Below are 230,686 nucleotides of genomic sequence, written 5' to 3'. Positions count from 1 at the left end.
ATGAAGGTTTTCGGATCGTAAAGCTCTGTTGTTAGGGAAGAACAAGTACCGTTCGAATAGGGCGGTACCTTGACGGTACCTAACCAGAAAGCCACGGCTAACTACGTGCCAGCAGCCGCGGTAATACGTAGGTGGCAAGCGTTGTCCGGAATTATTGGGCGTAAAGGGCTCGCAGGCGGTTTCTTAAGTCTGATGTGAAAGCCCCCGGCTCAACCGGGGAGGGTCATTGGAAACTGGGGGACTTGAGTGCAGAAGAGGAGAGTGGAATTCCACGTGTAGCGGTGAAATGCGTAGAGATGTGGAGGAACACCAGTGGCGAAGGCGACTCTCTGGTCTGTAACTGACGCTGAGGAGCGAAAGCGTGGGGAGCGAACAGGATTAGATACCCTGGTAGTCCACGCCGTAAACGATGAGTGCTAAGTGTTAGGGGGTTTCCGCCCCTTAGTGCTGCAGCTAACGCATTAAGCACTCCGCCTGGGGAGTACGGTCGCAAGACTGAAACTCAAAGGAATTGACGGGGGCCCGCACAAGCGGTGGAGCATGTGGTTTAATTCGAAGCAACGCGAAGAACCTTACCAGGTCTTGACATCCTCTGACAATCCTAGAGATAGGACGTCCCCTTCGGGGGCAGAGTGACAGGTGGTGCATGGTTGTCGTCAGCTCGTGTCGTGAGATGTTGGGTTAAGTCCCGCAACGAGCGCAACCCTTGATCTTAGTTGCCAGCATTCAGTTGGGCACTCTAAGGTGACTGCCGGTGACAAACCGGAGGAAGGTGGGGATGACGTCAAATCATCATGCCCCTTATGACCTGGGCTACACACGTGCTACAATGGACAGAACAAAGGGCAGCGAAACCGCGAGGTTAAGCCAATCCCACAAATCTGTTCTCAGTTCGGATCGCAGTCTGCAACTCGACTGCGTGAAGCTGGAATCGCTAGTAATCGCGGATCAGCATGCCGCGGTGAATACGTTCCCGGGCCTTGTACACACCGCCCGTCACACCACGAGAGTTTGTAACACCCGAAGTCGGTGAGGTAACCTTTTAGGAGCCAGCCGCCGAAGGTGGGACAGATGATTGGGGTGAAGTCGTAACAAGGTAGCCGTATCGGAAGGTGCGGCTGGATCACCTCCTTTCTAAGGATATTATACGGAATATAAGACCTTGGGTCTTATAAACAGAACGTTCCCTGTCTTGTTTAGTTTTGAAGGATCATTCCTTCGAAACGTGTTCTTTGAAAACTAGATAACAGTAGACATCACATTCAATTAGTAATACAAGATATCACATAGTGATTCTTTTTAACGGTTAAGTTAGAAAGGGCGCACGGTGGATGCCTTGGCACTAGGAGCCGATGAAGGACGGGACGAACACCGATATGCTTCGGGGAGCTGTAAGCAAGCTTTGATCCGGAGATTTCCGAATGGGGAAACCCACCACTCGTAATGGAGTGGTATCCATATCTGAATTCATAGGATATGAGAAGGCAGACCCGGGGAACTGAAACATCTAAGTACCCGGAGGAAGAGAAAGCAAATGCGATTCCCTGAGTAGCGGCGAGCGAAACGGGATTAGCCCAAACCAAGAGGCTTGCCTCTTGGGGTTGTAGGACACTCTGTACGGAGTTACAAAAGAACGAGGTAGATGAAGAGGTCTGGAAAGGCCCGCCATAGGAGGTAACAGCCCTGTAGTCAAAACTTCGTTCTCTCCTGAGTGGATCCTGAGTACGGCGGAACACGTGAAATTCCGTCGGAATCCGGGAGGACCATCTCCCAAGGCTAAATACTCCCTAGTGACCGATAGTGAACCAGTACCGTGAGGGAAAGGTGAAAAGCACCCCGGAAGGGGAGTGAAAGAGATCCTGAAACCGTGTGCCTACAAGTAGTCAGAGCCCGTTAACGGGTGATGGCGTGCCTTTTGTAGAATGAACCGGCGAGTTACGATCCCGTGCAAGGTTAAGCAGAAGATGCGGAGCCGCAGCGAAAGCGAGTCTGAATAGGGCGCATGAGTACGTGGTCGTAGACCCGAAACCAGGTGATCTACCCATGTCCAGGGTGAAGTTCAGGTAACACTGAATGGAGGCCCGAACCCACGCACGTTGAAAAGTGCGGGGATGAGGTGTGGGTAGGGGTGAAATGCCAATCGAACCTGGAGATAGCTGGTTCTCTCCGAAATAGCTTTAGGGCTAGCCTCAAGGTAAGAGTCTTGGAGGTAGAGCACTGATTGGACTAGGGGCCCCTACCGGGTTACCGAATTCAGTCAAACTCCGAATGCCAATGACTTATCCTTGGGAGTCAGACTGCGAGTGATAAGATCCGTAGTCGAAAGGGAAACAGCCCAGACCGCCAGCTAAGGTCCCAAAGTATACGTTAAGTGGAAAAGGATGTGGAGTTGCTTAGACAACCAGGATGTTGGCTTAGAAGCAGCCACCATTTAAAGAGTGCGTAATAGCTCACTGGTCGAGTGACTCTGCGCCGAAAATGTACCGGGGCTAAACGTATCACCGAAGCTGCGGACTGTTCTTCGAACAGTGGTAGGAGAGCGTTCTAAGGGCTGTGAAGCCAGACCGGAAGGACTGGTGGAGCGCTTAGAAGTGAGAATGCCAGTATGAGTAGCGAAAGAGGGGTGAGAATCCCCTCCACCGAATGCCTAAGGTTTCCTGAGGAAGGCTCGTCCGCTCAGGGTTAGTCGGGACCTAAGCCGAGGCCGAAAGGCGTAGGCGATGGACAACAGGTTGATATTCCTGTACCACCTCCTCACCATTTGAGCAATGGGGGGACGCAGGAGGATAGGGTAAGCGCGGTATTGGATATCCGCGTCCAAGCAGTTAGGCTGGGAAATAGGCAAATCCGTTTCCCATAAGGCTGAGCTGTGATGGCGAGCGAAATATAGTAGCGAAGTTCCTGATTCCACACTGCCAAGAAAAGCCTCTAGCGAGGTGAGAGGTGCCCGTACCGCAAACCGACACAGGTAGGCGAGGAGAGAATCCTAAGGTGATCGAGAGAACTCTCGTTAAGGAACTCGGCAAAATGACCCCGTAACTTCGGGAGAAGGGGTGCTCTGTTAGGGTGAAAGCCCGAGAGAGCCGCAGTGAATAGGCCCAGGCGACTGTTTAGCAAAAACACAGGTCTCTGCGAAGCCGTAAGGCGAAGTATAGGGGCTGACGCCTGCCCGGTGCTGGAAGGTTAAGAGGAGCGCTTAGCGTAAGCGAAGGTGCGAATTGAAGCCCCAGTAAACGGCGGCCGTAACTATAACGGTCCTAAGGTAGCGAAATTCCTTGTCGGGTAAGTTCCGACCCGCACGAAAGGCGCAACGATCTGGGCACTGTCTCAACGAGAGACTCGGTGAAATTATAGTACCTGTGAAGATGCAGGTTACCCGCGACAGGACGGAAAGACCCCGTGGAGCTTTACTGCAGCCTGATATTGAATGTTGGTACAGCTTGTACAGGATAGGTAGGAGCCTTGGAAGCCGGAGCGCCAGCTTCGGTGGAGGCATCGGTGGGATACTACCCTGGCTGTATTGACCTTCTAACCCGCCGCCCTTATCGGGCGGGGAGACAGTGTCAGGTGGGCAGTTTGACTGGGGCGGTCGCCTCCTAAAAGGTAACGGAGGCGCCCAAAGGTTCCCTCAGAATGGTTGGAAATCATTCGCAGAGTGTAAAGGCACAAGGGAGCTTGACTGCGAGACCTACAAGTCGAGCAGGGACGAAAGTCGGGCTTAGTGATCCGGTGGTTCCGCATGGAAGGGCCATCGCTCAACGGATAAAAGCTACCCCGGGGATAACAGGCTTATCTCCCCCAAGAGTCCACATCGACGGGGAGGTTTGGCACCTCGATGTCGGCTCATCGCATCCTGGGGCTGTAGTCGGTCCCAAGGGTTGGGCTGTTCGCCCATTAAAGCGGTACGCGAGCTGGGTTCAGAACGTCGTGAGACAGTTCGGTCCCTATCCGTCGCGGGCGCAGGAAATTTGAGAGGAGCTGTCCTTAGTACGAGAGGACCGGGATGGACGCACCGCTGGTGTACCAGTTGTTCTGCCAAGGGCATCGCTGGGTAGCTATGTGCGGACGGGATAAGTGCTGAAAGCATCTAAGCATGAAGCCCCCCTCAAGATGAGATTTCCCATTCCGCAAGGAAGTAAGATCCCTGAAAGATGATCAGGTTGATAGGTCTGAGGTGGAAGTGTGGCGACACATGGAGCTGACAGATACTAATCGATCGAGGACTTAACCACATTTTGAATGATGTCACACCTGTTATCTAGTTTTGAGAGAACACTCTCAATTTGTTTGGTGGCGATAGCGAAGAGGTCACACCCGTTCCCATACCGAACACGGAAGTTAAGCTCTTCAGCGCCGATGGTAGTCGGGGGTTTCCCCCTGTGAGAGTAGGACGCCGCCAAGCTTTTATCTTAATTATATCATCGCGGGGTGGAGCAGTTCGGTAGCTCGTCGGGCTCATAACCCGAAGGTCGCAGGTTCAAATCCTGCCCCCGCAACCAAATTATTTTGAATGAAAAAAGGAGTGCCCAAAGGGTGCAACCGAAATAATACACTATATAAATATGGTCCGGTAGTTCAGTTGGTTAGAATGCCTGCCTGTCACGCAGGAGGTCGCGGGTTCGAGTCCCGTCCGGACCGCCATTAATGTAAACGAAACGATCATGTTTTCGTTTTTTTTGTGTTTTCTTTTACTGTATCTTCTGCTTGGTGTCTTAGCCAAGCTTTCTTTATATCGGCAACTTCTTGGATATTCTAGCAAAATTCGATAAACTAGGGAGAGCACATATAGGCATAACCAGGGTTGAAAGGAGGTTTTGCTTCATGGATGAATTTGATTTGATACATAGCATTACTCCACGGACCATTCACCATTCTTCCGTTGATGTAGGAATTGGTGATGATGCAGCGCTCTACACTGCGAAACACGGCGTTCAGGAAATTGTTTGTGTTGATACTATGGTAGAAGACGTGCACTTCAAATTACACTATTCCTCACCTGAAGATATCGGGTATAAGGCGTTAGCCGTTAATATAAGTGATATTGCCGCGATGGGCGGCATTCCTAAATATTATTTGGTATCAATTGCGGTACCTTCAAAATGGACTAAAGCTGAAATCAAGGCGATGTATGAAGGAATGAATGAACTGGGGAAACTATATCATATGGATCTGATTGGCGGTGATACAGTCTCTATCTCTGACAAATTAGTCGTAACTGTCACTGTGATCGGTGAAGTAGAAAAGGGAAGGGCCTGTTTACGCAGCTTGGCTAGACCGAATGATATAGTGTTTGTAACGGGTGAAATCGGTTCTTCTGCAGCAGGACTTTCTTTATTGCTGGAAGAGACTAATCTTCAAAACTCATCTGTGGAAACGGATTACTTTATCCACAGGCATAAACGGCCTCAGCCAAGAGTAAGTGTCGGCAGATTGTGCTCAAGTATGAATCGGGCGGCTTTAAATGATATTAGTGACGGATTGGCTAGTGAACTGAACGAGATTGCAGAAGCCAGCTGTGTTTCAATTGAAATTGATGAAAGCATGCTTCCAATTCATTCTGATCTGCCTAAGCTTCATCGTAATTGGAAAGAATGGGCTTTGTTTGGCGGTGAGGATTTTGAGCTGACAGGGACGGTTTCAAATGACGAGTGGGAAGTGTTGAAGCAGAAGTGTGAAACGCATCAACTGCCCATTACAAAGATTGGCCATGTCAGAGAAAAAACAGAATCCAACGTGATCCTAAAAACTGATAACGGATTAAGGATCTTAGAGAAAAAAGGATATAATCATTTTAAATAAGACAGGTGACTCGTGTGAAGCAATTAAAGTGGAGAACCGTAAATCCTGAAGAAACAAAAGCAATTGCCAAGCTGGCTGCATCGTTTGCTAAACCGGGAGACGTCCTGACATTAGAGGGCGATTTAGGTGCAGGTAAAACGACTTTTACGAAAGGTTTTGCGGAAGGGCTGGGAATTACACGTGTTGTAAACAGTCCGACTTTTACAATTATAAAAGAATATAACGATGGCTCGCTTCCTCTTTATCATATGGATGTATATAGAATGGAGGATGAAAGTGAAGAGTTGGGACTCGATGAATATTTTCACGGACAAGGTGTCTGTCTCGTTGAATGGGCTCATTTAATTGAAGAACAGCTGCCGCAGGAGCGTCTGCAAATTGTCATTAACAGAGCTGGTGATAATGAGCGGGAAATCACCTTTACTGCTGTCGGGAATCGGTACGAAATGCTTTGTGAGGAGATAAGTAGACATGACAATATTAGCAATTGATACATCAAATTATACATTGGGCATTGCGCTGCTTCGAGGAGACACCGTTATAGCAGAATACATTACATACTTGAAAAAAAACCATTCTGTAAGAGCGATGCCTGCTGTTCATTCATTGCTGAGTGATTGTGATATGGCACCGCAGGATCTTTCTAAAATTGTCGTTGCAAAAGGCCCTGGTTCATACACAGGAGTAAGAATAGGTGTGACGCTGGCCAAAACACTTGCCTGGTCTTTAGACATTCCAATTGCTGCTGTATCAAGTCTTGAGACGCTTGCGGCAAATGGCCGGCATTTTGACGGTCTGATCTGCCCAATCTTTGATGCTAGACGGGGACAGGTGTACACAGGTCTGTATGAGTACAAAAATGGGCTTTTAGAGCAAGTCGTTCCAGATCAAAATGTGATGCTGGCAGATTGGCTGAAGATGCTAAAAGAAAAGGACCGCCCAGTTTTGTTTTTAGGTCATGATACTTCTATTCACAAGCAGATGATCGAGGAAGTGCTTGGAACAAAAGGGTTCATTGGAACTGCCGCCCAGCATAACCCGCGTCCTTCAGAATTGGCTTTTCTCGGGAAGGAAAAGGAAGCAGCTGATGTTCATAGGCTTGTCCCTGATTACTTGCGGCTGGCAGAAGCTGAAGCGAAATGGATTGAAAGTCAAAAGTAGGGTGATAGGATGAAAACAAAAGCAGCGGTCAGAAATATGCGGCTTGAGGATATAGATCACGTATACGAAATCGAAGCATCCTCCTTTACGTCTCCTTGGACGAAGGATTCGTTTTATCATGAGCTGCTGGAAAACCCGTATGCTCATTATCTCGTGATTGAAAAGGACGGCCATCTAGCTGGGTATTGCGGGATTTGGATTGTGATGGACGATGCCCAAATTACAAATATAGCGATAAAACCAGAGTATCGCGGCCAGTCTTTAGGAGAAACGCTTTTTCGCTCAGCTGTTGAACTGTGCAAAGAAAAAGATGCAAGACGGCTTTCGCTTGAAGTGAGGGTTTCGAATCATCCTGCTCAAGGCTTATATAAGAAATTCGGGATGCAGCCCGGCGGAATAAGAAAGAACTATTATACTGATAACGGGGAAGATGCGTTAATTATGTGGGTGACGATAAATGAGTGAGCAAAAAGACATGTACGTATTAGGAATTGAAACAAGCTGTGACGAGACTGCGGCAGCTATTGTGAAAAATGGAAAAGAGATCATTTCAAACGTAGTAGCCTCTCAAATTGAAAGCCATAAGCGTTTTGGAGGCGTCGTTCCGGAAATAGCTTCAAGACATCATGTTGAACAAATCACTTTGGTTATAGAAGAGGCATTTCGCAAAGCTGGCATGACGTATAGGGATATTGATGCGATTGCAGTCACGGAAGGTCCGGGACTGGTGGGAGCGCTTCTTATTGGAGTGAATGCCGCTAAAGCATTGAGCTTTGCACATAACATTCCGTTAGTAGGCGTTCATCATATAGCCGGTCATATATACGCGAACCGTCTTGTAGAAGACATCGTGTTCCCGGCACTGGCATTGGTCGTTTCTGGAGGCCATACAGAACTGGTTTATATGAAGGAACATGGATCATTTGAAGTCATTGGGGAAACCCTTGATGATGCGGCAGGAGAAGCTTACGATAAAGTGGCGCGGACGATGGGTCTGCCATATCCAGGTGGACCGCAAATTGACAAGCTAGCTGAAAAAGGGAATGACAATATTCCACTTCCTCGCGCATGGCTTGAAGAAGGCTCTTACAACTTCAGCTTTAGCGGATTGAAGTCTGCAGTGATCAATACGCTTCATAATGCGTCTCAAAAAGGGCAAGAGATTGCTCCGGAAGATTTGTCTGCCAGCTTCCAAAATAGTGTGATCGATGTCTTGGTGACCAAAACGGCACGCGCGGCAAAGGAATATGATGTCAAACAGGTTCTTTTAGCCGGCGGAGTAGCTGCAAATAGAGGTCTCAGAGCTGCATTAGAAAAGGAATTTGCCCAGCATGAAGGGGTTTCGCTTGTCATTCCTCCGTTAGCGTTATGCACAGATAATGCTGCGATGATTGCTGCCGCTGGCACAATTGCTTTTGAAAAGGGTATTCGCGGTGCATACGATATGAATGGGCAGCCTGGCCTTGAATTGACTTCTTATCAAAGTCTCACGAGATAATAGCGTGAGACTTTTTATTGGTTATTAACAGACAATTCACAATTTATCCACATATCTGTGAGCGATTATAGAGATATAGATGGATAAAGGGCTGAAGTCACTGTTAATCAAGTGGATAAATTCAGAATATTTTGTGGATAATGTGTATAAAGCGCTTACTTCACCTGTTTATAAGGTTATTTTCTGTGGATAAAAAGCACCCCTGAAAAGAGGTGCTTGACTTTTTTAATCTTCTTCTGTGGATAGTTCTTCCCATTCGGACAAAAGGGATTCCAGCTCCTGATTGAGTTTCTCATTGTCTGCATGGATAGCTTGGACTTTTTCATGATCCTGATAGACTTCAGGATCACATAGCAATTCATCATTGCGGCTGATGTTTTCTTCAATGCTCTGAACATTGGCTTCAATTTCTTCAATTCGACGAAGTCGTTGGCGCTCTTTCTTTTTCCATTCTTTTTCTTCCTCGTAGGAACGTTTGGAGTCAGACTTCACTGTAGCTGGCGTTGTTTCAGTTTCCTCTTGCTGATTCATTTTCTCCAATTCAAGCTGCTCTGTTTTCTTCTCTGTATAATAATCGTAATCTCCCAGATACTCCTCTATATGGCTTGAAGAAAGCTCCAGCACTCTTGTGGCGATTCTGTTAATAAAATATCTGTCATGTGAGACAAATAACAGTGTACCTGGATAATCAATCAGCGCGTTTTCGAGAACTTCTTTGCTGTCTAAGTCCAGATGGTTTGTCGGTTCATCAAGGATGAGAAAGTTGGCTTTTTGAAGCATCAGCTTAGCTAGAGCCAATCTTGCTTTTTCGCCCCCGCTCAGTGAATGGACGGGTTTCAGCACGTCATCTCCGGAGAATAAGAAATTTCCGAGACACGTTCTGATTTCTTTTTCTGGGAGCCCGGGGTACTCGTCCCACAGCTCATCAAGAACACGTTTAGAGGAAGTCAGTTCAGCCTGTTCCTGATCATAGTAGCCGACACTGACATTTGAGCCATATGAGATCGTTCCTTGATCTGGTTTTAGGGTGTCTATTAATGTTTTCAGCAATGTTGATTTACCAATTCCGTTAGGGCCGACAAGCGCGGCGCTTTCTCCTCTTGTCAGCATGAATGACACTTCTGTTAAAAGCGGCGGCTGGTTTTCATAGCTGATTGTGAGATCCTGAACACGGAGGACTTCATTTCCGCTCTGTTTTGTAATATCAAAATGAAAGTTTGCGGATTTTTCATCGCCAAGCGGTTTTGACATGACTTCCATTCGATCAAGCTGCTTTCTGCGGCTTTGCGCCCTTTTGGTGGTAGAGGCTCTCGCCAGATTTCTGTCTACGAAGTCTTGCAGCTTTGCGATTTCGTCCTGCTGCTTTTCGTACAGTTTAAGATCCTTTTCATACTGCGCGGCTTTTTGGTCGAGATAAGCGCTGTAGTTGCCGTGATACTTTTTGCTTTCGGCTCTTGATACCTCGTATACCTGGTTTACCACTTTGTCCAAAAAGTAGCGGTCATGCGAAACGATGAGAATGGCGCCTGAATAGCCTTGTAAATAATGCTCAAGCCAGGTAAGCGTATCAATATCCAGATGGTTTGTCGGCTCATCGAGAATGAGTAAATCAGGCTGTGTTAACAGAAGCTTACCTAAAGCCAGTCTTGTTTTTTGGCCTCCGCTGAGGCTTTGAACCTGTGTAGAATCGTCAAAATGGCTGAAGCCGAGGCCATGCAGCACAGATCTGACATCCGCTTCATATTGATAGCCGCCTTTATCTTTGAATTCCTGCTGAAGGCGGTCGTAGGTTTTCATGATGCTTTCTAATTCACCCGGGTCAGCTGCCGCCATTTTTTCTTCTATAGCCCGCATTTCCTTTTCCATTGCTTTTAAGTGGTCAAAAACAGTCAGCAGCTCTTCTTTTATGGTAAGCTTAGAATCCAAGCCAGTATGCTGGGCGAGATATCCCATTGTAGTATCTTTCGGTTTAATAATTTCGCCCTTTTCATACGAAAGCTGGCCTGCGATAATTTTAAGGAGCGTAGATTTTCCGGCGCCATTTCTTCCTACAATGGCGATGCGATCACGATTTCTGACTTCCAGCTTTATATTGTTTAAAATAGTATCAGCACCAAACGATTTGGACAGCTGATTAACTTGTAAGATCATCATATTATTTCACCTCTGTTATAATAAGTTAAGTGTAGCTTATGAACCAGAAGTCAGCAAACAATACATTGGCCATATAAGACATAGAGAAGAAAATAGTGTATGATCTGTTTAAGGAGCGTTTTAATATGAATGGATTTTCTCATTTTAATGAACAGGGCAGAGCCCAGATGGTGGATATCAGCGAAAAATCTTCGACTGTCCGTACTGCGGCGGCTGTTTCAAGCGTACACATGAAGAATGAGGTGTACGAGAAAATACAGAGTCACGATATTGGCAAAGGAGATGTACTGGCTGTCGCACAGGTGGCAGGCATTATGGCCGCAAAGCAAACGTCGAATATCATTCCAATGTGCCATCCGCTTTCATTGAGCGGGGTAGATATATCGTTTGACTGGAAAATAAAAGAAGCAGAAGTTATACTTCATATAAAAGCACAGGTCAAAACGAAAGGGAGTACAGGTGTGGAAATGGAAGCGCTCACTTCTGCATCGGTGTGCGCTCTTACCGTTTACGATATGTGCAAGGCCCTTGATAAGGGAATGGTCATCGGTCCTACTTTCTTGCTTGAGAAGACAGGCGGGAAAAACGGTGACTTTAAAAGAGAACTATCCGAGTATAATTTGGAGGACCAAAAATGAATAAGGATCAATCAAAAATTCCGCAGGCGACGGCGAAACGGCTGCCGCTTTACTATCGCTTTTTAAAGAATCTGCATGCGTCAGGAAAACAGCGTGTATCATCCGCTGAACTCAGTGATGCCGTAAAGGTTGATTCTGCCACGATTCGGAGGGATTTTTCCTATTTTGGAGCTCTTGGCAAAAAAGGATACGGATATAATGTGGATTATTTGCTGTCTTTTTTCCGAAAAACGCTTGATCAGGATGAGATGACTGATGTCATTTTGATTGGTGTCGGGAACTTGGGAACGGCATTTCTTCACTATAATTTCACAAAAAATAATAACACAAAAATTTCTATGGCTTTTGATATAAATGAGAGTAAAATAGGAACTGAGGTAGGCGGCGTGCCCGTCTATAACCTTGATGACCTTGAACAACACGTAAAAGATGAATCAGTTGCCATTCTTACAGTGCCAGCAGTTGCCGCTCAATCCATTACAGACAGATTGGTTGCGTTAGGAATCAAGGGAATCCTTAATTTTACGCCGGCCCGTTTGAATGTGCCGGAACACATTCGAATTCATCATATAGATTTAGCAGTTGAGCTTCAGTCACTGGTTTATTTCTTGAAGCATTATTCAGTTTTAGAGGAAATCGAATAGAGGGAAAGGAGGAGCCCAAATATGCCGATCGGTCCTGGAAGCCTTGCTGTTATCGCAATCGTTGCTCTGATTATCTTCGGTCCCAAAAAGCTGCCTGAATTGGGCAAAGCAGCCGGAGACACACTTCGTGAATTCAAAAACGCTACTAAAGGATTAACAAGTGATGAAGAGGAAAAAAAGAAAGAAGATCAGTAAGTTAGGATGACACGAATGAAAGTGAATCAAATGTCGCTGCTGGAGCATATTGCTGAGCTTCGAAAACGGTTGCTGATTGTAGCGCTGGCGTTTGTCGTTTTCTTTATTGCTGGATTTTTTTTAGCGAAGCCGATTATTGTGTATCTGCAAGAAACAGATGAAGCGAAGCAGCTTACGCTTAACGCGTTTAACCTGACAGACCCGCTTTATGTGTTTATGCAGTTTGCGTTTATCATCGGCATCGTCCTGACCTCGCCGGTTATTCTTTATCAGCTTTGGGCATTTGTGAGCCCGGGCCTCTATGAGAAGGAGCGCAAAGTAACGCTCAGCTACATTCCGATCTCTATTTTGCTGTTTTTAGCGGGCTTATCTTTTTCATATTATATTTTATTTCCTTTTGTTGTTGATTTTATGAAGCGGATCTCTCAGGACTTGAATGTCAATCAGGTGATCGGAATTAATGAATATTTTCATTTTCTTCTGCAGCTGACGATTCCGTTTGGACTGCTGTTCCAAATGCCGGTCATTCTCATGTTTTTGACCAGGCTCGGAATTGTGACACCGATGTTCTTAGCGAAAATCAGAAAGTATGCGTATTTTACGCTGCTGGTGATAGCTGCCCTGATTACACCGCCTGAGCTTCTGTCCCATATGATGGTCACTGTCCCGCTTTTGATTTTATATGAAATCAGTATTCTTATATCGAAGGCCGCTTATCGGAAAGCGCAGAAAAGCAGTGCTGCCGATCAGGACGTGTCTTCCGGGCAATAATAAAAAATCCATTTCTCATACGAGAAATGGATTTTCTTTATTTCTGGTTCTTTTTGATTTTAAATGAAAAGGCGAACATCTTAAAAGAAATGCTGATGTTGTAAGCGGCGAACACCATCAGCAGGATGGAGTAAAATGACCACATGCTGCCTGGCGAGCTTGCGGCAAGATAAGTAAAGATGCACCCTACGGCAAAGTAGATCATTCCCCAAACTACCGGGTTTCTCATAAAAATAATCCTCCAATAATCAGTTGCATTTGTGTACTCTGCTGTTCAAGGTATTTCTGAACAGGCTCAAGCTGCATGATGACAACGAATGTATTCATCATTAAATGGGCGAAAATCGGCACCCATATCCGTTTTGTTCTCGCATATAAAAAGGCAAAGGTAAAGCCCATTGCTGTATATAGAAGAAGATGCTTCAAATCAGCGTGAACAATACCGAAAATAACCGAGCTAATCAGTCCGGCGAAGAAGAAATTCGTTTTTTCGTACAGCGCCCCGAAAATGATTTTTCTGAAGATGATTTCTTCCAATATAGGCCCGATGATTGAAGAAACGATAATCATGAGCGGGACTGCCTGAATGACATCCAGAATCGCTTGTGTATTTTCTGATTCTCTTCCGATGCCAAATACATAGTATTCAATAGAGCCTGCAATTCCTTGAGAGAAAAGGGCAATGAAAAAACCGGCTATCGCCCAAAGGATAGAAAGTCCGATTGAGTCCTTCTGTCCGTTTCGCAGCGTTTCTTTCGGAACGGTTCTCAGAATGAGCAGAACAACAACGAGACAGGCGATAAAGCTGATAACGGACCATAATCCTTGTGCATGCAGCATATTTTCATCTGTAGGCTGTCCTCCGGCATAACCGAATTTAAATAACAAGGGAATCGCGATTAATGCGGAAAACTGCATGATGATATATGTCAAAATGATAAACCAATACTGTTTTCTCAAATGGTATGTACTCCTTTGTTAAGTGGGTTTCGTTCATCTACAGCTATTGTAACATAATCGGTACGGGGGTGAAAAAAGCTAACGGAAAAGGGAGCTGAAAAGAATGATGTAAGCGTGAAAAATTTTTTATCTTATCACTTGAAATTGGAAGGGAGATTCTTTATTATAAGAATTGTGTTAGCACTCTTTAGTGCTGAGTGCTAAAATTACATATTCATACTATTGAGGAGGTTATTACATTGTTAAAGCCATTAGGTGATCGCGTTGTCATTGAACTCGTAGAATCTGAAGAAAAAACTGCCAGCGGAATTGTGTTGCCGGATTCTGCAAAAGAAAAACCGCAAGAAGGCAAAATCGTGGCAGCTGGTTCAGGTCGCGTGTTAGAAAGCGGAGAGCGCGTTGCTTTAGAAGTAAAAGAGGGCGACCGCATTATCTTCTCAAAATACGCAGGTACTGAAGTGAAATACGAAGGTACTGAATACTTAATCTTACGTGAAAGCGACATTTTAGCTGTTATTGGCTAATTCTTAAATAAAAACATTTAAAAATTCAAGGAGGTCTTGTAAACATGGCAAAAGATATTAAGTTTAGTGAAGAAGCCCGCCGCGCAATGCTTCGCGGTGTCGATGCACTTGCTGATGCTGTAAAAGTAACTTTAGGACCAAAAGGACGCAACGTGGTTCTAGAGAAAAAATTCGGTTCTCCATTAATCACAAATGACGGTGTAACAATCGCTAAAGAAATCGAGCTTGAAGACGCGTTTGAAAACATGGGTGCGAAGCTTGTTGCTGAAGTAGCCAGCAAAACAAACGACGTTGCCGGTGACGGTACAACAACTGCGACAGTTCTTGCGCAAGCAATGATCCGTGAAGGCCTTAAAAACGTAACAGCAGGCGCTAATCCTGTAGGCGTTCGTAAAGGGATGGAAAAAGCTGTAGCGGTTGCGATCGAAAACCTAAAAGAAATTTCTAAGCCAATCGAAGGCAAAGAGTCTATCGCTCAGGTTGCTGCGATCTCTGCTGCTGATGAGGAAGTCGGAAGCCTTATCGCTGAAGCAATGGAGCGCGTAGGAAACGACGGCGTTATCACAATCGAAGAGTCTAAAGGCTTCACAACTGAGCTTGAAGTTGTGGAAGGTATGCAATTCGACCGCGGATATGCGTCTCCTTACATGGTAACTGACTCTGATAAGATGGAAGCGGTTCTTGACAATCCTTACATCTTAATCACAGACAAAAAAATCACAAACATTCAAGAAATCCTTCCTGTGCTTGAGCAGGTTGTTCAGCAAGGCAAACCATTGCTTCTGATCGCAGAAGACGTTGAAGGCGAAGCACTTGCAACACTTGTTGTGAACAAACTTCGCGGCACATTCAACGCAGTGGCTGTTAAAGCTCCTGGCTTCGGTGACCGTCGTAAAGCAATGCTTGAAGACATCGCTGTCCTTACTGGCGGAGAAGTCATCACAGAAGATCTTGGCCTTGACCTGAAATCTACTCAAATCACACAATTGGGACGCGCTTCTAAAGTTGTCGTTACAAAAGAAAACACAACAATCGTTGAAGGCGCTGGCGAAACAGACAAAATTTCTGCCCGCGTGACTCAAATCCGCGCTCAAGTGGAAGAAACAACTTCTGAATTCGACAAAGAAAAATTACAAGAGCGTCTTGCTAAACTTGCTGGCGGCGTAGCTGTCATCAAAGTCGGCGCTGCGACAGAAACTGAGCTGAAAGAGCGTAAACTTCGCATTGAAGACGCCCTGAACTCAACTCGCGCGGCTGTTGAAGAAGGCATCGTATCCGGTGGTGGTACAGCGCTTGTAAACGTATATAACAAAGTCGCTGCAGTTGAAGCTGAAGGCGATGCTCAAACAGGTATCAACATCGTGCTTCGCGCGCTTGAAGAGCCAATCCGTCAAATCGCACACAACGCTGGTCTTGAAGGATCTGTCATCGTTGAGCGCCTCAAAAACGAAGAAATCGGCGTAGGCTTCAACGCTGCAACTGGCGAATGGGTAAACATGATCGACAAAGGTATCGTTGACCCAACAAAAGTGACACGTTCTGCACTGCAAAACGCTGCGTCTGTAGCGGCTATGTTGTTAACAACTGAAGCCGTTGTCGCTGACAAGCCAGAAGAAAACGCTGGCGGCGCAGGAATGCCTGATATGGGCGGCATGGGCGGTATGGGCGGCATGATGTAATCAAACGGCGAAAACCTTTGATATACCAAGGGTTTGACCGTTTTTCATCACCCGTGCAGCTGAAAAAATAACAAAAAGATAACATTCATTGAGGATGCTTCCAAAAGTCTACTGGACTTTAGAAGAAGCATCCTTTTTCATTTATAAGTTTTTTAATGCATAAAAAGCCTATTGATGAAGTTTGCCATATTATGATGAAACCCTTCTCAACTGAGAAGGGTTTTCTTGTCATACGCTTGCCACCTAGACATGAATACTATAAAAGAGGTGACTATAATGGATGAAATGATTCAGAAAGTACAACTATGGGTAAATGCTGCTTACTCTGGAAAGCCTGGCTTCGTTCCAGCCCCTGAAAATGGGAAAACTGGTTGGTCCACGATGTATGCTTTAACTAGGGCTTTGCAAATTGAACTTGGAATCTCTACACCTGCTGATAATTTTGGACCAGGAACTGAAGTAGCGTACAAATCATGGGGAGAAATGGAAATTGGGCGTATTCCTACTGATGACAAAGGAAAAAGAATTGTACTAATTCTTCAAGGAGCAATGTATTGTAAAGGTTACAATCCAACTGGATTTACAGGAACTTTTGGAGAAGGGACTAAAGCTGCAGTAATTAAATTGCAAACTGATGCGGGACTGCCTATTCGTGACGGGAAAGTTTATTCCTATATATTTAAAGCATTTTTAACTATGGATGCTTATGTGCTCACATCTGGTGGTAATTCTAGAATTAGAGAGATGCAAAGAGATCTTAATTCAAAATATTACAAAACATCTGGAGTCCAACCATGTGATGGTTACTACCAAAGAGGGACTAATAAAGCTTTAATTTACGGTATTCAAACAGAAGAGGGAATTGCTCCCTCTCTACAAACGGGATCAATAGGGCCTTCTACGACCAACCTTTTACCAACTCTGAGCATAGGAAGTACTAATGCAAACTTTGTTAAGCTCCTTCAATATGCATTATATGTAAATGATTTCAATCCAGGAGAATTCAATGGACAGTACAGTACACTATTAAAAAATGCAGTTGCTGAATTCCAAAAATTTGTTAAGTTGCCAGCTGATGGAGTTACAGGAAAACAAACTTGGCTTTCTTTGTTGCAGAGTAAAGGAGATCCTAATCGTAAAGGAAAAGCTTGTGATTGTATAACAGAAGTTACGTCTGCTAGAGCTAAAGCTTTAAAAAATGCAGGCTATGAAACTATTGGTCGTTATCTTGTAGATATTCCAGGAGGATTGGAGAAAAAAATAAAACCTGGCGAATTAAAAACTATTTTTAATGCTGGTTTAACTGTTTTTCCTATATATCAAACTTATGGGAATAATTCAAGACATTTCAGTGAGGCTCAAGGAAAAAGAGATGCTCAAGATGCTTTTACAGCTGCCAAAAATTATGGATTTAAAAATGGAACAACAATATATTTTGCCGTGGATTTTGACGCTTTAGGAGATGATATAACTAACAAAATTCTTCCACACTTTAAGGGCATTAATGAACAAATGAAATATCTGGGGAATCGTTATAAAGTTGGAATATATGGTGCCCGGAATGTTTGCAGTCAAGTATCGCAGAAAGGCTGGGCAACAACCAGTTTTGTAAGTGATATGTCCACGGGATTTAGTGCAAATTTAGGCTATCCATTGCCAAAAAATTGGGCATTCGATCAAATTTCAACTATTAGTGTTGGTTCAGGAGACAGTAAAATTGAAATAGACAATAATATTAAGTCGGGACTTGATAACGGGGCTTCAGGTCTTGATTTCTCAACTGATCTCAATCAAGAGCTATACAAGCAATTATATGAAATTCAACTTTTAGGCCTTCAATATACAAACAATGATATCAATGAAGCGAATAAGCTTACAACCAACTATTATCGTCGCAAAAGATATGAATCATTAATATGGACATTAACTTCTGGACAATTTGATAAAGGGTTTGAGGAATATGTTATTAGTGCTGTAGGAGAAAATAGTTTTGTCTATGCAACTGATCCCGTTTCAAAAACTGAAGTTATTGATTTTCCTCATCTTATGGCTACATTATCTGCTCTATTGTATGCGAATCTTCCGTTAGTTGGAACTACACAGCAAGATTTAGCAGGGTGGGGTGGTGATTTATTTACTGTGGCTGCAGATGTATATAAAAATAGAGATAAGTATAGTGGCGACAATGAAACAAGAACATATAAAGCTGCTTACGACTTGATCGGTACAAAAACATCGGCTGGCAACTTTGATAATTCGGATTTCCTTGGAGATATCGATGCTATTAACATCGCACAGATCTTATTAAATAATAAAACTAAGCCAATTTTAAATGCAGTTCAAGAGTATTATAATAGTCTTGTTTTCTCAAGATATAAGCTATTTTATAAAAATAAATTTAATAGTAATGAAAATAATTTGAGACTGAATGCGAGTAATATTATGATTGGAGATAATCCTGATATTACAGCGGCAAGGGTAGCCCTAAGGGGTTCAATGCAAATGGAAGTCCCTTATTATACGGAAGAAGAGGGAGAAATTATTGCAAATGCTTTTGCTGATAAAATACTAGACCTTGTAGCAAGTGAATAGATAATTTAGAGTGGAGTACCATACATTTCGAAAAATATGGTACTCTATATTTTAAGATCTTAAGAATATACAACAAATTATAAGTTCAATTTTCTTTTTGATTTAATGGAAAGAAAGAAAGGGGAAGACATGAGGAAATATTTAGGGATAGTGTCACTTATCATGCTGTTATTCACATTGTGTTTTCTACCCTATATCCATTGGGCGCTTGGAATTCTAGGGATAGTTTTGGGGGGGATTATAGCATTTAAAGCACCTAAAGGGATTGCTAAGTATCTTTCTATTTTTATCCTAGCACTCTGTATTCTTTTACTCTTATTATTGATCGTAGCAGGCCTTTTGATGGCGGGTTTAGTCGGGAAGTAACGATTATGTATAACCATACTACATTTGGTCAAAACTAAAATTTAAGAAGTATGCTATAAAAGATTACTAAAAGTAAGACTAAGCTTTCAAAAATTCAAAAGCCCTTTTATTTCTCAATGGAATATCCATTTTGAAAATAGTAGACTTCAAAGGCCGGTTTCTTTTTTACAAGAAATTCTTTTCGGCATAAGCAGAATTTGATTTGCCTAAGCGAATCGTACAAAGAAGTTCACTGTTTTAAAAAATTGATTAATACATAAATCTTTTTCATCATAAATAAGTTAAACCCTAATATGGTGAAATGAAGGAATCTGCTGATTTCATTAAATGATATTCACGGATATCTTCATGGTATCCGTTTAGATAGACAGTTCTAAAGATAAATTTATTATAATAGGGCGTAACAGATGGTTTCTTGGATTGAATATCAACGATAAAATATTCTGCATCACTCACTATAAACTGGAAGAAATGCACTAGCTTTATGAAAATACAACCAACTTACAAATTCTCCTCACATCCGCCTACTAGAATGTAAAGAAGATTACTCACATTCCCTAAACAAGCAGAGCTAGGTATATGGGAGCTCTTTTCTGTTTCTAAAAGCTGAATATAATAATTAAAGGAATCTTAATAAAACAAAAAGGCTTGTGGAGAAATTGTTCTATACAAGTTGGGTTTACTAAAGATGGGATTTTATTGTTTTAAGTTCCATTTAATTGAATGACTCTAGATATATCGAAAGTATGGCTGTTGATTTCCTCCGAATGCTAAGAGACATTTATGCATGATATTTTGATACGTTCCGGGAATTCTTCGCAACTATTTTTTAACAGGTATTTGCAATTTTATTTTGAAAGCAGGTATAAATATATTATTACAACTCAGAAAACACTCTATATTAGGTTCATGTAATATAAGAACTTATAAATTTTAATTTTTTCAATAGAGACTTGGGGAGTAATGAGAGAAAATTAAAATTTTTTTAAAATTGTATTTGTCTAGCACTTTGTAATCTTTTATTCGTGTATATGGTTTTATTAGACACCTTGGCAGAGGTTTTATAGATGATACTTCAAATTTTAAGCTTCATTACAAATAGATTAAAACAAGAAATTTTTCAAAAGAATCTTAATTTGCATTAATATTATTAAATTTCTATCATACTTATTCATTTTTTAGAAGGAAGATATGGAAAAATCCCTATTTTTTAGGCAAATATGTTATTATAATTGAGGATTTAAAATATTAAAAAGAAAAGAGGAATTCTAAAGATGAAAAAGTTAGTAATGACCATGTTTACAGCAGTACTTTTGGGAGTTGCCATTTTCGCAGGCGGGTCAGAAGCATTAGCTATGGATTCGAAAGGTACAATCAAATTTAAAACAGATGCTAATACATATACGAAAAGAGCTACTTCCATTGTGGTTACGGGTACTTTGGCTAGGGATTTAGATAATGGCTTTTCAGTAATTCTATTAAATAACAAAGGTAAAGTAATTGCCAGAAAAGATATTTTGCATAGTATTGGTTCACGTAATTTTCGTGTGAGTTTTTCAACGAAAAATCTTCCTGCAGGTAAGTATGATGTGCAAGTTGGACAGGATTGGGGAGGAAGATATTGGTCAGGTGAACTAAAACATTATATTACAGTACAGCATTAATACGGCTGTATAAGTATTAACCTCTTGTTGTTAAAAGTTTAACTTTAGAAATTTGTCATTCTGTGAGATATTAATTTTTAAATAAAGGTATCTTAATCAATTTACTGTACTGATAAAGATACCTTTTTATCTTTAAAAACAACAAGGTCATGAGTGTTTTTCAAAGCTCGTACCGCTAGCCGCAATGTAGTTGTCTTTTAAATGAGAATATCCATTTGCTCCACCTCACTCCGAATCCCAATCCCAGGCTCCCAAGAATCAATCAAACGAATCGCTCTCTGATTAGATTCCATCGCTTTCGTTTTCTCTCCTTTACGGTTCAACAGCTGCGCCATCCCGTAAAAATAATAGATCAACTCAACCTGATTGGCGTTATGTTTGTCATAGAGCATTTGCTCAAAGGCTTCTTCCGCTTTTTCAAATTGACCACATTTCACGTAAGCGACACCCAGATTGAAATAGGCTTCTATCGTTTTTTCGCCGCCGTACGTGGAGCTGATTTCATTTGCTGCTTCGTATAATTGAATGGCTTCTTCATGATGACCTCTCGCAAAGCTTAAGTCACCGCGAACAAGCAGGACCCTATGTTGAATGGTGGGGGAAATTGGTTGATCTTCGATTTCGTTTAAAATGGTCTTTGCTTTTTCCTGTTGCCCGGTTTTTAAAAACAGCCTTGCTTTGAGTGCGTGTCCCCAAACCTTTAAATCATGGGCATCGTGAGCGTCTGATTGTTCCAGAGTCTTCAGTCCGGCCTCTATTTGCTGTAAGGCCCCGTCTAAATCATTGACTTCCATCAGGGCCCAGCCTGCTGTGTCGATTCGGAAGAACGCTTCTCGCGTGTGTTGGCCTATTTGATGGGCGACGTCGGCGGCTTTGCGTCCGTATTCGATTCGCAAGGGCAGGTTGATTCTGCTTAGAAAATGGCTGAAGCGGGTGATGAGTTCGATTAGGATTTCTTTTTGATCGGTTTCGCTTGCCCATTTGATGACCTTTAAGATGTTTGGCCACTCTTGTTTCATATGATCTAAGTTCCGTCCCAGCAGGTAGCTCCAATAGATAGAGTTGGGCTGTTCACGCTTTAAATGGGTTTCGGCATAATCAATATAATAGTGCGCCCAGCGATTGCGGGCTTCTTTTTCATATTCGTGCTGTTCGGACAAATGCTGTTCTCCGTAGGCGACAACGGTTTGGTGCGCCAAGTATTGCGTCCTGCCTTGGCGTCGTTCCGGCTGAATCAGCGCATATGACCGCATTTGTTCCATAGCGTAATGAAAACGGCGGGCGTCTAATCCGGCTGCTGCTGCCAGGCTTTTTTCATCAGGCGGCTTGCTGAAAAAGCAAAGCGTCTGCCATAGCTTTCGCGTATCTTCATTGCATCTATCCCAGGTGCGCCCGAAGAGGAACTCAAACAATTCCAGCAGTGAGTAGCCCGCTTTTCCAAGTTCATGAATCAGTTGCTGAGCGGGTATGTCATCATCTGACATATAGGCGATGCTGAGTGCCATGGCTTTCGGGTTTCCGGCAGTCGCTGAAATGAATTCGTTTTTCAGGCCAGCCGATAGCTGTAACAGCTGCTCCAGCTTTTCCCGTTTATGTGGGAGGTTGCATGTTTGTAAGCATCGGTGCACTTCTTGCTGAAAAAAATCCAAGGCATCTGTTTGGTCAAGGCCGCTCAGCTGAATAGCTGTCATTTCTCCGAAGCTTTCCCGATAGGTTTGTTTTACGTTTTCCCGTGCAGTGAGGAGAACTTTTACGCCTTGCGGAAGGCTTGTGATAAATTCGTGAATGTCACGTTCTGCAGTATCAATGCTGTCAACGATCAGGAGGATCGGTTTTTCTCTAGTGTAATTGGCTAACGCATTGCGGACGACAAACCGTTTTTCATTGATTGATTTATCGATTTGTTCTGTGCGCCCGAGCTGATAGGCGATCGTATTTAAAAAATCGCTAAAGCTCAATCCTTTCCAATCAGCGCTGACCCAAATGATGCTGTTGAATGAGGGCCAATCTGAAGTATCGTCGACACAGGAATAGGCGGCTTCAAGAGCGACTGTGGTTTTACCCATGCCGGCCCAGCCGGTGATTAAACAGGCTGGTGACGGAGAAAGCATCCATTGCCGTATCGCTTCCATATCAAAGCTGCGTCCGATAAAGTGTGCTGACCAGCGTGACGGTAGGTTATGCGTGATTGGCTGCTCTGTAAGCGCATTCGTTTCTTGGTTAGGTCTATGATGAAAAAGCCGCTTTACTGCTTTTTCTATATCGTCATCATGGGGAGCTCCGAATGACCCGTCCTTTCGCAGTGTTTTCGCTTTTTTCAAACAAGACGCTGCCCATACAGGCAATGCGGGTTTGATGACTGGGATGGTGGTGGTTTCCAACAGGTTGGTCAACCACTCGATATCGAAGTCGGTCTTTTCGAGAATGATCCAGATCATCCCGAACAGTTTTCCGTCGTCAATTCTCCCGGGAATGTAGTTTACCCCCATCTGTCCGATCCAGCTTTTGATCGTGTTTGAGGAGACTCCCAGCTGGAGTGCAATTTTATCTATGTAAGACTGTCCTGTTTTTTCGTTCTTTTTCCTTCTGACTTTATAATCAGGATGAAGTTTTAGCGTTTTGACGCCAGGTGCCAGCAGTTGTGCAAATTGTTTTCGGTTTTCAAGTTCAGCCATAAGCCTGCACCTCCTATTAGTACTATTTTATCAATTCAGCGTTTTTTGTATATGAAAAAATAAAAGTACAGTGCCGCTGTCCTTTTATACAGCAGGAAAGGCTGTTGAACGTCTTGAAAAGCAGATAAAATGGGGGCAGTAACAGAGAAAACAAAAATGTATGCACTTACATTTTATTTTCTAAAGAAAGGAATTTGCCAAATGACTCACACAGTACCTCAGAACATGAAAGCGGCTGTTATGCACAACACAAGAGAAATCAAAATCGAAACAGTACCTGTGCCTGACATCAATCATGATGAAGTGTTGATTCAGGTGATGGCTGTCGGAATTTGCGGATCAGATCTGCATTACTATACAAATGGCCGAATCGGCAACTATGTAGTGGAAAAACCATTTATCCTAGGCCATGAATGTGCAGGTGAAATTGCCGCTGTCGGATCATCTGTCGATCAATTCAAGGTGGGAGACCGCGTCGCTGTAGAGCCGGGTGTTACGTGCGGACGCTGTGAGGCGTGCAAGGAAGGGCGCTATAATCTTTGCCCGGATGTACAGTTTTTGGCTACACCGCCGGTAGACGGCGCGTTTGTTCAATATATCAAAATGCGTCAGGACTTTGTTTTCTCTATCCCAGACTCACTTTCTTATGAAGATGCTGCTTTGATCGAGCCGTTTTCTGTCGGCATTCATGCGGCGGCAAGAACGAAGCTTCAGCCCGGATCAACAATTGCGATTATGGGGATGGGCCCTGTTGGGTTAATGGCCGTTGCCGCAGCTAAAGCATTTGGGGCAGGCAGAATTATCGTCACTGACTTAGAGCCGCTGCGGTTAGAGGCTGCGAAAAAAATGGGAGCGACTCATGTCATTAATATCCGTGAACAGGATGCGCTTGAAGAGATTAAGACGATCACGCATGAAAAAGGCGTTGATGTTGCTTGGGAAACAGCGGGGAATCCAGCGGCACTGCAAACTGCACTGGCTTCTGTGCGCCGGGGCGGAAAATTGGCGATTGTCGGTTTGCCTTCTCAGAATGAGATTCCGCTCAATGTGCCGTTTATTGCAGATAACGAGATTGATATATACGGAATCTTCCGTTATGCGAATACGTATCCAAAGGGAATCGAATTTCTCGCTTCCGGCATTGTGAACACGAAGCATCTTATAACGGACCAATATTCACTGGAGCAGACACAAGAGGCGATGGAACGGGCGCTTCAATTTAAGAATGAATGTTTAAAAGTGATGGTGTATCCAAATCGCTGAGTGAACAGGGAGGATCTTTGTATTCTCCCTCTTGTGTACTGGAAATGAAAACGGATTCTTGGGGTGGGAAATGATGATTGAAACAGAAAAAGTAACGGCAATGAAAGTGAAGCATCAGTCAAAATCCAGCACCGGACTGTCCTGGTTTGAACGAATCGGCTATGGATTCGGCGATATGTCGTATAATATTATCTTTCAGTTTGTAAACGCATACTTATTATTCTATTATACAGACGTCGGCGGCATTCAGCCTGCGGTGATCGCAACTTTGTTTCTTGTTGTGCGTGTGCTGGATGCTATTTTTGACCCGATCATGGGATTGATTTTAGATAAAACGAATACAAGGTGGGGAAAAGCAAGGCCATATTTGCTGTGGGTGGCATTTCCTTTTGCGCTATTCACATTCTTATGTTTCACGACGCCTCATTTCGGTGAGACCGGGAATATGGTATATGCGTACGTCACCTATATTCTGCTTGGGATGTCCTTTAGTATGCAAACAATCCCGGTGAACAGCCTAACGGGACGGATGACGAATTCTGTGGAGGAACGGACGGTTCTGACCACAACCCGGATGATTTTGGTGTATATCGGAATTCTTTTATCCATTTCCTGTGCGACACCGCTTGCAACTGCTATTGGGGGAGAGGATCAGGCGTTTGGATTTCAAATGACTGCGCTCATCTACGCGGCGGTCAGCATTGTTTTGAATCTATTCAGTTTCTTTACTGTACGGGAGCGGATTCAGCCTAAAAAGAGAAAAAAACAAGGGATCAAAAAGACGTTATCCGTTTTATTCCGAAACAAACCTTTGCTTATGCTAATTTCATCATTTTTAGCTTTTGCGATCGGGTTTAATATTAAGCTCAGCACGATGGTGTATTATTTTACGTATAACGTAAACCATAAAGAGTTCGTGTTTATGGGAACCGTTTTATTTTTCGGGGCAGCGCTGATCAGCAATTTGTTTATTCCTTTCTTTTCTGAGAAGTGGGGCAGAAAACAAGTCATGATCATCACGGCGGCTCTATCGCTTATTTCTTATGCCGGCCTGCATTTTACGCCGTATTCTTCCATTACACTCATTTTCATTTGGCTTTTTGCATCGGGATTTTTCACGACGCCTTTAAATACGCTTGCTTGGGGAATGGTTGCGGATTGTGTCGATTATGCGGAATGGAAAACCGGAATTCGCGCGGATGGTGTGGTGATTTCGAGCATGAGCTTTATTAATAAGCTGGGTGTGGCGTTAGCCGGATCATTTTCGGCCATTTATTTAGGAATCGCCGGGTATGTGGCGAATGCAGACCAGACAGTTGCGTCATTGAATGCGATTAAAAATATGAATGCTTTGATCCCTGGATTTTTCATTTTGCTTTCTATTATTCTCATCGCCTTCTATCCTTTAACGGAAAAAAGATATAAGCATATCATCTCTGAGCTGGAGCAAAGGTCTGCGAAATAAATATATGTAAAATTTTCAATATTCAATGTTGTATTTATAGCAGAAAGTAATATACTGAGACTATAATCTAGACTTTATAAATGAGTGTGATAATATGCGTAGTCAATCTGTTGTTTGTATTGGAGAATTGTTAATTGATTTCTTTTGTACCGATGTTGACGTTGATTTAATGGACGGGCGCCAATTCTTGAAAAGTGCCGGCGGTGCACCGGCGAATGTGTCAGCAGCGATTGCCAAGCTGGGCGGAGACGCCGCTTTCAGCGGAAAAGTAGGCAAGGATCCGTTTGGGTATTTTCTGAAGCGCACATTGGACGCTGTACATGTCGATACCTCTATGCTGGTGATGGATGAGAAAGCGCCTACAACACTTGCTTTTGTTTCATTAAAACAAAATGGGGAGCGTGACTTTGTTTTTAATAGAGGCGCGGACGCTTTGTTTACGCTGGAGGATATTGACCAGGAAAAAGTAAATGAAGCGAAAATCCTTCATTTCGGCTCTGCAACGGCGCTGTTATCAGATCCATTTTGCTCAGCTTATTTACGGCTGATGTCGATTGCGAAGGATAATAGACAGTTTATCTCGTTTGACCCTAACTATCGTGAAGATTTATGGAAGGGAAGAGTCTCAGAGTTTGTAAGTGTCGCGAAAAAAGCGATCGCTGTAAGTGATTTTGTGAAAGTCAGTGACGAGGAGCTTGAGATTATCAGCGGTGTGAAGGATCATGAAAAGGGAGTTGCGATCCTTCATGAGATCGGAGCCAAGATTGTTGCTGTGACCCTTGGGAAAAGCGGAACGCTTCTTTCCAATGGAAAAGACCGTGAAATCATTCCAAGCATTCCGGTGACATCAATCGACTCAACAGGAGCGGGAGATGCTTTTGTCGGTGCGGCTTTATATCAATTGGCAAACACGGGCCATATTCAATCTGTAGAAACAGATTTTGCGAAGCTGCGTGAGATTGTAGCGTTTGCCAATAAGGTCGGAGCTCTTGTGTGCACTAAAATTGGAGCGATTGATGCACTGCCAAGCATGGATGAGATTGAAGTTTCTTTGTAATCATTAAAGGTGTTTCTTGAAAGTCTTTGGACTTTTGGGGGCACCTTTTTTTATTGCTTACATTTTTGTTCAGGTAAAAAGTTGTATATTTTCCGTTTGAAATGTCATTTTTTATTAAAAAAGTGAAACTTTTAACGATAATAAATAGTATATGTAACAAGGGTTATCGAATAGCTTTAGGAGGAACGATATGATGAGTATAATTGGAAGATTTAAAGATATTATGTCTGCGAATATCAATGCTTTATTGGACAAGGCTGAAAATCCGGAGAAAATGGTAGATCAATATTTAAGAAACATGAATAACGATTTGGCTAAGGTTAAGGCAGAAACGGCAGCTGTTATGGCTGAGGAGCAGAGAGCAAAAAGAGAATATCACGAGTGCCAGGCGGATATGGAAAAGATGGAAAGCTATGCAATGAAGGCGCTGCAAGCTGGGAATGAGGGCGATGCGAGAAAGTTCCTTGAAAGAAAAACATCTTTGGAATCAAAGCTTTCTGAGCTGCAGACGGCGAATCAAATTGCTGCAACCAATGCCGCACAGATGAGAAAGATGCATGACAAACTGGTATCTGACATTGGAGAGCTGGAAGCACGCAAAAATATGATCAAGGCGAAGTGGGCAGTAGCGAAAACGCAAGAAAGAATGAACAAACTGGGCGCTTCTGTTTCGAGTACAAGCCAATCAATGTCTGCATTCGGCCGAATGGAGGACAAAGTAAATAAGGCGCTTGATCAGGCCAATGCAATGGCTGAACTGAACAGCGCTCCGCAGGATGATATGGCTGATCTGACTGCAAAGTATGACACTGGCGGTTCAAGCCAGGTTGATGATGAGCTTGCTGCGTTAAAAGCGAAAATGATGCTCGATAAGTAATACATAGGAGGCCGCAGCTTTCGGCTGCGGCGCTATTTTATCATAAGATGTGAGAGGGAACGGTAATGATAATATCTTATAAGTGTCCGAACTGCGGCAGTGATATGGCATTTGACAGTGAAACCGGCTCGTTATCCTGCGGCAGCTGCGGAAGACAGGACAATATTGAAAGCCTTCCGAAAGAAAACATTGCGGCGCGGTTTTCTGAAGACGAGGCAAAAGAATATCAATGTGAAAACTGCGGCGCCGTTTTGATCACGGAAGCTGAAACGACAGCAACGACGTGCAGCTTCTGCGGGGGTGCTGCAATACTTGCCGATCGTTTATCAGGACATTTGGCACCGGCGAAAGTCATCCCATTTACAATCAGCAAGCAAGAAGCCGAGCAGGCATTTCGAAAGTGGTGCAAAAAAGGCCTTCTGACACCAAGAGGTTTCATGTCTGCTGATCGAATTAAAAGCATCACCGGCATGTATATTCCGTTTTGGATGTTTGATTTAAATAGTGAAGTACAGGTAAGAGCAAACTGTACCAGAGTCCACCAGTATGAAGAAGGGGATTATATATGCACAGAAACAGAGCATTTTGAAGCGTTTCGTGATATCAATCTCGATTATTTGAAAATTCCTGTTGATGCCTCAGAAAAAATGAATGATGAGTTAATGGATAAGTTGGAGCCATATTCATACGATCAGCTGAAGGACTTTCAAACGGCATATTTGGCCGGCTATATTGCGGAAAAGTACAATTATACCGATGAGGAGCTTTTTCCAAGGGCAAAAGAGAAAATAAGCAGTTATATAGATTCATACATCCATTCTACTTTTTCTGGATATACGTCAGTCAATGTGAGGGACAAACATATTCACACGAAAAATGTGAACAGCTTTTACGTTTTGCTTCCCGTTTGGATGGTCAGTTACGATTATGAAAGAGCGGAGCATATCTTTGCGATGAACGGGCAAACAGGTAAGGTCGTCGGAAAGCCGCCGATCAGTTCAGGAAAAGTAGCGGCATGGTTTAGCGGAATAGCAGGCGGGACATTTCTTGCATTGAAGCTCGTCTCATTGATGATGGGAGGCGGATTTTGATGCGGGGATTTTTCGGGAAAGCGATCTTTGTTGTGCTGGCGGTTTTCATCATGATGCCTTTACTGGGGATCGAAGCGGCAAGAGCTTCTGAATCACAGCAGCATGTATATGACCATGCCCATCTATTATCAAAAACAGAAATCGAAAAACTTGAATCTCTCTCGGTAGAGCTGGGTGCAAAGAGAGACACTGATTTCATTATTATTACGACTAAAAGCACAAATGGTGAAGATATTGCCGATTATGCCGGCGATTTTTATGATCGTTACGGAAAAGGCAGTACAGCTATTTTAACGATTGATATGGCGGATAGAGAAGTATTCATCTCGGGCTACAAAAAAGCTGAAAAGTATTTGGACAACAACAGGCTCAACAGCATCAGAAATACGATTTCATCTGATTTATCAAATGAAGATTATTTCAAAGCTTTTGAGACATATATTAAGCTTTCCTATAAAGATATGGGCATAAAACCCGGAATAAACCCCGACAACATATTCTTCACATGGTGGTTTCAGCTGATTGCTGCCATCGCAGTCGGGGGAATTGCGGTTTCAATTATGCTTTATCAGGCGGGCGGCAAAGTAACGGTTAATGGGAATACATATATGGATCAGCGTACGTCTGATGTGATTGATCAATATGACACTTATATCAGAACGACTGTAACAAGAGAAAGAAAACCATCAAATGATAAAGACAGCGGCAGCGATGGCGGTGTGACGAAAGGCGGCACGTCATACAGTGGAAGCCGGGGCAGTTTCTAGTAGTAGAAAATAGAGAAGGGAAGAGGTAACATGTCGTTTTTCAGAAACCAATTAGCAAATGTAATAGAGTGGGAAGAATTTAGAGATGATATGATTTTTTATAAATGGAACAATCGTGAAATCAAAAAAGGGAGCCGTTTGATCATTCGTCCCGGACAGGATGCTGTCTTTTTGAACAATGGGCGGGTTGAAGGGGTTTTTCAAGATGATGGCGATTATGATATTGAATCAGAAATTATTCCATTCCTTTCAACGTTAAAGGGCTTTAAGTTTGGTTTTAACAGCGGCATGCGTGCCGAGGTGCTGTTTGTCAATACGAAGGAATTTACCGTAAGATGGGGAACAAAACAGGCGATAAATATTCCGGTAGCGGGAATGCCAGGCGGGATGCCGATTCGCGCAAACGGCACATTTAATTTTAAAGTGCAGGACTATATCAGCCTGATTGATAAAATCGCTGGCGTGAAGGATCAATATTATGTAGAGGATATTAAAACCCGTATCACTTCTATTCTGGACCAGCTTCTCATGAAGTGGATCACAAGAGAAGGGAAAGATATGTTTAATCTTCAAGCAAACGCTTTTGATATTGCTAAGGGAATTCAAGAGGACTTAGATATGCAATTAATAAGTGACGGGATGACGGTCACTGGTTTTCAAATCATGAGCTTTAATTATCCTCAAGAGGTTCAGGATATGATAACAAAGAACGCTTCCTACGGTATGGTTGGGGATGTGAACAGATACCAGCAAATATCGATGACGGATGGAATGGCATCCGGTAAGATGAACGGAGGCGGAGCGGCTTCGGATATGGCAGGAATGATGATGGGAATGAATATGGCCAATCAGATGATGAATCAAATGAATCAGAGTCAGCAGGCACAGTCATCAGGTCCACAGTCAACTGGTAGCGGAAGCAAACCGAATTTCTGTCCAAACTGCGGAACAAAAACGGGCGAAGCCAATTTTTGTCCGAATTGCGGCCAGAAGCTTGTATAAGAATCATACAGTGAAAAGTCCCGAGTGATCAGCACTCTGGACTTTTTTATTTAGGAGATTATGCGTTATCTATTGCTTGCTCCTGAACAGGCCACTTTCGAGCACCCGCTTGGACAATTCCCAGCAGCAATTGACGACGTTCCTTTATTGAATTGACGGCAATTTGAAATGTTTGCTTAGATAAAGCCGGTATGCCTGATTGGTGAAGCTTTGAGATGTCTGGTTCCGGCGGCGCTTGTTCTGCAGGATGGATATAGGCAGTATGAACGGTGTCCAGGTAGTTTTTGATACTCGAGCGCGCTTCTTTAATATGAAGCTGATTTGGCTGATATTGTTCAGGAATGCCGTATTTGAAAATGGTTAGAGCCTCATCCAATACAGCAACAGCTATAATGGATGATTCCTGATGCTGCGTGCTGTGGTAAAAATGAAGGATGGGGAAGGCGTTATGCTGAGCGGTCAGCTTTCCCAGCTCTGATGAGGCAGTGGCAAGAAGGAAATCAATGTCGTGAAAATCCTTGCCGTTCCATGCATTCTGGACGATTTCTGTTCCGTCATGCCCTAGACTTAATACACTTTGGGCAAAGGAGCGCTTTTGATTAACTGCACTCAAGACCGAAATCAAATACGTGACAGAAAACGTGATGGTAAGCAATCCTTGAGCTGTTTCAATCACCGTGACAAGCCTCCATAGGCCTCCGTTTGGAGCGAGGTCGCCATTTCCTAATGTAAACATGACATAGCCGGAAAAATAAATTCGGTCTGACCAGGAAGCCGGTTCTTTCGATTGAGTTTCCATCAGTGAGTGAGGGTCACTCGAGTAAATCAAAACCCACCCGCTCCAAAATAGACTGATCCATATCACTAACGTCAGGCATAGCAGCAGTGGGCCTGCCATACTTAGCACCTTTGCGTGGTCTCCGCTGATTTTGCGACAGCCTTTCCACAGCCAAGCAGACAGACATCTTGTGATCGGGCCTGCACCGCTCTCTAACCATAACGTGGTCCATAAAAAATCAATCATCCCCGCTGTCAATAATAAAAGGCCTGCAATGATATAACCCTCATTCATTTTGGTTGCCTCCCTTAAGCCAGCCTTCTTTTATTTTCTTTTCTATTTCCTTTTATCTTGAGTCTGAAACAATTGACCGAATGTTTGATTTTAGATGAAGTTAACCAACACTTACTCATTTATCGATATGAACAGAAAATCACAGGGGTTTTGACTTAATTCACATATTTTCCGTTCGTTTTCCCCTTGAATTAGTGATTTTCCTTTTGTTGAATAAAAAATTTTCAGAAATTTATATTGACTGAAAACGTTTTTATAATTATGATAATATCAGATATAACAAAAAAATCACTATAATATTACTACAATAGGACTATTAAGTGACTATAAGATAACAAAACGACAAGATTATGCTCAAAGAAATACTCATTGTTTTTTTAGCTAGAAATGAAATCGCTTCCAAGGAGGCTGGAATGCTAATAAGAAGGGAAGGTTATAAGGTTATTGGATAAAAACATGAAGAACTTTTTTCTGAAGCCTGATGACGAAATGTGAGGAAGGCAGCAGCCCTGGAATAGGTTTTTGAAATACGCATTGATCGATTTTGAAAAAGACTGGGGGAAACAGTATGAATAAACAAGGCAATCAAATGTCATTTTTACGCACGATTATTTTAGTCTCTACTTTCGGCGGGCTTCTTTTTGGCTATGATACCGGTGTGCTCAATGGAGCTTTGCCGTATATGGGAGAGCCGGATCAGCTTAATCTCAATGCCTTCACAGAGGGCCTTGTCACCAGTTCACTTCTTTTTGGAGCCGCGCTGGGTGCTGTGTTTGGCGGCAGGATGTCTGATTTTAACGGCCGCCGCAAAAATATTTTATTCCTCGCTGTTATATTTTTTATTTCGACGATCGGGTGTACGTTTGCTCCGAATGTTACGGTCATGATCATTTCCCGTTTTGTGCTTGGTATTGCGGTAGGGGGTGCATCAGTAACGGTGCCTGCCTATTTAGCAGAGATGTCTCCTGTGGAAAGCAGGGGACGGATGGTGACGCAGAACGAATTGATGATTGTATCAGGACAGCTTTTGGCCTTTGTTTTTAATGCAATCCTTGGAACAACAATGGGAGACAACTCCCATGTGTGGAGGTTCATGCTGGTCATTGCGTCGCTTCCAGCCGTGTTCCTGTTTTTCGGGATGATCAGAATGCCCGAGAGTCCCCGCTGGCTTGTTTCGAAAGGGAGAAAAGAAGATGCTTTGCGTGTATTGAAAAAAATCAGGGATGAAAAGCGGGCAGCAGCTGAGCTGCAAGAAATTGAATCCGCTTTCAAAAGAGAAGATCAGCTTGAAAAAGCAACGTTTAAAGATCTTTCAGTCCCATGGGTGCGCCGTATTGTGTTTATTGGATTAGGGATTGCGATTGTACAGCAAATTACAGGTGTTAATTCGATTATGTATTATGGGACTGAAATTCTAAGAAACTCTGGTTTCCAAACGGAAGCCGCTTTAATCGGAAACATTGCGAATGGCGTGATTTCAGTATTGGCAACATTCGTCGGAATCTGGCTGTTGGGAAGAGTGGGGCGCCGGCCGATGCTGATGACGGGCTTGATCGGTACGACAACAGCATTATTGCTGATCGGGATATTTTCACTTGTACTTCAAGGGTCACCGGCACTTCCGTATGTGGTTCTGTCACTAACAGTTACATTCCTTGCTTTTCAGCAGGGGGCCATTTCACCAGTGACGTGGCTGATGCTTTCTGAGATTTTCCCGCTTCGCCTTCGCGGACTGGGAATGGGTGTCACGGTATTCTGTCTGTGGATGGTGAATTTTGCAGTCAGTTTCACTTTCCCGATATTGCTGGCCGCCATTGGGCTATCCACAACGTTCTTTATCTTCGTTGGATTAGGCATTTGCTCTGTCCTGTTTGTGAAGAAGTTTTTACCGGAAACGAAAGGACTTTCGCTTGAGCAGCTGGAGGAAAACTTCCGCGCTTATGATCACGGCGGGGCCAAGACAGATTCTGGCGCTGAAGTGATTGGATAAAATAAAAAAAGAATCCGCATACGAGCGCGGATTCTTTTTTATGCTGATTAGTTAGGTCTGACAAGGATTTTGACTTGGCTTTTCTCTTTAATAAGAGCCCCGAAGCCTTCCTCAATCAAATCATCTAGCACGATTTTTTTCGTTACAAGTTTGTCGGCTGAGAAATAGCCTTCTTTCATTAATGACAATACAGCCGGGAAGATGTCGCGGTATCCGATAATTCCTTTTACTGTACGTTCCTTGATGACGATATCGTTCGGATGGATTTCAGCACCTTTTTCCCAAATGCTGACGATGACTGTTTCACCGGCAATTGTAGTGGACTGGATGGCTTGTCGCAACACCACTGGAACACCAGTGACTTCAAATGCTACGTCAACTCCGCCTCCTGTACGTTCTGCAATCTCAGCGACTACATCGTCTGTTTTAGACGGATCAACGATGATCGCGCCAAGCTCCTCAGCCTTTTGCTGGCGTTCAGGTGAAAGCTCAACAGCGTAAATATCAGTTGCACCGGCAGCCTTCAGCGCTTCAATGACAAGAAGTCCGATCGGGCCGCAGCCGAATACAGCCGCTTTGTCGCCGGCTTTGAGTTTGCTTGAGCGGACAGCATATAGAGCGACTGCTGAAGGCTCAACGAGCGCACCTTGTTCGTATGATAATTCATCAGGGAGTTTGAACAAAAGCTCTTCATCTACAGAGACGTATTCAGAGAAACCGCCGCCTCCGCCGGCTAAGCCGAGGAATCCCATTTGTTCATCAAGGTTGTAAGCGCCCTGGTGGCCGTGTGTAGCAAAAATCGGTTCTACTACGACACGGTCTCCAACTTTATAATTTTCAACGCCTTCTCCGACTTCGACAACTTCACCGGAGAATTCATGCCCCATTGTGACAGGTGCTGTTTCATTTGTTAATGGGTGCGGTTTGTCAACCGGAATAAAGATCGGGCCGCCGAGATATTCGTGTAAATCACTCCCGCAGATGCCGCACCATTTGACTTTGATCTTTACTTTTCCCGGCTCCGTTTTTGGCTCCTCAATATGTTCAATACGGATATCCTTTTGGTTATGCCATCTTGCTGCCTTCATGGATTACCACTCCTATAACTTTTGATGTGAGTAATTCCGCACCGGTCAATATGAACTGTTCACAAAATCGCCATTTTTAAAACCAAAAAAGAAATGAAATTTTTATATAATATAATCTACGTTTTTTGAAAAAAGAAACTTTGAAGAAAAAAGAGTCTCGCACACTCTTTTTTCTTTATATGAGAGTATCAATCGTTTACATAGCTATGAATTTGGTTTGAACAAATACGGTAATGGTTCGTTCATATTGAATGCGACAACTACTCTATTAATAATTATAACGCTAATACCGCTATTATAATAGGATAATCTTCCATGGTTTATTTTAGCAGAGGTAACTTTTTTGACTTTGTAACATTACTGTAAGGATATTGAAATAAAAAATAGCTGGTTGATCGTGTATAATCTTCCTAGATGTTAACAAACAGGGGGACGAAATGTTGAAGAAAGTCATTTTAGCCGCTTTTATCTTAGTAGGAAGTACTTTGGGAGCTTTGAGTTTTTCATCAGATGCCAGTGCGAAACATGTGAACGGAAATATTACTTGGTATAATGGAGTCGGGAAAAAAGGCTCTTCAGGTAAGAAACTTGGACATTGGGATTGTGCGACCAAGATCGGATTTGATGTTCCTAGAAACGGAACAAAAATCAGAGCTTATGCAAAAGCGAAGCCTAAAAAGGTGATTACGGTTTATAAAAATGATGTTGGCAGAATGCCTAATGCGGTGCTGGATGTAAGTCCTAAAGCGTTTAAAGCGCTTGGATATCCATTAAGCAAAGGTAAGGTAGCGGGGCATTACAGCTATTAATTTACATATATAATCTGTAAAGCAAGAAGTCACATTCTTGCTTTTTCTATTGGTGGAGATAAAAGATGAAAAAAAGAATCATATTATTGTTAGCAGTGATAATAGCGGCAGCTGCCGCGGGGGTTGTGTTTTATGTTGCAAAGGATAAAGGCCATCAGAAGGCTGCTGATGTGACAGTCAATACCGAAAGCGGTGATGAGCTGCTGGTTTCCATTACAGATACGGATCTGCTGACAAAGTATTATGAAAATGACAAGGTGATCCATGAGGAAAAGCTGACCAGCTATCCGGCATTTGCCTTGGATCAAAAACAGCAGGTGCTCTATTATACGGGCAATAATGATCAGAATGAAATGAGGCTTTTTAGGCTGGATCTAAAGTCTAATAAAAAGACGATGCTTTATAAAGGCGCGGAGAGTGCGGACAGTTTGTTTTTATCAAAGGACCGTTCAACCATCTATTTCCGTTTAGGAAAAGCGGACGAAAGCAATTTCCGGATCGCCGCTTTTGATCTGAAAGCGAAGAAGTACAAAAACATTTATCCTGACGCTAATGATCAGGATGACACCGTCAGCAGCTTCTTTTATAACCCAAAAAACGATTCATTTGCATTGCTTCATTATTCTGTAGAAGAAGACTACAAGAAAACAGATGAAGCAAATGAAAAGGGCATCGACCCTGAACCAACAACGATTCATTTTGCGGAAGGCCGTCAAAATAAATTTAATGAGCTTAAAAGCTTAAACCAATTTATCAGCGATATTGCTGTTTCTGATGATGATAAACGTATTTTATTTACATCATATACGCAGAGAGAGACGAAGCAAACCGCTGCTATTCAGATGCTTAATGCGGATACGAAAAAGTATGAAAACATCATCTCAAATCAAAAATCATTTAAGCTGTTAATTGACGCACAGCCTCAGTTCTCTAAGGATGGAAAGAACATTTATTTTCTTGCCGAAGCCAAAGGGGCTAAAAAGCTGAAGGACGAAACAGGGCGTGAAGCTAAGGTGCGGACGATTTATTCCTATAACCTTGAAAATAAGACCTTCAAAAAAGTATGGGAAAATCCGAACGGCATTATTAATAGCTTTTCTGTGATCAACTAATAAAAACCACTCGGCTTAGGCTGAGTGGTTTTTTAATGGACAAGGTGCCGGGCTAATGATCCGAGCCATTTTAAAAAATGGATTAGTGGTATCGACAAAAACAGAAGTTCAACATAAGAGTTCATTGCAAGGTTCAGCTTTTTGAACGCAGCTCTTTTTTGCAGGTCTTTTTGCTGCTGGTTTGAGATCACGTTATCACTCCTTTTGTATCCATATTATACCATCAAGGCAAACAAAAAAGCCCTAAACGTTTACAGTTTTGGGCTTCTTTCATTTTGGCCTCTTGCCATGAGAGGCTTTATTCTGAAATATAGAATTTTGTCTCCGTTCGAGGTTTGTTTGCTTGCAGGAGACTGCGTTTGTTATAGGGAAGAACTAGCTTGTTTTTGTTTGGCTGTTGTTTTGGAGATTCACTAATGAACGGATGCCGTCGACCATTTTACTTCCGCACAAAGGGCACAATGGCGTATCACTGCTGGCGAAGTTCTTTCTGGTCCAGCCGTTACAGTCTTCTTTTGTGCATTCCCAAGTACTCACATCTTCTTTTGGCAGCGGTTCTTGATTACGTTTGTTATAGTAAGACATAAAGTCACTTCTTCCCTCATGTATTTTACTGCACATTTCTTATTGTCTCATACTTTTCCCTAATCTCCTAATTCCTTTTTCTTTATGACTTTCCAGTCAGCCCATCTAAAAAGGAGAGGAGTGTGCTGTTAAAAGCGCCGGGCTCTTCTAAAAACGGGCAATGGCTGCTTTTAGAAAAGGTGACGAGTGTCGAGTTTGGAATGTGGCTGTGCAAGTGTTCCCCAGCTGCGGTAGAGAAAAATTTCCGGTCTTCCCCGAAGCACAGCAATGTCGGCACACTAATGTTTTGAAGAGTGCCGCGGTAATCAGCAGCCGTTTGGTTAAATAAAATCGTGCTTGAAATGGCGGCAGGCTGTTTGAGGATTTCTGCCAGCATCCATTCTGTTTCTGTTTCGACAGGCGGTTCTGCGAACATATTCTGGATGAAGCTTTCGTAGAATGGCAGCGGGTCAGCCTGAATGGCGTGCATCGCTGTTTTTAAACCGTCAAAATCAAATGGGCCGTGTTCCCAGCCCTCCCATTGATAGTCGGAAGCAGATTGATCAATGATGACAGCAGCTTGTATGTTATCATTCCCAAATTGATGAAGATAATCCCATACGACAAAGGCCCCCATTGACCAGCCGGCAAGAACGACATGATCAAGCTCCATTGCGTTTAGAAATTCCCTTACGTCACGGGCGTATTGGGAAATGGTGTGTCCATGAAGCACTTTGTCAGATTCGCCGTGTCCTCTAAGATCAAGACGAATACATTGATAATTGGCAGAAAGCGCCGAAAATTGTTTGTGGAAAAATTGTCCGCTCATCAGCACCCCATGTATAAACAGGATCGGTGTCCCGCTCCCATGTGTTTCATAGTAAAGGCGTGTCTGATCTTCTAATGTGATATATGGCATATTTCTCCTCCCTTAGTTTCCGTCATGAGTATGACTGGCTGCACCATTTCATTGTATACATCAATGAAAGTATGACATGTTTGTTTTGCCTCATGCTGAAAATGAATGTCCAGAATAGAAGCAACAGTAAAACGGTGTGTGTATTGAGTGTTGTGAAGCTGCCGGTGTTTGATTTAATATCGCTGCTCAAATCATAAAAAGCGCTGAAAATCAAACTCTTCTTTATTCACAATATATGCAGAAGAAATGAGTATTAATATCTGATCGTGTGAAACTTTTCATTTTCATTTTGATTTTCATTCAGCATAAATGGAAATGTTTTGTGTAGATGATGTTCAGAAAAAAGCAGCTCCTTTTGCTGTTTTTACGTAATACGATAAATTGAGGAAAAGGTTTCATAAAGAAAAAACTTGCCTGCTAGAGGCAAGTTTGTCGGGTTATTTGTTGGGATCAGTTATATCCATCGGTCTCATCATGTCATAGTCCTCATGCTCAAGAATATGGCAGTGCCATACGTATCGTCCGCTGTACGGCCCGAATGTCGCCGCGATTCTCAGGACTTCACCCGCATGCGCTTGAATGGTGTCTTTCCATCCCTTTTCACTTGGCGGCGGCGGGATAGCCGGACCCGTATAGGACAATTCCCCGCTTTCTTGATAACGGGCGATATCAAACGGACGCCGGTCTAATACACGGAAGGAGACCAGATGCAGGTGAATCGGATGTGTTCCGCGTGTCGGGTTGATAATGGACCATATTTCAGTTGTGCCGGCTTTTGGTGCTTCTGTGACAGGATCGTGCCAGCGTTTGTTATTAAGCAGAAGGACGGGTCTGCCGTATTCGTCCTGGGTTCCTGCCAGTTTTAGTGTTCTGATGTTTTGTATTCTTTCATGCTGTACGGAAGGGTATGAGGCGAGGTACTTCGGCTTTCTGCTTTCGTCTTGTTGCGCTAATGGTTTTGTGACTCTGAATTGCATGATATTTGCATCTGTTTCAGGATTGACGTCACCGCCGCAGCCCGCGCTGTTTGCCAAAATGATCGATTTTCCTTCATACGCTGTGAAGTCAATGATGATATCGTAACGTTCAGCAGGCGCAAGACTGAAAGAATTCAATTTAACAGATCGCGGCAGGAGCCCTCCATCTGAACCGACCTGAATAAACTCTCCGCCATTATCGAGTGACAGATTATAGGTTCTTGTATTGGAGGCGTTGATGACACGGAATCGGTATTTCCTCGGCTCGACTTCCAAGTATGGCCATACCTTCCCGTTGACGAGTATGGTTTCTCCGCAAAAAGCCGGAACGATTGAAGGATTAGGCAGTGACGGAGAAGGGTTTTCCGGTGCGCTCGGATAAAACAAAGAACCGTCCTCATTGATCGTGCGGTCTGTGATAAGAAGCGGCACATCGTATTCGCCTGAAGGCAGTTTTAAGCGTTTTTCCTTTGGATCATGAATGATATAAGCGCCGACAAGTCCGGCATAGACATTTAGCCTGGTGAGCGCCATGGCGTGATCGTGATACCACAATATAGCCCCGCGCTGCTGATTAGGATAATGATAAACCTCTCTTTTGAAATAAGGTCCTGTTTGTTCAAAGTCTTTGGAAAACCAAGCCTCCGGATACCCGTCGCTGTCATCTGGCGTGACGCCGCCGTGTAAATGAACAACAGTCTTTACTTCGGGTTCTTCCTGCTGGCTGTCACTGTGATGAATGGTGTGATCAACCGGAAGGAAATGCGTGGAAGGAAGATTATTCATCCATTTCACATATACATTTTCATTTCTTTTAACCTCAATGGTAGGGCCCGGAAATAAGCCGTTGTAGCCCCACAGGCGGGTCGGAGGGAGATCGCGGTGAAGCTGATGAGTGCATTCCTCCATGGTGACTTCGTAGTATGTTTTTTCTTTTGATTGCTGCACTGGCTTTAGTGTATCTGGGATTGGGAGAGCATCCACAAATTTTTCAAGTGTCATTTTCATCTGTCCTTATTTAAATTTTCCAAATTGGTATTATAGTTAATGACAATAAGGACGTGATGGTTACAAAAAATCTTCGTGCTGAAGACTGCCTAATGAAGAAAATAACAAAATCCTAAACGGCAGGCCGTTTAGGATTTGATCAGCGTTAAGGCAGGATATCGGGCTGCTGCTGTGTGACTGGCTTTGCAGCTACTTTCTCGCCCACCTTGCGTTTTCTGAATACAAGGTAAGAAATCAGAACGATTCCCGTGATGACACCTGTCAGCAGAAGCTCATCTCGCATGGAATCAATAAATGCCATAGACACTAAAATCCCGCAGATGGCGATGATGGTCAAGTAAGTGAGGAAAGGGAAAAGCCACATTTTGATTTTCAAAGCTTCCGGGTTTGTTTTTTCGAGTTTTTTCCGCATTCTCAGCTGGGAAACAGCGATGACAAGGTAGACGAGCAAAGCGATTGCGCCTGATGAGTTGACTAAAAATAGAAAGACAGTATCCGGTGAGAAATAGTTCATTACGACCGCGATATAAGAGAAAAATGTTCCGGCTACAATAGCTTGTACGGGAACGCCTTTTTTGCTCAATTTCATAAAACGGCGCGGCGCCTCGTTTCTTTCTGCAAGTGAATATAGCATTCTGGATGTGGTGTACAAACCTGAATTCAGGCAAGAGAGTACGGCTGTGAGGACGATAAAGTTCATGATCTGTGCGGCTGCCGGCACTCCTATATGCTCAAGTACAGCGACGAAAGGGCTTTCTAAAATATTTGCTGAATTCCATGGCAAGAGCGCCACAACAACGGCGATTGAGCCCACGTAAAAGACGATGATACGCCATACAACGGATCTGGTTGCTTTTGTCACAGATTCGATCGGGTTGGATGTTTCTCCTGCTGCAATGGCAACGATTTCAGTTCCCATAAAAGAGAAGATGACAACGACAATGCCGAGCAGTACAGTGCTGATGCCTTCCGGGAAAAACCCGCCTTTGCCTGTAATATTCGAAAAACCGACTGGCTCACTGCCCGGTGCAAAGCCAAAAATAAAGGCAAAACCAACGATTAGAAAAGCAATGATGGTCACAACTTTAATGAGGGAGAACCAATACTCAAACTCACCGAAAGACTTAACGGAGTAGACGTTTGTCAGGGTGAGCACAATCGTCAAAATCAAACTTGTCAGCCAGAGCGGAATATCATGGAACCAGTATTGAATAATGCCAGCACCGGCAATGGCTTCGATCGCGATAACGATCACCCAGAAAAACCAGTACAGCCAGCCGATTGTAAATCCTGCCCACGGTCCGATGGCGTCGTGAGCGTATTGAGAAAACGATCCGCTCGTCGGGTTTACGGCAGACATCTCACCGAGCATTCTCATAATAAAAATCACCAATAATCCGGCCAACGCGTAAGAAACAATCGCACCGGGACCGGTCGAGTGAATCACTGAACCGCTGCCTACAAATAGCCCGGCACCGATGACGCCGGCGATCGAAATCATTGTCATATGGCGCGTCTTTAATTCTTTTTTTAATCCTGGTTGAGACTGGTTCATAAGTTACCTCCTTTAAGAATGAAATCATTACTGAATATTATGATAATTGAAACTCTATCATAAATATACAGTTTGTCGAAAATTCATGTGAGAAAATATAACGTTTTATTTCAAATTTGTAGTGATTTGTTTGCGCTTTCTTAAAATATAGGAATGAATATTTCGTTTATAATTCACTTTTGCAAGTTTGTTTGATATTTCCAATTCTAAGGATCGCTAATGTGTAGATTTTCATTAGGTTTAAAGGGCTTTTTAGAGTCACAATAAATTGGATTAGAGAAAAAGTGTTCCATCATCACTATTTTTCTGTGGCAGGTGAATCATGTTTCTGTAGACCCACTGCGGTTCAGCTTTGTATGATAATCATAGGAAAACGTGAGCGGAGAGGAGGTTTTTGTATGGAGAGGTATGATGAATTGAAAAAAGGCGAATCCGGGGCGCTGGTCAGTATTGCTGCGTATCTTGTCCTTTCCGCGATTAAACTGATCATCGGTTATTTTTTTCACTCGGAAGCACTTACGGCAGACGGGTTAAATAACACAACGGACATTATTGCTTCTGTTGCTGTTCTGATCGGCCTGCGCATCTCTCAAAAACCTCCTGACGAAGATCATCCATACGGCCACTTTCGGGCGGAAACGATTGCATCGCTTATCGCATCCTTTATTATGATGGTTGTCGGTTTGCAAGTGCTGTTCAATGCCGGCGAATCTATTTTTTCTGCTAAGCAAGAGACGCCGGATATGATCGCGGCTTGGACGGCAGCAGGCGGGGCAGCACTGATGCTGATCGTTTACCAGTACAATAAAAGGCTGGCCAAGAAGGTAAAGAGCCAGGCGCTCCTTGCTGCGGCTGCTGATAATAAATCAGATGCGTTCGTCAGTATCGGCACGTTTATCGGCATTGTGGCTGCTCAATTCCATCTGGCTTGGATCGATACGGTCACTGCGTTTGTGATAGGTCTTCTCATTTGCAAGACCGCATGGGATATTTTTAAAGAGTCATCTCACTCTTTGACTGATGGATTCGATACAAAGGACATTTCAGCTTATAAACAGACGATTGAAAAAATCTCGGGTGTGAGCCGTTTAAAAGACATTAAAGCAAGATACTTGGGCAGTACGGTTCATGTTGATGTGGTGGTTGAGGTATCGGCAGATTTAAATATTACGGAAAGCCACGATATAGCCAATGAAATTGAGCGGAGGATGAAGGAGGAGCATGCGATTGACTATTCACATGTTCATATGGAGCCTTTGGAACAAAAATAATGGAGCTTCCTGTCACAGGAAGCTTTTTTGCGTGATTTCTTCTGCTTGGGTTGGAAACAATTTGCTAGAATCGTTTTTTTATACAAATCTCTTTTTGTGGTAAAGTTAGGTTACGATATGATGAATTTTGTAGATAAATAGGAGGAAAAGAATGGCATATCAAGAAGACCTGCATCCTTTGCTGGGGAAAGCAGTTGAACATATTAATAGAGTAATGGTTGGAAAACGAGACATCGCCATACTCAGCTTAGCAGCCCTTCTTGCCAAAGGGCATGTGCTGCTTGAGGATGTACCCGGAGTCGGAAAAACGATGATGGTCCGCGCGCTGGCGAAGTCAATCAGCGCCGATTTCAAAAGAATCCAATTCACTCCGGATTTGCTGCCATCTGATGTAACAGGGGTATCTATCTATAATGCAAAAACGATGGAATTTGAATATCGTCCCGGTCCGATTATGGGAAATATCGTGCTGGCCGATGAAATCAACCGTACTTCTCCGAAGACACAGTCGGCTTTGCTTGAAGCGATGGAAGAGGGAAGCGTAACGGTAGATGGCCATACGATGCCGCTTGTCGCTCCGTTTTTTGTGATGGCAACGCAAAACCCGGTCGAATATGAAGGGACCTATCCTTTGCCGGAAGCCCAGCTTGACCGTTTTTTATTCAAACTTCGGATGGGTTATCCGTCCTTTAATGAAGAGCTTGATGTCTTATCTCTTCAGGAAAAAAGCCATCCGATTGAGACGCTTGAGCCGGTTATTACTAGAGAAGATTTCATCCGTTTGCAGCGGGAAGTGCAAAATGTCCGTGCCGATGACAGTATTAAAGAATATATCGTTGAAATCGTGCAGAAAACGAGACAGCATCCCTCTGTTCAATTAGGTGTCAGTCCGCGCGGCTCAATCGCTCTCATGAAAGCGGCACAGGCCTACGCGCTGCTGCATCATCGCGACTATGTCATCCCGGATGATATTCAATATTTAGCTCCTTTCACGCTGCCGCACCGGATGATGCTTCATCCTGAGGCAAAATTTGAAGGGATTCAGGCAGAAGCGATCGTAGGGGAGATCATGTCAGCTGTGAAGGTGCCGGTTCAAAGGTCGTCGGTCCGCTGATGAATAAGAAATGGCAATGGCTTGTATATGGTTGGAAGCTGATAATATTAACTTTATTGACGGCTGCTGTTTTTTCTTATGCGATGTTTCAGGGCGGCTTTGTCAGCTGGTTTTTGTTTTACGCGTTTTTCCCTTTTGTCTTGTATGCCGGGCTGCTGGCATTGTATCCGCTCCGCTCATTTCAGGCTTCACGGCAGATGGATAAAACACAATTGCATGCGGGGGACAGGCTGGGCGTGACGATTACGCTGAGACGGAAGCTGCCGTTTCCCCTGATGTATATGGTGATTGAAGATTGCCTGCCAGAAGGAATTGAGTCCTTGAAGCGAGACGAAGCTGCGGCCAAACGGCTCGTTTTTCCTTGGTTTAAACGGAGTATGACGATGTCGTATGAATTAGCTCGGGTACCGCGCGGAGAGCATCACTTTCATGCTGTCAGGGTGCGAACCGGAGATGTTCTTGGCTTGATTGAAAAAACAGCATTTTTTGAGCTGGGAGATATCCTGTTTGTTTATCCAACCTTTCAGCGTTTTTCCTATCAGGTGAATGAGAGGCATCAGGAAGACGGTGTAAGCGGTTCTTCTCCTATTCATCAGCACCATTCCTCAGTCGCAGCAAGTGTGCGGAATTATCAGCCGGGAGACCGGTTTGCTGCATTAGATTGGAAGACTTCTGCACGGCGGAGCCAGCTGATGACGAAGGAATTTGAACCTTCCCGAAGCAAAAATCTGTTTCTTCTGATGGACCGTTTTCCCTCTGAAGCATTCGAAGAGGTCGTTTCAGCGACTGCTTCGATCCTTTATTCTGTTTTAAAAAACGGAGCGGGCGCAGGATTGGCTTCCGTCGGAAAGGAAAAAAACATTTTCCCCATTCAGGAAGGGGATCAGCATTTTAAGCACATGCTTCGGCATTTAGCAGTGGTTCATTGTAATGCGGCTGACCCGATAAGCCGATATGTACGGGAGGAGCTGGGAAAGCCATCTGTTCGCCAAGCCGATCAAGTGGTCGTCACGGGACAGGTAACGGAAGATCTGCTGCACCTCGCAGAAATCGGAGGCGGCCGGGTTACGGTGATACTGGCAAAAGAGAAAGATGCTGAGCTTTCTCAAGCTGAAAATATCGTGATTGAACGCATGATGAAACGCCAAATCAGAGTTCAGGTCATGAGGGGCGGACAAGTTTCGCGTGTTGTTTAGAAAGAGAGGTGACGGGTTCACATGCCGCACGATGATCAGAAGGGAAGCCGTTTGAGCTTGCTGTTATTTTATTTTCTGGCTTTTTTATTGCTGTGGGAGTGGCTCAGGCCGCTCAACAGTTTTACTGAAACGAAACATACGGGCTTTTTTATTGTCTTTATCGGCTTGACGTTTCTGCTGACTTTTTTCCGGATGAGGTGGTTTGTCACCGTTCCTTTTTGTATCTTATTTACATTGCTCTCGATACACATCCTGTTTTATCAAGGATCTATATTCGACTTGAGCTGGATCAGCTCTTTTTTGCAGGATGTCTATCTGAATATCACGCTGATTCAATCAGGGCAATGGAATGACATGATTCCTTCTTTTCGGACCCTGCTGTTTTTTGTGCTGCTGTGGCTGCTGGTCTATCTCCTGCATTATTGGGTGATTTACCAGAGAAGAATTTTGTTTTTCTTTATGATGACAGTAGCGTATATTACGATTCTTGATACCTTTACGCCATATGATGCCACTTTTGCCGTCATCCGTATCGTGCTGATCGGCTTCTTTATGCTGGGCCTTTTATACTTAGAACGCATTAAGCTAATGGAAAGAATCACACTGCCAAAAACATCTGTCCTGAAGTGGTTTCTTCCTTTATCTGTATTGGTTTTGGCTGCAGTGGGATTCGGACTCGCCGCTCCAAAATCAGATCCGGCCTGGCCTGATCCGGTGCCTTTTCTTAAAAAAATCACTCATCAAGACCGCGTGTCTGCAGGAGAAAGCAAAATCGGATACGGGAATCATGATGAATCACTCGGCGGCCCGTTCCAGCAGGATGCTACACCCGTTTTTACATGGCAGGGAAAAGAGCGGACGTATTTCCGTGTGGAAACGAAGGATACGTATACCGGGAAAGGCTGGGTTGAAACAGACACAGGCATGTCATATCAGCTTAGCGGAGGAAAAGTGGAAAATCTGTGGTTTGACCATAAAGTGGCAACAGAGCGCCGCACAGTCCGTGTAAAGGTTGATAAGCACTATGGGTACAACCATTTGATGTATCCGATTGGTGCGGTCACCATTCAGCCAAAGCAGGCTGTCTCACTTGAAATGAACGGCAACACGGAGCAAATTTCTCCGATCAGTGAACAAGCCGGTGAAATCAGAAATATGGGGAATTATAAAGTAGCGTACAATTCCCCGGTCTATAAGCTGGATGAACTGAGAAAGGTAAAAGTGAGAAAAAACAGTGAGGAGTACACATTCAGCGATCGCTACATGCAGCTTCCAGATTCACTGCCAGAGCGGGTGAGAACCCTTGCGATCAAACTGACTCAGGATCACGACAATATGTTTGATAAGGTGAAAGCGGTTGAGGACTATTTAGGGTCAAATGCGTTCACATATGAAACAGAAAAAGTGCCCATTCCTAAGAATGATGAGGATTATGTCGATCAATTTCTGTTTGAAACGAAAATGGGTTATTGTGATAACTTTTCTTCCGCCATGGTGGTGCTCTTGCGCTCGGCCGGCATTCCGGCCCGCTGGGTAAAGGGTTATACGTCCGGCGAATACAAAGAAGCAGGAAACAAAAATGGCAGCATCTACGAAGTGACAAATAACAATGCCCATTCCTGGGTAGAGGTGTACTTCCCGGAACAGGGCTGGGTTACATTTGAGCCGACTAAAGGGTTTACTAATCCGGCTCAATTTACTTCTTCTGAAACAAAGGACTCTGGCAGCGATAACAGCAGCTCGCCGAAGAAAACAAAAGAGAAACAGAAAGAAGAGAAAAAACAGCCGCAAAAAGAGGTAAAGCCAAAGGAAAAACGGGAGCCAGCTGTTTCTAAAAAGCCGTCCGCTTCGCATACAAATCGGTGCAGGCTGGTATGCAGCGCTTATGGTTCTTGCAGTCCTCCTGGTGGCAGCGGTATTGCTGTATGCTTTCCGTTCGTTATGGATTCCTGTTTTCGCTGTGAGGAAATTGAAGCGGCGCAGCGATCAGCACGCGTTTTTTGAGGCATATGGCGCACTGCTGAAACAACTGAAGAGAAAAGGACTGCCGAAACGAGACAGTGAAACGCTGCGTGATTATGCGAAACGAATCGATGAAAAATACGACATAGAAGACATGTCAAAGCTGACATTAAGCTATGAAAGGGCGCTTTACAGAAATGAAGATTCTTCGGCGCTATGGAATGATTCGAGAGAGTTATGGGAAAATTTAATTAAAAGAAGATGGTCTTGACCACTTATCGACGTGTTGTTAGAATTAGTGAATATTATCGGAGTCTGGGAGCGAGTTGGCCTGACTCCGGCAAACGGCCTTGCCAAAGAGGGCGGAGCGAGCTTCATATCTGTCCTCGTTTTTTTCTGTGTCAAAAAACTTAGAGGAGATTAGGTGACAACCATGACAAAGTTAGTGAATGAAATGATTCTTGTCCTTGATTTCGGCAGTCAATATAACCAGCTGATTACACGCCGTATCCGTGAATTCGGTGTATACAGCGAGCTGCATCCACATACATTGACGGCTGAAGAAATTAAAAAAATGAATCCAAAAGGAATTATTTTATCCGGCGGTCCAAACAGTGTGTATGATGAAAACTCTTTCCGCTGTGACGAGAAAATCTTCGAGCTTGATATTCCTGTATTGGGAATTTGCTACGGCATGCAGCTGATGACTCATTACCTTGGCGGTAAAGTTGAAGCGGCAAGCCAGCGTGAATACGGAAAAGCAAACATCCACATCGAAGGCACACCTGATTTGTTCAGAGATCTTCCGAATGAACAAGTGGTTTGGATGAGCCACGGCGATTTGGTTGTAGAAGTTCCTGAAGGCTTCACTGTTGACGCGACAAGCCATCACTGCCCGAACTCAGCAATGAGCAAAGCAGACAAAAAATGGTACGGCGTTCAGTTCCACCCGGAAGTGCGCCACTCTGAATACGGCAATGATCTTCTGAAAAACTTTGTATTCGGTGTTTGCGAATGCGAAGGCGAATGGTCAATGGAGAACTTTATCGAAATCGAAATGCAAAAAATCCGTGAAACGGTCGGAGACAAACAGGTTCTTTGCGCGCTAAGCGGCGGCGTTGATTCTTCTGTTGTTGCTGTTTTGATTCATAAAGCGATCGGCGACCAGCTGACTTGTATCTTTGTAGACCATGGTCTTCTCCGTAAAGGCGAAGCTGAGGGTGTTATGAAAACATTCAGCGAAGGCTTTAACATGAACGTGATTAAAGTAGACGCACAAGATCGATTCTTAAATAAACTAAAAGGCGTTTCTGACCCTGAGCAAAAACGCAAAATCATCGGTAATGAATTCATTTACGTATTCGATGATGAAGCGGACAAGCTCAAAGGCATCGACTACCTTGCACAAGGTACGCTTTACACAGATATCATCGAGAGCGGTACAGCAACGGCGCAAACGATCAAATCTCACCACAATGTCGGCGGGCTTCCTGAAGACATGCAGTTTGAGCTGATCGAGCCGTTAAACACGCTCTTCAAAGACGAAGTGCGCGCGCTTGGCACAGAGCTCGGCATTCCGGATGAAATCGTGTGGCGCCAGCCGTTCCCAGGACCGGGACTCGGAATCCGCGTTCTTGGCGAAGTAACAGAAGAAAAACTAGAAATCGTTCGTGAATCAGATGCAATCTTGCGTGAAGAAATTGCAAATCACGGCTTAGAGCGTGATATCTGGCAATACTTCACGGTTCTTCCTGACATCCGCAGCGTTGGTGTTATGGGTGACGCAAGAACATATGATTACACAATCGGAATCCGCGCCGTTACATCAATCGACGGCATGACATCTGACTGGGCGCGTATCCCGTGGGATGTGCTTGAAGTCATTTCGACACGTATCGTAAACGAAGTGAAGCACATTAACCGCGTGGTGTACGATATTACAAGCAAGCCGCCTGCGACGATTGAGTGGGAATAAGTAAATAACAATGAGATAAACGTCCCTTTTTCAAAAGGGGCGTTTTTTTGTTAACTTTTTGAAACCGTTTCGGCAGTTTTCGTATCTAACAACATAGGAGGTGGATAAGGTGAAGGAAGAAAGATTGATTACAAAGGCGAGAAAAGGAAATGCTCGGGCCTTTGAAAAGCTTATGCTGGCACATCAGGAAACTTTATATAAAACCGCTTATCTTTATTTAAGAAATAAAGAAGATGCACTTGATGCTGTACAGGAAACAGCTTATAAAGCTTTTATCAGTATAGAAAAACTAAAAGAGCCAAAGTATTTTTTAACGTGGCTTACTCGAATATTGATTCATACCATTTTTGCCATGAATAAAAAGAAAGGAGATTTGGTTCCGTTTGAGAAACATCATGATGCTGGAACCAATCAAGCAAATATTGAGGAATACATAGACTTGCGAAATGCGATTGATTTACTTGATGAACATGTTCAGCTCACGATACAGCTCTATTATTTTCAAGATTATTCGATTTCAATGATAGCTGAACAAACAGGAATGGCAGAAGGCACAATTAAAACCCATTTACATAGAGCGAGAAAAGCATTGAAACAGGAGCTGGAAAAGGAGGATCAAAACAAATGGACAAACACCAAATGAAGCAGATATTTGATGACATTGAAGTGCCTAAGACAGCGCTAAAAAAAGCAATACATCAAGCTGTTGTTCGTGCTGAAAATGAGAGTAACACAAGGCGCCGTTTTAAATGGGCACGAACTATTACAAATGGAATGGCTGTTGCTGTTGTGGTAGGTATACTGTATTTAACGTCCGGTCTTTTCCTCCCTTCTGTAAACAAAGCGATGGGGAGCATACCCATTGTCGGCCAAATTTATAAAGATTTTCAAGATAAAGTTGGCCTATCATTGTTTGAAAGCAATTTGGTCACTGCTTTGAATGAAAAAGCTGAGTCAAGGGGAATCACTGTATCTGTAAACAGCTCCTATTACGATGCCGGGCAGCTTGTGTATAACTTTACCGTTGATAACCTCCAGTCTGATAAAAAAGAGCTAAGTTATAATGTGAGCAAAGCGAGTTTTAATAATAATTTTTCAATCAACTACGATTCCTTAATGCTCAAAAAATTAAATAACAAACAATATGCTGGTCAATTAAGGCTTTATACAAAAGGGACAGAAATAAAGAATGGGGATACCGTGCCCTTTGTGATGACTCATATCAATGAAATACCGGGAAATTGGAGATTCAAACTGCCTATTACCAAAAAGAATGCGAGTTATTTAGAAAGCTCGAAAGTGGTATCAGTGCATCACAATCGTTATCAATTTTCCAATATTCAAGTGGAGAACGGAAAGCTCGGATCTGTCCTTCAATTTACAATCGATTATCAAGGCGTAGCAAAGCATGATACGGTTGAAATTAACGAAGTCAAAGATGATTTAGGAAACACATATGAGATGACAGCGTCAAACATCAAACTTGGAGACCGCAAAAAAGTAAACGAGAGATCGGTAAGAGCAAAAGGACAAACACAGTTAGAATCACCAATTAATCCAAAGGCAAAAAAGCTAACATTAATAGCAAATATTAAATCTGAGGCAGAGGGCAGTGAAATTGTCCCGCTAAATGCAGAGATGCCGTTTCATATTTCAGAAACAAACCATCAAAACATAGGGATTGAAATCAATAACATTAACCAAAAAGGGAGGAAAGTATTGGTTCATTATCGCTTCACTGGAATTGATACCTCAAGCATGAATGAAAATGACTTAGTGAATATCGGTGAAACGATTGGCCTTGGTGATACGAAAAAAATGCAATCTTGGCTTGATCCAGTGGGTGATTATGAAGAAGGTTATTATTTGAAAGCAAATACAGCTAAAGTGAAAAATATGAACACAGCCGAAATGGTATCTACTTTTGAACTGGATGATGCCTACCTTGATAAGCTGTCTTTAAAGCATTTTGAGTTTAATGAGTACGGCCTGTATATTGATAAAGGCGTTTTAAATCACCTGATTCAACAAAAGCCAATCTCGTTTACTGTACCAGTGCATCAGGTGAGTCAACCTACCGAAAAAAAATAATCATAAGTCGAAAAGCCGTATGTTGCCATACATACGGTTTTTATCATTGTTGCTCATTTAGTCAATAGACGAATAAACCAATTTTTTTAATAAGTAATGTTCGTTGTTTATATTGTCAATTCAAATTGAACTTGGTACAATAGACACAGAAATCAAATAAGGTGAATTCGTATAATCGCGGGAATATGGCTCGCAAGTTTCTACCAAGCTACCGTAAATGGCTTGACTACGTAAACATTTCTTTCGTTTGATATAAATAAAACACGTTTATTTATTCGAACTGAAATCCGTCTGTAGTCAAGCGTCCCAAAATGATTGGGGCGTTTTTTATTTGGCGATTTCAGGGCAGGATAAATAGCAAAGAGTGAAGGGAGTCAAATAGCTTGAAAAAGTATTTTCAGTTTGATGAGCTGGGCACCAGCTATCGCAATGAAATCATTGGCGGATTAACGACTTTTTTGTCTATGGCATATATTTTGTTCGTCAATCCGATTACGCTTGCTTTGGACAGCGTGAAAGATTTTCCGGAGGCGCTGAGAATTGACCAGGGTGCGGTCTTTACGGCGACAGCGCTGGCGTCTGCAGCAGGCTGTATCTTAATGGGATTAATAGCGAGATATCCGATCGCCATCGCGCCCGGTATGGGGCTGAACGCGTTTTTTGCGTTTTCTGTTGTCCTTGGTATGGGCATTTCATGGCAGGCAGCTTTGTCTGGTGTTTTTATTTCAGGTCTTATTTTCGTTGCTCTTTCTTTAACAGGTTTTCGTGAAAAAATCATCAACGCCATTCCGCCTGAGCTGAAATTAGCAGTCGGTGCGGGGATCGGCTTGTTTATTACATTCGTTGGCTTACAAGGATCAGGAATCATTACTGCAAATCCTTCTACGCTCGTCACGATCGGAAACATTCACAGCGGTCCTGTGCTGTTAACCATTTTCGGTGTGATTGTAACAGTTATTTTAATGGTGCTTCGCGTGAACGCAGGTGTGTTTATCGGGATGCTGTTAACAGCGGTTGCCGGCATGATTTTCGGTTTGGTCCCGGTTCCGACTCAAATCATCGGCAGTGTGCCGAGCCTTGCGCCGACTTTCGGACAAGCGTGGATTCACCTTCCTGATATTTTCTCCGTACAAATGCTGATCGTTATTTTAACATTCTTGTTTGTCGGATTTTTTGATACAGCTGGTACACTTGTTGCTGTGGCAACACAAGCTGGTTTAATGAAGGAAAACAAATTGCCGCGAGCGGGCCGTGCGCTTTTAGCTGATTCATCTTCGATTGTGATCGGTGCTGTGCTTGGTACGTCTACAACAACTTCTTACGTGGAATCAAGCTCAGGTGTCGCTGCGGGTGCCCGTTCAGGATTTGCCGCAATTGTAACAGGGATTCTCTTTTTACTGGCTACGTTTTTCTCGCCGCTCCTATCGGTCGTCACGTCAAATGTAACAGCGCCGGCGCTTATTATTGTTGGTGCATTGATGGTGGCGCCGCTTGGCAAAATCGCTTGGGATAAGTTCGAGGTGGCCGTTCCTGCTTTCCTTACCATGATCATGATGCCGTTAACGTACAGCATTGCAACTGGTATTGCCATCGGATTTATTTTCTATCCGATTACGATGGTGTGCAAAGGAAAAGCCAAAGAGGTTCATCCAATCATGTACGGGCTGTTTGTTGTATTTGTCCTGTACTTTATCTTCTTAAAATAAGGAATGAAAAACCAGCTGCCGGTGCAGCTGGTTTTTTTGTTGCAAAAGATAAAACCATTTCATACGATATACCGTCATGTAGATGTGAAGCCATGCTTTACTTAAATGGAAATGACTTGACTGTTCAGGAAGGCTTCGGTACCTTATATAAGTGTTTTATTTTCTTGCTGAATGGTATTCCGCCGTATTTTTTTGATAGGAGTTGCTGACATGACGGAAGAAAGAAAAGAAACGTTTGAAGAAGAAATTAACCAGAGTGAAAGAATAGATGCAGATGAAGAACCGCTATCGAGAATGTCCAGAAAGGCAAGCCGCCAAAGCAAGCAGAAGCAAAAACAAAAGCAGAAACCGCGCCAGGAACGCGGTGAATCGGCTGTTAAAGACAAGCTTGCGTCTGTATGGGCAGCCATCAACAGATACTGCGGTTTTGCATTCTCGATTTTAAAATCACCGGCGAAAACCGTCATAGCGGATGGTTTTTCTCATTATAAGTACGGTCTGATTTCAATGCTTATATTCAGTGTGATCTTTTCAATTGGGAACTGGTTTCAGTTAAAGGCGAGCTGGAACCGGCCGCTCGGTTTCGGAGAACGCCATCATGCTTTCTATGACGGGTTTTTAGTTGTTCTAGTGTATTTGCTGATCTTTTTCGCGGTAATGGTCTTTGCTATATGGGCTGTCTCCCGCTACATGATGAAGCAGAAGGTGACGTTCAGAGAAGCGGCTGCCGTATTGGGTTCATTGCTTGTACCGGTGATAGCTGTTTCAATTATATGGCTGATCTTTGCGATCGTGAATATCCCAATGCTGACAGTTCTGTTTACGGTGCTGATCCTGTTTTCCATCTTTTTTATCATCGCGCTGTATGTACAGCGGGTGTACCAGGCGGCAGAAGATGCACCGATTGATTATATCTATTGTGTATTGGCTGTGGTGGGGATAGCGCTGCTGTTTACGGCAGTGACTTGGCCATTTATTTCTGAATATTTCACGGCATCGCTGATTCCGCTTTAATGAAAAAACCGGCTCAAAGCAGCCGGTTTTTTCATGTCACACTTTTTACAAATATATCTAAAAAACATAGTTGATTTGTAGGATTAACCCGTGTATGATGGGGAAAATGCTGTAAACGTCCAGCGCAAAAACCTTTATATTGAAGGAGGATGATGGACATGGCTGAAGTACTTCGCCGCGCAATTAATCAAAAGAAGCAATTTTTAAAAACCAAATTACTGCTCTCGGAATTTTATCAGGGAAGAGGGGAACAGCTGGCCCACTACACGCTTAGTGAGCTTGAGAAAGAATACAAGTCCCTTCTGAAAATGAAAAAAGAGATCTGACAATAGATGAGAAGAGGTGAGTCTGCTGAAAAGCGGGCTTTTTTTGATTTTGAAAAGGTGAGAAAGCGGGTAAACTACTACTGTTTAACCTCATAAAGCGTGTCGAAATATTTTCCTTAGGCTTTGGGCCTCGGCTCATTGTAAACGACTCATTTCTCTAGTAGAATATGAATGCTTTATGCAAGCTGAAGAGTAGGGGGATGAAATAAAATGATGCAAACCATCTTATCAAATGGGATAGCCATGGTTCTCATAATTCTCATTATTAATATTGTCTATGTGTCATTTTTTACGATAAGAATGATATTAACGCTGAAAGGACAGCGTTATTTAGCGGCCGGCATCAGCACGATTGAAATACTGGTTTATGTGACAGGGCTGAGTCTTGTGCTTGACAACCTAGACCAGATTCAAAACGTGATCGCGTACGCGCTCGGTTACGGTCTTGGCGTGATTGTCGGCATGAAAATAGAAGAAAAATTGGCGCTTGGCTATATTATGGTCAACGTCATTACGAAGAAGCTCGATCTTGATCTTCCGAAGCAGCTCCGTGAAAAAGGCTACGGCGTGACAAATTGGGTGGCCGGCGGACTTGAAGGTGACCGTACAGCCCTTCAGATTCTGACGCCGAGAAGATATGAACTCCAGCTATATGATACGATTAAAACACTTGATTCAAAGGCCTTTATTATTGCGTACGAACCAAAAACAATCCACGGGGGCTTCTGGGTCAAAGCGGTGAAGAAGAGGAGAATTAAAGAATAATGGCAAAGCCGAAGAAGAAAAAGTTTGAAGTGACAGAGCAGCAAACGATTGATGCGGTGCTTCAGCAAATGAAAGAAGAAGGTTATCTGCCTGTAAGGCGAATGGAAGAGCCTATTTTTATGGAAAAAAAGGAAAATGGGTCAATTCAGATCGTTCCGTGCGGGAAAAAAATCGTATTTGAAGGGAAATTGATCTAAAACACGAACATTAGTAGAATGAATTTTTGTATCGTTCGATAATATCGTTGACATTATCCATGTCCGTTGTTAAGATAAACATGAAATCAAAACACGACCTCATATAATCTTGGGAATATGGCCCATAAGTTTCTACCCGGCAACCGTAAATTGCCGGACTATGCAGGAAAGTGATCGATAAAACTGACATGGATATATCGCAGAAGCGAACGACTGACGATACATGTACCATGCCCGGTTTGTATTGCTTCCTCATAAGTGCAATGCAAATTCGGGTATTTTTTATTTTCTGAAAACTAAAGCATTAGAAGGTGGGAACAGAATGCAGCCGCTAGTAGGAATCATCATGGGAAGCACTTCCGATTGGGAGACAATGAAACACGCATGCGACATACTTGACGAACTTAATGTTCCGTACGAAAAAAAGGTCGTTTCCGCTCACCGGACGCCTGATTTCATGTTTGAATACGCTGAAACTGCCAGAGAAAGAGGCATCAAGGTGATTATCGCCGGTGCCGGAGGAGCGGCGCATCTGCCGGGGATGACGGCGGCGAAAACAACGCTTCCGGTCATTGGAGTGCCGGTTCAGTCCAAGGCGCTGAACGGCATGGATTCACTGCTATCCATCGTCCAAATGCCTGGAGGCGTACCTGTTGCGACGACAGCCATAGGCAAAGCCGGCGCAGTGAACGCAGGCCTGTTAGCGGCGCAAATTTTGTCAGCTTTTGACGAAGATCTTGCCCGTAAGCTGGATGAGAGAAGAGAAAATACAAAACAGACGGTGTTAGAAAGCAGTGATCAGCTTGTCTAAACAAATCATCTATCCGGGAGCTGTAATCGGCATAATTGGCGGCGGCCAGCTTGGGAAAATGATGGCTGTATCCGCCAAACAAATGGGGTATAAAGTCGCGGTCGTTGATCCTGTGAAAGATTCGCCGTGCGGGCAGGTTGCGGATGTCGAAATTACCGCTCATTATAATGACCGTGAAGCGATTCGACAATTGGCTGAAATCAGCGATATCATCACATATGAGTTTGAAAACATTGACTATGATGCGCTGCATTGGCTGAAAGACCATGCGTATCTCCCGCAAGGAAGTGAGCTGCTGCTCATTACCCAAAACCGTGAAACAGAGAAAAAAGCAATTCAAGCCGCGGGCTGTGAAGTCGCCCCGTACAGCATCGTCAAAACACAGAAGGAATTGAAACAGGCGGTACAGGAGCTCGGGTTACCCGCAGTGCTGAAAACATGCCGCGGCGGGTACGACGGCAAAGGCCAAATTGTGATAAAAAAAGAGGCGCAAATGGAGCAGGCAGCCGCTCTTTTAGAACACGGAACCTGTATTCTTGAAAGCTGGGTTTCTTTTAAAATGGAATTGTCAGTGATTGTCGTCAGATCGGTAAACGGAGAAGTTTCAACATTTCCGGCAGCTGAAAACATTCACCACAACAATATTCTTTTCCAAAGCATTGTGCCTGCACGGGCCGGGGAAGGGATTCAGCAGAAGGCTGCTGAGCTGGCCGTTAAGCTTGCTGATGAGCTCAATCTTGTCGGGCCGCTTGCTGTTGAGATGTTCCTGACAGAGGACGGAGAGCTTTTGGTTAATGAACTGGCGCCAAGACCGCACAATTCTGGGCATTATACGCTGGACCTTTGCGAGACGAGCCAGTTTGAACAGCATATCAGAGCGGTATGCGGGCTCCCGCTTGGCAAGACAGATTTGCTGAAGCCGGGCATGATGGTGAATCTTCTCGGCAATGAAGTAAAGCTTGTTGAGGAAGACCCGGATCTTTTAAAAGAGGCAAAGCTATATATATATGGAAAACATGAAATCAAAAAAGGCCGCAAAATGGGGCATATTACATTTATGAAGCAGCCTGAAGACGAATGGATTCAGGAGATCACAAATAAATGGATGAATAGAGACGGAGGACAAGCAGAATGATCGAACGTTATTCAAGACCTGAAATGTCTGCGATTTGGACGGACGAAAACAGATTTCAAGCATGGCTGGAGGTAGAGATTCTTGCCTGCGAAGCGTGGGCGGAGCTTGGCGTCATTCCGAAAGAAGATGTAAAAGTTATGCGTGAGAACGCGTCATTTGACATCAACCGCATTTTAGAAATCGAAAAGGACACGCGCCATGACGTTGTCGCTTTTACACGCGCCGTTTCCGAATCACTGGGCGAAGAAAGAAAATGGGTGCACTACGGCTTAACGTCAACTGATGTTGTTGATACGGCTCTTTCCTACTTATTAAAACAGGCAAACGATATTCTGCTCAAGGATCTTGAGAGATTTGTTGACATTATTAAAGAAAAAGCAAAAGAACATAAATACACAGTCATGATGGGGCGCACACACGGCGTACACGCTGAGCCTACAACATTCGGCTTAAAACTTGCGCTTTGGCATGAAGAAATGAAACGTAATCTTGAGCGTTTTAAACAAGCCAAAGCAGGCATCGAGGTTGGAAAGATTTCCGGCGCTGTCGGCACATATGCGAACATTGATCCATTTGTTGAACAATATGTCTGTGAGAAGCTCGGATTGAAAGCAGCACCGATTTCAACTCAAACCCTTCAGCGTGACCGTCATGCTGACTACATGGCAACACTTGCTTTGATCGCGACAAGCATCGAGAAATTCGCTGTGGAAATCCGCGGATTGCAAAAGAGTGAAACACGTGAAGTTGAGGAATTTTTCGCGAAAGGGCAAAAGGGTTCATCTGCAATGCCGCATAAACGAAATCCGATCGGCTCTGAAAACATGACAGGCATGGCGCGCGTGATCCGCGGCTACATGATGACAGCTTACGAAAATGTTCCATTATGGCATGAGCGCGATATTTCTCATTCTTCAGCAGAACGGATTATTCTTCCGGATGCGACAATTGCGCTGAACTATATGCTGAACCGCTTCTCCAACATCGTGAAAAACTTAACGGTCTTCCCGGAAAACATGAAGCGCAACATGGACCGCACTCTAGGCCTTATCTATTCTCAGCGTGTGCTGCTTGCTTTGATCGACACAGGCCTGACACGTGAAGAAGCCTATGATACTGTTCAGCCGAAAGCAATGGAAGCGTGGGAAAAACAAGTGCCGTTCCGTGAGCTTGTGGAAGCGGAAGAGAAAATCACGTCACGTCTTTCTCCGGAAAAAATTGCTGACTGTTTTGATTACAACTACCATCTGAAAAATGTTGATCTGATCTTTGAACGTTTAGGTTTAGCATAGAAGAAGCTTTTAGCGGCTTCTTCTAAGCCGCCGCAGTTTGAAAATTCCCAACATTCGGGTTAGGAGGCCTTCCGTGAATATTGTGAAGAATGAACTTTTATATGAAGGAAAAGCAAAAAAGATCTACAAAACCGATGACGAAAACACGCTGTATGTTGTGTATAAAGACTCCGCCACTGCCTTTAACGGCGAGAAAAAAGCAGAAATCAGCGGAAAAGGACGCTTAAATAACGAGATTTCAAGCTTGATTTTCAAACATCTTCATACAAAGGGCATTAACAATCACTTTATCGAGCGCATTTCGGAAACGGAGCAGCTCATTCAAAAGGTAACGATCGTGCCGCTTGAAGTCGTCGTCAGAAATGTTGTGGCAGGAAGCATGTCCAAACGTCTCGGCATTCCAGAAGGCACGGAACTTGAACAGCCGATTATCGAGTTTTACTACAAGGATGACGCCCTGGGTGATCCGCTCATCACCGAAGATCATATTTGGCTTTTGAAGGCGGCGACTCCTGAGCAGGTAGAGACCATTAAGTCCATTACAAAAACAGTAAATGAAGAGCTTCAAAGCATTTTCGACGATTGTCATGTCAGATTAATAGATTTCAAGCTTGAATTCGGTTTAGATGCAGAAGGGCAAGTGCTTTTGGCGGATGAAATTTCTCCTGACACATGCCGCTTGTGGGATAAAGAAACGAACGAAAAGCTGGACAAAGATTTATTCAGACGCAATCTGGGAAGCTTAACCGACGCATACGAAGAGATTTTCAAAAGACTGGGAGGCATTCATCATGTATAAAGTAAAAGTTTATGTCAGCTTAAAAGAAAGTGTACTAGATCCACAAGGGAGCGCTGTCCAGCATGCCTTGCACAGTATGACTTACAACGAAGTTCAAGATGTGCGCATCGGGAAATACATGGAGCTTACCATTGAAAAATCTGACCGTGATCTTGACGTGCTAGTGAAAGAAATGTGCGAAAAACTTCTTGCAAATACAGTGATTGAAGATTACAGATATGAAGTTGAGGAGGTAGTCGCACAGTGAAATTTGCGGTGATTGTGTTACCCGGCTCCAACTGTGATATCGATATGTATCATGCTGTAAAGGATGAGCTCGGCCATGAAGTGGAATACGTCTGGCATGAGGAAACAAGTCTTGACGGCTTCGACGGCGTGTTAATTCCGGGAGGATTTTCTTATGGCGATTACTTAAGATGCGGCGCCATCGCCCGATTTGCGAATATTATGCCAGCTGTCAAACAGGCGGCGGCTGAAGGAAAACCTGTTCTTGGCGTCTGCAACGGATTCCAGATTTTACAGGAGCTTGGGCTTCTGCCAGGCGCAATGAGACGCAACAAAGATTTGAAGTTCATTTGCCGTCCGGTTGAATTGATTGTGCAGAACGACGAAACATTATTCACAGCTTCCTACGAAAAGGGACAATCGATTACAATCCCGGTTGCCCATGGTGAAGGGAATTTCTACTGTAATGACGAGACGCTTGCTTCATTAAAGGAAAACAATCAAATTGCTTTCACATACGGCTCTAATATTAATGGAAGTGTCAGCGACATTGCCGGTGTCGTGAATGAGAAAGGCAATGTATTAGGCATGATGCCTCACCCTGAACGCGCGGTCGATGAACTGCTTGGAAGCGCCGACGGTCTTAAATTGTTCCAGTCTATCGTGAAAAATTGGAGGGAAACTCATGTCACTACTGCTTGAACCAAGTAAAGAACAAATAAAAGAAGAGAAACTGTATCAGCAAATGGGTGTCAGTGATGATGAGTTTGCATTGATAGAATCCATTCTTGGAAGATTGCCGAACTACACTGAAATCGGAATTTTTTCTGTCATGTGGTCTGAGCATTGCAGCTACAAAAACTCAAAGCCGATTTTGCGTAAATTCCCGACAAGCGGCGAGCGTGTGCTGCAGGGGCCGGGGGAAGGCGCCGGAATCGTTGATATCGGTGATAACCAAGCGGTTGTCTTCAAAATTGAATCACATAACCACCCATCAGCTCTAGAGCCTTACCAAGGCGCTGCCACTGGCGTAGGCGGAATCATCCGTGACGTATTCTCGATGGGTGCCCGTCCAATCGCTGTATTGAACTCTCTTCGATTTGGTGAACTGACTTCACCGCGAGTGAAGTACTTGTTTGAAGAAGTAGTAGCGGGTATCGCCGGATACGGCAACTGTATCGGCATCCCGACAGTCGGCGGAGAGGTGCAATTTGACAGCAGCTATGAAGGAAATCCGCTTGTCAATGCCATGTGCGTCGGTTTAATCAATCATGAAGACATCAAAAAAGGCCAGGCGAAGGGTGTCGGCAATACCGTAATGTACGTAGGAGCGAAAACCGGGCGTGACGGAATCCACGGCGCTACGTTTGCTTCTGAAGAGATGTCAGACTCATCTGAAGAAAAGCGTTCTGCTGTCCAAGTCGGCGATCCGTTTATGGAGAAGCTTTTGCTTGAAGCGTGTCTGGAAGTCATCCAATGCGACGCCTTAGTCGGCATTCAGGATATGGGAGCTGCCGGTTTAACAAGCTCAAGTGCAGAAATGGCAAGTAAAGCCGGCTCTGGTATTGAAATGAACCTTGACCTGATTCCTCAGCGCGAAACAGGCATGAGCGCGTATGAAATGATGCTTTCTGAATCACAGGAACGGATGCTTTTGGTTATTGAGTGCGGACGTGAGCAGGAAATCATCGATATTTTTGACAAGTACGATCTTGAAGCGGTTTCTGTCGGACGTGTGACAGATGATAAAATGCTTCGCCTGACACACAAAGGAGAGGTTGTGTGCGAGCTGCCTGTTGATGCCTTGGCAGAAGAAGCACCGGTTTACCATAAGCCTTCTCAAGAGCCTGCTTACTATCGCGAGTTTTTGGAAACGGACGTTCCCGCCCCGCAAATTGAAGATGCGAATGAAACGCTGAAGGCGCTTCTTCAGCAGCCAACGATTGCGAGCAAAGAGTGGGTTTACGACCAGTATGACTACATGGTGCGCACGAATACAGTTGTCGCTCCCGGGTCTGATGCTGGTGTTCTCAGAATCCGCGGAACGAAAAAAGCGCTGGCGATGACGACAGACTGTAACGCGCGTTATCTCTATCTTGATCCTGAAGTCGGCGGGAAAATTGCTGTTGCTGAAGCGGCGCGCAATATCATTTGCTCAGGCGCAGAACCGCTTGCAGTCACGGATAACCTTAACTTCGGAAACCCTGAGAAGCCGGAAATCTTCTGGCAGATCGAAAAAGCGGCTGACGGCATCAGCGAGGCGTGCAATGTTCTCAGCACACCGGTTATTGGCGGAAACGTATCACTTTATAACGAATCAAACGGTACAGCGATCTACCCGACACCTGTTATCGGCATGGTCGGCTTAATTGAAGATACAGCACACATTACAACACAGCATTTCAAACAAGCGGGCGATCTTGTGTACGTAATCGGCGAAACAAAACCAGAGTTTGCCGGAAGCGAGCTGCAAAAAATGACAGAAGGCCGCATTTACGGCAAAGCGCCGCAAATCAATCTTGATGTCGAACTGTCACGCCAAAGAGCACTGCTTGAAGCGATTAAAAAAGGCTTCGTTCAATCTGCGCATGATGTGTCTGAAGGCGGCCTAGGCGTAGCGATTGCGGAAAGTGTCATGACGACGGAAAACCTTGGCGCTAACGTAACTGTTGCAGGGGAAGCAGCGTTATTATTCTCTGAATCTCAATCCCGCTTCGTTGTTTCAGTGAAAAAAGAACACCAAGCAGCGTTTGAAGCAGCTGTAAAAGATGCGGTTCATATTGGTGAGGTAACGGCTGACGGAATTCTGGCGATTCAAAACCAAGACGGACAACAAATGATTCATGCGCAAACGAAAGAGCTTGAACGCGCATGGAAAGGAGCTATCCCATGCTTGCTGAAATCAAAGGCTTAAATGAAGAATGCGGCGTATTTGGGATTTGGGGGCATGAAGAAGCCCCGCAGATCACATATTACGGTCTCCATAGCCTTCAGCACCGAGGACAGGAAGGTGCGGGCATCGTAGCGACTGATGGTGAAAAACTGACGGCGCACAAAGGCCAAGGGCTGATCACTGAAGTATTTCAAAATGGCGAACTCAGCAAAGTAAAGGGAAAAGGCGCTATCGGGCACGTTCGGTACGCAACGGCTGGAGGCGGCGGATACGAAAATGTTCAGCCGCTCCTCTTCCGTTCCCAAAACAACGGCAGCCTGGCGCTTGCTCATAACGGAAACCTTGTCAACGCCACTCAGCTGAAGCAGCAACTCGAAAATCAAGGGAGCATTTTTCAAACCTCTTCGGATACAGAGGTTTTGGCCCATCTGATCAAAAGAAGCGGCCACTTCACACTGAAGGATCAAATTAAAAACTCGCTTTCCATGCTGAAAGGCGCCTACGCGTTTCTGATAATGACAGAGACCGAAATGATTGTCGCGCTTGACCCGAACGGGCTTAGACCGCTGTCGATCGGCATGATGGGCGACGCTTATGTGGTCGCATCGGAAACATGCGCATTTGATGTTGTCGGCGCAACGTACCTTCGTGAGGTAGAACCGGGTGAGATGCTGATCATCAATGATGAAGGCATGAAATCAGAGCGTTTTTCCATGAATATCAACCGTTCTATTTGCAGCATGGAGTACATTTATTTCTCCAGACCAGACAGCAATATTGACGGTATTAATGTGCACAGTGCCCGTAAAAACCTTGGAAAAATGCTGGCTCAGGAATCCGCAGTTGAAGCTGACGTCGTAACCGGGGTTCCAGATTCCAGTATTTCAGCGGCAATCGGCTATGCAGAGGCAACAGGCATTCCGTATGAGCTCGGCTTAATCAAAAACCGGTATGTTGGCAGAACGTTTATTCAGCCGTCCCAGGCTCTGCGTGAGCAAGGCGTCAGAATGAAGCTGTCTGCGGTGCGCGGGGTTGTAGAAGGCAAACGCGTCGTGATGGTGGATGATTCGATCGTACGCGGAACAACTAGCCGCCGGATTGTCACGATGCTGAGAGAAGCGGGTGCGACAGAGGTGCATGTGAAAATCAGTTCACCGCCGATCGCCCATCCGTGCTTTTATGGCATTGACACTTCCACACATGAAGAACTGATCGCGTCTTCGCATTCTGTTGAAGAAATCCGTCAGGAAATCGGAGCTGATACCCTCTCATTTTTGAGTGTGGAAGGACTGCTGAAAGGCATCGGCAGAAAATACGATGACTCGAATTGCGGACAGTGTCTCGCTTGCTTTACAGGAAAATATCCGACTGAAATTTACCAGGATACAGTGCTTCCTCATGTAAAAGAAGCAGTATTAACCAAATAAAACTTGAAAATGACATAAAGGCAGCGCAGTTCGGCTGCCTTTCTCTTTCTGCCCTCTTTAGGGGAGATATTTTGAAAAGCGCCTTAAAGGAGTGAATAGGATGTCTGAAGCATATAAAAACGCAGGAGTTGACATCGAAGCCGGATATGAAGCTGTAAAACGAATGAAAAAACACGTGGAGCGCACGAAACGGCTTGGCGTTATGGGCAGCCTTGGCGGTTTTGGCGGCATGTTTGACCTGTCTGAGCTTTCTTATCAAAAGCCAGTTCTCATTTCGGGAACGGACGGTGTCGGCACAAAATTAAAGCTCGCTTTTTCCATGGATAAGCATGACACGATTGGCGTGGACGCTGTTGCGATGTGTGTCAATGACGTGCTGGCACAAGGTGCAGAGCCGTTGTTTTTCCTCGATTATTTAGCGGTTGGCAAAGCGGACCCTGTGAAAATTGAACAGATCGTACAAGGTGTGGCGGACGGCTGTGAGCAGTCAGGTTCAGCCTTAGTCGGCGGCGAGACGGCTGAAATGCCGGGGCTCTATACAGCTGATGAATACGATATTGCCGGTTTCTCAGTCGGAGTGGCAGAAAAGGACGAAATCGTGACTGGAGAAAACATCCAAGAGGGCCATCTCTTGATCGGCCTCAGCTCCAGCGGCCTTCACAGCAACGGATTTTCCCTTGTCAGAAAAGTGCTTCTGGATGATGCGGAGCTGGATCTTGATACAACATATGAGCCGTTTGAACGCCCGCTTGGCGAGGAGTTGCTTGAACCGACAAGAATTTACGTGAAGCCTGTGCTTGCCGCAGTCAAAAGCGGAAAAATTGACGGCATGGCGCACGTCACAGGCGGAGGATTTATCGAAAATATCCCGCGCATGCTTCCAGAAGGCTTAAGTGCGGAAATCGATCACGGTTCATGGCCGATCCCGCCGATTTTCTCTTTCCTGCAAGAGTACGGCAAGCTGAAGGAAGAAGACATGTTCAACGTCTTTAATATGGGTATCGGCTTTGTTTTGGCTGTCAAAGAAGAGCATTTGACAGATGTGATCGGAACGCTTGAAAGCCATGGCGAAAAAGCCTATTTGATCGGGCGTGTGAAAAAAGGCCAAGGCGTCACATTCGGCGGTGCGGCACTTTCATGAAAAAGTTTGCGGTATTTGCATCAGGAAACGGTTCAAACTTCGAAGCCATCGTCACGCGTTTGAAGGAGGAGAACTGGGATGCGTCAGTAGCACTCCTCGTTTGCGACAAACCTCAGGCGAAAGTCATCGAACGGGCGGAAGCATTCCACATTCCATCCTTTGCATTTGAGCCGAAGTCTTATGAAAACAAGGCTGCATTTGAAAAAGCCATTATTGAACAGCTTCGTCTTCACGAGGTTGAATTGATTGTTCTTGCCGGCTATATGAGGCTGATCGGTGATACGCTCCTTCAAGCATATGGAGGAAAAATCATTAACATTCACCCGTCGCTTCTTCCCGCGTTTCCTGGAATCGACGCAGTCGGACAGGCGTTCCGAGCGGGTGTGAAGGTGGCCGGAATCACCGTGCATTATGTCGATGAAGGAATGGATACAGGTCCGATCATCGCTCAAAAGGCAATCGAAATTGATGAACATGATACATTGGAAACAATCGAACAGCGAATTCACAAGCTTGAGCATAAATGGTATCCGAGTGTGATTAAACAGCTATTAGGATTAAATAACAGAGGTGAAAAGGCATGACCATTAAACGTGCATTAATCAGTGTTTCAGATAAAACAAATCTCGTTCCTTTCGTAAAAGAACTGACAGAGCTTGGCGTTGAAGTCATCTCCACAGGCGGAACGAAAAAGCTTCTTCAAGAAAACGGCGTGGATGTGATCGGAATTTCTGAAGTGACAGGATTTCCTGAAATTATGGACGGCCGGTTAAAAACCCTTCACCCGAATATTCACGGCGGTCTTCTGGCGGTTCGCGGCAATGAAGAGCATATGGCGCAGATCAATGAACACGGGATACAGCCGATTGACCTCGTTGTCGTCAACCTCTATCCATTTAAAGAAACGATTTCTAAAGAAGACGTCACGTATGAAGAAGCGATCGAAAATATCGACATCGGCGGACCTGGCATGCTGCGTGCGGCATCAAAAAACCATCAGGATGTGACGGTTATCGTCGATCCGGCCGATTACAGCCCAGTGCTGAAGCAAATCAAAGAAGAAGGCAGCGTATCTCTTCAGAAAAAACGCGAGCTCGCGGCAAAAGTATTCCGTCATACTGCGGCATATGATGCACTGATCGCTGACTATCTGACAGACGTTGTCGGTGAAAAAGAACCAGAGCAATTCACTGTAACATTTGAGAAAAAACAATCGCTTCGCTACGGAGAAAACCCGCATCAGGAAGCAACATTCTATCAAACAGCACTTCCTGTTAAAGGCTCCATTGCGCAAGCAGAACAGCTCCACGGCAAAGAGCTTTCTTACAACAATATTAAAGACGCGGACGCGGCAGTTCAAATCGTTCGTGAATTCACTGAGCCGGCTGCGGTTGCCGTGAAGCATATGAATCCGTGCGGTGTTGGGACCGGGGAAACAATCTCAGAAGCGTTTGACAGAGCGTTTGAAGCGGATAAAACATCTATCTTCGGCGGCATTATCGCGCTGAACCGTGAAGTGGACAAGGCAACTGCCGAAGCGCTTCACAACATTTTCTTAGAAATCATCATTGCGCCTTCATTCAGCCAAGAAGCGCTTGACGTCCTGACTGCGAAGAAAAATCTTCGTCTGCTGACGCTTGACGTATCTGCTGCTGTTCAAAAGGAAAAACAGCTGACATCCGTTCAAGGCGGGCTGCTGATTCAAGATTTAGATATGCACGGCTTCGATGATGCGGAGATCAGCATTCCGACAAAAAGAGAGCCGAACGAGCAAGAGTGGGAGGACTTGAAGCTTGCTTGGAAAGTCGTGAAGCATGTGAAATCAAATGCGATCGTTCTCGCGAAGGACAACATGACAGTCGGCGTGGGAGCAGGCCAAATGAACCGCGTCGGATCAGCGAAAATCGCAATCGAGCAAGCAGGAGAAAAAGCGAAGGGCAGCGCGCTCGGCTCTGATGCATATTTCCCAATGCCGGATACTGTCGAAGAAGCGGCAAAAGCGGGCGTTACAGCCATCATTCAGCCAGGCGGATCAATCCGTGATGAGGATTCCATCAAAAAAGCGGATGAATACGGCATTGCCATGGTCTTCACCTAAGATCAGACACTTCAAACATTAAGGGGATGAAAACGACGTGAATGTATTAATTATCGGTAAAGGCGGAAGAGAGCATACGCTGGCATGGAAGGCAGCGCAAAGCAGCCTCGTCGAGAATGTATTTGCCGCTCCCGGAAATGACGGCATGGCAGCTTCCGCACAGCTTGTAAACATTGAGGAAAGCGACCACGCAGGGCTTGTCTCATTTGCAAAAGAAAATCAGATCGCCCTGACCATTGTCGGCCCTGAGGTTCCTTTAATTGAAGGTCTGGTGGATGAATTCGAAAAAGCGGGCTTGCGTGTGTTCGGCCCGTCAAAAGCCGCGGCGATCATCGAAGGAAGCAAACAGTTCGCTAAGGATTTAATGAAGAAATACGACATTCCGACCGCAGAATACGACACGTTTACTTCCTTTGAAGAGGCGAAGGCATATGTGAAGGAAAAAGGCGCTCCAATTGTCATAAAAGCAGATGGGCTTGCAGCTGGAAAAGGCGTTACTGTTGCTATGACAGAGGAAGAAGCAATCGCATGCCTGCATGATTTTCTTGAGGATGAAAAGTTCGGTGATGCGAGCGCGTCTGTTGTCATTGAAGAATATCTTTCTGGTGAAGAATTTTCTCTGATGGCCTTTGTCAAAGGAGAAAAGGTGTATCCGATGGTGATTGCCCAGGATCACAAGCGTGCGTTTGACGGAGACAAAGGCCCGAACACGGGCGGAATGGGGGCTTACTCTCCAGTTCCGCAAATTTCGGAAGAAACGGTCCGCCATGCGGTAGAAACCATCGTGAAGCCGGCCGCCAAAGCAATGGTACAAGAAGGCCGTTCCTTCACTGGCGTTTTGTACGCTGGATTGATGCTCACTGAAAACGGCTCGAAGGTTATCGAATTTAATGCCCGCTTCGGCGATCCGGAAACACAGGTCGTGCTTCCGCGCATGGAATCTGATCTGGTACAGGTGCTTCTTGATCTTTTAGATGATAAGGAAGTTGACTTAAGATGGAAGGATACCGCGGCTGTTAGTGTGGTGCTTGCTTCAGAAGGGTATCCGGAAAGCTATGCAAAAGGCACGCCGATCGGCAGCCTTGCAGCGGAAACCGAGCAGGTCGTGGTCTTCCATGCCGGAACGAAAGCAGAGGGCGGAGAGTTCGTTACAAACGGTGGGCGCGTCGCCAATGTGACGGCTTTTGATGAAACGTTTGAAGCGGCTAGAGACCGAGTGTACAAAGCGGTTGATGAAATATTCAAACCGGGACTCTTTTTCAGAAAAGATATTGGGGCACGCGCTTTAAAGGCTGCCCAAAAATAAGTGAGGAAAACCCGCAGATTAATCTGCGGGTTTTTTGTTACATAAAAGCGGGATGGTGAGCGGAAGAAGAAAGCACAACGAGTGTGGTCGGTTTTCCATGGGCCATCGAGGCGTCAATAAAATCTTCAAGCGTATGTACCGATTCTGTCACGATCTTTGTCACATAGCTGTACATACCCGTGATACGGTGGTTTTCTGCTACATCAGGATGCGATGTTGCAAAGGCGGCGTAGTGTTTGCAGCTTTTCGGCTCCATGAGAATAAAAGCGGTGACATGTTTGTTTAGTTTTTCGTAACAGATATTCGCGCTGTAGCCGGTAATCACTCCTTTGTCTTCAAGCTTCCTGACACGCTCCGCCGCGCTTGGCGAGCTGAGTCCAACAAGCTTTCCCAGCTCAACCATCGTTAATCTGCCATTTCGCTGCAAATGCGAGAGAATCTGAAGGTCTGTATTGTCCATTTGTCTGGCTCCTTTACATATTTAGGCGAATGAATGAAAATTCCTTTGATCATAAGGTAATGCTGTTGATTTAGCTTCATTGTAGCATATGGATGCCGACTTATTTTTTCTATAATAAAGCCATCAATCAGAGAGGAGGCATCATGTTGCCAAAATTACAGCGTTCTATTACTTGGATACAAGGGACGGCGTTAACGATTGGGGCCGTTTTAGGCTGCGGGATATTAATTCTGCCGTCTGTAACAGCTGACGCAGCCGGTCCCGCTTCTTTATTTGTTTGGGTGTTCATGTCCTTCTTATCTTTTCTTCTTGTCGGCACGCTGGCCCGGCTTGTGAAAATAGCGCCCAGCGCGGGAGGAATCACGGCTTATGTACAGCTGGCCTTTCCAAAAAAAGCCGGGGCTATTTTGGGCTGGATCATGTTAGGGTCCGTTCCGATCGGCGTTCCCATCATCGCTTTGACTGGCGCGCATTACGTCAGTTACGTCACAGAGGCGGCGGATTGGCAGATTACATCGATTGCTGGTTGCATGCTGGCTATCTCTATTTTGCTTCATATGAGAGGGATTCAACTATCCGCAAACATCAGTACACTCGTTATATGTGTCATCGTATTTCTGCTTGTCACTTCTATTGCTGTGTCATTGCCACACGTCACGATAGCACAATTCAAGCCGTTTCTTCCACATGGCTGGTCTGCCGCGGGATCTGTTTCAGTTATGATTTTTTTCTCCTTTGTAGGCTGGGAAATGATTACCCCGTTGGCTGAGGAATTTCATCGCCCTGAAAAAGATGTCCCGCTTAGCTTGTTTTTGGCAGCGTCTTGTGTGGCAGGGCTGTATATCATGCTGTCATTTGTGACGGTGGGGACTCATTCATATGGACAGAATGGAGAAATTGCATCGCTTGCCATGCTCATCTCAAAAGGAGCAGGAGAAAGCGGTGTATATGTCACGGTATGTTTAGCGCTCTTTATTACATTCGCCACCATACACGCAAATATTGCTGGTTTTTCAAGAATGGTGTACGCATTGGCGAGAGAGGGGCACATCCCCGTATTTTTTGGAAAACTAAGTGCGACAAAACGTACGCCTATCCGTGTTTTGACCGCGATGGCCGCGGTGTTTGGCTTAGTGCTTGCAGCGCATGGCCTGTTTCAAATCGATTTGACGACTCTGTTGAAAGGGCCGAGCGCGGCTTTCATCGCATCTTACCTATGTACATTGGCGGCAGCACTGAAACTCCTGAGCTGGAGAGATTCGGGCTGGTGGATGGCGCTCGGGGCGTTTGTGGCGTGCGCGGTGATCTACTCATTCAGCGGCTGGGCGCTTCTTTATCCGGCAGTGCTGGCAGCTGCAGGATATTTCTATATGAAAACAAAGGGTGGGCATAAAAAAAAGCTCGATCACGTTTCGTGATCAAGCTTTTTCTTTATCCGTTTTGCTGGCCGTTATTTCCAGAATCGCTGTTTTGAAACATGTAGGTCACAGGACAGAATCGCAGGATTCCCGAACCCGCTTTCATGGCCCCCATAAAGATGTAAAAGAGATGCATTCTGCACCAAGGTTTTTTCGTAAACTTTGCGCTCGCGGCTGACATAATCGTCAATCCGCAGGCGATTCTGAAGACGGCATTGATGAGACTGATGTTTGGCTTCAAGGAAATCCGCTCCTTTTACTTAAAAAAGTTTTTTAACCGAACCTTCAAAAATTTGTAACGTTTTTATCGTGCGTGATGAGGAAGGATGTGATACCATGAGTCTAATACATGTAAAGGAGAGTATGTGAATGTCCGAACGCACCTTTAACTGGAAAAACAAAGACATCAGGGCACAGGTTGATGTTGTAGACTCAAAGCTGCTTCCAACGCTCCTTTTACGGAATGCTCTCGTCTTAAATCCATATGTAAAACAATGGCTGAAAAAAAACATTTGGATTTATCAGGACCGCATTGTTTATGTGGGTCATGAACTTCCGAATAGAGCCGAAGAAATTCCTACGATTGATTGTGAAGGAAAATACATTGTGCCAGGTTATATTGAACCGCACGCACATCCTTTTCAAATATATAATCCCCAAACACTGGCGGAATATGTGTCTCAATACGGAACAACGACATTCGTGAATGATAACTTATTTTTGCTTTTGCAAAGCGGAAAAAAGAAAGCGCTTACGATTTTGAATGAACTCAAAAAGCAGCCTGTCCAGTATTTTTGGTGGTCACGCTATGATCTCCAGACCGAGGTTCTGAACGAGGACCACGTCCTTCCATTTGACGTCAGAAAACAGTGGATTGAACATCCGGATGTGATTCAAGGCGGAGAAATGACCGGATGGCCTCGCTTGGTAGATGGTGATGATTTAATGCTCCACTGCATGCAAGCTACAAAGAAACAGCGAAAACGCATTGAAGGGCATTTTCCCGGCGCATCTGATAAAACGCTTACAAAAATGAAGCTGTTCGGTGCGGATTGTGATCATGAAGCGATGACAGGTGATGAAGTGATGAGAAGGCTGGAACTGGGCTATTATGTTTCCCTTCGGAACTCTTCCATTCGCCCCGATGTAAGAAAAATCTTGCAAGAGCTGCATGAGAAGGGCTTCCGCTATTATGACCACTTCTTTTACACGACAGATGGCGCAACCCCGAATTTCTATAAAGGCGGCATGACAAACGAGCTGATTCGCATTGCGTTAGAAGAAGGCGTACCTGCAATTGACGCCTACAATATGGCATCATTTAATATTGCGAAGTATTACCAAATGGATGATTATTTAGGAGTTGTCGGGCCTGGCAGACTGGCTTCGCTGAACATACTGGAAGACCCGCAAAATCCAAATCCCGTGACTGTTCTGTCAAAAGGGACCATCCTGCGAGAAGACGGCTGTGATTTGAAGGCGTTTACAAATATGGACTGGAACAAAGGCGGTCTTGTCCCGCTTGAGCTTTCATATGATATGACGATGGATGACTTGCAGTTTTCTATGCCGATGGGCGTGAAAATGCGGAATGCGGTCATTATGGAGCCGTATATGATTGAGATCGACAATTCGATGGAACAGCTCTCGTTTGACCATGATGAAAGTTATTTGACGATGCTCGACAGACACGGGAAATGGCGCGTCAATACGATGATAAAAGGCTTTGCCTCAAACGTGCAGGGATTTGTTAGCTCCTTTACGACGACTGGCGATATTGTCGCGATTGGTAAAAATAAAGCGGATATGCTGCTCGCTTTCGCCCGCATGAAAGAGATCGGGGGAGGAATCGTTCTGGCGGAAAACGGGAACATTCTGTATGAAATTCCGCTTGCGCTGTGCGGCTGCGCCTCTTCAGAAGCATATGAAGTCGTGCTTGAGAAGGAACAGAAGCTGAGAGATCTTTTGACAGAAAGAGGCTACAAATTTAGTGATCCCGTCTATACGCTGCTCTTTTTGCAAAGTACGCACCTTCCGTATATACGCATTACGCCGAGAGGAATCTTCGACGTCATGAAAAAAACTGTACTCTTTCCATCGATAATGCGTTAAAATATAAAAGAGCGGGGAGCCGACATATGAAAAAATGGATGACAGTTTGCGTGCTGTGTTTCGTGTTTTTTCTGCTTGTATCCTGCCAGCAGAAGGACGCTGTCCCGGATTCCGCAAAGAAGCCGAAAGCTCCTTTGACTGGACTGGAGATTGAACAGAAGGTGACTGAACGCCGGCCTGTTGCTGTTGTGGTGAACAATCATCCGAAGGCGAGGCCGCAGTCTGGACTGTCTAAAGCCGACATTGTCATAGAAGCGCTTGCAGAAGGGCAGATCACACGATTTCTGGCTATTTTCCAAAGCCAGATGCCTGAAACTGTCGGACCTGTGCGGAGCGCTCGGGAATATTTCGTCACTCTCAGCAATGGCTTTGACAGCATATTTGTCCATCACGGCTGGAGTCCCGGCGCCAAAGAGCAGCTAGAATCCGGAGCTGCCGATTATATAAACGGATTGGATTTTGACGGAAGCTTATTTTGGAGAGCTGATTTCAGCAAACCGCCCCATAATTCCTACACGTCTTATGATTACATAAAAAAGGCGGCGGAACAAAAGGGATATGAGCTGAAGCGGGAAACAAATCCGCTGCTGTTTCAAACATCAGAAGCAAAACCTGCAAATGAATCTTACAATGTTCGGGTAGATTATGGAACAAAAAACGTTACAAATCTTGTCGAATACAACTATGATAAAAAAGCTGAATCTTATACAAGAAGCTCTGATGGTGTCATAACGACAGACCGGGAAACCGGAAAGCCGGTTGCAATGCAAAATATTTTCATTGTTGAAGCCAGCCATCATATTATTGATCAAGATGGAAGGCGGGACATCGACTTGGAATCAGGGGGGAAAGGTCTGTTGTTTCAGCACGGAAACGTCATTGAAACAGACTGGAAACAAGTGAATGGCAGAATTGTGCCGATAAAAGCCGGCAAGTGGCTTCCGTTTGTGCCAGGAAAGACTTGGATCAATATCGTACCTGATCTTGATGCGGCTTCCATTAGTAAAGGAGAAGGTGTGTAACGATGCAAATCGATAAATTACGCGGCAAAGAGCTGGACCAGTTATTTAACTCGATCTTATCGCTGAAAGACCTGGAGGAATGTTACCGATTCTTCGATGATCTATGCACAATTAACGAAATTCAATCGCTGGCTCAGCGCCTTGAAGTGGCGCGCATGCTTCGCGAAGGAAACACGTATCATAAGATTGAAACAGAAACAGGCGCTTCCACGGCTACGATTTCCCGTGTGAAACGCTGCTTAAATTACGGAAATGACGCTTATGAAATGGCGCTTGACCGTGTGAAGGAGACGGAAACTGAGTCTTCTTCTAAATAACAAAGAAACCGCCCTGCCGTTTGGCAAGGGCGGTTTCTTTATGAAACAAATTGATGGATCAGGTTGTCGATATCGACAATGCTGCCATCCTCTTTTCGATAGACAACATGCTCCTTGGAAAAGTGAACCGGCGAATTGATTCCTGCTGCGGCTGCAAGGTTAAACAGCCCCTCGCGCAGTGAAATAACATAGTTGCAGACACGGTGCTGTTTTTCCTCAATGATCAATGCTTTTTGCAATTTTGGATCTGTCGTCGCCACGCCTGCTGGACAGGTGTTGTTGTGGCAGACGAGAGCACGGATGCAGCCAACCGAAAACATCATGCCGCGTGCGATGTTGACAAAGTCAGCGCCGAGAGCTAAGGCGACCGCGATTTTATCAGGAGTCAGGAGCTTTCCGGAAGCAAAGATTTTCAGCTGTCTGCGCAACCCGTACTGTCTAAGAAGCGTGTCAACAATAGGCAGTGCTGTCATAATCGGAAGGCCGACTGTATCCGCGAGCTCGTAAAAGGAAGCTCCGGTACCGCCTTCACTTCCGTCGATCGTGATAAAATCCGGATGCTTTCCGCTTTTCTGCATATAGGAGAAAAGCTCATGCAATTCTTCAGGATGCCCTGCGACCAGTTTGATGCCGACTGGCTTTTGCCCGACATCCCTAAGTTTTTCAATAAAGTCGAGCATTTCAGGAGGGTTTGAGAATTCATAAAAGCGGTTCGGGCTGTCAATCGACTTTCCTGGTTCGACATTCCGAATGTCTGCCACTTCCTCTGATACTTTGGCGCCGTCCACGTGGCCGCCCCGGGTTTTTGCTCCTTGTGCCAGCTTTAGCTCAAACGCTTTAATCTGGTCAATTCTGCTTTTTCTTTTAAATTCCTCCCACGAAAATTCCCCATTTCTTTTGCGCACACCGAATAGGCCCGGTCCGATTTGGCAAATGATATCGGCGCCGCCCTTTAAGTGATACTCAGACAATCCTCCCTCACCTGTATTCATCCAAGTGCCGCCTGCCTGATGGAGCCCTTTTGAGAGCGCCGTAATTGCCCGTTCTCCGAGGGAGCCGTAGCTCATTGCAGACTGGCCGACTAATCCCTTGACGTGAAATGGCTTCTCGCATGTATGCTCGCCAATCACCTGCACATCATCAGGATGAAGAAAATACGGATCTGCCTTGATGCGTTCGGCGTGTTCCTTGCGTTTGAAGAGATTGTTTGCATCCATTTTATAGATTTGGGTTTCAATTTTTGGCGTTTGATTTACGTGCATTTCTTCCCTTTGTTTTGGAAACATAGCGTTACGGATATAATAGCCGGGTTTATCAAAATCTCTTACAGATCCAAAGCCCATCATTCTGCTTTTGTATTTGCCAGAGATAACCGTTTGCTCATATTCCTTTCGTGAAAAAGGCTGCTCTTCATTGTCATTGCTATATAAATACTGTCTGAGCTCCGGCCCGATTTTTTCAAGGATATACCGAAACCTTCCGATGACGGGGTAGTTGCGAAGAATTGAGTGCTCCTGCTGTTTTTCATCCTTTATGTAGATCCAGGCAAACAAGACGATCGGGATAGCGATGATCCCAATGATAAATGCGATGAGTGCAATAATAATGGTTTCCATCTCTCAGCCTCCCTTTTTTATGTAACCATTTCCACAGTTGAACACTTTCCAAACAATAGGAGAGGGAATCTGGTGAAAAATGTGCGCTTTTGCAGAAATAAGACTCACTGCGCAGGTACGTCCGCCTGCTCTCTTTTTTATGAAAAAAGAATCAAAACACCTTTTTCAGTGAATAACGAGATTAACGGCTTTTTCCGTTTTTCCGCGCTATGTGAATTTGTTATAATGTTTAAATGGTAACAAACGAATGGAGGAACATATGACGTGTACGATGTAACAGAGTGGAAGCATGTCTTTAAACTCGATCCAAATAAAGATTTGCCTGACGAACAGCTGGAGATCCTTTGCGAATCAGGAACGGATGCGGTCATTATCGGAGGAAGCGATGGTGTGACAGAGGATAATGTCCTGCGGATGATGTCTAAGGTCAGACGGTTTTTGGTGCCGTGTGTTCTTGAGGTGTCGGCAATTGAAGCGATCGTTCCAGGCTTTGACTTATATTTTATTCCGAGTGTATTAAACAGCAAAAACACGGATTGGATTGTCGGAATGCACCAGAAAGCCATGAAGGAATATGGAGAACTGATGTCTATGGAAGAAATCGTGGCGGAAGGCTACTGCATCGCAAATCCAGATTGCAAAGCGGCGGCACTGACTGAAGCGGATGCCGAAATGAGTACTGAAGATATTGTCGCTTATGCGCGTGTGTCAGAGCTGCTGCAGCTGCCGATTTTTTATTTAGAATACAGCGGCATGCTTGGAGACATAGAAGCTGTCAAGAAAACGAAGGCTGTATTGGAAACGTCCACCTTGTTTTATGGCGGCGGCATCAAGGATGCAGAAACGGCCAAACAGTATGCAGAGCATGCGGACGTGATCGTTGTAGGCAATGCGGTGTATGAAGATTTCGACAAGGCTTTGAAAACAGTAGCGGCTGTGAAAGGCGAGTAGTAAATTGTACGGATTTGGTTTATGATAGAACATATGTTTTGTATAGGCGGGTGAACAAATTTTGAATTATATTAGCAATCAATTACTAAGCGGTTTAAATCCCGTTCAGCAGGAAGCAGTCAAAACAACGGACGGGCCTCTTTTGCTGATGGCGGGAGCGGGAAGCGGAAAGACGCGTGTCCTGACACACAGAATTGCTTATTTAATGGCAGAAAAACATGTGGCGCCGTGGAACATTCTGGCGATCACATTTACCAATAAAGCGGCACGCGAAATGAAAGAACGTGTGGAAAGCATCCTCGGGCCCGGAGCGGACGATATCTGGATTTCCACATTCCACAGCATGTGCGTGCGGATCTTGCGCAGAGATATCGACCGGATTGGGATTAACCGAAATTTCTCCATCCTTGATACGGCGGACCAGCTTTCAGTAATCAAAGGGATTTTGAAGGAGCGCAATCTTGATCCGAAGAAGTTTGACCCGAGAAGCATCCTTGGCACGATCAGCAGTGCGAAAAACGAATTAACCGAACCGGAGGAATTCTCTAAGGTTGCCGGCGGCTACTACGATCAGGTGGTCAGCGACGTATATGCTGATTATCAGAAGAAGCTTTTGAAAAACCAGTCGCTCGATTTCGACGATTTAATTATGACGACGATTAAACTGTTTGACAGAGTGCCTGAAGTGCTTGAATTTTATCAGCGCAAATTCCAGTACATCCACGTTGATGAGTATCAGGATACGAACAGGGCGCAATACATGCTCGTTAAGCAGCTTGCCGAGCGTTTCCAGAACCTTTGCGTTGTCGGGGACTCTGATCAGTCGATCTACAGGTGGCGCGGCGCGGATATCACCAACATTCTTTCATTTGAAAAAGATTATCCGAATGCAAGCGTGATTTTGCTAGAACAAAACTATCGTTCAACGAAACGGATTTTGCGCGCGGCTAACGAGGTCATCAAAAATAACTCTAACCGCAAACCGAAAAATTTGTGGACGGAAAACGATGAAGGCATCAAGATTTCTTATTATCGCGGTGATAATGAGTTCGGTGAAGGACAGTTTGTGGCCGGCAAAATTCATCAGCTTCACAGTTCAGGCAAGCGGAAGCTGTCGGATATCGCCATTTTATACCGGACAAACGCGCAGTCCCGTGTGATTGAGGAAACGCTTCTCAAAGCGGGCTTGAACTATAACATTGTCGGCGGCACAAAGTTCTATGACAGAAAAGAAATTAAAGACATTCTTGCGTACCTGCGCCTCGTATCCAATCCGGATGACGATATCAGTTTCACGCGCATTGTCAATGTGCCAAAGCGCGGAGTTGGCGCGACATCACTTGAGAAAATCGCTTCGTATGCGGCCATAAACGGTTTGTCATTTTTCCAAGCGATTCAGCAGGTTGATTTTATCGGCGTCAGTGCCAAAGCAGCCAACGCGCTTGACGGCTTCAGACAGATGATTGAGAACCTGACCAATATGCAGGATTACTTATCCATTACAGAGCTGACAGAAGAAATTCTTGATAAGACCGAATACAGAGAAATGCTGAAGGCTGAGAAATCGATCGAAGCCCAAAGCCGTTTAGAAAACATCGACGAGTTCCTGTCTGTTACGAAAAACTTTGAACAGAAAAGTGAGGACAAGACACTCGTTGCGTTCCTGACAGACTTGGCGCTGATTGCAGATATCGATCAGCTCGACCAGAAGGAGGAAGAGTCAGGCGGCAAGGATGCAATCACCTTGATGACACTGCACGCCGCAAAAGGGCTGGAGTTCCCGGTTGTTTTCTTGATGGGGCTTGAAGAAGGCGTCTTCCCGCACAGCCGTTCATTAATGGAGGAAGTGGAAATGGAAGAAGAACGCCGCCTTGCTTACGTTGGGATTACAAGGGCGGAGCAGGAGCTCTATCTGACCAACGCCAAAATGCGCACCTTGTTTGGCCGAACGAATATGAACCCGGAATCTCGCTTTATTGCTGAAATACCGGATGATTTATTGGAAAACCTAAATGAGAAAAAAGAAACGAGAGCGCCGTCTGCGAGAAAAATGCAGCCGAGACGCGGCCCTGTTTCACGTCCGGTATCCTACGCCAGCAAAACAGGCGGCGACACCTTGAACTGGGCAGTCGGAGATAAGGCGGGCCATAAAAAATGGGGAACAGGAACTGTCGTCAGTGTGAAAGGCGAAGGAGAAGGGACGGAGCTCGATATTGCCTTCCCGAGTCCTGTCGGCGTGAAACGCCTGTTAGCAGCATTTGCTCCTATTGAAAAGCAGTAATTGAAGAGGAAAGGAAGAAGCAGATGGACAAAGAAACAGCCAAGCAGCGGGCAGACGAACTGCGCCGCACCATCAACAAGTATAGCTATGAATATTACACCCTAGATGAACCGAGCGTCCCTGATGCCGAATACGACAGATTGATGCAGGAGCTGATTGCGATCGAGGAGGAGCATCCAGACCTCAGAACGCCTGACTCTCCTACGCAGCGCGTCGGCGGAGCCGTGCTTGAAGCGTTTCAAAAGGTCACCCACGGCACACCGATGCTCAGTCTGGGCAACGCCTTTAATGCTGATGATCTCCGTGATTTCGACCGCCGTGTGCGCCAAGCCGTCGGTGACGATGTGGCGTATAATGTGGAGCTGAAAATAGACGGTCTTGCTGTTTCTCTCCGTTATGAAGACGGCTATTTTGTCAGAGGAGCCACACGAGGTGACGGAACGACGGGAGAGGATATTACTGAGAATCTGAAGACGATTCGCAATATCCCACTCAAAATGAACCGTGAGCTGTCGATCGAAGTGCGCGGCGAGGCGTATATGCCGAAGCGTTCGTTTGAAGCACTCAATGAAGAACGAATTAAAAATGAAGAAGAACCGTTCGCTAATCCGCGAAATGCCGCGGCAGGATCACTTAGACAGCTCGATCCGAAAATTGCAGCGAAACGAAACCTTGATATCTTCGTCTACAGTATAGCGGAGCTTGACGAGATGGGTGTGGAGACGCAAAGCCAAGGGCTTGATTTTCTCGACGAACTCGGATTTAAAACGAATCAGGAACGAAAAAAATGCGGCGACATAGAAGAAGTCATTACGCTGATCGATGAGCTTCAGGCGAAGCGCGCTGACCTGCCGTACGAAATAGACGGCATTGTCATTAAAGTCGATTCTCTCGATCAGCAGGAGGAGCTCGGTTTTACGGCGAAAAGCCCGCGCTGGGCCATCGCGTATAAGTTTCCTGCTGAAGAGGTCGTGACGAAGCTTCTCGATATCGAATTAAATGTCGGCAGAACGGGTGTGATCACGCCGACCGCGATTCTTGAGCCGGTAAAAGTTGCCGGCACAACGGTCTCAAGAGCATCCCTTCATAACGAAGATTTAATTAAAGAGAAGGACATTCGGATTTTGGATAAGGTTGTTGTCAAAAAAGCGGGCGATATCATCCCGGAAGTCGTGAATGTCCTCGTTGAACAGCGCACAGGAGAAGAAAAGGAATTCAGCATGCCGACGGAATGTCCTGAATGCGGCAGTGAGCTCGTCCGGATCGAAGGAGAAGTGGCGCTTCGCTGCATTAACCCTGAATGTCCGGCGCAAATCCGGGAAGGGCTGATCCATTTCGTTTCCCGCAATGCCATGAACATTGACGGGCTCGGCGAACGAGTGATCACACAGCTGTTTGAGGAAAACCTTGTCCGCAATGTGGCAGATTTATATAAGCTGACGAAGGAACAAGTCATCCAGCTCGAACGCATGGGTGAAAAGTCCACTGAAAACCTGATCAGCTCCATCCAAAAATCAAAAGAAAATTCGTTAGAGCGCCTGCTGTTTGGGCTTGGCATCCGCTTTATCGGATCAAAGGCTGCAAAGACGCTCGCCATGCAGTTTGAAAGCTTGGAGAACCTGAAAAAAGCCTCTAAAGACGAACTTCTCGCGGTTGATGAAATCGGTGAAAAAATGGCTGACGCGGTCATCACCTATTTTCATAAAGAAGAAATGCTTGAACTCTTGAATGAACTTCAGGAGCTGGGCGTAAACACGCTTTACAAAGGCCCGAAAAAAGTAAAGGCAGAGGACAGTGATTCTTACTTTGCCGGTAAAACAATTGTTCTGACAGGAAAGCTGGAAGAACTGTCAAGAAACGAAGCCAAAGCGCAAATCGAAGCGCTGGGCGGAAAACTGACGGGAAGCGTCAGCAAAAACACAGACTTGGTCATCGCCGGAGAAGCGGCGGGAAGCAAGCTGACAAAAGCACAAGAGCTGAACATTGAAGTGTGGAATGAAGAACAGTTAATGGAAGAGCTAAAGAAATAAGAGGAGTGTTTTCTATTGAAAAAGACGTTGGCATTGGCGGCAACGGCGGCAGTATTAATGCTGTCTGCCTGCTCGTCAGGTTTTGGGGGGGAGAAGGAGGAAGAGATTACGCAAAAGACGGCGAAATCGTCAGAAAAAGCGATTGTCCCGAAATATAATATCTCTGACTCCTATTACAAAATGGTGCTGCCGTTTAAGGCAGGCAAAGCGCGCGGCTTAACAACGGAACAGCTGAACACGAGACTGGACATTGACGAGTTTGAAACAGGGCTGATGCGTCTTGCCCAAGATTCTTTCTCGACTGACGATTATCTGTTCCAGGAAGGACAATATTTAGATGAGGATACAGTATTAAGCTGGCTGGCCCGGAAAAAAACGGGCTCTGATTTGAAAAAAGCCGAAAAAGAAGATAAGAACTTCAAAAATGAAGGCTTGAACCCGGCGCTCCCGAGTTCTGGTTCAACAGAAGAAAAGAACGAAAGCAGCCCGATTTATTTAGCATCCATGCTTGAGCACGATTATTTAGTCAGAAAAGACAAGAATTCTATCCAGCTTGGCGGCGTCATGATCGGACTGGCGTTAAACTCAGTGTATTACTATCGTGAAAAAACGGGCGACCCGCAAAAAGAAGTGGAGATTAAGGACAGCACGCTCCGCCAGCAAGGAGAAAAAATCGCACAGGAGGTTATTAACCGCCTCCGTAAAAAAGATAACTTGAAGAATGTGCCAATTACAGTCGCACTCTACAAGCAGGCGTCGAAAACATCGATTGTGCCGGGGAACTTCATCGCCAAAACAGAGGTCAAAGCAGGCTCTACTGATATCTCAAATTGGGATGACATCAATGAAAAATACGTATTCTATCCAGCGGATACAACCACAGCAGAAAAGTACCCGGATGACACCGAGGTCTTTAAGCGGTTCAAAAATTCAATTGAAGAATATTTCCCGAACTATACAGGCGTTGTCGGTACAGCGCTGTATGATAATGATGAAATGAAGAAAATAAAGATTGACATACCAATGCAATTCTACGGAAAAAGTGAAGTTGTCGCGTTTACCCAGTTCCTAACGGGTGAAGTGATGGACTACTACTCTAAAGGCTCAATTGATGTCGAAGTCAATATCACGTCCTCAGACGGACAAGAAGCGGTCATTATCCGCAATGCCGGAGATAAAGAGCCGACTGTTCACATTTATGACTAATATTGGATGACCCCTTGTGCCGCTGCGGCGCAGGGGTTTTTTGCGTTTTTTTTGAAGGCTAAGTAGCATTGGAGAGGGTGTTTATTTATGTTATGATGTTCTAAAAATAGAAAAGGGTTGAAATTATGAAAAATAAATCCTTTTATTTTATATGGGCGGGCCAGTCAATTGCCAATTTAGGAGATTCTTTATACGTGCTGGTACTGACTCTATTTACGTATCAAGTCACAGACTCGGCCTTCTTGGCATCGCTGGTAGCCATGATGCAGTTCGTGGGTCAGTCATTAAGCGCAGTATTTATACCGGTTTTCATTCATAAATACAGACTAAAGCACATTTTGATTTTTTTACAGTTAACGCAAACCATTCTGTTATCTTTGTTGCTTCTTATATTTATGATAGATTTTAAATCTATTTTTATTTTTTTCTTTATCGTATTTTTAATGTCGCTGTTAGACGGAGGAACGATTCCAGTCAGAAATTCAATGATTCCCCGCTTTGTTCCAAAATCCATGTTGTTGAAAGCAAACAGCTTGGTGCTGACCTCTGACCAAATCGTGCTCCTGCTTGGATGGATGCTCGGCGGTATTTTGATCAAATGGCTCGGGCCGCAATTGCTGCTATTGTTGACTTTTGCACTTTATGGCACCTCTACAGTCTCTTTATTTTTTGTCAAGGATGCGGGAAAAGGAGATGCAGAAAAGGAAGAAACCGAGTCCTTTATGGATAAAATTTCTTCCGGGTGGAAAGCAATTTATCGCATGCCTGTTATCAGAATGCTGACTGTTCTTGAGCTATTATCCATGTTCGGCAGAAGTATTTGGACAGGAGCCATTATCCTTGTTTATGTCGATGAAGTGCTGCATAAAAGCGAAACATGGTGGGGGTTTATTAACGCAAGCTATTTCGCCGGCACCATTACAGGCGGTTTAATCGTTTGGAAACTTTCAAAAATAATGAATGGAAAACTGTTCTCGATGATTTTATGGACATCACTTGCCATCGGCGCTTGCACACTATGCCTTGCGCTTAATAAGTATGCGTTGGTATCGCTGCTTTTTGTCTTTATTTTAGGACCTTCATTTCAGCTCCGGGGAATTGCGATCAGAACCTATGTGCAGGAGAGCATAAATGAAACTTTGCTTCCGAAAATACTGTCGGCTCAGCATACAATAAGTACATTTGTATACGGTGCATCGATCTTAATTATGAGCAGTCTTACTGATTGGCTGGGTGTCCAATATGTATTTTTCTTAAATTTTATTATTTTTACTGTTTCAGCGCTTTTATCTTTAAAACTAAAAAATGAACAAATATAGACAATCTTTTATAAATATTTACAAATTATTTGTTATGTGATTAAATTGGTGATGTAAAATACTATTTGTAAAGAGGTGGAAATGTTGAGTGGTAACTTGAATTTATTTCCTCTTTCTCATCATCAAAAAAGAGTTTTAAATATCGAAAATTTATACCCCGAAACAGCTATTAATCATATTGGCGGCCTTATCCAAATCAATGGAAAACTTCATCTTGAGACATTAAAAAAAGCCATTCAGCATTGCATCAGACAGACAGAATCCCTCAGAATACGGCTCGTAAAGCAGGAAGGATCAGTTCTTCAATACATAGACGAAAAAGTGCAGGCCCATGTGCCATCAGTCGATTTCACTTCAACCGACCATCCATATGAAAGAATGCTAGATTGGGCCGAACGGGAATTTAAAATCCCTTTCTCTTTGTTTGATGGCGCGCTTGTTCAATTTTATGTTTTCCAAACAGATGAAGCAACATGCGGGTATTTAATAAAATGCCATCACATTGTTGCTGACGGCTGGTCTATGAAAATCATCATTGATAAGATTAAGGATCTGTACATTCTTCTGGCAAAAGGAGAACTGCCTGAAGAAGCCGCTGATGACTATTCAATTCTCATAGAAAAAGAGAAAAAATACCTTTCTTCGCCACGATATCAAAAAGATGCCGCATTTTGGAAAGAAGAATTTTCTCATTTGCCGGACAGCTTCTTGTCAAAAAGTTCAGCGAACATTGCTGGTAAACGCAAACGATTTAAACTAGACCAAGAACATTCTGCTGCTGTTTATGAATTTATTCAAAAGCAAGGCTCTTCGTTAAACGCATTGTTTACCGCATCGCTGTTTTGGTATGTAAGCAAAGCAACGGGAGAGACTGATTTGATAATCGGCACGCCGGTGCTAAACAGGTCTGGAAAGAAGGAAAAAAGCACGGCGGGGATGACTGTCAGTACGATGCCGTTCAGAAAGAAAACAGACCTTGACCAGCGTTTCTCAGATTTTTTACAAGAAGTCAATTCAGACTATATGAAATACTTTCTCCACCAACGGTACCCCTATGACGAACTGATAAAGGAATTACAGCTGGCAAAACAGGGATATGACCAGCTCTTCCAAATGTATATCAATTCATACAACACCGACCTTGCTTCTGATATAGATGGATGCCATGTCGAATATGATGAATTATATAACGGATCACAGCCTTATTCCCTTCAAATTGCAGTTAAAGAATGGGACGAAGGCGGGGCAATCGAATTGCAGTTCGACTACAAGGTAGCGGATTACAGCGAAACGGAAATTCAGCAATTGAAAGACCGTTTACTTCGCCTGATTTTATTGCTTATCGAGGACCCAGCCGTTCAATTCAGACATTTGTCTATATTAACTAAACAAGAAAAAAGGGACGAGATATTTAAGTGGAATCAGACGCAGGCCGACTATTCGAAAGAACAGACAATCAATCAATTAATTCAAGCAACAGTCTCACAGCATCCGTTTCGGACAGCGATAGAGGATGGGGGCAGACATGTTACTTATCAGGAACTGGATGAACGCTCCAACCAAATTGCCCGCTGCCTAATACATAAAGGAATAAGCCGCGGTGATTTTGTTGCCGTGAGCATGAAACACTCACCGGAGTTGATTGCTGTTTTACTGGGCATTTTAAAAGCAGGCGGCGCTTATGTGCCGATCGACCCCGAATATCCCGCGGAACGAATCAAGTATATTTTAGAAAATAGTGAAGCGGCGTTTTTGATTACAGACCCTCTTTTTAAAATAGACTGCCGTTTGCCAAGGCACGTGAAAAAAATCAGTATTGACTGCACCATGTTCAACGATTTAGATACGGGACAGTTAGACATCAGGAACGATCCTTCCGACATCGCATACATGATTTACACTTCTGGATCAACAGGGCAGCCGAAAGGCGTGATGATCGAACATCAAAGCCTTGTGAACTACATAACATCAGCCTCTCAGAATTATACTTCTTCCCAAGAGGACAGCTTTGCGCTGTACTCATCCATAGCTTTCGATTTAACCGTTACATCCATTTACACCCCATTAGTGACAGGAAATAAGATTGTCATTTACAGACAAGAAGATATCCCGGAATTTATACTTCATCAAATCGTAAAAGAAAAGAAAACAGCTGTCATCAAGCTGACACCAGCGCATTTAGCGTTGCTAAAAGATGCAAACTTAAAAGATTCCTCTATTAAAAGAATGATTGTTGGCGGTGAGCAGCTGTCTGTTTCTTTAGCACGCCAAATAACAGAAGCATCGGATCACCGCATCGAGATCTTTAATGAATACGGGCCGACAGAAGCGACCGTTGGGTGTATGATCCACAAGTATGACCGAGAACAGGATCAGCAAGCCTCGGTTCCAATTGGGGTTCCGCTGCAGAATACTGAAATTTATTTATTAGATGAACAGCTACAGCCGGTATTGCCGGGAACTCAAGGCGAAATGTATATATCAGGCGATAATGTCGCCAGAGGATATTGGAAGCGTCCGGATTTGCAAACCGAGCGTTTTCTGGATAACCCTTTCATAAAGGGCAGAAAAATGTATAAGACAGGAGATCTGGCGAAAAGAACGAATAGTGGATTGCTTGAATATGCAGGGCGTAAAGACCATCAAATCAAATTAAGAGGCTACCGTATAGAACTGGGAGAAATTGAATTAGCCCTGCTTTCTCTCGCGGAAATAGAAGAAGCGGTTGTCATTGATTTTGATGATTCACAGGGCGGAAAGCAATTGGCGGCATATGTAGTGAGCTCTGCACCTGTGCCAGTGCTGGAGCTTAGGAAAAAGCTTTCTGGCAAACTGCCCGTTTTTATGGTCCCGGCCTACTTTATCAAGATGGATCATATTCCGCTTACGCAAAATGGAAAAACAGACAAAGAAGCGCTCCCTGATCCTTTACTTTATCAAGAGCAGACAGATTACGGATTGTTAAATGAAGAGCAGAAAGAAGCTGAGGCGGTTCTTTTAGAAACCGCGAAGGAGATTCTCGGCCAGACAGACATTTGCCCAGAGGACCATTTTTATCAGCTTGGCGGAGATTCTATCAAAGCCATTCAATTCGTTTCGAAAATGAAAGAAAAAGGTCTTTTTATCAAGACTCAGGATATTATGACATATCCCGTATTTAGAGAACTTGTCAGTGCTGTGACCAGCAAACAATCGCCTGCAATTTCTCAACAACAGGCTGAAGGCAGAGTGATGGGCACACCGATTACCCAATGGTTCTGGTCCTTGGATTTAAAGTGCGCTCATTTCTGGCATCAATCGGTAATGCTAACTGCTGAAAAAGAGATTCACCTTGAAGACGTTAAGACGGTTCTGTCTCTTTTAATCAATCATCATGACAGCTTGCGAATGAATGTAGAAAAAGAGACGAATACCTTGGTCTATCATAATACAGATATCGAACCTTATATTGAATACTGGGATCTGTCTACTTTTTCCGAGGAAGAGCAAACCAAACAAATAGCGGTAATCGGGCAGGAAATGAGAAAAAGCACGGACTTATACAATGGAGTGCTTTTTAAAACCGGCATGATCAAAGCAAACGAAAAAACGCATTTATTATTCACAGCCCACCACTTAATCGCGGACGGTGTATCATGGCAAATCCTGATTGATGATTTTCTTGCTCTTTTAGATTCATTAGATAAGAAGGAAGAGAAGAGACTCCCTTTAAAGACACATTCTTATCAGGAATATTCACATTCGATCCATGAATACGCTTATTCACGTGAAGCGGAGGAAGAATGCAGTTATTGGAATGAAAAAGTGAAAAAAATTGAGCCGCTCTATGGGATTTGTTCGGAAAATTCCAAAGTTGAAAATAGCATAAAACTGAAACGGGTTTTGACAAGCCAGATGACCCAAAAACTGCTCAGTGAAGCAAATGAGGCATATCAAACCCAAACAAATGATTTGATTATCACTGCGTTAATCCGGGCTTGCCATCATTGCACAGGCAAAGAGGTTATTTCTTTGGAGTTAGAAGGTCATGGAAGAGAGCCATTAAAGGAAGACTTAGATTTTTCAAGGACGTTCGGGTGGTTTACAGCAATGTATCCCGCAGTATTTCAGGCAGAGGCTGATCTGCCAGCGCAAATCCGTTCAGTGAAAGAAAACCTGCGCAATATCCCCAATAAGGGGATTGGCTACGGCGCTCTCACCTATTTGAATAAACGAATGCCGGATCACAAGAAGCCTGAGCTGCGCTTTAATTATCTAGGAGAAGTTGACCGTTTTTTAGCAGATAAATCAGAATACCGCATGACTTATTTAAATTCAGGCGCTGAGTCATCGCCTGAAAATGATCTGACGGTCAGTCTTGATTTGACAGCGGGAATCTATGGCGGACAGCTAACGTTGGATTTAATCTGCAGCAATCTTTATCAGACAGAGGATATGGAACAGCTTTTAGATGAATTTTCTGTACAGCTGGAAGAGCTGACTGAACATTGCTGTAAACAAGAGTCTGTCGAATATACGCCATCAGATTTCGAAACCGCCTCATTATCTATTGAAGAATTGGATTCCTTGTTCAAATGATGAGAAACGTATGGCTGGTTTTCTGTCTTTGTATCTTGTCGGTTCAAATCTGGAGCGGCGGACACGCAAGCGCTCAGACGCCAGTTGATAAGCGCATTGACGCTCTGATCGAAAAGCAAATGAAGGAAAGCGGAATACCGGGGATCTCAGTGACAGTGGTAAAAGGAAATGCTGCGGTTTACGAAAAGGGGTTTGGTTATGCCGGCGACAGGCATAGCCGCCCTGTAACCGCCTCGACATTGTTTGAGTTGGGCTCAACCTCTAAAGCATTTACTGCACTGGGGGTACTTAAGCTTGTCCATTCGGGGGCAATCAGTCTAAATGACCCTGTCAGCCGGTATATCAGCGGATTTTATGCAGTTTACAACGGAAAGAAAACAGATATCACAGTTCATCAGCTGCTGCATCATACAAGCGGAATTCCATTTTTATCAATAGCGGATATCAAGATTGATTCTAAGGAAGATGCTTTGGAAAAAACGGCGAAGGGGCTAAAGGGAGTTGAACTTAGTCATAAGCCGGGAAGCACATTTGAATATGCCACAATCAATTATGATGTACTGGGATATATCATTGAACAGGCATCAGGCCAGCCGTACGAGCAATATATGGCTGAGCACGTTTTTAAGCAGTTAGATATGTCAAACACGTATGCTGGGCGGCACGCTGGTGATGACGGCGATGTATCATCAGGTTTTAAAATTGGATTTTTAAAGGCGAGAGCCTATGACGCGCCTGAGTATCGGGGAAACACGCCTGCCGGATATATTATCACGAACGCAGAGGATGTATCCAAATGGCTTCGATCTCAGCTGAATCACAGTGACGGTGATATAAGCCGTTTGATTGAGCAAAGCCACCTGCCTGATAAAAGCGTAAAAACGGACGAGCCTGGCGTGTATTACGGTGCGGGATGGTCAATTTTTGAAAAAAAGGGCAGGGTCAAAGAATTGTTCCATGCCGGCTCCAACCCGAACTTTTCTTCGTTTATTATCATCAGCCCTGACGATAATGCGGCTGTAGGGGTTTTGGCCAATATGAACAGCGCGTACCCTGAGAAAATTGCTCGTTCTGTTTTACAAGTGATTGCCGATCAAAACCAAAAGCAGGACGGTTCTGTCACTGATCCGTTTCAGGTCATTGATAAAGCTGCGGCTGCCTTGCTGGTTTTATTCAGTTTATTGCTTATTGTTCTGGTGTGGAGGGTTTATATTTTTCTAAAAAACGTTAAATCGAAAAATGTTCCCGTTCAGCAGCGAACAAGAATAAAGGCGCTGCTTTGGGGAGGGTTGCTGGCAGCCGGAATAGTGGTGCCGAAGCTTATTTCAGTCTTTGCCTTTAATGGCTTGCCTTGGAGCATGATATTTATTTGGGGGCCCGGATCTCTTCGTTATTTGGCGGCGGTTTATGGTTTGCTGCTCCTTGCCTCCTGTCTATTCGGTTTAACCGCTTGTTTTTTCAATCACCGTGCCGCAAGAAGGAGTGAGACGCATGAAATGTGAAACATCCATCCTTGGTATTCAGCCGTTTAACGACCTATTTTATCGCAGCTGTTTTTTTAACTGTTATTTTTCCGTGGTTCGCTCGTTTCAGCAAGAAATCTATCCTTATCTTTTAAATGACATGTATTCGTATCAATTGGATGAGGATGGTTATCCAATGGTTGATCGGACAGAAGTTTATGATCCTGAGTATGTCATGAATCAGCAGGGAATCATCGCGGATAAGCAATCGGTCAGCAGCAGTCTCATAGCTGATGTGAAACGCGATGTTCTTAAACATAAACCCGTCATCATTTGGTTGGATACATATGCGCAGCCTTATAGACAGGAATATATGTCTAAGCATAACCGGAACAGCATACTGATTTATGGCTTTCATGACGTAGATCAGTCTGTTCTTGCCATTGAAAACCGTTATCCCGATAACTTGTCATATGAAGCCAGAAATATTTCATATCAGCATTTGGCCAAAGCCTATCAAGGATTTCACAGTTATTTTCAGCCTCCTGCCGCTTTTCATTCATATGCCTCCTTTTCTTATGATCCGGGCAGGGACCGCTCAGGGCAAAGCATTTTCAAGGATGCGGCTGCCTTCTTTGCTCATAACATCACCGGGCATGTAGATCGGATGTTATCCGGTTTGGCGTCCTTCAGCCGGTTTACTGAGCAATTTCACAGCATAAGAGACAGCGAAAAGCTCCTTCATTCATTTAATGGGATTTTAAATGTGAAAAAAACAGAGCAATACCGCCTCGCATTTCTTCCGGATTTTCAACAGCTTGCCGCTGTGACATCTGACATTATTGATGAGTGGGAAGCAGCGCGGCATCTTGCGGCTAAGCTTTATTTTTCGGGGGGATCTTCTTCTGGTTATGAAGAGCGGATCAAAGATTCACTGAAAAAAGTGCTGGAGCTTGAAGCAGCCCATATTGAATGCCTGAAGGATATAGGAAAAGAGGAGAGGGTCAAATGATCAAATTATTCTGTCTGCCGTATGCCGGGGGTTCGAGCACCATCTTCAGCGGATGGAAAAGGTTTCTTGATGCGTCAGTTGAACTGGTGGCCCTAGAGCTTCCGGGACATGGAACGAGAATGTCTGAGCCATTGCTCAATCGTGCAGAATCCGTGACGGAAGATCTGTTTATGCAAGCAAAATCTCATTTGGGTGATTCGGATTATGCCATTTTTGGGCACAGCATGGGATCGCTGCTTGCATACGAATTGCAAAGGAAATTAACCATGGAAAATAAACAGCCGATCCATATGTTTTTTTCCGGGCGTTTCCCGCCTCATATCCCGGAAAAGAAAGTGCTTCATCAGCTTTCAAATTCCGCTTTAAAACAAGCGATTATTGAGATGGGGGGTGTACCGGAAGAATTCAGCAAAAATGAGCAGGTGCTTGACTTTTTCCTTCCTATTTTAAGAGCTGACTTTGAGTTGCTGGAAACATACAGGAATACAGCAGTTGCTCCATTATCCTGCGATATTTCGGTTTTTTACGGCAAACGTGATCTGCCGTCAGTGCTGTTTGATTTATCTGATTGGAGTCAGTACACCGATCAGACATGCAGATTTTACGAATTTGAAGGAGATCATTTTTTCATTAATCAGAAGACAGAAGAAGTGACAGCTAAAATCAATCATATTTTGAATCAGACAGGAGTGGTATGAAATGGATTTCAGAACTGCCGGTGTTATCGGAGGAGGCGTCATGGGGGCCGATATGGCTCTTGATTTATCTGCGAATGGGTATCAAGTGATTTTGCTGGATATCAGTGATGAAAAACTGAAAGCCGCAGAGGAAAACATTAAAAAGACATTCAGGTTTGTTCAACTGATGCGGAAAGAAAAATTCAGCATGTCATTGGAAGATGTGCTTGCTAACATTCAATTCACAACTGAGCCGCACAATGTGGAGCCGGCTGATATCATCATTGAAAACGTAACAGAAGATTGGGAGATCAAAAAACAAGTATATTTACAATTAAAGGATATCTGCCGAGAGGATGCCGTCTACCTTGTCAATACAAGCTGCATCTCAATTACGAAGGTCGGTTCACTGATGCATCGTCCGGAAAAGGTAATCGGAGCACATTTTATGAATCCTGTTCCTCTGAAAGAACTTGTAGAGGTGATACGGGGCGATGCCACCTCTGACGAGACTGTCAATGCAACCATCGAGTTTTTGAAATCTTTCGACAAAAACCCCGTCGTCGTTCATGATTTGCCTGGCTTTGTGTCAAATCGTGTGTTAATGCTGACCATTAATGAAAGCATTTGGACGGTACAAGATCAAGTGGCGACACCAGCCAATGTGGATAAAATTTTCCGCGGCGGGTTCGGGCATAAAATGGGTCCGCTCGCGACTGCGGATTTAATAGGTCTCGATACAATCCTTAACTCCTTGCTGGTTCTATATGAAAGCTACAAAGATTCAAAGTTCAGGCCGTGTCCGCTGCTCGTGAAAATGGTAGACGCAGGAAAGTTAGGGAGAAAGTCAGGACAAGGATTCTTTCAATACAGTTAAAGGAGGGGCAGGCCATTGAAAAAGGGAGTTAAGTGTGTTGTCTGGGATTTAGATCATACGCTATGGGATGGTATTCTGCTTGAATCAGATGATGTAAAGCTGAAGGAACATATCAAAGAGATTCTGACTGAGCTTGATGAACGCGGCATATTGCTGTCTGTCGCCAGCAGAAATGACGAAGCTGCTGCTATGGAAAAATTAAAGGAATTTGGAATAGACCATTTCTTTTTATATCCGGAAATCAGCTGGAATGCCAAATCGGTCTCTTTGGAAAAAATCAGCAAAAACCTCAATATTCATAAGGATACGCTTCTCTTTATTGACGACCAAGCGTTTGAAAGGGAAGAAGTGAAAAATGCCCATCCGGAGATTTCGTGCTGGGATGCCGTTCGGTATAAGGATCTAATCGTCGACCCGTTGCTGAAGCCTGCATTCGTAACAGAGGATGCCAAAAGACGCCGGCAGATGTATCTGGAGGATGATCGCAGAAAAGAGGATGAAGAGCAGTTTGAAGGACCGTCCGAACAATTTCTTGCCACTCTGAATATGAAGTTTACGATCAGCCATGCGCAAGAAAGCGACTTGCAGCGGGCGGAAGAGCTTACGGTGCGTACAAACCAGCTGAATGCAAGCGGAAAAACATACGATTATCAGGAATTAAATTATTTCCGAGAATCAGACTCTCATATGCTGCTAGTCTGCGAACTTGAGGACAAGTACGGCTCTTATGGAAAGATCGGACTCTCTTTAATAGAAGAAAAGGGAGATGAATGGCATATTAATCTTCTTTTAATGTCATGCCGGGTTATGTCCCGCGGTGTCGGTACCATATTACTGACAGCTATTTTAAATGAAGCGAAACAAAAAGGGAAAAAACTGTTTGCCGATTTTAAACAAACAGATCGCAACAGAGTCATGTATATCACCTATAAATTTGCCAATTTCAAAGAACATACGAAGGGACCGGACGGCTACATTCTATTTGAAAATGACCTGAGCCAGATTCAGCCATATCCTGCGTATGTCGAGGTCAAAACGGAATTCAGCCAATCACCTGTTGCGGGAAGCAGCAATTAATCTAAATAGCGGGGAGAGCAAATAGATGAATCTTCATGAACAAATTAGAGAATATATTGAACAAAATTTGGTGGTCTTTGACGATGAAATCGAATTAACCAATGATGATCACATTTTTGAAATGGGATTTGTAAATTCTTTATTTGCGATGAAGCTTGTAACATTTCTTGAGCAAAACTTTGGGTTTCAGCTTGATAACGAAGATTTAGATATTGCCAACTTCAGCACAGTGAACCGTATCGTCAGCCTAATTGAAAAGAAACAGAACGGAGCGCTTGCTAATGAAAACAGCTGAGATGAAAGCCGACATCATTCAAGATTTCCGGGGTTACTGCGATGAAAAAATCAGACCTTTTGCAGGCGAGTTTGATGAGAAGGAATGCATCCCGGCAGAATTAATAAAAGAGTTAGGGAGCAAATCTTATTTTGCTGCGGGTATTCCGGAAGTTTATCACGGATTGGGATTGAACCCTGTCGAGTACGGTTTGTTTACTGAACAAGCAGGAAAAGCGTGCTGTAATATTCGAACCCTTTTGACTGTAAATTCGTTAGTCGGTGAATCTCTGCTGCGGTACGGTACAGAGCGCCAAAAAGAAGAATGGCTTGTCCCCATCGGAAAAGGAGAGAAAATCGGAGCGTTTGCATTGTCTGAACCAAACATTGGTTCAGACGCAAACCACATTGAAACATCGTATACAAAAAACGGAAGCAGCTATGTCATCAACGGCAGAAAAAAATGGATTTCCTTTGGCGCCATTGCTGACTTTTTTCTGGTTATAGCCCGGGATGGAGAAGTGGTTACAGCCTTTATTGTAGACAGCCGCCGGAGCGGAGTAACGGTAAAAAAAATGGAAGGCATGATGGCCAATAGAGCTTCTTATCTTGCGGAAATAGAGTTTGACAGCGTCGAGGTTTCTGATGACCAAATATTAGGGCCCATCGGGGGCGGTTTTAATTACATCGTTAACTTGGCTTTGGATCATGGCAGATACAGTGTGGCATGGGCCGGATTGGCGATTGCACAGGAAGCCGTCGATTCTTTAGTCACATACTCACGGAAGAGAAGCCAATTCGGAGAGAAGCTCTACAAACATCAAATGATTAAAGGAATGATCGGTGATGCCGTAACACAGCTACATGCAGCCCGCGCCTTATGCATGAAAGCCGGCGAAATGCGGATGAAACAAGATCCAGAGGCCGTGACAGAAACGTCTGTCGCGAAATATTTCACTTCAAAGGTTGCTGTTGAGATTACCAATTCAAATGTGCAAATCCATGGAGGAAGCGGCTTCAGCAGAGATCATTCAGCAGCCCGCCTGTACAGAGAAGCCAAAGTATTGGAGATCATTGAAGGAACATCTCAAATTCAGCAGCAAGTTATAGCGAATTATGGATTGAGACGATATTTTGTCAAACATATATAGGCAGAGGATGGAGAGGATTCTGTGAGTGAGCAAATGAAGAAAATAGATAAAAATAACATAGCCAACATTCTCGGACTGACAACCATTCAGGAAGGTCTGCTTTTTCATCATTTAATGGAGCCGGAAGGCAATGCCTATTTTGAACAAATGCTGATAAAACTAGAGAGTGAACCAGCCCGTGATCTTTTTGAAAAAGCATGGCAGCAAACGGTTCAGCAAAATGAAATGCTGCGGACGGTGTTTAGGTGGAAGGAAACAGCTAAGCCAATTCAAGTGATATTAAAGCATCATAATATAGATATCCGTTATCAGAGCATCCCGTTCGAGAAAGGGATTTCTCAGGATAAGCTGAAGGAGGAGCTTGCGGCCCGTGATCGGAAAGAGCCGTTTCAGCTTCAGGAAGTCCCTTTTCGTGTCACACTTTATCAAACAGAAGAAAACGGGATCTGGATGATGATCAGCTTTCATCATATCTTGATGGACGGCTGGAGCATGGGGATTGTCCTCAAAGAGTGGATGGAGTCATATCAAGCGTTATCCATGGGTCAAACACCTGTTGTTTCTCAAAAACCGTCATATCAAGGATTTGTGAAATGGCAGCAGGAACAGCAGCGTAAAACAAAAGACAGCCAGGCGTCATTTTGGAAAGGGTTATTGAAAGACTGGGAGCCTGTGCAATTGCTGCCGAATACAGAAAGGCCAGGGAAGCGAAATGCTATTTTTTCTAAACATGAGATACAGCTTCCGGTTTCAGCAGGAAAGGCTCTGCGCTCACTCGCTGCTGAACGGCAAGTTACGCTTGCTTCCATTTTATATAGTGTGTGGGGGCTGCTGCTAAAGAAGTATTCTGATCAAGAAGAAGTGGTGTTCGGGACAACCGTTTCAGGAAGAAGCGCGGATGTACCGGGAATAGAACAAATGACGGGGCTGTTTATTAACACCATTCCGCTTCGTCTTCGCTTTGCGCCTCAATCCACGCCTTTAGATGTGATTCAGCTTGCGCATGAGCAGATTGCCAAAAGAAGTGAATATGAACATACACCGCTGTCTGATTTAAAAACATATGCGGGTCTGACGGCTGAGCAGTCATTATTTGACACGATTGTCGTGATTGAAAATTATCCGCTTGATCAAATGCTTAAGTCAAACAGTCTTCCTCTTTCAATCGAACAATATGACATGTTTGAGCAAACTGAGTTTGATTTGACATTGAGTGTACAAGCTTTTGATGAACATATTCATTTTTCTTTTATCTACAATCCTGGTGCTATGTCTGCTCTTCAAGTGAAGCAGCTTGGGGATCATTTTCTCAACCTGTTATCGGAAGTGATTGACAATCCGGCAGACAGATCTGTGCACCGCTTGAATATGCTTTCCGAAGATGAAGTGCATTATCAGCTTGAAGAGTTTTGCAACTATAAAGGTATGTCCGGCAACGAACATCAGACTGTTATTGATTTGTTTGAGCGGCAGACAGCAAAGACGCCGGACGCTCTTGCTGTGGAGTTTCGCTCGGAATCCCTGACCTATGATCAATTAAATAAAAAAGTGAATCAGCTCGCCCGTTTTTTAGAAGGTCAGGGAGTCAGACCTGCACAAAGAGTCGGTATTTTAACAGAACATTCAATTGAAATGGTGATCGCTTGTCTCGCTGTATTAAAAGCGGGCGGCGCTTATGTTCCGGTTGATCCCGATTATCCGGCGGAAAGAATTGAATATCTTCTTCAGGACAGCGGGATAAACCTGCTGCTGACAGAGGATATCGATGGGCTGGTTTACTCGTACGACGGTGTGAAAATAGATATTACCGATCAGAACCTTTACCAAGGAAACGACAGCAATCTGGTGAAACAATACGGTTCGCAAGACATTGCGTATTGCATATATACCTCTGGAACAACAGGCAGGCCAAAAGGGGTGCTTGTTAAGCATCTGGGTCTTGAAAATTATGTTTCCTGGGCCGCCGAGCAATATGTAAGAGGCCATAAAAGAGATTTTGCCCTTTATACGTCTTTATCTTTTGATTTAACAGTAACTTCTATCTTTACCCCGCTTATAACCGGAAACGCAATTATTGTATACCAGGATAAAAACAAGCAGCTTCTTGTGGAACAAATACTGAAAGATAATCGGGCCCATGTTATGAAGTTAACGCCGTCCCATCTTCATTTCATTTCCGAGATGCCGTTTCAGGACAGTGTCATGAAGTGCCTGATACTGGGGGGAGAGCAATTAGAAACCTCCCTTGCGGCGAAAATTGAACAAAACTTCGATGGGAAAATTGAAATTTTTAACGAATACGGACCGACGGAAACGGTAGTCGGCTGCATGATTCACCGCTACTCATCTGAAATGGATAAGGATCTGTATGTGCCGATCGGCCGGCCTGCAGCACATACTGATATATACATTCTTGATTCACATATGAATCTGCTGCCCCGAGGAGCAGCGGGAGAACTCTATATTGCCGGAAAAGGAGTAGCAGAAGGCTACTTAGGCCGGAAGGAACTGACGGCAGAGCGATTTGTGGCGCATCCTTTTAAGCCCGGAGAAAAAATGTATAAAACAGGAGACGCAGCCCGCTTTTTACCAGATGGAACCATTCAATTTTTAGGCAGAAATGATGACCAAATCAAACTTCGGGGCTATCGGATTGAGAGCGGGGAGATTGAACATTGGCTCTGCCGGTACGGACGGATCAAAGGGGCGGCGGCTGTCGTGAAGAAGGACGCGTCCCAGACACCGTGCCTGGCTGCTTATCTTTTCACTGATGAGACGATTGATGAAAAGCAACTGCGTGAATACCTGCGCCGTCATTTGCCTGAATATATGATTCCATCCCGATTTATTGTGATGGATGAGATGCCGCTGACGGCCAATGGAAAATTAGATAAAAAAGCACTGCCCGAGCTTGCCGCAGAGACAAAACGGAAGGTGCTTGCGGAGGCCCCCGCTTCTGAAACAGAAAAGGTGGTGCTGGAGGTTTGGAAACGTGTACTTGGTCAAGACAGCATCAATGTTCACGATAAATTTTTTGAAATCGGCGGCACTTCCCTGCATTTGATCCAAGTCAATCAGCAGCTTTCTAAGGAAACGGGAAAAAGTATTCCGATGGTTGAGATGTTCCGCCGTCCAACAGTTCAGTTGCTTGCTGAATTCTTATCAGGCCAGGATGAAGGGCAATCAAAAAAGAAAGCACCATTCATATCAAAAAGGAAGGCTCCTTCAAATGACAGCATCGCCATCATCGGGATGGCGGGGCGTTTCCCCGGCGCTAAAAACATAGATGAATTTTGGCATAATCTAAAAAACGGCAAGGAATCCATCTCTTTTTTCACTGATGAAGAGCTGTTTGCGGCGGGCATTGATGAACAAACATTTACAAGAGGTGATTATGTAAGGGCGAAAGGAATCATCGATGGCCCTGATTTATTTGATGCCTCTTTCTTTGGCTATTCACCGGGGCAGGCAGAGGTCATGGACCCGCAAATCCGCCTTCTTCATGAGTATGTATGGAAAACGCTGGAGGACGCAGGGTGTGTTTCTGCTGAATATGAAGGGAAAATCGGTTTGTTTACAGGAACAACCTCAAATTTTCAATGGCTCCAGCATTTCGCTGACTCATTAGACGGCAGGATGTCAGAGCTGTTTGAAATCGGCTCTTTAAATGATACTTATACAATCAGCACGCGGGTTGCTCATAAACTTAATCTGAAAGGTCCAGCCATTACCTTGCAGACCGCTTGTTCAACCTCCTTGGTCGCGCTGCATTTGGCTTGCAAATCAGTGCTGAATGGAGAATCTGATGTGGCTCTCGCAGGCGGTGTATCCATTCTCCATCCGGTTAAGTCAGGCTACATCTATCAAGAGAATATGGTGAAATCGCCAGACGGCCATTGCCGAGCCTTTGATAAAGACGCGAAAGGCACTGTAGGAGGCGACGGAGTCGGATTTGTCGCAGTGAAATCGTTGAGCCGCGCGTTGGCTGACGGCGATAGGATATACGCGGTTGTAAAAGGATCTGCGGTCAACAATGACGGTGACCAAAAGGTAGGCTTTAATGCGCCGAGTGTGGAAGGCCAGACAGAGGTTATAAGAGAGGCGATTGCTGATGCGGGGATTGAGCCGGAAACCATCAGCTATGTGGAAACCCACGGGACAGGTACGGCTCTCGGAGATCCAATTGAAATTGAGGCCTTAACCAAAGCGTTTCAAACGAATAAAACCGCGTTTTGTCGGATCGGTTCCGTAAAAACGAATATCGGACACCTTGATGCTGCGGCAGGCGCGGCGGGTCTCATTAAAACAGTTCTTTCTCTGAAGCATCAACAACTTGTGCCTAGTCTTCATTTTAAAGAAGCAAATCCGAATATTGATTTTGAAAACAGTCCTTTCCTTGTCAATGACACGCTCCGGAAGTGGAAGAAAACAAATGCTCCGAGACGTGCAGGCGTGAGCTCATTCGGTATGGGCGGCACAAATGCCCATGTGATTCTGGAGGAAGCGCCTGTCAGTGAACGTGAAAAACATACGCGTTCGTATCAGCTGTTTCCTCTTTCAGCAAAAACGATGAATGCTTTAGAGAAAACGAAAGACCTTTTGCTCGAACACATGGAAAGGAACTCTGAACTTAATGCAGCAGACGCCGCCTATACACTTCAGGCCGGAAGACAGCACTTTGATTATAGGCAAATGTTTGTGGCAAAGGACAGGCAGGATGTCATCCGACTGCTTTCCGAGAAAAAGGACAGGGGACTCAGTCGAATGTCGCGGTTTCAGGAAAAAAAGGAGAAAAAATTGATCTTCATGTTCACAGGCCAAGGCAGTCAATACGTGAACATGGGCAGGGATTTATACACGGAGGAGCCGTTTTTCAAAGAGACGATGGATCACTGTTTTCAAGAATTCTATGAAGCGACTGGTGAGAGGCTTGAGAATATTCTATACCCTGATCAGCAGGATGAAGACGCTGCCGCGATAAAGCTTCAAGAGACGAAATATGCCCAGCCGGCTATTTTTATGCTGGAATATGCGCTGTCACTTTTATTGATGAAGTGGGGGCTGCGGCCATGGGCTATGATCGGCTACAGCTTTGGTGAACTAACGGCTGCCGCGGTATCTGGAGTGTTTACGCTCAGTGATGCCATCAAGCTGATCAGCTTGCGTGGACAAGCGATGCACGAAGCGCCGTCAGGCATCATGTTAAGCGTGCCAATGCCAGAGGAAGAACTGAAAGCGATTCTTCCCGATTGCATTTCATTGGCTGTTGTGAATGACGCTTCTTGCATTGTGTCGGGGCTTGAGTCTGACATTTCAGCGTTTGAAGAACAGTTAAAAGCAAAAAAAGTGCTTTGCATGAGAGTAAAAGGCTCAATTGCTGCCCACTCGCACGTCATGGCTTCCGCCGCTGAACGATTTGGAAACACGGCTAAGCACATTTCTTATCAAAAACCGGGTGTTCCCTTCTTCTCGAATTTAACGGGAGACTGGATAGCGGATGAAGAAGCTGCGGACTATGACTATTGGAAGCGGCACATGACTGAGACTGTTCGTTTTGCTGAGGGGATTGGCGTGTTAACGAAGCAGGAGCATGCTATTTTTATCGAAATCGGCCCGGGACAAGATTTAAGTGTGCTGGTGAAGAGATCGATTAACGATGAGATGCGCCAGCATGTTTGCAATGTGCTGAAACACAGCAGGCAGAATATGTCGGATGTCCAATTTTTACTCAGCAGAATTGGCACGCTGTGGATGTATGGCGCAGTCATTGATTGGCGCGGGCTGCATGAGGGCAGAAATCCTGAAAAAATTACTATGCCGCAATATCCTTTTGAAAAGGAATCCTTCTGGCCCAAACGGAAGCATACTGCCAGCGGAAAAGGCAATAAACATTCCGGAGGAAAGCTCCCGCTTCAGGAGTGGTTTTATCTGCCGCAATGGGAAAAAGAAATCCTGCCAATTTCCCGAGAGATTGAAGCGGCGGAACAACGTTTGCTTGTCTTCATGGAGGATGGCGATTTTTCACATAAGCTTATTCAGGGGCTGCAATCTGCCTGTGCTTCTTGTGTCATCGTTAAAAAAGGGCATAACTTTCAGCAGGTTGAAAAAGGAGTGTACACACTTCGCCCAGACTCTGCGGAAGATTACTGCCATCTCTTTGAAGTGTTGGAGAAGGAAAAGATTCAGTACAGCCGGATTTTGCACCTCTGGGGGCTGGCAGAGAAGAATGAAACCTCTGCTGCCGAGTGGATTGAGCAGATGCAAAACGAATCCTATTACTCGTTGCTTTACTTAGGGCAAGCATTGAAAAAGAAAGGAACAAACCAGGAAATTTCGATCTTTGTATTATCGTCCCTTACGTATCAGCTTGGCGGAGAAGAAACGTTATATCCAGAGAAAGCCGTACATCTGGGGCCGAGTATGGTCATATCTCAGGAAACACCGTTCCTTCGCTATCGAGTGATTGATATAGACAGACAGAAAGAAGATTCCTGGAAAGAAGACAAGCTGCTGGGACTCATCAGATCTGAGCTGATGACCGAATCAGGCAATCTCCTAACGGTTTACAGAAATAATAAAAGGTACACCAGGAATTTTATTCACAAAGCAGTGCCTGCAGAATCATCGCAAGGGCACCTTCGTCCCGGAGGCGTATATATTCTGATTGGCGGGCTGGGCTTCATCGGTTTACATGCTGCAAAAACCATTGCTGAGAAAACAAAAGGAAAACTTATTCTGACAAGCCGTTCCGGCCTTCCGCCGCGGAGTGAATGGGAGTCCTTAATCAGCACGCATGCTGAGGATGATCCAACTGTTAAAAAAATAAAATCAATATATGAAATAGAACAAACAGGCGCGGAAGTTATTGCTGTTGCTGCGGATGCAAGCTGTGAAGCGGATATGTTTGAACTGGTTCATGCGGCTGAACTTAAGTACGGCTCCATACATGGCGTAATTTATGCAGCTGGAATAACAGGCGAACAATCATTCAGGATGATGGAGCAAACGGATAGAAGTTTTTCGAATGCTCACATTCAAGCAAAAATGACGGGCGTTGCGGTATTAGAAAAAGTGTTGGACGATCGGCCGCTTGATTTCTGCTTTTTGATTTCGTCCTTGTCTCCGATATTGGGAGGACTTGGATTTACCGCCTATACTGCAGTTAACCATTTTGTTGATGCCTTTGTATATCAACATAATGCGCAGCATCCTGTTCAGTGGACAGCCCTAAATTTAGACGGCTGGGAATTTGAAGACGGCAAAAGACCGGATATTCCAGTCGGAGGGGATTTAGAAAATACCCTGATTCGTGCGCATGAGGGCAGAGAGGTTTTCGAGAGAATTTTCACATTTGATCATATGGATCAGATTGTCGTGTCTGCCACGGATCTGCAGGAGAGGATACAAAAATATGTGAATCGTCTGCACCAGCCTAGCGATGAACAGCAAGAAGAGGACGTTTCGCTGTATGGGCGGCCAGAGCTTACCGCTGAATATGTTGAACCAGTAACTGATATGGAGAAAGAACTCCTTGTTCATTGGCAGTCATTTTTCAAAATTGATCAAATCGGCATAGACGATGATTTCTTTGAGATGGGCGGTGATTCTTTAAAGGCGATTACTTTCATTTCCATTATTCATCAAGCGTTCAATGTGGAAATTGCGCTGCCGGATTTCTTTAACATTCCGACGATCAGGCAGATGTCCGAATTTATCAGCCAAGCCGACAAGAAGATTTACAGAAAGATAGAAAAAGCTGAAAAACAGGATTATTATCCGCTGTCCTCAGCGCAAAAACGGCTTTATCTTGTTCAGCAATTAGATCAAACAAGCACTGGCTACAATGAGTTCACTGCCGGCCGGATTGCAGGAAAGCTCGATATGCAAAGGCTGGAGAATGCGTTCCGGCAATTGATTCATCGTCATGAGAGTTTAAGAACATCCTTTAAAGCAATAGACGGTGTTCCTATGCAGTGCATAGCTGAGCATGCGGAATTTCATGCAGACTTTTTTGACCTATCCCATTTGGCAGGCCAGGAAGGGCAAAACGAAAAAGAACAAGAAGTCATCAACAGCTTTTTAAAGCCGTTCCAGCTTGATCAGGCACCCTTGATGAGAGCTGGTGTAATGAAGAACTCTGAAAACGAGTATATTCTGATGCTCGATATGCACCATATTATTTCTGACGGTCTATCTCAGGATATCTTGGTCAGCGAGTTTATGGATCTATATGACGGCAAAGAGCTTGCACCGCTTGAACTGCAATATAAAGATTTCTCAGAATGGCAGAATCAGATGCTTCAGTCTGATGACCTGAATGAGGTGAAAACATATTGGCTGAAACGGCTTGACGGCTTCCGTGAGCTTCAGCTGCCGGCTGATTACCGGAGACCTGATGTCAAAAGCTTTGCCGGCGCCCATTATCGTTTTGATGTAAGCAAAAAAGAGCTTGAGGCGTTTAAAGCCATTATGGCCGATGAAGACGCCACGCTGTTTATGGGACTTTTATCAATCTATCAAGTCCTGCTGCACAAGCTCACTGGACAGTCCGACATTGTAGTCGGCGTTCCGGTTGCGGGGAGAAGGCAGGAGGAGCTGCAGCGGATCATCGGTATCTTCGTTAACATGCTTCCGCTTCGGTTTTATCCGAAAAAAGAGATGACGTTCACTCAATTCCTGCACCATGTCAAGCAGCTGGTGATTGATGACTTTGATCATCAAGATTATCAGTATGAACATATGGTTCAAGACTTGAAGTTAGATAGGACGTTAAATAGGAATCATATTTTTGATACCGTTTTTGCTCTGCAAAATCTAAGCCAGCCTTCTTTAGAGGTAGACGGGATCACACTAACCGACTATGAATATGAAACAGCGGTTTCCCGGTTTGATTTGCTTTGGATCGCTTCAGAAGACGAAAACGGTTTATCTTCTGTCATTGAATACAGCACTGAGCTGTTTACAAGAGAAACGATTGAAGGCATTGCGAAAGGGATTAAAAAGGTGCTGTCATCCGTAATTGATTGTAAGCAAACTGCTCTCAAGGATATTGACCTGACTTCAGGCATCAATGATTTAGAAAAGGTATCGTTGCTGGAACTAGACGATCTGAAAATCTAGCAGAAATAGGTGAATAACAATGAACCAAACCGATGTCTTTCAATTGAAAACCGCAGCTCTTGAAAAAGTGAAGGAGCGGCAATATTGGACTTCTGTATTAACTCAAATCCCGTCGGACTGCCGTTTTCCTTATGATTCACAGCTTCTTGATCAAAACGATGAAGAAGCTTCAATACCTTTTTCATTCCCGGCTCAGCTGGAAAAGGCCATCTTAAAGGCATCCGGAGCTTCAGATTTGCGTATGTTTATGATCTTGATGACTGCGGCAGTCACATTGCTGCACAGGTACGATGGAAGAACGGATATCATGGCGTCGGCCCCTGTGTTGAGACAGCGGGGAACACAGCCGGTGATCAATGATCTTCTTCCGCTGCTGGTGAAAATCAATCCTTCTATGAGTTTCAGAGACTGTCTAGAGCATGTGAAACAAGCTTTTCAAGAAGTGTATGCCCATCAAAATTATCCTGTGAAAATCCTATTGGATGAGCTTCATCCTTTGCATAAAAAAGGGGAGCCCCACTTCGGCATTTCCCTTGCTGTGAATGATCTTCAGCAGCCGGTGTCATTGAAAGCGCTGGACACGAATCTATTTTTCTCCATTCAGTGTGATGAAGGGAGATTGACTGGAAAGCTGAGCTGGAATTTGAAGCATTACACATTCGATACTGCTGAACGGATAGCCGGCCATTTTTGCATGCTGGCAGATCAGGCTTTGTCGGCGCCTGAGACTCTGGTCTCTGAGCTGCAGTTACTTTCTCATGAGGAGAGAGAGAGAGTCATCACGACATTTAATCACACAAATCAACCATACCCGAAGGAAAAATCGATTGTCGATCTCTTCAAAGAACAGGCAGCTCTCAAACCTGATCAGCCTGCAATCGTGTATGAAGATGTCAGCTTCACATACGGTGAGGCTGATGAATTGTCAGATCGGATTGCTGCTTTTTTGACAAAAGAAGGCGTTTGTCATGAGGAGCCTGTGGGGCTGATGGTTCATCGCTCGGCAGAAATGGTTATCGGCATATTAGGCATATTGAAAGCAGGTTGTCCTTATTTGCCGATAGATGTAAATATGCCGTCCGAACGGATGGATTATATGCTGACAAACAGCGGGTCGCGGTTTGTGATCACGAACAAGGGTTATGGCACTTCTGCTGTGAATCAAAAAAGCTTATGTATAGAGGAAATGATGAAATTTGAAGGGGCGGCGGGGCATGGGCGCCTGCCGTCTGCTGAAAATCTCGCTTATGTGTTGTATACATCAGGGACAACAGGAAAACCGAAAGGCGTGATGGTGGAGCATCGTCAAGTCATCAATTTAGTATATGGCATAGACAGCCTTCTTTTTCAGCCATTTTCACAAGAGCACCTCCGTATCGGCATGCTTGCTTCACATATTTTTGACGCATCCGTGCAAACGATATTTCCGGCAGTGCTTCTTGGACACACCTTATATATTGCGCCAGATCATGCAAGGATGGATGGAAAGCAGCTGTGGTCTTTTTATGAGGAGAACCGCATTCATATTTCAGATGCGACACCTTCTCATTTGCGCCTCATGATCAAAGCCGCTGAGAAAGAGCCGCATCACGTTGACGAATTGAAGTTAATAATGGCTGGCGGCGAAATGCTGCCGCCCCAATTGGTTCAGCAGTATTTACAAACGTTTCGTGCGGGTAAGCCGGTGATGACAAATAATTACGGTCCGACGGAATGCGCTGTACAATCAGCGGCTTTTACCATACCTGATTCTTGGAATGAACCCGTCGTACCGATTGGCAGGCCGATGCCGAATGAACAGATTTATATTTTGGATCATTGCGGACAGCCTGTGCCCATCGGCGTATACGGAGAACTGTGCATTGCCGGAGACGGGGTGGCAAGAGGATATATCCGTCAGCCAGAGCTGACGGCAGAAAAATTTACAGAACCGCAGCATATTCCTGCCGGCAAGCTTTATCATACCGGCGACTTGGCGAGATGGCGTAGTGACGGCTTCATCGAATTTTTTGGCAGGTATGATGATCAAGTAAAAATAAGAGGATTCAGAATAGAGCTTGATGAGATTAGAAAAGCCTTGCTTGATTACCGGGAGTCGGGACAAATCGTTCATGATGCGGTGATTATTCCAGTTCAAAAGGAATCAGATGATCCGTTTCTTGTGGCGTATCTCATTTCCGATCAAAAACTGAAAACTCGAAAAATGAGAGGGTTTTTAGGAGAAAAGCTGCCGGGTTATATGATTCCGAGACGATTCATCCGCGTGGACTCATTTCCAATGAACCTGTCAGGGAAGCTTGATCTCAAGGCACTCCCAGACCCCTTTGAAGAGCCTGAATCTGACGAGCAGGTCATAAAACCGCACAATGAAACCGAAAAAAAGCTGGTTTCCATTTTTGCCGGCATTCTGAATATACCTGAATCTGATATCAGCATGGAAGATAACTTCTTTGATATCGGCGGAAACTCATTTCATATCGTAGAACTATCGAACAAATTGAAAGAGCAGTTTGGACAAGAGCTGTCTGTTGTTCAGCTGTTTCAGTATACATCTGTATCGGCAATTGCTGCCCAGCTCAGCCGGCAAGCGGAGTCTGAGGGTTGTCAGGCAAATGCAGAAAGTGAGGAAGAGGCAGCGGAAGATTTAGAAAATGTCGCACAACTGTTAGGCGGGATTTCTGATGAGTAAAACAACAGGCTTAGAAATAGCGGTTATCGGAATGGCTTGCCGTTTCCCCGGAGCCAAAAATATTGAAGAGTTTTGGGAGAATATGAAAACGGGCACGGAATCCATCACATTTTTCTCAAAAGAAGAGCTTATGGAAGCCGGTGTGCCTAAAGAACAGCTCGATCATGAGAATTATGTCAGAGCCAAAGGAAAAGTAGACCGGCATGACCACTTTGACGCGGCGTTTTTCGGCTACTCACAGCGAGAAGCTGAGGTAATGGACCCGCAAGTGCGCATGTTTCATGAAGTCGCGTGGGAATCTCTTGAAAACGCCGGCTACAATCCCGAAACCTATTCACAGCCTATCGGCTTATTCGGCGCTGCGTCTGCGAATTTGTACTGGCAGGCAAGTTCAATGCTGCTGAGAAATAGTAGTTCTTCTGAACAGTTTGCTGCTGTTCAGTTGACGGACAAGGATTTTATGAATACACAAGTTTCTTATAAATTAAATTTGAAAGGGCCGAGTATCGCGGTGGATACAGCCTGTTCATCTTCTCTGACAGCAGTGCATCTCGCGTCCAGGGCTTTGCTTACCGGCGACTGCAAAATGGCGCTGGCCGGAGGTGTAACGGTGACTTGTCCCCACAAAAAGGGCTATATGTATCAAGAAGGAATGATTATGTCGCCGGACGGCCGCTGCCGCGCATTTGACGCGGAAGCAAATGGGACAGTCGGGGGAGAGGGCTGCGGTGTTGTAGTGCTGAAAACCTTAAAGCAGGCGCTGAAGGATCAAGATCATATTTACGCTGTCATTAAAGGTTCCGCATATAACAATGACGGCAGCCGTAAAGTCGGTTACACCGCGCCAAGTATCGAAGGGCAGGCCGATGTCATTAGAAAAGCGCTGAACATCAGCCGTGTAGAGCCCGAAAGTATTTCTTATGTCGAAGCGCACGGCACGGGCACCTCGTTAGGAGACCCGGTTGAAATAGAGGCGCTTACACAAGCGTTTCAAACTGAAAAGAAGCAATACTGCGCAATCGGCTCTGTTAAAACAAATATCGGTCATTTGGATTCCGCCGCGGGTATTGCGGGGTTTATTAAAACGGCGCTGAGTCTCAAAGCGAGAACTCTGCCGCCAAGCCTTCATTACAAAAAGCCTAATCCTAAAATTGATTTTGAAAACAGTCCTTTTTATGTCAGCACATCCGCAAAGCAATGGACAGTAGCTGACCGGGTGTTTCGAGCGGGCGTCAGTTCCTTTGGGATCGGCGGCACGAATGTTCATGTTGTGATGGAAGAGCCGCCGATGAAGGAAAGACGTCATCAAGAGGATCATGAAGACTGCCTTATGCTTATTTCTGCCCGTTCTGAAAAAGCGGCAATGAAGGCCGCGGATCAGGTCAAGCGATTTATAAAAGAGAATGAAGAGGTGCCGCTCCAAGACGTTTCATACACACTGCAAGAGGGCCGCAGGCATTTTCAGTATCGTCAGGCGTTTACGGCTGGCCCTTTAGGGATAACAAGCGATATGGCAAGTACTTCAAAAGCGCTGGAGAAGCCGGCCGTTGTCTTTATGTTTTCCGGCCAAGGCTCTCAATACGTCAATATGGGGAAACAATTGTATGAACAAGAACCCATATTCCAGGAGGAGCTGCACCGCTGTTTTGACATTCTGCAAGCTGAGGAAGGACTCAATATTAGAAGCATTATGTTTCCGAATAATGAGGCAGAAAGCGAGGAAGCTGAACAGCTTATCCATGAAACCTCGTATACGCAGCCTATTTTATTTTCTTTTGAATATGCGCTGGCGTCCTTCTTAATCAAAAAGGGGTTAAAACCGCAATACATGATTGGCCACAGCATAGGGGAATTAACGGCAGCCTGTCTGTCAGGCATTTGTTCATTGGAAGACGCTCTTCATATGGTTGTGATGAGAGGCCGATTGATGCAGGAAATGCCGGAGGGAGAAATGTTGAGCGTCAGACTGCCCGGCGTAGAGACAGAAATGGAATTGACAGAAGGGGTTGAGCTATCGGCTTCAAACAGCTCTGATTTATCGGTTGTATCAGGCCTTATGGAGCCAATCAATGCTTTTGCCGCGCGCCTTCAGTCGAAAGGAGTGGCCATTCAGCATTTAAAAACGTCCCATGCGTTTCATTCAAGCATGATGAAGCCGGCAGCATCTCGTTTTGCTGATATTCTGCAGGAGATAGAATTCCAAGCACCAGACCTTCCGTTTATTTCAAATGTGACAGGCGATTGGATACAAGCAGATCAGGCCGCAGATCCGAAATACTGGGCTTCGCAAATCACGGAAAAGGTTGATTTTCATTCAGGGCTGAGCACGCTTTTACAAATGGGGAATGTTGTATTTGTTGAGATCGGGCCAGGGAACACGTTGACGCAGTTTGTGAGAAAACATGAGGGTTTTATGGCGGAGCAACATGCTGCGGTTAATATCATCAGGCATCCAAAGGAAGTATCGTCTGATCGTGTCTATCTGTTAAACCGCATCGGCAGGCTTTGGACGCATGGTGTAAACATGAACTGGGAGCACTTTCGCCAGGGGGGCTCATATGAAAGGGTCCCGCTTCCGACTTATCCTTTTGAGCATCAAGTATTTCCCGATCCGCAACCAGCTCAGGGCGGCATGGAAGAAAAGATCAAAAACGAATTGAAATTAAACATTGCCTCCAGTGAAGAACAGCTTCCTTTTGATAAGTGGTTTTCCGTTCCGCATTGGGAACGAATGGAACCAGCCAATGAGACATTCACTCATCAAGGAAAGAGGATACTTGTCTTTGAAGAAAACAATGATGTCAGCCAATATCTCCTAAAACAGCAAGCGGAAGCCGTGTCTGTCCTGCCAGGTGATTGCTTTGCGGAAATGGATAAAAACACGTTTACGGTAAACCATCGGGATACGGCCCACTTCCGGAAGCTGCTGGATGAACTGAATGCAAGGGGGTTTATCCCTGATGAAATCATCTGGATGCGGCTGCAAGACTGTGATTGTCGTGATGGAGATCTTGCAGGGCGCACAATAGCCGGTTATCTTCCCCTCCTTGATCTTGTCCGTTTACTTGGAACAGAGAGCAACAAAAGATTCAGCATGACCGTAGTGACCAATCAAGCTCACGATGTGACGGGAATGGAGGAGCTTCAGCCTCATCAGGCTGCGCTGACCGGAGTCTGTTTGACCATTCCGCAAGAGTATCAGCAGATCAGCTGTAAAGCTGTTGATCTTTGTCCGGACCCGCGGCACGGTCGATCAAACTGGCCTGAAATGATTTCTTATGAACTTAAAAAAGAGGATGATCAGCCTATTGTGGCTTATCGCGGAAACAGCAGATGGATTCGGCAGGCGAAGCAGCCGGGCAAGCAAAATGAGATAGATATGGCCGGCAATCTCAGGCATCAAGGAGTTTATATCATTACAGGCGGCCTTGGCGGGATCGGATTATCTCTTGCATCTCATTTAGCTGAAACAGTTCAAGCAAAGCTTGTGCTGCTAAGCCGGACAGGACTGCCCGATAAACTAAGAGCAAATGACGATGCAATCAAAAAACTCAAAGCTGTTGAAGAGCTCGAGAAGGCTGGAGCCGAGGTGTTGGTATTACAGGCGGATATTTCAGATGAGGCAGAGCTTCAAAAAGCCTTGCAAACGGCAGAAACTCGTTTTGGACAAGCCATTCACGGCGTTATTCATGCAGCGGGCATTCCTGATGGCAAAGTGATTCACGCAAGGACACCAGACGATGAGAGGCAGATGGCAAAAGCCAAAATAACAGGAACCGCTCTGTTAAGAAAAGCGCTTAAAAACAAACAGCCGGACTTCTTCTTCATTTGTTCCTCTCTTGTTTCATTTTTAGGAGCGGGGGGCCAAGTCGGCTACGCTGCATCAAACGCATTCTTGGACAGCTATGCTCACGCATGCCGAAAAGAAGGCGAAAACATGGTGTCGGTTAACTGGGACCGTTGGGAACAAGTAGGGATGGCATATGAATCAGAAACGGCAGCCATTCTTTCGAAGATAGCGGACAAGGGAGAGCAACAAGGAATCCTGCCGGCTCAAGGTGCGAAAGCATTTATGAGAGCTTTGCAGCTGCGCTACCCGCAAGTCCTGATTTCGCTGCAGGACGTAAACAAACGAATAAAAGACAGCTATGTGAAAGAGGACAGACAAACCGCTGCGCATATGCTGACAAAAGACCGCTTGGATACACTTGAAGAAAGATTAATGAATATTTTTAAGGATTATTTTCATGCTGAGACAGATGTAAATATGAATTTCTTTGAATTAGGAGCCTCTTCACTTGATCTGCTTCAGGTGAGCGGGAGAATCAAAAACGAGCTCGGTGTGGATATCCCGGTTGTGTTGATGTATGCCCACCCGACGGTTGCAGCATTAACCGAAGCCGTCAAAGCACAGCAAAGCGGTGATGACTTACACATAAAAGGAATAGAGCCAGATCGCCAAAAAGCCATAAATGAAGGGAAAAACCGGCGAAAACAGCGAATGAGACGAAAATAGATGGGAGGCTGATTTCCATGGCTGACGAGAAACAATGGACAGAAACAGGACTGGAAATAGCGGTCGTCGGTATGGCGGGCAAGTTTCCAGGCGCGGCAAATATTGATGAGTATTGGAGCAACATTTCAAAAGGAATAGAATCGGTCACTCAATTTACCGATGAAGAATTAAAAGAAGCCGGGGTTGATGAGACGTTGCTTGGTCAAGAGGCATATGTAAAAGCAAAGCCGATCATTGATGACGTTTCTGACTTCGACGCGGCGTTTTTCGGCTATTCACCGAGAGAAGCTGCCTTGATGGATCCGCAAATCAGGCTTATGCATGAATGCGCTTGGGAAGCGCTGGAGCATGCGGGCTGTGACGCTGAACGGTTTAACGGGCTGATCGGGCTGTATGCTGGTGCTTCCAGCAATTTGTCTTGGATGGGCCGTCATATGTCTTCTCTTCATAAGAATGAAGACGCATTTCAAATCATGCATTTAAATGATTCGTCGTTTGCATCACGAATCGCTTATAAACTTAATTTGAAAGGGCCGAGTGTATCAGTTCAAACTGCTTGCTCGACTTCTCTTGTCGCGATACATATGGCGTGCCAGGGCTTAATTGGGGGAGAATGTGACCTTGCATTAGCCGGAGGTGTTACCCTGAGCCTGCCGCATATATCTGGGTACCTTTATCAGGAAGGAATGATCTATTCAGCAGATGGTCATTGCCGTCCGTTTGACGAAAAGGCGAACGGAACCATTTTTGGTGAAGGAGCCGGAGTGGTGGCGTTAAAGCGATTGAAAGACGCACAAGCTGACGGTGATGTGATTTATGCGGTCATCAAGGGCTCGGCAATAAATAATGATGGAAACAATAAGGCAGGGTATACGGCTCCCAGTGCTGAAGGCCAGGCGAATGTCATTGCCACAGCTATGGAGATGGCGGAAACGGAACCGGAAACCATTGGTTATGTTGAGGCTCACGGGACGGGAACGCCTGTTGGAGATCCGATTGAAATTGAGGCGCTGACCCGTGCTTTCAATACAGATAAAAAAGTATATTGCCGCATTGGTTCTGTCAAAGCGAATATCGGGCATTTGGACGCCGCTTCGGGGGTAGCGGGATTTATAAAAACCGTTATGATGCTCCATCATAAAATGCTGCCTCCCGCTTTTCACTATCAAAAATCGAATCCGCGCATCAAGTTTGAGAACACGCCGTTTTTTGTCAATACAGAGCTGGCTGAATGGGAATCTCAGCAAGGGCCGAGAAGAGCCGGCGTGAGCGCCTTTGGAATCGGCGGCGCGAATGCTCACGTTGTCCTTGAAGAGCCCCCATCTCATAATGATGAATTGCCAGCCGGCGGTCCTGAGCTTGTTGTTCTTTCTGCGAGAACAAGGCAGGAGCTTACCCGTTCAATGGATCAATTGGCTGATTTTCTTCGCCGGAACCCGGAAGCGCCGCTGCCAGCCATAGCCCGTACGCTACAGCTTGGCAGAAAGCAATTCCAGTACAGAATCTCCTTTGTAGCTTCACATCAAAAGGATCTGCTTGATCAGCTTTCTGATCATCGGAGTAAAAAACAAATCAGAGAATCGGCGGTTGTTCCAAGCAGCACCATGTTTGTATTTGCGGGAGACGTTCAAGAGGGCTTTGGCCGATATACGCAGCTGTACCGCACGGAAAGCCTGTTCAAAAAAGAAGTCGATGCTTGTCTTGAAAAGGTGCAAAATGCGTTTCAGCAGGATGTACTCAGCTTCTTTAAAGCATGTATTTCTGCTCCAGAAACGTACCAGGAAGAGGAAAACCTGGGATTGGTCCATTTGTTGTCGTTCATCATGGAATACGCCGCAGTCCGTTTCTTACAGCACACCTAAGATAACACCAGACCGCTTTATCGGGCGGGGGTTCGGGGAGTTTACGGCGGCCTGTGCGGCAGGAATGTTTTCCTTTGAAGAAGGGGCCGCAGCCGCATATAAACGCGGAGAGTTAATCAGCATGTCGCCGGCAGGAAAAATGCTCGGTGTCAGCCTGTCAGAGCCGGATATCGTTCAACACTTAGAAAAATCATTATCCCTTGCGCTGATTGATGAGCGGTATTGTGCCGTCTCCGGTTTGCCAGAGGATGTCTATCAGCTGAAGGAGCGGCTTGAACAAGAAGGGATAGCTGCTGAGTTACTTGATGGGGATATTGCGTATCAATCGGATCTGCTGGCTGACGCAGCGCAAGAATTCATGCACTTCCTTGGCACGCTGGACATGAAGTCACCAGACATTCCAGTCGTTTCATCTGTCACTGGAAAAGTGATAACAGATGACGGAGCAGCGGATGCCAGTTATTGGGCCGGCCAAATCTGCAAGCCAATACGGTTTTTTGAACACATCTCGTCTTGTTTGCGGGAGGAACCTGCTATTTGCATAGACCTGCGTTTGAATCAGGGGGCATCAGTGTTTACAGAGCGCCAATCAATTGGCATGACAGGTGAACTCGGCACACAAGGACACACAGACGTTTTAAAGTTACATATATACGGAGCGTTGTGGAGTCTCGGGTCTGAGGTTGATTTCAGTATCCTGCATGAACCTCAGCTTAATAAAAGGTTAGCTCTGCCGACTTACCCTTTTACAAAGCAGCATTTCCCGTTGCCTGACGGCTTGGCACCGGCTGAACTTGAAGAAGATGAGCCTCACCAGCCGGCAGAACCGCTTCGTGCAATGCCGTTATCTGCTATTGAAAAGACAATCAGAGAAATTGTCATAAAGCATTTTGGATTCAATGAGCTTAACGATGATGCACCGTTTTTTGAGCTGGGGGCTACGTCGCTTGATATCTCTCAATTAGCGGCAAAAGTAACAGATCAATTGAATTGGAAGGTGGAACCAGTTCTACTTTATCAATTTGCCGCAGTTCGCAGCCTGGCGAAGCATCTTCATCAACAGGTTCAAACGAAGGCCGGGCAGCTGGAAATGACGCAGCATCAAAAGGTGTCGCAAAGCCGTCCGAACGGCCAGGGAACTGATATCGCGATTATCGGTATGGCAGGGCGTTTTCCTGGAGCCGGCAATTTGGATGAGTTTTGGAATAATCTCGTAAACGGCAAAGAATCTATCAGCTTCTTTACGGATGAAGAACTAAAAGCGTCAGGCATTGATGATCAGCTCTTGAAGCATCCTGATTATGTAAAAGCGAAGGGGATCATTAAGGACTCTGATATGTTTGATGCAGATTTTTTCCAATATTCCTCAAGAGAAGCGGAATTGATGGATCCGCAATTCAGGCTTTTACATGAATGTGCCTGGGAGGCCTTAGAAGATGCGGGCTGCGACCCGGAGCGGACAACAGGGAAAATCGGCGTCTACACTGGGACAAGTCCAAACCTCGAATGGATTACACGTTTCGCTGGGAAACTGGATGGGACTGAACAGTTTAGCTCCATGCTGTTAAATGACAGAGAATTTTTCAGTACCCAGCTTGCTTATAAATTAAACCTGCATGGGCCAAGCATCACAATGCAAACAGCCTGCTCCACTTCTTTAGTCAACATTGGAGCGGCATGTCAAGCGCTGCAAAACGGAGCATGTGACGCGGCGCTTGCTGGAGGCGTAACTGTCAGCACCCCTTTAAGGTCAGGCTATGTTTATCAGGATGGCATGATTCAATCACCTGATGGGCTTTGCCGTCCATTTGATGAGGACGCAGGCGGTACCGTTTTTGGCGATGGCGCGGGGATTGTCGTTTTAAAAAGATATGAGGACGCCGTTAAAGAAGGGCACTCCATTTATGCGGTCATAAAAGGGGTCGGAATGAATAATGACGGAAGCCGAAAAGTCGGTTTTACCGCTCCGAGTGTAGAAGGCCAGGCCGAAGTGTTAAAACATGCATACGAGAATGCAGGGATTGATCCGAACACCGTAGGGTATATCGAAGCTCACGGAACCGGTACAAAAATGGGCGATCCAATCGAAATGGAAGCGCTGAACCAGGTTTTTAAAAGTGACAGGCCAATGTCAATTCCAATTGGGTCAGTGAAAAGCAATGTCGGACATTTAAACAGCGCTGCCGGGATTGCCGGACTCATTAAGGCCGTTTTATCGCTAAAACATAAAACCATTTTGCCAAGCTTGAATTACACAACACCTAATCCGCATATTCATTTTGACCAGACGCCATTTTATGTCAATACCGAAGCGACATACTGGAAGGAATCCGCTGATCCAAGGCGGGCGGGTGTCAGCTCCTTCGGAATAGGCGGAACCAATGCGCACATTGTGCTGGAAGAAGAGCGGGAGTCAGGCAGAGAAGCTGACGAGAGCCAGCGGCATTTGCTAGTACTGTCAGCAAAAACAGACACAGCCTTAGAGCGGATGACAAATCGATTGAAAGAGTTTCTTCGAACGCATCCGAACGTTCCGTTAGAGGATGTGGCATACACCTTACAAGTCGGCAGAAAACAATTTTCATACCGAAAATCGGTCGTGCTGTCAAAATCAACGGAATGGGAAAGCGGTGCAGAGCTCACAGCCTATCAAAAACACAGCGGGCGCCCGACTGCTTTTATGTTCTCAGGGCAAGGCTCTCAGTATATCGATATGATGAAAGATTTATATGAAGCTGAACCGGTATTTCAGAGTGAAGCGGACCGCTGTTTTGCCTTCGTGCAGAGGTCACATCAAATTGATTTGAAGGCGATCGTCTTCCCCGAATCAAATGATGGGGCGAAGCTGACAGAGACCGCTGTTGTACAGCCGCTGCTGTTCATCTTTGAATACGCGCTCGCAAAGCTGCTGCAAAGTGCAGGCATCTCACCAGATTACATGATTGGGCACAGCATTGGTGAATACACTGCTGCATGCCTGTCAGGCGTGTTTTCATTAGAGGCGGCTTTAACGCTCGTAATGGAGCGGGGAAGGCTGATGCAGCAGCTGGAGTCTGGGGCAATGATCAGTGTTCAGCTATCAGAGAAAGAGCTGGAGCCGCTGCTTACGAACAGTTTGTCACTTGCGGCTGTTAATGCTCATGACTTATGCGTAGTATCCGGAAAAAGCGAAGACATTGAGACGTTTGCGGTTCTTCTTGAAGAAAAGGGCATTGCAGGCCGCCGGCTGCATACTTCTCACGCCTTTCATTCTTATATGATGGAGCCCATTCTTGAGGATTTTGCCGCGATTGTAAAGCAACAGGATATGAATACCCCTCGGATTCCATTTGTTTCGAATGTAACGGGAACATGGATAACACCGGAACAAGCAGCAGACCCGGCTTATTGGTCTCAGCACTTAAGAGGCACAGTCCGCTTCCATGAAGGATTGGAACAGATTTTGAGTGATGACAATGTTCTGTTAATAGAAGTCGGGCCGGGCAGCACATTAAGCACATTTGCCAGAAGGCACAAGAAGAGATCTAGCCAGCATGACATTGTCAACCTCGTCAGACATGTTCAGGAACCAGCGCATGATCATTCCTATTTCTTAAAGAAATTAGGCCAGCTTTGGGTCTGCGGATGTGAAATTGACTGGAGGCAGTATGGCGGTGGTAAGCCTAAGCGTCTGATATCGCTTCCGCCTTATCCTTTTGAGAAAAAACGCTATTGGATAGAAGCGGCTGACAATGCGGCTGCTTTCACCGCAGTTGATGCATGGAATAAAAAGAAACCGATGGATCAATGGTTCTATCTGCCGTCATGGGAAAGGAAAATCAAGTCCGCTGACAGCCGAAAGAAAGAGCAGCCAGCTGAAAGCGGAAAAACACTTGTTTTCCATGAAGGAACAGCCTTTGGAGATCGGCTTGTGCAAGCGATACGCCATCAAGGACATGAGACCGTAATTGTCACGAGAGACCGGCAATTCAAAAAAATAAACAGCGGATTGTATGTCATTAATCCATCTGATGGAACACATTATGAGCGTTTATTTTCTTCACTTGCTTCTGACGGGCTTCTTCCAAACTGTGTGATGCATCTATGGAGCGTTTCGGAGCAAGAGGAATCCTATAAAACGTTCAGCACGTACAGTGAAAACGGCTATTATAGTTTGATTTATACTGCACAGGCGGCATCTAATCAAAAACAAATGAACGAATGTAACATGTTTGTGCTGACAAGCGGGATTCATGAGGTGACTGGAGAAGAACAAATCAATCCTGAAAAATCGACCATTTTGGGGCCGTTGAAAGTCATCCCGCAGGAATATAACCATTTGAAATGCTGGAATATCGACATTCCTCCTTTACCGGATACATTGACATGGAAAGAAGAGGAGTTGATTGACCAAATTCTGACGGAAACTGATGCTGCGGGTGAGGATCAAATAATCGCATACCGAAACCGCCGCCGATGGGTGCAGATGTATCAGCCTGTTCAGTTAAATAAAGCGTCTGGCTTGCCGAATATGATCCGCCCGAAAGGGGTTTATCTTATTACGGGTGGGCTTGGCGGAATCGGATTTGTGTTATCAAAGCTGCTTGCACAAGAAGGAAACGTCCGTCTGATTCTGACAGGAAGAAGTGAACTTCCGCAGCGCAGCCAGTGGGAAAGCTGGTGCGAGAAGCATGAGGATGATGATCCAACTACGGTGAAGATTCTGAAAATAAAAGAATTGGAACGGTTAGGCGCAAAGGTGACAGCTCTTCAGGCAGATGCGGGAAGCCTGTCGGATATGCAGGCTGTTATGAGAAAAATTCATACTGAGTTTGGAGAGCTAAACGGTGTCTTTCACGCTGCCGGACTTCCGGGGAGCTCGTCTTTCAGGGCGATTACAGATATACCTGCAACGATTGAAGGCGGAGAAGACCAGTTCCAGTCTAAAGTCAGAGGATTGAAAGTGCTTGAATCTCTATTAGAAAACGAAAATATAGATTTTTGTTTCTTATTTTCATCGATTAGTGCTTTGCTCGGAGGTCTCGGTTTCTCAGCGTACTCCGCAGCGAATATTTATATGGATGCTTTTGCGGCGAGGGTGAATCAGCGCAGCAAAACGCCTTGGGTTTGCGTGAATTGGGATGCATGGAACTTCTGGGGCCAGCTTGAATCAACTATCGGAGAATCTATTGCTGAACTTGCCATTTTGCCTGAAGAAGGAGCAGCTCTATTTCAATATGTGCTGTCAGATATCAACAATCGCCATTTATTAGTTTCAACGGGTGATTTGGGACACAGAATGAAGCAATGGATATCCATGAATGCCGATAGCATAGCGAAAGAGGAGAAAAAGGCAGGCGCCTTACACACCAGGCCGGAATTGAATAATCCGTATGTCGCTCCCCGCAACAAAACAGAGCAGGTCATATGCGGCATTTGGCAAGATTTCATGGGCCTGGAGCAAGTCGGCATACATGATAACTTTTTTGATTTGGGAGCCAGCTCGTTAGATATTGTACAAGTGACAAATCGTTTAAATAAAGAATTGGGAACCAATGAGGCTGTGGTGACTTTATTCACATACCCATCTGTAGCTGCCCTAGCGCAATTTATCAGTCCAGATCAAGAGGAAAGTGAAGAGGAGAAGGAAGAAATGGCGGCTGTATCCAAGGGACGGAGAAAAACGCGGATACGTAATCAGCGAGATAAAAGATTGAGAGGCGGCGAATAGAATGAGTAATTCTCATTATGCGAATCATGGAGCTGAAATTGCGGTAATCGGCATGGCAGGCCGATTTCCGGGAGCAAAAAACGTGCAGGAGTTTTGGAGCAATTTAAAAAATGCGAAAGAAACGATTTCTTTTTTCACTGATGAGGAGCTGAGAGAAGAGGGCGTTAATGAAGAGCTGCTGAATGATCCGCGATTTGTCAAAGCAAAAGGAATTGTGGAGGATGTAGATCTGTTTGATGCCGGCTTCTTTGATTATACGCCGAAGGAAGCTGCCATGATGGATCCGCAGTTCCGTATCTTTCATGAATGCGTGTGGACTGCCTTGGAAGATGCCGGCTACGATCCTTTCACTTACAAAGGGCAGATCGGCCTTTATACCGGAGCGGGCCTCAATGCAGAATGGGTGCTGAGGGCTCTTCAGGGAGCAAAGACCGGAGAAGACTCAAAGACGCTGGAAACAGCGGTTTTGAATATGAGAGATTACATGGCAACACTTATTTCTTATAAGCTTAACCTGAAAGGGCCGAGCATGATGGTGCAGACCGCTTGCTCAACCTCGATGGTCTCTATTCACCTTGCTGCTCAGGCTTTGTTAAATGGGGACTGCCATATGGCGGTTGCAGGCGGAGTCTCTATCCGCCTCCCGCAAAAGTCCGGGTATCTCTACCAAGAAGGTATGATCCATTCTCCGGACGGACATTGCCGCGTCTTTGATGATGAGGCGGCAGGCACAGTATTTGGAGACGGAGCGGGAGCGGTCATTTTGAAAACGCTAGAAGATGCTGAAGCAGACGGAGACCATATTTATGCTGTCATTAAAGGTACTGCAATCAATAATGACGGCAGCAGAAAGGTTGGATATACAGCGCCGAGCACCAAAGGCCAGGTAACCGCGATCAAAACAGCCCTGCACATGGCCGAGGTGGAGCCTGAAACCATTACCTATGTCGAGGCTCACGGCACAGGGACGACACTCGGTGATCCGATAGAAATTGAAGCATTAAAACAAGCTTACCAAACAGACCGTCGCGGCTACTGCAGAATTGGTTCTGTCAAATCCAACATCGGTCATTTAAATGATGCGTCTGGTGTAGCTGGATTTATGAAAGCAGTTCTAAGCTTAAAGCATAAAGTGATTCCGCCGACTCTGAATTTCGAAAAGCCAAACGCCAAAATCGATTTTGAACAATCGCCATTTGTCGTCAATACGGAACTCACCCCTTGGGAAGAAAGTGAATGCCCGCGCAGAGCGGGCGTTAGCTCATTTGGCATTGGGGGAACAAATGCCCATGTCATATTAGAGGAAGCGCCGGCGCAGCACAAGGCAGCGGAAAGACATGACGCTGAACTCTTATTGCTGTCAGCCAAAACACCGGCCGCTTTAAACAGCATGACAGAACGGCTGTCAAACTATTTTGTGCAAAATCCGCAGACCGATTTTGCAGCCGCGGCATATACCCTCAAAGCAGGGCGCCATTCATTTCCATATAAAAAAGCGATTGTGGCAGCGGATGTGCCTGAGTTTCTTCAGGCTATTCATGAAAATGACTATGAATCTGTTAAAACCGGCAGTTCTCAATCTGCAAGCCGGCCCGTTGTCTTTCTTTTTCCGGGACAGGGGGCGCAGTATGTTGATATGGCAAAAGGGCTTTACGATACTGTACCGATTTTCAAGGAGGAGCTCGACGCCTGTTTTGACATATTAAAAAATCATATGGACATAGATCCGCGCACGGTGGTTTTCTCTGACAATCAAAAGCATGACGCGAATCTGATTAACCAAACTGAATATACACAGCCCCTTTTGTTCTGTATCGAATATGCACTTGCAAAAATGCTGATCCACTGGGGAATTAAGCCGAAAGCAATGGCGGGACACAGCATCGGTGAGTATACGGCTGCAGCCATTTCAGGTGTGCTCTCATTGGAAGATGCTCTTGACATCGTCAGCTATCGAGGGGCAGCTCTCCAAAATCTGCCGTCCGGTTCTATGCTTAGCGTTTCCTTAAGCGAAGCAGACATTAAACCGTATATAGACGGAACCATTTCAATAGCTGCAGTGAATGCATCGGATTCATGTGTTGTATCGGGAGAATCAAGTGCGATTGATGCATTGGAAAGGAAGCTGAACGCCGAAGGACACAGCTGCAGAAAGCTTCATACATCACATGCCTTCCATTCGTATATGATGGAACCGGTTTTAGAAAGCATGAAACATAAGCTCTCAGCCTATCAATTTAAAAAACAAAAGATCCCGTTTGTCTCAAATGTAACCGGAGACTGGATCACTGACGAGGAAGCTAAAGACCCGGCATATTGGGCTGATCATTTGCGGGGAACCGTCAGATTTATGAACTGCGCAAAACGCTTAAAAGAAGAACTGGATCCAATTTTTATAGAGGTCGGCCCTGGAAATGCGCTGCGTTCGTTTGTCAGCAAATTGTATCAGGCAGAGGGCAAGCAGCATATTGCAATCCAGCTGATGAGGCATCCAAAGGAGGCGGCTTCTGATTACCGTTATTTGCTGAGCAGGCTGGGTGATATGTGGCTTCACGGGGTGCCGGTCGATTGGACAGCCTTTTATGATCAGGACCAATGCCAGCTTATTCCGCTTCCAACATATCCTTTTGAAAGAGAAAGATACTGGATTGGCCGGACAAATGAACAGCAGGGAACACCGGCGGCAGAACATTTTCAGCTTTTCGTGCCTGAGCAAGCAAATGACGGGCAGACAGCGGATGCAGAAGCAGATATTCAATTTAATGAGACAGAGACGGTCTTGGCTGCTATGTGGAAAGACATTCTCGGAGTCAAACATGTCACATTAGATACCCATTTCTTTGAAACAGGCGGGCATTCATTAAACGCCACTGGTCTGATTTCCCGCATTCATAAGGAATTTGGACCGGAGCTGACGTTAAGCGATGTATTCCAGCACCCGACAATCCGTGCGCTTGCCGCGCTTATTGATCGCTCTGACCGACAACAATATACATCCATCCTGCCTTCAGAGAAAAAAGACGTATACAGGCTGTCAGCTGCACAGCGGAGAACGTATTTGATTCATCAAAGAATCGGGCAAGTCACCACATATAACATGCCGATGGCTCTTTTATGCTTCGGGAAAATTGATGCCGTCCGCTTCGAGGATACATTCAAAAAGCTGATCGAAAGGCATGAAACACTGCGTACAACGTTTGAAATTAAGGATGGAGAACCTGTGCAGCGAATCCATCAAAACTTTGAATTTTCGATTGAACAAACCGAAGCGAAAATGGATGAGCTTGATGACGAAATCAGTTCATTTATACGGCCGTTTGATCTTAAGGTTTCTCCATTAATTCGGGTGAAATTCGTCAAAATCGAGGAAGAAAAACATGCGTTGCTTGTTGATATGCATAATATTGTGGCGGACGGCGCCTCAATGAATATTTTTATAAAAGAATTTACCCAATTATATAGAGGGGAACAGCTCCCAGAAAACATCATTCAGTATAAAGATTATGCGGAGTGGCAGCAGACATTTTTTAATAGTGATATGTTTAAACGCCAAAAAGAGTATTGGCTGAAGCAGCTTGAGGGTGAAGTGCCTGTGCTGAATATGCCTCTTGATTACGAACGAAAAGAACAAAGCTTTTTAGGCAGGGCGATCAAGTTTACAATCCCGCCGCGCGTTTTAGAAAAGCTTGAGAAAATCGGAGAGGCGCAGCAGCTGACAAACAATGTCATGCTGTTTCAGCTCTATGCCATGCTTTTGTCCAGTTATACAAAACAGCAGGAGCTGATGATTGGGTCATTGGTGGCAGGCCGGCGTCATGCGGATATTGAGAATACGATCGGTATGTTTACAAACTTTTTGCCGATCAAAATTCATTTGAATCCTGAAGAGTCGTTTGTCGGCAACCTTCAGCACACAAAACAAACTCTGCTTGAAGCTTATGACCATCAGGATTATCCATACGATCAAATGGCAGAAGCGCTGCAGCCGGTGATCAAGCCGAACCGCAACCCTTTCTTTGACACCATGCTGATCTATCATAATGAGTATGACCCGAATATAAAAATAGAGGCTGGCGGATTAACATTTGAAACATACGAATTCGCAAAGGGCATTTCAAAGCTTGATATGAAAATGGACGTCGTGAAGGAAGTGACAGGAGAGCTTAAATGTGTGCTTCAATACAACCGGTCGCTTTTCACTCATGAATCCATGCAGGCTCTTGTTTCTCATTTTATCTCTCTTACTGAAAAAGCTGCAGAAGAGCCTGAAAAATGCATTAAGGACATTCCGGTGCTGAGCCAAAAAGAGCAGGAAGAGGCCGAGCGGAAAAGGGAGAGAGAGTCAAACCGAGTCATCTCGTGCCCATTAACCATTTGTTCCAATTTTACAGCTGATCCGATTGTGCCTTACCTAAAATGGTGGGGTGAACAGTTTGATATCAATTTAGATATAAAGCTGTCTCCTTACGGCCAGGTGTTTCAAGAATTGCTTAATGAAGAAAGCTTGCTGTCAAGGCAAAAAAGCGGTGCCAACCTGCTGTTGATTCGCCTTGAGGATATGGCGGGGGATGAAGGTCTTTCTTTGGAAGAAAGAATAGCTCACGTTCAATATAATTCAGATGAACTGCTCGCCATCATGAAACAGAAGAAAAAGGAAGTGCCTTATTTCATTGGATTGCTGCCGCTGGAAAATGTGAAAGAGCAGGAGCTCCGGGACATCCTTGTGCAATGCCAGCAGAATTGGATCGCGCAGCTTGCTAAAGAAACGGATGTACATTTGATTGATCTTCGCCAGCTGCATCAAACATACCAGCTTGATGCCATATTTGACCCGCACAGTGAAAGAGCGGCAAGAATACCGTTTACTGAAGAATTTTACGCGGCGATGGGAACACGGGTGGCGCGTGAGTTGACGGCATGGCTCAAACCGCCATTTAAAGCGGCCGCCATCGATTGTGACGGCACTTTGTGGAGCGGTCCCGTGTCTGAAGCTGGGGCGGAAGGAGTCATTATTACTCCTGCCCATCGAGCGCTGCAGCAATTTTTAAAGAGAAAACAAGAAGAGGGTCTGCTCCTTGTGCTTTCAAGCAGGAATAATGAAGAAGACGTCTGGAATGTGTTTGAACGTCATCCAGATATGATTTTAAAGAAAGAGGACTTTGTCCTATCACGCATTAATTGGGATGAGAAAGCCAGAAACATGAAAGAAATGGCCGACGAGCTGAACATTTCAGTGGACCGGTTCATATTCTTAGATGATGATCCGGCTCAATGCCTTGAAATGAACGAACGCCTGCCAGAGGTTCTGACCTTGCTTCTGCCGTCAGATATAGATTCTATTCCAATGTTCTTAGAACATGTCTGGGCATTTGACAGGTTCAGGGTGACAGAAGCTGATCAAAAGCGCACGGAACGATACTTGGCAGCACAAGAAAGAAAAATAGATTTGAATACGTCCCGTTCTCTTGAAGAGTTTCTTTCCGGTTTACACCTGCGTATAGCCTTGACTGAGATGACAGAAGAGCATTTGCCGCGAGTTGCTCAAATGAGCGCGAGAATTAATCAGTTCAATATGAATCCGTCAGTCTATCGTGAGGAGCAGCTTGCCCAGCGGCTCAATACGGACGGCCATATCGGCTGGGTCGTTGAAGCGTCGGACAGATTCAGTGATGAAGGCATCGTCGGTGCAATCATGGGAATCCAAAAAGAAGATTCATTAAAGATAGATACTTTTCTGCTCAGCTGCCGCGCACTAGGCAAAGGAATTGAACATAAAGTGCTATCCGGCCTTGCTTCATATGCACAGGATAAACAGCTTGCGATGATATCGTTGAAGTATAAAAAATCAGGGAAAAACCGGGCTTTTTCTGAGTTTTTGGCTGAGCATCGTTTTATGGAAGAGGCTGGCCCGTTAAATACGGTTTATCACATATCCGTCAATGAGGTAGAGGATCAAAGCGGCCATATCGAATGGGTGTCCTCGTTAGAGCCAGCGCCTCGCAAAAAGGCGAAAGCGATTGCCGATGACGTATTGCAATCCGCTTTAATGGAAAACACAAACGCTCATTGGGAAGTGCTGCATGCTGAGAAATCCTTGCATTCTCCATATTTATTGGCCTTAGATACCAATCAGCCGGAGCATTTGCGTGCTCTGTTAGTAAAGGAACATTTAGGAGCTGAAACAGAAGATAGCGGACCGGAGACAGAACAGCAAAAAATTCTCTCGGATATCTGGAAGCAAATTCTCCACTTGGATTTTGTAGGAATTGACAACGATTTCTTTGATTTGGGAGGAAATTCGCTGCTCGCTGTCAAAATGGAAGTAGAGATGGAAAAGAAAGGCTGGTATGTTGATGATTTGAATCTTGCGAAAAAACACACGATAAGGGAATTATCTAAATATATGAAGAGGGAGAATCAGCATGCATAAAGACATTAAAGCAATATTTGATGAAGAAAAGGTTTTGGCAGAAGCTGCCGTTATATATGGATTTAGTAGAGATCAAGTGCAGTTTTTAGCGGATGCGGAAAACTATGTGTATGAGTTTGCTAAAGACAATGAATCCTATATTTTAAAGATTACACACACGATTCGCCGGTCGCCGGATTATATTATGGGAGAGATGGAATGGCTCCATCATCTTGCTGAAGGCGGTCTTTCAGTGGCCAAACCAATCCCGTCGTTAAACGGTAAGGATGTTGAGGAAGTGCCGGACGGAAAGGGCGGAGCATTTTTATTGAGAGTGTATGAAAAGGCGCCGGGCCATAAAGTAGACGAATCTGATTGGAACGAAACCCTATTTTTCGAGCTTGGCAGATACACAGGGAAGATGCACAGCCTGACAAAAAGCTATAAACTGAGCAATCCTACATTTAAGAGACAGGAGTGGGATGAAGAAGAGCAGTTGAAGCTCAGAAAATATGTTCCTGAAGATCAGACAAAGGTTTTTCAGCAGGCGGACGATTTAATGAATGAGTTGCGCCAGCTGCCAAAAAACCGTGACAGCTACGGCCTTGTTCACGCAGATCTTCATCATGGTAATTTTAACTGGGATCATGGGAAGATCACTACATTTGATTTTGATGATATCGGATACAACTGGTTTGTGAATGATATCAGCATTCTTCTCTACAATGTACTATGGTATCCGGTCATTCCTTATGAAAATAAAGCAGCCTTTACAGAAGAATTCATGACGCATTTTATGAAAGGGTACAGGGAGGAAAATGAAATTGACGCCGAATGGCTCAAGAAAATTCCAGATTTCCTTCGCCTGCGCCATATGCTGATTTATGGATTGCTTCATCAAATGTTTGATCTTGATCAAATAGGAGAAGAAGAAAAAGAAATGCTGAAAGGATTCAGAAACGATATCGAAAATCAAACGCCGATAACCGAATTTGACTTTTCGAAGTTAGCTTAAGAAAATTGCGCCGGTCCCTTTTGGGACGGCGCTCCTTAATCAAAAAACGGCAGTGAAGCGTTTTTTATTTTTGTTCTAAAATAGCAAAAATGTTTTTTGCCTGCTGCGTATTGTCGATAAGCCCCTTCCATTTTTCCTTTCCCGGACCGTAAGCATAAACCGGTACGTCTTCCCCGGTGTGGGCTAATGTCGTCCAGCCTGAAAAAGACCGTTTATCAAAAATCAATTGAATGCTTTTTTGGATATCAGCTGTATTCGATTGTGAGGCTGCATTTTGAACCTGATTTATCTCATTTTCCGTCAGCTTCATATCAACATAAGTGCTGAGAACCTTTTCGGCATCTTGGCCTTCAGCGATCTTTTCTGCCATATAGCCCGGCGTTTTTTTAGCGGCGATGATTGGGGAAGGGTCCCATTTATAGCCAGTCTCGCGCGTCATTCCCTCTGCGCCGTAAGAGAACCCGCCTGTAGAGTGATCAGCTGTAATAATAACCAGCGTTTCTTGATCTTTTTTCGCAAAATCCAGAGCAGCTTGAACGCCTTTCTCGAAATCTTCCATTTCGCTCAAAGCGCCCACCACGTCATTTTCATGGGCTGCATTGTCAATATTGCTTCCTTCCAGAAGCATAAAAAAACCGTTTTCGTTCTTCTGTAACTGGGTGAGTGCCGCTTCCGTCATGTCTTTTAGAGAGGGTGTGCTGTTCTCTCTGTCAATCGCTTTATCTAATTCAACTTCTCCAAACAGTCCGAGCAGTTTTTCGTGCTGATTTTTTTTTAGGTCTTGCTTCGTGGTCACATAATGATAGCCGTCTTTTCGGAACTCTTCAGCAAGATTTCGGTCATTGCGAATGAAATATTTCGCTCCGCCTCCAAGTAAAACATCAACCTTATGAGATCCATTAATACGTTCATCATAGTATTGGTCAGCAATTTCAGTGTAGTTTTTCCGTGAGACGTTATGTACGCCGAAAGCAGCGGGAGTGGCATCGGTTAAGTCCGAAGTCACGACGATGCCGACGGATTTCTTTTTCTCTTTTGCAGCTTCAGTTACGCTTTTGAGCCGCTGATGATTGTTGTCTACAGCAATGGCGTCATTATATGTTTTCGTTCCGGTTGCCATGGCAGTTGCAGCCGCCGAGGAATCAGTGATATTGTCTCTGGGATCGTTAGGTTGCGTCATCTGCATGCCTGTTAAATAAGAGTCCCATGCTGTTTGGACGGGAGTGTTCAGCTTTTCGCTTTTTAAAGTCCTATAGCTGTTAATCATCGGCATACCCATTCCGTCTCCGATGATTAGGATAATATTTTTAGGATTCTTGCTGCTGCTCTTGGATGATTGAGAATGAGGAGGGGATATGAATTCAGTTATGGCAAAAATACTTAAGAAAGCAGTCAAAATGAGGGTGACAGTTACTGTAAACCGTGATTTGGTAATGACGAACATCTCCTTTTATTATATTTATTTACTAATATGTATTTTATTTGAAAATAATAGAGACTTCAATGTTTTTTTCGATGACAGCAAAAAGCCAATGGGATTCCGCCCCATTGGCTTTTATAATGTATCACACTTCACGCCGACTACGCCTTCAATGGCTTTAATGTCATAGTAGACATCGGTCGTGTATCTGTTTTTATGGACGCGGACCTTCACTTCCATAATTGGAAAATCCTTTTCGCCCAGGTCGTCGATCCGGACGGAGTGTGTTTTGATATCTTTTCTTTTCATTTCTTTTAAAATCTCTGTCATTTTGTCTTTATCAGAAAGTGACATTCTGATGCGGATGTCTTTTTCCTGCAGGCGGTCGGGACCAATTTTTCTGACCACCCATGGGAGAAATTCCACGCTGATCAGGATGAACAGAAGACTGGCAAACGCTTCTTTATAAAATCCGGCTCCCGTTGCCAGCCCGAGTCCCGCTGCACCCCAGATCATGGCCGATGTCGTCAGGCCGGAAATGACATCATTGCTTTTTCGCAGGATGACACCGGCTCCGATAAATCCGACGCCGGAGATGATTTGTGCCGGCAGGCGCAGCGGATCCATCATGATGCGGTAGTATTTAGGGAAATGATATGCCGCATTAATACTGACGATCGTCAGCATGCATGAGCTAACGGCGATGACGATACAGGTTTTTAATCCGAGCGGCTTATTTTTTAATTCGCGTTCAAGCCCGATGACCATGCCAATCAATGTGGCAATGCCCAATTTTAATAAAATATCAGGATCAATATACCAGCTCAACAGCAAACTTCCCCCTTTTCTAAGGTGTTTTTAAATAAATATGATTTTCTCACAGTATTTATAGCAAAACAAGAGCACAAAAGCCACCAAGCTGCGCTTGATGGCTTATTGTTTACTTTTTGCGTTTTAACAGCTTTTCCATGACACCGAATAATCGGTAAGAGGCTTTTGCAGGACGTTTTGTGATCAAGCTTCCAATAATACCTGCAATCATACTCAAGAAAAATCCTGGAATCATTTCATAGATGCCTGTAGAGTCAGCTAAACCAGTTGTAATCCAAATTAATACTGTCGCAGCCCCAACAACCATGGCTGAAAGGGCGCCCCATTCAGTCATCCGTTTCCAATACAGGCTCAGCAGAATGGCAGGCCCAAAAGCAGAACCGAATCCGGCCCATGCATAACCAACCAAATCAAGAATCGTGCTGCTCGGATTCAAGGACATCAGAATTGCAATGACCGCGATAATCAATACTGACAGCCGGCCGGCCAAGACCAATTCTTTATCTGATGCTTCACGTCTGAAAAATGTCCGGTATAAGTCTTCTGTCATTGCGCTCGCTGTTACCAAGAGCTGAGAAGAGATCGAACTCATAATGGCTGCTAAAATAGCAGACAGCAAAAATCCAGTAATCAATGGATGGAACAATATTTTAGAAAAAATAATGAAAATCGTTTCAGGATCACTTACAGCAACTCCGAATTTATGGGCGTAAGCCACACCGACTAAACCCGTTACGGTTGAACCAAGAATGGAGATAATCATCCAGCTCATACCGATTCTGCGCGCAGGTTTTAAATCCTTGATATGCTTAATCGCCATAAAACGGACGATGATATGAGGCTGACCATAGTAGCCTAAGCCCCAAGCCAAATAAGAAATAATGCTAATGACGCTCGCGCCTTTAAAAATATCCAATAGCTTTGGGTTTACAGCTGTAATCTCATGTAAAGCAGGAGAAACGCCGCCCAGCTGGGTAAAAGCAACGATCGGCACAAGCACTAGCGCTGCAAACATGATCGCCCCCTGTACAAAGTCAGTCAGACTGACAGCAAGGAAACCGCCAAACAGTGTATATAACACGACAACGCCTGCAGTCAGCAGGAGTCCAAGTGTATAATCGGCTCCAAAAGCAGATTCAAATAATCTTCCGCCTGATACCATACCTGAAGAAGTATACAGTGTGAAAAAGATCATAATGATTAAAGCTGATACAATTTTCAGCACTGACGAAGAATGCTGGAATCGTTTATCAAAGAAATCGGGAATCGTAATCGCGTCATCCGCCGCTTCCGTATACGCTCTAAGACGTGGAGCCAAAAGAAGATAGTTCGAATACGCGCCGATTGTCAAACCGAGTGCTAGCCATAGTGTCGACAAGCCTGTCGCAAACATTGCCCCTGGAATTCCCATCAGCATCCATCCACTCATATCCGCCGCGCCGGCAGACAAAGCTGTGACAAACGGTCCGAGGCCTCTTCCTCCAAGCATGTAATCGTTGATATCAGTTGTTTTCTTAAACGAGTACCAGCCGATTAACAGCATGGCAGTAAAGTAAATTCCTAAAGATATAATAATTTCAATACTCACGATTTACCCTCTCTTCATTTCTAATAATGTTGCATCACCTCTCAAATTGATGGTGCCAGTTAAGCAGCCTGGCGTAAGTGCGAAACAAAAGAAATTCTTTTGGGGGTGCACTTGGTAACTTAACCTAACAAAGTATTCCCGGCCATTCAAGCAATGAAACCTTGCTCATGAGCGGGAAATACCGCCGCAAACCTAGAAGGGAATAAAGAATAAAACGCTTTCAAAAAATAATAAAAGTAAAAATATTCAGAAAAATATTTCGTTTCTCCTTCGTCTCATTTTAGTATAAAATATATAGGGTATTGTTTCGAAAACACAGGCCTGTCTTAAGGCGTTTTGTTGCTTTAAAGGGCTTGTTTTTGATATGATCAGTATTATATGACTTAACGGAGAAATATGTGGAGGTGGATCATATGTCACGAATTTCAATAGAAGAAGTAAAGCACGTTGCGCACCTTGCACGACTTGCGATTACTGAAGAAGAAGCAAAGATGTTCACTGAACAGCTCGACAGCATCATTTCCTTTGCCGAGGAGCTGAATGAGGTCAACACAGACAATGTGGAGCCTACAACTCACGTGCTGAAAATGAAAAATGTCATGAGAGAAGATGAAGCGGGTAAAGGTCTTCCGGTTGAGGATGTCATGAAAAATGCGCCTGACCATAAAGACGGCTATATTCGTGTGCCATCAATTCTGGACTAAAGGAGGGACACAAGAATGTCATTATTTGATCATAAAATCACAGAATTAAAACAGCTCATACATAAAAAAGAGATTAAGATTTCTGATCTGGTTGACGAATCTTATAAACGCATCCAAGCGGTTGATGATAAGGTACAAGCCTTCTTGGCATTAGATGAAGAAAGAGCACGCGCATACGCGAAGGAGCTTGATGAGGCGGTTGACGGCCGTTCTGAGCATGGTCTTCTATTCGGTATGCCGATCGGCGTAAAAGATAATATCGTAACAAAAGGGCTGCGCACAACATGCTCCAGCAAAATTCTTGAAAACTTCGATCCGATCTACGACGCTACTGTCGTTCAGCGCCTTCAAGACGCTGAAGCAGTCACAATCGGCAAACTGAACATGGACGAATTCGCCATGGGATCATCTACCGAAAACTCAGCTTACAAGCTGACGAAAAACCCTTGGAACTTAGAAACAGTTCCCGGCGGTTCAAGCGGCGGTTCAGCGGCTGCGGTTGCTGCGGGAGAAGTTCCGTTTTCTCTTGGATCTGACACAGGCGGCTCCATCCGTCAGCCGGCATCTTTCTGCGGCGTTGTCGGATTAAAGCCTACATACGGACGTGTATCTCGTTACGGACTGGTCGCATTTGCGTCTTCATTAGACCAAATTGGTCCGATTACCCGTACGGTTGAGGATAACGCATTTTTACTTCAAGCGATTTCCGGTGTAGACAAAATGGACTCCACGAGTGCCAATGTGGACGTGCCTGATTTTCTTTCTTCATTAACTGGCGACATCAAAGGACTGAAAATCGCCGTTCCGAAAGAATACCTTGGTGATGGTGTTGGCAAAGAAGCGAGAGAATCTGTCCTGGCAGCGCTAAAAGTCCTTGAAGGCCTCGGCGCTACATGGGAAGAAGTGTCTCTTCCGCACAGTAAATACGCGCTTGCGACATATTACCTGCTGTCATCTTCTGAAGCATCAGCGAACCTTGCACGCTTTGACGGCATCCGCTACGGCTACCGCACAGACAATGCGGATAACCTGATCGACCTTTACAAGCAAACGCGCGCTGAAGGTTTCGGAAATGAAGTCAAACGCCGCATCATGCTTGGAACGTTTGCTTTAAGCTCAGGCTACTACGATGCGTACTACAAAAAAGCGCAAAAAGTGCGTACGTTGATTAAGAAAGATTTCGAAGACGTATTTGAGAAATATGATGTCATTGTCGGACCGACTACGCCGACACCTGCGTTTAAAATCGGTGAAAACACGAAAGATCCGCTCACAATGTACGCAAACGATATCTTAACGATTCCGGTCAACCTTGCCGGCGTACCGGGAATCAGTGTGCCATGCGGATTAGCAGACGGACTTCCGCTCGGCCTGCAAATCATCGGAAAACACTTTGATGAAAGCACTGTATACCGTGTTGCTCATGCATTTGAACAAGCGACAGACCATCATAAAGCAAAACCTGAATTGTAAGGGGTGAAAAGAATTGAACTTTGAAACGGTAATCGGACTTGAAGTCCACGTTGAGTTAAAAACAAAATCAAAAATTTTCTCAAGCTCTCCAACGCCATTCGGCGCGGAGGCGAATACGCAGACAAGCGTCATTGACCTCGGATACCCGGGTGTCCTGCCTGTCCTGAACAAAGAAGCCGTTGAATTCGCAATGAAAGCCGCTATGGCGCTCAACTGTGAGATCGCAACGGATACGAAGTTCGACCGCAAAAACTATTTCTATCCTGACAACCCGAAAGCGTATCAGATTTCTCAATTTGATAAGCCGATCGGCGAAAACGGCTGGATCGAAATTGAAGTCGGCGGAAAAACAAAACGCATCGGCATCACACGTCTTCACCTTGAAGAGGATGCCGGAAAACTGACGCATACAGGCGACGGCTATTCTCTTGTTGACTTTAACCGCCAGGGAACGCCGCTTGTTGAGATCGTATCTGAGCCGGATATCCGCACGCCGGAAGAAGCGTACGCGTATCTTGAAAAGCTGAAATCCATCATCCAATATACAGGCGTTTCCGACTGTAAAATGGAAGAAGGCTCACTTCGCTGTGATGCCAATATCTCTCTTCGTCCGATCGGCCAAGAGGAATTCGGCACAAAAACAGAATTGAAAAACTTGAACTCCTTTGCGTTTGTTCAAAAAGGCCTTGAGCATGAAGAAAAACGCCAAGAGCAGGTTCTTCTTTCCGGCGGCGTCATCCAGCAGGAAACGCGCCGTTATGATGAAGCAACGAAGAAAACCATTCTCATGCGTGTCAAAGAGGGATCTGACGACTATCGTTACTTCCCGGAGCCAGACCTTGTCGAGCTCTACATTGATGATGAATGGAAGGAGCGCGTAAAAGCAAGTATTCCTGAGCTTCCGGATGAGCGCCGCAAGCGTTATATCGAAGAGCTTGGCTTGCCTGCATATGACGCGATGGTTCTGACGCTGACAAAAGAAATGGCTGATTTCTTCGAAGAAACCGTTCAAAAAGGCGCTGAAGCCAAACAAGCGTCTAACTGGCTGATGGGTGAAGTGTCAGCTTACCTAAACGCTGAGCAAAAAGAGCTTGCCGACGTTGCCCTGACACCTGAAGGCCTTGCCGGCATGATCAAATTGATTGAAAAAGGCACCATTTCTTCTAAGATCGCGAAGAAAGTGTTTAAAGAATTGATTGAAAAAGGCGGCGACGCTGAGAAGATTGTGAAAGAGAAAGGCCTTGTTCAGATTTCTGACGAAGGCGTGCTTCTGAAGCTTGTAACAGAAGCGCTTGACAATAATCCTCAATCAATCGAAGACTTTAAAAACGGAAAAGACCGTGCGATCGGCTTCCTGGTCGGACAGATTATGAAAGCGTCCAAAGGACAAGCCAACCCGCCGATGGTCAACAAAATTCTGCTTGAAGAAATTAAAAAACGCTAATAAAAAAGCAGCCCTTAGAGGCTGCTTTTTATGGTTAAATGGAGATAAAGACAGAGATCAGAGCCCGAAGCTTTTCAACTTCTTTGTTATTGGTTCCGGTCAAATTGGACAGCATGCCTTTTATAATCGGCTTGCGCGGTTTATCCTGAGCCAGTTCTTCCTCGATCACATCGAGTGACACTGTGATATCCTCGGGCAGCGTGCTGTTTTCTTTCACTTTCTGAATGTCCTCAAGCAGCTGGTCCTTCCCCGCAGGCATCGGATTGAAAATTTCTTTTGGCACGATCGGATTGAGGTTTGAACGGCTCAGCCCCTGTACTAGATCATCCAGTCTCTCGATGATAAAGGCTGAGATTTCCTCTGCACCGATATTAAGCTCACTGTTAAATACCATCACATTCATATAGGAATGCACGATGCCTCTTGCCATGATAGACAGATCCGCGACGTACCGCTCGATTCCTTCGCCATAGGATACCAGCAAGGCGTTCCGGTACAGCTTATCCGTCTCCATGGTTACTTTGTAAAAGTATTGCTTGATTTCTTGATTTTCCGGAATGATATTTTCGGTAAGTAAAAGAACAATAAAATCTTTATGATCGCGAAAATCTTCAAATTGAGCGCCAATTTGCTTTTTTAACACTTCTTTAGGCGGCTTTCCGGCGAGATCCTCTTCTATATCTTTCATTTTGGTCATAGACATACCGATGTAATATTCACAGGCAGATAACAGCAGCGCTTCTTTCGATTTGAAGTGCAAATAAAAAGCGCCCTTTGAAATGCCGCATTCACTGGCGATTTCCTGGATCGTCGTAGCTGCGAATCCTTTTTTCGCAAATAAACGAATGCTGGTTTTTATGATTTTCTCTTTTTTTTCATTCATGACGTGCTTCCCCTTAATCCTTGAAAAATTTAGTAAAATTTTCTGGTATATGAGTTGACGTTGTTGCGTTATAACGTTTAGTATTATATAGAATGACCAGTCAGTCAATAAAAAATGTAATGGAGGATATGATGAATCACGTTATTAATTTCGTTCTGAAAAACAAATTCGCCGTATGGCTGATGACGATTATTGTAACGGCAGCCGGCTTGTATGCGGGTATGAATATGAAGCAAGAGTCTATTCCTGACGTGAACATGCCTTACTTGACGATCAGCACGACATATCCGGGTGCGACACCAAGCCAAGTGGCTGATGAAGTGACCAAACCGGTTGAACAAGCCGTTCAGAACTTGGACGGTGTCAGCGTTGTGACGTCGACGTCCTATGAAAACGCATCGTCGGTCATGATTGAATATGATTATGAGAAAGACATGGACAAAGCAAAAACAGAAGCGGCTGAAGCGTTAGAAAACGTCAGTCTGCCTGATGACGCGAAGGATCCGGAGATTTCACGCTACAGCTTGAACTCATTCCCGATTCTGACGCTGAGCGTGTCCAGTGATAAAGATAACCTGCAAGAGCTGACGAAAAAAGTGGAGGACAGCCTCGTTTCTAAGCTTGAAGGCATAGAAGGCGTTGCGTCCGTCCAAGTATCAGGCCAGCAGGTGGAAGAGGTTGAATTCTCTTTCAAAGAAGACAAACTGAAAGAATACGGCCTTGATGAAGATACTGTGAAGAAAGTGATTCAAGGTTCAGATGTGACAACTCCGCTTGGCTTGTACACATTCGGAAATGAAGAAAAATCTGTCGTCGTCAGCGGCGATATTGAAACAATTAAAGATTTGAAGAATATGAGAATTCCTACGGCATCTGCTTCAAGTGCAGGCAGCAGCACAGCATCTCAAGCGGCGGCGCAAAGTGCACAAGCAGCTCAGAGCGCGCAAGCTGCAGCACAGGCACAGCGAAGCGCAAGCACAGCAGTGCCGACGGTCAAGCTTTCTGACATTGCTACAATTAAAGATGTGAAAAAAGCTGAATCCGTTTCACGCACAAATGGCAAAGACAGCATCGGCATCAACATCGTTAAAGCAAACGATGCGAATACGGTAGAGGTTGCCGACAATGTCAAAGCTGAGCTGAAGAAGTTCAAAGAAGACCATAAAGGCTTCAACTACAGCGCAACTCTCGACATGGCGGAGCCGATCACACAGTCAGTTGACACGATGTTAAGCAAAGCCATCTTCGGTGCTATTTTTGCGATTGTGATTATTCTCTTATTCTTAAGAGATATCAAATCTACATTAATTTCGGTAGTTTCAATTCCATTATCATTGCTGATCGCACTCCTTGTGCTGCAGCAGCTTGATATCACACTGAATATTATGACGCTCGGCGCAATGACCGTCGCCATCGGACGTGTCGTCGATGACTCCATCGTTGTGATCGAGAACATTTACCGCCGCATGAGACTCAAAGATGAGCCGCTCCGCGGAAAAGCCTTGGTTCGTGAAGCGACGAAGGAAATGTTTAAGCCGATCATGTCATCAACGATTGTGACAATCGCGGTATTCCTGCCGCTCGCACTTGTAGGCGGACAAATCGGTGAATTGTTTATTCCATTTGCCCTAACAATTGTTTTTGCGCTTGCCGCATCCCTGGTGATTTCGATCACGCTTGTGCCGATGCTCGCACACAGCCTGTTCAAAAAATCATTAACCGGTGCGCCGATGAAAGCGAAAGAACACAAACCAGGCAGACTTGCAAATATCTATAAAAAAGTATTGAACTGGGCGCTGAGCCATAAATGGATCACGTCTATCATCGCTGTTCTAATGCTCCTTGGAAGCTTGTTCCTCGTACCGTTAATCGGTGCCAGCTACCTGCCGTCCGAGGAAGAAAAAACGATGCAGCTCACATACAGCCCAGAACCGGGTGAAACGAAAAAAGAAGCCGAAAAAGAAGCTGAAAAAGCGGAAAAAATCCTGCTTGAGCGCAAGCATGTCGATACGGTTCAGTATTCATTAGGCTCTGGCAGCCCGCTTGCCGGTGGAGATTCTAACGGTGCGTTATTCTATATCAAATATGAAAGCGACACGCCTGACTTTGATAAAGAAAAAGACAACGTGCTGAAGGCCATCCAAAAGCAATCTGACCGCGGAGAATGGAAGTCACAGGACTTCAGCTCTTCAGGCAATAACAATGAATTAACATACTATGTGTATGGCGATTCTGAAAACGACATTAAAGACACAGTCAAAGACATTGAAAAAATCATGAAAGATGAAAAGGATCTGAAAAACGTAAATTCAGGCCTTTCCAGCACATATGATGAGTACACATTTGTCGCTGACCAAGAAAAATTAAGCAAGCTCGGGTTAACCGCGTCTCAAATTTCTCAAGCCTTAATGTCACAAACATCACAAGAACCGCTCACAACTGTGAAAAAAGACGGCAAAGAGCTTGATGTGAACATTAAGACAGAAAAAGACGAGTATAAGAGTGTGAAAGATTTAGAGAATAAAAAGATCACTTCCGCGACTGGCCAGGAAGTCAAAATCGGCGATGTGGCAAAAGTGAAAGAAGGATCAACATCAGATACCGTGTCAAAACGTGACGGAAAAGTCTATGCGGATGTCACAGGTGAGGTTACATCTGACAACGTCACAGCCGTATCAGCTGCTGTACAGAAGAAAATCGATAAGCTAGACCATCCTGATAACGTATCGATTGACACAGGCGGTGTATCAGCGGATATCGCTGATTCCTTCACGAAGCTCGGTTTAGCGATGCTGGCAGCAATAGCGATCGTTTACCTTGTGCTCGTGATTACCTTCGGCGGAGCATTAGCGCCATTTGCGATCCTGTTCTCATTGCCGTTCACAATCATCGGTGCCCTGGTCGGACTTTACGTATCAGGTGAAACGATCAGCCTGAACGCAATGATCGGTATGCTCATGCTGATCGGTATCGTTGTCACGAATGCGATTGTCTTAATTGACCGCGTGATTCATAAGGAAGCGGAAGGCTTGTCTACGAGAGAAGCGCTCCTGGAAGCCGGCTCTACACGACTCCGTCCGATCCTGATGACAGCCATTGCGACAATCGGCGCCTTGATTCCATTAGCACTCGGCTTCGAAGGCGGAAGCCAAGTCATTTCAAAAGGACTCGGCGTCACGGTTATCGGCGGTTTAATCAGTTCAACGCTTCTGACGCTCTTGATCGTGCCAATCGTATATGAAGTATTGGCGAAGTTCCGCAAGAAAAAACCGGGAACGGAAGAAGAGTAAAAAAACTAAAAGCCTCAGCTCTGCTGAGGCTTTTGTGCGTTTTCACCTGTAAGATTATGTACATTTTGTTGCGATTTTTTTAACTCATAGTATAATTAAAGGTTGTTAGTGTAAAAATGGATCGGATACTCTTAAGTAGGATGATGAGATAATGAAACGTGCACGCATAATATACAATCCGACTTCAGGACGGGAGATATTTAAAAAGCATCTTGCCCAGGTCCTGCAAAAATTTGAACAAGCCGGCTATGAAACCTCCACCCATGCGACGACATGCGCAGGAGACGCTACACACGCTGCCAAGGAAGCGGCATTGCGTGAGTTTGACCTGATCATTGCGGCAGGCGGAGACGGAACGATCAACGAGGTCGTCAACGGGCTTGCGCCTTTAGACAACCGGCCGACACTCGGTGTGATTCCTGTCGGCACAACGAACGACTTTGCCAGAGCGCTCGGCATTCCGCGAGAGGATATTTTAAAAGCGGCAGATACGGTCATTAACGGCGTCGCCCGCCCGATTGATATCGGACAGGTCAACGGCCAGTATTTTATCAATATCGCCGGAGGAGGCCGCCTGACGGAGCTGACGTACGACGTGCCAAGCAAACTCAAAACAATGCTAGGCCAGCTTGCTTATTATTTAAAGGGAATGGAAATGCTGCCTTCACTTCGTCCGACAGAAGTCGAGATTGAATATGACGGCAAGCTGTTTCAAGGTGAAATCATGCTGTTTTTGGTCACGCTGACAAATTCCGTCGGCGGGTTCGAAAAGCTCGCGCCGGATTCCAGCCTGAATGACGGCATGTTTGATTTGATGATACTAAAGAAAGCAAACCTTGCTGAATTTATCAGGGTCGCAACGATGGCGCTCCGCGGCGAACACATCAACGACCAGCACATTATTTATACAAAAGCGAACCGCGTGAAAGTCAATGTATCAGAAAAGATGCAGCTGAACCTGGACGGCGAGTACGGCGGCATGCTGCCGGGCGAATTCGTGAATCTGTATCGGCACATTCACGTCGTCATGCCGAAGGAGAAAGCGGAACAGCTGGATGACTAAAACTTGGCTTGAATAGGCCAAGTTTTTCTTTCGCTTAAAACTAGAGGTGATTATAGATGAAAATGAAACCCCCAGTAGAAAAAAATGAATACTACGATGTGACATTTGAGGATTTGACACATGAAGGAGCGGGCGTCGCAAAGGTCCAAGGCTTCCCGATCTTTGTGCCGAATGCCCTGCCCGAGGAAAAAGCCCAAATCAAAGTGACACGCGTCAAAAAAGGGTTCGCCTTCGGCCGTCTGATTGAGCTGAAGGAAGAAAGCCCGCATAGAACGGACGCCCCATGCCCGATTTACAAACAATGCGGAGGCTGCCAGCTTCAGCACATGACCTACGAAGGCCAGCTCCTGTTTAAACAGAAACAAGTCAAAGACGTCTTAGAACGCATCGGCAAGCTGGACCTTTCAAACGTCACCGTGCACCCGACACTCGGCATGGAAGACCCTTGGAACTACAGAAACAAAGCACAGGTGCCGGTAGGAGAACGGGAAGGCGGACTCGTCGCTGGATTTTATCAGCAAAGAAGCCATGACATCATCGACATGAGCGCCTGCCTGATCCAGCAATCCAAAAACGACGAAGCCGTCCAAGCTGTCAAAGACATTTGCGCAAACTACGGTGTCAAAGCTTACAACGAAGAGCGCCACAAAGGCTGGCTCCGCCATATCATGGTCAGATACGGCGTGGTTACCGGCGAAATGATGATCGTCTTCATCACAAGAACAAACGATTTCCCGCACAAAGCGAAGATCATCGAAGACATCACAGCGCAATTCCCGCACGTCAAATCCATCGTGCAAAACATCAACCCGAACAAAACAAACGTCATTTTTGGGAACGAAACAAACGTTATCTGGGGCGAAGAATACATCTACGACCTCATCGGAGACGTCAAATTCGCCATCTCCGCCAGATCGTTCTACCAGGTCAACCCGGAGCAAACCAAAGTGCTCTACGACAAAGCGCTGGAGTACGCAGAGCTTCAAGGGGAAGAAACCGTCATTGACGCTTACTGCGGCATCGGAACGATTTCTCTCTTCCTGGCAAAGCAAGCGAAAAAAGTGTACGGCGTTGAAATTGTGCCGGAAGCAATTGAGGATGCGAAACGAAACGCTGAATTAAACGGCATCACAAACGCAGAGTTCGCGGTCGGAGAAGCGGAAACCGTGATTCCAAAGTGGTATGAAGAAGGCATCACGGCCGATACACTAGTCGTCGACCCGCCAAGAAAAGGCTGCGACGAAGCCCTCCTGCGGACAATTGTGGAGATGAAGCCGAAGCGGGTGGTGTACGTTTCCTGTAATCCTGGCACGCTTGCGAGGGATTTGCGGGTGCTTGAGGATGGCGGATATGCGACGCGCGAAGTGCAGCCTGTGGATATGTTCCCGCATACGAATCATGTGGAGTGTGTGGCTGTGCTGGAATTTAGAGAAGGCAACTAACCTAATGGTTTGTTGCCTTTTTATTATTCATATAGCTATTTAATAAGCTTAGCTTGTGAATTAAGAATCAAAGTTACAAATACCTATAACGGGCATTTGTAATTTGGAATGTCAACATGACTAACTGTTTTGTTTCAGAAAAAATTTCAACCATAATTCTTTTGTTGATAGATCGCTTTGTTAATATTATTCTTTGAATTAGAATGGAAGCCTTTAAAGTTGTTTGTGTTTTTAGATTGAGGATTATATAAATTCTATATGATATAATTCTATATGCCCTTAATGGCTTACTTTTTTTGTATTGAAAGGTTGTTAAAATATATGAAATACCCTATTTTTTCTTTTTTTTCGGGTTCTGGCTTTCTTGATTTAGGATTTGAAAATAGTGACTTTGATGTCGTTTATGTAAACGAGATTCATGAGCCTTTTTTAAAGTCTTACAAGCATTCAAGGAAAATGCTGAAAAAAGAAGCACCTCGTTTTGGCTATCATCAAGGAGATATTACAGACTTATTAGAACAAGAACAATTAAGAGACTATATACAAGAAATAAAAATTGAAAATGATATATTCGGTTTCATTGGAGGACCTCCTTGTCCAGATTTCTCTGTTGGAGGAAAAAATAAAGGAAGGGAAGGGGAAAATGGAAGGTTATCAGGTACCTATATAGATTTGATATGCTTACACAAGCCATCTTTTTTCTTATTTGAAAATGTGAAAGGTCTTTGGAGGACAAAAAGGCACCGAGAATTTTTTGAAGAAATGAAGAAGAGGTTACATGAAAATGGTTATATAACAACAGAAAGGTTAGTTAATTCGTTGGAGTATGGTGCACCCCAGCATAGAGAAAGAATTATACTTTTGGGTTTTCGAAAAGAATTAGTTAGCCAAATTGGTTATCCTAGTAATGAGAATATTATAAATCTCCCGGAAGGAGTTTTTCCGTGGGGGAAATATACCAAATATACCATGGACTATATAAATTGTAGCCCATGGCCAACTACAGATGTTTTTGAAGAAGACTCTGTTAGAAGAAAACCGCTTGGTGTTAAAGAAGATTTAACTGTTGAATATTGGTTCAACAAAAATAAAGTTGAAAATCATCCTAATGCTAAACAGTATTTTACCCCAAGAGCTGGCTTAGCAAAATTTTTGGTTATTGAAGAGGGAGATGATTCGAAGAAATCCTACAAAAGACTCCATCGATGGAGATATTCTCCTACAGCTGCATATGGGAATAATGAAGTCCATTTACATCCTTACAAAGCGCGAAGAATTTCAGTAGCGGAGGCATTAGCAATTCAATCATTACCACATAACTTTGAAATACCACAAGACATTTCATTAACAGACGCTTTTAAAACGGTTGGGAATGGAGTACCCTATCTGGCTTCTTTGGGAATAGCAGAATCTATAAGTGATTTTTTAAGGAAGGAGTAAAGTGATGAAATTAACTGCATCCGATATTGTAGCTTATATAGATCAATTACCTAAAAATAGAACGTACACATACATTAATCCAAAAACTAAAGGCATAATTAAAATTGTTGAAGTTAGAAAACCAGAAGGTCCTATTCTTTTTAAAAGATACAACCCTAATAAAGGTGAAACACTTTTTATGGCAAAAGAAGAGTCTATTTCTTCTGAAATGGTTTGGAGAGTAGCTAACTCATTTTTTCCAAACCAGCCTATTAACATTGACCGCATATTAGGTGGAAGTTATAATACACGATCAGTTTTAGAAACGCTAATTGCACATACTCCTCAATTTTATTACTGTTATCCAGGAAGAATTGAAAGTATTAGAAGTAAATCTATCATCAAAAAAGGACATAAACATCTTATGTGGTGTCCTGAAAACCCTCATGCATCAGGTCAAATGTATAAAACAGAAACAGATATTGTAGTTTCGGAAGTTCCAAATGTAGACGTTTTCTATGATAGAGTGTTTTTACCGGAAGAAGTTATAGATACAGAGCTGGATATTAATTTACAAAGAAGACATTCACAAATTCAAGTAGCTTTAATTAAAATAGGTCAACAATTGGGGTTTCGGACTTGGATTGCTCAGAATGATAAAGGAGTAATATATAATAATAAACCAGTTGGAGAAATGGACAGCGTAATAAGATCGTTACGTGATGAGCAATTAATCTCAGCATTTGAAGAAGCTTATAACGCAGCTAAGTTTATAGATTGTATATGGTTTAAAAATGGTAATTTAATGCCAGCAGTAATGGAGGTGGAACACAGTACTGGAGTCAGAAGCGGTCTTACTAGAATGAAAGATTTGCAAAATGCAATCCCATCTTTTCTTACTAGGTATGTAATTGTAGCACCTGATGAAGACAGGAACAAGGTTTTCAAAGAGGCAAATCGTTCTCAATTCCATTCTTTGGATGTAAGGTACTTCCCATATTCTGCAGTAGAAGAGTTATATTCGCTATGTCAGCGTAGAAAGATTCAAGGAATAACCGAAAAATTCTTAGATAGTTTCATGGAGCCAACTTTTGGTTTAATAGGATAACTATAATTATTTATTTATAGAGGAGGTTTTCTTATGTTACGAGATCAAAATGAAGATTGGATCGAGCCAGAAGAATTAGATGAACAAAGTGAATCAGGAGAATCGTTTGAAGAATTTGATATAACAGCTTCTCCAAACGATTTTAATATTAAGACGTTATTTGATTTTATAGAATCAGGAGTAGTAAAGATTCCAGGTTTTCAAAGAAATTATGTATGGGATCAAAATCGAGCATCTAAATTAATTGAATCAATAATAATAGGTTTACCTATACCGCAAATATTTCTATATGAACGGTTGAGAAATAAGTTTTTGGTTATAGATGGTCAACAGCGTTTAATGTCAATATACTATTTTATAAAAGGCAGATTCCCTAAAAAAGATGTAAGAAGTGGATTAAGAGAAATATTCGAGGAGACTGGGAAAATTCCAGATGATATATTATCTAACAATGATTACTTTGTACCGTTTAAATTAAAGTTACCTGAAGTTAGAGAAGGTGTCGAGCATCCTTTAAATAAGTTGACATACTCTACTCTTGGTGAATATAAACCTACATTTGATCTGCGTACTATTAGAAATATTATTATTAAACAGAATCAACACGATGATGACTCTTCAATCTTTGAAATATTCAATCGTTTAAACTCTGGGGGACAAAACCTCAATACACAAGAGATTCGTTCTAGTTTGTATTATTCTAATTTTGATATTATGTTAAGGAATCTTAATCAAATCCCACGATGGAGACAATTATTAGGAAAAGAGAACCCAGATTTAAGAATGCGTGATATTGAAATATTATTAAGAGGATTTGGTATTTTATTAAATGGTGATAATTATAGACCATCTATGGTTAAGTTTTTGAACAGTTTTGCACGTGAAGCTAAAAATTTTGATAATGCTAAAGTCGATTATTTAGAAAAGTTATTTAAATCGTTTTTGGAAGCTACTTGTGAACTAGATACAGATTGCTTCAACACAAAAACTGGAAAGTTCAATATATCAATTTTTGAAGCAATTTTTAAAGCAACTTGCGCACCTTATGTCGAAGATCAAGAGTTGGTAAGTCGTACTATTAATCCTGATTCTGTTAAAAGATTAAAAAGTAATAGTGATTTCATAAATGCAACACATCATAGCACCGCCAGAAGAGATATAGTTCAGAAGAGGTTGTCAATTGCAGATAACATTCTAAATGGTGAATCTTAAGGGTGAGGACTGATGAAAGAAACTATAGTCGATGCAGTTTATAAACAAAATTATAATTTATTAAAGTATCTAGAGATGCAAAAAGAAGTTTCTTTTCAGCAAGATATGGACAATAAGTTAAAGAAAGTTTTACTTGTATCCGCAGCTAGTTTTTTTGAGACAAGTATTACAGAATTATTAATGAATTTTTTTAATGTAAAGGCAGGAAACAACCCAGAAATTGTTGCATTTCTAAAAAACAAGGCTATTAGTAGACAGTACCATAGCTACTTTGACTGGGAAAAAAGTAATATCAACAAGTTTCTCGGTCTTTTTGGGGAAGAATTCAAAAAACAGGCTGTTAAAGATATAAAAGAACAAGAGTTAGATCAATCAGTTAAAGCATTTTTAACTTTGGGGAACCTAAGAAATCAACTTGTTCACCAGAATATGGCTACTTTTTATATTGAACAGACTAGTGAGGAAATATATTTTCTATATAAAGAAGCTTTAAAGATGATATCATTTATTGAAAGTAAGCTTAGTTGAAAATGATAGTATAAAATAAGGAAAATTGAATTATCTAACAGTTTAGAAAACAAGACGCAGCCTCAGCTGCGTCTTGTTCTTAACCAAGCGTTCCGTTTTCTGCAATCGTCATTTCCTTGTCAAAGATGGCTTTGTCTGCTAGGGAGTTCGTTGAATCGTTTGCAGCTTTGCTTGTCATGTTTCTGGATGCCACGTTTACTTCATTTCCTAAGGAAGAACTGATAAAGCTTACACCGATCAAAGCAATTACAGCGCACAAAGTCAGTTTAAATTTCATACAAACAATCCCCTCTCTGAATTTGTTTGCGGGCATGAACCATCTTTTTGAAACAGATAACAGAATCATCCATCTGCCCAATTTCAGTATAAAACTTTGCGGCTAATAATGCCAACTCTTCCATATAAGGATAACCTTGGGATGTCTCTAATTTGTTGAAAACATTTAATAAAATGGACGTTTCTCCTTTTTTGATAAACAGCGCCTGCAATCCTTCGAACATGATTTTAAATAGGCCATTGTCGAATTTACATGCGAAGCGTACGCCTTTTCTGAAACAATCCATTGCCTGGTCTTGTTTATGTTGAAGAAAATAAATTAAGGCTAAATCGTGATAAGCTTGTGTCAAGTTGTTGAAATTTGATTTTTTGAATTGGAGTATCGATTGCTCCATGTATTTTGCTGCTTTCGTCAATTCGCCCATTTTAAGATAACAATTTCCGATATTGAATAAAGCTTGGCCGTAAATCCGCTTGTTTTTGCTTTCAAGCAGCCGTGCGCCTTTTAGTGCCTGCTCGAGGTGAGGGAGTGCCTTTTCATGACTTTCTAAATCGTCGTAGTTACCTGCGATCACAAAATGGCATTGTATGCGGCGGACTGAGTAAAGATCGTGCGTTTTATAGATGTTATACGCCTGAGAAGAATAGTGCATGGATACGTGGGTTTGTTTCATATGATAAAACACTTCAGCCATTTTAAAATAAAATTCCGCCCGCTCAATTTCATCTGAAATATAGGGAATTGTGTTTTCTGCTTTTTGATAGAGTGTAATAGCAGTCAAGAAATTGCCTTGTTTAAATTCATACATTCCCTGAAAAAAGTAATAGTAATATTCAACTAGTTTCTCCATCTTCCTGTTGTTGCCTTCAATTCTCTTTAAATATTCTGACAACTTCATTTGTTTTCCTTCAGATGGAATCACATAGTCAATCATAAGCTGATGGCGAAATGCAATGAGCTGATAGTAAATCAAGAGGTCTTGGTCTTCTTCCATAATGTCAATGTCCCGTTCGATCTCAGCTTTAAGCATTTCAGCATCTGTCACATTAAACTTTTGAATATGCCGGTTCCACTCATTAATTTTCATCCCAATGTGCGGAGACGAAATCTTGCCCAAACTTCTCACCCTTCCTCTTCTCACTAATTATGTAAATTTTATCAATACTGAAATTTAATAGGAAGGGGTTGAGCAACCGCAAAAAAAATTTTCGGTGCAGTCCGCAAATGGCAGTTTGGGTGTTTCGCGTTATATTTGGTTTTGTGAAGGTTAGCGGAAACTCAATTCGTGAAGTTAGGATTGCGGTTATTACGACTGAGTAGTCGTTTCGTCATACTCTTTTAGCAGTTTTTCTGTCTTATGCATTTCTTTGAGCATCGGATTCATGTAGTCGCTATCTGATTCTAGGTTTGCTCTTGTCAGAGTATCTAGTTTATTTTTAAAACTTTAGAGAGGTCTTATTCGAATTGTTCCTCTGAATGTTGGATAAATTCTTTTGCCTCTTCATATCTTTTTAATATGTTTTTCATCATTGGAGTTGGATTCTTTTGATTAATTGTTTTTATTACGGTGATTGTTAAATTTATTTGCTTTATTATTTCTTTTCTTACTGTCAAGGTGATGCTCCTTTTATAAAGTGAGATGAGATAAAAATAAAGCCCTCGAGTAAGAGGGCTTCATATTTATTTAGAATTTTTTACTTAAACATAGGATACTGCACCAATAAATTTAAATGAATAGTTTTTATCGTTTATTTCTTTCTCCCTGCCGTCATATTCAAAATTATATAAAAGAACAGCAGCATTGATGTGTTCAGGAATTGCGGTACCTACTATGTTCTCAAATCGAGGTAAGATGACACTATCGTACGAACAGCCGCCAATTAGTTCAGATAAATTATTACAATTTTTTTCATGTGCAACTTTTTCTATAAAATCTTCATCTAATTCATCTATATCTATATCAAAATCAATTAAAAATTGGGAAGGAAGAAAATCACCTTCATCCTCATTGTAATCTAATTCAACATATTTACTTAATGATTCATCATCATTTATACTTCCAATCCACAATGATACGAAATTTTGACGTTCCATATTAACCTCCTATTATTTAGTCCTTAATCCTTCTGGCAGTGCTGCCGCTCCACCTTTTAGCCTATAGTTCGCCCAATTATTTAATCTTCGGACAAACATATTATAGTTTAAGGATGAATCAATAATTCCTAGCAATTCATTATGAGCAGCGGTTGAACCCAATCCTCCGTGTTTACCAACTGGATTCACAAACTCGACTTTGTTTATGGCAGTTCTTAAATCTCTAATTTGTTCAGCTGTAACTCCCCAATGTTTGAAAGTAGGGGCCCGAGAAACTAAATGCCATTCGTGCATGCCGCCGGGTGCTCTCAATTGTCTTTCAATTGCTCTTCTAACTTTCTTATCTGTCCAAAGCTCATCAAGTTGCTTCGTTGTTAATGAGTTGAACCAATTATTAAATTCACCACTTTTTACTGTAGGAATTATTGTTTTTCTAGGTTTCTTTATGTTCTGTGTTTTTCTTTCAGTTTTTTGCAATGCATTTGATTTCTGTTCTTCAATTTCTTTTTTCAGAAGCGATGTATTCTTTACATTATGCGTATTCTCAATATCCTGAGCAATCCCTGCAAAAGCGACTTGATTTTTACCTTTTAAAGCACTGCTGAAATCTTTTGTTTTCTGGATTCCTGTCTTTACATGTTTAGTAGTAGCTTTTTCTCCAGCTTTAAGCACTTTATCGATTTTGGCAGCACCTGCTTTACCAAGTTTACTTGTTACTTTCACAACAGAGCCAGCACCTTTTAGTCCGACGAGGCTCCCGACTACATAGGTAATATAATGAGATCGTGAGTATGCATCACCGTTAACCATTTTATCATTCCATGAATCTGCTATGTTTGTCCATATGATTTTTGCATAAGAAGGTGTCTTCAATACAGTTGAAATTGTTTTGGCTAATTTTTGTTCTTCGGAGAGCTGGGAAAACTCCCACGCTCCGACAGCTAAATCTTTAACACCAGTCACAGTATCCTTAGCGACATCGTAGAGACCGACTCCAACTCCTTTCAGAACTTCCCATGTGGTTTCACCAACTTCTTCGAGCTGTTTTGCTTGCTCAAGCTGCACCACATACTGTAACTGTGCAGGCTCAAGGTTCTCATACCCAATCTTCTTCGCAATTTCTAAATATTCATCAGGGTCAGATACCCCATCCGCAAGCTTTTTCTTCAATTTTTCAATCTCGCGTTCCTTCGCTTCCTCTTTTTTAATCTTCAAGTAAGCCTCAGTCCGCTTTTCAATGTCGCCTTTTTTCTTATGTATGTCACTCTCACGGTACGCCTTGGCGTTGTAGTGGATGGGTGTGGCGTTTTTGCCTTTGCCCGTTGCTTCTTGGAGCTTTTGGAAGTCGGATTTGATGAATTGTTCGTTTGGTTCTGACAGGGCGTATTCTGTTTTCAGGTCTTCGTCCAAGGCGTCCAATTTATCCAGTGTTTTTTTGCGTTTGTCGTTGGCATCGGCCAGCTCGTCTTTGAAGGTTTCTGTTGAAAACAGGTCGAGCGGGAGGATGTCGTCGATATCGTTCAGGATGTCTTTCATCGCTTTTTTCTGTTCGGACATGATGGATTTTGATTTTTTATGGGCATTTGCCAGTTCGTGCTCCAGGAAGGATTCTTCGATGTATGCGTCTGAGAGGCCTTTGTCTTCGGCGGCTCCGGCGATGCTGTTGAAAAATGCGATTTTCATATCAATGTAGTCGATCCATTGGTCGGTGACGCCGACGTGGTCGTGATAGAATGCTTTGATGTTGCTGGCGCCTTTTCCTGAGAATTCGCTGTCACTGAGATCAGCGACGCTTTTTAACGCTTTTCTCAAGTTGACCATTTGCGTTCTTAGTTCTTTGTACTCTTTTGCACGGTCTGTCGCTTCCGAAAGCAGTGTTTTCGCTTCAAATACTTTCATGACCATTTCCCTTCTTTTGTTCGCTCAATATCAAAATTTTACCACGGAGCGGGATGAGGGTGGGGGTGAGAACGTGTTTTGGTGGAAAAATGAGTCATTTGGCATGTGTCTAAGTGCACGGTTTTGATAAGATAATGATAGATCAATAAAAAGGGGAAGAGCTCATTTGGATAAAGATTTCTTAATCATAAAGATCAAGGATATTCAAAAAGGCGACACGCTAACGAACCGCGCTTGCGGGAACTGGGATATGAAATTGTCCAGAGCAAAGGAATGTAAACGGGCAATTGTTGTTCGGAGCGGTGTGATTTTAAATGTTTACAAGATCGTTGACGCTTGGGAATCTGATGAACCAGCCAAAATCACTAAAACGAACAATAGAGTCCGGTTTCAATTGGCAGAGTGCCGAGACTATTCTTATTTGATTGGCGGTACGCTGAAAACAAAAACGCAAAATCCGGTTTCGAGTCTATCCTTAGAAACCTTAATGGAACTAGTAAAATAAAAGGGGTCCAGCATGTATCTCTATAAAGTAAACAATCAAAATCAAATCGAAGATATTCGCGAGAAACCGTTTAAAAAAGAAAAAGAGATTCAGGATTTATGTGAAGCCAATCTTCAGAAAATGTTGGGGCTAGGGTTTGTGAAATCTGAATTCAGAATCAGTAATTTCCGCATTGATACGTTAGCGTTTGATGCTGAGACTAAATCTTTTGTGATTATCGAGTATAAAAATACGAAAAACTTCAGTGTTGTTGATCAGGGCTACGCCTACTTAGCGGCAATGCTCAATCATAAAGCAGATTTCATTCTTGAGTACAATGAAAATCATGATCTTCCGTTAAAGCGGGATGATGTAGACTGGTCGCAGTCGAAGGTCATTTTTATCTCACCTGTATTTACGGTGTATCAAAAGCAATCGATCCATTTTAAAGATCTGCCAATTGAATTGTGGGAGATTAAAAGGTACGAAAATGATCTGATCCAGTTGAATCAAATGAAGGCTGATGGCGTCTCCGAGTCGATTAAGACCATTTCACGGCAAAGTGAGACCATTCAAGAGGTCAGCAAAGAAATTAAAGTGTTTTCTGAAGAGGATCATCTTGCAGATAAACCGTTTGACATCATAGAGCTTTATCAGCAGCTAAAGGAATTCATTTTTAATTTAGACGATCATATTTCAATCAAACCGACAAAGCTTTATATTGCGTTTACATCTAATAAGCGAAACTTCGTTGATATTCTACTTTTAAAAAGTGGACTTAAGCTGTGGGTGAATATGAAAAAGGGAGAATTGCATGATCCTGAGGAGAGAATGCGCGATGTCTCTGAGACCGGCCACTGGGGAAATGGCGACTATGAGATTTTCATAAAAGATGATGAACACATTGAATATATCATGGGATTGATCAAACAATCCTATGAGAAAAAGTGAGAACTTCCATTGAGAAGTTCTTTTTTATTGGGTTACAAGGGATATGTACAGGGCGTGTTGAAAATGATATAGAGTTTTCAAACATTTACTGGGAGTTGTTTGTGTGAAAAAGCGTTTTATACTATTGGGCTTGTTCGCAAGTGTTTTTATGTTGGCTGTATATATTTACTCTCAAAATAAGAACACGTATCCTGTCCAATCTTCCACCATTCACCCCGAAGAAGACCGGATCTTTTTTATCTACTCCAATCTTTTCATAAAAGAAAGCACGCTGCTTTCAACCTCAACAGGCGAACGGTTTAACAGGCGTAAGTTTAAGGTGGCGGATGTGCCTTATATTCAAACGAAATCTTATGCATCAACAGACCTTGTATTATTGGCGGAACACGAGCCTTTTTACTACACGCTGGAGAAGGATGCGATCAAAGAGCATCCGCTTTCAGATCCATTTGCGTTTTGGCATGAGGGGAAGGATGTCTCTGTTAAGGCCTATAATGTTGATACGACGGGAAATGAGATCCACATAAACGACAGAAAAACGAAAAAGGAATATACCCTTACCTTGCCTTCACTTGTCACGATGGGGGCCAGTGATGAGAACTATATTTATATCATTCAAAGCATGGCTATTTACGTGATTGACAGAAAAACAGAGGAAATGATTGAGACCCTGAGTTTAGCCTCATACGCTGATCAATTCGCAGACTCGAAGGAATTTATTGTTGCGAGCTCGGAGCATGAATTGACTGTGATTGAAAAAGGGACATGGAAGGCGACATATATTGCGTATCCTGAAGATCTTGAATATGCAGATACTGTGTATTATGACAAAGAAAGCGGCAGTTTTTACGTTACGTACGAGGACAAAGAGGGTGAGGCGAACTTGCTGGAGTATGGGAAGGAATTTTCTTTTCATACATATAGTTTGAATTTCCCTTATATGGAGGCGAAGTTTAAGGGGAATCTATTGTATATTGTCGCCCAGGAAGAGCATAAAAAGGGCATCGGCGGGTATGTGGGTGTGTTTGATATCCATTCTAAGGAGATGCTTTATCAGTTTGATTTGCCTGAGGAACAGGTGAAGGTTCAGGATTTTGTTGTGGTTGATTAGACTTCATAGCTATAATCTTGAATCAACTCATATGTAACGAGGTGAGTAAATTACAAATGTCCTTTTGTTTAATAATAGAATTTATTAAAACTTCAGATTGAAAGCATTTACTAGGAATATAATTTGAAAATATATTTTAATTCTAGTTTTTATGGTTTATAATGTATATAAGTCCTGTATTATACAATTTTAATTGATGGAGGTATTTGATAGTGAAAAGAGTAAATCAGTTGATGACATTAGCTCTTGCGGGTGTAATGGCATTTGGACTAGTATTCATTGGGTCAGGTCAGTCTGCTAAGGCTGTTAGTAAAACTACGAGCTTTACATTTACATCAAAATCCTACATTCACACATCAGAAAACTATAAAAATGTTTATGCTACAGTTGAAATGGGGAGAACAGGAACTTGGGAAAGTGCTGCTTATTGCAAATTATATTTGCAACGTTATACAAATGGTTCTTGGAAAACAATTGATACAGCTTCTGGAAATGCATCATACGGTAAAAAACTAAATGTTACATTCACAAATATTGCAAAAAAATCTGCATCGACTAGAGTGAAACTAAAACTTTATAATAATTGGGATCATTCAGACTATATGCAAACAGTATATTCTAGTAAATGGACTAGATGAAGAAAAAGCTCTCCTTTTTAAGAAGGAGAGCTTTTTTTGTTATATTATGATTCCTTAGTTACCATTTTGATTTTGATTCTCTGCTAAGGTTTATTTAAATATATTGTTCTATAGTTTAGGTATCTGATTTTAGATTTGCAAACCTACAAAAACTATGAAATAAGAAAGCTACCATGAGAGAGCAGAAGGGTGAGAGAGACAATGAGTTATAAATTAGTTGCGATGCTTTTATCGATACTATTCCTATTATCGGCGTGTTCTAATAGCGGATCTTCTGATAAGGATCAAGAAAAGCAAGCCGTGAAGAAGGCGAGCGTTGCGAAGCTGACGGAGCAGGAAGTAAAATCAGCTTTGGAAAACGATATAGATTCGATCTTCAATGCATTTGATAAAGCGGGAAAGGAAAACGGCTGGAGCACGGCAAACAAGGCGGATTTCAGCAAGCTGCGGCCTAGTGTGCTGCCTTATGCAACAGAAACGTTTGCAGATCAGACCTTAAAGGATTTGGCCGGAGAGTACTTTTGCGAGTGTGATGCTCCTTTTCACCCCGGCACTGATTTCGATGTACGTTTTACTTATGAACAGGACAAGAATAAGATAGAGGCTTCATCAATAGACCCGGCAACAGAGTTAAACAATATGGGCACGTTATGGACGTTTGAATTGGTGAAGGAAGATGGCGATTGGAAGATCAACAAATGGGACAGTAAGTCGCTTCAAGGGGATGATATCAAGCTGACAAAAGAAGAAGCGAAAACGATTCTGTCTAGAAACGGTGAAACGGCGGAATTTGTGAAGTCCTATGAATCGAAGGCTGCCGGCGGAACAGCTTATCTTTTCAATGTGAAAAGTTCAAATGGAGAAAGACAGGCGGCGATCAGTTCAAAGGTACCAGTATAGTGAGTGATAATGAAGACGAGACTGAGGCTCCGGAGCAAGAAAAAGTTCAAACGGCTGAGGAAACCGAGTCATCAGATAACGCGGATACACAGAGCAGTGAGCAGACAACGGGAAGTACAAAAGCAGATTATGTTGCCAAATTGTCAGCGACGGAACAGAAAGAAAAGCACAATGACTATCAAAGTGATTATCAGATGATTGAGGATTACGGCTACAATTATCAAATGTGGGACGGATTGCTAAACGAGATATACGGCGTGCTGCAGAAACAGCTTCCTGCTTCAGACATGGCGGCATTAAAAGTGAAACAGCGCCAATGGATAAAGGATAGGGATGCTACGGCCACGAAACGATATGATGAGGAGGGCGGCGGTTCATTATCCCGAGTCGTCCAAACAGAAGAGCTTGCCAAACAGACGAAAGAGCGCTGTTACGAGCTCGTGAATACGTATATGAAATAGAATGACAAAGACCCTTGTGTAAAGGGTCTTTTTTGCGGAGAAAAACAAATTGACAGGATGAAAAAACAATTTCTTCCTTCTATATTGTTTTCAAAATTTGGGATTGATAGAATATGACATATCTCATAGAGAAGGAGGGAAGCCGTTGAGTCAAGCCATACCGTCTTCGCGTGTAGGTGTTAAGATTAATGAATGGTATAAAATGATTCGCCAGTTCAGTGTTCCGGATGCTGAGGTTCTGAAAGCGGAGGTTGAGCAGGACATTCAGAAGATGGAAGAGGATCAGGATTTGCTGATCTATTATTCTCTGATGTGTTTTCGGCACCAGCTGATGCTGGATTATTTGGAGCCGGGACAACCTTACGGGAATCGCCCTACCGTGACAGAGCTTCTTGAAACGATTGAGACCCCTCAGAAAAAACTCACAGGCCTTTTGAAATACTACTCTTTGTTTTTCCGCGGCATGTATGAATTTGATCAAAAAGAATATGTTGAAGCAATCGGGTTTTATCGCGAGGCGGAGAAAGAACTGCCGGTTGTGTCTGATGAAATTGAGAAAGCGGAATTCCATTTTAAATTGGCGGAAGCGTATTATCACATGAAGCAAACCCATGTGTCGATGCATCATATTCTTCAAGCCTTAGACATTTATCAAAACCATCCCTTATACAGCATTAGAACCATACAAAGCTTGTTTGTGATCGCCGGAAATTATGATGATTTCAAACACTATGGCAAAGCGCTCCCGCATTTAGAAGCGGCGCTGAAATTGGCAATGGACATTCAAAACGATCGGTTTATCGCCATTTCTCTATTGAACATCGCGAACAGCTATGACAGATCAGGAGACGATCAGATGGCTGTAGAACATTTCCAAAAAGCGGCGAAAGTGAGCAGAGAGAAAGTGCCTGATCTGCTTCCGAAAATCTTGTTTGGGTTAAGCTGGACATTATGTAAAGCGGGCCAGACACAGAAAGCGTTTCATTTCATAGAAGAAGGGCTGAACCGTATCACAGCACGTTCTCACAAATGTTATAAAGAATTGTTTCTGTTCTTAGAGGCCGTGTACAAGGAGACTGTTGATGAACGGAAAATTCATGATCTTTTAAGCTATTTCGAAAAAAAGAACCTGCACGCGTACATTGAAGCATGTGCCCGGAGTGCTGCCGCTGTGTTTGAAAGCAGCTGTCACTTTGAACAAGCTGCTGTGTTTTATCGGAAAGTGCTGAAAGCTCAAGAAGATATTTTAAAAGGAGAGTGTTTATATGCCTATTAAGAAAAAAGTGATAATGTGTCTGGCTGTTACTCTAGTTTTCGGAAGCATGTCGTTTCCATTCCTGACAAACTCGGGCGGCGTTAAGGAATCAACAGATCGAAATACGACGTATATTGATCATTCCCCTTACAAACTCAGTGATCAGAAGAAAGCCCTTAGCTAGGGCTTTTTCTTGCTTTACTGAAGACGTTCGATTTTCCCACCGCGGCATTCCTTCTATTTCTAACGCAAGACACTCGAAACAACCAAACCATTTGAGGTATAATGGATAAAGTGAATAACAGCATTTAGATTGATATATATGAAAGAGAGTGGAACATCATGGGCCGTAAGTGGAACAATATTAAAGAGAAGAAGGCGTCTAAGGACGCGAATACGAGTCGGATTTATGCGAAGTTTGGCCGTGAGATTTACGTGGCGGCGAAGCAGGGAGAGCCTGATCCGGAATCTAACCAGGCGCTGAAGGTTGTGCTTGAGCGCGCGAAGACTTACAGCGTACCGAAAAACATCATTGAACGGGCGATCGAGAAGGCGAAGGGCGGAGCGGAAGAGAATTACGATGAGCTTCGTTATGAGGGCTTCGGGCCGAACGGATCAATGATTATCGTTGATGCGCTGACGAATAATGTAAACCGTACGGCGCCGGAAGTGCGTGCGGCGTTCGGGAAAAACGGCGGAAACATGGGTGTGAGCGGATCTGTTGCTTACATGTTTGACGCAACGGCTGTTATTGGTGTGGAAGGCAAAACGGCTGATGAAGCGCTTGAAATTCTGATGGAAGCGGATGTCGATGTCCGTGACATTTTGGAAGAGGATGACAGTGTGATCGTCTATGCGGAGCCGGATCAATTCCATGCAGTGCAGGAGGCGTTTAAAAACGCGGGCGTTGAGGAATTTACAGTAGCGGAGCTGACAATGCTTGCGCAAAGCGAAGTCACGCTTCCGGATGATGCGAAGGAACAGTTTGAAAAACTGATTGATGCCTTAGAGGATTTGGAAGACGTTCAGCAGGTGTATCATAACGTTGATTTAGGCGAGTAAGGAGTGAGCAGGCTGTTATAGCCTGCTTTCTTTTTTTGTCCTAGAAATTGTTTTAGCTGTATGTAGGCGGCTGCCTATACGATCTGTAAGATATTCTCATACTCTGGACTGTAACCTAAGTGAAGGAGAGAGTGAATATGACTGATACTGATACAAGACAGATCTATGGCGGACCTGGTTTTGGCGCTTTTCCAGGCTACGGCATTGGCCGTCCCGGGTTTGGCATGTATGGAGGACTAGGCTATCCGGGCTATGGGATGTACGGAGGCTACCCAGGCTACGGCGGCATGTATGGGGGTTACCCAGGTTATGGGATGTCTGGAGGCTACCCGGGCTACGGCATGTCTGGGGGGTATCCAGGCTATGGGATGCATGGAGGAGTCGGCGGCTATCCGGGATATGGCGCGTATGGCGGCGGTTACCCAAGCGGCGGTTATGGAGGCTCTCCGGGAGCTGTAAGCTATCCGGGCATGCACCATGAAAACGATGGACATCATCACTATTATCACCATCACCATGATGGAAAAGATAATCTTCATCACCACCATCATCATGTTGGTAAGGATAATCACCACCATCATCATGATGGTCATTATGGCCACCATCACCACCATATGGGCCATTGGGGAAAAGACGGCTTTAAATAAAAAAGATGATGGAAAAAAGAGGACACTCTTGCAGATCAAGAGTGTTTTTTATTTTTTCTTGACTGTTCAGTCCGGAAAATGGTAACATTTGTTTCAGGGGGTGATCGTTTTTTGGGGAGGAATAAAGAATTTGATACGGCGCTTGTTCTTCACAGGGCGATAGAGGTTTTCGGAGAGTATGGCTACGAAGGAACGTCTCTTCAGGAACTGCTTTCTCATTTAGGCATTGCCCGCCAGAGCTTGTATGATACGTATGGAACGAAACGTGATTTGTTTTTGTCCGCTGTGAAATCGTATCTTGAAGGAAAAAACACTGCCGTTATGGAAAGGCTTGAAGCGCCAGGATTTGTAAAGGAAGCCATTCGTGAAATTTTTCAGGAGGGTGTCAATGCCCTGAGGGATCCGGAACGGGCGAAGGCGTGCTATATCATTAACAGCGCGATTGAACAGATTCCGCATGACCCTGAGCTTGCCAGGTATTTTGACAGACAATCCAAGCAGCTTGAAGACGCTTTTTATCAGGCGCTTTTAAGGGCGAAGGATCAAGGAGAATTGAATGGCGAAGATACTGATATATCTGCGCTTGCCCGGTACCTGAATCAAAGCAGGCTGTCTCTGACATTTGTTGCGAAAGTGACGGCTGATATGGATCGGCTTCAGGACCATGTAGACGTGAGTTTATCAGTGCTTGATTAACATGTGGTAAAGAATGCTTTGCCCATGTGTGCATTTTTTGGACTGAATGGTCTGGAAATAAAAAAAGAGGTGATGATGAATGTTGATGAATGAATTTGAAAAAGCATGTGAAACATTGAGAAAGTTTATGGCTTATATGCTTGAGAAGGACATGAAGAGCTGGATGGAGCTTTGGGATGAGAATGCTGTATTTGAGTTTCCTTATGCGCCGGAGGGATCACCAAAAAAAATAGAAGGAAAAGCGGCCATTTACAACTATATTAAGGATTATCCTAAGCAGATCCATCTTTCTTCATTTACCACTCCGACAGTGTACCGTTCCGCGGACTCGAATACGATAATTGCGGAATTTCAATGTGACGGCCATGTGATTGAGACTGGACTGCCTTATCGCCAAAGCTATATCAGTGTCATCGAAACGAGAGACGGCCGCATTGTGCGTTATAGGGATTATTGGAATCCGCTTGTTGTAAAAGCGGCCTTTGGAGGATCATTTTTGCAAACAGAGGAGAGTGGGAAATGATGAAACAGAATCCGATTTTAATCACGGGCGGGACCTAAGACAGTCGGCAGCCGAATCGCCAGCCGTTTAATCAAGCTGGGATACAGGGTGCGTATTGCAAGCAGAAAAAAGGGCGCGCTTGCAAATGCAGAGTATGTGTATTTTGATTGGAAGGACGCCTCCAGTTATACGCCTGCCCTAGAACAAGTAAAAGACATCTATCTTGTTGCTCCGGTCGGTGTGCTTGATCCGGCTCCCTATGTGCTTCCCTTTTTAAAGGAAGCAAATCGTCTTGGTGTAAAGCGGGTAGTGATGCAAAGTGCGTCTGTTGTCTCCGAGAACGGTCCTGTGTTTGGCGCGCTTCACCAGGCAGTGCGCGAATTTCCTGAATGGACGGTGCTGCGGCCCTCATACTTTATGCAAAATTTCATCAACGTCCAGCATCAAATGTCGATTCAAAATGAGGGACGAATCGTCACGGCTTCAGGGGAGGGAAAACTAGGATTCATTGATGCTGATGACATCGCAGAAACAGCCGTCCGTGCTTTGACTGATGCCGTCCCTCATCAAACACATCATATCCTGACAGGACCCGAGGCGCTGAGCTATGCCGAAGCGGCAGAGATCATCGGTGCTGCCGCGGGACGCCGGGTGAAGCATGTCAGCATTTTTCGTTCTGAGCTGCAAAATAGGATGGCGGCAGCTGGTTTGCCGGCGGATTATGCCAGTTTTATGGCGAGGCTAGATGAAGCAATCAGCCATGGTGCGGAACATCGGGTAACGGATACAGTGAAGCGTGTGACAGGAAAAGAACCTCGTTCGCTCTCAGAGTTTGCAGCTGCTCATGCTGCGTATTGGAACTGACCTCATTTTGGACTGAATAGTCTAGAAAGACCTTCGGCAGAGCCGAAGGTCTTCTTATTGAAAAAGCTAAGTCATGTTTCAGTCATAATCATGCCTCCTGCCTCATACCTATTAAGGTCATTGTTTTTGAGAAAGGAGGAGCCGGAATGAAGGATATGCAGCCGTTTACGCCTGTCAAATCATATACGCCCTTTCACAGCCGTTTTGATCCCTGTCCGCCTATAGGGAAGAAATATTACAGAACGCCCCCTAACCTTTATATGACCTTTCAGCCTGAGCATATGGAGCAGTTTTCGCCGATGGAGGCTTTGAGGAAAGGCACCCTTTGGAAGGATCTCTATGATTTTTATGAAAACCCTTATCGAGGGGGAGACGCACATGGCAAAAAAGGTTGACGCCGAGTATTATCGTCAGCTTGAGCAAATACAGGCCGCGGATTTTGTGCTTGTTGAGCTGAGTCTTTATTTAAATACACATCCTCATGATGAAGATGCGCTGAAGCAATTCAATCAATATTCCGGCTATTCAAGGCACTTAAAAAGACAGTTCGAATCCTCTTACGGGCCGCTTCTGCAATTCGGCAACAGCCCCGCGGGCGAGGATTGGGATTGGGGCAAAGGGCCATGGCCGTGGCAAGTATAAGGAGGAATGCCTGAATGTGGGTGTATGAAAAGAAGCTGCAATACCCTGTCAAAGTCAGTACGTGCAACCCGACGCTGGCGAAGTATTTGATTGAGCAGTATGGCGGAGCGGACGGCGAGCTGGCCGCGGCTCTCCGTTATTTGAACCAGCGTTATACGATTCCTGATAAGGTCATCGGCCTTTTAACAGATATCGGTACGGAGGAGTTTGCCCATTTGGAAATGATTGCGACCATGGTCTATAAGCTGACAAAAGACGCCACACCGGAGCAGCTGCGTGAAGCTGGCCTTGGCGATCATTACGTCAATCATGACAGCGCGCTATTTTATCACAATGCGGCGGGAGTTCCGTTTACAGCGACTTATATTCAGGCGAAGGGTGATCCGATTGCCGATTTATATGAAGACATTGCCGCAGAGGAAAAGGCGCGGGCCACGTATCAATGGCTGATTGATATCTCGGATGATCCTGATTTAAACGATTCCCTGCGTTTTTTGCGTGAGCGTGAAATCGTACACTCTATGCGCTTCAGGGAAGCGGTTGAAATTTTAAAAGAAGAACGGGATAAAAAGAAGATTTTCTAATAGGCAGATTGGCCTCTCTTTCATACACCCTTTTACATACAGAGAAAATGGTCTGTTTTTGCAGTTTGGTCTGCATTATAATCAAGGTGTGTGTGCAAGCTTACTTTTTGATTGGGAGGCCTTTATGTCAGCTTTTAAGATTGAGAACGAAACGATTGCAGATGGATTTTACGCGTGTCCGGCCGTCTATGAGGATGCAGAATCGATTACTGGATTGCTCGTCCGAACAGCGGAATGGCTCCGGGATCGGGGTTCTAACCAATGGAGCGGACTGCTGGAAGGCCACGATACACATGATATCACGGGTTCAATTGCAGGTGGGCATGTGTTTGTGTTTAAAAAAGATGAAGAGCTTGCGGCTGTCGTGATGCTGCTGCCTGAACCGAGCGAGTGGGACCGGACGCTTTGGGGAGACGATGGGCATGAGGAGTCCATTTATTTGCATCGCCTCGCAGTAAGCCGCCGGTTTGCGGGACAGGGGCTTGGAGCACGCGTCCTTCAATGGGCGGAGACGGGCATACACTTTCCAGGGAAAACGCGGATTCGGCTTGACTGTGTCGCTGATAACGACGCCTTGCATTCCTTTTATCGGCGTATGGGATATGAATTCATGGGTGCTGATGCATCCGGATATCATTTGTTTGAGAAAGAGATTACGACAGAATAAGCGTCCTTTCAAGGAGGCTTTTTTGTCTTTTTCTAAAAGGGAGGGCAGGCGATGTTGTGGCCAATTTTATTTATGACAGGGATCGTGACGGCTTGTTTGTTCACTGGCGTATCTGCTTTGATGCGGATGAAGTTTCCTGACAAAAGCCGGCCGGAATGGATATTGGGCGGGCTGATCGTCCTTGGTGTGTTTCTGATCTGGTACAGCCTCGTGTATGTACGCGGCTGGGAAGGGGCTGCGCTCGGAGTGCTTGGATTCAATGTTGTTTGCGGAGCCATTGCCGGATATTTGATTGATAGAGCCATCCGGCGTTACAGGAAAAGATAAGGCGGCGGATATCTCTCATCATATCGAATTTTTAAGAACGGCAGGAATTTTCTTTCGAAAGGAGAAATACATAGTACTTTAAAATGAAAGCGTTTTCCATGGCAGGAAGGTGATGTTGATGATACACAGTGTGACGAATGGGCTGAATCGTTTTTGTACGTGGGTGATGAGACTGGCCTATTTGAATGTGCTTTGGATTTTGTTTTCTCTTGCAGGCCTGGTTGTGTTTGGGCTGATGCCCGCTACTGCCGCGATGTTTACAGTGGCGAGAGAATGGGCGAAGGGGAATGCGGATGCCCCGGTGTTTTCTGTCTTTATTCGGGCGTTTAAAAAGGAATGGCGGGCATCACAGATCATCGGGCTCATCGTTGTGACGGCTGCCCTGTTTCTGTTTGCGGATATGCGGATAGCGGCTCAGATGGATCAGCCTGTGCTCGTCAACGTGTTCCTGAGCATCAGCTTGATTTTCGCGTTTGTTATGCTGTATGTGTTCCCGGTGTTCTCTCATTTTGACGTGAAAATCAAAGAGGTGCTGAGCATTAGCTTTTTGATTGCCTTCAGCCGTCCGGCGGTGACGCTTTTGATGGCGGCGGGCGCTGTCGGTGTGCTTTGTCTCGTTCTGTTTCATGTCACATTTTTGCTGTTTTTCAGCGGGAGTTTACTCAGCCTGATCTTAACGAAGCTGTCCTTTAAAGCATTTCGGTCAATGGATCAGCGGCAGGAGAAAGAAAAGGCGGCATGAAGAAAAGAATTGCTGGCTGGTACAAGCGGATGATGATTAAGGATAAGCTGTTTGTGTTTCTATCGTTGATTATGGCCGTATCCTTTCTGTTTGTATACAGCGGGGTGCAGTATGCCTTTCATGTGTATGATGAGCAGATTTACCGCAAGTCCTCGGAGGTGTTGCGGATGTCTTCTGAAAGGATCGAAGACGAGCTGAAAAAGATAGAGGATGTGTCTTATGAAATCATTACAGACGAACAGATTCAGCGCATCCTGAGCATGCAAAATCGGGATGATACGTATGATCAATATCAAATGAAGCAGGAGCTGTGGGATCAGCTTGCGGGATATGCCAGCGATGAAAAGTACATCGACTCCATTCATTTGATTGATGCCCGCGGCGCAGAGTATTCAGCCGGAAGCAGTTCTTCAGATCTTTTGCAGCAGGAAGAGGTGTTTAAGCGAGCGAAAGCGAAAAATGGAAGAAATCTTTGGATGACGCTCGGCGGGTCAGATCCTGTCCTGATTTCAGCACGGCAGATCAGATCCTTTCACCAGCTGAGTTTGAACGGCTTGGGCATGGTGCTGATCCAAGTCAATATCAAACAGATGATTCGTGATGTGCCGAAGGATTGGGGCGATTCAGTCGGAGACATCATGATTGCAGACCAAGGCGGGAATTTGGTGTATACGGCACATGCATCAGCGCATGTTCCTGAGGCAGCAAAGGAGACGCTGAAGCACCCCGGTTATGACTTGATAAAAAAGAATGGCAAACGTTACTTTATTTCTTATCTTCAATCATCCTACCAAAATTGGAGCTACTATAACGTTATCCCCTTTGATCAGATGTTCGCGAAAATTTCCTTTATGAAAACAGTGATCGGCACATGCTTTCTCCTCTTTTTCTGTGTGGTGTTGCTTTTCGGAAGGAAAATCGCCAACAGCATCACGGAGCCGATTGAACAGCTTGTGACCGCGATGAAATCGGTACAGCACGGCGGTATTGAAGCAGGTGTGTCGCTTTCTCTGCCGGAACATACACAGGATGAGGCCGGCATGCTGAACCGCCATTTTACTGTCATGATGAAACGGATTAATAAGCTGATGGAAGAAAATGTGGAAAAACAGCTCATTATTAAAGAAACCGAATTGAAAGCACTGCAAGCCCAGATCAATCCGCATTTTTTATATAACACGCTCGAGTCCATCAATTGGCTGGCCAAGGCGAATCAGCAAAAGCAAATCTCAAAAATGGTGGAATCGCTCGGTTTTCTTCTGCGAAACAGCATACATATGAAAAAGGATATCGTGACCATTCAGGAGGAGGCGGACATTTTACGTCACTATATGACCATTCAGCGATTTCGATTTGAAGAGCGTCTGAACTTCACGTTGGATATTGACGATGAGGTCAAGCATTGCCTCATTCCGAAACTGACGCTCCAGCCGCTTGCGGAAAATGCGATTCAATACGCGCTTGAACCCTTTACAAGGCCGTGTGCCATCCGGATTCAGGCGAAAAAGGTGAAGGACTGTGTCTGTATGACGGTCGAAGATAACGGCCCTGGCATGGATGAACGGATTCTTGAAGCAACGGGCGGAAGAGGAATCGGACTGTGGAATATTCGCGAGCGCATCAGCCTGACATTCGGAGAGCCATACGGCTTGCGTATTCAAAGTAAGCATGAAAAGGGAACGAGGATTGTGATCACAATACCGTGCCGAAATGAGGTGGTGTGATGTATAAAATACTGCTGGCTGATGATGAGAGGATTATCCTTGATGGAATGGCGGGAATCATTGAGTGGGAGGCGCTTGGCGCTTCACTGATCGGTAAAGCGCAGAACGGACATGAAGCGTATGAAAAGATTGTACATAAGCAGCCGCATATCGTCATCACAGACGTCAAAATGCCTGGCATGGACGGGCTTGAGCTAATCAAAAAGGTATCAGCCGTCAGCCCGTCGGTGCAGTTTATCGTCCTGTCCGGGTTTGGAGAGTTTGAGTACGCAAAGGAAGCTATGAAATATGGGGTGAAGCATTATTTGCTGAAGCCCTGCAATGAACAGCAGATTATCAGCTCGCTTGAGGAAATCATTGCTGAGCTGAAGCGGCAAGATGTGCGGAAAAAGAAAACAGACCACCTGATACACGAGCTTGATCATATCCGTTCCTTTGCTGCCGATCAATACTTGGAAGGCTTGATCGCCGGTGTCGCCCAGCTGTCTCCGCCGCCTTCACTTGCCGGAAAAAAGGTCCGCCTCTTGATTTTAAAAGGGGGCCAATCTATTGATACCGCGGCTAGAAAGGCACTCGGGACGGCGCTGACAGCGATTTGCGGCAGCGGAGAATGGACCGTGCTCGCTGTAGAGGAGGACGCCGCTGAAAAGGCGGCGGAGGTTTTTGCGGACCGCAAGATGGTTATCAGTCAGGCGGGAGAACTCCGGCACGCGGGGCAGCTGTTTCGGGACACAGCTGAAGCGGCTGGTGACCTGCATGGGAGCGCAGTGATTTCAAAAATGATCAGGCTTATTGCCGAGGAGCTCGGAAACCCGAATCTGTCCTTAAAATGGGCGGCGAAGGATATGCTGTTTATGAATCCTGATTATCTCGGGAAGTTATTTAAGCAGGAAACAGGCGAGAAGTTTTCCCAATATGTTACACGAGTGCGTCTTGAGCATGCGATGAAGCAGATGAAAATAAGGCGGGACGCGAGTGTATCAGAAATTGCTGAAGAAATCGGGTTTGGTGATAATCCGAAGTATTTCAGTCTTGTTTTTAAAAAATATACCGGTCTGACACCGTCAGAATTCAGAAGAAAACAGGGAGGCGCTTCCGCAGGATAGCCATCTCTGTTTTTTTGACTTTCCCCACTGTTTTTTGAGTGTTTCGCCTCATCTGAACGCTTTAAAATAAATGTAAGCACTTACATTAAAGGGGGGATTGGTTTGAAGAAGATTTGTTACGTGCTGTTATCGCTTGTCTGCGTCTTTTTTTTCAGCGGTTGTTCAGCGGGTGAAGAGGCCTCGGGAAAAAAAGAAGACGTTACACTCAGAATCGCATGGTGGGGCGGGCAGCCAAGACATGATTATACAACAAAGGTAATTGAACTTTACGAGAAAAAGAATCCTCACGTCCATATTGAAGCGGAATTTGCGAACTGGGATGACTACTGGAAAAAGCTCGCGCCCATGTCTGCCGCCGGCCAGCTTCCTGATGTCATCCAAATGGATACCGCTTACTTAGCCCAATACGGAAAGAAGAACCAGCTGGAAGATTTAACGCCGTATACAAAGGATGGAACGATTGATGTCAGTTCAATCGACGAGAATATGCTATCGGGCGGAAAAATCGATAATAAGCTCTATGGGTTTACGCTAGGCGTCAACGTGCTGTCTGTGATTGCGAATGAAGATTTGCTGAAAAAAGCCGGTGTGTCTATCAATCAGGAAAACTGGACGTGGGAGGATTACGAGAAGCTGGCGTATGATCTTCAGGAAAAAGCCGGCGTCTACGGCTCCAACGGAATGCATCCCCCTGATATTTTCTTTCCTTATTATTTGCGCACGAAGGGTGAACGTTTTTATAAAGAAGACGGCACTGGCCTCGCGTATCAGGATGATCAGCTGTTTGTCGATTATTTTGAACGGCAGCTGAGGCTGGCGAAAGCGAAAACGTCCCCAACACCTGATGAAAGCGCACAGATTAAAGGGATGGAGGACGATTTTATCGTCAAAGGCAAATCAGCGATTACATGGAACTACTCCAATCAATATTTGGGCTTTGCCCGGTTGACAGATTCGCCGCTGTCTCTCTATCTGCCGCCGGAGCAAATGAAAGAAAAGGCGCTGACACTGAAGCCGAGTATGCTGTTTTCCATTCCGAAAAGCTCTGAGCATAAAAAAGAGGCTGCCAAATTTATTGATTTCTTCGTGAACAATAAAGAGGCAAACATGCTGATCAAAGGCGAGCGGGGAGTGCCAGTATCCGACAAGGTGGCGGATGCGATTAAACCGAAACTGAATGAGGAAGAAGCCAACATTGTGAAGTATGTGGAAACCGCATCAAAAAACATCAGCAAAGCCGATCCGCCGGAGCCTGTGGGAAGCGCGGAGGTCATCAAGCTGCTGAAGGACACGTCTGATCAGATTCTGTATCAGAAGGTATCCCCGGAAAAAGCCGCCAAAACGTTCCGGAAAAAGGCCAATGAGATATTAGAGAGGAATAATTGACGGGAAATGGGGCTGACGCAATGAAACAAAGCCGGAGTATGAGAAAAGACAATCTGGCGGGATATGCTTTTATTTCTCCGTTTATCATCGGATTCCTATGCTTTACGGTCATTCCGATGGGGGCGTCCCTGTTTCTGTCCTTCACAAGCTATGACTTGTTTACGGCGCCGAAATGGATCGGGCTCGACAACTTTAAGGAAATGTTTACGGGTGACGAAAAGTATTGGCAGTCGTTGAAGGTGACGTTTACGTATGTGCTTGCCGGGGTTCCGCTCCGCCTCGGCTTCGCGCTTTTTATCGCTGTCATCTTAAACAATGCAGCAAAAGGAACGGCCATTTACAGAACGCTCTTTTATCTGCCTTCGATCATCGGCGGGAGCGTGGCTGTGGCGATTATGTGGCGCAATATTTTTGGCAATGACGGGGTCATCAATGCGCTGTTGTTTTTTGTCGGGATTGATCAAAAAATTCTCTGGTATCAGGACCCGACAAGTGCGTTGTGGACATTGATTCTGCTTTCCGTTTGGCAGTTCGGGTCATCAATGCTGATTTTTCTGGCCGGGCTGAAAAACATTCCGTCTACGTATTTGGAAGCGGCAAGTGTGGACGGGGCCAATCGGGCGCAGCGTTTCTTTAAGATCACGCTTCCGATCCTCACACCGATTATCTTCTTTAATCTTGTGATGCAGACAATTTCAGCATTTATGACATTTACACCTGCCTATATCATATCGAAGGGCGAGGGCGGACCGCTTGACGGGACGCTTCTGTATTCGCTCTATTTGTTCCAGCGGGCGTTTAACTATTTTCAAATGGGCTACGCATCGGCGATGGCGTGGGTCATGCTTATCATTGTCGGGCTGATAACGCTGATACTGTTTAAAACATCGTCCTATTGGGTTTATTACGAGTCAAAGGAGGAATGACGGATGGAGCCGGTCAACCAGCCTGTCAGAGAAGTCCCGGTTTTTGAGAGAAAAAAAACCGGGCGCGTCAGGCCCAAACGCATACTGTTCCATGTTTTTACGGCAACGCTGGCGGTGTTACTGCTGTACCCGGTTATTTGGCTGTTTGTCAGCTCGTTTAAAGAAAGCGCCAGTATTTTTACAACCTCACATTCTCTCATTCCCGATCCTTTTATTCTCAGTAACTATGCTGAGGGATGGAAGGGCATTGCGGGGCAGCCGTTTCTGACCTTTATGAAAAACTCGGCGATTATTGTGGGGCTGTCAACAATCGGCGCCGTCCTGTCATCGGCTGTCATTGCGTACGGATTTGCGCGTATTCCGTTTAAGGGTAAAAAGTTTTGGTTCGCGTGCATGATGGGGACGTTAATGCTGCCCCATGAAGTGCTGATGATTCCGCAGTATATTATGTTTGCGAAGTTAGACTGGCTGAATTCCTTTAAACCGATTGTCGTTCCGCAATTTTTCGGGCATGCGTTTTTTATTTTTCTGATGATCCAGTTTATCCGGACGATTCCCGAGGAGCTGGATGAGGCCGCACGAATCGACGGGTGCGGGCGCTTTGCCTGCTTTTGGCGGATCATTCTCCCGCTGATTGCCCCGGCGCTCGCGACGTCTGCGATTTTCTCCTTCTATTGGAAGTGGGAGGAGCTGATTCAGCCGCTTTTGTATTTGAATAAACCGGAGCTTTACCCTGTTTCACTTGCGCTGAAGCTTTTTCTCGATACAGAATCAGCTTCGAACTGGGGCGCAATGTTTGCGATGTCGGCCGTTTCATTATTGCCTGTGATTCTTGTATTCTTTTTGTTTCAGAAATATATCGTTCAGGGCATCAGTACGACCGGATTAAAATAAAAAGGAGTGTAGCAGATGGCACAGCTTATCTTTGATGAAGAAAAGGTGGCGTCCGTCATTGATCGGATCGTGAAACGGACATTTCAGATGGATTTTGCGTGGGATTGGCCGGGCGGCGTCGCGTTTTACGGCGTGGCGGAGGCCTACGAGGCGACGGAAAACGAGGAATATATCAATCTGCTAAAAACGTGGGTGGATGAACAGCTGGAGGATGGGCTGCCGCCGCTTTCGATCAATGGCGTTTCTATCGGGCATACGCTATTGTTCCTCCACAAGGTGACGGGTGATGAGGTGTATTTGGAAACAGCGGGCGAGATGGCGGAATATGTGCTGCATAAGGCGACGCGCTTTGGCGAGGGCATCCTTCAGCATACGGTGAATGCGGCTGAATACGTATTTCCTGAGCAAGCATGGGCGGATACGCTGATGATGGCGGGGCTGTTTATGCTGAGAATTGGGCGGGTCATGGAGCGTGAGGATTATTTTGAAGACGGCCTGCGCCAGTTTCACGGACATGAGGATGTGCTTCAGGACCCTGTCACGAATTTGTACTACCACGCCTGGGACAATAAAGCGCAAAATCATCTGTCGGGGATTTATTGGGGCAGGGCGAACGGCTGGGCGGCACTCACAATGGCAAAGGCGCTCCCGCTCATTGAGGTGACGCATCCTTCCTTTATGATCATCGACGGGTCGCTCAGAGACCAGCTGAGCGCGCTTGTCCGGCTTCAGGATGAATCAGGGCTGTGGCATACGATTTTGGATGATCCGGATTCTTATCTGGAGGTTTCGGCATCGGCCGGCATTGCCTCTGCTCTGCTGTCGAGCGGAAAGCTCTATACAAAATATGTGCAGAAATCGCTTGCCGCCATGTTGGATGCGGTGGAAGAGGACGGACGGGTCAGCAAGGTATCGGCCGGGACAGCTGTCATGAAAAATGCCGAAGGATACAAACAGGTGCCTTACAAACGAATACAAGGATGGGGGCAGGGACTTGCGCTGACGTTTCTTGCTGATGTGTTGAAAACGAAAAAACGCGTGTATCAGTAAAGACAGCGGCGGGGGGAAAGGGATGAAAAAACAGCCTCAACAGAAGGAATGGGTTTCTCGCTGGAAGGGAACGTATTTTAAAAGAAACTTTTTCTTCATTTTGCTGATTGCCTGTATTCCCGGATTACTGACTGGCGGCGCAATCTACTTTCTTTCGATCGACAAGGTGGAGAAAGAGCTGCAGAGATCGCATGAAGCACAGGTGGCGCGTGAGGTCAGCCGAATGGATGAGAAGCTGGGCGTGCTTGAGCTGGCACTCACCCAGATGGCCTACGATTCTTCACTGATGAATGGATTGGCCGAGAGGGATTTGGAGAAAGACTTTACGTTCTCCTATCAATTAACGAAAAAGCTGTTTCTTTTGCGGGACCAGCAGCCGCTGATCGAGCAGGCTTCCATCTTTCTGAACAGCCCCCGGCCACTTGTGCTGAGCCCTGAATACAGCGCTTTGACAGAACAGGAGGCGCTTCGCAAGTATCGCTCGCTGCTTGCCTCAGACCAAAGCATTTATTGGAAACCGTCGGGAAACCAAGCGATGCTGATCCAGCTCATTCCGGGCGCGGCGGAGAAACCGTTCGGCGCGATCATGCTGGCGGTTGATCCGAAAGAAATGGCATCGATCCTGCAAAGCTTGTCCCCTTATCCTGATGGCAGTGCGCTGCTTTTGGATCAAAATCAAGAGGTGCTCTTTCATGAGGGGGAAATAGATTTTGAAAAGACTTTGCTTCATGAGGTAAAAAAACAGCCGAATGAGAAAGGCCATTTTCAGATGGAATGGGGCGGCAAGGTGTATTCCGTCTCCTTTGGAGAAATGAACCGAATGCATCAGCAATGGACCTTTGTGTCAGCGGCGCCTCTTTCTGCCATTACAGCGCCGATGGTGTTTTTATCCAAAGTAATCATCGCGATGCTTGTCATTTGCATCGGTTTGGCAGTATGCATGACATGGTATGCATCAAAAAAAATCTATCGTCCCATCCAGCATTTGCTTGGCTTGTTTACCGGTGGAGAGCAGAAAGTATGGCAGGCATCCGGGCAGGATGAATTCAAGTGGATTGAAAAGAGATGGCAGGATCTATCCCTTGAAAGCCGGAAGCTCCAAGAGCAGCTCCTGCGGCAGACGCCCCATATGAAAAAGAGTTTTTTGCAGCATCTCTTGCAGGGGGATTTTTACTATGACAACGAGGAAAGTCTCAGATCTCGGATGGAGGAGGCCGGCTGGAACATCGGCGAAAACGAGTTTCATGTGCTGGACCTTCAATTGACAGGGCTCCGCTGTGAAAAAAGCATCTTCTGTTGTGATGATGAACAGCTCGCTGTGTTTACACTGACTAATATCGCTGAGGAATTGGCGGCTAAACGCGTTTTTCAGCTCTCCATACTTGATATCGGCCGGCTTTCTGTCACCGTGCTTGTGGTGACAACAAACAGCTCTGATCTCAAAATGTATATAACGGAGCTGGCACGCCAATTTGGGGATGTAACCGGACTATGCCTGACCGCAACATTGAGCAGCAAGACGGAGCGTGTCACGGAAATCCCTTCTTTATTTCAGGATGTGAAAAGCGGCAAATCCCGCAGGCAGTTTGCCAATCGGGATCAGGTCATTGATTTGCAGGCCGACTTCCCGCAGGATAAGCAGTCTGCCCCTTATTACCCTTTTGAGCTGGAAAAACAGATTGTTCAGGCCATCCGGCTGGAAAGAAAACAGGAAGCCCAGGAACTGATAAATAGCTGTATGAAGGAACTGGCGGAAAAGGCGGCCATAGACAGGCATGTGCATTCTGCCCTGATTCAGCTGTTCTCCCGCATTCAGGAGGATATTTTGCATTCCGGTCTTAATCCCAGCGAACTGTTTCAGCATCGGAATCTGCTTCTTGATATTTCAGAATTGCGCGAACCTAATGAAGCGGCGGCCTGGCTGATGGATATTGTGGTGACGCCTTACCTTTCCAAGCTTGAAGGCAGAAAAAACAGACAGCAAAAGCAGCTGGTAGAACGTGTGATTGCGATGATTCACGAACAGTATATGGCGGATATTTCATTGGAAAGCTGTGCCGATGCGTTCGGCATGAATTCATATACGTTAAGCAAGGCTTTTAAGCAAGTGACCGGCATTAACTTTATCGATTATGTGACCCAGATCAGAATTGAAAAGGCGAAAGAACTGCTGGTCAATACGAATAAAAAAATTCATGATGTGTCAGAAGAAGTCGGCTACCGCCACAATTACTTCAACCGGATTTTTAAAAAACAGGTCGGCATGCCGCCGGGTGTCTTCAGGCAAATGTATCAGGAAACGCCGTGAAAGGAGAGAACATGTGATGGAGAAACCGATTCACATATTTTTGGCCGGGGATTCCACTGTGAGTGACTGCCCGCCTCATGAAGCGCCGATGGCGGGATGGGGGCAGGTATTCGGGCAATTGTTTTCTGAAGAGGTAGTGGTGCACAATCACGCCAAAGGAGGAGCGAGCACCAATTCTTTTGTGGAGGAAGGGAGGCTTCAAGCAATTGCCGAGGGCATGACACAAGGCGATTATTTGTTGATTCAATTCGGCCACAATGACCAAAAACCGCGGGGGACGAAGCCGTACTCCACATTTCAGAAGTTCCTTACTTTGTTTGCAGATGCGGCACGCGAAAAAGGTGCGCATCCTGTTTTCGTCACATCGGTGCAGCGCCGCCGCTTTGACGAAAACGGACGGATCGAGCATACACTCGGTGAGTATCCCGATGCGATGAAAGCACTGGCGAAGGAGCTCGATGTACCTGTGATTGATCTGCTCGCGAAAACAAAGGTGCTGTATGAAGCATACGGTCCTGAGGAGTCAAAGCGATTGTTCGTTTGGTTTCAGCCGAATGAACATCCGAATTATCCGGACGGCATTGAGGACAATACGCATTTTTCGGAAAAAGGTGCAATGGAGGTTGCGAAGCTTGTGGCAGAAGGCATTGAAGAGCTCGGACTTCCGCTGAAGGACCATCTTGTGAGCCGGGAGGGAAAAGAACATGTATAAGAAAGGCGCGTGCCTGTACCGAAATCCGCTCCGGTCAGAAAGCGATGTGAAGAACTGGCGGATGGAGGGTGGCGGACAGATCTCATTTGATGATCACAGCATGCACCTGTCACATGTCCAGGACGAAGCGCACTTTGTCTTTTGGTGTCCGGAAACCTTTCCCGACGGCATCATAGTGACATGGGATTTCTCCCCGATTGAGCAGCCGGGACTATGTATGCTGTTTTTTTCCGCTGTAGGGATTGGGGGCGAGGATTTATTTGATCCAAGCCTCCAGAAAAGAACGGGAAAATACCCCGAGTATCATTCAGGGGACATCAACACTCTCCACCTGTCATATTTCCGCAGAAAATACCCGGAGGAAAGAGCATTCCGCACCTGCAATTTAAGAAAAAGCCGCGGTTTCCACCTCGCCGCAATGGGAGCCGATCCGCTGCCTTCTCCAGACGACGCTGATTCTCCGTATCGTATGAAGCTCATTAAAGACAAAGGCTATGTGCGCTTTTCAATCAATGATCTACCCATTCTTGAGTGGATGGACGACGGCAACACATACGGGCCTATATTAACTAAAGGAAAAATCGGGTTCCGGCAGATGGCGCCCATGAAAGCCGCTTACAGAGATTTTGCCGTACATCAAGCGGTGAGAAGATGAAGACGGCCGTAACGGATGCACTTTATGCAGGATGCGAAGTGGTGGTGAAAATCGCATGGCTCAACGGGCTGTGGCTGTTGTTTACCCTTTTGGGCGGCGTTCTTTTCGGTTGGGCGCCGAGCACAGCCGCGATGTGTGCCGTGATAAGAAAATGGCTGATGGGGCAAAAGGATGTACCGGTATTTCCGTTATTTCTTGATACCTATAAAAAAGAGTTTCTCAAAGTTAATGCGATCGGATTGGCGTTTTCGGCTCTTTTGCTCATATTGTCCGCGAACTATCATTATTTTTCGGCCAGTACGGATTGGCTGTCCTTTGCCGTAACAAGCTGCACGCTGCTTGCAGGGCTATTGTATATCATCGCGCTGATGTATGTGTTTCCCCTTTATGTGCATTACCAGCTCCCGCTTCGCAAATATATTCCGCAGGCACTGCTGTTTGGAGCCATGAGCCCGCTGACGACCGGCTGTATGCTGATCGGGTGCGGATTTGTCCTTTATTTGCTGTATACGCTTCCCGGCCTGATTCCATTTTACGGCCCATGTTTATTTGGGCTTGTGATGATGTTTTTTGCTCTTAGGGGATTTCAAAAGACGGAGGCCCAGCATCACCAAGCCGGGTAACAAAAAAATGACACATACGCAAAAAAGTGCAGTGGCTGAAATAGGCAGATGCAAAAAAGTGAAATTGAAGACAGCTCACACAGCGCATAAAATCCAATTTAGGTAAGCGCTTACAGAAAAATGAGAAGGAGCTGTCTGATGATTACACGAAGGAAACGTATGTTTACCACTGTTACGTTGCTGGTCTTGTTGGTGATGGGAGCCTCTGTATATCCTGTGAAAGCTGAAGGGGCAGCGCGGCAGATGGAAGCGCTGAACCGGGAGCTTGTCGCGGTCAAGACGGAAGGAGGCATTTTTGTCAGCTGGCGGTTTCTTGGCACTGAAAACGCATCTGCTTTGTTCAATGTGTACAGAGACGGGCAAAAACTGAATGCTGCGCCTGTCAAAGCCACGAACTATGTGGATAAAAACGGATCGGCCGGCTCAACGTATACGGTTCGTGCCGTCGTTAACGGCACCGAACAGGCGGCATCTGAAAAAGCCTCCGTATGGGCGCAGCCGTATCATTCCGTCCCGCTGGATAAACCGGCTGGCGGCACGACACCAAAAGGTGAAACTTACACCTACAGCGCCAATGACGCAAGTGTTGGCGATGTGGATGGTGACGGGCAATACGAGCTAATCCTGAAATGGGACCCATCTAACTCAAAAGACAACTCGCAGGATGGCTATACAGGTGACGTGCTGATTGACGCGTATAAACTGGACGGAACGAAGCTATGGCGGATCAATCTCGGCAAAAACATCAGAGCGGGCGCGCACTACACCCAGTTTATGGTGTATGACCTTGATGGTGACGGAAAAGCGGAAGTGGCGATGAAAACGGCGGACGGGACAAAAGATGGCACTGGAAAAGTGATTGGAAATGCCAATGCTGATTACAGAAATGAACAGGGGCGTGTGCTGTCAGGACCGGAATACCTTACTGTGTTCCAGGGGGCAACCGGGAAAGAACTTGTCACCGCAAATTTTGAACCGGCGCGCGGCAATGTATCGGATTGGGGAGACAGCTACGGCAACCGTGTTGACCGTTTTCTCGCCGGCATCGCCTACCTTGATGGACAGCGGCCGAGCCTGATCATGACCAGAGGGTATTATGCCAAAACCATGCTAGTCGCTTATAACTTCAGGGACGGAAAGCTGTCAAAGCTTTGGACGCTTGACTCCTCAAAGCCAGGAAATGAAGCGTTCGCAGGACAAGGGAATCACAACCTGAGCATTGCGGACGTTGACGGGGATGGAAAAGATGAGATTATTTTCGGCTCAATGGCTGTTGATCATGACGGCAAAGGCATGTACTCAACGGGCTTAGGCCATGGGGATGCCCTCCATGCCGGGGATCTTGATCCGAGCCGGCCGGGGCTTGAGGTGTTTCAGGTACATGAGGACAAAAACGCCAAATACGGCTTATCCTTCCGTGATGCGGCAACCGGAAAAATCCTTTGGGGCGTTTATGCCGGCAAGGATGTAGGCCGCGGAATGGCTGCTGATATCGACCCGCGTTATCCGGGGCAGGAAGTGTGGGCCAACGGTTCCCTTTACTCAGCGAAAGGGGCCAAAATCGGAAGCGGGGCTCCGTCCTCGACCAACTTCGGCATCTGGTGGGACGGCGACCTGCTGCGGGAACAGCTGGACAGCAACCGAATTGATAAGTGGGATTATCAAAACGGCGCATCGAAAAATGTGCTGACCGCATCAGGCGCAGCCGCAAACAACGGCACAAAAGCAACGCCGTCACTTCAGGCTGACCTGCTTGGTGACTGGCGTGAGGAAGTGGTGTGGAGAACGGAGGACAGCAGTGCGCTCCGCATTTATACGACGGCCATTCCGACTGAGCACAGGCTGTACACGCTGATGCATGATCCTGTGTACCGGCTTGGCATCGCCTGGCAAAATGTCGCCTATAACCAGCCGCCGCACACAAGCTTCTTTTTAGAAGACGGCATGGCGGAACAGCCAAAACCAAATATGTATACGCCTTAACTGAAAGGGGGAAGGAACGGGCTGCGTGCAGCCCGTTCCCATCAAATGAAACCAAAAAAGAGGCAAATGGAATACTTGACCAGAGGTTTGATTGCGGTACAGACAGAACAGGGCGTGTTTGTCAGCTGGCGTTTTCTCGGAACGGATCATGAGACGACGGCTTTTCACCTTTATCGGGATGGAAAGCGAATCACCCGCGATCCGATCGCTGACAGCACTAATTTTCTTGATCAAAACGGAACGGCAGACTCTGTTTATCAAGTGGCGGCTGTCAATAAAGGACGGGAAGAAAAGCTTTCCAAGGAAGCACGTGTTTGGCAGGAAAATGTTCTTGAGGTTCCGCTTGCCAAACCGGAAGGCGGTGTGACGCCGGACGGAAAGCCGTACACTTACAGCGCCAATGATGCCAGTGTCGGAGATGTAGATGGGGATGGAGAATATGAAATAATCCTGAAGTGGGATCCGTCCAATTCAAAAGACAACGCTCATGACGGTTATACCGGGGAGGTGCTCATAGATGCCTATAAACTGGACGGCACCTTTTTGTGGCGCATCAACCTCGGCAGAAACATCAGAGCGGGCGCTCATTATACGCAATTTATGGTGTATGACCTGGACGGTGACGGAAAAGCAGAAATCACTATGAAAACAGCTGACGGCACAACAGACGGGAAAGGACATATCATCGGTGATGAGCATGCCGATTTTAGGAACGAACAGGGCAGAATTCTGTCCGGACCGGAATATTTGACCGTGTTTAAAGGAGAAACCGGTGAGGCGCTCACCACTGTTGAATATGAACCGCCCCGCGGCAAGCTGGAGGATTGGGGAGACGGCTATGGAAACCGGATGGACCGTTTTCTCGCCGGAATCGCTTACTTGGATGTGGAGCGGCCGAGCCTTGTAATGGCACGCGGCTACTATACGAGAGCGGTGCTCGTGGCATACGATTTCAGAAACGGAAGGCTCAAAAAACGCTGGGTATTTGACTCCAACCAGCCGGGACATGAAGCGTACGCAGGACAGGGGAACCACAGCTTGAGCGTGGCAGATGTGGACGGAGACGGAAAGGATGAAATCATCTATGGCGCAATGGCGGTCGATCATGACGGAACCGGCCTGTACTCAACGGGGCTCGGACACGGAGACGCGATGCATGTAGGGGATCTGGACCCGTCACGAAAAGGGCTTGAGGTGTTCCAGGTGCATGAGGATGCCGCGAAGCCGTACGGACTGTCACTGCGGGATGCCGGAACCGGTGAGATATTATGGGGCGTCCACGCTGGAACTGATGTTGGCCGGGGCATGGCGGCTCATATTGATCCAAGCTACAAAGGGTCGCTCGTCTGGGGAATTGATCCGCCGGGCAATGATGGTATGTCGTATGGGCTTTTTACGAGCAAAGGAGAAAAAATCAGCGACAAAGCGCCCGCTTCAGCCAATTTCGCCATCTGGTGGGACGGAGATTTGGTCAGAGAACTGCTTGATCATGACTGGGACGGAACGATTGGCAGGCCAAAGATTGAAAAATGGGATGCTGAAAACAGCTGTCTGAAGACGATATTTCGGCCGGACGGCGTGCTGTCCAACAATGGCACGAAAGGAAATCCGGTTCTTCAGGCCAACCTGTTCGGGGACTGGCGGGAAGAAGTGATATGGAGAACGGAAGACAGCAGCGCACTCCGTATCTATACAACGACACATCTCACTCGCCACCGTTTTTACACGCTGATGCACGATCCGGTTTACAGGCTCGGCATCGCCTGGCAGAATACCGCCTACAACCAGCCGCCGCACACGAGCTTTTATCTCGGTACAGGGATGAAAAAGCCGCCGAAGCCCGAACTGTACATAGCGGGCAGTAAAGCTGAGGCATCACTGTAAGAGGACTAAGGGATAAGAAGCAGCCGTATAAAAAACGAGGAGGAATGAAAAAATGGCAAATCATATTTATCTTGCCGGCGATTCGACTGTTCAAACGTATGGAGACAGCACAAATCAAGGGGGCTGGGGGCAGTTTCTCGGCTCGCATCTGCCGGAGCATATTCTAGTAATCAACAGAGCGATTGGGGGAAGAAGCTCGAAAACATTTGTGGAAGAGGGCAGGCTTCAGGCGATCCTTGATGTGATCGAGCCGGATGATTGGCTGTTTGTGCAGATGGGCCATAATGACGCATCGAAAAATAAGCCGGAGCGCTACACCGAGCCCTATACTACCTATAAACAATATTTAAAACAGTACATCGCAGGCGCGCGGGAAAAAGGCGCCCATCCGCTTCTCATTACCCCTGTAGCGAGATTTCACTACGAAAACGGCGTGTTTTTGAACGATTTTCCTGATTATTGCATTGCCATGAAGCAGACGGCTGCTGAGGAGAATGTCCAGCTCATAGATCTGATGGAGAAAAGCCTTGCTTTCTTTACTGAGAAGGGCGAGGAAAAGGTGTACACCTATTTTATGGTGTCAGAAGGGATTAACGATTACACGCATTTTACAAAAAAAGGCGCAAATGAAATGGCGAAACTTGTGGCAAGAGGCATAAAGGAGCTCGGCCTGCCATTGATAGAATCGATCATCAAAGAAGGGTGAAGAATGTGAGGAGAAAACTATATCATGGGGCTTGCTATTATCCGGAATTATGGGATGAAGAGACGATTCAGCAGGACATTGACATCATGCGTGAAGTTGGCGTGAATGTTGTGCGGATTGGCGAATTTGCCTGGTCTGTCATGGAACCTGAAGAAGGAAAAATTGACATCGGTTTTTTCAAAGAAATCATCATCCGGCTGTATGATAGCGGCATCGAGACGATCATGTGCACGCCGACGCCTACCCCGCCGATTTGGCTGTCACACGGCTGGCCCGAACGCATGCATGTCAATGAAAAAAGAGAGATCATGGGGCATGGCTCCCGTCAGCACGCCTGTACGAACAACCCATACTTCCGAAAAAGAGCCGCCATCATCACGACAGCCATCGCCAAGGAGCTTGGCAGGCTCCCGGGGCTGATCGGCTGGCAGCTAGACAATGAGTTTAAATGCCATGTCGCAGAATGCATGTGTGAGACATGCTTGCGCTTATGGCATGACTGGCTCAGAAACCGCTATTGCGTGATTGAGCGGTTAAACGAAGCATGGGGAACCGGTGTGTGGAGCGAAACCTATCAGACGTTTGAGCAAGTGCCGCAGCCGGGGCCGGCCCCGTTTCTGCATCACGCCTCTTTAAGGACCATGTATCAGCTGTTTTCGATGGAGATGATCGCTTCGTTTGCGGATGAACAGGCCAAAATCATCCGCTGCTATTCAGATGCGCCGATCACGCATAACGGATCAGTCATGTTCAGCGTGGACAATGAGCGAATGTTTCAGAATCTCGATTTTGCCTCCTATGATACGTACGCTTCGCAGGAAAACGCCTCTGCCTTTTTATTGAACTGTGATTTATGGAGAAACCTGAAACAGGGGCGCCCATTTTGGATTTTGGAAACGAGTCCGTCGTATGCCGCCTCGCTTGAAAGCTCCGCTTACCCGCACGCCGACGGGTATTTGCAGGCCGAAGCCGTATCGTCCTACGCCTTAGGAAGCCAGGGGTTTTGCTACTGGCTGTGGAGGCAGCAGCGTTCAGGCAGCGAGATTTCCCACGGTTCGGTTCTCAGTGCCTGGGGCGAGCCCACCATCGGCTACCCAAATGTGCTGGCGGTTGAGCGGGCAAGAAAGGAAATCGAACCGATTATTCTATCGACTGAACCCGTTCAAGCCGAGGCAGCGATGACGTACTCTGACAGAGCAAAAGCATTTATCAAAACTGAGCCTCACCGGGGACTCCGGCACCGTTCGCTTGTGACGCATTTTTATGAACGCCTTCTCAATACGGGGATTCTCCGTGACCTCATTCCGGAAGGCGCTCCGCTGGACGGCTATCGTTTGCTGTTTACGCCATTTGTGCCGCATTTGTCTTCTGAATTTATCCAAAAGGCTTCGGCGTTCGCTGAAGCCGGCGGCATCTGGATCGCCGGGCCGCTGACAGGAGGGCGCACATGCGAGCATACGATTCATACCGATTGCGGACTTGGCGAACTTGAGAAAACGTCAGGGATCAAAACGCTGTTCACCTTTCCGATGAACGAGAACATGAATACAGGAAAAGCGTTTGGCATCACGGCGCCGCTCGGGCTGTGGAGCGCGGTGTTTGACACAGAGAGCGGAAACACCCTTGGCACGGTTGAATCGGGACCGGGAGCGGGCCACGCTTTTTTGACGGAACGAAATTACGGCGAGGGGAAAATCGTCATGCTGGGCTCGCTTCCAACCGGGAAAGACGGGGATGCGATGCTGGAGGCGCTTGTCAGGCATTACGCCGCTGAGGCAGCCATTTCTGTCCGCTCGGATGTGACAGCCGGCACGATCGTTGCCCCGCGCAAAGGCGATAACGGCCTCGTGTGGATCATCGTGAATATGGATGGAAAAGGCGGAAGCGTGACACTGCCGGAAGCGGGAACGGATCTGTTGAAAAAACGTTTGGAAAAGGCGGGGAGGCTGGCGGTGGGACCGCATGAATACCGTGTAATTCAGTTTGACAATCACAGCTGATTCTTTGCATCGAATCAGCTTTTTTCTATGGAGGGAGAGGACCGATGAAAAGGATCAAATGGTTATCAGAACAGCCAAAGGTGACAAGCGGTGTGACGTGGGGCGTGCCCTGGAAAAAAGCAGAATGTAAAAAAGGAGACCGTTTGGCGCTTCTGAATGAAAACGCGGAAATGCGATATGTGCAAAGCGAACCGTCGGCCTATTGGCCGGACGGGAGCATCAAGTGGACGAAGCACGCGGCGGTGTTTGGCGGTCGGGAGAACCAAAGCTTTACAGTACAAAAAGGAGAAGCACCGCAGCCGACAAAATCGATCAGCATTCACGAGTCAGCGCATGACATCCAAGTGGATACAGGAACGCTCGTCTGTACCATTCATAAAACAGGCTTTGATTTCATTCAATCGCTGCAGATCAACGGAAAGCCGATCGCCGCAGGCGGGAGGCTCGTTGCCATAAGAGAAACGAGAAAGGAGTCAGCGGCGGAAACGGTTCTTTTTCAAGAAACATCTGTCAGCCTTATCAAACAGGCGGCGATTGAGCAAAGCGGTCCTGTCAAAGCAGTGGTCAAAATCGAGGGAGTTCATGTGCTCCATAAAACGAATGAAGAATGGCTGCCGTTTGTCATCCGTTTGACGTTTTATGCCGGGCTGTCTGAGATCGGCCTTGTGCACACGCAGCTGATTGACAGGAGCGGTAAACAAGAATTCATTAAGGGGCTCGGCATCGAATTTGACCTTTTTTTGGAGGGAGAGCCGTACAACCGCCATTTTCGTTTTGCGGGAGAGAAAGGGATGTACAAAGAACCCGCCCAACTGTTTGGCACACGTAAATTCAATGAACGGTATCCGCTTTATGAAAAACAAATCAATGGCGAAACGCTGTCACCAGATGAAGAGCATAAGGAATGGTTTGCGCACGGAACACAGAATGCGGTATGGGACGATGTGAAGCTTGTTCAGGATTCAAGCGATCATTACAGCCTGTCAAAACGGACCGGAAAAGATTATGCGTGGGTCGGCATGCTGCATGGCAGCCGGGCGAAGGGGCTTTGCTATGCGGGCGGCGAAAATGGCGGTGTGGCTCTCGGCCTGCGGTATTTCTTTGAGAAATATCCGTCAGCTCTAGAAATCACAGGTCTTGCCGGCAGCAGTACAAAAATGACCGTCTGGCTTTGGTCCCCGGACGGCGAAGCGATGGATTTGCGGCATTATACAGGAAATACCCATGTGGCCAGCGCGTATGAAGGCTTTGATGAAATGCGCTCTGATCCGACCGGCATTGCGAACACGAATGAAATCAGCCTGGCGTGCTTTTCGCACATGCCGTCTGATGATGTCCTGAATGCGCTCGCTGACAAATGGCAGGCGCCGCCGCTCTTGGTATGCGAGCCGAACGTCTATTACGAATCAAAAGCGCTCGGGGTTTGGAGCATCATTGACACATCCCATCCGCTCAAAAAAGAGCTGGAGGAACAGCTTGACGCCGCCTTTCTGTTTTATAAAAAGGAAGTAGAGCAGCGCAAATGGTACGGATTTTGGCATTATGGCGATGTCATGCATACGTATGATCCAATTCGGCACATGTGGCGATATGATCTCGGCGGATACGCATGGCAAAACAATGAGCTCGTTCCGACCGTATGGCTGTGGCAGGCGTTTTTCCGCTCAGGCAGAGAGGATATCTTCCGAATGGCAGAAGCCATGACCCGCCACACGAGTGAAACGGACAGCTTTCATCTCGGTGAATACGCCGGGCTTGGCTCACGGCATAACGTTGTGCACTGGGGATGCGGCTGCAAGGAAGCGAGAATTAGCATGGCCGGGCTTTATAAATTCTATTATTATCTGACGGGTGATGAGCGGACGGGAGATCTTTTGACAGAAGTGAAGGACGCCGATTATGCCCTTGTCAAAACCGATCCGATGCGCGCTTTTTACGAGAAAGGCAAGCACCCGACTCACGTGAGAACGGGACCGGACTGGGCGGCGTTTTGCTCAAACTGGCTGGCGGAATGGGAGCGTACCGAAAATCCGGAATATCTCAAAAAAATCGAAACGGGCATCAACTGTCTAAAGCAGCTGCCGCTCCGCTTATTATCCGGCCCGACATTTGAATATGATCCGGCGACTTCGATGCTTCATCACATGGGAGACGGCATTGCGGGCGGATATCATATGATCATTGCCTTCGGCGCGCCGCAAGTGTGGATGGAGCTGGCTGAGCTTCTTGATGACCGGGAATGGGAGGAAATGCTGAGTGAATTCGGCGAATTTTACACCCTCAGTGATGAGGAAAAACGCAAAAAAAGCGGAGGCGCGCTTCATGACGGGCATTTTCACTGGCCAATGTTCGCAGCTGCCATGACAGCCTACGCCGCGAGAAAAAAACAAGATCCTCATCTCGCCGCCAAAGCGTGGAATCTTTTGCTAGATGATAAGCTCAGCCATACGCCGCTTCCGATCAAACCCGAGCGCATCGAGACATGGACGCAGCTGGAGGAGCTTCCATGGGTGACAACAAACACCGTCTCCCAATGGTGTTTAAACGTCATAGCAGCACTGGAACTGATCGGAGATTCTCTTCCGGCAAAAAAAGAAACGTCGGGCAAAAAAGGATAACAGCCGGAATTTCATAGGAGAAACGAAGCAAAAAATGAAGATTGCAAGAATTTATGTAAGCGCTTTATATTGAGAGGGGCAAAGGGGAAATGCAAAGTGAAAAAAAGGGGGACTTACGCATCATGAAAATAAAAATGCGAAAAAAATGGCTGGCTCTGCCGCTTGCTGCCATGATGATCGCCGGATGCAGCCATTCGGAAACATCCAGTTCAGCGGGCGGTTCGAAAGACACGATTAACATTATGGCGCCGCTCTTGTCGCCGGAAAGCCCGAGTGAAAAGAGCCCTTCATTAAAAGCGCTCGAAAAATACACAGGCAAAGAGATTAAAGTCACATGGGTGCCTGATTCATCCTACAACGACAAATTCAACATCGTCATGGCTTCAGGAGAGATGCCTCACGCGATTGTCATTAAAGATAAGTCAGCCGGCTTTATCAAGTCTGTCAAAGCAGGGGTATTTTGGGAGCTGTCCCCTTATTTAAAAGACTACAAGAATTTAAGTCAGGCAGATGAAAAGATTTTGAAGAACAGCTCGGTGAACGGCGAGGTGTACGGAGTCTACAGAACGAGGGACCTGATCAGGGCGTGTATGATCATCAGAACCGACTGGCTGAAAAATGTCGGTCTGGATATGCCGGAAACGCTTGATGATTTCTATGAAGTGCTGAAAGCCTTTAAGGAAAAAGATCCTGACGGAAACGGCAAGGATGATACGTACGGCATGGTCGTGCCGAAATGGATGGGACTCGGCAACGGAAGCCCATGGGATGTTCTGCAAATCTGGTTCGGCGCTCCGAACCGCTACGGTGTTGAAAACGGAAAGCTGATTCCGGATTTTACAACGAAGGAATACATGGAGGCGCTCACGTTTTTTAAAAAGCTCTATGATGAGGGATTGATCAATAAGGATTTTGCTGTCATGGATTCTGCGAAGTGGAATGATCCGGTTGTAAAAGGAAAAGCGGGTGTCATCGTTGATACAGGCTCAAGAGCGTCTCAAATCCAAAGCGCGATGGAGGAGGCGGATGAGTCGAACAAGGATATCATTGATATCGTCGGCTCGCTTGAGGGACCGAATGGCAAGCGCACCTTCCCGACATCTGGTTATTCAGGCATGATCACGATACCAAAATCAAGCGTCAAAACCGAAAAAGAGCTGAAAGAGGTGCTGTCCTTCCTCGATAAGATGAATGATAAGGAAGCGCAGATTCTCACGAACAACGGAGTGAAGGGCCGGAATTACGAGCTCAAGGACGGCGTATTCACCTCACTTGAAAAAAACAACAAATCTCTCCTGTATGAGCATGAAGGCTTGGCACAGTTCAGCATGTCGATTCCGAAAAGCGAGTATTACATCGAAGACCAGAAAACCAAGCTCTTCCAGCATCGCAAGGACATCATAACCGAAGGAGAAAAAATAGCCGTCTTTAACCCGGCTGAGTCGCTTGTATCTGATGTCTATACCCAAAAAGGAGCCCAGCTTGACAACATCATCCTCGACGCGAGAACACAATTTATCATTGGAGAAATTGATGAAAAAGGGTTCGCTGATGCAGTGGAGCTTTGGAAAAAAAGCGGCGGCAATGACCTGATGAAGGACTTGAACAAATTGTACCAATCGTCAAAATAAACCGATGCGCCTGCTACTCGGCGGGCGCGCCGGTACCACGAAAGGAGAACAGATATGGAAACAGTGCCGAAGAAGGGAGATTCACCTGTTCTCACTGCTGGAAAAGGCATCAGCTGGATGGCTGCGCTCAAACGGGACAAATGGCTTTATCTTCTTCTTATTCCAGGTCTGCTTTATTTTTTGATTTTCAAATACTTGCCGATGTGGGGCGTCCTGATCGCATTTAAAGACTATTCGCCATATCTCGGCTTCTGGAAAAGCGAATGGGTCGGCTTTGATTACTTCAAAGACTTTTTTATGAATCCGGATTTTTTCCGGCTGCTGCGCAACACCCTCATGCTGGCGAGCTTGGATCTTCTGTTTGCCTTTCCCGCGCCGCTCATTTTGGCATTGCTTTTGAATGAGGTGAGAAAGGCCGTGTATAAAAGATGTATCCAAACCTTTATTTACGTGCCCCATTTTGTATCCTGGACAATTGTGGTCAGCATCACCTTCGTTTTCTTTACTGTCGATACAGGTGTGATCAACAAAATGATCATGAGCCTGACAGGTGAGCAAATTTCTTTCTTGTCGGATGCAGACTGGTTCCGCCCGATGATTGTGATGCAAAGCATTTGGAAGGAGACAGGCTGGGGGACGATTCTATTTTTGGCCGCGCTGGCAACTGTTGACTAAGAGCAGTATGAAGCCGCCATCATGGACGGAGCGGGCCGGTTCAGGAGAATGTGGCATATTACACTGCCGGCAATCAGAAGCACCATTATCGTTTTGTTGATTTTAAGAATCGGTAGCTTTTTGAATCTCGGCTTTGAACAGGTGTATTTGATGACGAACTCGCTCAACCGCAGCGTGGCTGATATTTTTGACACGTACGTGTACATGATGGGGATTACCCAAGGCGCGTACAGCTACAGCACGGCGGTGGGGTTGTTTAAATCGCTTGTCGGAATCATCTTGATTTTCGGCGCCAATTACATTGCGAAAAAGTTTGACCAGGAAGGATTGTTTTAGAGGAGGGAGAGGTATGGCTGAAATTCACACGATGCATAACACCAAAGCCGGACGGGTGTTTGACGTCTGCAACATTCTGTTTCTCGGCGGTGTCGGCGCGATTACCATTTTGCCGTTTTTGTACATTATCGCTGGTTCCTTTGCGACAGAAGCGGAACTTGCCCAGCGGAGCTTCTTTATTTTTCCGAAAACCTTTACACTCGATGCTTACAAGTATGTGTTTTCGACACCGACGTTCATTCGAAGCATGGGCGTGTCCATCTTCATCACCGTGGTCGGGACGGCTGTGCAGCTGTTTTTCACCTTCACGATGGCATATCCGCTTGCGAAGCGGCATGTGAAGGGACGGAACCTGCTGTTGAATCTGGTAATTTTCTCGATGCTGTTTTCCGGCGGCATGATCCCAACGTACCTTGTCGTAAAATCACTCGGCCTTTTGGATACGTATTGGGCATTGATTCTGCCGATGGCAATTAATCCGTTCAACCTCATTATTATCAAAAACTTCTTTCAGCAGCTGCCGCGCGAGCTGGAGGAGTCGGCAAAAATTGACGGGTGTTCCGAAATCGGCGTCTTCTGGCGGATCGCCCTGCCGCTGTCAAAGCCGGTCATCGCGACCTTTGCGCTGTTTTATGCGGTCGGGATTTGGAATGATTTCTTCCACGCTCTCTTATATATCAATGACAGTGCAAAATGGCCGCTGCAAATGGTGCTTCGCCAAGTCACGATTTTATCGGATTTAACGGCGACCAATGGCGATACGTTGCAACATGCCGTTCCGCCTGAGCAAGGTATAAAGCTCGCCGTCATTGTCATTGCGACGCTGCCGATTTTGGCGGTCTATCCATTTTTACAAAAACACTTTGAAAAGGGTATGCTGATTGGCTCGGTGAAAGGCTGAGAAAGGGAGTGTTTATATGAGTACGTTACATCAGATTAAAATTGCCTATATCGGCGGGGGGTCTCAAGGCTGGGCCAGAAGCCTGATGAGTGATTTGGCGATTGATGAGCGAATGTCAGGCACGGTGGCGCTCTATGATCTTGATTTTGAGGCCGCCCAGAGAAACGAAGTGATCGGCAATTACAGTGGAAACGGCAGATGGAGATATGAGGCCGTTTCTACTTTGAAAAAAGCGCTATCTGGCGCGGATATCGTCATTATTTCCATTTTGCCGGGTTCTCTGGATGATATGGAAATTGATGTTCACTTGCCAGAGCGCTGCGGTATTTATCAGTCTGTAGGTGATACTGTCGGGCCGGGCGGAATCATCAGAGGCTTGCGTGCTGTCCCGATATTTGCGGAAATTGCCCGGGCAATAAGAGACTACGCACCAGAGTCCTGGGTCATTAATTATACAAACCCGATGTCTGTCTGTACTAGAACGCTGTATAAAGTATTTCCCGGAATCAAAGCGATTGGCTGCTGCCACGAGGTGTTCGGGACGCAAAAGCTATTGGCGGAAATGGTCACGGAAAGGCTAGGAATAGAGGCGCCGCGGCGTGAAGAGATCCGCATTAATGTGCTCGGCATTAACCATTTTACATGGATCACGGAAGCCTCTTACCGCCATATTGACCTGCTGCCTATATTCCGTGAATTCAGCTCGCACTATGGGGAATCAGGATATGAGCTGGAGGGGGAAAGCTGGAGGGACAGCGTCTTTCATTCGGCACACCGTGTTGCGTTTGATTTATTTGAAACATATGGCGCGATCCCTGCTGCCGGTGACAGGCATCTGGCAGAGTTTCTTCCCGGCCCATATCTTAAACAGTTTGAGGTATGGAAATTCCATCTCACACCTATATCATTCAGAAAACAAGACAGAGCACTGAAACGAAAAGAAACAGAACGGTTCATTCTGCAACAACGGGGTGTTTCTGGGAAAGCTTCGGGAGAAGAAGGCGTGAACATCATAGCGGCCCTTCTCGGATTGGGTGAACTCGTCACGAATGTAAATATGCCGAATCAAGGCCAGGTTTCAAACCTTCCTATACAAGCCATTGTCGAAACAAACGCATTCATCACAAGGAACAGTGTCAAGCCGATTTTTTCCGGAGCGCTTCCAAAAGGTGTGGAAATGCTTGCGGCTAGGCATGTATCCAATCAGGAGGCAGTGGCGGAAGCCGGTTTAACAAAGGATACCGGCCTCGCGTTTCAAGCCTTCCTCAATGACCCGCTTGTCATGATTGACCGCAATGATGCAGAGCAGCTTTTCGATGACATGCATCAAAGCACCATACAAAGCTGAGGGGGAGCTTTGAGCTTCTTTCGCGGTTTAGAAAGGAAAGCATTGACCATACTGATAGTATTATCAAGAAGTAGGTGCTATCAATATGGGAAATTATTTAAGCGTTGCGGTAGAACTGGTCTGCGGTTTAGGCATTTTATTTATCATCTTAAAGCTTCTCGGGAAAACCCAATTTTCTCAAATTACGCCGTTTGACTTTATTTCTGCTTTAATTTTAGGAGAATTGGTCGGAAATGCCGTCTACGATCATGATATCAAAATCAAAGAAATCATTTTTGCTTCGCTGCTGTGGGGTGTGCTGATTTATGTTATTGAATTTATCACGCAAAAAATGAAATCATCGCGAAAGTTCTTGGAGGGTGAGCCGAATATCGTCATCCGCAAAGGAGAGCTTCAATATAAAGTAATGAAGAAAAATAAGATAGACATTAACCAGCTGCAAAGCCTTTTGAGGCAAGCGGGGTGCTTTTCGATCCAAGAAGTAGAATATGCGATTCTTGAAACAAACGGGATGGTCAGCGTGCTCCCCAAATCCGACTTTGACAAACCGATAAATAAGGATTTGCAGATTCCTTCGAAGTCTGTTTCTCTGCCGATCACTTTAATCTTAGATGGAGAGATTGTGCAAGATAATTTGAAGGAAGCAGGTGTGGATGAACAGTGGCTGAAGCAAGAATTGAAAAAGAAGAACATTGATAAGACGGAGGACGTGTTATTTGCGGAGTGGCACAAAAATAATCCGCTGTATACCGTAACCTACGAACAAAGCAGATCAACATGACTCTTTGAAAAAAAGCTTGCAGCGAGGCGCAAGCTTTTTATTGATTATATGTCCCTTGTTTGACAGCACGTACATGGTACATGCTCACTTCAGTGTTGATCAGATAGTCAGGCTTTGGTTTGCCTTTGTTTGCTTTATGGCCGGCGATATGCGCATCGCTTTTTTCCCATTGTTTCCAGTGAGCCTCTGATTCCCAGCGAATCATGACAACAACTTCTTCATCACCGCGGCGCACATTTTTCTCAAGCACTGTCACATCAATTAAACCTTCTTGTTTTTCAATGATTCCTTCAGCACTGAAACGTTCTATGACTTTATCTGCAAAGCCTTCTTTAACCGTCATTTTTCTCAACTGTACAAACATTTGTCTCACTCCAATCATTCTCACATATGAATAATTGTAAATGAAATTCATTCTCAATGTCAAAGAAAGCGCAGGGCGTAATCGAACCGCCGTGCGCCACAGTTTATGCTTTTAATAAAAACACATTTCCGTCTTCGTCCTTAAATTGAACGAAGGTGCCCCACTCCATTTGATTGGGCTCACCGAGAAATTCTACACCGTTTGTCTTCATTTTCTCGTATGTACCGAAAATGTCCTCACATTCAAACACGATAGAAGCCTTCATTTGCTCAGAGCCTTTCATCATGGCCTTCGGGTAAATGACTAAACGAGTCTGAGCACCTTTTGGCGCAACCTCCAGCCAGCTTGCTTCAGGTCCCATCGGGTGGTCGGCTGCAATATCAAAGCCTACCTTCTCAGTCCAAAATTGTTTCGCTTTCTGCTGGTCTTCAACATATACAGCTACAGTGCCAATTTGTTTGATCATAGGGAAACCTCCAAGTTGCAAAGATAATAATACTATAACCTGTTTACGGCCGAAGTAACATAAAAAAAATCAGCCGGGAAAACCGGCTGATTTTTGATTAAAATGAGCAGCTTACAACATCGATCTGATTTGTGTCTAAGGCGAAATAAACCCAGCGGCGCCGTGAATGATCCCAGTAAAAGCCGCCGACGGATCTTCTGCCAAGGATAATTGGGTAGAACCAAAATGAGCGGCCATTGGTTAACCAAACATAGGTAAACCGGAAAAGGCAAGGACGAATGGTGATTGGTTCAACTAACAAAACGGCTCCTTGAGAACTCTGCGGTTTTTTTGGTTTCGCTGGTATTTGGGAAGGAGGAGGTCCCTGTGGCGCACCGCCGAATCCCGGAACGGCACCGCCGCCAATGCCAGGGCCGGAGCCGCCGCCGAATCCCGGAACAGCGCCGCCGCCAATGCCAGGGCCGGAGCCGCCGCCGAATCCCGGAACAGCGCCGCTGCCAATGCCAGGCCATGGATATCGATATTCATATTCAAAAGCAGGCCAAGGCTCATAAAAATGTCCCGCAAACATATAAGGATCAACATAATACATGTGATAACGCCCTTTCTCATTGTAAACTGTACACTGCAGTTTATGCGGGCAGACTCTTATTGGTGCATTCGCCTATGGATATAAACTGGAATGCGTTCAGGGAGCAGATTCATTTGATTTTTCCCTAGTCTTATTCACAATTTCGATTTATCATTTTATAATGAAAGTGCTTCTATTACGAAAAAGGAGACAGACCGTGAATATCGATCAATTATTATATCAATATATCATAGACCACACTGCGGACATTACTGAGAAATGGTTCAGTTTACGCTGCCAGCTACAAGGAGAGCTGTATTCCGCCGACGATTTAAGTGCAGAAACGAAAACGCTTTTAACCGAGCAGCATACATTTACCAATATAACAATTGCAAGCGCGTTTCTAGAGGATCAAACCGATTTTCAAGAAAATATGGCGAAATGGGCGCAAACCGTTGCGAAAAACAGGGTAGAGCAGGATGTTCAGGTGCATGAGGTCGTAGAAGCCATATCCAATTCTAGAATCTCATTCTGGGACGCAGTCGTCACATTTATAAAAGAAAATCAGGAGATCGTCACAAATGAAGATGCAGACCGATGGAACCGCATTGTGAATCAGTCGTTCGATAAGCTGATTATTGAATTCTCCGAGCAGTACCAAAAATTCATGCTGATGAGGCTTACATCTCAGCAGGAACTGATCTCAGAGCTTGGCTGTCCGGTCATTTCCATTGCTGATGGAATCGGGATATTGCCGCTTATCGGCTCAGTTGATACAAAACGGGCACAGATCATTTTAGAAACAGTGCCGGTCCGCTGTGTCGAGAGAAAAATCACAAGCCTCGTTGTTGATCTTTCGGGTGTCCCGATTGTGGATACCATGGTGGCGCAGCAATTGTACAACCTGTCTAAAACGCTTTTCTTATTAGGCGTCAAAGCCGTATTTTCAGGGATTCGCCCGGATGTGGCCCAAACATCGATTCAATTGGGGCTTGATTTTAGTGATTATGAAACGTATGGCACGCTGAAGCAGGCATTAGAAAACATGGGTGTCCGCTGTATTGTTGAAGAATTGGAAGAAAACAAATAGGAAGTTTCCAGGCATATGATTGTCCGTCATCGGGTGATCATATGCCTTTTTGATTTGAAGAGAAATCACCATTGATTTATCAAAAAAAACATAATATTATAATTCTTATAAGAATACTGTGAATTAAAATCTATTCAACAGGGGGGAAGGTCTTTTGGTTTCAAAATCAACGATTGATCCAGAAGTGATTGAAAAAATCATCAGTTCGTTGGAAACGCTCGATTTCGGCACCGTTCAGATTACGGTTCATGATTCTCAGGTTACCCAAATTGAGAAAATAGAAAAGCATCGTTTTTCGCTGAAAAGGAAAGAATCGAAATGATAACGTAAAGGGCGTTTGTTTTCATTAAATTCTCCTTAAAACATATACATATTTCATCCAATTTTTATATAATAGACCTTTAAGATCATTTTTTAGGAGGATTTTTGACATGCAAGCTACGGTTCACGAGAGTAAGCAATCGATCATGCAACGCATTTTGACAGTCTTTGTCTTCACATTGCTGATCGCGACTGTCGGCCTTTTTATCGGCCAATTTGTTCCTGTCGCTTTGATGCTGCCGCTTTCTATTCTTGAAGTGGCGATGATTATTCTGGCCTTCTGGATGCGCAGAAGAAAAGCGGTCGGGTATGCGTTTGTATATACATTCGCGTTCGTTTCCGGCATTACCTTATTTCCGATCGTCAGCCATTACGCTTCCATTGCCGGCGCCTATGTCGTGCTTGAAGCCTTTGGTTCTACATTTGTCATTTTTGCCGTCTTAGGCACAATCGGCGCAAAAATGAAGAAGGATTTATCCTTCCTGTGGTCATTTCTGATGGTAGCGGTGCTCGCCCTCGTTGTGGTTGGCATTTTCAACATTTTCAGCCCGTTAAACTCAGCGGCGATGATGGCGTATTCCGTGATTGGAACCATCGTCTTTTCCCTTTACATTTTGTATGATTTGAACCAAATCAAGCACCGCCACATTACGGAAGACTTAATTCCCGTTATGGCATTATCGCTGTACCTTGACTTTATCAACTTATTCATCAACCTGCTCCGCTTCTTCGGCATTTTGAGCAGTGATGATTAATAAAAAAGCGCCTGTCATGAGATAGGCGTTTTTTGCCATACATCAAAAAGGCAGGTGGAGTATTGGTGAAAAAACAAATGGGCGCATATGTATCTTTGGCAGCAGCTATGGCGATCGTCGGCAGCTCTGTCGTTGTCGGCAAGCTGATGGTCGAACGGATTCCGGTCTTTCTTTCCTCAGGATTGCGTTTTTTGATCGCTTCTGTCGTATTGCTCACGCTGCTGTTTTGCATTGAAAAAGGGTTACCGGCTTTAACGAAAAAAGATGTGCTCGTCTTGCTGGTGCAATCATTTACAGGTGTGTTTTTGTTCAGTATTTGCCTGCTGTATGGGGTTCAATATACGACGGGAACGGAAAGCGGCATTTTGACAAGCACAACCCCGATGGTGATCGGTATTTTATCCTTTTTCCTGCTGAGAGAAAAAATAGAGAAAAAGACGCTGATTGGCATTTTGCTGGCGGTTTGCGGCGTAATGGCGATTCATCTGTTTGGGGCGGGGAGCCAAGATGGGGCGCCGCACGCCTTATTCGGGAACATGCTGATCATTGCTGCAGTCATTGGCGAAGCGTTGTTTACATTGATGGCCAAGCTGCTATCCCCGCATATTTCGGCTCTGGCGATTTCGACCTTCGTATCGCTCTTCGGCTTCCTGTTTTTTCTCCCGTTTGCTTTGTTTGAGGCCTCTTCATTTGATTACAGCGTGCCGACTGTTTTGGATTGGTCGTACGTGCTGTATTACGCGCTTTTTGTTACCGTTTTAGCATTTTACTTATGGTATAGCGGGGTGACGAAGGTGCCTGCGGGTGTATCGGGCATTTTCACATCCGTTCTTCCGGTCTCCGCTGTTATTTTGTCAGGCGTAATATTGAAGGAGCCGTTTGAGTTTGTGCATTTCATCGGCATTGCATGTGTCATCGGCGGCATATTTGTTACGGTCATAAAGAAAAAACAGCCGGATGCGTATCCGGTTGCAAAAGAAAAGACGCTGTAGCCTGTCCGGATCGGACGGGTTTTTTAGTCTTTAAACACGTTCAGCCTTTCAAAAAGATCACCAAGCATCTTTACGAACATATCTTTTTCCTCATCGCTGTAGTTTTCCATGACCGCGGAGATTTTGCTGAAATGGGCTGGCAAAAATTGCTCAAGGCGTGCTTTGCCTTCCGTTGTCATTTCAATGCTGATTTTTCGTTTATCCTCTGTGTGATACCTCCGGCTGACAAAAACGTCTCTCGCCAACCCGTCCAGCAGACCTGTAATCGTCGCTTTCGTGACGTTTGACTGCTTGGCGAGCTCTGTGGGACTTAACCTATGATCCCTGGCATCAAAGAGCAGCATCTGGCGATCGAGGATGCCATCGTCCTCGCCGAAGAGCCGGGAGCGGAAGAACTGATTGGGGAGTGCTATGCGGTGTTGAGGGAAGGGTATTAAATAGGAAAAGTCCAGAAAGTGATTTCTGGACTTTTTAGTCTTGCTCTGTTTTATTCCTTATCCGCTCAATCACCTCATGCAGCCCCTCAGGCTTATAAAACTCCACCGGTGAACTGCCCTTCTCAAACGAAATCGTCTCGGCTTCAATCAGCGCGACATAGCGCCCGTTTACTTTTGCGAGATGAATAGAATCGCCAAAATCCGCTAGCAATCCCTTAATCTCTGTTTCTCCGACTTTCATTTTCAGCTGGGCCTCTGGCGTGTGCTCGATGATTTGGGCGGAGGCTTCAATCACTTGATGGGTGTCGAGGCGCTCTTGGATCTCCCGCTTTTCGCTCGCTTCCCAAATCTCAATGTCGTGCTCGAACTGCTTGAGCTCTTCGCTATTGTCTTCAAATGTCTCGTAGACGTGCTCCTGCACCATGTTCATGACCTGGTTTTTCATGATTTCCGGCATCGATTCGCCGTACTCGACGAATTTCAGAAAGTCCTCAAAATAGCGGGCGTGCGAGGCCTGGTGGATTTTCAGCTCGCCTTCCTCGACCATTCCTTCCTCGGGCATGTACGGGTATTGGATGCTTTTCATGTTTTTTGTCGTGATCGCCATTTCGACTTTTTTAATGAGAGAAGACGCGTCAGAGATGCGGGCGACCTTCGGCTCAAAGTCACATTTCATAATGAAGACAAATGACTCGTCAAAGTATTTTCTCGGCACGGCTGAAGCGACGAGAAACACGCCGCCGCGGACTGCGCTTGTGTCGAGGTACGTGCGGACGAACTGCTCGCTCAGCTCATTGAAGTCTTCTTTTGTTGCCGCCAGACGCGCGCGGTTGAACATGTTGTAGTTTGGGTTGGAATCAAGCTCGTGGCCGGGCTCGACGATAAAATGGCCGATTTTCGTCGGCACCTGCTCAGACTGCGGATGACGTTCTGCTTTCCGTTTGACGATTTTTTTCAGTTCCCCGTCGAGAAAGTCCTTCAGCTCGCTTTCTTCAAATTCGCCCGTATCAAGGGTCTGAAAGTGCTTGAACTGTTTGTTCGCCTGCTCATCCTTGCCTTCCACCTGTATGACATAAAAGGATAAAAACCGAATTTCAAAATCCATATGTGAACTCACCTTATTCGTGTATTGTACAGCTTCTCAAGTATAGAAAAAACAGCGATCATGCGTCAATTGGAAGAACGGAATAATCATGACCATGAAAGGGAAATGTAGTCAAATAGAAGGCATTTCATACGGAAAGGAATGGTTCGATGAAGGAAACAAGCCCGATTCCTCAGCCGAAGACGTTTGGGCCGCTCGGCAATTTGCCTTTAATTGATAAAGACAAACCGACGCTTTCACTGATCAAGCTAGCGGAAGAACAGGGTCCGATTTTTCAAATCCATACACCCGCGGGCACGACGATTGTGGTGTCCGGCCATGAATTGGTGAAAGAGGTTTGTGATGAAGGACGGTTTGATAAAAGCATTGAAGGCGCCCTGGAGAAGGTTCGCGCGTTTTCCGGTGACGGATTGTTTACGAGCTGGACGCATGAGCCTAACTGGAGAAAAGCGCACAACATTCTGATGCCGACGTTCAGCCAGCGGGCCATGAAGGACTATCATGAGAAAATGGTCGATATCGCTGTTCAGCTCATTCAAAAATGGGCCAGGCTCAATCCGAATGAAGCTGTTGATGTCCCGGGAGATATGACCCGGCTGACGCTCGACACCATTGGGCTGTGCGGGTTTAACTACCGCTTTAACAGCTACTACAGAGAAACGCCCCACCCGTTTATCAACAGCATGGTGCGGGCGCTTGATGAAGCGATGCATCAAATGCAGCGGCTTGATTTCCAAGATAAGCTTATGGTCAGAACAAAGCGGCAATTCCACCATGATATTCAAACGATGTTTTCGTTAGTCGACAGCATTATTGCAGAGCGCAGGGCGAATGGAGACCAGGATGAAAAAGATTTGCTCGCCCGCATGCTGAATGTGGAAGATCCGGAAACGGGTGAAAAGCTCGACGACGAAAATATCCGCTTTCAAATCATTACGTTTTTGATTGCCGGGCATGAAACAACGAGCGGCCTGCTGTCCTTTGCGACCTACTTTTTATTGAAGCATCCTGACAAACTGAAAAAGGCGTATGAAGAGGTAGATCGGGTGCTGACAGATGCAGCGCCGACCTATAAACAAGTGCTCGAGCTGAAATACATACGGATGATTTTAAATGAATCACTGCGCTTATGGCCGACAGCTCCGGCTTTTAGCCTTTATCCAAAAGAAGACACAGTCATTGGCGGAAAGTTCCCGATCACGACGAAGGACAGAATTTCTGTGCTGATTCCGCAGCTTCATCGTGATCGAGACGCTTGGGGAAAGGACGCCGAGGAATTCCGGCCGGAACGGTTCGAACATCAGGACCAAGTGCCTCATCATGCGTACAAACCGTTCGGAAATGGGCAACGGGCCTGTATCGGCATGCAGTTTGCCCTTCATGAAGCCACACTTGTGCTGGGCATGATTTTAAAATATTTCACGCTGATTGATCATGAGAATTATGAGCTTGATATCAAACAAACCTTAACGCTCAAGCCCGGCGATTTTCGCATCAGGGTTCAAACCCGTCAGGAAGCCATTCATGCTGACATCCATGCAACAGAAAAGCCGGGGCCTGATAAGCAAAAAGAAGAAACGGAGACAAAGGACGCATCGGTCATCGGCCTTAACAACCGCCCGCTTCTCGTGCTGTACGGCTCTGATACCGGCACCGCAGAAGGCGTCGCCCGGGAGCTTGCAGATACAGCCAGTCTTCACGGCGTCAGGACCGAAGTGTCACCTCTGAACGATCAAATTGGCAAGCTGCCGACAGAGGGAGCGGTTGTCATTGTGACCTCGTCCTATAACGGAAAACCGCCAAGCAACGCGAGACAGTTTGTCCAGTGGCTCCAAGAAATCAAACCCGGTGAGCTTGAGGGCGTCCATTACGCGGTATTTGGCTGCGGCGACCACAATTGGGTGAGCACGTATCAAGACGTGCCGAGATTCATTGATGAACAGCTTGCAGAGAAAGGCGCGACTCGGTTTTCTGCGCGCGGGGAAGGTGATGTCAGCGGTGATTTCGAAGGGCAGCTTGATGAGTGGAAAAAGAGCATGTGGGCGGACGCCATCAAAGCATTCGGACTGGAGCTTAATGAAAACGCCAATAAGGAACGAAGCACGCTGAGCCTTCAGTTTGTCAGAGGGCTGGGAGAGTCTCCGCTTGCCCGATCGTATGAAGCGGCTCACGCATCCATCGCCGAAAATCGTGAGCTTCAGTCCGCGGACAGCGATCGAAGCACCCGCCATATCGAAATCGCATTGCCGCCGGATGTTGAATATCAAGAGGGCGACCACCTTGGCGTATTGCCAAAAAACAGTCCAACCAATGTCAGCCGGATTCTCCATAGATTCGGTCTGAAGGGAACAGACCAAGTGACATTGTCGGCAAGCGGCCGCAGTGCGGGGCATCTGCCATTGGGCCGTCCTGTCAGCCTGAATGATCTTCTCAGCTACAGCGTTGAGGTGCAGGAAGCAGCCACAAGAGCGCAAATACGTGAACTGGCCGCTTTTACAGTGTGTCCGCCGCATAAGCGCGAATTAGAAGAACTGACAGCAGAGGGTGTTTATCAGGAACAAATATTGAAAAAACGAATTTCCATGCTGGATCTGCTTGAAAAGTACGAAGCATGCGACATGCCGTTTGAACGATTTTTAGAGCTATTACGCCCGTTAAAACCGAGATATTATTCGATTTCAAGCTCTCCAAGAGTGAATCCGGGGCAAGCATCAATCACAGTCGGCGTTGTGCGCGGCCCGGCGTGGAGCGGCCGTGGCGAATACAGGGGTGTGGCATCAAATGATTTAGCTGAGCGTCAAGCCGGTGATGATGTCGTGATGTTTATCCGCACACCGGAATCCCGGTTTCAGCTTCCGAAAGACCCTGAAACTCCAATTATTATGGTTGGGCCAGGCACGGGAGTCGCGCCATTCCGTGGCTTCCTTCAAGCCCGCGATGTTTTAAAGCGGGAGGGGAAAACGCTCGGTGAGGCTCATCTCTATTTTGGATGCAGGAACGATCGGGATTTTATTTACCGAGATGAGCTTGAGCGATTTGAAAAAGACGGAATCGTCACTGTCCACACAGCCTTTTCCCGAAAAGAGGGCATGCAGAAAACATATGTCCAGCATCTCATGGCTGAACATGCAGAAACCTTAATATCGATTCTTGACCGCGGAGGCAGGCTTTATGTATGCGGTGACGGCAGCAAAATGGCCCCGGATGTGGAGGCGGCACTTCAAAAAGCGTATCAGTCTGTTCATGGAACCGGGGAACAAGAAGCGCAAAACTGGCTGAGACACCTGCAGGATACCGGCATGTACGCCAAAGATGTCTGGGCAGGGATATAGATAAAGAAGACTGGAGACATCCAGTCTTTTTTGTCCTTTCGAAAAAATGGTGATCACGTTAAACATTAGTGCATACAATAACTTCAGTCCGCCTTAAAGGGCGGGCTGTCTGCAAAACCTATTTTTCGTTTTTGCTAGTTTATGTTATTCTTATACTCGGTATCTATTTCTTTTTTCAAAGGCACACATGACAAAAGAAATCCTTTTTTTATTTCTGAGGAAAAAAGTGAAACGAAATGAAGGTTTCTTTCGTCCAGTGATTGGTTTCCAAATGGTTGTAATAAAAATGGTATGGTGCGAAACATAAATATTCCGGCTTGCCGCGGTGTATTTATTGTTGTGTGATGCCTTGATTTTGTTTGGAAAGAAGAAATGAGAAGGCAGGATATAAAGAGCAGGTAAATATGAGTGAAGAACTTAAAGTGTTTAAGAAAGTAGAGGTTGCCATGAAGAAACTTTTTTCTTACAAACTTAGCTTTTTTGTGCTGGCTGTTATACTGTTTTGGGCAAAAACGTATTTATCCTACAAGACTGAGTTTAATCTTGGGGTAAAAGGCACAACCCAGGAGATCCTCCTGATATTTAACCCATTCTCAAGCGCCGTCTTCTTTTTAGGACTGGCTTTGCTGGCGAAAGGGCGTAAATCAGCCATTATTATGCTGATTATCGATTTCTTGATGACATTTGTGTTATATGCAAATATTTTATTCTATCGTTTCTTTGACGATTTCTTGACGTTCCCGAACATTAAGCAGTCCGGAAACGTTGGAAACATGGGAGACGGTATTTTCAGTATCATGGCCGGTCATGATATTTTCTATTTCTTAGATATTATCATTTTGATTGCGGTATTGATCTGGAGACCTGAATTAAAAGAATACAAAATGAAAAAACGCTTTGCATCTTTAGTGATCCTTTCCGGGGTCGCACTGTTTTTCATCAACCTGCACTATGCGGAAAAAGACCGTCCGCAGCTGCTGACAAGAACGTTTGACCGCAATTATATCGTGAAATATTTAGGTCTTTACAACTACACCATTTATGACGGTGTACAGACGGCTCAAACAGAAACGCAAAGAGCCTATGCAAGCAGCGATGATCTAACAAGCGTCGAGAATTACACGACGTCTCATTATGCGAAACCGAACGCCGAGTACTTCGGCTCTGCCAAAGGCAAAAATATCATTAAAATTCACCTCGAAAGCTTCCAGTCATTCCTGATTGACTACAAGCTGAACGGTGAAGAGGTAACGCCTTTCTTAAATAAACTTGCGCACGGCGGAGAAGATGTGACGTATTTTGATAACTTCTTCCATCAGACAGGCCAGGGAAAAACATCTGACGCCGAGCTGACAATGGATAACTCGATCTTCGGCCTTCCAGAAGGCTCCGCGTTTGTGACGAAAGGCGAAAACACTTACCAGTCGCTTCCGGCGATTTTAGACCAGAAGGAAGGCTATACAAGCGCTGTCCTGCATGGTGATTACAAATCGTTCTGGAACCGTGACCAGATTTACAAACATATCGGATACGACAAGTTCTTCGACGCAAGCACGTATGATATGTCAGATGAAAATGTCATCAATATGGGACTGAAGGATAAGCCGTTCTTTACAGAATCGATTCCAAAGCTTGAGTCTCTTAAACAGCCGTTTTACGCGCATTTGATTACATTGACAAACCATTATCCGTTTAACCTGGATGAAAAAGACGCGTCCCTTAAAAAAGCGACAACCGGCGATAACACAGTAGACAGCTACTTCCAAACAGCGCGTTACCTTGACGAAGCGCTTGAGCAATTCTTCAAGGAGCTGAAGGAAGCCGGCCTGTATGACAACTCAGTCATTATGATTTATGGTGACCATAACGGTATTTCTGAAAACCATAACCGAGCGATGAAAGAGATTCTTGGAAAAGAGATCACAGATTATCAAAACGCACAGAACCAGCGTGTGCCGCTGATGATCCGCGTTCCTGGCAAAAAAGGCGGAGTGAACCATACGTATGGCGGCGAAATTGACGTCATGCCGACACTTCTGCACTTAGAAGGAATTGATTCTCAGAAATATATCAACTTTGGTACTGACTTATTCTCTAAAGACCACGACGATACAGTGGCATTCAGAAACGGAGACTTCGTAACGCCGAAGTACACATCAGTCGACAATGTCATTTACGATACGAAGACTGGTGAAAAATTGAAAGCGAATGAAGAAACGAAGAATCTGAAAACAAGAGTGAACCAGCAGCTGAGCCTTTCAGACAGTGTCCTGTACAAAGACTTGCTGAGGTTCCATAAACTAAATGATTTCACAGCCGTTGATCCGTCAGACTATCATTACGGCAAGGAAAAAGAAATCAAATAAGATGAAAAAGAGCCTTGAGCGGGCGCATTGCCTTCGCTCAAGGCTCTTTTTTTGGTTATATAACCAACTTGAAAAAATAGATTCCATTTGGTCACCAAGGCTGGCTTTCTCTCATATCATTACAGTAGATTTTGAAACCGGTATTGAAATCGGACAAATTATCGGGGAAATGCCTTGATAGATTGTAAAGATGTACCAGGTTTCGAACTCAATATTCATAGAGATGAGGGGTAGAGATGAAAGCGGTCATTCTCTGCGGCGGAAAAGGAACGAGAATGAGTGAAATCACGAATGACATTCCTAAACCGCTCGCCATGATAGGCGGCAAACCGATTCTATGGCATATTATGAAAATCTATCAGTACTACGGAGTAAACGAGTTTATTCTGCTTTTGGGCTATAAAGGCGAAAAAATCAAAGAATACTTTCTCGACTATGAATGGAAGCACAACAGCCTGACACTCGACAGCGCTACGGGAGAGGTACAGATGCTGGGGCAGCCTGAAACGTGGAAAATTACGTTTTTGGAGACTGGGGAAGATACGCTGACAGCCGGAAGAATCTTGCAGGCGAAAGACTATATCGGTGATGAAACATTTCTGCTCACCTATGGGGACGGGCTGGCCAATATCAATCTTTTCCATCTCATCAGCTATCATCAGACAAAAGGTGCTGCCGCGACTGTCACCGGCATTGACAAAGTCTCGCAGTTTGGCACCTTGAGGGTTGAGGACGGCATGGCGAAAACATTTTCTGAGAAGACATCAAGTGACGGAATCATCAATGGCGGATTCTTCGTTCTCAGTCCCAAGGTTTTCGATTATTTGCCGAAGGACGGGAACACAATGTTCGAAGATGAACCGCTGAAGAACCTTGCCAAAGACGGAGAGCTTGCCGTGTACCGCCATTATGGATTTTGGACGGCCATCGATACGTATAAAAATCTCTTAGAAGTCAACAAGATGTGGGATCAAGGACAACAAGTATGGAAGGTATGGTGAACCGATTTGAGTTTCTGGAAAAATAAAAACGTATTTGTTACGGGGTGTACAGGTCTTTTAGGAAGCTATTTGGTGAAAGAGCTGATCGAACAGGGCGCAAACGTGACGGGGCTTGTCAGGGATCATGTGCCCCAATCCAATCTGTATCAGGGAGACCATATCAAGAAAATGAACATCGTGCGGGGCTCTCTTGAAGATTTGGCTGTCATTGAACGCGCGCTTGGAGAGTACGAGATCGACACTGTCTTTCACCTCGCTGCACAAGCGATTGTCGGGGTGGCAAACCGCAACCCGATTTCTACCTTTGAAGCAAATATTCTCGGCACATGGAATATTCTCGAAGCCTGCCGCAAGCATCCGTTAATTAAGCGGGTCATTGTCGCTTCAAGTGATAAAGCTTACGGCGATCAAGAAAACCTTCCGTACGACGAAAACATGCCGCTGCAGGGCAAGCACCCGTACGACGTCTCAAAAAGCTGCGCAGATCTGATCAGCCACACCTATTTTCACACGTACGGGCTTCCGGTCTGTATTACGCGCTGCGGAAACTTATACGGCGGCGGGGATTTAAACTTCAACCGCATCATTCCTCAGACGATTCAGCTTGTGCTGAACGGGGAAGCGCCGGAAATCCGAAGCGATGGCACCTTTGTCCGGGACTACTTCTATATTGAAGATGCCGTTCAGGCTTATTTGCTTCTTGCAGAGAAAATGGAAGAAAACAATCTTGCCGGAGAGGCCTTTAACTTCAGCAATGAGATCCAACTGACCGTCCTTGAACTGGTAGAGAAAATTTTGAAGAAAATGAACAGTACACTGAAACCTAAGGTGCTGAATCAGGGAAGCAATGAAATCAAACATCAATATTTATCCGCGGAAAAAGCGAGAAAGCTGCTGAATTGGACACCGGCCTACACCATTGATGAAGGACTTGAAAAAACGATTGAGTGGTATACGGAATTCTTCAAAAAGTAATGTGAAACGAGGTGAACATGACTGTGACCAGCGCGTATTGCACCGTTTTATCAAAAGGAAGATTATATCAGGCAGTCGCCTTATTTAAGTCATTAGAGCGAGTAGACCAAGACAGTCCCATTTTTACGCTGTGCATGGACGAAGATACGCACCGCGTGTTACAGAAGCTGAAGATGAAGCAGCTGAACCTTGTGCCGGTGGCCGCTCTTGAAAATGAAATGCTTCTAAAGCTGAAGGAAACTAGAGATCAAAGTGAGTATTGCTGGACGATGAAGCCGATCTTTCTGCAAGCTGTGCTGAACAGCAATCCCGAGCTGAAGCGTGTGACGTACATTGACGGGGATCTCTTTTTCTACGCAGATCCATCGCCGATTTTTGAAAACCAGCCGGACTGCTCGGTGCTGCTTTCGCGGGGGGATATTGTCATTCCTTCTTTTGAGAAAGAACAGATTGACATGCTGCAGCGTCTTTTAGGCAGATATAATTCTGGGTTTATCAGCTTCAAGCATGATGATGCAGGCACTGACTGCTTGGAGTGGTGGAAGGAACGCTGTCTTGAGGAATGCAAAAATGCGCCTGGTGAAGGAAAATTCGGTGACCAAGGCTATTTGGATTATATGTCTGGGCTGTTTCCGAATGTTTGTGATATTACGACACCCGGCGTGAACATTGGTCATTGGAATTATGGGCAGCATACGTTTTCGTGGGAGGATGGCCGGATCGTGCTGGAGGATGGCAGCCCGCTGATTTTTTATCATTTCAGCGGATACCGAATCGTCAGCATCAATGAAATCAAGCAGATTCATGAAACAACCCGCACAGACCTGCCGTTTGTGCATGAACTGTATCAAGAGACACTGCCGCATATCATTGAGCACATCAAAACATTAGACCCTGAATTTAACGGTTTTGCTTCAAAAGATGACAACAAATAAATGAGTAAATACAGGAAGTGAAAATGAAGTGAAAGCAAGCGTTATTATTCCTGCATATAATTCGAAGGAGCGTCTTTACAACAGCCTTCTGTCATTAAACCAGCAGGAGTGCGATGAAGAATTCGAAGTCATTGTAGCGGACAATGGCTCTGAGGACGGGACGCTCTCGATGCTTGAGTCATTTCAAGCTGATTTTCCGCTGATCTTTACACGGATTAAAGAAAACAGGGGCATTGCGTACGGACGAAATCAGGCGCTGCGCAATGCCAGAGGAGATATCCTGATTTTCCATGACAGCGATATGCTTGCGGCAAAGGACCTTGTGGCAAAACATATTAAAGCCCATGAGAATGAAGAGAATCTCGTCGTGTGCGGGTTGTTTTGGAAACGGATCTACAGTTTTTATTATGAACGGTTTGAAGAAGAACATAAGGAACAGCTCGCAAAGCTCACAGATGAAATGCCGAAGAAAGACAAACAAAAGCTGCTGGAGGAAGCGGACATTAGAAACGGAAGCTTTCTTGATAAAAGCTTTGACCTTAATACCGACTTTATTGACGTGCTCAAGCAGATTTTAGATGAGTACGGAGATGATCTGGAAGGCTATCATATGCCATGGCGCTTTTTTATCACAAATAATTCCTCTGTGAAACGCAAGCATGTCGTTGATCTCGGTTTATTTGATGAGGGCATTGTGCGGTACGGGTTTGAGGATTATGATCTCGGCATCAGGCTTCATCAGGCCGGATTGACCTTCAGGCTTCGGCGCGATATTGTCAGTGTTCATCAGGAGCATCCAAGCAATTGTAAGTCTGTAGACGATATTCGGGCAAACATTGCCTATATGTGCGATAAATACAACAATATCCGCTCCTTAGACGTTCATCTCGCTTTTAACGGGCCGTTCCCGCCTGACATGACGAACAGAATCATGGCTGATATTCAAAAGCTGCTGGAATCACAGAAATATGATATGCTGCTGAATCTGTTTCTTGAGCTTCTGCATGTTGTTAAAGAGCGCAACATTGATCCGGACTGGCGAAAGAAATCCCCAAGGGTGACGGCGAAAAGCTTTGATTTACAAACTGTCCGCAAGCTTCTGCCAAAAGCGAAGAAAAAGCTAGGTGTGAACGATTTTGCCAACGCACTGTATGCGCTTGTCAACGATTTGCTGCACGTGGATCTTAGATCATTGGATGTGGTATAAGTGAGTACATTTCATTTTTCAACGATAGTGTCAAGGACACATATCTTTAAGCTCATGCCTATGATTCATTCTCTCCATGAGCATTGCGATGATTTTCATTTATATGTGCTGTGTGTCGACCAGAAAGCGTACGAATTGCTTCAGCACGTTCCATGGGAGCATGTCACCTTTGTGCAGCTGCATGAAATGGAAGACCCGGAGCTGCTGAAAGCGAAAAGCAACAGAACGTTTCATGAATATTGCTGGACGTTAAAGCCCGCCTTTTTGTTTCATGTGATGAGCAAGTGGGATAACGCTGAATACTTTGCCCATATGGATACGGATCTATTTTTCTTTTCTGATCCGGCACGTATTTTTGCAGAAAACCCAACAGCGTCTCTGTATTTGACTGATCATCGTAATTCGCCGCGCTTCACGTCCTACTACGACCGAACCGGACGCTTTAATACAGGCTTTGTCGGTGCCGGTAATACAAAGGAAGCATATGAAGCGGTATGGCAGTGGAGACAGGACTGTATTGCATTTTGTACGGTCGAAATGGATACGGAACGAAAGACATATGGTGATCAAAGATATGTGGAGAAATGGCCGGTGCAGTTTAAAGGTGTTCATGTTGTCAAATCAATAGGAGCCAATACAGCGCTTTGGAATATCGAAAACTATAAGGTCGGGCAAAAGGACGGCCGCGTGTATATAGATGAAACGCCGCTGATTTTCTATCATTTCTCAGGGTTTACACTGGTGACAGAAAAAGAGTTTAATCTTTGCTGGTACTACCGGATTGAAGACGAAGCGACAATTGAGATGATTTATATGCCGTATATATTAAATCTGAAAAAATGGATTGATGAAATACAGTCGGCGTTTCCGGACTTTGCGGATGGCTTTATCCCGAAGCACGCAGTGCCTGACACTCATTTTATCCAGCTGGATTAAAAAACCCCTGCCGCCTGGCAGGGGTTTTTTCAGCTATGCCATTCTCTCACCTTCTGGTCACTTGGCAATAGGAAGGCAAGGATGCCGAGGACAGGGAGAAAGGCAATGGCGATCATCGTCGGGGTCAGTCCCGCTGCATCAATCAGAGCGCCCAGCGCCACAGCGCCGATCGCGCCCATTCCGAAGGCAAGCCCGACGGTTAACCCAGACATTGTGCCGATTTTTCCAGGAACTAGTTCCTGTGCATAGACAACCGTTACGGAGAAGCTCGACATCAGAACCACGCCAATCAATGCGAGCACGCCATAGGCGAGAACCGGGCCGGCAAATGGCAGCAAAATCGCCAGCGGCGCCGAGCATAACAGCGAACCGAGGATAACGAAGCGTTTTCCAAAACGGTCTGCAAGCGGGCCGCCGAGAAACGTGCCGATCGCGCCAAACAGCAAGAAGACAAAAATATAGCTTTGTGCCTGCTGAATGCTTACGTGATATGTATCCATCGCGTAAAACGTGTAAAAGTTGCCGATCGCACTCGTATACCAGGAACGCGCAAAAATGAGAAATATAATAATAATAAGAGCAGATACAACAGATTTGGTGATGGCTGTGTTTTCAGCCGTTTTCTTTTGCTTGCCTGATTTCTGGGCGAGACTGCCAAGACGTGAGGCGTACCATTTTGCAATATACATGAGAAACATAACAGCAAGCGCGGCGACAAGCGTGAACCAAACAGCGCCGAATTGCCCGAGCGGCACAAGGATCAGCGCGGTGATCAGCGGCGCCATCGCTTGGCCTGAGTTTCCGCCCACTTGATAAATCGACTGGGCGAGTCCGCGTTTTGTGCCGGCGGCCATATATGCCACACGAGAGCCCTCCGGATGGAAAATGGCTGAGCCTAATCCAATGAAAAACACACAGCATAAGATCGTGATGAATGACGGGGCGAATGCAAGACCCAAAATGCCAAGCATGCTGGCGGTCAAACCGACTGGAAGCGCGTACGGCCGCGGCCGTTTATCGGTATACCAGCCGACGACAGGCTGCATCACGGATGACACCATGTTTAATGTGAAAGCGATGATGCCGAGCTGTGTAAACGTCAGGCTCATGGAGCGTTCCAAAATAGGAAACATGGCCGGAATCACGGCCTGCAGCGAATCGTTGAGCATATGGCAGATTCCGATAATAATCAAAATCGGATACACCGTGGTGCCGGGTTTTTGAACTGTTTTTTCTTTTAACGGGGCGGCGATAGCCAATTGAGTCTCCTCCTTACATATATAGCCAAAGCATACCATCATATTATTCATAAGGTGAAGAATTTATCAAGAGGAAAAAAGACTTTTATGAAAGAAACGCCGCCAGCCGATTAGCAGCTGACGGTATTTTCGATATTCAAAATGTGATATAGCTCTTCAAGCTTACGAATCTCATAGGTTGGGATGATCTCTGGCACATTCGGCTTCATCTCAGGGTTCATCCAGCAAGTATCAAGCCCGGCGAGCTGGCCGCCTTTAATGTCAGCAGTCAACGAATCCCCAATGATTAATGTGTGCTCTGCTGAAAATTGGGGAATCCGTTCAAACACGTAATCGAAATATTCTTTCATCGGCTTTTGGAAGCCTGTGTCTTCAGAAACGAAAATGTCCTTGAAGAACGGAAATAATCCTGAGTCACGGAGACGCTTGTATTGTGTGTTAGACACGCCGTTTGTCACGATGTACAAATCAAACTGATGCTGCAGATTTGAGATGAGAGCAAAAGCACCGTCTATCAGCTGATGTCCTTCTTCAAGAAAGCTGCGGTATTTTTGCTCAAGCAAAGCGCCGTCCGCCTCGTAACCGTACTCCTCGAGCAAAGCGGAAAAACGCGTATTCACGACTTCATCCCGTGTTATCTTTCCTTCTTCAAAGGCTCTCCAGAGACCTTGATTGATGGCTTTATATTGCGTCTTCATGTCACTTGTTAAAGGAATGTTTTGATCTTCAAACAGCAAACGCAGGGCCAAAGCTTCTGCCGCTTTAAAATCAAGGATGGTATCATCTACATCAAATAATAAAGTGCGGTATTGTTTCATCTGTGTGTCTTCCCTTCTCATATGTACTCAAAGTATAGCACATAAAAAAAGGAAAAAGCCGGCGGATGAGTGAGGCACCGCCGGCTGAAAAAGAGATTATTTGTTTAATAAACTGTGTTTTCTCGAATATAGGAAGTAAACCAGCGTTCCGACAGCGATCCAGATGACAAATGAAAGCCATGTGACGCCGGGAAGGCTGTACATGAACCAGAGGCAGATGCCTGCGCTGATAATCGGCACAACCGGAACAAATGGCACTCTGAAGGACGCTTTGATTTCAGGATGTTTCTTTCTTAACACAATGACAGCAATGGAAATGACCGTAAACGCGGCAAGTGTTCCCATGTTCACCAGATGAGCCAGCGTTCCGAGGTTAATAAACCCGGCGATTCCCGCTGCAACGATCCCTGTGAGCCATGTATTGCGAAACGGCGTTTTAAATGACGGATGCACCTTTGCGAACAAGCCAGGCAGAAGGCCGTCTCTGCTCATGGCAAATGTCAAGCGGACCTGAGCGTACAGCAAAGCGAGCATCACCGTCGTAATCCCGATAATCGCACCAACAGAAATAATTCCGGCGACAGTGTCCTGTCCGACGAATTTCAGCGCGAAGGACACCGGATCTCCGACATTCAATTTGGCATAAGGCATCATACCTGTCAGCACAAGCGATACCGCGATGTACAGAACCGTACAGACGGCTAGAGCTGAAATAATGCCGACGGGCATGTTTTTTTGTGGATTTTTCACTTCCTCTGAAGCGTTAGAAACCGCGTCAAACCCAAGGTACGCGAAGAAAACAGTGGCAGCGCTCAGAATGACGCCTTTCATCCCAAATGGCATAAAAGGTGACCAGTTGTCCGGTTTCACATAGCCGATGCCGACAATAATGAACAATAAAATGATCGCGATTTTCATCAGTACGATGACGTTGTTAAAGCGTGTGCTTTCCTTGACGCCTCTGCTGACAATCGCAGTGATGAGGAGAATGATCACTGCAGCCGGAAGATTAAATACGGCATCCGGCGAGCTTCCCGGCGCTCCTGTCAGTGCAGACGGAAGATGGAGATTAAAGCCGGCAAGCAGTGATTGAAAGTAGGAAGACCAGCCGGTGGCAACCGCCGACAGTGCAATGACATATTCAAGCATGAGATCCCATCCGATCAAAAAGGCGAGCAGCTCTCCAAGTGTCACGTATGAGTATGAGTACACGCTACCCGAAATCGGAATGGAAGACGAAAACTCAGCATAACAGAATGCAGCCAGCGCACAGGCGAGCCCTGCTAAAATAAACGATATGATGAGGGCGGGACCTGCACCGGTCGCTGCCACTGTTCCTGTTATGACAAAAATCCCTGTACCGATGACACAACCTATACCGAGCAAGGTTAAATCAAATGCGCTTAACGTACGGGCAAGGCTTTTTGACTTGCTCTGCGCACTCAATGTTTCAAGCGGTTTTTTTCTAAATAATGAACTCATCAAAAGTTCCTCCTGAAAATATTCAAAATATTCTAATCATTATATACAGTTCTTGTTGTATTATATTGTCGAAATTTGACGCAGTCAATAAAATATTTTTCCGCTTTAAACGATAGAAGCAAAACAGCGTTGTCGTATCATAGGATAGCAATTTTTACTAATCTAATATTCAATTTTATGCAGGATGAACCGATAGAAAAAATAGATTCGCCCATATTTTGATTTGCGGTTATAAAGGAGATGCTGACCATGTTTCAATATGAAGAGTTGAATAAACAGTATATCGGCGGGAAATGGCAGGAGGGCAGCAGCCCAAACGTATTGGAAAACAAAAATCCTTATACTCAAAAAACATTCACAACATTCCGTAAAGCGACTGCTGACGATGTAGATGAAGCGTACCGGGCAGCGGCGCTGGCGAAGAAAAAATGGGATGCGGTCAATCCGTTCGAAAAAAGATCCATTTTAGAAAAAGCTGTCACGTATATCGAAGAAAACGAAGAAGCCATCATTTATTTGATTATGGAAGAGCTTGGCGGAACAAGGCTCAAAGCAGCCTTTGAAATCGGTCTTGTCAAAAACATCATAAAAGAAGCGGCGACGTTCCCTGTCCGCATGGAAGGTAAAATTCTTCCGTCCACAATAGACGGAAAGGAAAACAGATTATATCGCGTGCCGGCAGGTGTTGTCGGTGTCATCAGTCCATTTAACTTCCCATTCTTTTTATCTATGAAATCAGTGGCGCCTGCACTCGGAGCCGGCAATGGCGTTGTGTTAAAGCCGCATGAGGAAACGCCGATATGCGGCGGAACGCTGATTGCGAAAATTTTTGAGAACGCGGGAATCCCAGAGGGTCTGCTGAATGTTGTTGTCACAGACATTGCTGAAATCGGAGACAGCTTCGTTGAGCATCCAGTGCCGCGGATTATCTCATTTACCGGTTCTACGAAAGTCGGCAGCTACATCGGGCAGCTTGCGATGAAGCATTTTAAAAAGCCGCTTCTTGAGCTTGGCGGGAATAGCGCCTTCATCGTGCTTGAGGATGCAGATATAGAATATGCGGTCAACGCTGCGGTGTTCAGCCGATTTACACATCAAGGACAAATTTGCATGTCAGCCAATCGCGTGCTTGTCCATTCATCTATTTATGATAAGTTTCTTGAGCTCTATCAGGCAAAAGTGGAATCGCTGAAAGTCGGCGACCCAATGGACCCTGATACGATTATCGGGCCATTAATCAACAGCAGACAGACGGACGGGCTGATGAAGTCTGTTGAGCAAGCAATTGAAGAAGGCGCTGTACCGTTGAAGCTTGGCGGATTTAACGGGACGATTGTGGAACCGACGATCTTAAAAGACGTCAAACCGTTCATGAGCATTGCCAAGGAAGAGCTGTTCGGGCCGGTCGTCTCCTTTATGAAGTTTGATTCAGAAGACGAAGCGGTGGATATCGCAAACGAAACGCCGTTTGGATTGAGCGGTGCCGTACATACGTCAAATCTTGAGCGCGGCGTGGCTTTTGCGAAACGCATTGAAACAGGCATGATTCACGTTAATGACACGACCATTAATGATGAACCGAATGTAGCCTTCGGCGGTGAAAAGCAATCAGGCCTCGGCCGTTTGAACGGTGAGTGGAGCCTTGAAGAATTTACAACGCTGAAATGGATCTCGGTACAGCACGAAAAACGCAGCTTCCCTTATTAATGAATAGGAGTGAATGGAATTGAGCATAAAAACGGAAAAAGAAACCGCAGATATTCTGGACGCATTTATCAAAGTAGCCCCTTATTTAAACAGCCTGGTTCAGGATGATATTACAATCGGCATTTATGATACCGAAAAGCTGCTCGTGAACATACCGGCCAAAACCTTTTCGCTGAACGTAAAAGCCGGTGATCCACTGCAGGAAGGGGATATCATCACAGATGCCATCCGCAGCAATCAGAAGAAAACGAGCATGGTTCCGAAAGAATTGTTCGGCTTCCCGTTGATCGCCCGTGCCATCCCGCTCCACGACGAGAATGGAAGAGTCATTGGAGGCGTTGGCCTCGGTACGAGCCTTGAGGAGTCATCAAAGCTGCATGATGTGGCAGAAAGCTTATCGGCTGTTGTTGAACAAACGGCCGCGGCCATTTCCGACATTTCTGAATCAATTAACGGGTTTTCAACTCAAATGTCAGGCATTTCCTCTCAGGCGAAAAAAGTAAGCGAAAGCGCTGGTGAAATCGCCGATATTTCAGTCACTGTTAAAGGCATCTCTGACCAAAGCAATCTGCTCGGCTTGAACGCCGCGATCGAAGCGGCAAGAGCAGGGGAGTCCGGAAAAGGCTTCTCTGTCGTTGCAGATGAGATCAGAAAGCTGGCGACGCATTCAAAAGAAAATGTCGGCCAAATTGACCAGATTACGAAAAAAATCCACAGCCTGCTAAAAGGGCTGGAGGAATCCATTGAGTCAATTAATCAGCATACAGACGGACAAGCCGCTGCCGTTGAACAAATTTCCGCCACGATGCAGGAGATTTCAGGAAGCGCGCAGCATCTTGCGAAAATGGCAGAAAAAGCGCTTGAGGAAGAGTAAGAGACCGGGGACAAACGTCCCGGGTCTTTTTCTTATCCCGCATTTCCATGAAATTCGTCTGACGTTTTACTAGTTTTATTCCAGCGGCTGATTTAAAATGTACACATGAACTTACGTGAGGATTGATAGGAACCATGAGCATATTAAAAGCGGAAAATCTTTATAAAACATACGGAGATAAAACATTATTTGACCATATCTCCTTTCATATTGAAGAGAATGAGAGAATCGGATTAATCGGGCCGAACGGAACAGGGAAATCAACGCTGCTGAAAGTGATTGCCGGCCTGGAATCTATCGAAGAAGGAGAAATCACGAAATCCGGAAGCGTGCACGTGGAATTTCTTCATCAAGACCCTGAGCTGCCCGCGGGGCAAACAGTACTGGAGCATATCTATTCCGGTGAATCGGCTGTGATGAAAACCTTGCGTGAATATGAAAAAGCGCTGCATGAATTGGGGAAAGATCCCGAAAATGAACAGCGCCAGAAACACCTGCTGGCAGCGCAGGCGAAAATGGACGCGAACAACGCATGGGATGCAAACACCCTGGCAAAAACCGTACTGACTAAGCTGGGTGTCAACGATGTAACAAAGCCGGTCAACGAGCTCTCAGGGGGCCAGAAAAAACGGGTAGCCATTGCCAAAAACTTAATTCAGCCCGCTGATCTGCTCATTTTGGACGAGCCGACAAACCATTTGGATAATGAAACGATTGAGTGGCTTGAAGGATATTTAAGCCAATATCTCGGCTCTGTTATGCTGGTCACGCACGATAGATATTTCTTAAACCGTGTCACGAACCGCATTTATGAGCTAGAACGAGGCAGCCTCTACACGTATAAAGGCAACTATGAAGTGTTTTTAGAAAAACGAGCGGAACGGGAAGCGCAGGCTGAGCAAAAGGAAACGAAGCGGCAAAACCTGCTGCGCCGTGAACTGGCTTGGCTCAGACGAGGAGCGAAAGCCCGATCCACAAAACAAAAGGCGAGAATTGACCGGGTAGAAGCGCTTAAAGAGCAGAAAGGCCCTCAGTCATCGGGTTTACTCGATTTTGCGATTGGCTCGCACCGTCTCGGCAAACAGGTCATTGAAGCGGAGAACGTCATGATCGCTTATGACGGCCGCATGCTCGTCGACGGCTTTAATGAACTTGTCATACCGGGTGAACGGATCGGAATCATCGGGCCGAACGGCATCGGGAAAACAACGCTGTTAAACACCCTTGCCGGCCGTCATACGCCGGACGGAGGCGATATTACGATCGGACAGACGGTCAGAATCGGCTACTATACCCAGGATCATAGTGAAATGAATGGTGAGTTAAAGGTCATTGACTATATAAAAGAAACGGCGGAGGTCGTAAAAACAGCGGATGGCGATATCATTACAGCTGAACAAATGCTGGAGCGTTTCCTCTTCCCGCGTTCAATGCAGCAGACGTATATCCGCAAGCTGTCCGGCGGGGAAAAACGCCGGTTATACTTGCTACAGGTTCTCATGCAGGAGCCGAATGTCCTGTTTCTCGATGAGCCGACGAACGACTTGGATACTGAAACATTAAGCGTTCTTGAGGATTACATCGACCAATTCCCTGGCGTTGTCATTACCGTATCCCATGACCGCTATTTCCTTGACCGCGTCGTCGACCGTTTGATTGTGTTTGAAGGAAATGGTGTTATTTCCCGCTTCCAAGGCTCCTACAGCGATTATATGGAAGAGTCAAAAGCGAAAAAAACAACTGAAAAATCGGCTGCTGAAGCAAAACCGGCTGAAGCCGAGCCAAAGAAAAAACGGAAAAAGCTTTCTTACAAAGACCAGCTGGAATGGGACGGCATCGAAGATAAAATTGCTCAGCTGGAAGAAAAACATGAACAGCTCGAAGCTGACATCGCCGCAGCAGGCAGTGATTTTGGCAAAATCCAAGAGCTGATGGCCGAGCAGGCAAAAACGGCGGAAGAGCTTGAGGCTGCGATGGACCGCTGGACAGAATTGTCCCTCATGATCGAAGAACTGGAAAGCTAAAAAGCGTGGCCGCAGCAGGCCGCGCTTTTTTTCACATAATGTACAAAAACGAATCGGCCTGCTTATGATAGGATGGAATTGTGTGTCAGCGGCACATGGAAAACTAACGGAGATGATGAAGTATGACATGGGTGATCGTGATGTTAATTCTCATGAGTCTGGTGAAAATCGTATTAACCTGTCTTCCTACAGGCGTCATAGAATGGCTGCTCAGCAAATTTGAAGTGCACGCCAAGCTTAGTGATGAAAATGCGAGCCTCTCTCTAGACGGAAAACGTCTTGAGGGTACAGAGAAGCAGAAAGTGATTGATCAATTTAACGAAGCTGTCTTCCTGGAGAAATATTATATTTACCCAGGTGACGAAGAGCGTTATTTATATCCGGAAAACGGCGGCACGCCGCTTGTGATAGATACGAAAAAAGGCAAACATGATGTGAGGCTGTTTGTATACCGCTACGACGACCATATCGACGTCGTAAAACAGTACAAGAAGAAAGTGATCGCGTATCAAGTGCTTTCTGAAAGCCTTCAAAAAGAGTCTCTGTCACTGGCGGGAAGTTTAGCTTAAACAGGAAAGTGAAAGACGGGTGCTTTATGCTGCTCGTCTTTTTTTATTGTTTTTTAAAAGTTAACGTTTACGTTAAGGTTCAAAAGGTGTATAATGGTAACAGAAACGGCGAAGGGGGATTTACCTTGGAATGGATGAAGATTGATCAAGTGGCCAAAAGAAGCGGACTGACAAAGCGGACCATCCGGTTTTATGAAGAAATCGGCTTGATTCCGGCGCCGAAACGGACAGACGGCGGCGTAAGGCTTTATTCAGAGGATGATATGGAGGAGCTTGAGAAAGTCATCAGCACAAAAGAGGTGCTCGGTTTTTCCCTTCAGGAGCTTCAGCATTTCATGGAAACCAGCCGCCAGCTAGAGTTAAACAAAGAGGGGTATTTGTTGTCACTGGATCCCAAAGAACGGAAAGAAAAACTGGAGGAAATTCAGGAAACCCTGAATCACCAGCTGAGTTTGATTGATGAGAAAATCCGCACATTCCAAAGCTTTAAAGAACGCCTGCAGGGCATGAAAGGCAAAGCGGAACGTGCCATTCAATCAATCGAATGAAAAGTTTGCCAAACGCTATTTTTGTAGCGTTTCTTTTACTGGAATAAAAATGGAGGTCAGGTCAAATGGATAAGACAAAACAAGTGAATCAGAAAACAGGTTTGCTCAGCCAGCCGAAAGCGGTATGGGCTGTCGCGTTTGCCTGTGTGATTTCTTTTATGGGAATCGGGCTGGTCGATCCAATTCTTCCGGCCATTGCCGCACAATTACATGCTTCACCTAGTGAAGTATCACTCTTGTTTACAAGTTATTTGCTTGTTACCGGATTTATGATGTTTTTCTCAGGAGCCATTTCCAGCCGCATCGGTGCGAAATGGACATTAATTCTCGGACTTATTTTTATTATTGTGTTTGCGGGGCTTGGCGGCAGCTCAAGTTCAATTGCTCAGCTAGTCGGCTATCGCGGCGGCTGGGGATTAGGTAATGCTTTATTTATCTCCACAGCGCTTGCGGTTATCGTCGGCGTGTCAGTCGGCGGCAGCGCCCAAGCGATTATTTTGTATGAGGCTGCGCTCGGTCTTGGGATTTCTGTCGGACCGCTTGCAGGCGGAGAGCTTGGAAGCATTTCATGGCGGGCACCGTTTTTCGGGGTATCTGTCCTGATGTTTATTGCGTTAATCGCGATTTCTTTCATGCTGCCGAGGCTGCCGAAACCGGCGAAACGCGTCGGTGTGTTTGATGCGATGAAGGCGCTCAAATATAAAGGGCTGCTGACGATGGCGGTATCTGCGTTCTTATACAACTTTGGATTTTTTATTTTGCTTGCCTATTCTCCGTTCGTACTGGATTTAGATGAACATGGTCTTGGGTATGTCTTCTTCGGCTGGGGCCTTCTGCTGGCGATTACGTCAGTCTTTACGGCGCCGCTCGTGCACAAAGCGCTGGGCACAGTGCGTTCGCTCGTCGTTCTCTTTATCGCCTTTGCGGCCATTCTCGTTATTATGGGGATCTGGACAGACCATCAGACTTTGATTATTACATGTATCGTTGTCGCTGGTGCTGTCCTCGGTATGGTGAATACGATCATGACAACCGCTGTGATGGGTTCTGCGCCGGTTGAACGCTCAATCGCGTCTTCAGCCTACAGCTCAGTCCGCTTCATCGGCGGCGCACTCGCTCCGTGGATTGCGGGAATGCTGTCTGAGCACTTCACCGCAAGCACACCATATACAGTCGGCGGGATCGTTGTTTTTGTCGGCATGCTTGTCCTTCTCATGGGACGTAAACATCTTGCCGGGATTAAGGCGGGGCATTAATAACGAAAGACACTGCGCATATGCAGTGTCTTTTTTTAATCGTGGAATCTTCCCATTACTACCGTATTGTAGTAATTTCCGTCAGAAAGCAATTTCTCCTTTTTTAAGATTTCTTTTCGTTTGTTTCCAGGACATTCAGTGAGATTTTTTTAACTCCGTTGATGGTTCATGCTGTAGAGGGGACGTTTGCCATGGATAAGGCAAAGCCTGATGAATATGATCAGAAGTGTTTACAGGTGCTCTTTCATTACATACACAGCGTCATGAAAAACAGCTTTTCGCCCGAGTGGTTTACCGCTTGGACAGATGAGGAGGATTTTGAGCTGTCTGCCAAAAGAGAGCTGACACTTGATGAATTCACATCTCCATTTTAAAAGACAGAGAGTCGTTCAGAATAAATGGCAGTAAAAAACCCGCCCTTCAGCAGGCGGGTTTTCTTCGGTTTAAAGCACTTTCGTCGTCCAAGACTCGCAGTTCCATGTTTCTGTCGCGATATCCATATAAAACTCTGGCTCGTGGGAAATAAGCAGAATCGAGCCTTTGTATTCTTTCAGCGCGCGCTTAAGCTCTTCCTTCGCATCGACATCCAAATGGTTTGTCGGCTCATCAAGCACCAGCAGGTTTGTTTCCGAATTGATCAGCTTGCACAATCTGACTTTGGCTTTTTCGCCTCCGCTTAATACGGAGACGCGGCTTTCGATATGCTTTGTCGTCAGCCCGCATTTTGCCAGTGCGGCACGGATTTCATACTGGGTATATGAAGGGAATTCGCTCCATACCTCTTCGATGCACGTATTGTTGTTTGTTTCCTTGACCTCTTGCTCGAAATAGCCGGTATAGATGTGCTCGCCGCGTTCAACCGAACCTTCGAGCGGCTGGATCTCGCCAAGCAAACTTTTCAGCAATGTCGTTTTTCCGATTCCGTTTGCGCCGTATAGGGCGATTTTTTGGCCGCGCTCCATGCGGAGGTTGAGCGGACGGGACAGCGGGGAATCGTAACCGATCACGAGATCCTTCGTTTCGAAAATCAGCTTGCCTGACGTTCTCGCCGGCTTGAAATGGAATTCCGGCTTTGGCTTTTCTGCCGCAAGCTCGATCATATCCATCTTATCGAGTTTCTTTTGGCGGGACATCGCCATGTTTCTCGTGCTGACACGCGCTTTGTTGCGGGCAACGAAATCCTTCAGCTCTGCGACTTCCTGCTGCTGCTTTTTGTAGGCCGCTTCAAGCTGCTGTTTCTTCACCTCGTAGACTTCCATAAACTGATGGTAGTCGCCGACATAGCGTGTCAGCTCTTGATTTTCAACGTGATAAATCAGGTTGATGACGCTATTTAAGAACGGAATATCGTGGGAAATCAGGATGAACGCGTTCTCGTATTCCTGAAGGTAGCGTTTCAGCCATTCAATATGCTGTTCATCAAGATAGTTGGTCGGCTCATCAAGAAGCAGAATTTCCGGCTTTTCAAGGAGAAGCTTAGCGAGAAGGACTTTTGTGCGCTGTCCGCCGCTCAAATCGGTGACATCGCGCTCTAAACCGATATCACTCAAGCCGAGGCCGCGAGCGATTTCTTCCACTTTGGAATCAATGACATAAAAATCATTGTTCGTCAGCGCGTCTTGAATCACGCCGACATCTTCAAGCAGCTTTTCAAGCTCGTCGGGATCAGCTTCGCCCATTTTGTTGTAAATCTCGTTCATTTCTTCTTCCATCGCAAATAAATAATGGAACGCGTCTTTCAGGACGTCACGAATGGATTTTCCTTTTTCCAGCACGGTATGCTGATCCAGATAGCCGACACGGACATTTTTTGACCACTCGACTTTTCCCTCATCAGGTTCAAGCTTTCCGGTAATAATATTCATGAAGGTTGATTTTCCTTCACCGTTTGCGCCGATCAGCCCGACGTGCTCGCCTTTTAACAGGCGGAAGGAAACGTTATTAAAAATGGCCCGGTTACCAAAGCCGTGGCTTAAATCCTTTACAGATAAAATACTCATGTTTACACCTCTATCGTTTATCAAACACGCACAATCGGCGTGTAATATTCACCCTTTTGATTATAAAGGAGGATTCGGAATGTTGAAAGGTATAGGAAAGAAAAAGAAAAATTGCGTTCCGGGCGAGGTTTTGAGATACTATGGAATAGATTTCAGGAATTGAGGAGAACAAAATGACGCAAACTTGGCCATTTTTACATAATGCACAATCATTTATACAAGAGAATTGGAAGGCTTCCGGCTTTCAAAAGCCAACTCCTGTACAGGAGCAGGCTGCCCAGCTGATCATGGACGGAAAGGATGTCATCGCGGAATCGCCGACAGGCACAGGGAAGACGCTGGCGTATGCGCTGCCGGTCTTGGAGCGGATCAAGCCGGACCAGAAGAATCCGCAGGCAGTCATTTTAGCGCCTTCGCGTGAGCTGGTCATGCAGATTTTTCAAGTGATTCAGGATTGGAAAGCGGGCTCAGAGCTGCGCGCGGCTTCCTTAATCGGCGGGGCGAATGTGAAGAAGCAGGTTGAAAAGCTGAAAAAACACCCGCATATCATCGTCGGCACGCCGGGCAGGGTATTTGAACTGATTAAAGCAAAAAAACTCAAAATGCATGAAGTGAAAACGATCGTGCTTGATGAAACGGATCAGCTCGTCCTGCCGGAGCATCGTGAAACGATTAAGCAAATCATTAAGACAACATTGAGAGACCGCCAGCTTCTTTGTTTCTCAGCCACCCTCAAAAAGGAAACAGAGGATGTGCTCCGCGAATTGGCTCAAGAGCCTGAGGTGTTGAAGGTGCAGCGAAGCAAGACGGAAGCTGGGAAAGTGAAGCATCAATATCTCATTTGCGACCAGCGTGACAAAGTAAAGCTGCTGCAAAAGCTGTCAAGGCTTGAAGGCATGCAGGCGCTCGTATTTGTGAGAGATATCGGCAACCTGAGTGTATATGCCGAAAAGCTGGCATATCACCACGTTGAACTCGGCGTTTTGCACAGCGAAGCGAAAAAAATGGAGCGGGCTAAAATCATTGCCGCATTCGAAGACGGAGAGTTCCCGCTTTTATTGGCGACTGACATTGCCGCACGCGGCTTAGACATTGAAAACCTGCCATACGTGATTCATGCTGATATTCCTGATGAAGATGGCTATGTCCACAGATCAGGACGAACAGGCCGGGCCGGAAAAGAAGGCAACGTGCTGAGCCTTGTGACAAAATTGGAGGAATCAAAGCTGAAAAAAACGGCGAAGAAGCTTGGTGTTGAGCTGAGTGAAGCTGTGTATGCAGGCGGAAAACTGAAGACGAAATAAAAAGGAGGGCGAAAAGCCCTTCTTTTTTGTTGTAAAATAATAGAAAAGGTTTCGCGCGGAGGTGGGAAGATGGCTTCAATAGACAGGTTTCAAGCAGTGAAAGAGCCAGAGCTTAAAATCCTTGAACACTGGTTTGAAAATGAGGCTACCAGGCGGAGAATGGATGGGATGCTGCCATTAGATGAGTGGTATGCACGAGTAAATAAAGATGAACACGATACCATCATCATGGCGTATGATGGGCAGCTGCCGGCAGGAATGGCCGTTATTGAGTTCGGGGAGGAGCGGACGTATATTGGATTGATCGTCAATCCTTTGTACCGGCTTCAAGGGTACGGAAAACGGATATTACAAAAGCTGCTGACCGAACCTGATTTTACTAAAGTGCGGGAATGGGTGGCATGCATCGAAGAAGACAATCGAATCAGTTTAGCCTGCTTTCAGGCAGCAGGGTTCATTTTGGAGGATACGAAACCAGATGAAGATGGTTTTCTTACGCTGATTTTTCGCAGCGGACCTCAATAAACACAAAAGGAGGGCAAAAAGCCCTCCCGTTTTTATCTTCAGCTCGGGTCGCTGACCTTGATCAGCTGTTTCCCTTTATTTTCTCCCTTAAATAAGCCGAGAAACGCGTCAGGAATATTTTCGAAGCCTTCTATGATGGTTTCCTCGTAATGGAGTTTACCAGCCTTCAGCCATTCGGCCAGCTGTTTTGCTCCCTCAGGAAAACGATCGGAGTAGTCGCTGACGATAAAGCCTTGCATCAGCGACTTGGTTTTAATTAGCTTTGATTGGACACGCGGGCCCATGTCATCTGCTTCGCTTTCTGCATTGTAGGAAGAAATGGCGCCGCACACCGGAATGCGGGCAAATTCATTGAGAAGATTCATGACCGCGTCTGAAATCGGTCCGCCGACATTGTCAAAATACACATCGACACCGTCAGGACAAGCGTCTTGAAGCGCTTTTTGGATATCATCCGCTGTTTTGTAATTGATGGCTTCGTCAAACTGAAGCTTCTGTTTTAAATAGTCGATTTTTTCATCAGAACCCGCGATACCGACAACTCGTGCGCCTTTGATTTTGGCAATTTGCCCGACTGTTGAACCGACGGCTCCCGCAGCTCCGGAGACAACCACGGTTTCTCCTTCCTTCGGGCGCCCGATGTCCAGCAATCCGAAGTATGCCGTCAAGCCGGTCATTCCCAAAATGCCTAGATAGGCAGAAGCGGGAGCGAGGCTTGTATCAATTTTTCGCAAGGCAGACTCGCTTACCGCGGAACATTCCTGCCAGCTGAGGTTTCCAATGACGATATCGCCTTTTTTCAGATGATTCCCGTCTGACACAACTTCAGCGATAACCCCGCCAGAGAGCGCTTCATTTAAAGCGAATGGCTCAACATATGATTTCGTATCCTGCATACGGCCGCGCATATAGGGGTCAACCGATATATATAGCGTTTTGACAAGCACTTCCCCTTGCTTCGGTTCAGGAACCGGAACGGTTTCAAAGCGAAAGTCTTCATGAACAGGAACACCTTGCGGACGTCTTGCTAATTGAATTTGCTGCTGAGATGCTGTCATTTTCATCCTCCTATCACTTGGTTGACACCACTGTAACATGGACAGGAGAGGAAATACAAAAGGTAAGCTGGCGAAATGAAAAGGAGAGGATCTACCTCTCCTTTTCATTTCGCCCGTAATTTCGGACATAGTCCCGTCGGCAGGCACATTGGCTTCTGGTCGATCGGGCTTCTCATGATGCAGCATTCCAATCCGAAGACTTCACGGAAAAATGGCTGGGTAAATACATCTTCCGGCGTTCCGGCATTATATATTTTTCCGTCCAGCACACTGATCAGATAGTCAGCATATTGAGCGGCTTGGTTTAAATCATGGAGCACCATGACAACGGTGCGGCCATGATCGCGGTTCAGCTTTTTCAGCAGCTCAAGCACTTCAATTTGATGTGAAATGTCTAAGTACGTGGTCGGCTCATCAAGCAAAAGCAAATCGGTTCCTTGCGCAAGTGCCATGGAAATCCAAGCTCTTTGTCTTTGGCCGCCTGAGAGGGCGTCCAGCGTCCGCTCCTTCAGCTCGATCATTCCCGTTGCGTTCAGCGCCCACTCTACCATGTCGTGATCCTCTTGCGTATGCTTGGATAACAGCTTTTTGTGAGGATGTCTGCCGAAATAGCATAATTCCTCTACCGTTAATCCTTCAGGAGCCTGAGGAGATTGTGGAAGAATGGCCAGTTTTTTTGCGACTTCTTTTGACGGCTGGCGGTGGATGTCTTTTCCTTCTAATAGCACTGTACCGCTTTTCGGGGCCATCAGCCTGGCGAGCGATTTGAGGATTGTTGATTTACCGCAGCCATTGGCGCCGATGAGCGCAGTGATTTTTCCTTCTTCTATCTTTAAGTCGACCCCGTCAATAATCACTGTACTGTCATATGAAAGAGTGAGCTGGTCTGCAGCCAGTTTTCCCATGGTATCCTCTCCCTACTGTTTCCTCGCTTCGAATTTCAATAAATATAAGAAATAAGGCGCGCCGATCACGGCTGTCAGTATTCCGGCAGGTATTTCAACCGGGGGCATGAGGCCGCGCCCTAGAGTATCTGCAATTAATAATATAATAGCACCAATCAATGCCGATGCAGGCAGTAAATATTTAGCTTTTTCTCCGGCAAGCCGTCTGGCAATATGCGGAGCAAGCAAGCCGATAAAACCGATTGAGCCGACGACGGCTACACAGCTTCCCGCCAGCGCAACCGCGGTGAAAATCAGGATGAATCTCAGCCGGTTTGCGTTTTCTCCGAGACCCTGCGCAAGCTCATCACCGAGTGACATAAGATCCAGCTTCGGTATGAGAATGCAGACGATCGGAAAAAGAATCAAAAGCCATGGCGCAAGCAGCTTGACTTCTTCCCAGTTTCTTCCCCAGAGGCTGCCTGTCAGCCAAATGAGTGCAGCATTCACGTCGCCCGGAAACTTGACCATCATATATTGCATTCCGGCGTGGCAGACCGCGCCTAAGGCAATGCCTGATAAAGCCAGTGAAGAGGGCTGAATGCTCTTTTTTCGGGCTATCATTAACAATAGTACAGCAATAATGGCTGCTCCGGCAAATGCGGAGAACGGAAGCACGTATACCGGCGACTCAGGAAAGATGAGAATCACAGCCATCGCCGCAAGTCCGGACCCTTTTGAAATGCCGACAACGTCCGGGGAAGCGAGCGGATTTCGGATCACGCCCTGTAAAATCGCTCCGGCAGCGGCGAGACCTGCACCGGCCAGAATCGCTAAGATAATGCGGGGAAGCCGATATTGCTGGATGATAAATTCAAAGGAATGATCCAGTCCCAGCAAATTCGTCACCACCGCCTCAGGTGAAATGTATAATGCACCGATTCCGATGCTGATGACGGACAGAACGATCAAAATCACGGCCAATATGAGTATCGCCAGCAAGGGGCGTTTTTGTTTTCTGGTTGTTTTCTTCATTTCAGGTGTCGCCCTTTCCTTGCCAAATATAAGAAAAACGGCGTTCCGATAATCGCGGTGACAATGCCGACCGGTGATTCATAAGGAAATGCAATCCATCTGGCCAGAACATCTGCGTACACCAGCAAAATGGCACCGAACAGTGCCGAAAACGGAAGCACGTATTGATAATGTTCTCCGATCAGCTTGCGGACAATATGCGGGACGAGCAGCCCGACAAAGCCAATCGGCCCGGCGACGGCTACGGAAGCGCCGGAAAGGATTAAAATAATCAAACTGATCAGAATCCGGATGCCGTTCATATTTTGTCCAAGCCCTTTTGCTGTTTCGTCTCCGAGACCGAGAACAGAAATAGAACCGGAAAATACGAGAGCAAGCCCGATGCCAATGACAGAAAACGGAGCGATGGTCAAGACGTCCTGCCAGTTGCTGCCGTCGATTGCGCCTGTCATCCAGTACAGAACATCCTCACCTGACTCATTTAAAATAATGATGGCCTGTGTCATGGAGGAGAGGAATAAGTGCACGGCCATTCCTGACAGCGCCAGTTTGACAGGTGTCATGCCGCCGGATGAGGCAATCATATACACAATCGCGCCGCCTGCCGCCGCACCCGCAAAAGCGAAAAGAACAGAAGAATAGGGCGATGCCGGCAGAATGACGAGAGAAGCAACGACAAAAAGCGATGCACCCGCATTCACACCGAAAATTTGGGGTGAAGCCAGAGGGTTTCTCGTCATAGCCTGCATTAGCGCCCCTGCTACAGCTAGGCTGGCGCCGACAAAAACGCCGATTAATGTGCGGGGAAGGCGAAGAGTAGAGATGATGAGCTGTTCCTTTGAACCGTCCCATACAAAAAGATATTTCAATGAATCTATGATGCCGATGTCTGAGGCTCCTACTGAAAGATTCAGCCCAAGCCCAAATATAAAAATGATCAGTGCAATGATGAACATCATCAGTCTTGATGATGAGCGCCGTTTGGCTGAATGATACAACAGTCTCACTTCCTTACTGCGTCTGGTTGCAAAAACGAAGAAGCAAGGATTTCCCCTCGCTTCTCATTTGTCCTATTTATTATACACTTTTTTAAGCACATCTTTGGCACTTGTTTCACTAGACTTGATGCCTCTGAATCTTGTCCAAGTGTCACGGTCCGCATCATAGACTTGTCCATTTTTCACCGCTTCGAGATTTTTCCAGAGCGGGTTCGTTTTCCATTCGTCTACAATGGTCTTGCCTTCGTTGGCTGAGATGAACAAAATATCTGGATCGATTTTGCTCAATTGCTCGAGGCTGACCTCTTGATAGGCGTTATCTGACTTCACAGCGTGTGTAAAGCCGAGCATTTTAAAGATTTCTCCGTCATAGGATGATGATGTATGAAGCTGGAAGGAATCCGCTCTTGCAACGCCGAGAACGATGTTGCGGTTTTCATCTTTCGGAAGCTCGGCTTTCAGGCCGTTGATGACTTTGTTGTGCTCGGCAAGCTTTTCTTTTCCTTCATCTTCTTTATTTAATGCTTTTGCAATGGTTGTAAAGCTGTCGATGGTTTCGTCATATGTCGCTTCACGGCTTTTTAATTCAATCGTCGGGGCGATTTGTTTCAGCTGTTTATAAATGTTTTTATGGCGCTCAGCGTCAGCGATGATTAAATCAGGCTTCAATGAACTGATGACCTCAAGATTCGGTTCGCTGCGTGTGCCTACAGATGTGTAATCAATGGAGCTGCCGACAAGCTTTTTAATCATATCTTTTTTGTTGTCATCGGCGATGCCCACCGGCGTCATGCCGAGATTGTGTACGGCATCCAAGAATGAAAGCTCAAGCACAACCACCCGCTTAGGTGTGCCGCTTATTGTCGTTTTTCCTTCTTCGTCATGGATCACTCTGGAATCCTTAGACTTGCTTCCGCTGCTTCCGTTGTTATTCTGGCTTGATGAACAGCCGGATACAATGAGGCAGGCGAGCAATAAAACACTCATGATGGCAATCAACTTGTTAGAATAGGTGCGCATGTCATTCTTCCTTTTTTTAGTTTTAGTAATGAGAATCATTATCACATGTAACACTATAATAGCATGGCTTATCATGTCAATATTTTTTTAGTAAAGAAAGCCGCTTTTTCACTGCTTTCTCATAAAAGCATCATCAGATACAAATAAGTGGTATGCAGCGTTACCGTGTCTTCGAGACAAAAACGCATGGGCATTGGCTTTAGAGGTTTCGAACATCTCAGCAGTGACATAAGGGAGGAGAGTGTTAAGATAACCGGACAATTTCGTTTCTATTTCGTCCGCAAGCGCAAACTCAATATCGCCGATATTCATAATAATCGAGAAAACAAAGTCGATATCGATATCAAAATGCTCCTCGGCAAAAACTGCAAGCTCGTGAATTCCTGGCGAACATCCGGCACGCTTATGGAAAATCTGTTTGACTAAATCACTTACAATCCAAGCATTGTATTGCTGTTCTGGTGAAAAATATTGCATTAGACATACCTCCTGCTCGTACGGATAAAGGCAGCAATTCATGGTCGTGTGCTCCGTGCAGCGGCTTCTCTTAGATTTTGACTTTTCTGAAAATAGGTCCCGATCCTATCACTTTACCATGGACGGAAAATAAATAGCTACTACCATTCTTCCTGTTTTTCTCTTCAATGTTCTGGAATCTGTTTCAGGTACAGACGAACGGGTATGAAAGAAATATAGAAAACAAGAAGGAGGAATATCGAAATGAAACCAGTTGTAAAAGAGTATACAAATGACGAACAGCTCATGAAGGATGTAGAGGAATTACAGCAAATGGGTGTGGCGAAAGAGGATGTATACGTCTTAGCTCACGACGATGACAGAACGGAACGCCTGGCAGACAACACGAATGCCAACACGATCGGAGCCAAAGAAACAGGTTTGAAGCATGCGGTAGGAAATATCTTCAATAAAAAAGGAGACGAGCTCCGCAATAAAATTCACGAAATCGGTTTTTCTGAAGATGAAGCCGCTCAATTTGAAAAACGCTTAGATGAAGGAAAAGTGCTTCTCTTTGTGACAGATAACGATAAAGTGAAAGCTTGGGCATAAAGCAGGGGAAAAAACCAAAGGGCCAATGGCGGCCTTTTGGTTTTTTTTTGCGGTCTTTGCGGCGGATCTTCTGCAGAATGCCGCAATAAGATAGCGGAACATTTTCGGTTCTGGATGTCCCTCAATTTGCTATTATATTTTTGTGAGAAATTGGAATAAAATCTCACAAAACAGAAAATGGGGGTACATAGTGAATGAAAAAAGTGATGTTAGCTACGGCTCTGTTTTTAGGGTTGACTCCAGCTGGCGCGAACGCAGCTGATTTAGGCCACCAGACGTTAGGATCCAATGATGGCTGGGGCGCCTACTCAACCGGTACGACAGGCGGATCAAAAGCGTCATCTTCGAATGTGTATACCGTCAGCAACAGAAACCAACTTGTCTCGGCATTGGGGAAGGATACCAATACAACACCAAAAATCATTTATATCAAGGGAACGATTGACATGAACGTAGATGACAATCTGAAGCCGCTTGGCCTAAATGACTATAAAGATCCGGAGTACGATTTGGACAAATATTTGAAAGCCTATGATCCTAGCACGTGGGGCAAAAAAGAGCCGTCGGGCACACAAGAAGAAGCGAGAGCACGCTCTCAGAAAAACCAAAAAGCACGGGTCATGGTGGATATTCCTGCAAACACGACAATTGTCGGTTCAGGGACTAACGCCAAAGTCGTGGGCGGAAATTTTCAAATCAAGAGTGATAACGTCATTATCCGCAACATTGAATTCCAGGATGCCTATGATTATTTTCCACAGTGGGATCCGACTGACGGAAGCTCAGGGAACTGGAACTCACAATACGACAACATTACGATAAACGGCGGCACGCACATCTGGATCGATCACTGTACGTTTAACGACGGCTCGCGTCCGGACAGCACATCACCGAAATATTATGGAAGAAAATATCAGCACCATGACGGCCAAACAGATGCTTCCAACGGTGCTAACTATATCACGATGTCTTACAACTATTATCACGATCATGATAAAAGCTCCATTTTCGGATCGAGTGACAGCAAAACCTCTGATGACGGCAAATTAAAAATTACGCTGCATCATAACCGCTATAAAAATATTGTCCAGCGCGCGCCGAGAGTCCGCTTCGGGCAAGTGCACGTATACAACAACTATTATGAAGGAAGCACAAGCTCTTCAAGTTATCCTTTCAGCTATGCATGGGGAATCGGAAAGTCATCTAAAATCTATGCCCAAAACAATGCTATTGACGTACCGGGACTGTCAGCTGCTAAAACGATCAGCGTATTCAGCGGGGGAACGGCTTTATATGACTCAGGCACATTGCTGAACGGCGCACAGATCAACGCATCGGCTGCAAACGGGCTGAGCTCTTCTGTCGGCTGGACGCCGTCTCTGCATGGATCGATTGATGCTTCTGCTAATGTGAAATCGAATGTTATAAATCAAGCGGGTGCGGGTAAATTAAATTAAGAAAGTGAAAAACACAAAGGGTGCTAACCTTTGTGTTTTTTAATTAATTAAAATGTTTATTAACTTAGTTAAGGAGTAGAATGGAAAAGGGGATCGGAAAACAAGTATATAGGAGGAGACCTATTTATGGCTTCAGAAAAAGACGCAGGAAAACAGTCAGCAGTAAAGCTTGTTCCATTGCTTATTACTGTCGCTGTGGGACTAATCATCTGGTTTATTCCCGCTCCGTCCGGACTTGAACCTAAAGCTTGGCATTTGTTTGCGATTTTTGTCGCGACAATTATCGGCTTTATCTCCAAGCCCTTGCCAATGGGTGCAATTGCAATCTTTGCATTGGCGGTTACTGCACTAACTGGAACACTATCCATTGAGGATACATTAAGCGGATTCGGGAATAAGACCATTTGGCTTATCGTGATCGCATTCTTTATTTCCCGGGGATTTATCAAAACCGGGCTCGGTGCGAGAATTTCGTATGTATTCGTTCAGAAATTCGGGAAAAAAACCCTTGGACTTTCTTATTCACTGCTGTTCAGTGATTTAATACTTTCACCTGCCATTCCAAGTAATACGGCGCGTGCAGGAGGCATTATATTTCCTATTATCAGATCATTATCCGAAACATTCGGATCAAGCCCGGCAAATGGAACAGAGAGAAAAATCGGTGCATTCTTATTAAAAACCGGCTTTCAGGGGAACCTGATCACATCTGCTATGTTCCTGACAGCGATGGCGGCGAACCCGCTGATTGCCAAACTCGCCCATGATGTCGCAGGGGTGGACTTAACATGGACAAGCTGGGCAATTGCCGCGATTGTACCAGGACTTGTAAGCTTAATCATCACGCCGCTTGTGATTTACAAGCTGTATCCGCCGGAAATCAAAGAAACACCGGATGCGGCGAAAATCGCAACAGAAAAACTGAAAGAAATGGGACCGTTCAAAAAATCAGAGCTTTCCATGGTTATTGTCTTTCTTTTGGTGCTTGTGCTTTGGATCTTTGGCGGCAGCTTCAACATCGACGCAACCACAACCGCATTGATCGGTTTGGCCGTTCTCTTATTATCACAGGTTCTGACTTGGGATGATATCAAAAAGGAACAGGGCGCTTGGGATACGCTCACTTGGTTTGCGGCGCTTGTCATGCTGGCCAACTTCCTGAATGAATTAGGCATGGTGTCTTGGTTCAGTAACGCCATGAAATCCTCAGTATCAGGATTCTCTTGGATTGTAGCATTCTTAATCCTAATTGTTGTGTATTTCTATTCACACTATTTCTTTGCGAGTGCGACAGCACACATTAGTGCGATGTATTCTGCATTTTTGGCTGTCGTCGTGGCAGCGGGCGCACCGCCGCTTTTAGCAGCGCTGAGTCTCGCGTTCTTCAGCAACCTGTTTGGATCAACGACCCACTACGGTTCTGGAGCGGCCCCGGTCTTCTTCGGAGCAGGCTACATCCCGCAAGGCAAATGGTGGTCCATTGGATTTATCCTGTCGATTGTTCATATCATCGTATGGCTTGTGATCGGCGGATTATGGTGGAAAGTACTAGGAATATGGTAGAAAGAAAAAGGCAGACGAGGTCTGCCTTTTTTGTGTTGTCCCACATTACATCATAGTGGGATGAATCTTCTATAGCAATCGGCATATGAAAAGCCGATAGAAGGAAAACAACGAACTGAGAAAATAGACTGAAAACTATGATTAACCTGAGCAATCCATAATCAAGTGAGAAATATCTGGCGTTTTGCAGACTTTCTTTCTTTTGGGGACTAGCGGCATGTGGAGCTCACCGGGTTTTTAGACACAACAGAATATATAAAATATAAGCAAAAAAGGTGATGCAAGGACAATCACCTTTTTTTATTTTGCTTAGCGAAGCGAAAGACGAATGGCGTATTTCCTGCATATACTACCTGGAACTATTTAAAGATAGCGGGGAATGAAGTTGAGTGAATGATGTGATTGTAAATGGAGGATTTGAAACGGGCAATTTGACGGGATGGGTCTCTGCAAATGTGTCTGTAATCAATACTTTTGCCCACTCTGGAAGATATTCAGCGCAGTTTATCAGCAGCCAGCCGTATGCTTTTTTAGGCCAAATTATCCCTGTTATTTCTGGACAATCTCTTACATTCATCGTTTCACTTGGAAGAATGGGGAATAACCCAAGTCCCCAAGTAACGATACAAATTTTATTTGTTAACAGAGAAGGAGAAGAGATTGAAGGCGGACAGGAGATTATCATTACAGCCGGGAATTTGCCAAATCTCACTTTAAATACATGGAATGAAATCTATAGAACAATACAAACACCTGTAGATGCAGTAAGTGCTGTAGTTGTTATTAGTAAGGCTTCGTTTGGATCTGTATTGATTGATGATATTTCTTTAATAGATTCTGTTGGTGGGATTGGACCAACAGGCCCGATGGGTCCAACTGGAGAAACGGGAGTGACAGGAGCGACCGGATCAACGGGACCAACCGGAACGACTGGAACGACTGGAGCAACGGGATCAACAGGAGCGACCGGAGCAACGGGAGAAACAGGAGCGACAGGACTAACCGGATCAACGGGATCAACCGGATCAACGGGATCAACCGGATCAACGGGAGTAACTGGAGTAACTGGAGCGACCGGACCAACAGGTCCAACCGGAGAAACAGGGGCCACCGGATCAACAGGAACAGCCGGATCAACTGGAGCCACTGGAGCAACAGGAGAAACAGGATCAACGGGTCCAACAGGAGTAACAGGAGAGACAGGAGCTACTGGAGTAACCGGAGCGACAGGACCAACAGGAGTGACGGGAGCAACGGGAGCAACAGGATCAACAGGATCAACTGGAGCGACAGGATCAACCGGACCAACCGGAGCAACCGGAGCAACCGGAGCAACCGGAGCGACGGGATCAACAGGATCAACTGGAGTAACAGGATCCACGGGAGCGACGGGATCAACAGGACCAACAGGATCAACCGGTCCAACAGGATCAACCGGATCAACCGGAGCAACGGGAGAAACAGGGGCAACCGGAGCGACAGGACCAACGGGTCCAACAGGATCAACAGGAGCAACAGGATCAACAGGACCAACAGGAGCAACAGGAGCAACAGGATCAACTGGTGCAACCGGATCAACCGGATCAACAGGACCAACAGGATCAACTGGATCCACCGGAGCAACAGGAGCCACCGGAGCGACAGCACCAACAGGAGAAACTGGACCAACCGGAGCGACGGGACCAACAGGCCCAACAGGAGCGACCGGATCAACGGGTTCAACAGGTGCAACCGGATCAACCGGATCAACAGGACCAACAGGATCAACTGGATCCACCGGAGCAACAGGAGCCACCGGAGCGACAGCACCAACAGGAGAAACTGGACCAACCGGAGCGACGGGACCAACAGGCCCAACAGGAGCGACCGGATCAACGGGTTCAACAGGTGCGACGGGATCAACGGGATCAACGGGACCAACCGGATCAACAGGATCAACAGGATCAACAGGATCAACGGGAGCGACGGGATTAACAGGATCAACAGGACCAACAGGAGAAACCGGAGTGACGGGATCAACCGGAGCAACAGGATCAACCGGAGAAACCGGACCAACAGGTCCAACCGGAGCGACCGGATCAACGGGAGAAACAGGAGCAACAGGAGTGACAGGAGCAACAGGAGAAACCGGAGTGACGGGATCAACAGGACCAACAGGACCAACGGGTGCAACCGGATCAACAGGAGTGACCGGAGCGACGGGACCAACAGGAGCAACCGGATCAACGGGAGCGACCGGATCAACGGGAGCAACCGGAGCAACAGGAGTGACAGGACCAACAGGAGTGACAGGAGCAACCGGAGCAACAGGAGTGACCGGATCAACGGGTGCAACCGGATCAACAGGAGTGACCGGAGCGACGGGACCAACAGGAGCAACCGGAGCAACTGGGGCGACAGGATCAACGGGACCAACCGGAGCAACGGGAGAAACAGGAGTAACAGGAGTGACCGGAGCGACGGGATTAACAGGATCAACAGGACCAACAGGAGAAACCGGAGTGACGGGAGCAACGGGAGCGACGGGATTAACAGGATCAACAGGACCAACAGGAGAAACCGGAGTGATGGGAGCAACGGGAGCGACGGGATTAACAGGATCAACAGGACCAACAGGAGAAACCGGAGTGACGGGAGCAACAGGACCAACAGGACCAACGGGTGCAACCGGATCAACAGGAGTGACCGGAGCGACGGGACCAACCGGGGCAACAGGAGCGACGGGATTAACAGGATCAACCGGATCAACCGGAGAAACCGGACCAACAGGAGCAACGGGATCAACCGGAGCAACTGGAGCGACCGGATCAACTGGAGCGACCGGATCAACCGGAGCAACCGGATCAACCGGAGCAACTGGAGCCACTGGATCGACGGGAGCAACCGGAGAAACCGGATCAACAGGAGTAACCGGAGCAACTGGTGCAACCGGATCAACAGGACCAACAGGATCAACAGGACCAACAGGATCAACTGGATCCACCGGAGCAACCGGATCAACCGGAGCGACAGCACCAACAGGAGAAACTGGACCAACAGGTGCGACGGGACCAACAGGCCCAACGGAGCGACCGGATCAACGGGTTCA

At 45.4% G+C, this 230,686-nt stretch carries 171 protein-coding genes, 2 tRNA genes, 3 rRNA genes, 13 pseudogenes and 2 riboswitches (2 of these 191 cut by a window edge); of the genes and pseudogenes, 149 read left to right on the top strand and 40 right to left on the bottom strand.

Annotated elements, in window-relative coordinates:
• The 10 genes from QA442_RS19320 to tsaD all read left to right on the top strand — a co-directional run.
• Positions 1 to 1,134, top strand: a 16S ribosomal RNA gene (locus QA442_RS19320); it begins 416 nt to the left of the window's first position.
• Positions 1,135 to 1,304: 170 nt separating this feature from the next.
• Positions 1,305 to 4,232: ribosomal RNA gene (locus tag QA442_RS19315) — 23S ribosomal RNA — on the top strand.
• A gap of 54 nt (positions 4,233 to 4,286) precedes the next feature.
• Positions 4,287 to 4,402, top strand: a 5S ribosomal RNA gene (rrf, locus tag QA442_RS19310).
• The 16S, 23S and 5S rRNA genes sit together here with 2 tRNA genes alongside, the layout of an rRNA operon.
• A 20-nt stretch (positions 4,403 to 4,422) precedes the next feature.
• A tRNA-Met gene (locus QA442_RS19305) sits at positions 4,423 to 4,499 on the top strand.
• A gap of 65 nt (positions 4,500 to 4,564) precedes the next feature.
• Positions 4,565 to 4,641, top strand: a tRNA-Asp gene (locus QA442_RS19300).
• A 180-nt stretch (positions 4,642 to 4,821) separates the two neighbouring features.
• Positions 4,822 to 5,799 carry a thiamine-phosphate kinase gene (gene thiL, locus QA442_RS19295; RefSeq protein WP_095432102.1) on the top strand — a complete coding sequence of 326 codons (978 nt, stop codon included), beginning with the start codon at positions 4,822 to 4,824 and terminating at the stop codon, positions 5,797 to 5,799.
• A gap of 14 nt (positions 5,800 to 5,813) precedes the next feature.
• Complete coding sequence (tsaE, locus tag QA442_RS19290; protein WP_095432103.1) at positions 5,814 to 6,290, top strand: tRNA (adenosine(37)-N6)-threonylcarbamoyltransferase complex ATPase subunit type 1 TsaE; 477 nt, start codon at positions 5,814 to 5,816, stop codon at positions 6,288 to 6,290.
• Positions 6,271 to 6,960, top strand: coding sequence for a tRNA (adenosine(37)-N6)-threonylcarbamoyltransferase complex dimerization subunit type 1 TsaB (tsaB, locus tag QA442_RS19285; RefSeq protein WP_095432104.1), 690 nt, complete (start codon positions 6,271 to 6,273; stop codon positions 6,958 to 6,960). The genes tsaE and tsaB overlap by 20 nt, the downstream gene beginning before the upstream one ends.
• A gap of 9 nt (positions 6,961 to 6,969) precedes the next feature.
• Complete coding sequence (gene rimI, locus QA442_RS19280; protein ID WP_003243019.1) at positions 6,970 to 7,425, top strand: ribosomal protein S18-alanine N-acetyltransferase; 456 nt, start codon at positions 6,970 to 6,972, stop codon at positions 7,423 to 7,425.
• Positions 7,418 to 8,458: a tRNA (adenosine(37)-N6)-threonylcarbamoyltransferase complex transferase subunit TsaD gene (gene tsaD, locus QA442_RS19275; protein WP_069840093.1), complete on the top strand. Its 1,041-nt coding sequence runs from the start codon at positions 7,418 to 7,420 to the stop codon at positions 8,456 to 8,458. The genes rimI and tsaD overlap by 8 nt, the downstream gene beginning before the upstream one ends.
• A gap of 225 nt (positions 8,459 to 8,683) precedes the next feature.
• Here the strand turns inward: tsaD and QA442_RS19270 are convergent, their stop codons facing one another.
• On the bottom strand, positions 8,684 to 10,612 hold the full coding sequence (locus QA442_RS19270) for an ABC-F family ATP-binding cassette domain-containing protein (RefSeq protein WP_095432105.1): 1,929 nt from the start codon (positions 10,610 to 10,612) through the stop codon (positions 8,684 to 8,686).
• Between the two features lie 125 nt (positions 10,613 to 10,737).
• On the opposite strand from QA442_RS19270, the gene moaC reads away from it, so the two are divergent.
• From moaC to tatC, 4 genes are read left to right on the top strand one after another with little or no spacing between them, the layout of a single operon-like run.
• Positions 10,738 to 11,250 carry a cyclic pyranopterin monophosphate synthase MoaC gene (moaC, locus tag QA442_RS19265; protein WP_003243499.1) on the top strand — a complete coding sequence of 171 codons (513 nt, stop codon included), beginning with the start codon at positions 10,738 to 10,740 and terminating at the stop codon, positions 11,248 to 11,250.
• On the top strand, positions 11,247 to 11,894 hold the full coding sequence (locus tag QA442_RS19260) for a redox-sensing transcriptional repressor Rex (protein WP_003234073.1): 648 nt from the start codon (positions 11,247 to 11,249) through the stop codon (positions 11,892 to 11,894). The genes moaC and QA442_RS19260 overlap by 4 nt, the downstream gene beginning before the upstream one ends.
• A 21-nt stretch (positions 11,895 to 11,915) precedes the next feature.
• A complete protein-coding gene (gene tatAY, locus QA442_RS19255; protein ID WP_003234072.1) occupies positions 11,916 to 12,089 on the top strand; it encodes a sec-independent protein translocase protein TatAY in 174 nt (57 codons plus the stop codon).
• Positions 12,090 to 12,095: 6 nt separating this feature from the next.
• Complete coding sequence (gene tatC / locus QA442_RS19250; protein WP_015252680.1) at positions 12,096 to 12,860, top strand: twin-arginine translocase subunit TatC; 765 nt, start codon at positions 12,096 to 12,098, stop codon at positions 12,858 to 12,860.
• A 37-nt stretch (positions 12,861 to 12,897) separates the two neighbouring features.
• On the opposite strand, the gene QA442_RS19245 is transcribed toward tatC, so the two are convergent.
• Both QA442_RS19245 and QA442_RS19240 read right to left on the bottom strand, forming a co-directional pair.
• Positions 12,898 to 13,089 (bottom strand): YdiK family protein, encoded by a 192-nt coding sequence (locus QA442_RS19245; protein WP_003225680.1) that lies wholly within the window; start codon positions 13,087 to 13,089, stop codon positions 12,898 to 12,900.
• Positions 13,086 to 13,820 (bottom strand): CPBP family intramembrane glutamic endopeptidase, encoded by a 735-nt coding sequence (locus tag QA442_RS19240; RefSeq protein ID WP_095432106.1) that lies wholly within the window; start codon positions 13,818 to 13,820, stop codon positions 13,086 to 13,088. Before QA442_RS19240 ends, QA442_RS19245 begins: the two co-directional genes overlap by 4 nt.
• A 239-nt stretch (positions 13,821 to 14,059) precedes the next feature.
• On the opposite strand from QA442_RS19240, the gene groES reads away from it, so the two are divergent.
• The 4 genes from groES to QA442_RS19220 all read left to right on the top strand — a co-directional run bounded on the left by groES (position 14,060) and on the right by QA442_RS19220 (position 20,645).
• Positions 14,060 to 14,344, top strand: coding sequence for a co-chaperone GroES (gene groES / locus QA442_RS19235; RefSeq protein WP_003155970.1), 285 nt, complete (start codon positions 14,060 to 14,062; stop codon positions 14,342 to 14,344).
• A gap of 44 nt (positions 14,345 to 14,388) precedes the next feature.
• A complete protein-coding gene (gene groL, locus QA442_RS19230) occupies positions 14,389 to 16,023 on the top strand; it encodes a chaperonin GroEL (RefSeq protein WP_095432107.1) in 1,635 nt (544 codons plus the stop codon).
• Between the two features lie 276 nt (positions 16,024 to 16,299).
• Complete coding sequence (locus QA442_RS19225; protein WP_040083985.1) at positions 16,300 to 18,615, top strand: glycoside hydrolase domain-containing protein; 2,316 nt, start codon at positions 16,300 to 16,302, stop codon at positions 18,613 to 18,615.
• Between the two features lie 1,640 nt (positions 18,616 to 20,255).
• Positions 20,256 to 20,645, top strand: coding sequence for a hypothetical protein (locus tag QA442_RS19220; RefSeq protein ID WP_040083983.1), 390 nt, complete (start codon positions 20,256 to 20,258; stop codon positions 20,643 to 20,645).
• A gap of 197 nt (positions 20,646 to 20,842) precedes the next feature.
• Here QA442_RS19220 and QA442_RS19215 read toward each other — a convergent pair whose 3' ends face one another.
• Positions 20,843 to 23,320: a tetratricopeptide repeat protein gene (locus QA442_RS19215; RefSeq protein ID WP_095432108.1), complete on the bottom strand. Its 2,478-nt coding sequence runs from the start codon at positions 23,318 to 23,320 to the stop codon at positions 20,843 to 20,845.
• A 201-nt stretch (positions 23,321 to 23,521) separates the two neighbouring features.
• Between QA442_RS19215 and gutB the strand changes: the two genes are divergently transcribed.
• The 7 genes from gutB (at position 23,522) to QA442_RS19180 (ending at position 30,842) form a co-directional block, all read left to right on the top strand.
• Positions 23,522 to 24,583 (top strand): sorbitol dehydrogenase, encoded by a 1,062-nt coding sequence (gutB, locus tag QA442_RS19210; protein WP_095432196.1) that lies wholly within the window; start codon positions 23,522 to 23,524, stop codon positions 24,581 to 24,583.
• Positions 24,584 to 24,656: 73 nt separating this feature from the next.
• Complete coding sequence (locus QA442_RS19205; RefSeq protein ID WP_040083981.1) at positions 24,657 to 26,048, top strand: MFS transporter; 1,392 nt, start codon at positions 24,657 to 24,659, stop codon at positions 26,046 to 26,048.
• Between the two features lie 94 nt (positions 26,049 to 26,142).
• Positions 26,143 to 27,105, top strand: coding sequence for a carbohydrate kinase family protein (locus QA442_RS19200; RefSeq protein WP_095432109.1), 963 nt, complete (start codon positions 26,143 to 26,145; stop codon positions 27,103 to 27,105).
• Positions 27,106 to 27,298: 193 nt separating this feature from the next.
• On the top strand, positions 27,299 to 27,982 hold the full coding sequence (locus QA442_RS19195) for a PspA/IM30 family protein (protein ID WP_095432197.1): 684 nt from the start codon (positions 27,299 to 27,301) through the stop codon (positions 27,980 to 27,982).
• Positions 27,983 to 28,047: 65 nt separating this feature from the next.
• Entirely contained in the window at positions 28,048 to 29,073 is a 1,026-nt protein-coding gene (locus QA442_RS19190; RefSeq protein WP_014663034.1) for a TFIIB-type zinc ribbon-containing protein, read from the top strand.
• Positions 29,073 to 29,840, top strand: coding sequence for a TPM domain-containing protein (locus QA442_RS19185; RefSeq protein WP_095432110.1), 768 nt, complete (start codon positions 29,073 to 29,075; stop codon positions 29,838 to 29,840). Before QA442_RS19190 ends, QA442_RS19185 begins: the two co-directional genes overlap by 1 nt.
• Before the next feature lie 30 nt (positions 29,841 to 29,870).
• A complete protein-coding gene (locus QA442_RS19180; protein WP_095432111.1) occupies positions 29,871 to 30,842 on the top strand; it encodes an SPFH domain-containing protein in 972 nt (323 codons plus the stop codon).
• Positions 30,843 to 30,900: 58 nt separating this feature from the next.
• Here the strand turns inward: QA442_RS19180 and QA442_RS19175 are convergent, their stop codons facing one another.
• Entirely contained in the window at positions 30,901 to 31,914 is a 1,014-nt protein-coding gene (locus QA442_RS19175) for a potassium channel family protein (protein ID WP_095432112.1), read from the bottom strand.
• Positions 31,915 to 32,482: 568 nt separating this feature from the next.
• On the opposite strand from QA442_RS19175, the gene iolT reads away from it, so the two are divergent.
• Positions 32,483 to 33,904, top strand: a complete 1,422-nt coding sequence (gene iolT / locus QA442_RS19170) for a myo-inositol transporter IolT (protein ID WP_095432113.1) — start codon at positions 32,483 to 32,485, stop codon at positions 33,902 to 33,904.
• 47 nt (positions 33,905 to 33,951) lie between these two features.
• Here the strand turns inward: iolT and bdhA are convergent, their stop codons facing one another.
• A complete protein-coding gene (gene bdhA / locus QA442_RS19165) occupies positions 33,952 to 34,992 on the bottom strand; it encodes a (R,R)-butanediol dehydrogenase (protein ID WP_003234015.1) in 1,041 nt (346 codons plus the stop codon).
• Positions 34,993 to 35,429: 437 nt separating this feature from the next.
• On the opposite strand from bdhA, the gene walM reads away from it, so the two are divergent.
• Together walM and QA442_RS19155 are read left to right on the top strand one after the other, a co-directional pair.
• Positions 35,430 to 35,801 (top strand): cell wall metabolism protein WalM, encoded by a 372-nt coding sequence (gene walM, locus QA442_RS19160; RefSeq protein WP_004397746.1) that lies wholly within the window; start codon positions 35,430 to 35,432, stop codon positions 35,799 to 35,801.
• Positions 35,802 to 35,866: 65 nt separating this feature from the next.
• Positions 35,867 to 36,913 (top strand): PD40 domain-containing protein, encoded by a 1,047-nt coding sequence (locus QA442_RS19155; protein WP_095432114.1) that lies wholly within the window; start codon positions 35,867 to 35,869, stop codon positions 36,911 to 36,913.
• A gap of 32 nt (positions 36,914 to 36,945) precedes the next feature.
• On the opposite strand, the gene QA442_RS19150 is transcribed toward QA442_RS19155, so the two are convergent.
• The 6 genes and pseudogenes from QA442_RS19150 to gabP all read right to left on the bottom strand — a co-directional run bounded on the left by QA442_RS19150 (position 36,946) and on the right by gabP (position 41,936).
• Complete coding sequence (locus tag QA442_RS19150) at positions 36,946 to 37,104, bottom strand: hypothetical protein (protein WP_040083974.1); 159 nt, start codon at positions 37,102 to 37,104, stop codon at positions 36,946 to 36,948.
• Between the two features lie 184 nt (positions 37,105 to 37,288).
• Positions 37,289 to 37,498 carry a cold-shock protein gene (locus tag QA442_RS19145; RefSeq protein ID WP_003234008.1) on the bottom strand — a complete coding sequence of 70 codons (210 nt, stop codon included), beginning with the start codon at positions 37,496 to 37,498 and terminating at the stop codon, positions 37,289 to 37,291.
• An 82-nt stretch (positions 37,499 to 37,580) separates the two neighbouring features.
• Positions 37,581 to 38,396 carry an alpha/beta fold hydrolase gene (locus QA442_RS19140; RefSeq protein ID WP_095432115.1) on the bottom strand — a complete coding sequence of 272 codons (816 nt, stop codon included), beginning with the start codon at positions 38,394 to 38,396 and terminating at the stop codon, positions 37,581 to 37,583.
• Between the two features lie 38 nt (positions 38,397 to 38,434).
• Positions 38,435 to 38,674: pseudogene (locus QA442_RS19135) on the bottom strand (DUF4003 family protein); the annotation flags it as partial.
• Between the two features lie 159 nt (positions 38,675 to 38,833).
• Entirely contained in the window at positions 38,834 to 40,375 is a 1,542-nt protein-coding gene (gene cotA / locus QA442_RS19130; RefSeq protein ID WP_071581626.1) for an outer spore coat copper-dependent laccase CotA, read from the bottom strand.
• A 151-nt stretch (positions 40,376 to 40,526) separates the two neighbouring features.
• A complete protein-coding gene (gene gabP / locus QA442_RS19125; protein WP_014663046.1) occupies positions 40,527 to 41,936 on the bottom strand; it encodes a GABA permease in 1,410 nt (469 codons plus the stop codon).
• Between the two features lie 398 nt (positions 41,937 to 42,334).
• Between gabP and mneS the strand changes: the two genes are divergently transcribed.
• From mneS to purD, 24 genes and pseudogenes are all read left to right on the top strand, one after another.
• Positions 42,335 to 43,207, top strand: a complete 873-nt coding sequence (mneS, locus tag QA442_RS19120; RefSeq protein ID WP_071581624.1) for a manganese transporter MneS — start codon at positions 42,335 to 42,337, stop codon at positions 43,205 to 43,207.
• A 151-nt stretch (positions 43,208 to 43,358) separates the two neighbouring features.
• Positions 43,359 to 44,321 carry an AAA family ATPase gene (locus QA442_RS19115; RefSeq protein ID WP_071581623.1) on the top strand — a complete coding sequence of 321 codons (963 nt, stop codon included), beginning with the start codon at positions 43,359 to 43,361 and terminating at the stop codon, positions 44,319 to 44,321.
• On the top strand, positions 44,321 to 45,517 hold the full coding sequence (locus QA442_RS19110; RefSeq protein ID WP_095432116.1) for a DUF58 domain-containing protein: 1,197 nt from the start codon (positions 44,321 to 44,323) through the stop codon (positions 45,515 to 45,517). Before QA442_RS19115 ends, QA442_RS19110 begins: the two co-directional genes overlap by 1 nt.
• Before the next feature lie 21 nt (positions 45,518 to 45,538).
• Positions 45,539 to 47,750, top strand: a pseudogene (locus QA442_RS19105) (transglutaminase TgpA family protein).
• Positions 47,751 to 47,912: 162 nt separating this feature from the next.
• Positions 47,913 to 49,454 (top strand): glutamine-hydrolyzing GMP synthase, encoded by a 1,542-nt coding sequence (gene guaA, locus QA442_RS19100; RefSeq protein WP_040083968.1) that lies wholly within the window; start codon positions 47,913 to 47,915, stop codon positions 49,452 to 49,454.
• 109 nt (positions 49,455 to 49,563) lie between these two features.
• Positions 49,564 to 50,097, top strand: a complete 534-nt coding sequence (locus QA442_RS19095; protein WP_017695646.1) for a sigma-70 family RNA polymerase sigma factor — start codon at positions 49,564 to 49,566, stop codon at positions 50,095 to 50,097.
• Positions 50,079 to 51,545, top strand: coding sequence for a DUF4179 domain-containing protein (locus tag QA442_RS19090; RefSeq protein ID WP_095432118.1), 1,467 nt, complete (start codon positions 50,079 to 50,081; stop codon positions 51,543 to 51,545). Before QA442_RS19095 ends, QA442_RS19090 begins: the two co-directional genes overlap by 19 nt.
• 147 nt (positions 51,546 to 51,692) lie before the next feature.
• Positions 51,693 to 51,794: riboswitch (purine riboswitch) on the top strand.
• Positions 51,795 to 51,928: 134 nt separating this feature from the next.
• Entirely contained in the window at positions 51,929 to 53,251 is a 1,323-nt protein-coding gene (gene pbuG / locus QA442_RS19085; protein WP_040083966.1) for a hypoxanthine/guanine permease PbuG, read from the top strand.
• Between the two features lie 210 nt (positions 53,252 to 53,461).
• The gene (locus QA442_RS19080; protein WP_040083965.1) at positions 53,462 to 54,265 is read left to right on the top strand and encodes a DUF6574 domain-containing protein; all 804 of its coding nucleotides are present in this window, start codon (positions 53,462 to 53,464) and stop codon (positions 54,263 to 54,265) included.
• Between the two features lie 158 nt (positions 54,266 to 54,423).
• The gene (locus QA442_RS19075; RefSeq protein WP_014663056.1) at positions 54,424 to 54,591 is read left to right on the top strand and encodes a Fur-regulated basic protein FbpA; all 168 of its coding nucleotides are present in this window, start codon (positions 54,424 to 54,426) and stop codon (positions 54,589 to 54,591) included.
• Positions 54,592 to 54,801: 210 nt separating this feature from the next.
• A complete protein-coding gene (locus QA442_RS19070; protein ID WP_095432119.1) occupies positions 54,802 to 55,356 on the top strand; it encodes a DUF2179 domain-containing protein in 555 nt (184 codons plus the stop codon).
• A complete protein-coding gene (locus QA442_RS19065) occupies positions 55,356 to 55,553 on the top strand; it encodes an NETI motif-containing protein (protein WP_003219403.1) in 198 nt (65 codons plus the stop codon). Before QA442_RS19070 ends, QA442_RS19065 begins: the two co-directional genes overlap by 1 nt.
• A gap of 79 nt (positions 55,554 to 55,632) precedes the next feature.
• Positions 55,633 to 55,734, top strand: a riboswitch (purine riboswitch).
• A gap of 141 nt (positions 55,735 to 55,875) precedes the next feature.
• The gene (gene purE, locus QA442_RS19060; protein ID WP_014663058.1) at positions 55,876 to 56,364 is read left to right on the top strand and encodes a 5-(carboxyamino)imidazole ribonucleotide mutase; all 489 of its coding nucleotides are present in this window, start codon (positions 55,876 to 55,878) and stop codon (positions 56,362 to 56,364) included.
• Positions 56,357 to 57,499, top strand: a complete 1,143-nt coding sequence (purK, locus tag QA442_RS19055; protein ID WP_095432120.1) for a 5-(carboxyamino)imidazole ribonucleotide synthase — start codon at positions 56,357 to 56,359, stop codon at positions 57,497 to 57,499. Before purE ends, purK begins: the two co-directional genes overlap by 8 nt.
• On the top strand, positions 57,496 to 58,791 hold the full coding sequence (gene purB, locus QA442_RS19050; protein ID WP_003233955.1) for an adenylosuccinate lyase: 1,296 nt from the start codon (positions 57,496 to 57,498) through the stop codon (positions 58,789 to 58,791). The genes purK and purB overlap by 4 nt, the downstream gene beginning before the upstream one ends.
• Positions 58,792 to 58,864: 73 nt before the next feature.
• Entirely contained in the window at positions 58,865 to 59,590 is a 726-nt protein-coding gene (gene purC, locus QA442_RS19045; protein ID WP_014663061.1) for a phosphoribosylaminoimidazolesuccinocarboxamide synthase, read from the top strand.
• Positions 59,583 to 59,837, top strand: a complete 255-nt coding sequence (gene purS, locus QA442_RS19040; protein WP_003219409.1) for a phosphoribosylformylglycinamidine synthase subunit PurS — start codon at positions 59,583 to 59,585, stop codon at positions 59,835 to 59,837. The genes purC and purS overlap by 8 nt, the downstream gene beginning before the upstream one ends.
• A complete protein-coding gene (purQ, locus tag QA442_RS19035; RefSeq protein WP_095432121.1) occupies positions 59,834 to 60,517 on the top strand; it encodes a phosphoribosylformylglycinamidine synthase subunit PurQ in 684 nt (227 codons plus the stop codon). The genes purS and purQ overlap by 4 nt, the downstream gene beginning before the upstream one ends.
• A complete protein-coding gene (gene purL, locus QA442_RS19030; protein WP_095432122.1) occupies positions 60,501 to 62,729 on the top strand; it encodes a phosphoribosylformylglycinamidine synthase subunit PurL in 2,229 nt (742 codons plus the stop codon). Before purQ ends, purL begins: the two co-directional genes overlap by 17 nt.
• Complete coding sequence (purF, locus tag QA442_RS19025) at positions 62,705 to 64,135, top strand: amidophosphoribosyltransferase (protein WP_003233947.1); 1,431 nt, start codon at positions 62,705 to 62,707, stop codon at positions 64,133 to 64,135. The genes purL and purF overlap by 25 nt, the downstream gene beginning before the upstream one ends.
• A 100-nt stretch (positions 64,136 to 64,235) precedes the next feature.
• Positions 64,236 to 65,276, top strand: a complete 1,041-nt coding sequence (gene purM, locus QA442_RS19020) for a phosphoribosylformylglycinamidine cyclo-ligase (protein WP_069149094.1) — start codon at positions 64,236 to 64,238, stop codon at positions 65,274 to 65,276.
• Positions 65,273 to 65,860, top strand: a complete 588-nt coding sequence (purN, locus tag QA442_RS19015; RefSeq protein ID WP_095432123.1) for a phosphoribosylglycinamide formyltransferase — start codon at positions 65,273 to 65,275, stop codon at positions 65,858 to 65,860. The genes purM and purN overlap by 4 nt, the downstream gene beginning before the upstream one ends.
• Positions 65,857 to 67,396 (top strand): annotated as a pseudogene (gene purH, locus QA442_RS19010) (bifunctional phosphoribosylaminoimidazolecarboxamide formyltransferase/IMP cyclohydrolase). Before purN ends, purH begins: the two are co-directional and overlap by 4 nt.
• A 15-nt stretch (positions 67,397 to 67,411) precedes the next feature.
• Entirely contained in the window at positions 67,412 to 68,680 is a 1,269-nt protein-coding gene (gene purD / locus QA442_RS19005; protein ID WP_095432124.1) for a phosphoribosylamine--glycine ligase, read from the top strand.
• Between the two features lie 37 nt (positions 68,681 to 68,717).
• On the opposite strand, the gene QA442_RS19000 is transcribed toward purD, so the two are convergent.
• A complete protein-coding gene (locus QA442_RS19000; RefSeq protein WP_095432125.1) occupies positions 68,718 to 69,140 on the bottom strand; it encodes an Lrp/AsnC family transcriptional regulator in 423 nt (140 codons plus the stop codon).
• Positions 69,141 to 69,283: 143 nt separating this feature from the next.
• On the opposite strand from QA442_RS19000, the gene QA442_RS18995 reads away from it, so the two are divergent.
• Positions 69,284 to 70,558, top strand: coding sequence for an APC family permease (locus tag QA442_RS18995; RefSeq protein ID WP_095432126.1), 1,275 nt, complete (start codon positions 69,284 to 69,286; stop codon positions 70,556 to 70,558).
• A gap of 13 nt (positions 70,559 to 70,571) precedes the next feature.
• On the opposite strand, the gene QA442_RS18990 is transcribed toward QA442_RS18995, so the two are convergent.
• Positions 70,572 to 70,799 (bottom strand): YgaP family membrane protein, encoded by a 228-nt coding sequence (locus tag QA442_RS18990; protein WP_040083954.1) that lies wholly within the window; start codon positions 70,797 to 70,799, stop codon positions 70,572 to 70,574.
• Positions 70,800 to 70,927: 128 nt separating this feature from the next.
• On the opposite strand from QA442_RS18990, the gene QA442_RS18985 reads away from it, so the two are divergent.
• The 3 genes from QA442_RS18985 to QA442_RS18975 are packed head-to-tail and all read left to right on the top strand — an operon-like array spanning position 70,928 to position 74,009.
• Complete coding sequence (locus QA442_RS18985) at positions 70,928 to 72,670, top strand: adenine deaminase (RefSeq protein ID WP_095432127.1); 1,743 nt, start codon at positions 70,928 to 70,930, stop codon at positions 72,668 to 72,670.
• A 26-nt stretch (positions 72,671 to 72,696) separates the two neighbouring features.
• The gene (locus QA442_RS18980) at positions 72,697 to 73,692 is read left to right on the top strand and encodes a DUF3048 domain-containing protein (RefSeq protein ID WP_095432128.1); all 996 of its coding nucleotides are present in this window, start codon (positions 72,697 to 72,699) and stop codon (positions 73,690 to 73,692) included.
• Positions 73,693 to 73,694: 2 nt separating this feature from the next.
• Positions 73,695 to 74,009 (top strand): YerC/YecD family TrpR-related protein, encoded by a 315-nt coding sequence (locus QA442_RS18975; protein WP_003219429.1) that lies wholly within the window; start codon positions 73,695 to 73,697, stop codon positions 74,007 to 74,009.
• A 38-nt stretch (positions 74,010 to 74,047) separates the two neighbouring features.
• Here QA442_RS18975 and QA442_RS18970 read toward each other — a convergent pair whose 3' ends face one another.
• Complete coding sequence (locus tag QA442_RS18970) at positions 74,048 to 75,625, bottom strand: FMN-binding glutamate synthase family protein (protein ID WP_279473357.1); 1,578 nt, start codon at positions 75,623 to 75,625, stop codon at positions 74,048 to 74,050.
• Positions 75,626 to 75,889: 264 nt separating this feature from the next.
• On the opposite strand from QA442_RS18970, the gene pcrB reads away from it, so the two are divergent.
• From pcrB to QA442_RS18870, 19 genes and pseudogenes are all read left to right on the top strand, one after another.
• A complete protein-coding gene (pcrB, locus tag QA442_RS18965; RefSeq protein ID WP_095432129.1) occupies positions 75,890 to 76,576 on the top strand; it encodes a heptaprenylglyceryl phosphate synthase in 687 nt (228 codons plus the stop codon).
• A gap of 61 nt (positions 76,577 to 76,637) precedes the next feature.
• On the top strand, positions 76,638 to 78,857 hold the full coding sequence (gene pcrA / locus QA442_RS18960; protein ID WP_095432130.1) for a DNA helicase PcrA: 2,220 nt from the start codon (positions 76,638 to 76,640) through the stop codon (positions 78,855 to 78,857).
• Between the two features lie 23 nt (positions 78,858 to 78,880).
• A complete protein-coding gene (gene ligA / locus QA442_RS18955; protein ID WP_071581608.1) occupies positions 78,881 to 80,887 on the top strand; it encodes an NAD-dependent DNA ligase LigA in 2,007 nt (668 codons plus the stop codon).
• 15 nt (positions 80,888 to 80,902) lie between these two features.
• Positions 80,903 to 82,093 carry a CamS family sex pheromone protein gene (locus QA442_RS18950; RefSeq protein WP_014663077.1) on the top strand — a complete coding sequence of 397 codons (1,191 nt, stop codon included), beginning with the start codon at positions 80,903 to 80,905 and terminating at the stop codon, positions 82,091 to 82,093.
• Positions 82,094 to 82,218: 125 nt separating this feature from the next.
• Positions 82,219 to 83,412 (top strand): MFS transporter, encoded by a 1,194-nt coding sequence (locus QA442_RS18945; protein WP_095432131.1) that lies wholly within the window; start codon positions 82,219 to 82,221, stop codon positions 83,410 to 83,412.
• 81 nt (positions 83,413 to 83,493) lie between these two features.
• Positions 83,494 to 87,990 (top strand): non-ribosomal peptide synthetase, encoded by a 4,497-nt coding sequence (locus QA442_RS18940; protein WP_095432132.1) that lies wholly within the window; start codon positions 83,494 to 83,496, stop codon positions 87,988 to 87,990.
• The gene (locus tag QA442_RS18935) at positions 87,987 to 89,492 is read left to right on the top strand and encodes a serine hydrolase domain-containing protein (protein WP_071581606.1); all 1,506 of its coding nucleotides are present in this window, start codon (positions 87,987 to 87,989) and stop codon (positions 89,490 to 89,492) included. Before QA442_RS18940 ends, QA442_RS18935 begins: the two co-directional genes overlap by 4 nt.
• Entirely contained in the window at positions 89,482 to 90,465 is a 984-nt protein-coding gene (locus tag QA442_RS18930) for a cysteine peptidase family C39 domain-containing protein (protein ID WP_071581605.1), read from the top strand. The genes QA442_RS18935 and QA442_RS18930 overlap by 11 nt, the downstream gene beginning before the upstream one ends.
• Complete coding sequence (locus QA442_RS18925; RefSeq protein ID WP_014663082.1) at positions 90,462 to 91,163, top strand: thioesterase II family protein; 702 nt, start codon at positions 90,462 to 90,464, stop codon at positions 91,161 to 91,163. The genes QA442_RS18930 and QA442_RS18925 overlap by 4 nt, the downstream gene beginning before the upstream one ends.
• Position 91,164: 1 nt before the next feature.
• Entirely contained in the window at positions 91,165 to 92,019 is an 855-nt protein-coding gene (locus tag QA442_RS18920) for a 3-hydroxyacyl-CoA dehydrogenase family protein (protein WP_095432133.1), read from the top strand.
• A 15-nt stretch (positions 92,020 to 92,034) separates the two neighbouring features.
• Positions 92,035 to 93,096 (top strand): HAD-IIIC family phosphatase, encoded by a 1,062-nt coding sequence (locus tag QA442_RS18915; RefSeq protein WP_014663084.1) that lies wholly within the window; start codon positions 92,035 to 92,037, stop codon positions 93,094 to 93,096.
• 25 nt (positions 93,097 to 93,121) lie between these two features.
• Entirely contained in the window at positions 93,122 to 93,391 is a 270-nt protein-coding gene (locus QA442_RS18910) for an acyl carrier protein (protein ID WP_003240117.1), read from the top strand.
• Positions 93,378 to 94,520: an acyl-CoA dehydrogenase family protein gene (locus QA442_RS18905; RefSeq protein WP_095432134.1), complete on the top strand. Its 1,143-nt coding sequence runs from the start codon at positions 93,378 to 93,380 to the stop codon at positions 94,518 to 94,520. The genes QA442_RS18910 and QA442_RS18905 overlap by 14 nt, the downstream gene beginning before the upstream one ends.
• A 21-nt stretch (positions 94,521 to 94,541) precedes the next feature.
• Positions 94,542 to 103,640, top strand: a complete 9,099-nt coding sequence (locus QA442_RS18900) for a hybrid non-ribosomal peptide synthetase/type I polyketide synthase (protein ID WP_095432135.1) — start codon at positions 94,542 to 94,544, stop codon at positions 103,638 to 103,640.
• 19 nt (positions 103,641 to 103,659) lie between these two features.
• Positions 103,660 to 106,329 carry a non-ribosomal peptide synthetase gene (locus QA442_RS18895; RefSeq protein WP_095432136.1) on the top strand — a complete coding sequence of 890 codons (2,670 nt, stop codon included), beginning with the start codon at positions 103,660 to 103,662 and terminating at the stop codon, positions 106,327 to 106,329.
• On the top strand, positions 106,322 to 110,845 hold the full coding sequence (locus QA442_RS18890) for a type I polyketide synthase (RefSeq protein WP_095432137.1): 4,524 nt from the start codon (positions 106,322 to 106,324) through the stop codon (positions 110,843 to 110,845). Before QA442_RS18895 ends, QA442_RS18890 begins: the two co-directional genes overlap by 8 nt.
• A 17-nt stretch (positions 110,846 to 110,862) precedes the next feature.
• Positions 110,863 to 118,417 (top strand): annotated as a pseudogene (locus QA442_RS18880) (type I polyketide synthase).
• A 1-nt stretch (position 118,418) separates the two neighbouring features.
• The gene (locus tag QA442_RS18875) at positions 118,419 to 124,847 is read left to right on the top strand and encodes a type I polyketide synthase (RefSeq protein ID WP_095432139.1); all 6,429 of its coding nucleotides are present in this window, start codon (positions 118,419 to 118,421) and stop codon (positions 124,845 to 124,847) included.
• Entirely contained in the window at positions 124,840 to 125,841 is a 1,002-nt protein-coding gene (locus QA442_RS18870) for a phosphotransferase enzyme family protein (RefSeq protein WP_069149109.1), read from the top strand. Before QA442_RS18875 ends, QA442_RS18870 begins: the two co-directional genes overlap by 8 nt.
• A gap of 64 nt (positions 125,842 to 125,905) precedes the next feature.
• Here the strand turns inward: QA442_RS18870 and QA442_RS18865 are convergent, their stop codons facing one another.
• The 3 genes from QA442_RS18865 to putP all read right to left on the bottom strand — a co-directional run bounded on the left by QA442_RS18865 (position 125,906) and on the right by putP (position 129,680).
• Complete coding sequence (locus QA442_RS18865) at positions 125,906 to 127,285, bottom strand: alkaline phosphatase (RefSeq protein WP_095432140.1); 1,380 nt, start codon at positions 127,283 to 127,285, stop codon at positions 125,906 to 125,908.
• 111 nt (positions 127,286 to 127,396) lie between these two features.
• Positions 127,397 to 128,095 carry an MgtC/SapB family protein gene (locus QA442_RS18860; RefSeq protein ID WP_082033062.1) on the bottom strand — a complete coding sequence of 233 codons (699 nt, stop codon included), beginning with the start codon at positions 128,093 to 128,095 and terminating at the stop codon, positions 127,397 to 127,399.
• 106 nt (positions 128,096 to 128,201) lie between these two features.
• Positions 128,202 to 129,680, bottom strand: a complete 1,479-nt coding sequence (putP, locus tag QA442_RS18855) for a sodium/proline symporter PutP (protein ID WP_014663094.1) — start codon at positions 129,678 to 129,680, stop codon at positions 128,202 to 128,204.
• 413 nt (positions 129,681 to 130,093) lie between these two features.
• On the opposite strand from putP, the gene gatC reads away from it, so the two are divergent.
• Genes gatC through gatB form a run of 3 tightly spaced genes read left to right on the top strand, consistent with a single transcriptional unit; the run spans position 130,094 to position 133,301 of the window.
• Complete coding sequence (gatC, locus tag QA442_RS18850; RefSeq protein ID WP_003219442.1) at positions 130,094 to 130,384, top strand: Asp-tRNA(Asn)/Glu-tRNA(Gln) amidotransferase subunit GatC; 291 nt, start codon at positions 130,094 to 130,096, stop codon at positions 130,382 to 130,384.
• Positions 130,385 to 130,399: 15 nt separating this feature from the next.
• Positions 130,400 to 131,857: an Asp-tRNA(Asn)/Glu-tRNA(Gln) amidotransferase subunit GatA gene (gatA, locus tag QA442_RS18845; protein ID WP_095432141.1), complete on the top strand. Its 1,458-nt coding sequence runs from the start codon at positions 130,400 to 130,402 to the stop codon at positions 131,855 to 131,857.
• Positions 131,858 to 131,870: 13 nt separating this feature from the next.
• The gene (gene gatB / locus QA442_RS18840; protein WP_003219444.1) at positions 131,871 to 133,301 is read left to right on the top strand and encodes an Asp-tRNA(Asn)/Glu-tRNA(Gln) amidotransferase subunit GatB; all 1,431 of its coding nucleotides are present in this window, start codon (positions 131,871 to 131,873) and stop codon (positions 133,299 to 133,301) included.
• Positions 133,302 to 133,316: 15 nt separating this feature from the next.
• Here gatB and QA442_RS18835 read toward each other — a convergent pair.
• Positions 133,317 to 134,184, bottom strand: a pseudogene (locus tag QA442_RS18835) (TetR/AcrR family transcriptional regulator); the annotation flags it as partial.
• 131 nt (positions 134,185 to 134,315) lie between these two features.
• Here QA442_RS18835 and srfP point away from each other — a divergent pair.
• The 7 genes from srfP (at position 134,316) to QA442_RS18800 (ending at position 144,246) form a co-directional block, all read left to right on the top strand.
• Complete coding sequence (srfP, locus tag QA442_RS18830) at positions 134,316 to 137,474, top strand: surfactin resistance protein SrfP (RefSeq protein WP_141237726.1); 3,159 nt, start codon at positions 134,316 to 134,318, stop codon at positions 137,472 to 137,474.
• Between the two features lie 151 nt (positions 137,475 to 137,625).
• Complete coding sequence (locus QA442_RS18825; protein ID WP_003233894.1) at positions 137,626 to 138,537, top strand: diacylglycerol kinase; 912 nt, start codon at positions 137,626 to 137,628, stop codon at positions 138,535 to 138,537.
• A 56-nt stretch (positions 138,538 to 138,593) separates the two neighbouring features.
• Entirely contained in the window at positions 138,594 to 139,979 is a 1,386-nt protein-coding gene (rlmD, locus tag QA442_RS18820) for a 23S rRNA (uracil(1939)-C(5))-methyltransferase RlmD (protein ID WP_095432144.1), read from the top strand.
• A gap of 321 nt (positions 139,980 to 140,300) precedes the next feature.
• On the top strand, positions 140,301 to 141,419 hold the full coding sequence (locus QA442_RS18815) for a DNA cytosine methyltransferase (RefSeq protein ID WP_095432145.1): 1,119 nt from the start codon (positions 140,301 to 140,303) through the stop codon (positions 141,417 to 141,419).
• A gap of 4 nt (positions 141,420 to 141,423) precedes the next feature.
• Positions 141,424 to 142,506, top strand: a complete 1,083-nt coding sequence (locus QA442_RS18810; RefSeq protein ID WP_214289102.1) for a restriction endonuclease — start codon at positions 141,424 to 141,426, stop codon at positions 142,504 to 142,506.
• Positions 142,507 to 142,539: 33 nt separating this feature from the next.
• Positions 142,540 to 143,718 (top strand): GmrSD restriction endonuclease domain-containing protein, encoded by a 1,179-nt coding sequence (locus tag QA442_RS18805; protein ID WP_095432146.1) that lies wholly within the window; start codon positions 142,540 to 142,542, stop codon positions 143,716 to 143,718.
• Between the two features lie 12 nt (positions 143,719 to 143,730).
• Complete coding sequence (locus QA442_RS18800; RefSeq protein WP_095432147.1) at positions 143,731 to 144,246, top strand: HEPN domain-containing protein; 516 nt, start codon at positions 143,731 to 143,733, stop codon at positions 144,244 to 144,246.
• Positions 144,247 to 144,325: 79 nt separating this feature from the next.
• Here QA442_RS18800 and QA442_RS18795 read toward each other — a convergent pair whose 3' ends face one another.
• The 5 genes and pseudogenes from QA442_RS18795 to QA442_RS18775 all read right to left on the bottom strand — a co-directional run bounded on the left by QA442_RS18795 (position 144,326) and on the right by QA442_RS18775 (position 148,516).
• On the bottom strand, positions 144,326 to 144,523 hold the full coding sequence (locus QA442_RS18795) for a hypothetical protein (RefSeq protein ID WP_003240078.1): 198 nt from the start codon (positions 144,521 to 144,523) through the stop codon (positions 144,326 to 144,328).
• Positions 144,513 to 145,640 (bottom strand): Rap family tetratricopeptide repeat protein, encoded by a 1,128-nt coding sequence (locus QA442_RS18790; protein ID WP_095432148.1) that lies wholly within the window; start codon positions 145,638 to 145,640, stop codon positions 144,513 to 144,515. The genes QA442_RS18795 and QA442_RS18790 overlap by 11 nt, the downstream gene beginning before the upstream one ends.
• A 189-nt stretch (positions 145,641 to 145,829) precedes the next feature.
• A pseudogene (locus tag QA442_RS18785) lies at positions 145,830 to 146,137 on the bottom strand (hypothetical protein).
• 84 nt (positions 146,138 to 146,221) lie between these two features.
• A complete protein-coding gene (locus tag QA442_RS18780; protein ID WP_029317425.1) occupies positions 146,222 to 146,617 on the bottom strand; it encodes an immunity 22 family protein in 396 nt (131 codons plus the stop codon).
• Positions 146,618 to 146,629: 12 nt separating this feature from the next.
• Positions 146,630 to 148,516, bottom strand: coding sequence for a ribonuclease YeeF family protein (locus QA442_RS18775; RefSeq protein WP_095432149.1), 1,887 nt, complete (start codon positions 148,514 to 148,516; stop codon positions 146,630 to 146,632).
• Between the two features lie 166 nt (positions 148,517 to 148,682).
• Between QA442_RS18775 and QA442_RS18770 the strand changes: the two genes are divergently transcribed.
• The 39 genes and pseudogenes from QA442_RS18770 (at position 148,683) to QA442_RS18580 (ending at position 187,296) form a co-directional block, all read left to right on the top strand.
• On the top strand, positions 148,683 to 149,021 hold the full coding sequence (locus QA442_RS18770; RefSeq protein WP_021481280.1) for a hypothetical protein: 339 nt from the start codon (positions 148,683 to 148,685) through the stop codon (positions 149,019 to 149,021).
• Positions 149,022 to 149,033: 12 nt separating this feature from the next.
• A complete protein-coding gene (locus QA442_RS18765) occupies positions 149,034 to 149,951 on the top strand; it encodes a DUF5655 domain-containing protein (protein ID WP_095432150.1) in 918 nt (305 codons plus the stop codon).
• A gap of 148 nt (positions 149,952 to 150,099) precedes the next feature.
• Positions 150,100 to 151,062 carry a hypothetical protein gene (locus QA442_RS18760; protein ID WP_255220415.1) on the top strand — a complete coding sequence of 321 codons (963 nt, stop codon included), beginning with the start codon at positions 150,100 to 150,102 and terminating at the stop codon, positions 151,060 to 151,062.
• A gap of 257 nt (positions 151,063 to 151,319) precedes the next feature.
• Positions 151,320 to 151,700: a hypothetical protein gene (locus tag QA442_RS18755; protein WP_095432199.1), complete on the top strand. Its 381-nt coding sequence runs from the start codon at positions 151,320 to 151,322 to the stop codon at positions 151,698 to 151,700.
• Positions 151,701 to 151,901: 201 nt separating this feature from the next.
• Complete coding sequence (locus tag QA442_RS18750; protein WP_255220413.1) at positions 151,902 to 152,600, top strand: hypothetical protein; 699 nt, start codon at positions 151,902 to 151,904, stop codon at positions 152,598 to 152,600.
• Positions 152,600 to 153,061, top strand: coding sequence for a lysozyme inhibitor LprI family protein (locus QA442_RS18745; RefSeq protein WP_255220414.1), 462 nt, complete (start codon positions 152,600 to 152,602; stop codon positions 153,059 to 153,061). The genes QA442_RS18750 and QA442_RS18745 overlap by 1 nt, the downstream gene beginning before the upstream one ends.
• A gap of 145 nt (positions 153,062 to 153,206) precedes the next feature.
• Entirely contained in the window at positions 153,207 to 154,337 is a 1,131-nt protein-coding gene (gene rapH, locus QA442_RS18740) for a response regulator aspartate phosphatase RapH (protein WP_095432152.1), read from the top strand.
• Positions 154,327 to 154,500 carry a phosphatase RapH inhibitor PhrH gene (gene phrH / locus QA442_RS18735; protein WP_071582165.1) on the top strand — a complete coding sequence of 58 codons (174 nt, stop codon included), beginning with the start codon at positions 154,327 to 154,329 and terminating at the stop codon, positions 154,498 to 154,500. Before rapH ends, phrH begins: the two co-directional genes overlap by 11 nt.
• 158 nt (positions 154,501 to 154,658) lie before the next feature.
• Positions 154,659 to 155,378: a YebC/PmpR family DNA-binding transcriptional regulator gene (locus QA442_RS18730; RefSeq protein ID WP_003233863.1), complete on the top strand. Its 720-nt coding sequence runs from the start codon at positions 154,659 to 154,661 to the stop codon at positions 155,376 to 155,378.
• Between the two features lie 137 nt (positions 155,379 to 155,515).
• Entirely contained in the window at positions 155,516 to 156,025 is a 510-nt protein-coding gene (locus tag QA442_RS18725; protein ID WP_095432153.1) for a spore coat protein, read from the top strand.
• A gap of 111 nt (positions 156,026 to 156,136) precedes the next feature.
• Positions 156,137 to 156,721: a TetR/AcrR family transcriptional regulator gene (locus QA442_RS18720; protein ID WP_279473351.1), complete on the top strand. Its 585-nt coding sequence runs from the start codon at positions 156,137 to 156,139 to the stop codon at positions 156,719 to 156,721.
• Between the two features lie 79 nt (positions 156,722 to 156,800).
• Positions 156,801 to 157,244, top strand: coding sequence for a nuclear transport factor 2 family protein (locus tag QA442_RS18715; protein ID WP_095432155.1), 444 nt, complete (start codon positions 156,801 to 156,803; stop codon positions 157,242 to 157,244).
• Positions 157,241 to 158,107 (top strand): annotated as a pseudogene (locus QA442_RS18710) (NmrA family NAD(P)-binding protein). Before QA442_RS18715 ends, QA442_RS18710 begins: the two are co-directional and overlap by 4 nt.
• A 126-nt stretch (positions 158,108 to 158,233) precedes the next feature.
• Positions 158,234 to 158,482, top strand: coding sequence for a spore coat-associated protein CotJA (cotJA, locus tag QA442_RS18705; protein WP_003219489.1), 249 nt, complete (start codon positions 158,234 to 158,236; stop codon positions 158,480 to 158,482).
• Complete coding sequence (cotJB, locus tag QA442_RS18700) at positions 158,466 to 158,729, top strand: spore coat protein CotJB (protein ID WP_014663114.1); 264 nt, start codon at positions 158,466 to 158,468, stop codon at positions 158,727 to 158,729. The genes cotJA and cotJB overlap by 17 nt, the downstream gene beginning before the upstream one ends.
• Before the next feature lie 14 nt (positions 158,730 to 158,743).
• Positions 158,744 to 159,313: a spore coat protein CotJC gene (gene cotJC, locus QA442_RS18695; protein ID WP_071582170.1), complete on the top strand. Its 570-nt coding sequence runs from the start codon at positions 158,744 to 158,746 to the stop codon at positions 159,311 to 159,313.
• 124 nt (positions 159,314 to 159,437) lie between these two features.
• On the top strand, positions 159,438 to 159,980 hold the full coding sequence (locus QA442_RS18690) for a GNAT family N-acetyltransferase (RefSeq protein WP_095432157.1): 543 nt from the start codon (positions 159,438 to 159,440) through the stop codon (positions 159,978 to 159,980).
• Between the two features lie 22 nt (positions 159,981 to 160,002).
• Positions 160,003 to 160,307: pseudogene (locus QA442_RS18685) on the top strand (YesK-like family protein).
• Positions 160,308 to 160,419: 112 nt separating this feature from the next.
• Positions 160,420 to 161,049 carry a YesL family protein gene (locus QA442_RS18680; protein ID WP_095432158.1) on the top strand — a complete coding sequence of 210 codons (630 nt, stop codon included), beginning with the start codon at positions 160,420 to 160,422 and terminating at the stop codon, positions 161,047 to 161,049.
• On the top strand, positions 161,046 to 162,773 hold the full coding sequence (gene yesM / locus QA442_RS18675; protein WP_095432159.1) for a two-component system sensor histidine kinase YesM: 1,728 nt from the start codon (positions 161,046 to 161,048) through the stop codon (positions 162,771 to 162,773). Before QA442_RS18680 ends, yesM begins: the two co-directional genes overlap by 4 nt.
• Positions 162,773 to 163,879, top strand: coding sequence for a two-component system response regulator YesN (gene yesN / locus QA442_RS18670; RefSeq protein ID WP_095432160.1), 1,107 nt, complete (start codon positions 162,773 to 162,775; stop codon positions 163,877 to 163,879). Before yesM ends, yesN begins: the two co-directional genes overlap by 1 nt.
• A gap of 102 nt (positions 163,880 to 163,981) precedes the next feature.
• Entirely contained in the window at positions 163,982 to 165,265 is a 1,284-nt protein-coding gene (locus QA442_RS18665; RefSeq protein ID WP_095432161.1) for an ABC transporter substrate-binding protein, read from the top strand.
• Entirely contained in the window at positions 165,262 to 166,191 is a 930-nt protein-coding gene (locus QA442_RS18660; RefSeq protein ID WP_095432162.1) for a carbohydrate ABC transporter permease, read from the top strand. Before QA442_RS18665 ends, QA442_RS18660 begins: the two co-directional genes overlap by 4 nt.
• Positions 166,192 to 166,194: 3 nt before the next feature.
• Positions 166,195 to 167,085 carry a carbohydrate ABC transporter permease gene (locus tag QA442_RS18655; RefSeq protein WP_095432163.1) on the top strand — a complete coding sequence of 297 codons (891 nt, stop codon included), beginning with the start codon at positions 166,195 to 166,197 and terminating at the stop codon, positions 167,083 to 167,085.
• Between the two features lie 15 nt (positions 167,086 to 167,100).
• Positions 167,101 to 168,135, top strand: a complete 1,035-nt coding sequence (yesR, locus tag QA442_RS18650) for a rhamnogalacturonyl hydrolase YesR (RefSeq protein ID WP_095432164.1) — start codon at positions 167,101 to 167,103, stop codon at positions 168,133 to 168,135.
• A gap of 22 nt (positions 168,136 to 168,157) precedes the next feature.
• Complete coding sequence (yesS, locus tag QA442_RS18645; protein ID WP_095432165.1) at positions 168,158 to 170,443, top strand: transcriptional regulator YesS; 2,286 nt, start codon at positions 168,158 to 168,160, stop codon at positions 170,441 to 170,443.
• Between the two features lie 13 nt (positions 170,444 to 170,456).
• A complete protein-coding gene (gene rhgT / locus QA442_RS18640; RefSeq protein WP_095432166.1) occupies positions 170,457 to 171,155 on the top strand; it encodes a rhamnogalacturonan acetylesterase in 699 nt (232 codons plus the stop codon).
• Positions 171,148 to 171,810: a YesU family protein gene (locus tag QA442_RS18635; protein ID WP_095432167.1), complete on the top strand. Its 663-nt coding sequence runs from the start codon at positions 171,148 to 171,150 to the stop codon at positions 171,808 to 171,810. Before rhgT ends, QA442_RS18635 begins: the two co-directional genes overlap by 8 nt.
• Positions 171,807 to 172,433, top strand: a complete 627-nt coding sequence (locus tag QA442_RS18630; RefSeq protein WP_095432168.1) for a YesL family protein — start codon at positions 171,807 to 171,809, stop codon at positions 172,431 to 172,433. Before QA442_RS18635 ends, QA442_RS18630 begins: the two co-directional genes overlap by 4 nt.
• Positions 172,434 to 172,571: 138 nt before the next feature.
• A complete protein-coding gene (gene rhgW, locus QA442_RS18625; protein WP_481125105.1) occupies positions 172,572 to 174,416 on the top strand; it encodes a rhamnogalacturonan lyase in 1,845 nt (614 codons plus the stop codon).
• Positions 174,417 to 174,461: 45 nt separating this feature from the next.
• Positions 174,462 to 176,300, top strand: coding sequence for a rhamnogalacturonan exolyase (gene rhgX / locus QA442_RS18620; RefSeq protein WP_095432170.1), 1,839 nt, complete (start codon positions 174,462 to 174,464; stop codon positions 176,298 to 176,300).
• Positions 176,301 to 176,352: 52 nt separating this feature from the next.
• The gene (locus QA442_RS18615; protein WP_095432171.1) at positions 176,353 to 177,006 is read left to right on the top strand and encodes a rhamnogalacturonan acetylesterase; all 654 of its coding nucleotides are present in this window, start codon (positions 176,353 to 176,355) and stop codon (positions 177,004 to 177,006) included.
• Positions 177,007 to 177,011: 5 nt separating this feature from the next.
• Positions 177,012 to 179,006: a beta-galactosidase YesZ gene (yesZ, locus tag QA442_RS18610; protein WP_095432172.1), complete on the top strand. Its 1,995-nt coding sequence runs from the start codon at positions 177,012 to 177,014 to the stop codon at positions 179,004 to 179,006.
• Positions 179,007 to 179,050: 44 nt separating this feature from the next.
• Positions 179,051 to 181,624 carry an exo-rhamnogalacturonan lyase family protein gene (locus QA442_RS18605; protein WP_095432173.1) on the top strand — a complete coding sequence of 858 codons (2,574 nt, stop codon included), beginning with the start codon at positions 179,051 to 179,053 and terminating at the stop codon, positions 181,622 to 181,624.
• 122 nt (positions 181,625 to 181,746) lie between these two features.
• Positions 181,747 to 183,255 (top strand): extracellular solute-binding protein, encoded by a 1,509-nt coding sequence (locus QA442_RS18600; protein WP_095432200.1) that lies wholly within the window; start codon positions 181,747 to 181,749, stop codon positions 183,253 to 183,255.
• 54 nt (positions 183,256 to 183,309) lie between these two features.
• Positions 183,310 to 184,266, top strand: a pseudogene (locus tag QA442_RS18595) (ABC transporter permease).
• A gap of 13 nt (positions 184,267 to 184,279) precedes the next feature.
• The gene (locus QA442_RS18590) at positions 184,280 to 185,167 is read left to right on the top strand and encodes a carbohydrate ABC transporter permease (protein WP_095432174.1); all 888 of its coding nucleotides are present in this window, start codon (positions 184,280 to 184,282) and stop codon (positions 185,165 to 185,167) included.
• Positions 185,168 to 185,183: 16 nt separating this feature from the next.
• Positions 185,184 to 186,515, top strand: coding sequence for an alpha-galacturonidase LplD (gene lplD, locus QA442_RS18585; protein ID WP_279473348.1), 1,332 nt, complete (start codon positions 185,184 to 185,186; stop codon positions 186,513 to 186,515).
• Positions 186,516 to 186,600: 85 nt separating this feature from the next.
• A complete protein-coding gene (locus QA442_RS18580; RefSeq protein WP_069840010.1) occupies positions 186,601 to 187,296 on the top strand; it encodes a DUF421 domain-containing protein in 696 nt (231 codons plus the stop codon).
• Between the two features lie 37 nt (positions 187,297 to 187,333).
• Here QA442_RS18580 and hmoA read toward each other — a convergent pair whose 3' ends face one another.
• The 3 genes from hmoA to QA442_RS18565 all read right to left on the bottom strand — a co-directional run bounded on the left by hmoA (position 187,334) and on the right by QA442_RS18565 (position 188,718).
• Positions 187,334 to 187,660, bottom strand: coding sequence for a heme-degrading oxygenase HmoA (gene hmoA / locus QA442_RS18575; RefSeq protein ID WP_069840009.1), 327 nt, complete (start codon positions 187,658 to 187,660; stop codon positions 187,334 to 187,336).
• Positions 187,661 to 187,763: 103 nt separating this feature from the next.
• A complete protein-coding gene (locus QA442_RS18570) occupies positions 187,764 to 188,126 on the bottom strand; it encodes a VOC family protein (protein ID WP_095432176.1) in 363 nt (120 codons plus the stop codon).
• A gap of 97 nt (positions 188,127 to 188,223) precedes the next feature.
• A complete protein-coding gene (locus QA442_RS18565; RefSeq protein WP_095432177.1) occupies positions 188,224 to 188,718 on the bottom strand; it encodes a hypothetical protein in 495 nt (164 codons plus the stop codon).
• 196 nt (positions 188,719 to 188,914) lie between these two features.
• Here QA442_RS18565 and QA442_RS18560 point away from each other — a divergent pair, with 196 nt between their 5' ends.
• From QA442_RS18560 to QA442_RS18545, 4 genes are all read left to right on the top strand, one after another.
• Positions 188,915 to 189,787, top strand: coding sequence for an STAS domain-containing protein (locus tag QA442_RS18560; RefSeq protein ID WP_095432178.1), 873 nt, complete (start codon positions 188,915 to 188,917; stop codon positions 189,785 to 189,787).
• A 154-nt stretch (positions 189,788 to 189,941) separates the two neighbouring features.
• Positions 189,942 to 190,109, top strand: a complete 168-nt coding sequence (locus tag QA442_RS18555; RefSeq protein ID WP_014476089.1) for a YezD family protein — start codon at positions 189,942 to 189,944, stop codon at positions 190,107 to 190,109.
• A gap of 109 nt (positions 190,110 to 190,218) precedes the next feature.
• The gene (locus tag QA442_RS18550; RefSeq protein WP_014476090.1) at positions 190,219 to 190,863 is read left to right on the top strand and encodes a Bax inhibitor-1/YccA family protein; all 645 of its coding nucleotides are present in this window, start codon (positions 190,219 to 190,221) and stop codon (positions 190,861 to 190,863) included.
• 32 nt (positions 190,864 to 190,895) lie between these two features.
• The gene (locus QA442_RS18545; protein ID WP_423856552.1) at positions 190,896 to 191,855 is read left to right on the top strand and encodes a DMT family transporter; all 960 of its coding nucleotides are present in this window, start codon (positions 190,896 to 190,898) and stop codon (positions 191,853 to 191,855) included.
• 23 nt (positions 191,856 to 191,878) lie between these two features.
• Here the strand turns inward: QA442_RS18545 and yetL are convergent.
• Positions 191,879 to 192,202: pseudogene (yetL, locus tag QA442_RS18540) on the bottom strand (transcriptional regulator YetL); the annotation flags it as partial.
• Between the two features lie 21 nt (positions 192,203 to 192,223).
• On the opposite strand from yetL, the pseudogene QA442_RS22260 reads away from it, so the two are divergent.
• Positions 192,224 to 192,292, top strand: a pseudogene (locus QA442_RS22260) (hypothetical protein); the annotation flags it as partial.
• Between the two features lie 34 nt (positions 192,293 to 192,326).
• Here QA442_RS22260 and QA442_RS18530 read toward each other — a convergent pair.
• The gene (locus tag QA442_RS18530) at positions 192,327 to 193,397 is read right to left on the bottom strand and encodes a DUF3900 domain-containing protein (protein WP_014663147.1); all 1,071 of its coding nucleotides are present in this window, start codon (positions 193,395 to 193,397) and stop codon (positions 192,327 to 192,329) included.
• A gap of 149 nt (positions 193,398 to 193,546) precedes the next feature.
• Here QA442_RS18530 and cypD point away from each other — a divergent pair, with 149 nt between their 5' ends.
• The 7 genes from cypD (at position 193,547) to QA442_RS18495 (ending at position 204,149) form a co-directional block, all read left to right on the top strand.
• Positions 193,547 to 196,729 (top strand): bifunctional P-450/NADPH--P450 reductase, encoded by a 3,183-nt coding sequence (gene cypD, locus QA442_RS18525; RefSeq protein WP_095432180.1) that lies wholly within the window; start codon positions 193,547 to 193,549, stop codon positions 196,727 to 196,729.
• Between the two features lie 446 nt (positions 196,730 to 197,175).
• Positions 197,176 to 199,095 carry a lipoteichoic acid synthase LtaS1 gene (gene ltaS1 / locus QA442_RS18520; RefSeq protein ID WP_069840098.1) on the top strand — a complete coding sequence of 640 codons (1,920 nt, stop codon included), beginning with the start codon at positions 197,176 to 197,178 and terminating at the stop codon, positions 199,093 to 199,095.
• Positions 199,096 to 199,331: 236 nt separating this feature from the next.
• Positions 199,332 to 200,096: a glucose-1-phosphate cytidylyltransferase gene (locus tag QA442_RS18515; protein ID WP_095432181.1), complete on the top strand. Its 765-nt coding sequence runs from the start codon at positions 199,332 to 199,334 to the stop codon at positions 200,094 to 200,096.
• A gap of 6 nt (positions 200,097 to 200,102) precedes the next feature.
• Complete coding sequence (locus QA442_RS18510) at positions 200,103 to 201,071, top strand: GDP-mannose 4,6-dehydratase (protein ID WP_071580775.1); 969 nt, start codon at positions 200,103 to 200,105, stop codon at positions 201,069 to 201,071.
• Between the two features lie 23 nt (positions 201,072 to 201,094).
• Positions 201,095 to 202,006, top strand: a complete 912-nt coding sequence (locus QA442_RS18505) for a putative nucleotide-diphospho-sugar transferase (protein ID WP_095432182.1) — start codon at positions 201,095 to 201,097, stop codon at positions 202,004 to 202,006.
• Between the two features lie 28 nt (positions 202,007 to 202,034).
• Entirely contained in the window at positions 202,035 to 203,213 is a 1,179-nt protein-coding gene (locus QA442_RS18500) for a glycosyltransferase family 2 protein (protein WP_095432183.1), read from the top strand.
• Positions 203,214 to 204,149 carry a putative nucleotide-diphospho-sugar transferase gene (locus QA442_RS18495; RefSeq protein ID WP_095432184.1) on the top strand — a complete coding sequence of 312 codons (936 nt, stop codon included), beginning with the start codon at positions 203,214 to 203,216 and terminating at the stop codon, positions 204,147 to 204,149.
• Between the two features lie 29 nt (positions 204,150 to 204,178).
• On the opposite strand, the gene QA442_RS18490 is transcribed toward QA442_RS18495, so the two are convergent.
• The 3 genes from QA442_RS18490 to bcaP all read right to left on the bottom strand — a co-directional run bounded on the left by QA442_RS18490 (position 204,179) and on the right by bcaP (position 207,708).
• A complete protein-coding gene (locus QA442_RS18490) occupies positions 204,179 to 205,408 on the bottom strand; it encodes an MFS transporter (RefSeq protein ID WP_069149148.1) in 1,230 nt (409 codons plus the stop codon).
• A gap of 110 nt (positions 205,409 to 205,518) precedes the next feature.
• Positions 205,519 to 206,226, bottom strand: coding sequence for a YjjG family noncanonical pyrimidine nucleotidase (locus tag QA442_RS18485; protein ID WP_095432185.1), 708 nt, complete (start codon positions 206,224 to 206,226; stop codon positions 205,519 to 205,521).
• A 96-nt stretch (positions 206,227 to 206,322) separates the two neighbouring features.
• Positions 206,323 to 207,708, bottom strand: a complete 1,386-nt coding sequence (bcaP, locus tag QA442_RS18480; RefSeq protein ID WP_095432186.1) for a branched-chain amino acid transporter BcaP — start codon at positions 207,706 to 207,708, stop codon at positions 206,323 to 206,325.
• Between the two features lie 249 nt (positions 207,709 to 207,957).
• Between bcaP and yfmT the strand changes: the two genes are divergently transcribed.
• The 6 genes from yfmT to QA442_RS18450 all read left to right on the top strand — a co-directional run bounded on the left by yfmT (position 207,958) and on the right by QA442_RS18450 (position 214,686).
• Positions 207,958 to 209,415: a benzaldehyde dehydrogenase gene (gene yfmT / locus QA442_RS18475; protein WP_071580769.1), complete on the top strand. Its 1,458-nt coding sequence runs from the start codon at positions 207,958 to 207,960 to the stop codon at positions 209,413 to 209,415.
• 13 nt (positions 209,416 to 209,428) lie between these two features.
• Positions 209,429 to 210,289 (top strand): methyl-accepting chemotaxis protein, encoded by an 861-nt coding sequence (locus tag QA442_RS18470; RefSeq protein WP_040083871.1) that lies wholly within the window; start codon positions 209,429 to 209,431, stop codon positions 210,287 to 210,289.
• Positions 210,290 to 210,423: 134 nt separating this feature from the next.
• Positions 210,424 to 212,313, top strand: a complete 1,890-nt coding sequence (locus QA442_RS18465; protein WP_095432187.1) for an ABC-F family ATP-binding cassette domain-containing protein — start codon at positions 210,424 to 210,426, stop codon at positions 212,311 to 212,313.
• A gap of 122 nt (positions 212,314 to 212,435) precedes the next feature.
• On the top strand, positions 212,436 to 212,882 hold the full coding sequence (locus QA442_RS18460) for a YfmQ family protein (protein ID WP_095432188.1): 447 nt from the start codon (positions 212,436 to 212,438) through the stop codon (positions 212,880 to 212,882).
• A gap of 125 nt (positions 212,883 to 213,007) precedes the next feature.
• Positions 213,008 to 213,430, top strand: coding sequence for a MerR family transcriptional regulator (locus QA442_RS18455; protein ID WP_014479143.1), 423 nt, complete (start codon positions 213,008 to 213,010; stop codon positions 213,428 to 213,430).
• A 65-nt stretch (positions 213,431 to 213,495) separates the two neighbouring features.
• A complete protein-coding gene (locus QA442_RS18450) occupies positions 213,496 to 214,686 on the top strand; it encodes an MFS transporter (protein WP_095432189.1) in 1,191 nt (396 codons plus the stop codon).
• Positions 214,687 to 214,721: 35 nt separating this feature from the next.
• Here the strand turns inward: QA442_RS18450 and QA442_RS18445 are convergent.
• Positions 214,722 to 214,846 (bottom strand): annotated as a pseudogene (locus tag QA442_RS18445) (GNAT family N-acetyltransferase); the annotation flags it as partial.
• Between the two features lie 31 nt (positions 214,847 to 214,877).
• Here QA442_RS18445 and QA442_RS18440 point away from each other — a divergent pair.
• Positions 214,878 to 215,031, top strand: a pseudogene (locus QA442_RS18440) (hypothetical protein).
• A gap of 98 nt (positions 215,032 to 215,129) precedes the next feature.
• Here the strand turns inward: QA442_RS18440 and QA442_RS18435 are convergent.
• The gene (locus QA442_RS18435) at positions 215,130 to 216,686 is read right to left on the bottom strand and encodes an ABC-F family ATP-binding cassette domain-containing protein (RefSeq protein WP_279473347.1); all 1,557 of its coding nucleotides are present in this window, start codon (positions 216,684 to 216,686) and stop codon (positions 215,130 to 215,132) included.
• 173 nt (positions 216,687 to 216,859) lie between these two features.
• Between QA442_RS18435 and QA442_RS18430 the strand changes: the two genes are divergently transcribed.
• Positions 216,860 to 217,990, top strand: coding sequence for a DEAD/DEAH box helicase (locus tag QA442_RS18430; RefSeq protein ID WP_071580765.1), 1,131 nt, complete (start codon positions 216,860 to 216,862; stop codon positions 217,988 to 217,990).
• A 69-nt stretch (positions 217,991 to 218,059) separates the two neighbouring features.
• A complete protein-coding gene (locus tag QA442_RS18425; RefSeq protein ID WP_095432190.1) occupies positions 218,060 to 218,515 on the top strand; it encodes a GNAT family N-acetyltransferase in 456 nt (151 codons plus the stop codon).
• Between the two features lie 38 nt (positions 218,516 to 218,553).
• Here QA442_RS18425 and QA442_RS18420 read toward each other — a convergent pair whose 3' ends face one another.
• The 6 genes from QA442_RS18420 to QA442_RS18395 form a co-directional block, all read right to left on the bottom strand.
• Positions 218,554 to 219,573 (bottom strand): NADP-dependent oxidoreductase, encoded by a 1,020-nt coding sequence (locus QA442_RS18420; RefSeq protein WP_095432191.1) that lies wholly within the window; start codon positions 219,571 to 219,573, stop codon positions 218,554 to 218,556.
• A gap of 104 nt (positions 219,574 to 219,677) precedes the next feature.
• On the bottom strand, positions 219,678 to 220,478 hold the full coding sequence (gene yfmF, locus QA442_RS18415) for a Fe(3+)-citrate ABC transporter ATP-binding protein YfmF (protein WP_071580763.1): 801 nt from the start codon (positions 220,476 to 220,478) through the stop codon (positions 219,678 to 219,680).
• Positions 220,479 to 220,490: 12 nt separating this feature from the next.
• Complete coding sequence (yfmE, locus tag QA442_RS18410) at positions 220,491 to 221,492, bottom strand: Fe(3+)-citrate ABC transporter permease YfmE (protein WP_040083856.1); 1,002 nt, start codon at positions 221,490 to 221,492, stop codon at positions 220,491 to 220,493.
• Positions 221,489 to 222,490, bottom strand: coding sequence for a Fe(3+) dicitrate ABC transporter permease FecD (gene fecD, locus QA442_RS18405; protein ID WP_040083854.1), 1,002 nt, complete (start codon positions 222,488 to 222,490; stop codon positions 221,489 to 221,491). The genes yfmE and fecD overlap by 4 nt, the downstream gene beginning before the upstream one ends.
• 72 nt (positions 222,491 to 222,562) lie before the next feature.
• Positions 222,563 to 223,510, bottom strand: coding sequence for a Fe(3+)-citrate ABC transporter substrate-binding protein YfmC (yfmC, locus tag QA442_RS18400; protein ID WP_095432193.1), 948 nt, complete (start codon positions 223,508 to 223,510; stop codon positions 222,563 to 222,565).
• Between the two features lie 108 nt (positions 223,511 to 223,618).
• The gene (locus tag QA442_RS18395) at positions 223,619 to 223,987 is read right to left on the bottom strand and encodes a DUF3212 family protein (protein WP_014663176.1); all 369 of its coding nucleotides are present in this window, start codon (positions 223,985 to 223,987) and stop codon (positions 223,619 to 223,621) included.
• A gap of 243 nt (positions 223,988 to 224,230) precedes the next feature.
• On the opposite strand from QA442_RS18395, the gene QA442_RS18390 reads away from it, so the two are divergent.
• The 4 genes from QA442_RS18390 to QA442_RS22255 form a co-directional block, all read left to right on the top strand.
• Entirely contained in the window at positions 224,231 to 224,578 is a 348-nt protein-coding gene (locus QA442_RS18390) for a YflT domain-containing protein (protein ID WP_095432194.1), read from the top strand.
• Positions 224,579 to 224,772: 194 nt separating this feature from the next.
• A complete protein-coding gene (locus tag QA442_RS18385; protein WP_095432195.1) occupies positions 224,773 to 226,035 on the top strand; it encodes a pectate lyase in 1,263 nt (420 codons plus the stop codon).
• A 126-nt stretch (positions 226,036 to 226,161) separates the two neighbouring features.
• Positions 226,162 to 227,598 carry an anion permease gene (locus QA442_RS18380; RefSeq protein ID WP_040083848.1) on the top strand — a complete coding sequence of 479 codons (1,437 nt, stop codon included), beginning with the start codon at positions 226,162 to 226,164 and terminating at the stop codon, positions 227,596 to 227,598.
• A 389-nt stretch (positions 227,599 to 227,987) separates the two neighbouring features.
• Positions 227,988 to 230,686, top strand: the 5' portion of a protein-coding gene (locus tag QA442_RS22255; protein WP_423856559.1) for an NTTRR-F1 domain. The gene runs 1,057 nt beyond the window's last position; 2,699 of the gene's 3,756 nt are visible here — the first part of the coding sequence; its start codon is at positions 227,988 to 227,990; its stop codon lies off the right edge, out of view.

It is taken from the genome of Bacillus stercoris, assembly GCF_029772985.1.
GTDB classification, from domain to species: domain Bacteria; phylum Bacillota; class Bacilli; order Bacillales; family Bacillaceae; genus Bacillus; species Bacillus stercoris.
Note: the sequence above shows the minus strand (reverse complement) of the source record. Positions and strands in the feature narration are given on the sequence as shown.

Excerpts from the sequence above, each read along its gene's own strand:
- thiL (WP_095432102.1), top strand. The coding sequence starts at position 4,822 with ATGGATGAATTTGATTTGATACATAGCATTACTCCACGGACCATTCAC.
- tsaB (WP_095432104.1), top strand. The coding sequence starts at position 6,271 with ATGACAATATTAGCAATTGATACATCAAATTATACATTGGGCATTGCG.
- rimI (WP_003243019.1), top strand. The coding sequence starts at position 6,970 with ATGAAAACAAAAGCAGCGGTCAGAAATATGCGGCTTGAGGATATAGAT.
- tsaD (WP_069840093.1), top strand. The coding sequence starts at position 7,418 with ATGAGTGAGCAAAAAGACATGTACGTATTAGGAATTGAAACAAGCTGT.
- QA442_RS19270 (WP_095432105.1), bottom strand. The coding sequence starts at position 10,612 with ATGATGATCTTACAAGTTAATCAGCTGTCCAAATCGTTTGGTGCTGAT.
- moaC (WP_003243499.1), top strand. The coding sequence starts at position 10,738 with ATGAATGGATTTTCTCATTTTAATGAACAGGGCAGAGCCCAGATGGTG.
- QA442_RS19260 (WP_003234073.1), top strand. The coding sequence starts at position 11,247 with ATGAATAAGGATCAATCAAAAATTCCGCAGGCGACGGCGAAACGGCTG.
- tatAY (WP_003234072.1), top strand. The coding sequence starts at position 11,916 with ATGCCGATCGGTCCTGGAAGCCTTGCTGTTATCGCAATCGTTGCTCTG.
- tatC (WP_015252680.1), top strand. The coding sequence starts at position 12,096 with ATGACACGAATGAAAGTGAATCAAATGTCGCTGCTGGAGCATATTGCT.
- QA442_RS19245 (WP_003225680.1), bottom strand. The coding sequence starts at position 13,089 with ATGAGAAACCCGGTAGTTTGGGGAATGATCTACTTTGCCGTAGGGTGC.
- groL (WP_095432107.1), top strand. The coding sequence starts at position 14,389 with ATGGCAAAAGATATTAAGTTTAGTGAAGAAGCCCGCCGCGCAATGCTT.
- QA442_RS19225 (WP_040083985.1), top strand. The coding sequence starts at position 16,300 with ATGGATGAAATGATTCAGAAAGTACAACTATGGGTAAATGCTGCTTAC.
- QA442_RS19220 (WP_040083983.1), top strand. The coding sequence starts at position 20,256 with ATGAAAAAGTTAGTAATGACCATGTTTACAGCAGTACTTTTGGGAGTT.
- QA442_RS19215 (WP_095432108.1), bottom strand. The coding sequence starts at position 23,320 with ATGGCTGAACTTGAAAACCGAAAACAATTTGCACAACTGCTGGCACCT.
- gutB (WP_095432196.1), top strand. The coding sequence starts at position 23,522 with ATGACTCACACAGTACCTCAGAACATGAAAGCGGCTGTTATGCACAAC.
- QA442_RS19205 (WP_040083981.1), top strand. The coding sequence starts at position 24,657 with ATGATTGAAACAGAAAAAGTAACGGCAATGAAAGTGAAGCATCAGTCA.
- QA442_RS19200 (WP_095432109.1), top strand. The coding sequence starts at position 26,143 with ATGCGTAGTCAATCTGTTGTTTGTATTGGAGAATTGTTAATTGATTTC.
- QA442_RS19195 (WP_095432197.1), top strand. The coding sequence starts at position 27,299 with ATGAGTATAATTGGAAGATTTAAAGATATTATGTCTGCGAATATCAAT.
- QA442_RS19190 (WP_014663034.1), top strand. The coding sequence starts at position 28,048 with ATGATAATATCTTATAAGTGTCCGAACTGCGGCAGTGATATGGCATTT.
- QA442_RS19185 (WP_095432110.1), top strand. The coding sequence starts at position 29,073 with ATGCGGGGATTTTTCGGGAAAGCGATCTTTGTTGTGCTGGCGGTTTTC.
- QA442_RS19180 (WP_095432111.1), top strand. The coding sequence starts at position 29,871 with ATGTCGTTTTTCAGAAACCAATTAGCAAATGTAATAGAGTGGGAAGAA.
- QA442_RS19175 (WP_095432112.1), bottom strand. The coding sequence starts at position 31,914 with ATGAATGAGGGTTATATCATTGCAGGCCTTTTATTATTGACAGCGGGG.
- iolT (WP_095432113.1), top strand. The coding sequence starts at position 32,483 with ATGAATAAACAAGGCAATCAAATGTCATTTTTACGCACGATTATTTTA.
- bdhA (WP_003234015.1), bottom strand. The coding sequence starts at position 34,992 with ATGAAGGCAGCAAGATGGCATAACCAAAAGGATATCCGTATTGAACAT.
- walM (WP_004397746.1), top strand. The coding sequence starts at position 35,430 with ATGTTGAAGAAAGTCATTTTAGCCGCTTTTATCTTAGTAGGAAGTACT.
- QA442_RS19155 (WP_095432114.1), top strand. The coding sequence starts at position 35,867 with ATGAAAAAAAGAATCATATTATTGTTAGCAGTGATAATAGCGGCAGCT.
- QA442_RS19145 (WP_003234008.1), bottom strand. The coding sequence starts at position 37,498 with ATGTCTTACTATAACAAACGTAATCAAGAACCGCTGCCAAAAGAAGAT.
- QA442_RS19140 (WP_095432115.1), bottom strand. The coding sequence starts at position 38,396 with ATGCCATATATCACATTAGAAGATCAGACACGCCTTTACTATGAAACA.
- cotA (WP_071581626.1), bottom strand. The coding sequence starts at position 40,375 with ATGACACTTGAAAAATTTGTGGATGCTCTCCCAATCCCAGATACACTA.
- gabP (WP_014663046.1), bottom strand. The coding sequence starts at position 41,936 with ATGAACCAGTCTCAACCAGGATTAAAAAAAGAATTAAAGACGCGCCAT.
- mneS (WP_071581624.1), top strand. The coding sequence starts at position 42,335 with ATGGAGAGGTATGATGAATTGAAAAAAGGCGAATCCGGGGCGCTGGTC.
- QA442_RS19115 (WP_071581623.1), top strand. The coding sequence starts at position 43,359 with ATGGCATATCAAGAAGACCTGCATCCTTTGCTGGGGAAAGCAGTTGAA.
- QA442_RS19110 (WP_095432116.1), top strand. The coding sequence starts at position 44,321 with ATGAATAAGAAATGGCAATGGCTTGTATATGGTTGGAAGCTGATAATA.
- guaA (WP_040083968.1), top strand. The coding sequence starts at position 47,913 with ATGACAAAGTTAGTGAATGAAATGATTCTTGTCCTTGATTTCGGCAGT.
- QA442_RS19090 (WP_095432118.1), top strand. The coding sequence starts at position 50,079 with ATGGACAAACACCAAATGAAGCAGATATTTGATGACATTGAAGTGCCT.
- QA442_RS19080 (WP_040083965.1), top strand. The coding sequence starts at position 53,462 with ATGACGGAAGAAAGAAAAGAAACGTTTGAAGAAGAAATTAACCAGAGT.
- QA442_RS19075 (WP_014663056.1), top strand. The coding sequence starts at position 54,424 with ATGGCTGAAGTACTTCGCCGCGCAATTAATCAAAAGAAGCAATTTTTA.
- QA442_RS19070 (WP_095432119.1), top strand. The coding sequence starts at position 54,802 with ATGATGCAAACCATCTTATCAAATGGGATAGCCATGGTTCTCATAATT.
- QA442_RS19065 (WP_003219403.1), top strand. The coding sequence starts at position 55,356 with ATGGCAAAGCCGAAGAAGAAAAAGTTTGAAGTGACAGAGCAGCAAACG.
- purE (WP_014663058.1), top strand. The coding sequence starts at position 55,876 with ATGCAGCCGCTAGTAGGAATCATCATGGGAAGCACTTCCGATTGGGAG.
- purB (WP_003233955.1), top strand. The coding sequence starts at position 57,496 with ATGATCGAACGTTATTCAAGACCTGAAATGTCTGCGATTTGGACGGAC.
- purS (WP_003219409.1), top strand. The coding sequence starts at position 59,583 with ATGTATAAAGTAAAAGTTTATGTCAGCTTAAAAGAAAGTGTACTAGAT.
- purL (WP_095432122.1), top strand. The coding sequence starts at position 60,501 with ATGTCACTACTGCTTGAACCAAGTAAAGAACAAATAAAAGAAGAGAAA.
- purF (WP_003233947.1), top strand. The coding sequence starts at position 62,705 with ATGCTTGCTGAAATCAAAGGCTTAAATGAAGAATGCGGCGTATTTGGG.
- purM (WP_069149094.1), top strand. The coding sequence starts at position 64,236 with ATGTCTGAAGCATATAAAAACGCAGGAGTTGACATCGAAGCCGGATAT.
- purN (WP_095432123.1), top strand. The coding sequence starts at position 65,273 with ATGAAAAAGTTTGCGGTATTTGCATCAGGAAACGGTTCAAACTTCGAA.
- QA442_RS19000 (WP_095432125.1), bottom strand. The coding sequence starts at position 69,140 with ATGGACAATACAGACCTTCAGATTCTCTCGCATTTGCAGCGAAATGGC.
- QA442_RS18995 (WP_095432126.1), top strand. The coding sequence starts at position 69,284 with ATGTTGCCAAAATTACAGCGTTCTATTACTTGGATACAAGGGACGGCG.
- QA442_RS18985 (WP_095432127.1), top strand. The coding sequence starts at position 70,928 with ATGTCCGAACGCACCTTTAACTGGAAAAACAAAGACATCAGGGCACAG.
- QA442_RS18980 (WP_095432128.1), top strand. The coding sequence starts at position 72,697 with ATGAAAAAATGGATGACAGTTTGCGTGCTGTGTTTCGTGTTTTTTCTG.
- QA442_RS18975 (WP_003219429.1), top strand. The coding sequence starts at position 73,695 with ATGCAAATCGATAAATTACGCGGCAAAGAGCTGGACCAGTTATTTAAC.
- QA442_RS18970 (WP_279473357.1), bottom strand. The coding sequence starts at position 75,625 with ATGGAAACCATTATTATTGCACTCATCGCATTTATCATTGGGATCATC.
- ligA (WP_071581608.1), top strand. The coding sequence starts at position 78,881 with ATGGACAAAGAAACAGCCAAGCAGCGGGCAGACGAACTGCGCCGCACC.
- QA442_RS18945 (WP_095432131.1), top strand. The coding sequence starts at position 82,219 with ATGAAAAATAAATCCTTTTATTTTATATGGGCGGGCCAGTCAATTGCC.
- QA442_RS18940 (WP_095432132.1), top strand. The coding sequence starts at position 83,494 with ATGTTGAGTGGTAACTTGAATTTATTTCCTCTTTCTCATCATCAAAAA.
- QA442_RS18935 (WP_071581606.1), top strand. The coding sequence starts at position 87,987 with ATGATGAGAAACGTATGGCTGGTTTTCTGTCTTTGTATCTTGTCGGTT.
- QA442_RS18930 (WP_071581605.1), top strand. The coding sequence starts at position 89,482 with ATGAAATGTGAAACATCCATCCTTGGTATTCAGCCGTTTAACGACCTA.
- QA442_RS18925 (WP_014663082.1), top strand. The coding sequence starts at position 90,462 with ATGATCAAATTATTCTGTCTGCCGTATGCCGGGGGTTCGAGCACCATC.
- QA442_RS18920 (WP_095432133.1), top strand. The coding sequence starts at position 91,165 with ATGGATTTCAGAACTGCCGGTGTTATCGGAGGAGGCGTCATGGGGGCC.
- QA442_RS18910 (WP_003240117.1), top strand. The coding sequence starts at position 93,122 with ATGAATCTTCATGAACAAATTAGAGAATATATTGAACAAAATTTGGTG.
- QA442_RS18905 (WP_095432134.1), top strand. The coding sequence starts at position 93,378 with ATGAAAACAGCTGAGATGAAAGCCGACATCATTCAAGATTTCCGGGGT.
- QA442_RS18895 (WP_095432136.1), top strand. The coding sequence starts at position 103,660 with ATGAACCAAACCGATGTCTTTCAATTGAAAACCGCAGCTCTTGAAAAA.
- QA442_RS18890 (WP_095432137.1), top strand. The coding sequence starts at position 106,322 with ATGAGTAAAACAACAGGCTTAGAAATAGCGGTTATCGGAATGGCTTGC.
- QA442_RS18875 (WP_095432139.1), top strand. The coding sequence starts at position 118,419 with ATGAGTAATTCTCATTATGCGAATCATGGAGCTGAAATTGCGGTAATC.
- QA442_RS18870 (WP_069149109.1), top strand. The coding sequence starts at position 124,840 with ATGCATAAAGACATTAAAGCAATATTTGATGAAGAAAAGGTTTTGGCA.
- QA442_RS18865 (WP_095432140.1), bottom strand. The coding sequence starts at position 127,285 with ATGTTCGTCATTACCAAATCACGGTTTACAGTAACTGTCACCCTCATT.
- gatC (WP_003219442.1), top strand. The coding sequence starts at position 130,094 with ATGTCACGAATTTCAATAGAAGAAGTAAAGCACGTTGCGCACCTTGCA.
- gatA (WP_095432141.1), top strand. The coding sequence starts at position 130,400 with ATGTCATTATTTGATCATAAAATCACAGAATTAAAACAGCTCATACAT.
- srfP (WP_141237726.1), top strand. The coding sequence starts at position 134,316 with ATGAATCACGTTATTAATTTCGTTCTGAAAAACAAATTCGCCGTATGG.
- QA442_RS18825 (WP_003233894.1), top strand. The coding sequence starts at position 137,626 with ATGAAACGTGCACGCATAATATACAATCCGACTTCAGGACGGGAGATA.
- rlmD (WP_095432144.1), top strand. The coding sequence starts at position 138,594 with ATGAAAATGAAACCCCCAGTAGAAAAAAATGAATACTACGATGTGACA.
- QA442_RS18815 (WP_095432145.1), top strand. The coding sequence starts at position 140,301 with ATGAAATACCCTATTTTTTCTTTTTTTTCGGGTTCTGGCTTTCTTGAT.
- QA442_RS18810 (WP_214289102.1), top strand. The coding sequence starts at position 141,424 with ATGAAATTAACTGCATCCGATATTGTAGCTTATATAGATCAATTACCT.
- QA442_RS18805 (WP_095432146.1), top strand. The coding sequence starts at position 142,540 with ATGTTACGAGATCAAAATGAAGATTGGATCGAGCCAGAAGAATTAGAT.
- QA442_RS18800 (WP_095432147.1), top strand. The coding sequence starts at position 143,731 with ATGAAAGAAACTATAGTCGATGCAGTTTATAAACAAAATTATAATTTA.
- QA442_RS18795 (WP_003240078.1), bottom strand. The coding sequence starts at position 144,523 with ATGAAATTTAAACTGACTTTGTGCGCTGTAATTGCTTTGATCGGTGTA.
- QA442_RS18780 (WP_029317425.1), bottom strand. The coding sequence starts at position 146,617 with ATGGAACGTCAAAATTTCGTATCATTGTGGATTGGAAGTATAAATGAT.
- QA442_RS18775 (WP_095432149.1), bottom strand. The coding sequence starts at position 148,516 with ATGAAAGTATTTGAAGCGAAAACACTGCTTTCGGAAGCGACAGACCGT.
- QA442_RS18765 (WP_095432150.1), top strand. The coding sequence starts at position 149,034 with ATGTATCTCTATAAAGTAAACAATCAAAATCAAATCGAAGATATTCGC.
- QA442_RS18760 (WP_255220415.1), top strand. The coding sequence starts at position 150,100 with ATGTTGGCTGTATATATTTACTCTCAAAATAAGAACACGTATCCTGTC.
- QA442_RS18755 (WP_095432199.1), top strand. The coding sequence starts at position 151,320 with ATGGCATTTGGACTAGTATTCATTGGGTCAGGTCAGTCTGCTAAGGCT.
- QA442_RS18750 (WP_255220413.1), top strand. The coding sequence starts at position 151,902 with ATGAGTTATAAATTAGTTGCGATGCTTTTATCGATACTATTCCTATTA.
- phrH (WP_071582165.1), top strand. The coding sequence starts at position 154,327 with ATGCCTATTAAGAAAAAAGTGATAATGTGTCTGGCTGTTACTCTAGTT.
- QA442_RS18730 (WP_003233863.1), top strand. The coding sequence starts at position 154,659 with ATGGGCCGTAAGTGGAACAATATTAAAGAGAAGAAGGCGTCTAAGGAC.
- QA442_RS18725 (WP_095432153.1), top strand. The coding sequence starts at position 155,516 with ATGACTGATACTGATACAAGACAGATCTATGGCGGACCTGGTTTTGGC.
- QA442_RS18715 (WP_095432155.1), top strand. The coding sequence starts at position 156,801 with ATGTTGATGAATGAATTTGAAAAAGCATGTGAAACATTGAGAAAGTTT.
- cotJA (WP_003219489.1), top strand. The coding sequence starts at position 158,234 with ATGAAGGATATGCAGCCGTTTACGCCTGTCAAATCATATACGCCCTTT.
- cotJB (WP_014663114.1), top strand. The coding sequence starts at position 158,466 with ATGGCAAAAAAGGTTGACGCCGAGTATTATCGTCAGCTTGAGCAAATA.
- cotJC (WP_071582170.1), top strand. The coding sequence starts at position 158,744 with ATGTGGGTGTATGAAAAGAAGCTGCAATACCCTGTCAAAGTCAGTACG.
- QA442_RS18690 (WP_095432157.1), top strand. The coding sequence starts at position 159,438 with ATGTCAGCTTTTAAGATTGAGAACGAAACGATTGCAGATGGATTTTAC.
- QA442_RS18680 (WP_095432158.1), top strand. The coding sequence starts at position 160,420 with ATGTTGATGATACACAGTGTGACGAATGGGCTGAATCGTTTTTGTACG.
- yesM (WP_095432159.1), top strand. The coding sequence starts at position 161,046 with ATGAAGAAAAGAATTGCTGGCTGGTACAAGCGGATGATGATTAAGGAT.
- yesN (WP_095432160.1), top strand. The coding sequence starts at position 162,773 with ATGTATAAAATACTGCTGGCTGATGATGAGAGGATTATCCTTGATGGA.
- QA442_RS18655 (WP_095432163.1), top strand. The coding sequence starts at position 166,195 with ATGGAGCCGGTCAACCAGCCTGTCAGAGAAGTCCCGGTTTTTGAGAGA.
- yesR (WP_095432164.1), top strand. The coding sequence starts at position 167,101 with ATGGCACAGCTTATCTTTGATGAAGAAAAGGTGGCGTCCGTCATTGAT.
- yesS (WP_095432165.1), top strand. The coding sequence starts at position 168,158 with ATGAAAAAACAGCCTCAACAGAAGGAATGGGTTTCTCGCTGGAAGGGA.
- QA442_RS18635 (WP_095432167.1), top strand. The coding sequence starts at position 171,148 with ATGTATAAGAAAGGCGCGTGCCTGTACCGAAATCCGCTCCGGTCAGAA.
- QA442_RS18630 (WP_095432168.1), top strand. The coding sequence starts at position 171,807 with ATGAAGACGGCCGTAACGGATGCACTTTATGCAGGATGCGAAGTGGTG.
- rhgW (WP_481125105.1), top strand. The coding sequence starts at position 172,572 with ATGATTACACGAAGGAAACGTATGTTTACCACTGTTACGTTGCTGGTC.
- rhgX (WP_095432170.1), top strand. The coding sequence starts at position 174,462 with ATGAAACCAAAAAAGAGGCAAATGGAATACTTGACCAGAGGTTTGATT.
- QA442_RS18615 (WP_095432171.1), top strand. The coding sequence starts at position 176,353 with ATGGCAAATCATATTTATCTTGCCGGCGATTCGACTGTTCAAACGTAT.
- QA442_RS18605 (WP_095432173.1), top strand. The coding sequence starts at position 179,051 with ATGAAAAGGATCAAATGGTTATCAGAACAGCCAAAGGTGACAAGCGGT.
- QA442_RS18600 (WP_095432200.1), top strand. The coding sequence starts at position 181,747 with ATGAAAATAAAAATGCGAAAAAAATGGCTGGCTCTGCCGCTTGCTGCC.
- QA442_RS18590 (WP_095432174.1), top strand. The coding sequence starts at position 184,280 with ATGGCTGAAATTCACACGATGCATAACACCAAAGCCGGACGGGTGTTT.
- lplD (WP_279473348.1), top strand. The coding sequence starts at position 185,184 with ATGAGTACGTTACATCAGATTAAAATTGCCTATATCGGCGGGGGGTCT.
- QA442_RS18580 (WP_069840010.1), top strand. The coding sequence starts at position 186,601 with ATGGGAAATTATTTAAGCGTTGCGGTAGAACTGGTCTGCGGTTTAGGC.
- hmoA (WP_069840009.1), bottom strand. The coding sequence starts at position 187,660 with ATGTTTGTACAGTTGAGAAAAATGACGGTTAAAGAAGGCTTTGCAGAT.
- QA442_RS18570 (WP_095432176.1), bottom strand. The coding sequence starts at position 188,126 with ATGATCAAACAAATTGGCACTGTAGCTGTATATGTTGAAGACCAGCAG.
- QA442_RS18565 (WP_095432177.1), bottom strand. The coding sequence starts at position 188,718 with ATGTATTATGTTGATCCTTATATGTTTGCGGGACATTTTTATGAGCCT.
- QA442_RS18550 (WP_014476090.1), top strand. The coding sequence starts at position 190,219 with ATGCAAGCTACGGTTCACGAGAGTAAGCAATCGATCATGCAACGCATT.
- QA442_RS18530 (WP_014663147.1), bottom strand. The coding sequence starts at position 193,397 with ATGGATTTTGAAATTCGGTTTTTATCCTTTTATGTCATACAGGTGGAA.
- cypD (WP_095432180.1), top strand. The coding sequence starts at position 193,547 with ATGAAGGAAACAAGCCCGATTCCTCAGCCGAAGACGTTTGGGCCGCTC.
- ltaS1 (WP_069840098.1), top strand. The coding sequence starts at position 197,176 with ATGAAGAAACTTTTTTCTTACAAACTTAGCTTTTTTGTGCTGGCTGTT.
- QA442_RS18515 (WP_095432181.1), top strand. The coding sequence starts at position 199,332 with ATGAAAGCGGTCATTCTCTGCGGCGGAAAAGGAACGAGAATGAGTGAA.
- QA442_RS18485 (WP_095432185.1), bottom strand. The coding sequence starts at position 206,226 with ATGAAACAATACCGCACTTTATTATTTGATGTAGATGATACCATCCTT.
- bcaP (WP_095432186.1), bottom strand. The coding sequence starts at position 207,708 with ATGAGTTCATTATTTAGAAAAAAACCGCTTGAAACATTGAGTGCGCAG.
- yfmT (WP_071580769.1), top strand. The coding sequence starts at position 207,958 with ATGTTTCAATATGAAGAGTTGAATAAACAGTATATCGGCGGGAAATGG.
- QA442_RS18470 (WP_040083871.1), top strand. The coding sequence starts at position 209,429 with ATGGAATTGAGCATAAAAACGGAAAAAGAAACCGCAGATATTCTGGAC.
- QA442_RS18465 (WP_095432187.1), top strand. The coding sequence starts at position 210,424 with ATGAGCATATTAAAAGCGGAAAATCTTTATAAAACATACGGAGATAAA.
- QA442_RS18460 (WP_095432188.1), top strand. The coding sequence starts at position 212,436 with ATGACATGGGTGATCGTGATGTTAATTCTCATGAGTCTGGTGAAAATC.
- QA442_RS18450 (WP_095432189.1), top strand. The coding sequence starts at position 213,496 with ATGGATAAGACAAAACAAGTGAATCAGAAAACAGGTTTGCTCAGCCAG.
- QA442_RS18435 (WP_279473347.1), bottom strand. The coding sequence starts at position 216,686 with ATGAGTATTTTATCTGTAAAGGATTTAAGCCACGGCTTTGGTAACCGG.
- QA442_RS18430 (WP_071580765.1), top strand. The coding sequence starts at position 216,860 with ATGACGCAAACTTGGCCATTTTTACATAATGCACAATCATTTATACAA.
- QA442_RS18425 (WP_095432190.1), top strand. The coding sequence starts at position 218,060 with ATGGCTTCAATAGACAGGTTTCAAGCAGTGAAAGAGCCAGAGCTTAAA.
- QA442_RS18420 (WP_095432191.1), bottom strand. The coding sequence starts at position 219,573 with ATGACAGCATCTCAGCAGCAAATTCAATTAGCAAGACGTCCGCAAGGT.
- yfmF (WP_071580763.1), bottom strand. The coding sequence starts at position 220,478 with ATGGGAAAACTGGCTGCAGACCAGCTCACTCTTTCATATGACAGTACA.
- yfmE (WP_040083856.1), bottom strand. The coding sequence starts at position 221,492 with ATGAAGAAAACAACCAGAAAACAAAAACGCCCCTTGCTGGCGATACTC.
- yfmC (WP_095432193.1), bottom strand. The coding sequence starts at position 223,510 with ATGCGCACCTATTCTAACAAGTTGATTGCCATCATGAGTGTTTTATTG.
- QA442_RS18395 (WP_014663176.1), bottom strand. The coding sequence starts at position 223,987 with ATGCAATATTTTTCACCAGAACAGCAATACAATGCTTGGATTGTAAGT.
- QA442_RS18390 (WP_095432194.1), top strand. The coding sequence starts at position 224,231 with ATGAAACCAGTTGTAAAAGAGTATACAAATGACGAACAGCTCATGAAG.
- QA442_RS18385 (WP_095432195.1), top strand. The coding sequence starts at position 224,773 with ATGAAAAAAGTGATGTTAGCTACGGCTCTGTTTTTAGGGTTGACTCCA.
- QA442_RS18380 (WP_040083848.1), top strand. The coding sequence starts at position 226,162 with ATGGCTTCAGAAAAAGACGCAGGAAAACAGTCAGCAGTAAAGCTTGTT.